Raw genomic sequence first — 230,686 nt, 5'->3', positions numbered from 1 at the left:
CTGGCCAATGTGCCCGCCTTTGGCATGTATAACGCGACGGTCGGCAAGGGCATCCTGGGCGGTTCCATCCTGCACATCGAGCGGGCCGCGCAGCAGGTGGCGCAGATGTCGCTGGCCGTGTTGGCCGGCAAGGCGCCTGCCGCGCCGGGCGCCTTGCTGCCGCCGGCGCACCCGGTGCCCATGTATGACTGGGAACAGCTGCAGCGCTGGGATGCGGATATCAGCCGGCTGCCGCCGCACACCCTGTTCTTCAACCGTCCGCCGCAACTGTGGCACGAGCACCGCGTCGCCGTGCTATCGGCCGGCGCCGTGTTTCTCGCCATGGCGTGCATGCTGAGCGCCTTGCTGCTGCAGCGCCGCCGCCTGCGCCGCGCCGAGAGCGATGCGCGCGAAAGCGAGCAGCGCTTCCGCATCCTCGTCGAGCATGCGCCCGAAGCCATCGTCGTATATGACCTGGACCTGGACCGCTTCATCGACGCCAACAGCAGCGCGCAGCGCATGCTGGGCATGTCGCGCGAAGCGCTGCTGGCGCGCGGGCCGTTCGACCTGTACACGGGCGAGCAGCCCGACGGCCTGCCGCTGGGGCTGATGATGGAAGAGCATCTGCGCCGCGCCATGCTGGGCGAACCCATCCTGGTCGAGCGCAATGTGCGGCGCGCCGACGGCAGCATCTTTCCCTGCGAAGTGCGGCTGGTGCGCTTGCCGATGGAAGGGCGGCGCCTGGTGCGCAGCGGCATCGTCGATATTTCCGAGCGCAAGCACAGCGAGCAGGAATTGCTCGGTTACCGCGACCACCTGGAAGAGCTGGTGCAGCAGCGCACGGCGGCCCTGTCGGTGGCCGTCACCGAGGCCGAATCGGCGAACCGCGCGAAAAGCGTCTTCCTGGCCAACATGAGCCACGAATTGCGCACGCCCTTGAATTCCGTGATCGGCTTTTCGCAGATGATGGCCGATTCGAGCAGCATGTTCGAGGAAGAAAAGCATAACCTGGCCATCATCAACCGCGCCGGCCATCATTTGTTGACCTTGATCAACGATATCCTGGAATTGTCGAAAATCGAGGCGGGCCGCATGCAGCTGCAAGCGGGGCCCGTGGACTTGAACGGCTTGCTCGACGAGGTGCTCGAGATGGTGCGCATGCGCTCCGGCGACCAGGGCATCGCGCTGCGGCTGGAGCGTTCCGGCGTGCCGCCGCTGGTGCGCCTCGACGGCGCCAAGCTGCGCCAGGTGCTGCTCAATTTGCTGTCGAATGCGCTCAAGTTCATCGAGCAGGGCAGCGTGACCCTGTCGCTGGCCTGCCAGGCAGACGATGATGGGCAGGTGGCGCTGGCGTTTGCCGTGCGCGATACGGGCAGCGGCATCGCGCAAGAGGACCTGGAACGCATCTTCGAACCGTTCGTGCAGGCCGACAGCGCCGTGGCGCAGGCCGGCACGGGACTGGGGCTGACCATTTCGCGCGAATTCGTGCGCCTGATGGGCGGCGAGCTGTGCGTCGAGTCGACCTTGGGGGCCGGCTCCGTGTTCCACTTCGACTTGCGCGCCCCCTGCGTGCAGTGCCCCGCCGCCGCGCCGCTGGCGCCGGGCCGCGTGGCGCGCCTGCCGGCGGGCCAGCGCGGGCGCACGGTGCTGCTGGTCGACGATGACGACAACTGCCGCAAGCTGCTGGCCGGCTTGCTGGCGCCGCTGGGCTTCCAGCTGCAGGAGGCGGCCGGCGGCGTGCAGGCGCAAGCCATGCTGGCGGCGCAGCGCTACGACATCGTGCTCAGCGACTGGCGCATGCCGGACATGGACGGCCTGGCGCTGACGCGCTGGCTGCGCGCGCAACCGGCGCTGGTGCAGCCGCGCCTGGTGATCATGACCGCCTCCGCCTTCGAGGAAGAAAAGCAGGAGGCGCTGGCCGCCGGTGCCGACGGCTTCCTGCGCAAGCCGATCGAACAGGAACACCTGTTCGCCATGCTGGAGCAGCAACTGGGCGTGCGCTTCCAGCGCACCGCCGCCGCGCCGCCGCGCGTGCCGGCGGCCGCCTTCGACCTGCAGCAGGCGCTGGGCCAGCTGGGCGCGGCCGAACGGCAGGCGCTGCTCGAATCCGTGCGGGCCCTCGATTTGCGGCGCAGCGCCATCGTGCTGGCCGGTGTGGCGACCAGCCTGCCGCAGCTGGCTGCGCACATCGCCGCCATGCTGGAACAGCATCAGTACCAGCCGCTGTGCGCCTTGCTGGCGCAGCTGGCCAGCGAACCGCAGGGCGAAGACGCATGACGGTTCACGCATCCAAGGGCGCGCGCCTGGGCGGCGTCTCCATCGTGCTGGCCGTCAGCGTGGCGCTGACCTTTGTCGTCACCGCGCTGCTGCTGGTGTTTGCCGTGCTGTTTTACCAGTCCGAACGCGAGCAGCGCTGGCAGCAGCTGCACCGCAGCCTGGCCCTGAGCGCCGACCAGCTGGCCGTGGCCATCGAACTGCCCTTGTGGAATCTCGATGAAAAGCAGATGCAGGCCATCATGCGCAGCACGCTGGGCAAGCGCGACCTGGTGGCCAGCTCCCTGACGCCGGGCATCGGCAAGGAAGCGCTGGTCCTGCGCCGCACTGCGACCGGCGCCATCGGCAGTTTTTCCTCGCTGTCCGCGGAACCCGGCTGGCTGGTGCAGCGGCGCCCCGTGACGATGGGCGGACAAGTCATCGGCAACGTGGCCGTGTATGCGACGCCGGCCCTGCTGCACGCGCAGCTGCGGCAGCGCGCGCTGGGTATCGGTGCCATGATCGTGGCGCTCGACGTGATCCTGGTGGCCAGCATCTGGCTGCTCATGTGGTGTCTGATGCTCAAGCCCCTGAAGGCGATCGGCCAGTATGCGGCCGGCGTCCAGGCAGGGCAGAGCGAAGCGGCCGGCACGCCGCCGAAAGCGTGGTTCCTGGGCGAGCTGCGCACGCTGTACCGTTCCATCCGCGACATGGTGGCGCTGCTCGACAGCCGCTACCGCGCCTTGCAGCGCAGCGAGGAGCGCGTGCAGATGGCCACCGGCGCGGCCAGCATCGGCATCTGGGACTGGAACGTCATCAACGATGCCTTGCAGTGGGATGAGCAGATGTATGCGCAGTTCAAGGCCGATGCGGACAGCGCGATGGCGCCGGCGGCGATCTGGCGCGCGGCGCTGATGCCGGACGATGTGCCGGCCGCCAAGGAGGCCCTGCGTGCCGCGCTGGGCGCCGGCCAGGCCTTCACGCACGAGTACCGCATCCTGTGGCCCGATGGCGCCATCCGCTACATCAAGGCCGATGCCGTGATCTTCCGCGACGGGCAGGGGCGGCCCATGCGTCTGGTGGGTTCGAACTACGACATCACGGCGCACCGCGAGGCCGAACTGGAATTGCTGCGCCACCGCCATCACCTGGAAGAACTGGTGGCCGAGCGCACGAGCGCCCTGTCGGTGGCCGTCAGCCAGGCGCAGGCGGCGAACCGCGCCAAGAGCACCTTCCTGGCGAACATGAGCCACGAACTGCGCACGCCCTTGAATTCCGTGATCGGCTTTTCGCGCCTGATGGCCGCCTCGCCGAACATGCAGGACGATGAAAAGCGCAACCTGGCCATCATCCACCGCTCCGGCAATCATTTATTGACGTTGATCAATGAAATCCTCGAACTGTCGAAGGGCGAGGCGGGGCGCCTGCACGCGCAGACGGCCGTGGTGGCGCTGGCGCCCCTGCTGCAGGAAGTGATGGACATGCTGGGCATGCGCGCCGAGCAGCAGGGGCTGGCCTTGCGCCTCGATTGCGCCGACGTGCCGGCGGCCGTGCTGCTCGACGCGACGCGTTTGCGCCAGGTGCTGCTGAACCTGATGTCGAACGCCGTCAAGTTTGCCGGCGGCGGCGAGGTCGCCTTGCGCGTGCGCGGCGAGCGGCGCGATGACGCCACGTGGCGCCTGTCGTTCGCCGTCAGCGACACGGGCATCGGCATCGCCCCGGAAGACCAGCAGCGCATCTTCGAGCCTTTCGTGCAGGCCGACAGCGCGGGACCGAAGGATGGCACGGGCCTGGGCTTGGCCATCTCGCGCGAATTCGTGCAATTGATGAAAGGCGAACTGACGGTGGAATCCATGCCGGGGCAGGGCGCCACCTTCCGTTTCAGTATACCCGCGCAGGCGGCCGAGGCGCCCGTGGCGGCGCCCGTGCCGCTGCCCGCAGCGCCGGCGCCCGAGGCGCCGCCGGCATTGCGGGCGCAAGACTTGCTGCTGCTGGCCGGGGAAGAGCGCGCCGCCTTGCTGGTGGCGCTGCGCGAATTGAACCTGGCCAGGGTGGCACTGCTGCTGGGCGCCTTGCCGCCGGCGGCCGCGCCCGTGCTGGCGCCGCTGCAGGCGATGCTTGACCAGCATCAATACCGTCAGCTGTGCGACTTGCTGGAGAATGAGGGCGCGCTGGCGCACGCTTGAAAAGTGTGGGCTGACAACATCGGATTCGCTGAAAAGACGGACTAAGTGCCGCCGATGGATGGTGCTAAATTGCAATAAAGATTATGATGATAGTACGTAGTTCATCGCAAAGAAATGTCTTGTCCAGCGCGGCAACGGATCGCCGCGCCTCATCCAAAGCTGAGAGAACTGCTACATGCACCGCGATTTTTCGGAAGTGAATTCGAAGGGCGAAGTACTGATCGTTGAAGATACGCCGGCTTCGCTGAAGCTGTTGAGCGATTTGCTGGGCGGCGCCGGCTATGCGGTGCGCCAGGCGCCGAACGGCGAACTGGCCCTGTGGACGGCCCAGGCGCGCCCGCCCGAGCTGATCCTGCTCGACGTGCGCATGCCCGGCCTCGACGGCTTTGAAGTGTGCCGCCGCCTGAAGGAGATACCGTCGCTGCGCCAGGTGCCGGTGATCTTCCTGTCGGCCCAGTACGATACGGACGACAAGGTGCGCGGCTTCGCGCTGGGCGCCGTCGATTTCATCGCCAAACCCTTCCAGGCCGAGGAAATCCTGGCCCGCACGGACGCCCACGTGCGCCTGGCGCGGGCGCAGCTGCAGCTGGCGCAGGAGCGCGCCAACCTGGAACGGCGCGTGGCCGAACGCACGGCCGAACTGGAGCAGGTGGCCAGCACCTTGGCGCGCGAAGTGCAGATCCGCCGCGCCAATGAGGAATTGCTGCGCCTGTCGGGCCAGGTCTTCGAAGCGACGCAGGACGCCATCCTGATCACCGATCCGGCCGGCGTCATCGTCACGGCCAACCCCGCCTTTACGCGCATCACCGGCTACGCGGCGCAGGAAGTGGTGGGCACGGACATTTTGCGCCTGCACGCCGAATACACGGGCGAGGCGGTGCTGCTGGCTCTGCGCCAGGGCTTGCGCAGCAGCGGCTGCTGGTCGGGCGAGGTGCAGACGCGGCGCAGGAGCGGCGACACCTATCCCTGCCTGCTCAGCGTCTCCACCGTGCACGGCCCCGACGGCGCCGTCGTCAACTACATCGGCGTCTTCCTCGACATCAGCGAGCGCAAGGCGGAGCAGCATCTGATCGATTTCCTCTCCTACCACGACGCGTTGACGGGCTTGCCGAACCGCGTGCTGCTGCGCGAGCGCTTCGAACAGGCGCGCGCGAACGCCCTGCGCGACGGCCAGCAAGTGGTGCTGATGTGCCTGGACCTGGACCGCTTCAAGAACATCAACGATTCGCACGGTCAGGCCGTGGGCGACAAGGCGCTGCAAGTGGTGGCGCGTTTCCTGTCCGGCTGCGTGCGCGAAGGCGACACGGTGGTGCGCCAGGGCGGCGACGAATTCCAGATCCTGCTGCAGGACGATGCCCTGCTGGGGCGCACGCTTGCGCTGGCGCAAACCATCCTGGCCGGCTTGCGCGAGGAACTCAGCGTCGATGGCGAGCGCCTGGCGCTGACGACCAGCATCGGCATCGCCATGTGCCCGGCCGACGGCGACAGCCTCGACGACGTGCTGCGCCACGCCGACACGGCCCTCGTGCGCGCCAAGGAAATGGGGCGCGACCATTACGCCTTCTTCACGGAGCGCATGGGCAGCGACATCCGCGCCCGCCTGGCGATGCAGCAGCAGCTGCGCGGCGCCATCGGCCGCGATGAATTCGAAGTGCACTACCAGCCGCAGATGTGCTTGCGCACGGGTGCCTTGCTGGGCGCGGAAGCCTTGCTGCGCTGGGATAACCCGGTGCTGGGCAAGGTGCCGCCCGGCCTGTTCATCGCGCTGGCCGAGGAATATGGCTCGATCACGGCCATCGGCGAATGGGTGCTCGAAAGCGTCTGCGCGCAGATCCGCGCCTGGCACGACGCGGGCCTGGGCAGCATCAAGGTGGCCGTCAACCTGTCCGGCAAGCAGTTCGCGCAAGACCGCACGGTGCCATTCGTCGAAGCGGCCTTGCGCAAATACGGCATCGCGCCCGCCTGCCTGGGCATCGAAATCACGGAAAGCACGGTGATGGGCGACCCGGACAAGGCGGTGGCGGCCCTCACGCGCCTGAAGGATATCGGCGTGGGCATTTCGCTCGACGACTTCGGCACCGGCTATTCCAGCCTCGGCTACCTGAAACGCTTCCCCATCGACGTGCTGAAGATCGACAAATCGTTCGTCGACGACGTCACCACCAGCAGCAGCGATGCGGCCATCGCCCGTTCCGTCATTTCGCTGGCGCATAACCTGGACATGCGCGTCATCGCTGAAGGCGTGGAAACGCGCGAGCAGGTGGATTTTTTGACGGAACACGGCTGCGACGAAATGCAGGGCTATTATTTCAGCCGCCCCCTGGCCGCGGAAGCCTTCACGGCCTTGCTGCGCGAACGGCGCGTGCTGACGGTGGCGCCGGCAGCCGTGTCGGCATAAGCACACCCCGCGCCGTGCCTGCACGATAACTGCACTGATATGGTGCGGGCGCCGCAATGCGGTGCATGATTCTCACGTTTCTTCCCTCTGACGCTGGCATGCATCCTGCTTTGTAGATCGTTATTTACACGATTGCAGTGCATGCCAGACAGCCCACATTTCGCAACGCCTACTGCCGCCAGCGCGCACAGCGCCTGGCAGGCGCACTTGCGCCTGGGCTTTGCGCTGCACGATGGCGTCAGCCGCCTCGTCGAGCGCACGCACAGGGGCCCCCTGCGCGTGCAAAAGCCCCTGTATCCGGAAGGCGCTGCCGTCTGCCACGCCATCATCATCCATCCGCCCGGCGGCGTGGTGGGCGGCGACCAGCTGGCCGTCGACGCCACGGTGGGCGAGGGCGCGCACGCCTTGCTCACGTCCCCCGGCGCCGCCAAGTGGTACCGCGCGAACGGCCATGTCTCGGGCCAGCACCTTGTGCTGCGCGCCGGCAGCGGCGCCGCCATCGAGTGGCTGCCGCAGGAGAGCATTTTCTTTGACCAGGCTTGCGTGCGCCTGCGCCACGAGGTGGAACTGGCGGCGGACGCCGGCTACATCGGCTGCGACATCGTCTGCCTGGGCCGCGGCGCCTCGGGCGAAATATTCAACACGGGCAGCATCCGCCAGCAGGTGCAGATCCGCCGCGGCGGCAAGCTGCTGTGGTGGGAGCAGGGCGTGCTGGCCGCCGGCGGCGCCCTGATGGCCAGCCCGCTGGGACTGGGGGGCCACACAGTGTGCGCCACCCTGATCGCCGTCGGCATGCCCGTTGCTCCCGCCGTGCTGGCGGCCGTGCGCGAGATCGCCGTGCCGGCCGGCGCCGCGTTTGGCGCCACGCACATGAAAGCGCTGGTGGTGGTGCGCCTGCTGTGCGGCGACAGCGAGGCGGCGCGCCGCATCATGCTGGCCGCCTGGCAGCTGCTGCGTCCCGCCATGCTGGGGCGCGACGCCGTCGTGCCCCGTATCTGGAACACTTAATCAGGAAAGAAGCGCAAGGAAAACCATGGACCTGACTCCCCGCGAAAAAGACAAGCTGCTCATTTTTACGGCCGCGCTGCTGGCCGAACGGCGCCTGGCGCGCGGCTTGAAGCTCAATTATCCGGAAGCGGTGGCCCTGATCAGCGCCGCCATCATGGAAGGGGCGCGCGATGGCAAGTCGGTGGCGCAGCTGATGTCGGACGGTACAAAAATTCTGTCGCGCGCCGACGTCATGGACGGCATCGCCGAGATGATCCCCGATATCCAGGTGGAAGCGACTTTCCCCGACGGCAGCAAGCTGGTGACCGTGCACCACCCGATACCGTAGTTTTGATTGCATGGCAGGGCGCCATCCGCGCCGTGCCTGTGTGGCGCCGGCGATCCGCCGGCCAGCGTAGAGCGCTTTGACGAAGGAAAACATTATGACCCCAGGCGAATACAAATTGGAAGAAGGCGAAATCAGCCTGAATGCGGGCCGCGCCACGGCTACCGTGGTGGTGGCCAACCGGGGCGACCGGCCGATCCAGGTGGGCTCGCATTTCCACTTTTTCGAGGTCAACCCGGCGCTGGCTTTCGAGCGCTGGCGCGCCTACGGCATGCGCTTGAATATCACGGCCGGCACGGCCGTGCGTTTCGAACCGGGCCAGCAGCGCACGGTGGAACTGGTGGCGCTGGCGGGCGAACGCAAGGTCTACGGCTTCAATGGCGCAGTGATGGGTGAACTGCAAGACACTCCACCGGGAAAGGATTGAAATGGCCAGCATTCCCCGCAGCGCGTATGCAGAAATGTTCGGCCCCACCAAGGGCGACCGCATCCGCCTGGCCGACACGGAACTGTTCATCGAGATCGAGCATGACTACGCGATCTACGGCGAAGAAGTGAAATTCGGCGGCGGCAAGGTGATCCGCGACGGCATGGGCCAGTCGCAGCGCTGCGCGGCCGAGGTGATGGACACCGTCATCACGAATGCCGTCATCCTCGACCACTGGGGCATCGTGAAGGCGGACATCGGCCTGAAAAACGGCCTGATTTTCGGCATCGGCAAGGCGGGCAACCCCGACATCCAGCCGGGCGTCACGCTCCCCATCGGCGGCGCGACGGAAATCATCGCCGGCGAAGGCATGATCGTCACGGCCGGCGGCGTCGACACGCATATCCACTTCATCTGCCCGCAGCAGATCGAGGAAGCGCTGATGAGCGGCGTGACCACCATGCTGGGCGGCGGCACGGGGCCGGCCGTGGGCACGGCCGCCACCACTTGCACGCCGGGGCCGTGGCATTTGCACGCCATGCTGGCCGCCAGCGACGCCTTCCCGATGAACCTGGGCTTCATGGGAAAAGGGAACGTCAGCCTGCCGCTGCCCCTGGAAGAGCAGGTGCGCGCGGGCGCCATCGGCCTGAAACTGCACGAAGACTGGGGCAGCACGCCGGCCGCCATCGACAATTGCCTGTCGGTGGCCGACCGCATGGATATCCAGGTGGCGCTGCACAGCGATACCCTCAACGAGGGCGGCTTCCTGGAACACACCTTGGCCGCCTTCAAGGACCGCACCATCCACACGTTTCACACGGAAGGGGCGGGCGGCGGCCATGCGCCCGACATCATCGCCGCCGTCGGGCAAGCCAACGTGCTGCCCTCGTCGACCAACCCCACGCGCCCATTCACCGTCAACACGCTCGACGAGCACCTGGACATGCTGATGGTGTGCCACCACCTGGACCCGGCCATCGCCGAAGACGTGGCGTTCGCCGAGTCGCGCATCCGCCGCGAAACCATCGCCGCCGAAGACATCCTGCACGATATCGGCGCCATCTCGATGATGTCGTCCGACTCGCAGGCGATGGGACGCGTCGGCGAAGTGATCATGCGCACCTGGCAGACGGCGCACAAGATGAAGGTGCAGCGGGGCGCGCTGGCGCCCGACACGGCGCGCAGCGACAATTTCCGCGCCAAGCGCTATATCGCCAAGTACACGATCAACCCGGCCATTACGCATGGCATTTCGCACGTGGTGGGCTCGCTCGAGGCGGGCAAGATCGCCGACATCGTGCTGTGGAAGCCGGCCTTCTTCGGCGTCAAGCCGTCGATGATTTTAAAAGGCGGCATGATCGCGGCCGCGCAGATGGGCGACCCGAACGCCTCGATTCCCACGCCCCAGCCCGTGCACTACCGCATGATGTTCGGCGCCTTCGGCGGCGGCCTGAAAAAGTCGTTTACGTTTGTCTCGCAGGCGGCGTACGAGCTCGATATCGGCCACAAGCTCAAACTCAATAAATCCGTCATCGCCGTGAAGAACATGCGCGGCTTGCGCAAGCACGACATGGTCCACAACAGCGCCACGCCGCACATGGAAGTGGATCCGGAAACCTACGCCGTGCGCGCCGACGGCCAGCTGCTCGTGTGCGAGGCGGCATCCGTATTGCCCATGGCGCAGCGTTATTTTCTATTTTAAGCGGGAGACAAGCATGCTCACTTTGCATACCAAACTGACGGCAGACGATCATCGCGCCGCCGTCGCCCAACTGGTGCTGCCCTACGACCAGCGCGAAAAATGCCGGCTGCGCGCCGTGCTGTCGAATGGCGAGGATGTCGCCGTGTTCACCGTGCGCGGCACGGTGCTGCGCGACGGTGAGCGCATGACGGGGCCGGAAGGAACGGTGGTGCAGATCGTCGCCGCGCGCGAACCGACCTATCTGGTGCAGTGTGCGGATGCGCATACCTTGCTGCGCTGCGCCTTCCACCTGGGGAACCGCCACACGCAGGCGCAGGTGGGCGACGGCTTTTTGCGCATCCGCAAGGACGTGGTGCTCAAGGAGATGCTGGAAGGCTTGCAAGCGACTGTGACGGAAGAAAGCGCGCCGTTCGAGCCGGAGGCGGGCGCGTATGGCGGCGGCCATGGCCACCACGATGGCCACGGCCAGCATTTGCTGGCGCCCGTGCCGCTGCGGCAAAAGATCCACCGCCCCGGTGACGCTGCATGATGCAGGCGTCGGCCCTGCTGCATTTGCTGCAGTTCGCCAGCCCGGCCTTGCCGATCGGCGCCTACAGCTATTCGCAGGGGCTGGAAGCGGCGCTGGAGTCAAACCTGGTGACGGATGCGGTCACGGCGCGCGAATGGATCGCCCGGCATCTGGCGCAGGTGGTGGCGCGCTGGGAGGCGCCCCTGTGCTGGCGCTTGATGCAAGCCTTCGAAGCGCAGGATCTGCACGCCGTGCAGCGCTGGAGCGAGCGTTTCATCGCTTCGCGCGACACGGCGGAATTTCGCGCCGAAACCATCCAGATGGGCTATTCGCTGACCAAATTGCTGGCCGAGCTGGGCGTGGCCGACGGCGTGCTGATCGACATGCTGCAGGGCCAGCCGGAGGTGGCCCTGCCCACGGCCTATGCCTGCGCCGTGGCGGCGCTGGCCATTCCGCGCGAAGAGGCGCTGCTGGCCATGCTGTTCGCGTGGGCGGAAAACCAGGTGCTTGTCTGCGTGAAATCCGTGCCGCTGGGGCAGGTGGCGGGCCAGCGGCTGCTGCTGTCGCTGCGGCCGGACCTGGAAGCGGCGGCCTTCACGGCGCAATCCTTGCAAGACGACGAGATGGGCAACTGGGCGCCTGGCCTGTCGCTGCTGTCGATGCGGCACGAAGTGCAGTACAGCCGGCTGTACCGCTCCTGAACACTACCGCGAGAGACTACAACATGACATCGATTACCTCAAACCCCCTGCGCGTCGGCATCGGCGGCCCCGTCGGCTCGGGCAAGACGGCCCTGTGCGAAATGCTGTGCAAGGGCATGCGCGAGCGCTACGACATGGCCGTCATCACGAACGACATCTATACCAAGGAAGACATGGAAATCCTGCTGCGCGCGGACGCCTTGCCGGCCGAGCGCCTGATGGGCGTGGAAACGGGCGGCTGTCCGCACACGGCCATCCGCGAAGATGCGTCCATCAACCTGGAAGCCATCGCGCGCATGCAAGCAGACTTTCCGAATCTCGACTTGATCCTGGTCGAATCGGGCGGCGATAACCTGGCGGCCACCTTCAGCCCGGAATTGTCGGATTTGACGATTTACGTGATCGACGTGGCTGGCGGCGAAAAGATCCCGCGCAAGGGCGGGCCCGGCATCACGCGTTCCGATTTGTTGATCATCAACAAGACGGATCTGGCGCCCTACGTGGGCGCCAACCTGGACATCATGGCGCAGGACGCCAGGCGCATGCGCGGCGAACGTCCCTTCGTGTTCACCAACCTGCGCAGCGGCGACGGCGTGCAGGTCGTTATCGATTTTATCCGCGAGCAAGGTTTGCTCGATCAACCAGGCAAGGAGCTGCAATGAGCGCAAGATTGATGAAGAAAACGGCCGCCGTGGCGGCGCTGTGCCTGCTGGCCTTGCCCGCCATGGCCCATCCCGGTCATGGCGAGAACGCCGGCTTCCTGGCCGGTTTCGCCCATCCGTTCACGGGCATCGACCATTTGCTGGCCATGCTGGGCGTGGGTATCTGGGGCGGCCAGCAGCGCGGCGGCCTGGCCCAGCCCGCCACTTTTCTCGGCATGATGCTGCTGGGCGCGCTGGCCGGCATGGTGGGATTGACGGTACCGGGGCTGGAAACGGGCATCGCCGCCACGGTGGCGCTGGTGGGGCTGGCCATCGCGCTGGCGCTGGCCTTGCCGAACTGGCTCGGCATGGGCCTGGTGGGCGTGTTTGCCTTGGCGCATGGCAATGCGCATGGCCAGGAATTGCCGGCCGCCTCGGCCGCGTGCGGCTTCATGCTGGCCTCGGCTGTCTTGCTGGGTACGGGACGTTTCCTGGGCCAGGTATTGGCCGAGCGCATGCTGCGCGTGGCCGGCGTGGCCTTGACGGCCGCCGGTGTGGTGTTGATGGGACTGAATTAAGAACCGGGACGGCGCTCCGACAGCACGATGGGCGCCGCCTTTTCCGGATGCAAGCCCTGGTGGCCCGCATATACGGCGGCAATGGCGGCCATGTCGGCATCCTTGTCGCCCGTCAAATATAAATGGTCGACGACGCCCAGCACCTTGTTCGGATAGTCGATGTACACCAGCAGCAAGGGTACCTTGGCCGCCACGGCCAGGTGATAAAAGCCGCTTTTCCAGTTCGGACGGTAGCTGCGCGTCGCTTCCGGCGTGATGGCCAGCCAGTACCAGTCGGCCGCCAGCATGCGTTCGGCCTGGCGGCCGATGGTGCCGCTGGTGGTGCTGCGGTCGACGGGTTCGCCGCCCAGGTAGCGCAGCACCTTGCCCATGGGGCCGCGGAACAGGGAATCCTTGGCCAGCCAGCGGAAAGGCAAGGACAGCGCCCATTTGCCAAACAGGCCCACCATGAAATCCCAGTTGGACGTGTGCGGGTAGACGACGGCGATGCCGCGCGGCCCCGGCAGGGGACGGAAGCGCATGCGCCAGCCAAACAGGTGCAGCACGCGCAGCGCGCAACGCTGGTGCCAGGTCGGCAAGTCGCCCGCTTGTACAAATAAATCGTCCATTGATACCCTTCAGTGACACTGTTCTTAATGGGATGGCGCTGGTGGCCATTTTCCTTGAAGCAAAATTCTGCGCAGGCATTCTATACGGGGCTGGCGATGGCGACAAGCAGCCGAGGCCGCTATTCATGCGGTGTCGGGGCCGTTGCTGCTGCTATTTTAACGATGCTTGACCTCCGTGTCGGGCACTAAATGCGCACAATGTGGTCAAAACTTCATGCAGTGTTGATCCACCCGACAGGGAGCCATGGCATGAAAAACAGCATCGACGAGGTGAATGGGGAGAATGTGCGAACGGACAAGGTGATGGCCGAGCTCGTCGAGCGGGGCGTCGCTTTCCACCACGCACTGGGGCGGACGGTGGCGACAGCGTATTTGCGCGAGCACGCGGTACCGGTCGAGGTGATACGCCGCGTCTTCAGCAGCGTGCAGGCGCGTCGCCCGGCCCGGCCGGCACGGCGCCGATGGCGCTGAAGGTGAGGGAATGGCGCGGCGGCGTCAATAAAGAAGCGAAAAAAGCGGCGGACGCGGCGATCGTCACGCAGTCAGTGCGTTGGTATCGTCGCGTCCGCCGACAGGGGGAATGGGCGGCGCAGTGCCGCTCAGGGGGCTTTCAGGGTGCCGCTCAGCTTGCCGTTCAGGCTTGTGCCGCCAGCGCCGGGTAGTCCGTGTAGCCGGCAGCGTCCGGCGCGTACAGGGTGTCCGGGTTCAGCGGATTCAAGGGCGCGTCGCTGTGCAGGCGGGTGGGCAGGTCGGGGTTGGCGATGAACCACAGGCCAAAGGCGACGGCATCGGCTTCGCCCTTGGCCAGCAAGGCTTCGGCCGCCGCCTTGTCCATTTTCTCGTTGGCGATGTACACGCCGCCGAACTCCTGCTTCAGGTACGGGCCCAGGCGGTCTTCGCCCAGCGCTTCGCGGGCGCAGATGAAAGCGATGCCGCGTTTGCCCAGCTCGCGTGCCACGTAGCCGAAGGTGGCGCGCGGGTCCGAGTCGCCCATGTCGTGCGCATCGCGGCGCGGCGCCAGGTGCATGCCCACCTTGTCGGCGCCCCAGACTTCGATGCAGGCGTCCGTCACTTCCAGCATCAAACGGGCGCGGTTTTCAATCGAACCGCCGTAGTTGTCGGTGCGCAAGTTGGTGCTGTCTTGCAGGAATTGGTCGAGCAAATAACCATTGGCGCCATGGATTTCCACGCCGTCGAAACCCGCTTTTTTTGCATTTTCGGCGCCCAGGCGGTAGGCCGCCACGATGCCGGGAATTTCTTCCGTATCGAGCGCGCGCGGCGTGACGAACTCCTGTTTCGGACGCACCAGGCTCACGTGGCCGGCCGGCTTGACGGCGCTGGGCGCCACGGGCAAGTCGCCATCGAGGAAGACGGGGGCGGAAATGCGGCCCACATGCCACAGCTGCAGCACGATCAGGCCGCCAGCGTCATGCACGGCCCGGGTGATGTGTTTCCAGCCTTCCACCTGTTCCTCGGACCAGATGCCCGGCGTGTCGGCGTAGCCCACGCCCTGCGGCGTGACGGCCGTCGCTTCCGAGATGATCATGCCGGCCGAGGCGCGTTGCGTGTAGTACTCGGCCATCAGGGCGTTGGGCACGCGGCCCGGATTGCCGGCGCGCGAACGCGTCAGCGGCGCCATGATGATGCGGTTTTTCAGTTGCAGACTGCCAATGGTGATGGGGTCGAATAAAGTTGCCATGATTATCATTTCCTTGTTGGGGCCGGTCGAGCGGCATTGAGACGGAGTTATCGAGATGAAAGCTGTGCTTACAAACCTTGCTGCATGTGATCGAGAAAGGCCTGGATGGTGGCTTCGTTGCGGCTGAAGAAACTCCATTGGCCCACCTTGGTTGCGGAAATCAGGCCCGCCTTTTGCAAGCTGGCCAGGTGCGCCGAGACCGTCGATTGCGACAGGTTCAGGCGGCGGTCGATCAGGCCGGCGCACACGCCCAGGTGCAGCGGGTGGTCCTGCTCCTGGAAATACTGTTCCGGCTCCTTGAGCCATTGCAAAATCTGCCGGCGCACCGGATTGGCCAGCGCCTTGTGGATGGCGTCGATATCCATATTGTTTCTCCTGAACATACAATTCGCTTTTCAGCGATGCATATATCGTATTTTCCAAATTCTAATATCGCAATATTACGATATAAATGAAAAGCGTGCTGGCGGCGCGCGTTTTTGAACGGATTCAGGCGGGAAGGGGATTGCGCTGCAGCACGGCCGGGCCCGTCAACACGATGCGCACCAGGTCCACCTGGCGCTGGGCGCCGGCCTTGGCGGTGGCGCTCTTGATCTGCGTGCGCGCCGTGTGGATGGAAATGCGCTGGCGCTCGGCGTATTCCTGCAGGGAATAGCCGTTGACGAGCGCTTCCGTCAGGCGCGCCTCGGCCACCGTCATGCCATAGAAATTGCGCAGGGTGGCGGCCAGGGATGTGATCAGGTCGCTGCTGTCGCTGAGAAAGACGGCGATGGCGCTGGCCGAGCCGAACGGACTGTGCCAGGAGGGCAGGGGCGTGACGCGCAGGCGCAGCTGTTCTCCCGTCAGGCCGCTCAGGTTGAGCACGCCGCCGGGGCCGCCTGCCGCCGCCGTGCCCGTTTGCGCCGCCTCATGCAGCATGCGCCGCAGCGCGCCGTTGTCCGCTTCTCGCGGGCAATACAGGGGCGCGCCTTCACGCAACTGCAGCAGCCGCGTCGCAGCCGTCATGGCCAGCGCCCGCTCGTTGGCGTACAGCAATTGTGACGTGGCGTCGAGCAGCAGCACGCCAAACGGCAGCAATTCCAGCACCTGGGTGGAACTCCGGGACAGCACTTCCAGCCGGCGCAGCTTGCGCTGCAGGGCAAAGGCCGTCTGCAAATGCGGCATCAGGCTGCGGATCAGCGCCAGTTCGCCCGCCTCGTAGGCACCCGCCCGTTCGCGGCGCACTACGGTGACGTTGGTGGAGCGCTCGGCGCGCAATTCGACGATGGCCGCTGCCGTATAAAAGATGTCTTGCGGGCGCAGCCAGTCCGCCCAGTACTCGGTTTTCTTCAGGCAATGGTCGGGAAACAGCATGGAGCCGGTGACGACGGCGCCTTCGTGGTGCAGGGTGGCGTCTTCCAGCCAGACATTGCGCGCGCCGTAATAGCTGGCAAAGCTGGCCATGGCATCCGTTTCGAAGCCATAGGTGGCGGACAGGCCGCTGCCGGGCAGCTGGACGTCGACCGAGCGGTTGTTGAAATCATTGGCCCAGATCAAACCCGCGTGCGATTTCAGCTGGCGTGCAAAGGCGGCAAGGAAATCTTGCCATTGGATATGTTGTGTGGCCGCTTCATAGATCAGGGTAATCAGTGCCTGGCTGGCGACGGCGAGCGATGGCGTCATTGGCGATCCTCATGGCGGCAAGCGGTGGACAAGGCATGGCGCGGGCGGCCTTGGCAGCGGCCGCCCGGCTTCCCTAGCGCGATTCCAGCCAGCTTTTGCCGCCGGAGGTGCACGTGCTGAGGCTGGCGTACTGGCTCACATAGTTGTAACCGCTGCCGCAGCCCCCTTCGCCGGATTTGACGGGGCCGTAGCAAGCGCCTTCATAGCTGAGCTTACCATTGACGGTGGTGCTTTTGACACAGAAATTGTAGTTGCTGGCCACTGTGTTGTTGGGCAAGGTGGCGCCGTTGCTTTGCCCGCAGCCCAGTTCCTTGCTCACGGAGCGCGCGTAGTCGACCATTTTCTGGTACGTGCCGCTGTAGTAGGTATCCGCCTTGGCCTTTTCGCCCTGCTTGCAGGCGGCGATCACGCTGTCATAGCCGGAATCGGCCTGGGCGTAGTTGCCCGATACCTGGATGCCGCAGGCGCTGGCTTGCTTGCGTTCCGTATCGCTGATCAGATTGTTGTACTGGCAGGTGGACGAGGTGCCGCCGCTGGCGCTGGTGGAACCGCCGCCCGAGCCACTGTCGGCGCTGCCGCCGCCACCGCAGGCGGACAGCATGAGGCAGCCGAGCAAAGTGACGGCAAAGGTGGTTGGATGTGCTTGCATGATTTTCCCTGTGGACGGTGACTTGCCACCATGTGTCTGGTGGTATCTTTGCTACAAGGAATTGTATCGGGCATGTTTTTTGGAAACATCACCCATTTGGGGTATGCGCCGGCGGCACGGAGTGGGGTAGGGCGGCCGGCTGGCCGCCCCGGCGGGGATCAGGCGAAGTGGAACAGCAGCAAGGCGATGACGGCAGGCACCGTCTGCAGGTAGAGGATGCGCGTCATGACGGTGGCTGCGCCCCATGCGCCGGCCACGGCGATGCACGCCAGGCCGAACACGGTAAATGCATGGGCGATGGCCGCGTCCGGGTGAAAAAAGCCCAGCGCCAGCGCCGCGACGAGAAAACCGTTGTAGCAACCCTGGTTCGACATGGCGGGACGCACGATCTCCGCTTTTTCCTTCGACAGGCCAAACACCTTGCGTCCGCGCGCATCGAACAGCACGGTTTCCAGCAGCACGATATACACGTGCAGCAGCAGGATGAGGGCGGTAAGAATCTGGGCCAGTAGCAGCATCATTGTTCCCGAGAGTGAATGGATGCGGCAATTATGCGGCCATCAGCATGTTTTTTGGCAACTTTCGATTGGAGCGGCCGCACTAGAAAAATGTGCTGGCGGCAAGCCTTTTCACCCGATGGTATACTTTTCCTTTTGCTCCTGTGGGGACGACCCCGCTCGATGACGGGGCTGCATGGCGGGGACGACCCTGCCGCCTCAGGAGAGTACGATGGCGTGGATTATTTTGGTATTGGCTGGTTTGCTGGAAATCGGCTGGGCCATCGGCCTCAAATACAGTGCCGGCTTTACCCGCCTCGTGCCATCCGTGCTGACGGCTATTTCCATGCTGGGCAGCGTGGTGATGCTGGGCCTGGCCTTGCGCACCTTGCCGCTGGGCACGGCATATGCCATCTGGACGGGCATCGGCACCGTCGGCACGGCCATCTTCGGCATCATGGTGCTGGGCGAGCCGGCCAGCGCCGCGCGCATCGCCTGCATCGCCCTGATCGTGTCGGGCATCCTGGGCTTGAAGCTGCTCAGCCCCCAATAAAGGACGCCAGCATGAGCCTCGCCATGACGTATTTCTACCTTGCCATCGCCATCATCGCCGAAGTGATCGCCACCAGCGCCTTGAAGGCGTCCGAGGGCTTCAGCCGCTTGTGGCCCAGCGTCATCACCGTGCTTGGCTACAGCATCGCCTTCTGGTGCCTGTCCCTGACCTTGAAGGTCATTCCCACCGGCATCGTGTATGCGATCTGGTCGGGCGTGGGCATCGTGCTCATTTCCGCCGTCGGCTGGTTCTGGTTCAAGCAAAGCCTGGACACGCCGGCCCTGATCGGCCTGGGGCTGATCATTGCCGGCGTGCTCGTCATTAACTTGTTCTCCAAGTCGGTCGGGCACTAAGAGCCTATCCCAGTAGATGAATACATCCCCTGCCGGCGCCCCTCAGAAGCGGGGACTGCGTTGATCGTCGTCGCGTGGCTCGCCACGCGTCCTCCTCACGCCTTGTCCGCGCTCCTGATGAACGGCCAGCAGATGACGCTCCCTACTGGAATAGGCTCTAATCAAAAGCTGCTGGCAACCCGCGCCAGGTAATACCACTCGGCATTGGCCGCCGCATTGACGTCGGGGAACAGGATATAGGCGTCGAATTCGGCCGTCACGGGCGTGCCGTCTGCGCGCACGCCGATCTGCTCGCCCTGTTTGACCTTGTCAAAGCTGGACCAGGTCTTGATGAAGCGGTCGCTTGCATGCAGCTTGTCGTGCACGACGACCATGTTCAGCGCTTCCATGTCGGCGTCCGCGATGGCTTCCGGTTGCGGCGCGTCAATGAAACCGAGGAAAGCCAAGGTGTTCATGATGGCGCGGTAAGCGACGTCCGGTGCGGCCGGGTCCGCGTGCTGGCCGCATTCCAGGGTGAGCGCATAGCCGCCCGTCGAGCGCATGTATTCGGTGGTGCCCACGCCGTAGCGCAAGACCAGGCCCACCTGGTCACTATTGCCCAGGCGGCGCTGCACGCCCTGGCCATACGCATGCAGCCAGCCGTCGACGAAGCGGCGCACGCCCAGGCGGCGCGCCAGCGCGCGTTCCTTTTCTTCATGTTTAAAAGGTTGCAGCGGGCCGTCGTTGTTGCGCGGTCCCACCATGACGAAGGGTTGGCTGTCGGCATTAAATGAATGCAAGTCGAGCAGCACGTCGTGCTGGCCCAGCAGCGGGCACAGCCAATTGGCGATGCGGTCTTCGAAATCTTGCGGATTGTCGTTTGGGAACAGGTTGCGGTTCAGGTTGCGGTCGCCGCTGCGCACGCCCTTGGCGTAAGCGAGCGGGTTGGTGATGGGCACGAAGGTGACGCTGCCGGCCACGATGGACAGGGCGCCGCTGTCGAGTTCAGCCATCACGCGGTGGATGCCCTTGGTGCCGCAGGTTTCATTGCCGTGCACGGCGCCGGTGACGATCAGGCGCGGGCCGCTGCCCTGGCCCGTGTAGTTGATGGACTTGAAGTGGAGTGCGCTGCTCATGCTGGACATATCCTATTGGTATCAGGGAAGGGAAAGCGGGGTCGGCATATTTTAGCGGGATTCGCGGCAGGTACCCGTAAAAATGTCGCCAGGAATGTACCCATCGCCCACCCCGGCATGGCATGATCGGCGCCAATGTTGTTTTCCCTTGCCGATTCCATGACCAGTACGTCCCATCCTTCCCGCCTGTACGGCCTCGATACCTTGCGCGCGCTGGCCATCGTGCTGGTCTTCATGAACCATTATTTGTTGTTCGTCAGCGAGGGCGGGGCGTTTGGTTTCTGGGGAGAAATCGGCTGGACGGGCGTGGACCTGTTCTTTGCCCTCAGCGGCTACCTGATCGGCAACCAGATCTTTGCGGCCTTGCGCAGCGAGCAAGGCTTTTCCTTGCCGCGCTTCTATGCGCGCCGTTTCCTGCGCACCTTGCCCAGTTTTTATGCCGTGCTGGCCCTGTATTATTTGTGGCCCGCGTTTCGCGGCGATAGCGCGCTACTTCCCTTGTGGAAATTCCTGACGTTCACGCAAAACATCAATCTGACGCCGGGCACGGCGTTTTCCCATGCGTGGTCGCTGTGCGTGGAAGAGCAGTTCTACGTGCTGCTGCCGGCCGTGGCGCTGGCGATCGCGGCTTGCCGCAAGTCCCTGCTGTGGGCGTGGGTGGCCGTGGCCGCCAGCTTTATCGTCGGCATGCTGCTGCGTGCTTATCTGTGGGATGAATATGTGCACGTGCCGCGAGGCGGCCTCGGCTATTACAAATACATTTATTACGCGTCGTGGTGCCGTTTCGACGAGCTGGTGGCGGGCGTGGCGCTGGCGCTGCTGAAAAACTACCACCCTGGCGCCTGGCTGCGCCTGACATCCTATGGCAATCGCACCTTGCTGGCGGGAATCTTTGGCACGGCGCTGATGTTTTACGTGTTCGTCGCCGATCACTATGGTTATTGGGTGACGGTGTTCGGCTATCCGGCCCTGGCCGCCAGTTTTACCTTATTGCTGATCGCCGCGCTGAGTCCTGCCAGTGCTTTGTATCAATTGCGCGTGCCGGGCGCGGCCAGCCTGGCCCTGTGGTCATATGCGATTTACCTGCTGCACAAGCAGCTGTGCATCCTGCTGCGGCCCTTGTTGCAAGACGTTGGCCACGGGCCGGACGGTGCGCCGGCGATACTGGTCAGTATCGCTGTCAGCATCGTCACGGGCTGGCTCTTATATAGATTGGTGGAAACGCCGTTCATGCGCTTGCGGGCGCGCTATGTGCCTGCCAATCACGCGTGACGATTACATGTCGATCACGTCCAGTCCCCGCGGTGTGTCCACCAGTAATTCCAGGATGGCATGCACGCGCAGGTTCGTCTCTTCATGTGCAGTGTTGAAGATCAGGGCGCGCAGGCCAGGCACGGCTTCCATGATGTGCTCGCTGGCGTAGGCATTGATCAATAACAAGACCAGGTCGGTGGCGCCCGCGCCGGGCTGGCGCCGCAGCCGGTCGTGGATCACGTTCAGCAGTGCGCGCTGCATGCGCGGCGTGGGATTGGTGATGTAGGCGAAGACGCTCGGCGTGTTGGCGATGGCTGCGCAGAGGCGCCGTTCCATCTCGTCGGGTTTCACGTCGGAGGCGATATCGAAATACGCAGCTTCCCAGCGCGTGCGTGCATATGGGTGGCCGGGCGGGAAAGAGTCGGCCGTTTCAAAACCGCAGATGCGGCTCAGGGTTTTCAGCCAGGCGAATAGGGTGGAGTTCATGCCGCGATTCTAGCGGCATTCCGCGTGCGCCGGGCCCTCTCCATATAAAGGGGGCTGACGCCCGGAGAGTGATTAAAGTTTCCTGTAAAAGAGCCCTTGTCATTCTGGGAAAGCCTCTCTATAATGCTGGTCTTCGGGGCGGTTAGTTCAGCTGGTTAGAATACTTGGTCGACATCCAAGGGGTCGGGGATTCGAATTCCTCACCGCCCACCAGAATTTAGCAGTAAGCAGTTTTCAAGAGTTTTAAGCTGGCGCAAGCCGCAAGCGGTCATTTGAAATACAATGATCAACAAAAGTTTTACGGGCGGTTAGTTCAGCTGGTTAGAATACTTGGTCGACATCCAAGGGGTCGGGGATTCGAATTCCTCACCGCCCACCAGAATGCAGTTAGAGAGAAAGGTAAAACCGGTTATGACACCGCGAACTACTACCAAGCTTTGGGAGTGACGCTAGTCGAACGGGTTTCCTTTGTCTCAAGAAAGTGAAAAACGCGGCTAGTCCGCGTTTTTTTGCGTCTGCGTTTTCCTTTCAGTTATTTACCCATCACATTGCAGTTTTACCTGGCGCCAGCGCCGATATGGAGATCAATATGCTTACAATCCGACTTCCCGATGGTTCCGCCCGTCAATTTGACGGCCCGGTCACCGTGGCCCAGGTTGCGGCCAATATTGGTACCGGCCTGGCCAAGGCTGCCCTGGCCGGCAAGGTCGACGGCAAGCTGGTCGATACTTCCTATCTGATCGAGCAGGATGCGGAACTGGCGATCGTCACGGACAAGGATGCCGACGGCCTGGAAGTGATCCGCCACTCGACGGCCCACTTGCTGGCGTATGCCGTCAAGGAATTGTTCCCGGAAGCGCAAGTGACCATCGGTCCCGTGATCGACAACGGTTTTTACTATGACTTCGCCTACAAGCGCCCGTTCACGCCGGAAGATCTGGTCGCGATCGAAAAGAAAATGGCGGAACTGGCCAAGAAGGATGAGCAAGTCACGCGCAAGGTAGTCGCGCGCGACGAAGCCATCGAATACTTCAAGGGCATCGGCGAGGCGTACAAGGCGGAACTGATCGGTTCGATCCCGGCCGACCAGGAAGTGTCGTTGTATTCCGAAGGCAAGTTCACGGACTTGTGCCGCGGCCCTCACGTGCCATCGACGGGCAAGCTGAAAGTCTTCAAGCTGATGAAGCTGGCCGGCGCCTACTGGCGCGGCGACTCGAAAAACGAGATGCTGCAGCGTATCTACGGCACGGCCTGGGCCAAGAAGGAAGACCAGGAATTGTATCTGCACAACCTGGAAGAGGCGGAAAAACGCGACCACCGCAAGCTGGGTAAACAGCTCGATTTCTTCCATTTCCAGGAGGAAGCGCCAGGCCTGATCTTCTGGCACCCGAAAGGCTGGTCGATCTGGCAGCAAGTCGAGCAATACATGCGCAATGTGTACCAGGTCAATGGCTACCAGGAAGTCAAGGCGCCGCAAATTCTCGACCGTGGCCTGTGGGAAAAAACCGGCCACTGGGATAATTACCGTGAAAACATGTTCATCACGGAATCGGAAAACCGCGCCTATGCGCTGAAACCGATGAATTGCCCTGGCCATATCCAGATTTTCAACAATGGCATGCGCAGCTACCGCGACTTGCCATTGCGTTACGGTGAATTCGGCCAATGCCACCGCAACGAGCCGTCGGGCGCCTTGCACGGCATGATGCGCGTGCGCGGCTTTACGCAGGACGATGGCCACATTTTCTGTCTGGAAGAGCAGATCGCCGGCGAAGTGACGGCGTTCCACCAGCAGGCGATGGATGTCTACACGGCTTTCGGCTTTACGAATATCGACGTGAAACTGGCGCTGCGCCCGGATAACCGCATCGGTACGGAAGAGTCGTGGGATTTCGCCGAGGAATCCCTGCGTTCGGCCCTGCGCGCCTGCGGCGTGGAGTGGACGGAATTGCCGGGCGAGGGTGCATTCTATGGTCCGAAGATCGAATACCACCTGAAAGACAGCCTGGGCCGCGCATGGCAAGTGGGTACCGTGCAGATCGATCCGTCGATGCCGGGTCGCCTGGGCGCCGAATATGTGGCCGTGGATAACACGCGCCAGGTGCCCATCATGCTGCACCGCGCGATCGTCGGCTCGCTGGAACGTTTCATCGGCATCCTGATCGAACACTATGCGGGCGCCATGCCGCTGTGGTTGTCGCCGGTGCAAGTGTCGGTGTTGAATATTTCCGACGCTCAAGCCGATTATGTACAGGAAGTTACAACAAAACTGCGCAAAGCGGGGCTGCGCGTACAGGCTGATTTGCGTAACGAGAAGATTACCTATAAAATACGTGAACATTCCGTACAAAAATTGCCTTACATCTTAGTAATTGGCGACAAAGAGCGGGATGCGAATACAGTGGCCGTGCGGGCGCGGGGCAATGTCGATCTGGGCGTCATGTCCGTCGATGCCCTGATTGAGCGACTCAAACATGAAGTCGACACCAAGGCCTGACGAGGAAACTCGCTGCACGACCGTCTTACAAGATTTTTAAAGGAAATTACAATAGCTACTGACAAGTCACATCGCATCAATGGCGAAATCACTGCCCCTGAAATGCGTTTAAGCGGGGTCGATAACGAGCCACTCGGTATCGTAAGTTTGGCTGAAGCCTTCCGCCTGGCGGAAGAGGCAAACGTCGACCTGGTGGAAATTGCGCCTACCGCGCAGCCACCGGTGTGCCGTTTGATGGACTACGGCAAATTTAAGTATTCGGAGCAAAAGAAAGCTCACGAAGCCAAATTGAAGCAAAAGATCATCCTCGTGAAGGAAGTCAAATTCCGTCCGGGGACTGATGATGGTGACTACAATATCAAGTTGCGTAATCTCATCAAGTTCCTCGAAGATGGCGATAAAACCAAGATCACCTTGCGTTTCCGCGGTCGTGAGATGGCGCATCAGGATATTGGCTTCCGCATGCTGGAACGTCTGAAAGCCGATCTGGAGCCGTACGGCCAGGTCGAGCAGTTCCCGAAGATGGAAGGCCGCCAAATGATCATGGTTCTTTCGCCTAAGAAGAAGAAGTAAGATACAATAGCGTTTTACTGTGGGTGGAAACTGCTCGCGCCGGCATTGGCGCGGTGTCAAACCCCAGGCAGAATTTGCGCGGCCCGGTCAGCAATGTCCGGGCCGCGTGAACTGTAGTGGACTCGCATCCGCTGCACAACATGTGAAAGCAGGCATCTAAGCGCAGCGTCGTGTTGCCACCTGCAATCCTGTTATAAATGGAGCTGTCCGTAAGAGGACAGATTGCTATGCCTAAAATGAAGACCAAAAGCTCCGCGAAAAAACGTTTTCGCGTGCGTCCAGGTGGAACAGTCAAGTCGGGTCACGCGTTCAAACGCCACATCCTGACCAAGAAAACCACCAAAAACAAACGTCAGTTGCGCGGTACCCGTAACATCAACGCATCGGATGTCACATCCGTCATGCGCATGATGCCGACTGCTTAATCTCACACTCAATTTAAGGAGTTATTATGCCTAGAGTAAAACGTGGGGTTACAGCTCGTGCCCGTCATAAGAAGATTCTTGTTCAAGCTAAAGGCTACCGTGGTCGCCGCAGCCGTGTATACCGTGTTGCCAAGCAAGCAGTTATGCGCGCTGGCCAATACGCTTACCGCGATCGCCGCAACAAGAAACGCGTTTTCCGCCGCCTGTGGATCGCCCGTATCAATGCCGCTTCCCGTGAGCATGGCGTAACGTACAGCGTATTCATGAACGGCTTGAAAAAAGCAAATATCGAACTGGACCGTAAAGTCCTGGCCGATATGGCTGTGATGGACAAGCCAGCATTCGCTGCGATTGTCAACGCAGTTAAAGCAAAAATCGCTGCGTAAGCATCGGTCATTGCACAACGTCATCCGTAGGGTGACGTCATAAAGAGCGGGGCAGGGGTTTTAACACCTTATGCCCCGTTTCCGTTTTTGATTGTTGGATTTTAGATAACTGAGTCCAGAATTGATGTCCAAAACAGGAAATGCCGCATGAACTCCCTAGAAGAACTCGTCGTCTCGGCCCAGGCTGACTTTATCGCCGCCGCAGACGCTGCCGCACTTGAAAACGCCAAAGCCCGCTACCTGGGCAAGACTGGCCAGATTACCGAAATGATGAAGGGCCTGGGCAAGCTGGACCCGGACGCGCGCAAGGCGCAGGGCGCCTTGATCAACGCCGTCAAAGTGCAGATCGAGGACGCGCTGACGGCGCGCCGTGATGCACTGGCCGATGCCCAGATGCAAGGCCGCCTGAACGCCGAAGCGATCGACGTGACCCTGCCAGGCCGTGGCCGCATGCCCGGCGGCATCCATCCCGTGATGCGCACGTGGGAGCGTGTCGAGGAAATCTTCCGCTCCATCGGTTTCGACGTGGCCGACGGCCCCGAAATCGAGAACGACTGGACCAACTTCACGGCGCTCAACAGCCCGGAAAACCATCCAGCCCGTTCCATGCAAGACACTTTCTACATCGACGGCAACGATACCGATGGCAAGCCCTTGCTGCTGCGCACGCACACGAGCCCGATGCAGGTGCGCTATGCGCGCACGCACACGCCGCCGATCAAGGTCATCGCGCCGGGCCGCACCTACCGCGTCGACAGCGACGCCACCCATTCGCCCATGTTCCACCAGGTCGAAGGCCTGTGGATCGCCGAAGACATCAGCTTTGCCGACCTGAAGGGCGTGTACCTGAACTTCGTCAAGGCCTTCTTCGAGACGGACGACTTGCAAGTGCGCTTCCGCCCGTCGTACTTCCCGTTTACGGAACCGTCGGCCGAGATCGACATCGCCTTCGGTTCGGGCCCGCTGAAAGGCCGCTGGCTGGAAGTGTCGGGCGCCGGCCAGGTGCATCCGACCGTGGTGAAGAACTTCGGCCTCGATCCCGAGAAATTCATCGGTTTTGCTTTCGGCTCCGGCCTGGAACGCTTGACGATGTTGCGTTACGGCATCAACGACCTGCGCCTGTTTTATGAAGGCGACTTGCGTTTCCTGAAGCAGTTCAACTAAGCATTGTTCCGTTTGATTCATGGCGCTTGAGCGCCTGTGCGCTCGCGCTGTGAGCTTTGACCCTTTGAAGGCTTGATTATGCAATTTTCCGAAAACTGGCTCCGTACCATGGTCGATCCGAAGATGACTTCGGACGAACTGGCCCATCTGCTGACCATGTCAGGTCTCGAAGTCGAGGACGTCGATCCTGTCGCGCCCCCGTTCTCGAACGTGGTGGTGGGCCTGGTCCTGGAGATGGAAAAACATCCGAACGCGGACCGCCTGAATGTGTGCCAGGTCGACGTCGGCACGGGCACCATGCTCAACATCGTTTGCGGCGCGCCGAACGTGCGCCCGGGCTTGAAAGTCGTGTGCGCCATGGCCGGCGCCGTGCTGCCGCCTGGCGCCGATGGCAAGCCGTTTGAAATCAAGGTAGGCCAGCTGCGCGGCGTCGAGTCGCAAGGCATGCTGTGCTCCGCGCGCGAATTGAAATTGTCGGAAGAAAACGCCGGCTTGCTGGAATTGCCGGACGACGCGCCGATCGGCCAGAATTTCCGCGATTACTTTGCGCTCAACGACTTGAAATTCACCATCAAGTTGACGCCGAACAAGGCGGACTGCCTGTCCGTGCTGGGCGTGGCGCGCGAAGTGTCGGCCTTGACGGGCGTGCCCCTGAATGCGCCGCAGTTCCGCACCGTGCCTGTCACCAGCGATGAAGTGTTGCCAGTGAAAGTCAGTGCGCCGGACCTGTGCGGCCGTTTCACGGGCCGCGTCATCCGCGGCTTGAACGCCCGTGCCGCCACGCCGGACTGGATGAAGCAGCGCCTCGAGCGCAGCGGCCAGCGTCCGCTGTCGGCCCTGGTCGACATTTCCAACTATGTCATGCTGGAACTGGGCCGTCCCAGCCACGTGTTTGACCTGGCAAAGATCCACGGCAGCCTCGACGTGCGTTGGGGCAAGGCGGGCGAATCCGTCAAGCTGTTGAACGGCAACACCATCGCCGTCGACGAGTGGCTCGGCGTCATTGCCGATGAGCAGGAAATCGAATCGCTGGCCGGCATCATGGGCGGCGACGCCAGCTCCGTATCGGACGATACGGACAGCATTTACCTGGAAGCGGCTTTCTGGTGGCCGAACGCCATTCAAGGCCGCGCCCGCCGCCTGAATTTCTCGACCGATGCGGCGCACCGCTTCGAGCGCGGCGTCGATTTCGCCACCACCGTCGAGCACATCGAGCGCATCACGGCCCTGATCGTGGAAATCTGCGGCACGCCGGCCACGACCGTCGGCCCCGTCGACGACCACGTGGTGAACTTGCCGCAACGCCAGCCTGTGTCGATGCGCACGGCGCGCGCGCAAAAAGTCATCGGCGTGCCGCTCAACGATGAGCTGATCGCCGATATCTTCACGCGCCTGGCCCTGCCATTCACCCTGGCGGACGGCGTGTTTTCCGTGACCTCGCCCAGCTACCGTTTCGACATCGAGATCGAGGAAGACTTGATCGAGGAAGTGGCGCGCGTGTACGGCTTTGAAAACATCCCGACCTTGCCGCCCGTGGCCGCGAACGTGATGCAGATTGCACCAGAAAATACCCGCTCCTTGTTTGCGGTACGTCATGAGCTGGCCGACCTTGGCTTCCAGGAAGTGGTTAACATGAGCTTTGTCGATACGGCATGGGAGCGCGATTTCTCGGGCAACACGAATCCGATCAAATTGCAGAACCCGATCGCCAGCCAGATGAGCGTGATGCGCTCCTCGCTGATTGGCAGCCTGATCGCCAATGTGCGCTACAACCTGAACCGCAAGACGAACCGCGTGCGCATCTTCGAAGTGGGCGCCATCTACCAGCGCGACGACAGCGTGCAAAACGGTCCCCTGTCGGTGGCCGGTTACGCCCAGCCGAAGCGCGTGGCGGCCATGGCCTACGGCGCGGTGGCCGACGAGCAGTGGGGCCAGGCTGCGCGCACGGTCGACTTCTTCGACGTGAAGGCGGACCTGGAAGCGCTGTTCGCGCCGCTGGTCTTGCGTTTCAGCAAGGCGGAGCATCCGGCCCTGCATCCGGGCCGTTCGGCCAACGTGGAGCTCGATGGCAAGGTCATCGGTTTCATCGGCGAACTGCACCCGCGCTGGATGCAAAAGTATGACTTGCCGCTGGCGCCCGTGCTGTTCGAAGTCGACGCCGCTGCCCTGACGCAACGAGTCGTGCCCGTGTACCAGGAAATCTCGAAATTCCCTGGCGCCAGCCGCGACCTGGCCGTGGTCGTCAAGCAATCGGTGGCCGTGCAGGATCTGCTCGACAGCTTCCACGCCGCCGCCAAGTCGAGCCCGGCAGCGCGTATCGTGCAAGCCATTGTTTTATTTGATGAATATCGTGGAAAAGGGCTGGAAGCGGATGAAAAAAGCCTTGCTTTCCGGATTAGCTTGCAAGATACTCAAAACACCCTGCAAGACGATGTTGTCGATGGCCTGATGGCCGTCCTGGTCGATGCGGCCAAGCAGGGCCACGACGCGAAACTGCGTTCGTAATTACCGGACTGGCCGTCGCCTTGCGTGACGGCCTTTCCGTCGTCAACCGTAGACGAGCTTGCCATGTGGCGGGCTCGGGCGCACAGAAAAGGCAGGGCAGGAAAATTAATAACAGCGACGTTGATTCCGCCGTACTGCAGTCCGCACTGGCCGCAGATCTGCATCGGGCCATGCTGGTTGCCAAAGTGCGCCAGGAAGCGGAAAAAGATTTACCCACCTTGACCAAGGCGGAACTGGCCGAACTGTTGTTCGAGCAGGTGGGCCTGAACAAGCGCGAAGCGAAGGATATGGTCGAGACCTTTTTCGACGAGATCCGCAATGCGCTCGAACGGGGCGAGGCCGTCAAGCTGTCCGGTTTCGGCAATTTCCAGTTGCGCGACAAGCCGCAGCGGCCGGGCCGCAATCCGAAGACGGGCGAAGAGATCCCCATCACGGCGCGCCGCGTCGTGACCTTCCATGCGAGCCAGAAGCTGAAAAGCATGGTCGAAGAGACCAGTCCGCTGGCACGTGCTGCCTGAGTGAGTGGCGATGAACGAGCGCATCAGTAAAACCGAGTTGATCGCCTTGCCGCCCATTCCGGCGAAACGCTATTTCACGATCGGCGAGGTGAGCGAGTTGTGCGGCGTCAAACCGCATGTATTGCGCTACTGGGAGCAGGAGTTTTCCCAGCTCAAGCCGGTCAAACGACGTGGTAACCGCCGTTATTATCAGCACCATGAGGTGCTGTTGATACGCCGCATCCGCGAATTGCTGTACGAGCAAGGCTTCACCATCAGCGGCGCGCGCAACAAGCTCGATAGTCGTGGCGCATCGCATGCCATCGCCGACGAACTGCCAGTGCTGCCGGCCATGCCCGTCGCGCCGCAGGAAGCGCCGCTGGACCGCGTGTGGATACGCAATGAATTAATTGCGATTTTAAACTTGCTAAAATAAGATTTGTACCAATATAGGTGGGGTTGTCCGGTAGCAGTTGACTGAGTTGACTATACTGCATGGGCGCTCGGCCTTGGCGCTGACGCTACCGTACTGCGCGCCATATTTTGAATATAATGTTAATGTTGCGTTTTTGTTAGTGACGCTAAGCCGGAGCAGCGTTCAGGTTCCGGTAGTCTTTCCCAGGCCAGGAAAATTTAAGGGGAAACAATGATACGCGTTGCCATTTGTGATGATCACCAAATAGTACGAGCTGGATTCAAACAGATTTTTTCGTCGTCGAGCGATTTCAGTGTGGTGGCGGAAGCCGGTACGGGGCGCGAAGCGCTCGATATCGCCCGCCGCGAAATTTGCGATGTATTGCTGCTCGATATAGCCATGCCCGATCAGAGCGGCATCGATACCTTGCGCACGATCCGCCAGGGCCAGCCGGAATTGCCCGTGCTGATACTCAGCGGCTATCCCGCGCAGCAATACGCGTTGAACCTGTTCAAGATGGGCGCGAATGGCTATCTGAACAAGGAATGCGAGGCCGACGAGCTGATGACGGCCGTGCGCACCGTGTTCCAGGGGCGCCGCTATGTCAGCTCCACCGTGGGCGAATTGCTGGCGCAATCGTTCGACCGCGACACGAATGCCGCGCTGCACACGGAATTGTCGGACCGCGAGTTCCAGGTCTTCCTGCGCCTGGCGCGCGGCGCCACCGTGTCCGATATCGGTGTCGCTTTGTCGCTGAGCATCAAGACGGTGAGTACTTACCGTACGCGCATCATGGAAAAAATGGGCTTGCAATCCAACAGCGACTTGACCTATTACGCAATGAAAAACAATTTGCTTGACTAGCGCTGCGGTGCGATCATGGAAACATGATCGCTCAGCCAGCCAGCCGGCACGACTTGTGCAGTGCAGCAGTTTGTGGCGAGGACTATAATTGGCCGGCGCCGGCGCTCTTTCCCGCGCCGAACCTTGCTAAGGATGCACATCAGGATGTATTTCACCGCTGAACCGGCCCCGAATCACCGCCTGCCCCTCTACAAGACGATCCTGTGCGTGACTTGCGCCTTGCTGCTTGTACTCAATGGTTTCAGTCTCTATCATAATCTGCAGTCGCTGAAGGGCACGAACGCCTTGCTCAGCCAGAGCGCCCGCGTGGCGGACCGCCTGCAGTATTTGAACGTGCTCGTGCTCGATGCGGAAAGCAGCTTGCGCGGCTATTTCATTTCCGGCTCCGAAACCTATCTGGGGCCGTCGAAGACGGCGACCACGGAAATCGAAAACGAATTCAACGAGCTGCAAACCTTGCTCGCGGGCAGTCCTACCCAGTTGAAAAACCTGGGCCAGCTGAAAAGCTTGATCCGTCGCAAGATGTCGATGTTGCAACAGTCGATCGATGTCTACAAGCAGGGCGGGCTGGCCGAGATCGTCAACATTTCCCGCGTGACCGATGACCGCGCCACCATGGACGAGATCCGCCTGCAAGTGGTGATCATGACGCGCGAGCAGAATGAAGCGTTGTCTTCTGGCAGCGCCGCCTTTTACCATGAGTACCAGAAAGCCGTGCTGCTCGGCATCGGCATCAATGCCCTGGCCATCCTCGTGCTGATCATGTTTTACCAGCTGGTGCGGCGCAGTTTCCAGAACCGCGCCGCCGTCGAGTATGCACTGCAAAATGCCAACGACACCCTGGAGTCGACGGTCAGCAAGCGTACGGAGCAGTTATCCGTGCTGTCGCGTCATTTGATCAGCGTCAATGAAGTGGAAAAGGCGCGCCTGGCGCGCGAATTGCACGATGAACTGGGCGCCAACCTGACGTCGATCAGCATGGACCTGGGCGCCGTCACGCAGCAACTGGCGCACACGCAGCCGGAACTGGCCGCGCAATTGCGCCGCGCCAAGGCTACCTTGCTGGAAACGGTGGAACTGAAGCGCCGCATCGTCGAAGACCTGCGCCCCAGCCTGCTGGACAATCTGGGCCTGTGCGCCGCTATCGAAAGCTATTGCGAGGATTTTGCGCGCATGAGTTCCGTGCGCTGCGAAACGGACGTGGCCATCAATATCGACAACCGCGAAGCCACCCTGACGATTGCCCTGTTCCGTATCGTGCAGGAATCGCTGACCAATATCCTGAAATATGCGCGCGCCGGCATGGTCAGCGTGACCTTGAAGCGCAATGAGCACGGCCTGGTGCTGCGCGTGATCGACGATGGCATCGGCATCACGGAAGATGCGCTGCAAAAACCCATGTCGCACGGCTTGCTGGGCATGCGCGAGCGGGCCTTGTTGCTGGGCGGCACTCTCACCGTGCGCCAGGGGCCGGAAGGCAAGGGCACGTGCGTGGAAGCCGTGATTCCCCTGCCGCTGACGCCGGAGCCGGAAGACATCGATGCGGATGCCGAAGCGTAATTGAGGTTGCAGCTGAGGTTGCGGCAAAAAAATGGCCGGGCATGCAGCCCGGCCATTTTTTTTATGTTGCCTGGCTTTCGCGCATCAGCAGCGGATCAGCAGCGTGATACGTCGCGCAGCAAGCGGTCGTATTCCGTCTTGGCCACCTTGTAGCACTCGCCCGCATAGCATTCCAGGCCGGCGCGGTCCAGCACCGTGATATTGCCGCGGCGATAGTGGATCAAGCCTTCTTCCTGCAGCTTGCCGGCGGCGGCCGTGATGCTTTCGCGGCGCACGCCCAACATGATCGAGATCAACTCTTGCGTCACTTTCAATTCGTTCGATGGCGAACGGTCCAGGCGGTCCAGCAGCCAGCGGCACAGCTTTTGCTCGATCGAGCTGTGACGGCCGCCGACGGCGTTCTGCGCCATTTGCGCAAACAGGGCGTTGGTGTAGCGCATCAGCAACTGGGGCAGGGCGCCGCCCTGGTTGAAGGCGTCGCGCAAGCTTTGCGTCTTCAGGCGGTAGCCGTAGCCGGCGCTTTGCACGACAGCCGTGCACATGGCGCGTTCGCCTGCCAGCAGCGAGGCACCGGCCACGCCTTCATGGCCGACGACGGCGATTTCCGTCGTGGCGCCGTCTTCCATGACATACAGCAAGGAAATGATGGCGGTGGTAGGGAAGTAGCTGTATTCCAGGTTGTTACCGTAGGCATACAATTCCTTGCCGAAAGGCAGTTCCACCAGTTCCAGGTCTTCGAACAGCGATTCGAGCGCGGCGCGCGGCAGGGCGGCCAGCAATTCATTCTGTTGGGCACTGCTGAGGCTAACCCGCGACGCAAGCTTGATTTCCCGACCGGCCGCCGGCATGGCGCGCGGCAGCAACTGGTTCTTCTGGACCGGGGCGATAAGTTGAGTATGGCTCATAGTATTCCTCACAGGCTTTTTACATCGGAGTGCGACTGCCGCGTTGCTGGTCAAAAAAGTTGCCGCATCCATCTGGAAACAGCGTTTTTTTTCGACCGCGCGGTGCAGATCGCGATGTAGCTACTTTAAAAGCTTATGTAAGTGGCGAACATAAGATTAGCAGTCGCCACTTTGTAGTCTCTTTTGAGGCGAAATTGTAGTCCTTGTCCTACGTGCACACTTTTGACTAGCTAGCCTTGCGCCGTTCTGCGCGATTTTGTGATATGACGCGCGGCTTGTTGGCGCTCCACAGGCCGGCCGGACGCACGCTGGGCAAGCCGTCGCGCATGGTTGCGGCGGGTGTCTGGCGCACGTTTGGCGCCTCGTGCTCCCCCAGGCGGAAGCGGCTGACGGCCTGCGTCAGCGCCTCGCCTTCCTGGTGCAGGCGCTGGGAACCGGCGCGCGCCTCGTCGACCAGGCTCGCATTCTGGCGCGTCATGTCGTCGATTTGCGCCAGCGCGCCATTGATGCGGGCGATTTCGCCATTCTGCTCGGCACCGGCACTGCTGATGCGACCGATGACGACGGACACCTGCTGCACCGCGTCGACGACTTGCCGCATGGTGCTGCCGGCCGCGTTGACCAGGTCGCCGCCCGCGTCCACGGTGGCCACGGAGTCGCCGATCAGGCGCTTGATCTGCTGCGCCGCTTCGCTGGAGCGCTGCGCCAGGCTGCGCACTTCGGACGCCACGACGGCAAAGCCGCGTCCCTGTTCGCCCGCGCGCGCCGCTTCCACGGCCGCGTTCAGGGCGAGGATATTCGTCTGGAAGGCGATGCCGTTGATCACGCCGATGATGTCGACGATCTTGTGCGAGCTGGCCTTGATCGAGGCCATGGTCTCGACCACGGCGCTGACGGTCTCGCCGCCGCGCAGGGCCACTTCGGCGGCCGACGCCACCAGGGTGCGCCCCTGTCCTACGTGGGCTTCGTTGCGGCCCACGGTGGCCGTCAGCTCGCGCATCGAGTCCACGGTGGCGCCCAGCGCGTCCGCTTGCGTGGCCGTGTGGCCGGACAGGGCGGCGTTGCCTTGGGCGATATCGGCGCCGGCGGCGGCGATGACGGCCGCGCCGCCGCGGATTTCCTGCACCAGGGTGGCCAGGCCATGCGTCATGGCGCCGAAGTCGCGTACCAGGTCGCCGATTTCGTCGTGCGCCTGCGAAGTGATGCGCTGCGACAGGTCGCCCGCCGCCGCGGCGCCCACGGCCACGCGCAATTGCTGCACGTCGCGCGCGAACGCGGCATAAAAGCCCGCGCACAGGTAGGCGGCGGCCAGCAGCACCAGCAGCATGGCCGCCAGGATCAGGGCGCGGCGCGCCTCGTCGCGCGCGATGCGCTGCGCCAGCAAGCCGTCCAGCGCGGCGGCGGAGGCGCCGGACAGCGCGTGCAGGGCGTCGATGGCTTGCATGCCGGCCGCGTGGAATTGCGCGCCCGACGTCTGGTCGTAGGAATTCGTCACTTCATTCTTCGTGCGTTCGAGGAAGGCCAGCGCGGCCGGCACGGCTTTCAGGGCCGGCTGCAGGCTGGCGCGCAATTCCGGCTTGGCCGCGATGATTTCGTCGAAGCGGGCCGGCAGGCGTTCCAGTTCATGGCGCGCGATCAGGGCGTTGGCATTGACGAGTTGATCTTCATTCGCCTCGAACAGGCCCGTGTCGATGTAGGCGGCGCCGCGCCCGCCGATGTCGGACAGGCTCTCGGCCAGGTCGGGCAGGGTGGCGGTGAAGGCGGCGCTCAGGTGGTTGGCGCCCGCGTCCGGGTCCAGGCTCAGGTGCGAGCGGTCGGCCACCAGCTGGCCCAGCTTGGCTGCCTGGCGCAGCAGCGCCGTGTGCGCCGCGTAGCTGTCGCGCGCCGCGAGGCCCGCCTGGCGGCCCAGCAGGGCTTGCCATTGCTTCGTCAGCTCGGCCGCCTGGGGCAGGCCGGCGCCTGCCGGCAAGCGCGCCAGGGCGGCCAGCGCGGCCGTGATGCGCGCATTCAGGGCCGTGTTGTCCATGCCCGCCTTGCCGCTCAGGCGCAAGTGCTCGAGGCCGCGCCGCTGTTGCAGCAGCCGCGTGCCTTCCTGCAACTGGCGCACATAGGCCACGCCCCGCTGCGCATCCTGCGCCTGGGCCAGTGACTTGCCCAGTTCCGAGATCAGCAGGGTGGTCGCCAGCGCCAGCGGCAGCAGGAAGACCAGGCAGACAAGCATGAATTTGGGCAGCAGGCGCAAGCGCTGCATGAGGCGGATGGCGGGGGTGAGGAGCATTTTCATCGGGTTTCCAGGGTAGGGTGACAACATTTCTGCAGTGCAATGTTGCCTGCGGATTGTGACCCCTTGATGAAGTGCGCCGCGATGCGGTCAGTTTTGCCGTTCGCCAGAGTGAAGCAGTTCACACGGAAGGCCGATCCTTCTGTAAAATCGAGGGTTTTTTGCGAGGGCCATATTATGGTCACCAATATGGCCAACGAGAACGACATCAACACCCCCGATTCCAGCGACAGCGCGGACAACGCCGCAGCGCCGGTGAGCAGCAAGGCGCCGGCCGTGATCGCGCGCGAAGTGCAGCGCCGCCGCACCTTCGGCATCATTTCCCACCCGGATGCCGGTAAAACCACCCTGACGGAAAAACTGCTGCTGTTCTCGGGCGCGATCCAGATGGCCGGTACCGTCAAGGCGCGTAAATCGGGCCGCCACGCGACGTCGGACTGGATGGAGATCGAGAAGCAGCGCGGCATTTCCGTCGCTTCCTCGGTGATGCAGTTCGAATTCCGCGACCACGTCGTCAACCTGCTCGACACCCCGGGCCACCAGGACTTCTCGGAAGATACCTACCGCGTGCTGACGGCGGTCGACTCGGCGCTGATGGTGATCGATGCGGCCAAGGGCGTGGAAGCGCAGACGATCAAGCTGCTGGCCGTGTGCCGCATGCGCAATACGCCGATCGTCACCTTCATGAACAAGATGGACCGCGAGACGCGCGATCCGCTCGATCTGCTCGACGAACTGGAATCGGTGCTGAAGATCCAGTGCGCGCCCGTCACCTGGCCTATCGGCATGGGCAAGAACTTCCGCGGCGTGTACCACCTGCTGAACGACGAAATCATGCTGTTCAAGGCAGGTGAAGAGAAGGCCGACGGCGCCTTCGAAATCATCAAGGGCATCGACAATCCGCGCCTGCAGGAGATGTTCCCGCTTGAGATGGATCAATTGCGCATGGAAGTGGAACTGGTGCACGGCGCGTCGAACCCGTTCAACCTGGAAGAATTCCTCTCCGGCGTGCAGACGCCCGTGTTCTTCGGTTCGGCCATCAACAACTTCGGCGTGCGCGAGATCCTGTCCGCGCTGGTCGACTGGGCACCGGCGCCGCGCGAGCGCGACGCGACCGTGCGCTCGGTGGCGCCGTCCGAGCAGCCATTTACCGGTTTCGTCTTCAAGATCCAGGCCAATATGGACCCGGCCCACCGCGACCGCATCGCCTTCCTGCGCGTGTGCTCGGGACGTTTCGAGCGCGGCATGAAGGTCAAGCACTTGCGCCTGGGGCGCGAGATCAAGGTGTCGAACGTGGTGACCTTCATGGCTTCCTCGCGCGAACAGGTGGAAGAGGCGTACGCGGGCGACATCATCGGCTTGCCGAACCATGGCAACATGCAGATCGGCGACAGCTTTTCCGAAGGCGAGATGCTGACCTTTACGGGCATCCCGTACTTCGCGCCGGACTTCTTCCGCTCGGTGCGCATCCGTAATCCCTTGAAAATCAAGCAGTTGCACAAGGGCTTGCAGCAGCTGGGCGAAGAGGGCGCGGTGCAGGTCTTCAAGCCGGTGCAGGGCGGCGAACTGGTACTGGGCGCCGTCGGCGTGCTGCAGTTCGAAGTGGTGGCCAGCCGTTTGCTCAACGAGTATGGCGTGGACGCCGTGTTCGAAGGCACCAGCATCAGCAGCGCCCGCTGGGTCAGCTGCGACGACAAGCGCATCCTGCAGGATTTCGAAAATGCGCTGGGCCACAACGTGGCCTACGATGCGGCCGGTAACATGGCGTATCTGGCGACATCCGGCGTGAACCTGCGCCTGACGGAAGAGCGCTGGCCGAAGCTGACATTCCACGCCACGCGCGAGCATTCGGCCAAGCTGGCCTGATGACTTTGAGGTAGCGACGAGGGGCAGAGCCAGTGGTTCTGCCCTTTTTTTACGCCGGCAGGATCGTGCGCGTACTCCAGTCGCGCCGCTCCAGCAGCAATGCCGTCAATTGCGCCGCCGTCATTGGACGGGCGAAGAAGAAGCCCTGCACATTGTCGCAGCCCGCTTTGCGCAAAAACTCCACCTGCTGCAGCGTTTCCACCCCTTCGGCCACCACTTTCAGGTGCAGGCTGTGCGCCATGGCGATGATGGCCGTGACGATGGCTTCGCCCTCGCCGGGCAGGTCGTGCACGAAGCTGCGGTCGATCTTCAGCTGGTCGATGGGCAGGCGTTTCAAGTACGACATCGAGGAATAGCCGGTGCCGAAATCGTCGATCGACAGGTGGATGCCCGTTTCCTGCAGGCGCCGCATCAATTCCACGTTGGCGTGGACATTGTCCATCAGGACGCCTTCCGTGATTTCCAGCTCCAGCAAGCCATGCGGCAGCTGCGTTTCGTCCAGGATGGCGCGGATATCGTCCATCAGGCCCGGATCGCGCGCCTGGCAAGCCGACAGGTTGACGGCCACGTGTTCCAGTGAATCGAGCAGACCCGCCTTGCACCAGGCGGCTGCCTGGCGGCAGGCGCTTTGCAGCACCCAGCGTCCCAGGTCGACGATAATGCCGCTTTCCTCGGCCACGGGGATGAATTCGGCGGGACTCAGCTGGCCCATGTCGCGGCAATGCCAGCGTATCAGCGCTTCCACGCCGACGATGCGCCCGCTGCGCAAGTCGATCTGCGGCTGGTAGTGCAAATACAGTTCCTCGTTCTGCAGGGCGCGGCGCAGGTTCGCTTCCATGCGCAGGCGGCGCTGGGCGCGCAATTCCATTTCGGCCTTGAACACGGCGTAGCGGTTCTTGCCCTGGTGCTTGGCGTGGTACATGGCCGTATCGGCGTTGCGCGTCAGGGTGGCCACGTCCTGCGCGTCGAACGGATACAGGCTCACGCCGATGCTGGCGCTGACGTACAGCTGGTGGCCTTCGAGGGCGAACGGCGCGGCCAGCACGGCGAGGATCTTGCGCGCCACGCTGGCCATCTCCGAGGCGTCGTCGGCCGGTTCCACGATGACGACGAATTCGTCGCCGCCGATGCGGCAGATGATGTCGGTGCCGCGCAGGATGGACACCAGGCGCTCGGACACGAGCTTGAGCAGCTGGTCGCCGCAGTGGTGGCCCAGCGTGTCGTTGACGATCTTGAAGTTGTCCAGGTCCAGCAGCAGCAGGCCCACGCTGCTGTCCTGGCGGTCGGCGCGCGCCAGCGCATAGGCCAGCGCATCGTTGAATTCATGGCGGTTCGGCAGCTGCGTGACGGGGTCGACGTGGGCCAGGTAGTGCAAATGGCGCTCCGCATGCAGGGCGGCGGTGCGCGTGCGGCGCACCATCAGGAAGGTCAGGCCGAACGCGCACAGGCAGACCAGCAGGGTGAAGGCGGCAAATTGCGCCAGGCTGGCGTACAGCGGCGCCAGGCTGGCGCGCAGGTACAGCGCGCCGCCGCCGGGCAAGGCCGTCAGGATGGCAGCGCTGCCGTCCAGGTAATCGATCTGCAGGCCGTTGCGCGGCGCCGTGGGCGCGGTATCGCTGCCGCTGCGCGCGTAGCGGGCAAACGGCGTGCCATAGGGGCTGTAAAGCAGTGCTTGCCGGATATGCGGGGCGGCGGCGAGGGGAGCGAGGAGTTGTTGCGCTGCAAGACGATTATCCTGGCGCATGGCCTGCGTGGCGGCAGGCGCCAGCATGTCGGCCTGGATGCGCAGCGTGCGCTGGAAGGATGCCTGGAGGGAAAACAACTGGAAGAGGATCAACAGCAGGCTGGCCATGGCTAGCATGGCCGCCGCGGCCAGCAAGTTCAGCCTGGCTATGCGGTCGCCGCGCAATTGCGCCGACGGCAGCATCAATGGCGCCATCATGACGCTTTCTCCTGCCGGCCCCGCTTGCCGCCGCCCCGTGTGATCCCGCCTCGCCCTGCCATACTTTACGTTCCAGTCTGATGAAAACCGAAGTGAGCCGGAACTCTCGACGTGTTGTTAAGGCCGACATATTGTCATTTTGCAGCGTGAAAGTACAGGGCGCGCGGCAATTTTGTCTGCATGCCACAGGCCGGTGGCAGCAGGCTAAGTAGGTCGTAATAAATTATTGTGATTTCTGAGTTCCATAACCGGCGCTCTGCGGCGTTACCCGCTGCTGGCAGTGCCTGCACTGCGTCGCAACGGGCGCCTTGCAGCGCATCCGGTTCTGTTCGTCATAACTTCACAATAATTTCCCGCGACCTACTTAGGCGACAAGTCAGGCGGAAAAGGTGGGGCGTGTCTTTCTAATAATAATCCAAGCTGAATTTTAATCCTTTTTTTGCCGGCTGTTTTTTTCCTTTAAAAACATGCTGACAATAAACAAAATGCCATCAAGAATAACTTCAATGGCCCCGGCATCGCGGCGCGGATTAACTTTTTGTCCGCATAAGCCATTGCAAGTCATTGATTTTAATAATTTTTAATGAAGAATGCGAGAACGCTATGGCCTTGCTCCGCGAGTTCGTCCATAATCCGCAGATGATGGACGTCCTGATGCTGTTTGTTTTGTCTGCCGCGGCCAGGCAAGCTGCCGCCAGCAAAACCGGACGTCGCCCTAATGATCAATAGTGAGGATATCTTGGAAAAAAAACCAAAAATTATTTTGTCGTCACAAGACCTGGAACGACTGGAAGCGTTGTTGTATGCCTTGGGTAATAATCTGTCGCCGGACAAGGCCGCCTTGCTCGACGAACTGGGCCGCGCCGAGGTGCTCGAACCGCAAGAGATTCCCCCGACCGTCGTGACCATGAATTCCACCGTGCGCTTCACGGTGGAAAACAAGGAGGAATTCTGCCTGACGCTCGTGTATCCGAAGGATGTGGAAGGCCAGGCCGACCGTATTTCCGTGCTGGCGCCCGTCGGCAGCGCGCTGCTGGGCCTGTCCGTGGGCGACAGCATCGCCTGGCCCATGCCGGGCGGCGTGGTGAAGGTCAAGATCGAGGAAATCGTTTACCAGCCTGAACGGGCTGGCGAATACCACCGCTAAGCGTAGCCAGCAGTAATGGCGGACGGCGCCCGCCGTTCGCTTGCCAGGCCGTGCCGGGAGCGGAGCTAACTGTTCCTCTGCACGCGCACCACCAGCCATCCCGCCACCACCGTGAACGTGACGATGATGGCGACGATGATCCAGAAACCCTGCGGATGCTGGGCCAGCGGAATTCCCCCCACATTCATGCCCAGCATGCCGGCGATGATATTGATCGGCAGGGCCAGCACGGTGACGATGGTCAGCACGAACAGGCTGCGGCTGTTTTCCTCGTTGACGCTGGCGGCGATTTCTTCCTGCAGCAGCTTGATGCGTTCTTGTAGCGACGACATATCGCTGAGGACCACCGAAAATTCCTCCGTCGACTGGCGCAATTCCAGGCTGTCCAGCTCCGACACCCACGCGGGCGGGCGTTGCAGCAGGCGGAACAGGGCGGCCGGTTCCGGCGCCAGCAGGCGCTGCAGCCGCACCAGCACGCGCCGCATGGCGCCCAGGTCTTCGCGTTTCGGCACCAGGCGCCCGGCCAGCAAGTGATCTTCGATATCGTCGACCCGCGCCACGGCGTCGCGCACGATGTTGACCAGCACGTCCGCCTGGTCGCGCAACAGGTGGATCAGCAGCTCCACCGACGAGCGGATCGGCTCGTGGTTCTTGATGACGGCCTGGCGCAGGCGTTCGATCGACTGCAGCGGCGCGCGGCGCGCCGTGATGACGAGGTTTTGCGCCACGCTGGCCCACATGGTGGAAATGTCGGACGCCTCGAACGAAAAATTGTGCACCACATCGTTGACCACGGCGATCAGGGTGTTTTCCGCCTGTTCGATGCGCGTCGAGCGGGAACCCTGGTGCAGGGTTTCATAGAATTCGTCGGCCAGCTGCGTGTGCGTCATCAGCCATTTTTCGCTGGCCGCATGCGACAGGTTGAAATGCAGCCAGACGAATTCCTGCGCCGGGCGCGCCGCGCCATCGGCCAGCCAGGCCAGGGCTGCCGTCGAGTCGAGCGCCAGCGGCTGCGCCTCGCGGCCAAACAGGAAGCCCCAGACCAGGCCCGAGGTGTCCGAGCCGTAGGTAAAACCGGCAGTTTCCATCGCCATCGTGAATCTTTCTCGCGCAGTGTGATTGATCGTCGCGCGATTTTAATACACGGATGTGTCGGGAAAATGACAAGGCCACCGCGAGCGGTGGCCTTGGTGCTGACTACAGCCGAGTATTAGCTGCGGTTCGGGTTGTCCGGACGCCGGTCGTCGCGGTTCGGCACGCCGTCATGGTCGCGGTCGTGGCGGTTGCCATTGTCGCGGTCATAGCGGTTGGGGATGCCGTCGCGGTCGCGGTCGCCGTTCGGGCCCCGTGGCGACCAGCGGCCTTGCTCCATCTGCCAGCGGCCGTCGCGCTGGTTCCAGGCGGGCGGCGCATACGCATAGCCGGGGCGTTCGGCGATCCACACGCCTGGCGTCCAGGCGTAGCGCTGGCTGCGCCATTCCCAGTGGCCGGGCGCCCAGATGTAGCCGTGGCGGGCGCGCGGAATGGCTTCGCGGCGCGGTGGCGGCGGGGCGATGCGGATATCGTCGTAGCGCACGGGCTGCACTTGCGCGGCGACCCAGCCGCCACGGTCCAGGCGCCAGCGGTTGTTTTCCTGTATCCAGGAGGCGCGGCGGTACTGATTGCCGCCCCGTTCGCGCAGCCATTCGCCATTGTTCCAGACGTGGCGCTGGCCATCCCAGTTCCAGTAGCCGGGCGCCCAGACATAGCCGGCGCGCGGCGCCGGCACGCTTTCAAACCGTGGCGGAGGCGGGGCGTTGCCGACGACAATGCTGACGCCGAGCTGATTCTGGGCCATGGCCTGCGCGGGCAGGAAAGCTGCGGCGCTGATGGCAAGCATGGCTGCTGCGTAGAGTGTGATGGGTTTCATGGGTTGCTCCATTTCGGTGATTGCGTGAAATGGACTATAGGCGCTTGCCGGCGATTTTTCGCCTTTGATTCAACTTATTACAATTGACACAATGCTGTGTGTCCGTGTATCCGTTGCGGATACAAATCAGATGCCTATGGCGGCCTGGCGCGGCAACTGTCCGCAGTGCGCCAGGCGGCGTGGTGTCAGCATCGGCGGCTCACAGGGTGCTGGCGCTGGCGTTGCCCAGCAAGGCTTGCCGCTCCTCGATCAGCGAGATTTTCTTTTCCTGTTCCGTCAGGCGCTTGGCGCTGACCACCACGACTGGGATGGCGCCCGCTTGCGCCACATCGGCGGCCTTGGCGGCCGATGGCTGCATGAAGCTGGCATAGCTGGCACCGCAGGCGATGGCGACGGCGACGGTGAAGATGGCTTCCATGTTTTTCAAGGCTTTCATGATGTTTCCTTTCGGGTGGCGGGTGGGTATGCATGCACTGTAGCCAGGCGCGGGCCGCTGCGCCATGCGGATGCGACCAGCCGTGGTTTTGGCGGGATGGCCTGCAAAAAAACGGCGCTGAAATGCCTGCGCACGGGGCTGGCAAGCCGACCGCTTGAATTGAGGCCTAAATTGCCCTGTATCCGGGCATATGAATGTAATTGCCGCGTGGCATTATTTGACGCTGCACACTGCCGCGCGCGGCAAGTGCAGGGCCAGCTGTCCTGCTAGAATCGGCATGGCGGCCCCGTCGCGTGGATAAAAATATCATCAGGAGTCACACATGTTCCAATTGTTTGGTTTTGGCGGCGCCCGCTGCCCGCGCTGCGAGCACAAGAACGGCGCTGCCGCCGGCTATTGCGCGCAATGCGGCTTGTCGCTGGGGGCACCCGACAGCGACGCGGTGCTGCATGCCAATCAATGGCATCTTGCTGATGGGCAACTTGCCCTGTTCTTCGGCGTGCGCGAACTGTCCTCGCTGTTCGGCAGCGCGGCGCGCCGCCTGCAGGTACCGGCCGAGTCGCGCGCCTGGATCGTGCAATCGGACGCTTTCACCTTGATACCTGCCGGCGACTACGACAGCGCCGCCTTCTTCGCGCGCCTGCCCGCGCTGCTGCCGGCGCGTCCGGCCGAAGTGCTGATCGCGCGCGCCGACGCCGTCAGCCTGGAATTCGACTTGCCCGGCCTGGCCAGCACGGAGTTGCTGAATGTCGCCGCGTCTCTGCGCGTGGATATCGCCCTGGGCCAGCCCGACGCGTTCGCGCGCCAGTTCATGCGCGCGCCGGGCGCCGTCACGCGCGCCCACCTGCACGCCTTGCTGCTGCCATCCGTGCGCCAGATCGCGCTGGAATTCATCGGCAGCCGCGCGCTGGGCGAGATGGATGCGAATGCGGACCTGCGCCCGGAACTGAACGAGCGCCTGCAATCGGCCCTGACGCAGCGCCTGGCGCCCAGCGGCCTGGCCGTGGCGCGCGTGGAAACCCTGGCGCTGCGCCACGACAAGCGCGAAGGCGACGCTGGCGCCAGCATCGGCACCCTGTGGCTGGGCGGCTTGCCGGCGCAGGAACTCGAGCAGCACAGCCTGGAACGCATGAAGCAGCTCGACCAGTTGTATGACGAGGAAGAGTGGCAGCGCATCCGCCGCGAGGAACTGGCGGCGCGCCATGCGCACCGCCGCGCCGAGCTGACGCAGGATGCGACGGTGGAAAAGGCGGAGTTGAACCACCAGGAAGCGGAGCGCCTGCAAGCGCTGCGCGGGCGCCAGATCGACCTGTATGGCCGCATCCTGGAAGCGAAATCGCGGCGCCAGGCGCTCGACCATGGCGCCGCGCTGGCGCTGGGCGAGCTGGAACAGGAACTGGCGCAGAAGGGCGCGCAGCGCGCCGACGAAACGGCCAGCTGGGAACACGTGCGGGCGCTGGCCGCCATCAAGATGCGCAGCGAGCTGGAACTGTCGCAGCTGCATGGGCGCGAACAGATCCAGCTGGCGCAGCAGCGCTTTACGCATCAGGTGCACTTGCAGTCGATTGCGCAGCAAGTGGAAAGCGCGCTGCTGATCGATGACGAGACGGGCCGCCGCACCCAGTTGGCGCGCCTGCGCCAGGCGGAAGCGGATGCGGCCCAGCGCGAGGCGCAGCTGGAGGCGGAGCAGCACCAGGCCGCCTGGCAGGGCCTGATGCTGGCGAATGCGGCGCGCAAGCGCGAGGCGGAGCGGGTGCAGGAGTGGGAAGAGCAGATGCAGCTGGCGCGCCAGCGCGAATTGCTGCGCGCCGAGGCGCACAAGGATGAAGCGGCGCAGGTGCAGGCGGCGGAAATCGCGGAAAAAGTGGCGGCGCTGCGGCGCGGCGGCGCGCGCGAAGACGCCATCGCGCAGCAGGAAAAGCTGCTGCGCACCATCGAAGCCGACGGCGTGCACGCGCGCCAGCTGCAGCAGCAAACGCAGCTGGCGCAGCTCGACGCGCTGGCCATCGAGGAACAGCGCCAGCAACTGCGCCAGCTGGAACAGGAAGCGCAATGGCAGCGCGACTTGCTGGCCATGGCGCAGCAGCGCGAAAGCGATTACGCGCGCTGGAAGGGCGAGTACGAGGCCCTGCTGGCGCAGCAGGCGCATGCGGCCGAACTGGCGCGCATCGACATCGACCGCATCGAGAAAATCGGCTCCCTGAGCGACACGGGCAAGGTGGCCATGGCCGCGGGACAGAACGCGGCCGCGCTGGCGCAGGTGCTGAAGGTGCAGCTGCAGGCGGGCATGAGCGCCGAACAGATCCACGCGCTGGCGGCGCTGGCGGCGGCCGAGAACAGCGTTTCTCCCGCCGAGGCGCTGCGCATGGCGCAGGACAGCGCGGCGCAGGAGCGCAGCTACCTGGAAGGCCAGGCGGAACGCGAACGGCGCCAGCAGCTGGACTTGATCAACCTGCAGAACGCGGCGCACGCGCATGGCCTGTCGGCGCAGGCGCAGCTGGGCGTGGCCGTGGCGCAGGCGCTGCAGCCAGGCGCGGCGTCTGCTGCCGGCGCGCCGCTGCGCTGCAAGAACGGCCATGCGCAGCGCGCGGGCCATCCTGAAGATAAATTCTGCGCCGCCTGCGGCGTCGCCTTGCAGCCTTGATGGAAGCGTTTTACCCCAGATGATGCAAAAAGCACGAGACAAACTGCGGGAACTGCGCGCCCTCCACGACGACGGGCTGCTCAGCGGGCAGGAATTTGAACGCCGCAAGAACGCCATCCTCGACGCCGAGTACGCGCCGCCCGGCGCCGCACCCGTGGCCGCGCCGCAGCCCGTGCGGCAGGGCACGGAGCTGGGCTTCATGACGGGCCAGGAAATCGGCCCGCAAAACCGCCGCTACCGGCTCGAACGGCTGATCGGCACGGGCGGCATGGGGCAGGTGTGGCAAGCCACCGACCTGGCCACGCACGCGGAGCTGGGCAGCAGCGAAATGGTGGCGCTGAAGATCTTGCCGCCGCAGCTGACGCAAAGCGCCACGCACGCGAAACTGCTGATCGAGGAAGCGACCCAGGCGAGAAAACTCGCGCATGAAAACATCGTGCGCGTCTACGAGTGGGCGCAGGACCCGGCCACGGCCAGCTATTTCATCATCATGGAATGCCTCGATGGCGAAGACCTCGAGCACTATCTGGGCCGCCAGGGCGCGCTGCCGCTGGCCGCCGTGCAGCAGCTGCTGCACCCGGTGGCCGAAGCCCTGGCGTATGCGTGGGAGAAGCACAAGCTGGTGCACCGCGATATCAAGCCGGGCAATGTCTTCCTGACGGCGAAGGGCGACGTCAAATTGCTCGACTACGGCATCGCGTCGCGCGTGCGCAATGCGGACAGCAGCCTGGCGCTGGAGATGCCGAATGCGGGCACGCACGGCTACCGGGCGCCCGAGGCCGGCGCCAACCAGCGCCAGCCCAGCCCGCGCCTGGACGTGTATGCCGTGGCCGTGATGATCTATCAGATGCTGGAAGGGCGCATGCCGTTCGACGATACGCGCAGCGCCAGCCACCTGCCGTCCGCGCCGCAGGCGCTCAACGCGCAGCAGTGGCAAGTGCTGCAGAACGGTTTTTCGCTGACGGCGGAATTGCGGCCGCTATCCGTGCAAGCCTTGCTCGAAGGGCTGGAGCGGGCCGCCGGGCCGTCGCCCGAAGAACTGGCGGAACAGGCGCGCCAGCAGCAGGCGCGCCTGGCAGAGCAACAGCAGCAGGCGGCGCTGGCTGCGGAACAGGCCCGCGAGGCGGCGCTCAAGGAGGCGCGTGCGCGCCAGGAAGAACTGGACCAGCGCCGCAAGGCGGAAATCCAGGCGGCCGCGCTGGAAAAGCAGCGGCAGGATAAACTGCGCCGCGAGCAGGAGGCGCAGCGCCATTTCGAAGCGGAAGAGGCGCGCAAGCTGCGCAAGGAAGCGCTGCGCGGCCAGCTGCGCGCGCGCCGCGAAGCCGATGCCGCCACGGCCTTGCAGGAACACCAGGAATTGCAGCGCAAGGCCATCGTCGCCAAGGCGGAGGCGGCGTATCGGGCCGAGCAGGAACGCGCGCGCCGCGAAGAGGCCAGCCGCGCCGCGACCGCGGCTGTCCCGGCGCCGGCGCCGGAACTGGAGCCGGAACACGTGGAACCGGTGGCCAATGCCGAAGGCATCTTGCGCGATGATTGGCTCGATGGCTCGGGACAGGGGCCGGAACTGGTGCTCATTCCCAGCGGCCGCTTCCAGATGGGCGCGCACGAGACGGAGCACAAGGCGGCCATCCAGGCCGGTTCGCAGCAGTCATGGCTGGACCGCGAAACGCCGCAGCACTGGGTCGGCATCGAGCGTCCGTTCGCGCTGGCCCGGCACCCCGTCAGCGTGGGCGAATGGCGCGCCTTCGTCAAGGCGACGGGATGGGCGGGCGGGTCGGAAACGGACTGGGATAATCCAGGCTTCGTGCAGAACGACCAGCACCCGGTGGTCGGCGTGAGCTGGAATGACGCGCAGCTGTACCTGGCGTGGCTGTGCGAGCGCACGGGCCGGCAGTACCGCCTGCCCAGCGAAGCGGAATGGGAATACGCGTGCCGCGCCGGCACGCGCACGGCGTTCAACGTGGGCGACACCATCAGCACCGAGCAAGCCAATTACGACGGCTTGTACGTGTACAACGGCGGCCCGCGTGGCGTGTACCGGGGCGGCACCACGCCGCTGGGCACCTTCGCGCCGAATTCCTGGGGCCTGTTCGACATGCACGGCAATGTGTGGGAATGGGTGCAGGACGTGGTGCACGACAATTACGAGGGCGCGCCCGTCGATGGCAGCGCATGGGAAGAGGGCAGCGACAGCAGCCGGCGCATCCTGCGCGGCGGCTCCTGGCTGTACCACCCGCGCTATTTGCGCTCGGCCCTGCGCAACGGCTTTTCCACCGTGCTGTCGAACGACATCGTGGGCTTCCGGGTGGCGCGCACGCTCGACCAGGCCGGGTAGGCCGGGATTGCCATATTGATCATCTTGACGGATACTTCATGCACCTTAACCGTGCCGGAGTGTCGAAATGGCCTGCCGTCATGCGTCCGCTGCTGGCCATGCCCCACCTCGATGCGTTTGCCGTCACCTTCGGCGCCACGCAGCGCATCCGCCTGGAAGAGGAACTGATGGGCGAAGCCGTCAAGGATGCGCAGCGCAAGGCCGATGCCATGGCGCGCGGCTTCGGCAAGCGCGCGGGCGCCGTGGCCGGCATCTCGTCTGACCAGCTGAAAAACCTGGGCAATGCCGTGGGCCTGGTGCCGTTCGACCGCTACAACCGCGCGAATAGCCGCCAGCGGCAAAATCCCGACGACATGCTGATGGTCACCAGCCTCAAAATGGCGCAGACGGTCGACGCCCTGTTCCGTATCAAATGACCAGGTAGCAGGGGCACAGGCTGCGCAAAGCGGGCAAACGGTGTAAATTGTGGCTTTCCAAACGCACCAAGGAACGCCATGACCATCAAAGCCATCCGCGACCAGTCGCAACCCATGCGCCACATCGTGCACGTGCGCGACCACATCATTTCCGCCGACGCTTCGGTGGCGGAAGGGGGCGGCGATGCCGGCCCGTCGCCGCACGACCTGTACGACGCGGCCCTGTCGGCCTGCAAGGCGCTCACCGTCGTCTGGTACGCCAAACACAAGGGCATCCCGCTGGAGCACGTGGAAGTGAGCACGGAGCGCGATGCCAGCGAAGAGCGCAAGGGCGTGTATCGCCTGGCCGCCACCCTGCACCTGACGGGCGAGCTGACGGATGCGCAGCGCGAGGAATTGCTGGCCGCGGCCGGCAAATGCCCGCTGCATAAATTGATGACGGCGGTCACCACCGAAGTGACGACGGTGCTGGCATGAGCGCGGCCATCCTGAAAAGCCACGAAAAGGACCTGGGCGGCGGCTTTGTCGTGCGGCGCTTGCTGCCGTCCGCCGTGAAACAGGCCGTCGGCCCCTTCATTTTCTTTGACCATTTCGGCCCCATCGACGTGGCGCCCGACGCCAACCACGACGTGCGCCCCCACCCGCATATCGGCCTGGCCACCGTCACCTACCTGTTCGAAGGCGCGATCGACCACCGCGACAGCATCGGCTCGTACCAGCGCATCGAACCGGGCGCCATCAACTGGATGACGGCCGGGCGCGGCATCGTGCATTCGGAACGCACGCCGCACGACCTGGCGGGCCAGCCGCACCGCACGCACGGCTTGCAGCTGTGGGCCGCGCTGCCGAAGGCGCACGAGGAAGACGAACCGAGTTTCACGCACACGCCGCAGGCCGACATTCCCGTCGTGCCGCTCGATGGCGCCGTGGTCAAGGTCTTGATCGGCACGGCCTTTGGCCAGACCTCGCCCGTGCGCACCTACATGCAGACGCTGTACCTGGACGTGGCGCTGGAGGCAGGCAAGGAGCTGCGGCTGGATGGCTTGCCGGCGGAAGCGGCGATTTACCCGATCAGCGGGGAAGTGCTGGTCGATGGCGTGGCGCTGGTGCCGCACACCATGGCCTTGATCGAGGCGGGCGCCGTGGCTGTCGTGACGGCAGGCGACGGCCCGGTGCAGTTCGTCGTCATCGGCGGCGAGCCGCTGGACGGCCACCGCTTCCTGTTCTGGAATTTCGTCTCGTCGAGCAAGGAGCGCCTGTCGCAGGCGGCCGACGACTGGAGCGCCCAGCGCATGGGACAGGTGCCGGGCGAGACGGAATTCATCCCGTTGCCGAAGGCGCCCCTGCGCCCGGCGACCTGAGTCCCCCTTAGAAACGCGCGCGCAAGGTCAGTTGCGCCTTGCGCGGTTCGCCGTAGAAATTGCCCCACGCAGGTGCGCTCACCGTCTGGTAGTAGCGTTTGTCGAGCAAGTTCGTCACGGACAGCGACGCCGTCCAGTTGCGGTCGATCTGGTAGGCGGCGCGCGCGCTCCACAAGGCGTACGCGCCTTGCGCCACCTTCACGTCGCGCGTGGTGCGCGAACTCTCCGTCTGGAAGTTCACGCCGCCGCCCACGCTCCACTTCTGCAGGGCGCCGGGCAGGCGGTAGTCGCTCCACGCGCGCAGCATGTGGCGCGGCGAGTAGGTGCTGGCGAACATCACGCCCGCATTCGACGTCTGCTCCAGGTACTTGAAGTTGTTCAGGGTATAGCCGGCGAACAGTTGCCAGCCCGGCGCCACTTCGCCGCTGATTTCCGCATCGACGCCTTCGCTGCGCACCTTGCCCGCCGAGAAATAGCACTCCGTGCCGGACGAGCAGGTACTCACCAGGTCGAGCTCCGCGCGGTTGCGCTGCTCGATGCGGAACAGCGCCAGCGAGGTATTGACCTTGCCGTCGAACAGTTCACCTTTCACGCCCACTTCCAGGTTGCGGCCTTTCAGCGGGTCGAGCAGGGCACCGTCGGCCGTGCGCTGGTTTTGCGGCTGGAAGATGTCGGAGATGCTGGCATAGCCTGACCAGCGCTTGTCGAACGCGTAAATGACGCCGCCATACGGCGTGACGACGCCGTTTTCGCGATACGGGTCGATATACACCTCGCCTGTGTCGCGGTACACGCTGCTCGCTTTGTAGTTCGACACGCGGGCACCCGCCACCACGGTGAGCGGGTCGCTGACGCTGAAACGCGCCACGCCATACGCGCCCGTCTGCGTCATGCTCGTCAGGCTGTGGGCACCGCCATACTTTTCCTTGCGTATCCAGGCATCGCTCGGTTCCGCCACGCCGTGATTGGGGTGCAGCGCGCTATTGGGCAGCTTCATCATGGCCAGGCTGTAATCGCTGTCGCTTTCCAGCCGGTTCGTGCTGATGCCGGCGCTGAAGCCGTGGCGGCGGCCGAAGGCGTTGAATTTGCCATCGAGCGACAGGTCGACACCCTTGTTGGTGGTGCCGTAGTCGAACACGCCGGTATACATCATCATGCCGGCCAGGGTGGCGGGATGGAGCGCACCCAGGCTGAACATGTATTTCACGTCATGCTGTTCGCGCGTGTAGTTGGCGCTGGCCTTGAGCGACCAGTCGGCATCGAAGCGGTGTTCGAATTCGGCGAAGGCGGCCGTCTGGCGGCTGTCCCAGCGATTCCAGTCCGCGCCCAGGAAGGTCGAGCCGGGCAGCTTCGGGTCGCTGCCATCGAGGTAGCGGGGCATGCCGGAGAAAAACGGCGTCGACTTCAGCTTTTCGTAGCTGGCGCCCGTCGTCAGCTTGCTGCCCGGCGCCAGGTCGAATTCCAGCACGCCGTACAGGACGTCCGTGCGGCTGTCGGCCACGTCATAAAAATAATCGCGCTGGTCATGCGCGGCCACGGCGCGGCCGCGGATGCTGCCCGACTCGTTCAAGGGGCCGGTGACGTCGACTTCGCCGCGCACGTCATTCCAGCGTCCCGCGCTGAGCGCCAGCTGCACCTGCTTTTCCGCCAGCGGGCGCTTGCGCACCATATTGATGGCGGCGCCCGGCGAACCCGTGCCCTGCAGCAGTCCCGTGGCGCCGCGCACGATTTCCACCCGGTCCAGCATGGCCGTATTGCTGGTAAAGCTGTTCGCCTGCGGGTAAAACATGGCGCGGTTGACGCCGTCGAACTGGTACGTTTCGACCATGAAGCCGCGCGAATACACATAGCGCCCGCCCATGGGGCTGTCGTACATGGTGATGCCGGTGGTATTGGCCAGCACGGCGTCAATGGTGTTGAGGTTCTGGTCGTCCATCTTTTGCCGCGTGACGACGCTGACGGATTGCGGAATCTCGCGCAGGGTTTGCACGCCCTTGCCGACGGTGACGGCGCGCGCCGCGTACGAGTTGCTGTGTTCACTGACGGGGTCGCGCTCCATGCTGGCGCTGACCGTCACGGGCGCCATGGTCTTTTCCGCGCCGCTCGCCGAGGCGGAAGGCACGGCCGCCAGGCGCAGCACATAGGCGCCGTTCGGCAGCTGCACGGCTTCCATGCCGCTGCCGGCCAGCACCTGGGCAAACCCCTGCGTGACGTTGAAGCTGCCGCGCACGCCGGGTGAGCGCAGTCCCCGCGTCTGCGCGGGATCCGTCGACAGGCTGACGCCTGCGGCGACGGCGAAGTCGTTCAGGGCAGTGGCCAGCGGGCCGGCCGGCACGGCGTAGGCTTGCGGCGCCGTGGCGGCGGCCTGGCCTTGCGCCAGGGCGGGCGCGGCGATGAAGGCGGCGGGGGCGGCGCAAGCCATGGCGAGGACGGCCAGGCGGATGGCGCGCGCGGCGGGATGGAGGACGGGGGTGGTCAGCTGCATGCTCGGTCTTTCTGCTCAGAGGGATAAGAAAATGGCCAATGAATCGGCTTCTTACTTGTCAAGCCGAAGCAGCGCATCGAAACACCAACCCCAAACGCAAAAAAACTGAAAATAATTATGCCGGCCGGGCCGATACCGTGGCCCAGTAGCGCGTGAAGTACGTCACTTGCAGCCCGTGCGAGGCGCACAGGCTTTCCAGCACGGCGTCGATATCGTCGAGGCGGTAGGTGCCCGTGACGGGGCGCCGCGCCACGGCGGCGTCGCAGGCAAGACGCCCGCGCCGGTAGCGCGCCAGCTCCGCCACCAGCTGTTGCAGCGGCCAGTCGGCGGCCACCAGCATGCCGCGCAGCCAGCTGTCCTGGTGCGCGGGCATGCTCAATACCTCATCCGCGCCGGTGGCGCCGAAGCGCAGCTGCTGCCCCGCTTCCAGGCGGCGCACGGCCTCCGGGCGCGCCGCGCAGCGCACTTCCACGGCGTGTTCGAAGACGCTGACGGTGCTGTCATCGTCGTCGCAGCGTATGCCGAAGCGCGTGCCCAGCGCGCGGATCACGCCGTGCGGCGTGTCGACGAGGAAGGGGCGCGGGTCGGGCGCCGTCGTGATCATGATTTCGCCACGGTGCAGGCGGATGCGGCGGTGCGTGGCGCTGTAAGCGACATCCAGGGCGCTGGCCGTATTCATCTCCAGGCGCCCGCCATCGGCCAGCGTGACGTGGCGGCGCTGGCCCGGCGCCGTGCGCAGGGACGCCGTCAGGGTTTGCCATGGGCCGGATTGCCAGCCCGCCTGGCCCAGCGTGATGCCGCCGCCGGCCGCCACCAGCAGGGCGAGTATCTTGGCGGCCGCGCGCCGGCGCTGCTGCGCCGCCTGCAGCGCCGGCATCGCCAGCGCTGCAGGTATCGCGCCCAGCTGGCCGTCCATGCGCAGCAGCAGATCCCAGGCCCGTTCATGTTCGGCGCTGGCGTCGCGCCATGCCTGCAGGGCGGCCGGGTCGGCGCTGCCGCACTGGAGCTCCACATGCCAGTGGGCGGCGGCGGCCAGCACCTTGCGGGCGATGGGGGCGGAAGGTGAGGTCGCGGGGCCGAACATCAGGCGGCCGCCAGCATCAGGCATTCCGTGTAGGCGCGCACCAGGTGCTTCTTCACGGTTGGCAGCGAGATGCCGAGGCGCCGGCTGATGTCCACATAGCTGAGTTCTTCGATTTGCGCCAGCAGGAAGATGGTCCGCGTGCGCGCCCCCAGGCCGTCGAGCAGGCGGTCGACGGCGAGCAGGGTTTCGATGATGATGGCGTGCGTTTCGGCGCACATCGATGCTGGCTCGGCTTGCTGCGCCAGCGCTTCCAGGTAGGCCTGCTCCAGCGCTTGGCGGCGGTAGCGGTCGATCAGCAAGCCGCGCGCGATGGTCGCCAGGTAGCCGCGCGGTTCGCGCAGGGGCGCCAGCGGTGTCACCTCGCGCTTGCCCAGCAGGCGCAAAAAGGTGTCCTGCGCCAGGTCGGCCGCCTCGGCGCGGTTGCCCAGCTTGCCGCGCAGCCAGCCATACAGCCAGCCGTGGTGCTCGCTGTACAGGGTGCTCAGGTGGTTGGCATGGACGGGACTGACGGTGCTCACTGCGTTCTCCAGGCAAGGGAAGGGCTGGGCTGACGGAACGCGGGGTGCCGGCTGGCTGGGCTGTTTGAGAATGATACTCATTATCACATTGCCACGCCGCCGGCGTCAATTGGCGTGGGCTCCCAGGCGCCAGCGCTCCTGCCACTGTTGCAGATCCGCCCAGGCTTGCTGCAGCGCGGTGGCGGACCAGTGCAGCAAGCCGTCCAGCGCCAGCACGGTGCGGCGCAGGTGGATGCCGTCGAAAAACACGTGATCCGCCACGACGGTGGCGGCCAGCCAGGCGGCGATGATGACGATGATGTCGTGGCGGCCGCTTTTCCACCAGCGCAGCGAGTGGCGTCGGAAGATCCACGGCACGCCCAGCGGATTGGGCCAGTCGGCCAGCAAATGCATGATGCCGCCGGCCGCAAAGCCGAACAGGGGCGGCGCCCACAGGTGGTGCGGCAATTGCAGGTACGTGTAGACGAGCAGGGCGATCCAGGCCAGGCCCCAGTGCGTCCACGTGCGGTGCGTGATCCACAGCCGGTGCGTGCGCGCCCACCAGGCCACTTCCAGCCAGTCCGGCGCCGTGCCGCCCAGCGCGCCCATGACAAAGGCGAGCATGCTCAGCACTTGATAGGGGCCGCCGGCGCCAGCGTGCGCGACCAGGGCCGCGGCGATCACGCCGGCAGCCCAACCGGTCGCGTGATGCGCTTTGTTGGAAGCCATAGGAAATGTAAAACGCCATGCGGGCGCTGTGTGAAGTGCGGGGAAATATTAACTGGATGAATATACAGTATTCAAGGGCGGGAAGGGGTGCTATTTGCAGAATATCGGCGATTGAATTGTTAAATTGTGTGTCGGAATAGCCTGGCCAGCGAACCCGGCAACTCATGCCGGCCGGTCAAGTGTGTTGTGCGGCTGATAATGTAATCGGCGCAGGGCGCGCTATGCTGAAAGCAGTGCTGCCTTTTTGAAGAGGTTTCGCCATGAAAATCCCACGCGAATTACAGATTCCCGCCATCGTGTTCACGCTGGAAGCGGTGTTCATACTCGGCCTGTCGATGATTTTTCTCGTGCTGGTGCCACGCTAGCGTCCGAAAAAAGGCCATAGCTGCGTTGCACTGCCTTGCCGTACATTCGTACTGTCTTCGGCAGCGCGCCTTGCTCTGACCATTTTTCAGACGCTAGCGGTCAGGTGGCGGGAGGCGTCGTATCAGGCAGTTTGCATGGTGCTATCGCACAGGGCCGCGCCTTCGGTGCGGATGATCCAGCATTCCGGATACGGTTCGCTGGCGAAGCGGTTGTGCCGCGCGAAGCCGCTGAGCTTGTCGAGCGCGGTGGCGGGCGCCAGCGCGGTTTCCTTGCCGCTGGCCGTGTCCAGGTGCCAGAAACCGCCATTGCGGTGGAATAGCACGGGCAGGCAGCTGGCTTGCGGCGTGGCAAGGTGGCTTGCCGGCGCAGGCTGGGCTTCCGGCAGCAGCAGGTAAAAACACTCGGCGCGGGCGCCGTGGTCGATGCGGTGCAGGATCACGCCGTGCGCGAGCAGGGCCGTGACGCTGAGCACGACGATGCCCTTGATGCTGGCAGACAATTCGATGCGCATGCCCAGACGCAGGGCGACGGGCTTGTGCTTGCCGGGCCACACGCCATCGAGCAGCACGCCGTAGCGCGACACATCCTCGATTTCAAAGCCTTGCTGGCCGCGCCGGATGATGGCGTGGCGGCCCGACAGGCGGCGCGTCAAGCCATTGTTGTCCTGGCCGTCGGGGCTGAAATGGCTGAGCAGCACATCGGCTTCCGGGTCCACCAGCTCGAAACGCCCCAGCATGCATTCTTCCAGCGCGAACAGGCGGATCTGGCGCTGCTCGCCCGCTTCCGGCGCCGCATTGACGAGGCAGGCGGCCTGGCTCGGGTGCGGATGGCAGTGGCTGGCGGCGGGCAGATCGACTTCGATCAATTCCTCGTCCCAGGCGATGGTGGTAAAACCCATGTCGATCTTGCCCTGCGGCGCAGACAGATCCACGTGGGCGATGCCGGCATTGCGCGCCGTCACGTCGAGGTTGCAGCCGTCGCCGCCCGTCACGCGGGCGATCGAGGCGTCGTCGGCCATCACGCGCACGTTTTTGTGGGTGCTGAGGAAGATCTGGTGGATTTCCGTCAGGGTGGCGTCGCGGCGCGGCACGAGGATGACGAAGGTGCACACCCATTTCTGCGCCACGGCGCCATCGACGTGGCTGTGCACTTCGACTTCGATCTGGTATTGCCCGTGTTCCTTGTTGCGTGAGGAAAACTCGACAAACACGGGACGCCAGTCGCCGCGCGTGGTGCGCACGAAATCATGCTGGACGGCACCGCGCGGGATCAGGTCCGAGCGCAGGCGCAAGGTCAGCTGCGGCGCGCAGGCGGCGCTCATGCCGCGCAATTCCATTTTCAAGGTTTGCCGTCCGCCTGCCGCGCGGGGATCGAAGCCGCTGATGTGCAGGTGGGCTTGCACGGGCTGGTAGGCGGCGTGGGCGGCGGCGGTAACGACGGCAGGCGAGGCCGCTGGCGTGGAGGCCGGCATCGCCGGGGAAATGCGGGTGGGCAGCGCTGGCGCGGCTGCGCCCGTCAGCGGTGCGGTAACAGCGTCAGCAGCAGGGGCGTGCGGAAGCGCCGTTGCCGATGGCTCGGAACGGGCGCTGCGCAGTGCGGTCAACAGGTCGTAGCTGCTGGGGGCAGTCGTCGCTTGCGGGTGGTTGCCCGCGCAGACTGTTTCCCCAGGCAAGACCCAGAACGTACAGTGCGGGTGCTCCGGGTTGCTGCATTTTTTCATGACATTCTGACTCGAATCGAGCGGGGACATTTTGCCCTCTGTTATACATGAGAGCTTACGCGCTTTTGCGCTTGCTTGGCAACTTTCACGGCAGCGGAATGCGCTCTTTTTGTCCAAATTCATGTCCCTGGTCACACCTTGCAATACATGTCATGGAAACTATTGCCCAGAAACACATTTTATATCTTTCTGGATATGTTATTTTGATATTGTATGAAACAGGTTTTCCAGCCATGCACGTGGACGCCGGTCGCGCATGGTGATGCCTGCGGCAAGAGCTGGAAGGCGTTTTGTATTATGCTGGCACAGCCGTTCCCCCGATGCCGCCTGACTTCGAAAGACGACCATGCCTGCCCAACGCCCGCTCCAGCTTGCCATAGCCTATGGCGCCACCTTGTGCGTATTCCTGGCCATCGATGCCCTGTGGCTGGCGGTGCTGATGAAGCCGGTGTACGCCGCGGCGCTGGGGCCGCTGCTGGCGGAGTCTCCCCGCTGGGCGCCGGCGACGCTGTTTTATCTGCTGTACGTGGCGGGATTGCTGGTTTTCGCCATTTTGCCGGGCTTGCGCGCGCGCCGCGGGCGCACGGCGGCAGTGCTGGGCGCGCTGCTGGGCCTGCTGGCCTACGGCACCTATGATTTGAGCAACTATGCGACCTTGCGCGACTGGCCGCTGGCCTTGACGGCGATCGACATGGCCTGGGGCGCCGTGCTGTCGTCCGTGTCGGCGACGGCCGGCTACCTGGCAGCTAGCCGGCTGGGGCGGTGAATTCCGCATCGAAGCGCAGCGCCAGCACGGTAATGTTGTCGCTATGCAAGCCTTTGGGAGGATGCGAGAGGAAGTCGTCGAACAGGGCGCTGACGGCTTGTGCCGCAGTCTTGCCGGCGCACAAGGCGGGCCAGCGGGCCGTAAGGGCCAACGGGTCCTCGCAGGCCCAGAAGCCGTCGCTGGCCAGCAGATAGTGGGCGCCGGGGCGCACGCGCAGCACGCGGCGGTCGCCCAGGTGCGCGAGGAAGGGCGGCAAGATGGCTGCATCGAGGCCGCGCAAAGGCTTGTCGAGTTGTAAGCTGTCGCCGATGGCGTTGCCTAAAATGAATGCCTGCGAGATTTGCGGGTGGTGTTCGCCGTGCACGGCGGCCCGCCAGCGCGCCTCGTCGAGCGCGCCGCGCATGGCGTACACGGTGGCCGGCACGTGGTCCACGGTGAGGATGCTGGCTGTCCCGTCGGCAATTTCATACAGGCGCGAATCGCCCACGTGATACAGCAGCGGCGCTTCGCCGGGCGGCACTTCCAGCAGGGTCAGGGTGGTGCCGGGCGGACGCGCCTGGGCTGGCGCGGCCTCGGCGAAACTGTCCTGCAGCCGCGTGTGCAGCGCGTCGAGCCTGGCGGCCAGGCTGGCCGTGTCAAGACAGGCGGGCATGGCCAGCAAGCCTTGCACGGCCGCTTCCGCCGCTTCGCGTCCGTGGCCGTGGCCGCCCATGCCGTCGAGCACGGCTGCGCGCACGTGGCCGCGCGGCCAGCCCGGTACCTGGCAGTGGAACGGCGCCTGCCGCGACAGGCAGACGGCGTGGCCGCTGGCATCGATCAGCAGGAAGTTGTCCTGGTTTTCGCGGCGCGGCAGGGGGCCGGCGCCCACGCTGGTGCCGGCGGCGGCGTCGAGCCAGGGGCCGAAGTCAAGTCCGTCTTTGATTAAATGCATCGGTTGGTGCGGTCCAGGCGGCCAGCAATGTTGATCATAGGACACAGCTTAGCCGATATTGTGCAGGGGCGATACCTTGCCTTTCACGCAAAAAAACCTGCGGCAGCAGGCTGGCGCAGGTTTTTCATGGGGCAAGTGCAGGGCGCTGCTTAACGGCGATGGCCCCAGCCGTGACCGCGGCCATGGTCATGGTAGTCTCCGCGGTCATAGTAGTCGCGGCGGCCATGGTCGCGGTAGTAGCCGCGGCCCGGTTGCACGTAGACGACAGCCGGCGGGCCGTAGTAGCGCGGTGGCGGTGCGTAATACACGGGCTGCGGGGCAGGGGCGTAGTACACGGGCTGCGGCGCCGGCGCATAATAGGTTTCGCGGTAACCGCCGCGATAGCCGCCACGGTCGTAATAACGGTCATTCGTGCTGATGCTGTTGCCGACGGCCGCGCCCAGCACGCCACCGACGATCGCGCCATTGCGGCCGCCGGTGCTGTTGCCAATGGCCGCTCCGACAACGGCGCCTGCAACGGTATTGAAGTCGCGGTCACCGGCGACTGCGGCCGAAGACACAGCCACTGCCGCTACCATTACCGCACCCAGGAGTTTCTTGTTCAACATGGCATTTCCTTCCATTCCGGCGAGATCACAATGATCTGCATGGACTGGACTATATCTGCTGTCGCAACCGTGTTCCATGTCTAATACAACTTATTACAATCCTGCCCCGGCCGTAACAAGTCAGCGCAGGCGCGCCTGCCATTCGGGACGCAGCAGGCTGTACATTTTGACATCGCGCATCACGCCATTGATAAAGAAGGCCTGGCGCAGCAAGCCTTCCTGGGTAAAGCCGTTCTTTTGCGCGATGCGCTCGGAACCGATGTTCAGCGGGTCCATCAGCAGCTCCAGCCGGTGATACGGATAGGCGTTGAACAGGTAGTCGACCAGCAGGCGCGTCGCTTCGCTGATGTAGCCGCGTCCATCCCGCTGCCGGTCGAACAGGCGGTAGCCGATCTCGCGCGAGGCTGGCGTGCGGCTCTTGAAGTGCGTGATCGTGCCGATGATGTGCTGGGCGTGATCTTCGATGAGGAACAATTCGCTGTCCTCGGTGACGAAGCCCGATTGCAGGAAGTCGCGCCGCATGGCCTCGGGCGACTTGAATTGCATCGAGAAAAACTCGCCGCGCGAGGGCAGGTCGTTGACGAGGGAAATATAGGTATTCAGGTCGGCGGCCTGCAAATGCCGGACGGTACAGAGTGTTCCCTTGAGCATGGCGGTTTCCGGTAGCGATCACGATTCTGATGGTAATCGACTCTGGGGGGCGAGGCAATCGATCCCGTAAAAGTTGCTGCAATGACAGAATAAATACGCTATCGTAGAAAAAGTCGCGCCTTGCCCATGGCCACGGCGTACCCGCTTCGACCTCGTAGACTGGATTTGAACACATGCATAGCATCCTGACTGGCGCGCCACTGCGCCGTTCCGCCGTATCCCTTGCCCTCGGCTGCATCATCAGCGCCGGCGCCTTTGCCGCCGCGCCGGGCAATGCGCCGCAAGCGCTGGCGCAGGTGCGCGACACCGCGCTGCAAAGCGACTGGGCGTACGCCCGCCTGGCCGACATGACGGATCTGATCGGCCCGCGCCTGTCCGGGTCCGCCGGCGCGGCGGCCGCCGTGCAGCAGGTGGCCGACACCATGCGCCGGCTGGGCGCCACCGTCACCTTGCAGCCCGTGAAAGTGCCGCACTGGGTGCGCGGCGTGGAAACGGCGGAAATCGTCGATTACGCGGGCCGTCCGCAGGGCGTGTCGCAGCGCGTGGTGCTCACCGCCCTGGGCGGCTCCGGCGCCACGCCGGCCGCCGGCCTGACGGCGCCCGTGATCATCGTCAAGAGCCTGGATGAACTCAAGGCGCGCGCGTCGGAAGTGAAGGGCGCCATCGTGCTGATCGACACGCCGTTCGACCAGGAGATGGCCGAGCGCGGACTGGCCGGCGTCACCTATGGCCAGGGTTCGCGCGCGCGCTTCCTCGGGCCGAAGGCGGCGGCCGACCTGGGCGCGGCCGCCGCGCTGGTGCGCTCGGTGGGCGGCGCCGATTTCCGCATCCCGCACGCGGGCGCCACGGGCCTGGACGAGAATAAACGCATTCCCGCCGCCGCCGTCACCGTGGAAGACGCCTTGCTGATGGGCCGCCTGGCCGCGCGCGGCCCCCTGAAAATGCACCTGACCCTGACGCCGCAAAACCTGCCGGAAGCGGACAGCTACAACGTCATCGCCGACTGGCCGGGCACGGACAAGGCCGACGAAGTGGTGGTGGTTTCGGGCCACCTCGATTCCTGGGACCTGGCGACGGGCGCGCACGACGACGGCGCCGGCGTCGTGGCAGCCATGGGCGTGGTGGAAACCCTGAAAAAGCTCGACTACCGTCCGCGCCGCACCATCCGCGTAATCGCCTGGATGAACGAGGAAAACGGCGGGCGCGGCGGCCAGGCCTATTTCGAGGCCCACAAGCAGGCGCTCGGCAAGCAGTACGCGGCCATCGAGATGGATAGCGGCGCCGGCCGCCCGTTCGGCATCCTCGCCAGCGTGGGGCCGAAGTCGGAAAAACTGTTCGCGCCCCTGCGCGCGGCCCTGCTGCCGATGGGCGCGCACGCCTTCACGCGCCGCGACGCGCTGGGCACGGGCGACTTGCACCGCCTGGAAACGGGCGGCGTACCGAGTTTCGAGCCGCTGGTGGACAGCCACAGTTACTTCCATTACCACCACACGGCGGCCGACACGCTGGACAAGGTCGACCCGGAAAACCTGAAGCGCAACGTGGCGCTGATGTCGTCGCTGGCCTGGTTCCTGGCCAATATCGACGGCGAGATCGGCCGCGCGCCGGAGCAGGCCGAGTAAGCGCCATCGCGCGGGCCGCCACCCGGGCGGCGCGCGCCAGTGCTGGCGCCGGCAACTTGGCGCCAGCAATGCATGCCAAGGTAAACACCATGTCGCTACCCGATCTGAATCTGCTGATCACCCTCGATGTCCTGCTGGCCGAAGGCAGCGTCACGCGCGCCGCGCGGCGCTTGCGTTTGAGTCCATCGGCCATGAGCCGCGCCCTGGCGCGCCTGCGCGAGACGACGGGCGATCCGCTGCTGGTGCGCGCCGGCCGTGAACTGGTGCCCACGCCGCGCGCGCTGGAGCTGCGCGCAAGAGTCGCCCCCCTGCTGGGCGAAGTGCTGGCCGTGCTGGGACCGGCGCAGCAGCTGGATCCGCGCCAGCTGGCGCAAACGTTTACGCTGCGTTCGAGCGACGGTTTCGTGGAAAATTTCGGCCCGGCGCTGCTCGCGCATATCGGCGCGCAAGCGCCAGGCGTGCGTCTGCGTTTCGTGCAAAAGCTCGACCGCGAAAGCGTGCAGCTGCGCGAGGGCAGCATCGACCTGGAAACGGGCGTGATCGGCAGCCTCACCAGCCCGGAAGTGCGCACGCGCAGGCTGTTCGGCGACCGTTTCGTGGGCGTGGTGCGCAGCGGCCATCCGCTGGCGCAGGGCGACATCAGCGCCGAGCGCTATGCGGCCGGCCGGCATGTGCTGGTGGCGCGGCGCGACCAGGAGACGGGGCCGATGGACGATGCGCTGGCCGCGCTGGGATTGCAGCGCACGATCGCCAGCATCGTCGGCGGCTTCACGGCGGCGCTGGCGCTGGCCGCCGGCTCCGACCTGATCGCCACCGTGCCTGAACGGCATACGGGCAATCTGCGCGCCGGTATGTTCAGTTTTGCGCTGCCGCTGCGCATGCCCGACCTGACCGTGTCGCTGATGTGGCATCCGCGCATGGATGCCGACCCCGCCCACCGCTGGCTGCGCGGCTGCGTGGTCGACGCTTGCGCGGCCCGGATCAATGCCGGCTGACGCCGCCGGCGCGCCAGCTCAGGGCCAGCAGCAGCCGGACAGGGTGGCGCCGCAGGCCAGGGCCAGCAGCAACAGAGGGACAGGCAGGGATGGGATTGCACGGGTGCGTATCATGCGGAGTCTCCAGTTTTGCTCAGGGTGCGGCCAAGCACGAAAATGACCAGCGCGGCGAGTATCAGCGCGCTGGCCACGCCAAAGGTGGCGTGCATGCCGCCGATCATGGCGGCTGGCCGGGCGCTGGCGATATCGCCGGCGCCGGCAGCGAAGACGGCGCCCATCACGGAGGCGCCCGTGACGAGTCCCAGATTGCGCGACAGATTGAGCATGCCGGAAATGACGCCGCGCTGATCGGCAACGATATTGCCCATGACGGCCGTATTGTTGGCTGCCTGGAACAGCGCATAGCTGGCCGTGAGCAGCATGATGGGCGCGACGTAGCCGGGAATGCCCAGGCTGGCGGGTAACAGGGCCAGCGCCAGGCAGGCGCCGGCCGCGCCGCACAGGCCCGCGCCGCCCATGCGCTGCGCGCCGTAGCGGTCCACCAGCCAGCCGGACGGCACGCCGCAGAACGCCGCCACCAGCGGCCCCGCCGCCAGCACCATGCCGGTAACGGCCGTGCCCAAACCCAGGCCGCGCGCCAGGTAGAAGGGGCCGACCACCAGGGTGGACATCATCACCGTCGCCACCAGCATGCTGGTCGCCAGGCCGGCGCCGAGCGCGGGCGCGCGCAGCATGGCCAGGCGTATCAGCGGCGCCGGCGCCTTCAGCTCGACCCGGACGAACAGGATGGCACCGACGCAGGCGGCCAGCAGCAGCGCCGCGTTGCGTACGCCGAACTGGCCGCGGCCCAGGGTCATGGCCAGCGCATAGGTGCCCAGGGTCAGCGCCAGCAGCACGGTGCCGCGGTGGTCGAACACGGGCCGTTTGGCGTGCGCGCCGCGCTGGTCCGCCGGCAGGTAGCGCCAGGCCAGCAGCAGCGCCAGGCCGGCCAGCGGTACGTTGACGAGGAAAATGGCTTGCCAGCCGAAGCGCGCGATCAGCAGGCCGCCCAGCGCGGGGCCCAGCGTGGTGCCGACTGCGGACATGGTGCCGAGCAGGCCCATGGCGCTGCCCGTCCTGGCCTTGGGAACGGTGCTGCCGACCAGGGCCATGGTCAGCGCCATCATGACGGACGCGCCCAGGCCTTGCAGGGCGCGCGCGGCAACCAGCAGCCACAAGGTGGGCGCCAGCGCGCACAGGATGGAAGCTAGGGCAAACAGCGCGATGCCGGCCAGCAGCAGGCGGCGCCGGCCGACCATGTCGCCGAGGCGCCCCACGCTGACGATCAGGGCGGTGATGGCCAGCAGATAGGCGAGCACGATCCATTGCACATCCTGGAACGGTGCCTGCAGGGCCCTGGCCATGTCGGGCAGGCCGACGTTGGCGATGCTGGTGCCCAGCGCGGGCAGCAGCATCGCCAGGGACAGGCTGGCAAGCGCGCCGCGCACGGGCATCGTGGCGTTGCCGGCCTGGGACGCCTGCTGGCTGGGTGGAGCGGGTTTTGACGGTGCATGCATGGCGTGGCTGATCCTCGAATGGGGTCATTACATGGTATCGAGGGATATGGCATGGCGGAAGGCGCATCATTTGCATTGTGTTGTTGCGTTTGACGCCATGTATGTGGCGCGGCCGGGCCGCCGGGAAGGCCGCTGCGCGCCGGCGGCCAGTACTTCGGACCTTATTTCGAGTAACCCTGCAAATTGTCCGCCGTGTCATGCCGGATGCCCCACCACGGCAAATACGCATTGTTTTCGCCGCGCGCGGAACCACGGTTTGTCGTGGGCGATGGGCCGTACCGTGGCTGGCGGCAAGACCAGCACGCCCGTGACGCCGTCAGGATCGCTGGTGCCCGCCACCAGCACGGGCTTGCCGACGTGGTTCGCATGGGCGATACCCAGGGCGACATTGGTCAGCACCGTGCCTGCGCCCATTTCCCCCAGCAGGGCCGGCGTATTGAAGGTCTGCGGCAGGAAGTCGAATCCCGGCACTTCCAGGGTCAGCGCTTGCGCCAGCTGGCCCAGGCGGTCTGATGACGAGGGCAGGGTCTTGCTGGCGTCGTGGATGACGTAGCCGATGTCTTCTTCCGTCTTGCCGCCATGGCGCGACGCTTCGGCAAATACCGCCTGCGACGCCTGCACGGCGCGCGGCGGCTTGTCCTTGCCCGCTTCAAAATCGGCCACCTTGCGCGAGGCCGGATAGCCTATCCACGCCAGCGCCGCACGCTCCGTCTTGTAATCGGGGCCGGCCAGCACCAGCAGCACCAGGTTTTCATTGATCTGCATGGTCTTCGGCCGGCTCGGCGCATCCCAGTTCATGACCCACACGGTTTGCTTCGGATGCGCTTCCAGGTAGGCCAGCGCGGCTTGCAGGGAGATGAAACCCGCGTTGTTGCCGCCCAGGGTGATGCGCACGTCGGGTGGGGTGGCGCGGGTCCAGAGGGTGGGGAAATTGACATTGCCGATGCTGAAGGTGTCGATAATACGTTCGCGTGTAGTGTTTCTTGCCTCTTCTGGATCCAACTTGCCCGCAGGCAGGGCATATTCGACGTGGATGCCTGCCAGTTCGCGCCAGTTCTGTTTTTGATCTTTGGGATAGACTCGATAAAAGTAGGTGGGGCTGGAGTAGTAAATGTCATGAAATAGGCTGGTTAATTTCCGCACATATTTATAGTGATAGCCCTTGAACGTTTCCGTGCCATCGATATCGTGGGCAATGGGGGCGACGGCCTGCAAGGTGCTGAAACCCCTGGGATCCGTCCTGACCATATCGTCATTCTTGTTGGGTTTGGCCAGGCCGAGCGTCCAGAGCAGCTGCCACTCGGTGGGATAGTCGAGCCGCTGCAGCGGATTAAGCCACTGCAGGCCCACGACTTGTGCCCGGAAGGGAACGTGAGCCGTGGTTGTTGGGAGGCTTTCTTCTTTCGGCGCAGGTTGCGTGGCGCAGGCCGTCAATAGCGCAAACATGGAGAAGGCGGCCAGCATGGGCAGCGCGAGGAACTGTTTCATGAAGTCTCCAGGTGAATGGACATGCTGGTGACCGGCATAGCCCGACCAGATGGACCAACATGCCAGGAAAATGACGAAGAGAAATGTGGCGAGGGCCCAGGCCAGTCGCTGGCGCGGCGCGGCGTGGCAATGAACTTATGCACCGTCAGTCCTCAGCGCAAAGTTGGTGGATGCCGGAAGGTAGTGGCGTTGCGCTTGGGATTGAGGAAGCCGTCATCCGTCAATTCGCGCGCGTAGGTGGCGGCCTGCATCTGTCCGGCCGCCGGGCCCGGGATCGCCAGGTCCTCGTCGCGGCGCTTCAGACGCGCATTCAGGCCGGCGCACAGCCCTTGTTCGGTCTGCTCATACCATTCGCCGTCGGAATTGACGCCATGCACGAAGATGACGATGCCGGGACGGGGCAGGCGTGTGACGGCCTGGAGCAGCGCATGGCTGAACAAGGTCGTGCCTTCGGCTTTGGTGAGCAGGATGCAATTGCCAGCTAGCGTAGGGTCGGGCGACATGCGGGCGCTCCGTCAACGTTAAAGATGAAAAGCGGCGCCCAAGCGAATTCAGGCAATCTGCACTGTATGCGGATTGCCTGAGGTGGGACTTGCGTGGTGTCAAGAAAGGAAGCGCGGCGGGCGGGGAATGCCGGGGAAATCAGATCGCGTTCAGCGGTATTTTGAGGTAGCGCACGCCATTGTCTTCCGGCTCGGGCAGCTTGCCCGCGTTGATGTTGACCTGGATGGCGGGCAGGATCAATGTCGGCATGTCCAGGGTGGCGTCGCGGCTGGTGCGCATGGCCACGAATTGTTCTTCCGTGATGCCGTCGCGCAAGTGAATGTTGCCGGCGCGCTGTTCGGCCACCGTCACTTCCCAGTGCGCCTCGCGGCCGTTGGGCGGGTAGTCGTGGCACATGAACAGCCGGGTCTGCGGCGGCAGCGACAGCAGGCGCTGCGCGGAGCGGTACAGCAGCGCAGCGGAGCCGCCGGGAAAGTCGCAGCGGGCCGAGCCCACGTCCGGCATGAACAGGGTGTCGCCGACAAACACGGCGTCGCCGATCTGGTACGCCAGGTCGGCCGGCGTGTGGCCGGGCACGTGCAGCGCGCGCACTTCCAATGCGCCGATATGGAATACCTGGTCGGGCGCGAACAGCTGGTCGAACTGCGAGCCGTCGGCCTTGGCCGCACCCTGGTGGTAGACGGCGGCGAAGGCCTGCTGCACCGTCTGGATGGCGGCACCGATGGCCACGTCGCCGCCCAGCTGCTGCTGCAGGTAGGGCGCGGCAGACAGGTGGTCCGCATGCGCATGGGTTTCCAGCAGCCAGCGGCACTGCAAGCCATGTTCGCGCACGAAGGCGATCACCTTGTCGGCCGAGGCGGTGGATGTGCGGCCCGCCTTGGGATCGTAGTCGAGCACGGAATCGATGATGGCGCAGTCCCGCCCATCGGCCTCATACACGATATAGGTGACGGTGGCGGTGGCGGGGTCGAAGAAAGCTTGGATTTGTGGAGTCATCACGGCGGCAAGGGAGGGCAATGGGCGGACAGGGAATGGCATTATATCGCCAGAGTTCGCTAAAAAAATGTTGTAAATTCACATTTAACATGCGAAAAACAGATAAGGGATTAGGCATGCGGCCGTCACAGCCGTGCGCACCCCGGCGCTTGCAGCATGGTAACCTCATTCTTCCAAGGAGGAATTCATGAACGATATCACTGCACGCAGCGAACAGTACCGCGGTTTTACGATTTCCGTGACCCCGCAAAAGGATAACGACGATTTATGGGATTTTACCTACCTCCTGCAGCGCGAAGGCGAGCCGGAAGCGCAGGCGATCACGCGCAGCCGCACCCTGGGCGGCTACGCGGCCCCCGAAACGGCTTGCACGGCGGGCCTGCAAGTGGCCAGGACGGAAGTCGATAATCTGCTGCGCCCTTGAGCCAGCGTAAATCGTTTAGCCCGAAAGTGAGCCTGACTACGGCTGGCGCGTGAAACACGTCGCTGCCAGCCGCGCTTCATGCTACGATTTCCACTATTGAGTCAGTCACGAAGGAGGCACCCATGGATAGCAGTTCTAAAATTCACTATAAAGGCTGGGAAATCGTTCCCTTGGCCGTGCCCACCACCGACGGCAAATGGTCGGCCAGTTGCGACATCGAGCGCGCCACGGCCGAAGGCCTGGAAGTATTCGAAGGCTCGACCATGCAATTCGTACGCGACGACGAGGAGGGCGCCATTGCCGCCGCCTGCGAAGAAGCCGTGCGCCAGATCGACAACATCATCGCCAACCCGCTGGTGCGGCTGGCCTAGTTCTCTACTCTTTCAGTCATCGTGCTCCCGCAGCCGGCATCCGCCGGCTGTTTTTTTGCGCGCTGCCGGCGGCGCGTGTGCCTGCCCCCATCTTTTCATCCAGCATTGTTGCATGTTTCAATGTTATGTTTCAAAATGAAATTGTGAAACGATAATGAAACATCGCACGGGACAAACGTGACATCGTTGTTCCCTGGCGTGACAGCCCCGGAGCAGCGCTGGCTGGCACCTTGTCGCCTGTTTTCACTCTGCCGTCACGTGTTGTTCGCCGCGCCGCGCCGGCCTGGCACGGCATTTGCAATACTGATGCTCATAGCCACTCCGTGAAACATTCGGGACCATCCGAAACCCATAAGGTGAACACATGACTCAATACTCCGCAGGTGCCGCATTCCGCAAGGCCGTCCAGGAAGAATCCCCGTTGCAAGTCGTCGGCGCCATCAACGCCAACCACGCCTTGCTGGCCAAGCGCGCCGGCTATAAAGCCATCTACCTGTCCGGCGGCGGCGTCGCGGCCGGCTCGCTGGGCTTGCCCGACCTGGGTATTTCCAGCCTGGACGACGTGCTGACCGACATCCGCCGCATCACCGACGTGTGCGACCTGCCGCTGCTGGTCGACGCCGACACGGGCTTCGGTTCGTCCGCCTTCAACGTGGCGCGCACGGTGAAATCGATGATCAAGTTCGGCGCGGCCGGCCTGCACATCGAAGACCAGGTGGGCGCCAAGCGCTGCGGTCACCGTCCGGGCAAGGAAATCGTGAGCAAGGAAGAAATGGTCGACCGCATCAAGGCGGCCGTCGACGCGCGTACGGACCCGAACTTCGTCATCATGGCGCGCACCGATGCGCTGGCCGTCGATGGCCTGGAAGCGGCGCTGGAACGCGCCGTCGCCTGCGTCGAAGCGGGCGCCGACATGATCTTCCCGGAAGCCATCACGGACCTGGACATGTACGCCACGTTCGCCAAGGCCGTCAACGTGCCGATTTTGGCCAACATCACGGAATTCGGCTCCACGCCGCTGTTCACCCTGGACGAACTGCGCAGCGCCCACGTGGGCCTGGCCCTGTATCCGCTGTCGGCCTTCCGCGCCATGAACAAGGCGGCGGAAAACGTCTACCAGGCGCTGCGTCGCGACGGCACGCAAAAGAACGTCGTCGACACCATGCAGACGCGCATGGAGCTGTATGAATCGATCAATTACCACGATTTCGAGCAAAAGCTCGATGCGCTGTTCGCCGCGCAAAAGAAATAAGTAAAGAAAAGTAAAGAAGCAGGGGCCGCATGCCGGCCCCGCAGTGACGCAACCGAGACTAGTCAATTTTTGGAGAAATCAATGAACGCACCGCAAGTCGCCACTTTCAAGCCTAAAAAATCCGTCGCCCTGTCCGGCGTCACCGCCGGCAATACGGCGCTGTGCTCGGTCGGCAAGACCGGCAACGATTTGCACTACCGCGGCTATGACATCCTGGACGTGGCCGACAGCTGCGAGTTCGAGGAAATCGCCTACCTGCTGGTGCACGGCAAACTGCCGACAGCCGCTGAACTGAAAGGCTACAAGGCCAAGTTGAAATCCCTGCGCGGCTTGCCGTCGGCAGTGAAACTGGCGCTGGAAGCGCTGCCGGCCGCCGCTCACCCGATGGACGTGATGCGCACGGGCGTGTCCGTGCTGGGCTGCACACTGCCGGAAAAGGACGACCATAACGCGCCGGGCGCGCGCGACATCGCCGACCGCCTGATGGCGTCGTTCGGCTCCATGCTGCTGTACTGGTACCACTACAGCCATAACGGCAAGCGCATCGAAGTGGAAACGGACGACGACTCGATCGGCGGCCACTTCCTGCACCTGCTGCATGGCGAAAAACCGTCGGCGTCGTGGGAAAAAGCCATGCACACGTCGCTGATCCTGTACGCGGAACACGAATTCAACGCCTCGACCTTCACCAGCCGGGTCATCGCCGGCACGGGATCGGACATCCACTCGGCCATCACGGGCGCCATCGGCGCGCTGCGCGGCCCGAAACACGGCGGCGCGAATGAAGTGGCGCTGGATATCCAGAAACGCTACGACAACGCCGATGAAGCGGAAGCGGACATCCGCGAACGCGTGGCCAACAAGGAAGTGGTGATCGGCTTCGGCCACCCCGTCTACACGATTTCGGACCCGCGCAATAAAGTCATCAAGGAAGTGGCCCGTTCGCTGTCGCAGGAAGCCGGTTCCACCAAGATGTTTGACATCGCCGAGCGCCTGGAAACGGTCATGTGGGAAATCAAGAACATGTTCCCGAACCTGGACTGGTTCTCGGCCGTGTCGTACCACATGATGGGCGTGCCGACGGCGATGTTTACGCCGCTGTTCGTCATCTCGCGCACGTCGGGCTGGGCTGCCCACATCATCGAACAGCGCATCGACAACAAGATCATCCGCCCGAGCGCCAACTACGTGGGGCCGGAAGACCTGGAATTCGTGCCGATCAAGGACCGCAAATAATGAGCACCAACATGAACACCTTGCACCGCAAATCCTTGCCGGGCACCCAGCTAGACTACTTCGACACGCGTGCCGCCGTCGATGCGATCCAGCCAGGCGCCTACGCCACCTTGCCCTACACCTCGCGCGTGCTGGCGGAAAACCTCGTGCGCCGCTGCGACCCGGCGACCTTGAACGCTTCGCTGAGCCAATTCATCGAACGCCGCCGCGACCTGGACTTCCCATGGTTCCCCGCGCGCGTCGTCTGCCATGACATCCTGGGCCAGACGGCCCTGGTCGACCTGGCGGGCTTGCGCGACGCCATCGCGGCCCAGGGCGGCGACCCGGCCCTCGTCAACCCCGTCGTGCCGACGCAGCTGGTGGTCGACCACTCGCTGGCCGTCGAATGCGGCGGTTTCGACCCCGACGCCTTCGCCAAGAACCGCGCCATCGAAGACCGCCGCAACGAAGACCGTTTCGACTTCATCGACTGGACCAAGAAGGCCTTCAAGAACGTCGATGTGATTCCGCCGGGCAACGGCATCTTGCACCAGATCAATCTTGAGCGCATGTCGCCCGTGATCCAGGTGCAAAATGGTGTAGCCTATCCCGATACGCTGGTGGGCACGGATTCGCACACGCCGATGGTCGATGCGCTGGGCGTGATCGCCATCGGCGTGGGCGGCCTGGAAGCGGAAAGCGTGATGCTGGGCCGCGCCTCGTGGATGCGCCTGCCGGACATCATCGGCGTCAAGCTGACGGGTAAACCGCAGCCGGGCATCACGGCCACCGACACGGTGCTGGCGCTGACGGAATTCTTGCGCAAGCAGAAGGTCGTTTCGTCCTACCTGGAATTCTTTGGCGAAGGCGCTGCGCACCTGACCCTGGGCGACCGCGCCACGATTTCCAACATGGCGCCGGAGTTCGGCGCCACGGCCGCCATGTTCTACATCGACGCGCAAACCATCAAGTATTTGAAACTGACGGGCCGCGACGACGAACTGGTGAAACTGGTGGAGCTGTACGCCAAAGAGACGGGCCTGTGGGCCGACAGCCTGGTGGACGCGCAGTACGAGCGCGTCTTGAGCTTCGACCTGTCGTCCGTCGTGCGCAATATCGCCGGTCCGTCGAATCCGCACAACCGCGTGCCGACGTCGGAGCTGGCCGCGCGCGGGATTTCCGGCGTGGTGGAAAACGAACCGGGCAAGATGCCGGACGGCGCCGTCATCATCGCGGCCATCACCAGCTGCACCAACACGAACAACCCGCGCAACATGATCGCCGCCGGTTTGATCGCGCGCAATGCGAACCGCCTGGGCCTGACCCGCAAGCCGTGGGTGAAATCGTCGCTGGCGCCCGGCTCGAAAACCGTGGAACTGTATCTGCAGGAAGCGGGCCTGATGCCGGAGCTGGAGCAACTGGGCTTCGGTGTGGTGGCATTTGCCTGCACCTCGTGCAACGGCATGTCGGGCGCGCTCGACCCCGTGATCCAGGATGAAGTGGTGTCGCGCGACCTGTACGCCACGGCCGTCTTGTCGGGCAACCGCAACTTCGACGGCCGCATCCACCCGTACGCGAAACAGGCGTTCCTCGCCTCGCCGCCGCTGGTGGTGGCTTACGCGATCGCCGGCACCATCCGCTTCGATATCGAGAAGGATGTGCTGGGCCATGATGCGGATGGCAAGCCGATTCTGCTCAAGGATATCTGGCCGTCGGACGAGGAAATCGACGCCATCGTCGCTTCCAGCGTCAAGCCGGAGCAGTTCCGCAAGGTGTACATTCCGATGTTCGCCGCGCAGGCGGACGACGGCATCAAGGTCAGCCCTCTGTACGACTGGCGTCCGCAGACGACATACATCCGCCGTCCGCCGTACTGGGAAGGCGCGCTGGCTGGCGCGCGTCCCTTGAAAGGCATGCGTCCGCTGGCCGTCCTGGGCGACAACATCACCACCGACCACCTGTCGCCGTCGAACGCCATCATGCTCGATAGTGCGGCCGGCGAATACCTGGCGAAGATGGGCTTGCCCGAGGAAGACTTCAACTCTTACGCCACGCACCGGGGCGACCATCTGACGGCGCAGCGCGCCACGTTTGCCAACCCGACCCTGAAGAACGAGATGGTCATCGAGGATGGCAAAGTGAAAGCGGGTTCGCTCACGCGCATCGAGCCGGAAGGAAAAATCTCGCGCATGTGGGAAGCCATCGAGGTGTATATGGAGCGCAAGCAGCCATTGATCATCATCGCCGGTGCCGACTATGGCCAGGGCTCCTCGCGCGACTGGGCCGCCAAGGGCGTGCGCCTGGCCGGCGTGGAAGCCATCGTGGCCGAAGGTTTCGAACGCATCCACCGCACCAACCTGGTGGGCATGGGCGTCTTGCCGCTGGAATTTTTGGCTGGCGTGAACCGCAAGACCCTGGGCCTGGACGGCAGCGAAACCTATGACGTCGTCGGCGAGCGCACGCCGCGTTCCACCTTGACCTTGGTCATCCACCGCAAGAACGGCGAAACGGTCGAAGTGCCCGTCACTTGCCGCCTCGATACGGCGGAAGAGGTGTCTATCTACGAGGCGGGCGGCGTTCTTCAGCGCTTCGCGCAGGATTTCCTCGAGTCGTCCAAGGCAGCGTAAGCAGTTCGTCATTCACCGGGTGGCGCGCAGGCGCGCGTTGCCCGGCTTTTCAGGAAACCCTATGACCCACCTACCCCAAATCAAAATCCCTGCCACCTACATGCGCGGCGGCACCAGCAAGGGCGTGTTCTTCCGCCTGCAGGATTTGCCGGCCAGCGCGCAAGTGCCGGGCGCCGCGCGCGATGCGCTGCTGCTGCGCGTGATCGGCAGCCCCGACCCGTATGGCAAGCAGATCGACGGCATGGGCGGCGCTACCTCGAGCACCAGCAAGACGGTGATCCTGGCAAAAAGCGCCAAGCTTGACCACGACGTCGACTACCTGTTCGGCCAGGTCTCCATCGACAAGCCATTCGTCGACTGGAGCGGCAATTGCGGCAACCTGTCGGCCGCCGTCGGCTCGTTTGCCATCGCCAGCGGCCTGGTGGACGCCGCCCGCGTGCCGCAAAACGGCATCGCCACGGTGCGCATCTGGCAAGCCAATATCGGCAAGACCATCATTGCCCACGTGCCCATGACGCATGGCGAAGTGCAGGAAACGGGCGACTTCGAACTCGATGGCGTGACTTTCCCGGCCGCCGAAGTGAAACTGGAATTCCTCGATCCGGCGGCAGACGAGGAGGGCGGCGATGGGGCCAGCTCGGCTATGTTCCCTACCGGCAACCTCGTCGACGACCTGGAAGTACCCGGCATCGGTGTTTTAAAGGTCACGATGATCAACGCCGGCATCCCGACGATTTTTTTCGATGCGGACGCCATCGGCTACACGGGCACGGAACTGCAGGACGCCATCAATGGCGATCCGGTGGCGCTGGCCCGCTTCGAAACCATCCGCGCGTATGGCGCCTTGCGCATGGGACTCATCGCGCATGTCGATGAAGCGGCGAAACGCCAGCACACGCCGAAAGTGGCATTTGTCGCCAGGCCTGCCGGCTATGTCTCATCCAGCGGCAAGCAGGTGGCAGCGGGCGAGATCGACTTGCTGGTGCGCGCCATGTCGATGGGTAAATTACATCATGCCATGATGGGCACGGCCGCTGTCGCCATCGGCACGGCGGCAGCCATTCCCGGCACCCTGGTCAACCTGGCGGCCGGTGGCGGTCCCCGCAACTCGGTGCGCTTCGGCCACCCGTCCGGCACCCTGATGGTGGGGGCGGAAGCGGCGCTCGTCGATGGCGTGTGGAGCGTCACCAAGGCCATCATGAGCCGCAGCGCGCGCGTGCTGATGGAAGGGGCCGTGCGCGTTCCCGGCGACGCATTCTAGTCTGCGCAGCACGCACCTGGACTCGGCCTGACCGTGCACCTGCCGATAGATAGATACTTTTGCTGGTAAAAAAACTGAGCGGCAAGGAAAATGGCAGGGCGCCAGCCGCGATGCGCGTTAGCGTGTCGCGGATGTTGGCGGCCTCCCATGCTTCCTGACCGGTGAACAGATGTTATTTAACTCCTACGTCTTCCTTTTTGCTTTTCTACCCATCACGGTGGCGGGATTCTTCATCCTGGGCAGACGCAGCCAACTGGGGGCCGCCGCGTGGCTGGCGGGAGCATCGCTGTTCTTCTACGGCTATTGGGATTACCGCTACCTGCCGCTGCTGCTGGGCTCCATCCTCTTCAACTACGGTTGTGCGGCCTTGCTCGGCGCCAGTCCGCCATCGGGCCGAAAATGGCTCGTCACCGCCGCCATCGGCGCCAACCTGGGCTTGCTCGCTTATTACAAGTACGCGGGATTCTTTGTCTCCAGCCTGGCGGAATTGACGGCGCAACCGATGCCCGTCCTGCACGTGGTGCTGCCTATCGGGATATCGTTTTTCACGTTTACCCAGATCGCTTTTCTGGTCGACACCTATCAGGGCAAGGCGCAGGAAAACCGCTTTGTCCACTATCTGCTGTTTGTCACGTATTTCCCCCATCTGATCGCCGGCCCCGTATTGCACCACAAGGAGATGATGCCGCAGTTTGCGGACAAGCGAATTTTCCGTCTCTCGGCCAGGAACGTCGCTATCGGCTCGACGATTTTCTTCATCGGCCTGGCCAAGAAAGTACTGATCGCCGACAGCATCGCCCCGTATGCGGCGCCGTTGTTCGACAACCCGGCCGCGCCCTCGCTGCTGGTCGCCTGGGGCGGGGTATTGGCGTATGCCTTCCAACTGTACTTCGATTTTTCCGGCTATTCCGACATGGCCATTGGCTTGTCGCGCCTGTTCGGCGTGCGCCTTCCCCTGAATTTCGACTCGCCCTATAAATCGCGCAATATCGCGCAATTCTGGCGCCGCTGGCACATGACGCTATCGCGCTTCCTGCGCGATTACCTGTATATCCCGCTGGGCGGCAACCGCTGCGGGCCCGCGCGGCGCTACCTGAACCTGATGATCACGATGGTGCTGGGCGGCTTGTGGCATGGCGCTGGCTGGAATTTCATCGTCTGGGGCTTTTTGCACGGCGCCTACCTGGCCATCCACAAGGCCTGGAGCGCGGTGGCACAGCGCTTGCGCCTGCCGCTCGATAGCCGCGTCTGGAAAGTCGTGGCCACCCTCGTCACTTTTGCCTCCGTCTGCATTGCCTGGGTCTTTTTCCGCGCGCCGGACATGGCAACGTCGTGGCAGATACTGCAGGGCATGGCGGGCGCCCATGGCGTCGCGGCACCCGACGTGCTGGCCAGCCGTGTGCCGCCGCTGCAGCACCTGCTGGAGGCGATGGGGATGACGTTTTATCTGGGCGGTGGACGCTTGTTCGTCGAAACCTGGACGTGGATCGCCATCGCGGCGCTGCTGGCCTTTGCTTTCCCGAATACGCAGCAGATCATGCGCCGCTGTGGGCCTGCGCTGGACTTCCAGCGTGCCCACCCTGCAGGAATAACAGGCCCTGGCATGACGAGGCTGCTGACCTGGCGCGCTTCACCGGCGTGGGCTGCCGCCATCGCGCTGCTGGCACTGGCGAGCATCCTGGCCCTGAACCGGCCCGCCGAATTCTTGTATTTTCAGTTCTAGTGGAGAAGGAAAATGACAAGACCATCCTATAGGCGCTATCTGTCCACCTTGATGCTGGTGCTGCTTTCCTGCGCATGCCTGGTCTGCGCCTTCGTGTACATTGTCGACCCCTATAATCTGTATGGCGCGGTCAGGCGCGAAAACTTTAACGCCGTCAAGCCTGGCCTGAGCCGCTACCAGAGCCAGATCAAGCACGCACACGCGCTGCGTCTGCAGCCAAGCTTCATCATCCTGGGTAACTCGCGCGCCGAGATGGGTTTCGATCCGCGTGCCGCCGCATTTGGCGCAATGCAGGGTGATGGCTATAACATGGGGATACCAGGCACTGCGATGGCCATGGCCATCAGCCAGTTCGCCCAACTGACCCAGGCCGGTATCAAGCCGGGGACGGTGATCGTGGGAATTGAGTTCATTGATTTTCTGAAGCCGGCTGTCGCACCTCCGGTGCGCACAGAGGCGTCATCAGGCCATGTTCCGGGATTCTGGCGTTTCGATGCCTTGTTTTCTCTGGCTTCGGTGAAAGACGCCGTGAAGACTCCGTTCATCCAACATGACAGGGCGGCATTCACTATCGCGCCGAGCGGCCTCAATCCCGCGCTCGACTATGGCGCCCATGCGGTCCGCGATGGGTATTACAAGGTATTCAAGCATCGGGCGCAGAAAAGTGCCGCCAGATTTGTGAAAATGTCGAAGGCCGATTTTGCTGACGGCGATTTTCAGGCGATGCATGATTTTTTGGTGGCGATGTCGGCCACGCAAGCCGATATCAAGCTGGTGATCTATCCGTATCACGCACAGATGCTTACCCTGTTCGAAGGGGCTGGCCTGTGGCCCCTGTTCGAGGAGTGGAAACAGCAGGTCGTGCTGGAAGTGGCCTCCGTCAAGAAACAATATCCATCGGCCCGCATCAGCGTGACCGATTTCAGCGGCTTTGGCCCTTACAACTGCGAGCCGATTCCTGCCCAACAACAACGCCATGCCAGTACGCGCTGGTACTGGGAAGCAGGACACTTCAAGAGGGCACTGGGCGACATCGTCATGCAGCGTGTGATGACGCAAAAGGATGGGGCGCCGGTGGACGGCCAGTTCGGCATGCTCCTGACCGGTGCCACGCTGGCGGCGAATCGCGACAGGATCGCAGCCGAGCGCAGCGCCTGCGTGGCAGCGCAGCCGGACATGTTCCTTTTCTCCAAAAAACTGTTCGCAAGACCTTTGGAGGATGCACCAACAGATAAATAATAGTCAGCAGTACGCAAGCAGATAGTCCACATATCAAGGCCGGGCCTGTTCGCCCGAGCCTGAGACAGATTGCACGCACACCGGAGGAGACATGAATTTCGCAGCATTTTATCAACGCTCGATCGACACGCCTGACGCTTTCTGGCGCGAGGAAGCGGACAAGATAGCCTGGCATACCCCGTTTTCGCAAGTGCTCGATTATTCGCGGCCGCCGTTCGCCAAATGGTTCGTTGGCGGTACCACCAATTTGTGCCACAACGCCGTCGACCGCTGGGTGGAAAGCCAGGGCGATGCACCCGCCCTGATCGCCATTTCCACTGAAACGAATACGGAGCGCAGTTACAGCTTTCGCGAACTGCAGCGCGAAGTGGAACGCTGCGCCGCCATCCTGCTGTCGCTGGGCGTGGTCAAGGGCGACCGCGTCCTGATCTACATGCCGATGATCGCCGAGGCGGCGTTCGCCATGCTCGCGTGCGCGCGCATCGGCGCCGTGCATTCCGTGGTGTTCGGCGGCTTTGCGGCCAACAGCCTGGCCAGCCGCATCGACGATGCGCAGCCAAAACTGGTGTTTTCCGCCGATGCCGGTTCGCGCAACGGCAAGGCGATTGCCTACAAGCCGCTGCTCGACGAAGCCATCCGCATCGCTGCACACAAGCCGCAGCGGGTATTGCTGGTCGACCGCCAGCTGGTGCCGATGGAACTGACGCCGGGCCGGGACGTTGATTACGCTGCCCTGCGCGAGCAGCACCTGGATGCGCAGGTGCCCGTCACCTGGCTCGAATCGAACGAACCGTCGTATGTACTGTACACCTCGGGCACGACGGGCAAGCCGAAGGGCGTGCAGCGCGACGTGGGCGGCTATGCGGTGGCGCTGGCGTCGTCGATGCAGTACACATTTTGCGGCAAGCCCGGCGAAACCTTCTTTGCCACCTCGGATATCGGCTGGGTGGTGGGCCATTCCTACATCGTGTATGGCCCGCTGATCGCCGGCATGGCCACCATCCTGTACGAGGGCTTGCCCATCTGTCCCGATGCGGGCATCTGGTGGAGCATCGTTGAAAAATACAAGGTCACGCGCATGTTCTCGGCGCCGACGGCCATCCGCGTGCTGCGCAAGCACCCGGTGGAACTGATGCGCAAATACGACCTGTCGTCACTGAAGGCGCTGTACCTGGCGGGCGAGCCGCTCGATGAAACCACCTCGCAATGGATCGCCGATGAACTGAAGGTCGACATCATCGACAATTACTGGCAGACGGAGACGGGCTGGCCTATCCTCTCGGTGGCCAAGGGCGTGGCCGACACGCCGACGCGCCTGGGCAGCCCCGGCCTGGCCATGTACGGTTACCAGGTCAAGCTGCTCAACGAGGCGACGGGCGAGGAGTGCGGCGCCAACGAGAAGGGCGTGCTGGTACTGGAAGGCCCGCTGCCGCCCGGCTGCATGCAGACGGTCTACGGCGACGATGCGCGCTTCGTCGACACCTACTGGTCCACCTTCAGCGAACGGCAAGTGTATTCCACCTTCGACTGGGGCGTGCGCGACGCGGATGGCTATTACTTTATCCTGGGCCGCACCGACGACGTGATCAACGTGGCCGGCCACCGCCTCGGCACGCGCGAAATCGAGGAAAGCATCACCAGTCACCCGAACGTGTCGGAAGTGGCGGTGGTGGGCGTGGAAGACAAGCTCAAAGGCCAGGTGGCGATGGCTTTCGTGATCCTGAAGGACCCGCGGGGCTTCGACAGCGTCGAGGCGAAAGCGCTGCTGGAGCGCGAAGTGATGGCCGTCGTCGACCGCCAGCTGGGCGCCGTGGCGCGGCCGGCGCGCGTGCTGTTCGTGCCGCAACTGCCGAAAACGCGCTCGGGCAAGCTGCTGCGTCGCTCGATCCAGGCCATCTGCGAAGGCCGCAGCCCGGGCGACCTGACGTCGATGGACGATCCGGCATCGCTGCAGCAGATCCAGGCGGCGCTGGCGTAAGCGCTATGTTGCGAGCGAAGTTTATCAAACGATAAACTTCGCTTTCAAATCCGGTCGCTTTCCTTGCGCACGACCCTGCCCACGATCAGGCATTCATTGCCGCGGCACAGCTTGCGGTGGTATTTGCGCTGGTCCGGGTTGTCCGACGTCAGCCACCATTCGCCGATATCGCGCGCCATGCGCTTGACCACCGGTTCGCCCTCGTAATTGATGGCAAACACAATGCCATCGGCCGGCCGGTTGTCTGCCGTATTGATGATCACCACGTCGTCCTCGTACAGGGCCGGCTCCATGCTCTCGCCCTTGACCTTGATCGCCACCAGTTTTTCCGGGTGGTAGCCATTGCGCTCGACCCAGCTGCGCGGCACGCTGATAGTGCTGCCGTCGTGCGTTTCCGGTTCGATGGCAAAGCCCGTGATGCCGGCCGACAGGCGCAGTTTCACCTTGCGAATCGGGTAAAAGCGTTCATCTTCGCCATCTTCCACGACCACCGGCTGCACGCCGGCCAGCGCGCGTGCCGTCAGCGCCGCCTGCTCGGGCGCCGCGCCCTGGTCGAAATACATGCCATCCAGTTGCAGATCCGCTTCCAGCTTGCGCGCGATCTTTTCGCTGAAAGCGCGCCCCTCGCGGTAGGTGGGCGAGAGGATTTGCGAGATGCGCGCCTCGCTCCAGCCGCTGACGTCGGAAATTTTCTTGCGCGTGTTGTCGTAGTGCTCGCGGATCAGGGCCAGCAGGCGGTCGCGTCTGTATTGATACATATTCATCTCCACATTAAACCTGAAATTTACCGTTTGATAAATTACCAAATGCTTGACTTTAACATTAGCGATTGATAAAGTCCACTCGTTGCCTGTCGCAAACGCACTACAGCGTTTGCCGGCGGGCAGCACCACGGGAGGTCAGGCAGATGTTGAACAGCAGTCAATTGGTGGAAAGCAGGACGGCGCCACGGCAGGGGCGCCAGTTACAGGGGCGCAGCAAGAAGTCGCAGCTGCATATCGCCCGCATCGCGCAGTACATCCGCGAGCAGGGCCAGGCCAGCGCGGCGCAGTTGTCCGCCTTGCTGGGACTCGATGCGGGCACCATGAGCCGCTATCTGCGCCACATGTGCGGCCTGGGACAGATCCACTTGGCGCAGCGCCATTGCACGGAACCGGGGCGCCAGCGGCCTGCCCTGTACGCGCTGGGGGAGCAGGACGACGACGTCGATGGCTGGGCCGAATTGCCGCCGCAAGTGCGCCGCACGGCCAGCTGGGCGCGTGGCGCGGCGCGCCGCGATCCGCTGGTGGCGGCCCTGTTTGGCCCGGCGGGTAACTGAAACAAGAATCAACGAGGAGAAATCATGGGGTTTGCAGAAAAATTCATCGCATCGCTGTCATCGCAGAACCTGCGCGACGATGCCGTCCATCACGACCTGGACGTGATCGCGGCCGCCGCGCTGGCCGGCGACATGGGCGCCTTGCTGTGCCGCGTCAAGTACGCGGACGGCACCGTCAGCCGCCTGTTCGAGGGCAATGCGGGCAACCTGGCCCAATTGCTGCGCGCCTGGACGGCGGCCGTGACGCAGAAGGGCCGCGCGCGGCGCTGGGTCAAGGCGCAGACGGCCTGGGATGCGCAGGCGGCCAACACCTTGTATCGCCGCGTGGCCGAAGCGTCGCTCGCGCATTGGCTCGACAGCAAATGCAAGGTCTGCCACGGCACTGGTGTCGTCGCTGCCATGCAGGCTGGCGCGCCGCTCGTCTGCCAGGCTTGCCGCGGCGCCGGCGAAGCGGCCATCAGCTGCTCCGGCGGCTTCGAGCTCGAACGCATCAAGGATATGGTCAGCGAGCTGGAAGCCATCTTCCAGTCGCACGGCGCCCGCGCCATGCGCCGCCTCGGCCACTGAAATTTTTTTTGCAATATGCCTGGCGCTGAAAAAAATGCCCCTACAATAGAGTCTCGATCACGCAGCAACGGCAACACAGCTAACACCCGCAGTACACCACATGCTTCTCCACTCGTAATAGACGCGCTTTCGGCGCGACACCGATAGGGGAAATCAGCGCAGCGAACGGCCTTCATGGCCCCTTCGCCCACCTTCCGTCCGGCATGGCCCCGCGCCATCCGGACGCCAGCCCGCCGCCTCACCGCGTGCGGGCTTTTTATTTTCCTGGTTATCGGCAGTTCCCCCTCAAGACCGCAGATGCGGTCTTTTTTTTCATCCCACGAAAGGTATTACTTATGGCATCGACAGCAAACGGCATCGACAGCTTGATCGTTATCAGCAAACAAAGCGCCGAAGGCAGCAAGGCCGCCGCCGGCGGCGGCCAGATTTATCCCCGCGTCACGGCCACTTTCGACACGGAAGCAGACAAGTACGCAAGCGCCGAAATCGACGCCAGCCAGCAGCAGGGCGATACCCGCCTGGGCAACTTCCGCACCACGGGCGCCATCAAGGCCGAAGCGGCGTGCGGCACGTATGCGCCGCTGATGGCTGCGCTGCTGCGCCGCGACTTCACGGCAGGCGGCGTGGCTGCCGCGCAAACGACCATCGCCGCCGTCGCCACCGGCCTGACGCGCAGCGCCGGCTCCTGGCTGGCGGAAGGTTTCCGTGCCGGCAGCGTGGTGCGCATCACCGGCATGACGGCGCCGGCCGCTGCCAACAACGCGAAGAATTTCTTCGTCACGTCGGTGACGGCCACCAACCTGAATGGCCAGTTCATGGATGGCTCGGCGATGATCGTCAAGGCGGCCGGCGACTCGGTCGGCGTGGCGGCGGTCGGCAAGCGCAGCTTCACCCCGTTGACGGGCCATACCACCGACTGGTTCACGGCCGAAGTGCAGGATCCGAAGATCGGCGTGCACCGCAGCTTCGTCGACCAGCTGGTGAGCAAGATGGATATCGCCGTGCAGCCGAACGGCATCACCAGCCTGGACTTCACCCTGATGGGCAAGGCGGAAGGCCCGACCACGGCCGTGCCGTACTTCCCCACGCCGCTGGCCGCGCCGGGCACCGGTAAATTTTCGGGCGCCACGGCGATGCTGTCCGTGAACGGCATCCCGTCGCAGATCTGCACCGGCATGTCCGTCTCGCTGGACGGCCAGGTCAAGGTCGACCCGGTGATCGGCTCGAAGTACGCCACGGCCGCCTCGCGCGGCAAGGTAATGGGTTCGGGCCAGTTCACAGTGCTGCTGCAGGATGCCACCTACCTCGACTACTTCAAGTCCGAGACGGAAATCCCGCTGGCCTACGCCATGGCGTCGGGCACGGCGCCGACGGCCGACGTGCTGGCGCTGGCCATGGGCCGCATCAAGATCACCTCGGCCAAGATCGACGACGGCGAGAAGAACAAGATCGTCACCTGCGCCTTCGACGTCCTGCGCTACAAGGGCGCCGACGCGCAGCACGAAGCGACCACCTTGAGCATCCAGGACAGCGCACTGTAAGCGGCTAGCGCCTGCACCGGGGCCGCCGTGATGGCGGCCCTTTTACTTTTACCCCAATCAAGAAAGAAAAATACATATGAACAACGCACAAATGATCGCCTCGGCTGGTTTCGATATCTCCCTGTTGAATGATGGTAACAAGGCTGTGGACCAGGTTCACCTGGTGTCGGTGTTGTTTGACGAAGACGGCGCGCACAAGGCGGGCTTTGACATCGTCAGCAAAAATTCTGACCAGTATCGTGCCGTGATTCGCGAAACGTCGGTGGTGGCGATCAAGCGCTCGGTGCAAAAAAGCAAGCAGATCGATGCGAAGACCGATGAAGGCGCGGCGGAACTGTATGACCTGGCGGAAAACCGCAACATGAAGATCGCCATCGCGGTGGTGGTGGGCATGCCTGGTTTCGTCGACAAAGGCGTCCCGGTACAGCCTTCCCCGGCTTTGCTGAAGGCGATTTTTGAAAAAATGCCGTCCTGGCAGGAAAAAGTGCTGGCTGCACTCGAGGCGGACGGCAATTTTTTGACGGTCTAGCCGCCGCCTTGCTGCTCTTTGCCGACGAACAGTTCGAGCGTTCGGCAAAGGCGGCCGATGGCAATGCGAAAGGCGAGCACCTGGATGCCGCGAAGCGCCATCCACTCTACCGGGAGCCGCAGGCTCCCGTTCGCGCGCAACTGCCGTTTGAACTGGCGCATGTGTGGCAGTTTTTCGTGCAGATGAGTCGCAAGCGGCAAAACGGCATGGCGGTCAATCCCTTGAGCAGCCTGGATATCCTGGCATGGCAACTGCGGCATCGTGTCCGTCTGACGGCATGGGAAGAGGAGCTGGTCGATCAGCTCGACGCTGCCTATATCTCCCATCAAAACAGTTCGCTTTAGCCCTGGTTTTGCCCTGATTTTTACAGCAGAGGTGACACGGAAAACACAACAGCCGTCGCGAAGGTGGCCTCGATTGCATGGTCACCTTTGCGGTGGCTTTTTTTATGGGTAAATTATGACCGTTGAAATTGAAACATTACAGATACGCATCGATACGCTCAATGTGCGTATCGCGGCAGATGACCTGGAACGCATGCGCGAGGCCAGCGAGCGGGCTGCCAAGTCGACTTTCAAACTCGAAGATGTCACGAAAAAATACACGGAGATACTCTCCAACCTGGGTATTTCCAACAATATCGGCCAGATCGTCAAACTGTCTGATGAATATACGAAACTGACAGCGCAACTGCGCATGTCGACCAGTACCACACAGGAATATGGCGAGGCGTACGACAATGTCAAGCGCATTGCCGCCTCGGGGCAGACGGACCTTGCCGCCACGGCAGGGTTGTATGCCCAAATGAACGATGCGACCAAGAAACTGGGTATCAGCCAGGCCGAAGTGGCCGGCATCACCGAGGCGCTCAATCTTGGCGTCAAGATCAGCGGCGCCTCGGCGGCCGATTCCGCCACCGCCTTCAAGGGGCTGTCCAGCGCCTTCGCCGATGGCGCCCTGAGCAGCCAGCAATTTAACGATATCAGCCAGGCTGCTCCCGAAGTCATGGCGGCCATGGCCGCCGGCCTGGGCGTGTCGAAAGAAGCGCTCGCCGGGCTTGCCGGCGCAGGATTGATCACTGCCGACGTGATGGCCGTCGCACTGCCGAACGCGCTGGGCGAGTTGCGCAAGGAAGCTGTGCAGTTCGAAACCATCGGTGGCAGCTTTACAGTCCTGAGCAATAACGTGATGGAGTTCACGGCGAGACAGGCGGAGTCGACCGGCGCCGTACGCCTGATGACGAGCGGCCTCGAATTTCTGTCGAATAACCTGACCCTGGTCGTTGGCGTGCTCGAAACGCTGACCACCGCGAAATTTGGCTCCTGGGCTGCCGGCGTCGTCGTGGCTACGTATAGCAAGGTCACGGCCAACCGGGCCTTGCTGGCATCCACCCTGGCGGCGGCGAATGCCGACGTGACGGCGACCGCCGCCACCTCCGCACTGGCGACCGCACGTGTTGCTGAATTACAAGCGACGATACGCGCCAGCCAGGCCGACGTGGCGCTGGCGCTGACCACCAATGGTCTGATCCCAGCCCAGGCTCGTGCCACAGTTGCCGCCGAAGCCCATGCCGCTGCATTGGTGGCGCAAACGACCGCAACGCGCGCCGCATCGGTGGCTGCAGGAGTGCTGAAGGGCGCCTTGGCATTCATGGGCGGTTATATCGGTTTGCTGGTGACTGTCGTAGGGTTAGGTGTTACTGCCTGGAATATGTGGGGGAGTTCGTCGAAGGACAACGCGGAGAAAGCCGTAGAACCCATGCGTAAGAGCACCAAGGAAATCGTTGCTGAACTCGACAAGCAGATGGTCCAGCTTGCAAAGCGCAATGAGCTGGCAAAGCTGGGCGTTTCGGAGAAAGGACTGAATACCCCGGCTGGCGAACGCATGCTGGAGATTTCGACGGAAATGGATGCCGTGCGCAATCGCACGGGAAAATACCAGTCCCTGGACAAGGCCGGGGTGGACAGCACCCTGGCAAGGCTGCAGGGCGAACTGGATATGGTGCACGGCAAGCTCAAGCAGCTTGAGCAGCAAGAAGCGCCCGGCAAACCGAAGAACGGGTCCGCTACAGGCATGCCGGCGCTTCCCGCTCCGCCCACACCTTTCGAATCCATGATGAAAGAGATGCACGGCAAGGCCCGCGACCTGAAGCGCGAAGCTGCCGGTTATGCCGAGATGAACGAGGCGCAAAAGTTCGATTTTCAGTTGAAGGAACTCCGCGAGAGTCAGACGAAAAAACTGACTGCGTCGGAGCAGGCGGGATTCGAGGTTGCGCGTAAGGTGCTTCAGGCCCGCGTCGATGAGATCGAGGTGGGCAAGCAAGCCAAGGCTGTGACCGAGCAGGCGCTGGCAGACGCGAAAGCGCTGTCCGATACACGGACGCAGGCCGTCGCCGATGCCGTCAAGGAAGCCGAGGCTGGCGAAAAGCTGGTGGCGGTGTATGGCATGAGCAAGACCGCCATCGCGCAAAACGAAATGGCGCTGCTGAAGGAACAGCGCGCCGCGCTGGCGGTGGGCAAGGAAAATGCGGCGCAGATCGAGTATTTGAATGCCTTGATCGATGCCAAGCAGCGCAGCATGACGGCGACGGAAGAATTGGCCGCCAAGGAGGCGTCTGCCGCGGCGGCCAAGAAGGCTTCCGATGACTGGGCCGCCAGCGCCAAGGACATCGAAAAGTCGCTGACTGACGCCTTCATGAACGGCTTCGAAGGCGGCAAGAACCTGGCGACCATGTTCAGGGACAAGTTGAAGAGCATGTTCAACAACCTCGTGCTGCAACCGATCATGTCGCCGATCGCAGCCGGCTTTGCCTCGTTCCTGAATCCGGGCGCGGCGCAGGCGCAGGGCAGTTTGGCCAACGGTGGCGGCATCCAGTCGCTCCTGAGTTCGGCGAAGGGCATCTACGATTCGCTGTCCAGCGGACTTTCCGGTATTGGTACTTCGGTGGCCAATGGCGTGCAGCGTGGCATGAGCATGCTGCAAGGTACCCCATACACGGCCGGGGCCAATGGTGCATTCGCCACCGGTGCGGGCGCGGCGGCAAGCGTTGCCGCCGGCGTCATGGGCGGCGTGTATGGCGGCAAGATGATTTCAGGGGAATATGGCCGTAATGGCATCGTTAATGCTGGCACGGCGATCGGGGCTGTCGTTGGCAGCGTTTTCCCAGTGGTAGGTACTGCCGTGGGTGCGCTGGTGGGCGGCCTGCTGGGCGGCGCGGCGAACCGCCTGTTCGGCATGGGCGAGAAAAAGGTCAGCAGCGCCGGCATTTCCGGCAGCCTCGGTGCCGATGGCTTTACGGGCGAGAGTTATTCGAACTGGACCCAGAAGGGCGGCCTTTTCCGCAAGAATAAAAAAGGTACGGACCGCTCTGAAGTCGATGCCGAGCTGGCGGCATCGCTAGGCGATACGTATGCGCAGATGAAGGCGGTGACGGGCGCCTTCGCCAGCACCTTGGGCGTCAACACGGATAGCCTGGCCACGCGCACGCAGTCGCTCAATATCGTCATGACCAAGGACGACGCGGCGAACCAGAAAGCGATTGCCGATTTCTTTACGGGCGTCGGTGATGCCATGGCAAAGGAACTGGTGCCATCGCTGTCGCAACTGAGCATGAAGGGCGAGTCGGCGAGCGCTGCGCTGCAGCGCCTGGCAGGCCACTACGCTGTCGTTGATGGCGTGCTGGCTACCCTGGGCAGCACCTCGCAGCAGGCATTCGGCGCCGTTGGCGTGGCCTCCCTGGCGGCACGTGAACAGTTGGTCAAGGCTGCCGGTGGCGTTGAAGCACTGGGCAATCGGTCTGCATTCTTTGCCGAAAACTACCTGACCGAAGCCGAGCGCCTGGCGCCCGTGCAAAAACACGTGACGGAACAGATGGCGGCCCTTGGCTATGCGAGCGTGACCACGCGCGCGCAGTTCAAGGATACGGTACTGCAACTGGTCAATTCCGGCGCATTGGCCACCAAGACGGGGGCCGACCAGTATGCGGGCCTGATGGCATTGGCCGATGCGTTTGCGAAGACGCATGCGGCGACGGAAGACTTGACCAAATCGGAGCAGGGCATTGCCGACGAGCGTAAGGGCATCCAGGAAAAGCTCGACCAGATGACGATGACTTCGGCGCAATTGCGTGCCAAGGAGCGTACTGCCGTCGATGCCACCAACCTGGCCTTGTATGACCAGTTGCAGGCGCGGCAGGACATTGCCAGTGCCTATGAAACGGAGTCTTCGGCCCTCAAGTCCACCATCGATCGCCTGAAATCGTTTGGCGACGGCATCCGCTCGTTCAAGGATTCTCTGTTGTTGGGCAGCCTGTCGACGCTGACGCCGATGCAGAAGATGGCCGAGGCGCAGCGTCAGTATGAAGAGACGCTGGCGAAGGCGAAGACGGGCGATGCTGCGGCACAGTCGGCGCTGACAGGTACGGCCACCGCGTATTTGACGGCGAGCCAGGTCGTGAACGCTGCAAGCGCGAGCTATGCGGCCGATGCGGCCAGGGTCCAGGCCGAACTGGCTGCGCTGGCGGCGATCACGGGCTCGCAGTTGAATGACGCGCAAAAGCAGCTGACGGCACTCGATACGCAGGTGGGGCAGTTGATTAACCTGAACAAGACGGCGGTCGGTATCGAGCAAGCGGTCGCTGCGCTGGGTGCGGCGTTGCGGGCAGGCGGGCAGACCGATATCACGGGCGGCATGCGGTTTGCGCCTGCTGCCGGCATGTCTGTCGCCGCCTCTTTCGGAGAAGCCGCGGTGGAAGCGCCGGCCGTCTTCGACCCCGTGCGCTACTCGTCGGCCGCGAACGTCGGTTCCGATGTTCTCGTCGCCGAAATCCGCGGCCTGCGCGAAGACAACCAGGCCATGCGAGCCGAATTGGAAGGCTTGCGCGCCGACCAGCGGGCGCAGACGGGCGCCACCATCCAGGCCACCTTTGAATCGAACGCCAACGCCGCCAGGACGGTGGTCGATGGCGTGGATAAATCGTCCCGGGCATCCGCCTGGGCCAATGCAGTGAAAGGAGAATACGCATGACCGATGCGCAATTTCAGGAATGGCTGCAAAGCTCGTCGGCCATCCGCATGGTGCTGATCGAGGCGCAGGTGAATGTGGACGGCAGCGAGGTGACGCGGTATATCTCCTCCCGGCCCTACGTCACCGGGCCGGTTGAGGTGCCGGCAAATACTGCGTACCAGCCGCTGGCCAAGGGCGGCCTGGCCTTCACGGAACAGGTCAGCCTGTCCGGCGAGGCGGGGCTGTCGGGCGGCGATATCGAACTCGATAACGCCGACGGGACTCTCGATGGCTGGCTGGATGATGTCTGGATGAACCGGCCGATCAAGGCCTGGGCCGGCGATGCATCGTGGCCGCGCGCCGATTTCCAGCTGGTCTTCGACGGCATCATCGCCGACGTGGCCAGTGCGGGGCGCGAGTCGGTCAACCTGGTACTGCGCGATAAGCTGCAGCGCCTGAATACGCCGATCTCCGAAGCCAAGCTGGGGGGGGCGACGCCGAACAAGGACAGCATCCTGCCGATACCGTTTGGCGAGTGCCACAACGTGGCGCCCTTGCTGACCAATCCGGCCACCCTGGAGTACGGTTTTCTCGGCGCGGTCGAATCGACGTTCGAGGTGCGCACCAACGGCAAGCCGATTGCCGTGGCCTTGAATGACCAGGCGGGCCGCTTCAACCTGACCACGGATCCGTTTTCCACCACGATCACGGCTAGCGTGCAGGGTGACAAGGGCGGCGGCTACGCGCCGCGCATCGCCCCGCTGGTGCAGCGCATCGCCACCGCCTATGGCAAGGCGGCCGACCGTTTTACCGTGGCCGACCTGGACCTGGACAACCTGGCCGCCTTCGACGCGTCCCACCCGCAGCCGGTGGGACTGTATGTTGCGGACCGCACGAACCAGGCGCAGGCCATCCAGCAACTGGCGGCCAGCGTGGGCGCCCAGGCGATCATGTCGCGCACCGGGCAGCTGCGCCTGGTGCAGATCGCGCTGCCGGCCGCCGGCGTGCCGATGGAAATCGGTCCGGAACAGATGCGCGAGCGCTCACTGCGTCCCGCGCAGCGTGTGCTCGTGACGGCGGCCGTGAAGATCGGCTTCGACCGCAACTACACGCTGCAGGCAGCCCTGACGACCAGCATTCCGCCCGCGCATGCGGATTTGTACGCCACGGAATGGCTGACGGAGACGGTGGTTGACGAGGCGGTGCGCGCACGCTATCGCCTGAGCGACGACCCGGTGCAGATCGATACGTGCCTCAAGACTCGGGCCGACGCCCGCGCGGAAGCGCAGCGGCGCCTGGCCTTGAACAAGGTGCCGCGCACCATTTATGAATTCGATGGAGAACCCGAGATGATGATGCTGGAACTGGGACAGCCCGTACAACTGCGCGCTGAACGCTTTGGCTTGCAGGGTGGCGTACCGGGCGTGGTGGTGATGCTGTCGCGCTTCTGGCTGACGGGCAGAGTGACGGTGGGGGTGCTCGTATGAGCGCCATAGTGGGGGAGCGCGACAGGCTGCTGCAGGCAACGGCAGAGCGTTTCAGTACCGTTGCCGATGGCAAGGCGATCCTGATGTCCGCCAGCACGCCCGTCTTTCGCGTCAATAGCGCCGGCGAGGGAGCACCCGGCTCGATCGCCATTACCGCCAAGCCGGTCAATGTGGTGGGCGATATCGTGTTTTCCGTATCCGCCGGCACAGCCTTGCAGGTGAACGGCAACGTGGCCACGGTCGATTTTGCCAACATGACTACCGATACGGCGCTGGTGCAGGCACGTATCCGTGAATTCGGCGTCGATTACCTCGCCAATTACATGGTCAGCAAGGTCTTCGACGGCGCCGCCGGCGAGACGGGCCTGGCGGGATTGAACACGGGCCAGGCCTTCGCTTACAAGCGTGCTGCCGCTGCGCCAGCCGATACGCCGGGCGACGTGATCTTTACCTTTGCCACGGCGGCCATCACGACGCCGGCCGGCAACGACCTGGCCAATGGCTGGTCGAAGAATATCCCGGCCGGCACGGCGCCGCTGTACGTGCGCGTGGCAGCCGCCAGTTCGCGCAATACGACGGACAAGATCGCCGCCAATGAGTGGGCGGCGGCGGTGCAACTGGCCAAGGATGGCGTCGACGGTTTGAACGTGATTTCCGTGCCCATCTATCAGCGTGGCGCGACCAATATTGCGCCGCCGCTGCCCACGGCCGTCTGCACGTTTACGTTTGCCACGGGCAAATTGGCGGGACTGAACAATGGCTGGTCGACCCAGGTGCCGTCGGCGGGCGGCGCCTATCTGTTCATGTCCGGCGCCACGGCCGTTTCAAGCGCGGCGACCGATGACATCGCCCCAGGCGAATGGGCCGCTGCTGCGCGCCTGGCCGCCGATGGCGCCCCCGGCCAGCGCGGCACGGTGACGGTGACGGCACCTGGCTATTCCATCTGGTCGGATGCGTCGGCCGTGTATGAACTGGGGCGTGCAGGCTATGGCGCACCTATGAATCGCGACGTGGTGACCTTGTATGACGCGACGCATGCGGTGACGAAGTTCTACGTTGATGGCGCCTGGATGGTGTTGGGCACGGTGTTGAACGGCAGCTTGCTGGTCGATGGGACTGTGGCGGCGAAGGCGATTGTGGGCGACACGCTTGGCGCCATCAGGGCGAACCTGGGGAGTGTGGTTGCTGGCGATTTGTACGGCACGACGCTGCACGGCGGGCCCGGCTATCCGACCAATTCTTACGCCTGGCCCAGCAATGGAGGTATGGGTTTTCACCTAAGCGAGCAGGGGCTTTTGATTGGAAACCTGCATACCGGTCGCTATGTCCAGATCGCCAGTAGTGGGTATGTGGAAATGCCTGGTCTGGTCGTCAATGAAGGAAAAGCCGAGTTTTCAGGCGAACTTAAGTCGGTGAAGGGAACCTTTTCCGGCGACCTCTCGTCGGCGCGCGTATCAGTCGGCACAACAGACAAAGCAACTGCGTTTTTCGAGCCGGAGTTTCCATCTGTTTCGCTACAGTCGTCCGCATCCGGGGTATACATCGAGGCTTCGTCGCTCAATTCCGCGGCTGTATTTAGCACGCCGGAAGTACTGTTCAAGCACAACGCGCCAGGGTGGCCTGCCGCGCGCCGTATTCGCTCCGGTCCGGTGTTTTTCTCGATCATTTGTACAGCGGTGGTCGACGATCAGCTGAGCATCTGGTACCGCGTCAATGACGGGGAGTGGATGTGGATGAGTGGTGTTGAGGAACGGCAGGGAGGCGATGCTCCTGCTGCGACTGGCTACGGGCTTACGTTGAATATTGGAGTCGGTGGCACGGTCCAGTTCGGCGTTTCCGCTACCAATGCATCGCTCAGAGCTGCGGACATGAGGAAGCTTTATCTTAAACAATGTCAGGCGACTGTGATCGCAAGGAACTTTTAATGGAAACCATCATCGTTAACAGTGACGGCACTCACACAAACGAGCGCACAGGAAACACGATACCGCCCCAACCCAGCGAGCATCACGAATACGATGCGGTGGCAGACATGTGGATAGATGCAAGAACGCTCGATGGCGTCAAAGTGCGCACTTGGGAGCGCATCAAGGCGGCACGCAGCTTGGCTGAAACCGCAGATTTCATGTGCGATGGCGTCTTGTACCAAGCGGACAAGGACCGTATCGTGGGGGCCACGCAACTGGCTTTGATGGCGCAGGCTGCCGGCCAGCCATACAGCATCGACTGGACCCTGTCGGATAACACCCATTTGACGCTCGATGCTGCCGGCATGATTGGCGTCGGCGCCGCGCTGGGGGCACACGTTGCCGAGGCATTCGCTATCGCCCTTCACTTGCGGGGGCAGATCGCCGCCGCCACCTCGTTTGACGCGCTTGACGCCATCGTTTGGCCAGCGCAGGGGGATGCATGAGCAACTTGCGCATTATCTATGACAACGCCGCCGACCGTGCAGTGTTGACGGCATCGAGCCAGGCCGGCACCTTGGGGCCGGCCAATTTGCAGCGCGAGGGAAAGTCTCTGGTAGTGCGCTCAACCGGCGCTGCGCTGACTATCACGGCAACGTGGCCGTCACCGGAAATTGTCGGCGGCGTGGCCCTGCCGTTTTGCAACCTGACTCCAGGGGCGACCATCCGCGCACGCGGCTATATCGAGCCCGGCGATGTTGCGCCTGCCATCGATAGTGGCCTCATGCCAGCGTGCGAGTATGCGCGGCTGGGCATGTGGGACTGGGGCGCATTGCCGCTGGGCTTGAATGCCTACAGTTACGGCGGCGGTACGTACGCCCGCTGCTGGTTCCAGATGCGCAGCATCAGGAAGCTGGTAATCGACCTGGCCGACCCCGACAATCCTGCTGGCTACATCGAGGCCGCGCGCCTGGTAGCTGGCCCTTACTGGAGCCCCGAGCAGAACGCGTCGTATGGCGCCGGTATCACGCCAATCGATACCAGCAGCCAGTACCGCAACGGCGCAGGCGAACAGAAGGTGGAGCGGGGCGTGATGTACCGCAAGCTGTCGCTGGCGCTTGATCACATGACGCCGCTGGACCGCGCCGAGTTGTGGCGCATCGTGCGCGGCAACGGCCTGTCGCGCCCGCTTTTTGTCAGCCTGTATCCGGATAGCGACGATGTCGAGCTGGAGCAGGCGCACCAGGTGTATGGGCGACTGGCCAACCTGGCCGCCATCACCGCGCCATCTTTCCAGGCATATGCCACCAACATTGAAATTGAGGAGTTGTAATGAGCGATTTTTTTTACTATGGCCAGAAAGACACGATCCAGCGCTTGAATGAACTGGCTGGACGGGGCGCCGTGGTGGCGTCGTATGCGCCAAAGGTGGGCATGTCGCCTCTCGCTGGGCCGAATGGCTATATGAATCCGGCATGGCTTGATCCTGCGATTCCTATCAGATCAGGCGCACCTATCGGTGCTGGAACGACTGCCAAGTATGGCTTTAACTTTTTATCGCAAGGAACTGCGACCACTCGCTGGCTCCTTATCGCCACAATTAACGAAGAAGGTGAAGGGGCATATGCGAATCTTCTTATTCGCGGCGTATTCAATAATCTCTGGGTGGCGTCTACCTCAACCCCATTTACCATATTTATGGGCGTGCGAGGCGGTTTCTACGTGGACTGGCATATTGAAGGTCCGGTAATTTGGCAATCTCGGATTATGGTTGTGCGACGCGCCGATGGAAAACATGATGTTTATGCCTTTTTTGATGGTGGTGTATTTTCAACTATTTCATTCGATTTGACTGGGATAAATACAACAACGTATGCAGTACCTGTTGAGACTAACTCGACGCCAATTGGAACAATAGTATTCGATTCAGCAACACAGCCAGGAAACCCGGTTTACATTGCACCACGGTGGAAGGGCGCAACTAACGGCAAGGGGCTGCAAGTTAGTGAGCAGATTGCGGTAGGTGACGGGTCGATTACTACATCGTTCTTATCTCCGGGTGGCGTTGGTATGGCGGCCGCACAGGCTCGCGATAGCTTACGAATTGGAGTTGGTGGAGTAGCAGGAACTACTTACCCTGGCTGTTTCAGCTGGTTTACATCCGCTGGTAATAACAATGGAACACCAAACAACCTGTACAAAACCAGTTACAGGATGGCTCTAAAGGCATATGACACGGAGTCAAATTACTGGAGTAATGATCTAATATCGGTACTTGGGACAGGTGCAGTATACATTCCATTACTTAAGGCAGGATCGGCTGATACTGGCGGTACACATGTCATTGATCTTGGTGGTGTTCAAAATTCTGATATTTTTACTATCAATACTTCGGTTGGGTTTAGAAAGTGTTCCGGTGATTGGGGCAATACATCTGGTGCGGCGATGATCGTAATGGCTAATACTATTACTGGGCGTAGTAGTAATAACAAGGGCACTGTCAATACAATGGGCAATGACTATGCCGAATACATTTTCAAAAGCTCAATTTGTGGCATCATCGCCCCTGGTCAAATAGTCGGCATCACCGCCGACAATAAAGTCACCGACCAATGGTCCGATGCCGTCATGTTCTCGATCAAATCGACAGCGCCCTCGTTCGTCGGTGGTGATTCCTGGGCCAACGACGTAGGGTCGCGCCCATCGCCCCAGGCAGGGCCAGCACCAAGCCAACCGCTGCGCCGCGAAGACGTGATCACGCAGCAGCCCGTGCCCGGCACCAACCCACCGGAATATGAGGACGTGGTAACCGAACCAGGCGACACCGACGACGAGTGGGCCCAAAAGCAGGCCACCTACACCGCCGCACTGGCCGCCTACAACATCGCCGTGCAGCAGGACGCCGAGGCCATGGCCACCTTCGACGCGGCGCTGGAAGTCGAGCGTCAGAAGGTCGACCGCATCGCCATCGCCGGCCGCGTGCCGGTGAACGTGTTGGGCACGCTGCCGGGCGACTACATCGTGCCGGTGCAGGACGGCGCCGGCATCAAGGGCATCGCCGTGCACGAGGACGATCTCAGCATGAAGCAGTACCTGCATGCAGTCGGCCGCGTGATCTCGATCGAGCCGGACGGCCGGGCTTATGTGATGGTCAAGGCCGTGTGACCAGGCAGTAATCCCTCTCAAACCCGCTTCGGCGGGTTTTTTTATTTCCTTCACCAGTACCGAGATAGTCGAGGCGATGCTGTCGAAGCGGCGCTGGGAATTTGCCGACACCGAGCCTATCGGCGTTGCCACTGGGTTTATTTCACCAATCACTTACCTCATTCTGGAAGGGGCATTGCTGCCATGAGCAATCTTCGCATCATCTACGACAACGCCGCTGACCGCGCGGTGCTGACTGCATCGAGCCAAACCGGCGAACTGGGTCCGGCCAACCTGCAGCGCGACAGCAAGAATGCCGTGCTGCGCGCCAGCGGCACTGCACAGACCATCACCGCCACCTGGCCGACGCAGGAGTCCATCGCCTGCGTAGCGCTGATCTCCACCAACATGACCAGCAGCGCGCGCATGCGCGTGCGCGGCTATGCCCAGCCAGGCGACGCCGTGCCGGTATTCGACACAGGCAGCATCTTCCCGTGCCCGGCTGCCGTGCATGGCTCCTATCCCTGGGGCGTTCTGCCGCTCGGCTGGAACGCCTATCAGTGGGGCGGTGTAAACACCTGGCCGTGCGGCGGCGGCTCCGACGGCGTGACATGGTTTGCCCCTGTGCGCGTGCGCCGGATAGTGATCGACGTGTCTGCGCCACAAAGCCCGGAAGGCTACCTGGAAATTTCGCGGCTGGTGGTGGGCAATTACTGGTCACCGCAATACAACGCCGAGTATGGCGCCCAGTTGCAGACGCAGGATAGCAGTGAAAATTACCGCACGGGTGCGGGCAACCTGAAAACCGTGCTGGGCACGAGCAGCGACAAGCTGAGCATCAATCTGACGCATCTGACTTCGATGGACCGCGCGCGCTTCATGCGCATCCTGCGCGAGAACGGCAAGGGCAAGGCGATGCTGTTCAGTTTGTTTCCGGAAAACCCGGATCCGCTGCTGGAGCAGGACTACATGCTGTATGGCAAAGCCAGCAATAGCGATGCGGTAACTACGCCGTACTTTGACACTTATTCTGCACCACTACAAATTGAAGGAATTTAAATGGCTGACAAATTTTATGACGGCATGCCCAACGTCAACGAGAAATTGAATGAGATGGATCGGGCGTTTGCGGCGGGACCGTACAACGCGCTGCCTTTAACTGGCGGCACCATGTCGGGACCGATCACGACGCCGAGCTTCATTACCATGGCGGTGCGTGGTCCTGGTCAGCAACAGAATGTTGGTCTAAGCAATGGCTGGTGGCGTATTGCCAAATTCAATGTGGCCGCCTTGAGCGGCGAAGCCACTATCCGGATTTCCGGCGCGACCTCGTATTCATCCTACGAAGGTTCTTCCAATGGCATCGAAACGGTGATTTTGTTGCGCTGTGATAATGACGGCAAGATTCGCGGCTCCTGGTATAGCACCGGCGATGGCAAGCATGCCGATATCCAGGGAGTAAAGATAGGCAGCGATGGCGTCATTTATGTGGGCGCGGTGCAGTTTTCCACGCTGTCCTGCTATATCGATTCAAATATGTGGTTTCAGCAAAAACTGGAATTCCTTGGTACCGAGCTGCCCAAGGATTCGTGGGATGCCATCGCAGTATATGCGCTGAGCGTTGGCGGCGCACCAGCCATGACAGTAAGGCCGGGAGCCGTCGAATTACAGACTAATTCGACGTTGAATGGCCCTAAAACCATTCATGTAGGTCTACGCGGCGGACAGCAAAGTAGCCTGCTGGTGCCAAACGGCGGCAATCCATTGTTGCCCAACACATATTACGAAGTGGGCGCGTTGGGTGTCGGCGGCATAGCCGGCGCTGCATTTCCCGGTCGCTTCCTTTGGTCAACTTCCGCAGGAACCGGTAGTCTTTACTATCAAGGCTACAAGATGAATCTGCGGGCTTATGACGAAAGCAGCGGGAATCTCTCCGCACCCTTGCTGGGCGTTACCGGCACGGGCCAGGTGGCGTGGCCGGGCAATATGCGGTGCGGCCCCGCTTCCACGGGCGCGGCGGCGCGTGATCTCCATACGATTTACAAGGATACGATACCGGCGGGGGAGATACTGTACGTGGGCCGCACTGGCGAACCGGCGACGGCCACCCTGGCGGTACTGGCTGGCGCCGGTACCGCATCATGGGCAGGGAGCACCGCCGTGCTGTATGTGGGCCTCCAGACCACCGGCCGCAGCATCAATGCCGCCGGCACGATCAATGCCAGTGGCGCCGACTATGCCGAATACATGTTGAAGTCTCCTGCATGCGGCATCGTCGTCGCAGGACAGGTGATTGGCATCGGCGCAGATGGCAAGCTTACCGATCGCTGGGCTGATGCCATCTCGTTTGCCGTGAAATCCACCGATCCCTGCATGGTGGGTGGCGACAAATGGTCGCAGCGGCTCGGTCCCCGTCCGCCATCCGTGACGCGTGTACCCGATAGCGTCGAATCGCAGCTGGTCAGCGAGGCGCAACCGGCCGTCGAAGCCGTCTACGATGGCCTGACCCTGCTCACGCCAGCGATTCCCGCCAAGGCTGCCGTATACCGCGAGGTGCCGCTGGCAGGCGATACGGATGAAGAGTGGGCTGTTCGGCAGGCTCCCGGGCTTGCCTTCGATGCAGCACTCGAAGCGCTGCGCCAGACGGTCGACCGCATCGCTTTCGCCGGTCAGGTGCCATGCAACGTCCTGGGAGCCACTTCCGGACAGTTCATCTTGCCGGTACAGCAAGGCGAGGGCATTGCGGGCATTGCCATCAATGAGGAAGATATGACGCTCCAGCAATACATGCGTGCCATCGGCAAGGTCATCGCCATCGAAGATGATGGACGCGCCCGTGTCATCGTGAAAGTGGCATAAAGATTGCGCTTGTAACATCCCAACCCGCTTCGGCGGGTTTTTTCATTTCCACCACCTGAAAGGCAATCATGGCCCTCGAAACCACCGCCGCCGGCGGCGCATTGATCAAACTGTTTGGCGTGCCCGTGCTGGCCGGCGCCGCCGCTACGTCGCTGGGCTTCATGTTCATGTGGCCCCAGTCCACCAAGGAGGCATTCATTCGTTTTTGTTCCAGCATCATCATTTCCACCTTTCTCGGTCCCGTGCTCGTGGCCGCCGTGCTGTCGTGGTGGCCCAGCCTGTTCGACAGCGCGAAGACCGTGGCGGGCCTGTATGGCGGCGATCCGGCCACGGGGTTTTTGTTCATCGCCGCGCCGCTGATGGTGGCGGCCGGCTTGCCCGCCTGGTGGGTGCTGGGCGCCTGCGTGCGCTGGTTCGACAAGCGGCGCGGCAAGGATATCGGCGAACTGGCGGCCGATGCGGCCGCCACCGTCAAGGATGTGCGGGGCATGCTGTGACAGGCGCCCAATTGATGCAGATCATGCCGTTGGCCGGCCGCCGCGCTATGCTGTTCCTGGCGCCCTTGAATGCGGCGATGGCAGAATTCGGTATTGATACGCCGCTGCGCCAGGCAGCGTTCCTGGCACAGGTGGGTCACGAATCGGGCCAGCTGCGCTATGTGCGCGAGCTGGCCAGCGGCGCGGCTTATGAGGGGAGGGCGGATCTGGGCAATGTGATTGCCGGCGACGGCGTGCGCTTCAAGGGGCGCGGCTTGCTGCAGGTGACGGGGCGCGCCAATTATGCGGCGTGCGGCGTGTCGCTGGGCCTGGACTTGCTGGCGGCGCCGCAGTTGCTGGAGCAAACGATGTTCGCGTGTCGCTCGGCGGGCTGGTTCTGGCAATCGCGCGGCTTGAACCGCCTGGCCGACGCGGGCGACCAGGAAAGGGTGACGCGCCGCATCAACGGCGGCGTGAACGGCCTGGCCGAACGCCTGGCCTTGTATGCAGCAGCGCGCAAGGTGCTGGCATGAAGCCGTCGTTGAGCATTATGGCCATGCTGCTGTTGTTGGGGGCAGCCGTGTTTTGCGCCCAGCGCTGGGGCCGCGAAGCTGGCCGTGCCGCGTGCGCGGCGCAAGTGCAGGAGGTGCAGGGCCTGTTGGGGCGCCAGACCCAGGCGCTGAATGCGATACGGGAAGAGGGCGCACGCCGGTCGGCACGGGTGCGGCAGGCGCTGGCCACGGCGCAGGCCGGGCAGGCAGATGCGCAAGCGGCAGCGGCGCGCATCCTGGCGCTGCAGCCCGAAGGTGACGCCTGTCGTGCCGCCGAGGCGCTGATCGCCGGCGAAATGCCATGAGGCCGCCGCGTGCGAGTGCAGGGTGGCGGGCCAGGAGGACGGCAGGGCGGCGGTGTGCCAGGCGCGCCGCCGTGCTGTTGCTGGTGAGTTTATTGACCGGCTGTGCGGCATTGGCGCCGGCATCAAAGGTGGAGACTTGGCCGGTGAGCGTGCCATGCATTGCCACGCGCCCCGCCGCTCCTGCCTTGCCGGCGGTGCCATCCCACGGCATCTTCGAGCAAGTGCAAGCCTTGCTGGCGCGCGAGCAATTGCGTGCCGCCCATGTGCGCCAGCTGGAAACGCTGCTTGATACCTGCTCTGGTGGCTAAGCGCCTATCCCGGTAGGGAGCGTCTTCTTCCGGCAGCGCATCAGGAGCGCGGACAATACGTGAGGGGGGCGCGTGGCGAGCCACGCGACGACGATCAATGCAGTCTTCGCTTCCGAGAGGCGCCAGCAGGGGATGTATGCATCTACTGGGATAGGCTCTCAGCACCAGTCGCCAGGTTCCAGTTTCAGACTCCAGTTCTCAACGCCAACTCCAACTCCAACTCCAACTCCAACTCCAACTCCAACTCCAACTCCAGCCATCCGCCATCCGCCATCAGCGACCTACCAGCCCCGCCACCTTGTGCCGCCTTCTGGTGCAGGTGCGGGGCGGCATGCGAGAAAACGGTGCATCTGTCGTTAAATTGCCTGATCTCTGGCGATTTTCGGCACGATTCATGTATACAATCGGTGCTGGCACGATGCGTGCATGGCATACCTTGGTCGTCCCATCCAAGGAGCTTCGTATGCCTCATCCGCCGCCAGTGTCTTCCTGTCGTCCCGTTTCTCTCTTGCTTTTCCCTTTCACCTGCGTCCATCCGGGCCGCGGTAACCCAGGAAATGGAGCGTAAATGGCCACTCCCCGTCTGAAATCCATCCATCGCAGCGTGCCCGGCACGGTGCCTGCCGCGCCATCGCCCGTCGATGAAATCCTGCCGACCGGCAAACTGTTTACGCTGGGCTTGCAGCACGTGCTCGTCATGTATGCGGGCGCCATCGCCGTGCCGCTGATCGTCGGCCGCGCCCTCAAGCTGCCGCCCGAGCAGGTGGCGGCATTGATTAGTGCCGACCTGTTCTGCTGCGGCCTCGTCACCCTGATCCAGTCCCTGGGAATAGGCAAGTACTTCGGTATCCGCCTGCCCGTCATGATGGGCGTGACCTTTGCCGCCGTCAGTCCCATGCTGGCCATGGCGAACAATCCCGCCCTGGGCATCACGGGCATCTTTGGCGCCGTGATCGGCGCCGGCGTCGTTTCCATGTTGATCGCTCCCTTCATCAGCCGCCTGCTGGCCCTGTTTCCACCCGTGGTCACCGGCAGCATCATCGCCGTGATCGGCGTGTCGCTGATGCGTGTGGGCGTGAACTGGGCCATGGGCGGGCCGCCCGCCATGGCGCAAATCGCCGATCCCGCCTTCCTCGAGATGGCCGCTGCCGCCACGGCGGCCGGCTTGCCCGCGCCAGCCGGTCCCGTGCCCCTGATCGCCAATCCCGGCTATGGGGCGCTGGATAACATGGGCATCGCGTTCTTCGTGCTGGCCGTCATCTTGCTGGTGGCCAAGTATGGCCGGGGTTTCCTGTCGAATATCGCGGTATTGATCGGCATCATCGCCGGCACGGCCCTGTCGTTTGCGCTGGGCAAGGCCGATTTCGCCAAGGTGGCCGGCGCCAAGACCTTTGCCATCGTCACGCCGTTCCAGTTCGGCATGCCGACCTTCGACGTGGTCGCCATCGTCACCATGAGCCTGGTGATGATCGTCGTCATGATTGAGTCCTTGGGCATGTTTCTGGCGCTGGGAGAGATGACGGACAAGCGCATCACGCAGGACGATATCAGCCGCGGCTTGCGCGTCGATGGCCTGGGCACCCTGATCGGCGGCATCTTCAATACCTTTCCCTACACCTCGTTTTCGCAAAACGTGGGCCTGGTGGGCGTGACGGGCGTGCGCAGCCGCTGGGTCTGCGTAGCGGCCGGCCTTATCCTGCTCGTCATGGGCGTGATTCCGAAGATCGCGCAGACGGCCGAAGCCGTGCCGGCGTTCGTGCTGGGCGGGGCAGGGCTGGTGATGTTCGGCATGGTCGCCGCCACCGGCATCCGCATCCTGGCCGGCGTCGATTACAAGAGCAACCGCAACAACCTGTTCATCGTGGCCCTGTCTATCGGCTTCGGCATGCTGCCGCTGGTGGCGGAACAGTACGCGCAGCACATGCCGAAGGCCCTGTCACCGCTGCTGCACAGCGGCATATTGCTGGCCGCCATCGTCGCCGTGCTGCTCAATCTGTTCTTCAACGGCTTGGCATCGCAGGAAAAGGCGCGGGAGCAGGCGCGCGAGCACACCCATGGCAGCGAGTGAAGCGCCGCCAGCGCCGTGAAAAAAGGGCGGGTGCCGCATGCGGGTCAGCCAGGCGGCAGAATCCTCAGCACCACGCAATTGCGCCCCGCATCCTTGGCCTGGTACAGCGCGGCATCGGCCAGCCGCAACAGGGCGTCAGGATCGGCGGCGCCCGGCGCCGACTGGACCGCGATGCCGACGCTGATCGTCACCTGCTGCGCTTCCGTACTCGCGTGGACGATGTCCAGGTCTTCGATGGCGCGCCGCAGCGCTTCGCCGATCTGGCGCGCTTCGTCCGCGCCCGTGTTCGGCAACACGATCGAAAACTCTTCGCCGCCGTAGCGCGCCGTCAGGTCGCCTGCGCGCCGCATGCCGGCCGCCAGCGCCTGCGCGACCCGGATCAGGCATGCGTCACCGGCCTGGTGGCCGTGGCGGTCGTTAAAGAGCTTGAAGTAGTCGACATCGAGCATGACGACGGCAAGCGGCTGGCCGACGCGCGTGGCACGCGCGCATTCGGTGCGCAGCACGTCGTCGAAATGGCGCCGGTTCGACAGGCCCGTCAGGCCGTCGGTGATGGACAGGGTCGCCAGCTTGCGGTTGGCCTCTTCCAGTTGCCCGGTGCGCTCGGCAACGCGCCGTTCCAGGCTGTCATGCAGCCGGGCGCTGGAGATCGAGATCATCGCCTGCGCGCCGAGCATGCGCAGGAATGCGACGCGTTCTTCCGTAAACGAGGCGTCGGCCAGCCGGTTCTCGAAGTACAGGATGCCGTCGATCCGGCCGCCGTGCCGGATCGGCAGGCACATGACGGCGCGCGGCAGGTGCAGCTGCACGTACGGGTCGGCGGCAAAGCGAGAACCTCGCGTGATGCAGTCTTCGATCACCTCCGCGCCAGTGCGGATGACGTAGCGCAGCAGCGACAGCGGGAATTGCGGGTCGCTGGCGGCGTTCAGGTCGAGCGGGCGCGCCTGCAGGACGGTGACGCCATCGCCATCGATATTGGCCTCCAGCTGGTAGCTGCCTTCGGACAGCAGCAGCAGGCGCGCTACCTGCCCGCCGGCGTTTTCGCACACGATGGCAATGAGGCGTGTCAGCACATTGCGCAGGCCCACTTCGTTCGACAGGATTTGTGCCGCCTTCAGCAGCGACACCAGATCGAGCGCGGAGCTGCCGTGCGTGTGGGAGACGGAATGCCGCTGCGTGCCGCGGCCATCCATCCTTGACAGCAGCGCGGCATGGCGCTCCCGCAGCTGCGCCACCTTGCCCTCCGCGCCCCACTGGCCGTAATGCGCGATGGCGTCCCCGATGAAGACGGCGGCCACGCGCGGCTGCCCCTGGTCGCACCAGCATTCGCCGCACAGTTCATTGCCCAGCGCTTGCATGTTGACGTAACCTGCCAAGCCAGCCGCGTCGATCGCCTGCTGGTAAAGGCGCGTGGCCAGCTGCAGATCGTCCCGGTAGCGTGCCATCTCGGCCATCACCAGCAGGTGCTTGGCCGCGCTGTTGTCCGAGCCTTGCCTGGCCCACTCGGCGAGACTCGCTTGCAGCGTGCCGATCACGGCCCGCAGATCGCCCGCATCGGCGCGCGCGGGAGCGCGCCGCAAGGCGCGGATCAGGATCAGCGCGGCATAGAAGCTGCACTCGGCCACCTTGGCCTGGCCGCGCATGATCTGCGTGACGATGCCGAGCTGGCCGGCCAGCTGTTCGGCATCGGCGTTGTCGAACAGGTAGGCGTTGCGGATCTTCCCTTGCAAGAAGTAGGCGCGGTACAGGTGCGAGTCGCCATACCGTGCGAGGAAGCCTGCCTCGCTGAACACCGCATCGTCGTAGCTGTCATGGCGCGGCAGGAGGCCCGTCAGGCACTTGATCGGCTGGACCGCGGCGGCGACGCAGCAATCGGCCATCGCCTGCTGGCCGTTGGCGCGCATCAGCGCCAGGTCGTGCTCGATGTCGTGCATCAGGTGCGGCAGGTAGTCACCGAGGATGATCCGGTCGGTGGCGCGCACGGCGGCCACCACGCCGACCTGCACGAAATCGGCGATTTCCAGCGCCCAGCCAAACGCTTCCTCGTACAGGGCGTCGGAACTGCGCAGCGGCTGCGTCCAGTGGTTGCTGAGCGCGCCGAACATCAGCCCCGTGAGCGTGCGCGTCTGCAGGTTGGCGCGGCGCCTGGCCAGCGCCATCGCCATCGCGCCGAAGTGGTAGCCGCGCGCGATGTCGCCGCTGTACAGCGCCAGCATCATCGCGTAGCCGACATACGCGACAGCGCTGAAATCGCTGTTCCCCCGCTGCATGGACAGGCGCGTCATCGACACCACCATCAGCGCGCTGAGATCCTGCTGGCCGGCGTAGTAGCTGGCCATCCACAGGCCCTGCATCATCTGCATCGCGGCCACCGCGCCCGGCTCGCACATGTCGGCGGCCGCCAGCAAGGTCTCGGGCGCATGCGCGCCGGGCTGCCGCCCGATGTCGGCGAGAATGTCGGAGAAGCGCGCCTTCATGTGCGCCACATCGTGCGGAATGTCGATGTCCAGCTGTGCCAGGCCGTCGCGCTGCACGGCGATGGCGTCGAGCAGGCGGCCCTGCAACTGATACTGGTGCGCCTGGATGGCAATGCAGCGTACCTGCTGCAAGGGGCTCAAGGTATGGGAGCGCACCAGTGGATAGATCGCCTCGGCGGCATCGAACTGGCCACACAGGTAGGCCGCTTCGGCGGCGCCGAGCTGCAGCTCGAGCCAGAGGCCGGCGTGGGTGTTCCATGCGTCCGCCGGCAGCAGGTTGAGACCGATGCGCATGTGCTCCAGGGTCGACTGGAACGCGGCGGAGCGCCGCGCCTTGACGCCGGCCTGGAGATTGAGCGTCGCCAGATGCACGCGCTCGCCCGCTTCGTCGATCAGCGCGCGGCCGGCGTTGAGCTGCTCGACGATGTCGAACAGCGTCTCGTCCTGGCGCTCCGGCGGCGTATGCCGCAGGAGCAGGCGGCCGATGAGAAGATGGTTGGCCGCGCGCGCGCCGGCATCGGCGACCAGGTAGGCTGCCTGCTGCACCCGGTCGTGCAGGAAGCGGTAACTGACGCCGCTGTTGCCCGCGGCGGTGTCGCCATTGACGTATTTATAGCGTTCGTCGAGCGGCTGGATCAAGCCTGCCCTGAGCGCCGGCCACAGGTCTTGCTGCGTTTGCCGGGGAGCGCGGTCCACTGCCAGGGTGAGCGTGTCGAGCGTGAAGCGGTTGCCGCTGGAGGCGGCCAGTTGCAGCAGATGCTGCGTCACGCCGGGCAGGCGGCGGATTTTCTCCAGCAGCACCTCGACCACGTTGTCGGCGTATCCGGCCTGTTCTATCGCAGGCAGGTCCCAGTCCCAGCAATCGTCGGCGGGCCGGTAGCGCAGGTGGCCCGCCTCGTTGAGCGCGGCGAGGAACTGGTTGAGGAAGAAGGGATTGCCGGCCGTCTTGCGGTAGCAAATGCTGGTCAGTGGCGCGCAGTAAGGCGCCGCCACGCGCACGGTGGCCGAGACCATTTGCGCCACCTGCGGCTCGGTCAGCGCGCTCAGTAACAGCGTCGACTGGCGCACGTCACGGGCGAGCAGCTTGTCGCGCAGCGCGCTGAGCGGATGCGCGGGGCCCACTTCATTATCGCGGTACGCGCCGATGAACAGCATGCAGCTCTTGTCGCAGGAGACCATCAGCAGCTCGATCATCCGCAGCGTGGCCGCATCGGCCCATTGCAGGTCGTCGAGGAACAGCACCAGCGGATGCCCGGCGCAGGCGAAGACTTCGACGAAGCGGGGGAAGAGGCGGTCCAGGCGCAGCTGGGCCTGTGCCGGCGCCGCCGCGGGCAGCGGATCGGTGGGGCCGACGATCAAGGCCAGTTGGGGAATCAGCTCGACGATTACGCCCACGCCGCTGCCCAGGGCTTCGTGCAGTTTTGCGGACCATTGCCGCAGGGTTTCTTCCGGCTGGTCCAGCAACTGGCGCACCAGCCCCTGGAAGGCCTGGATCAGCGAGGCATACGGCACGTCGCGCTGGAGCTGGTCAAATTTGCCGGACAGGAAGCGGCCGCGCCGGGCGATGATGGGCTTTTGCACTTCGTTGACGACCGCCGACTTGCCGATACCCGAATGGCCGGCCACCAGCAGCATCTCGCACGTGCCGGCGGCACTGCGCTCAAACGCCGCCAGCAGCACGGCGATGGCATCCTCGCGCCCGTGCAGCGTTTGTGGCACGAGGAAGCGGCCGTCGTGGTCGGACAGCTTGAGCGCCTGCGCCGGCTTGTTCGCGCGGCAGGCTTCGAGGTCGCTGCGCAAGCCTTGCAGGCTCTGGTAGCGCTGATCGGCATTTTTTTCCAGCAGCCGCTGGATGATCGGCAGCAGCTGGCCAGGCAAGCTGGCCAGCGCCGGGTGCGACCAGTCCGGGCTGCGCGCAATGTGGCAATGCACGAGTTCCATCTCGTCGCCCGTCTCGAACGGCGCCTGGCCGGTCAGCATTTCGTACAAGGTGGCGCCGAGCGCATAGAAATCGGCGCGCCAATCGACCCGCCGGTTCATGCGCCCCGTCTGCTCCGGCGCCATGTAGCGCAGCGTGCCTTCCAGGGTCTGGAGATTGACGATGCCATGGCTTTCGCAGGGCAGTTCACAGGCGATGCCGAAATCGATCAGCTGCAGCAGGCGCCGTTCGGCATTCCACACCAGATTGGAAGGATTGACGTCCTTGTGGATCACGCCCTGACGATGGACCTCGTCCAGCGCCGCGCACAGTTGCAGCGCGATGTCGAAAAAATCGTCCAGCGCCAATGCGGGCTGCGACGGTGTCCTGCGCGCCGCCACCTGCGCGCGCAACACCTGGTCGAGCGCCAGGCCGCCGGTATCTTCCTGGATCATCGTCCAGTGCCCGCCGTGCAACTGCAGCGCCAGCGGATGCGCCACGCCAGGGTGGCGGCAGCGGCGCGCGATCGCATATTCGCGCTTGAATTGTGCCAGCTGCTGAAAGGAGGGGAACGGCTGATTCGGCATCTTGACGATCAGCGCAGTGCCATCGGCGGCCTGGGCGCGGTAAACCCGCGAGCGCGTACCGCTGTGCAGCTGTTTGATGATCTCGTGGTCGAAAAGGGGGCGCATGGGCAGGGCTTAGCGGTACACAGACGGTTGCGGGAGCCTTGAGGCGCACATCTCGGAGTACTAGTTGATTGCTAGTATTATATCAGTAGGGAGTTGCGGGGGAGGGCGCGGGGCGATGGAGGCTGTTGTAAAAACGTCAGCGGGGGCAGGCACTGAGGGGGAGCGATGAGGGGATGCGGCACCAGCGCAACGTGGAAACTGGATCATGAGCATGATGGCGCACTTTGTACGCCATCGGAAAAAGAATGTGCAGGCTAATTCGCTCAAGCAAACGGTGCGGCTTCCTTTTTTCATGCGTGTTCTGACTCAGCGTGCTCGCGCCCCGCTTACCGGTAAATAGTCAGGTATTTCGCGGGAATGTCGAGCGGGTGGAGCATGCCAGCTAGCGCCAGGTTGATCAGCAGGGCGACCACCAGGCCGACTCCTGCCGGAACGCCGATGGCGAGCCTGCGCACCATTGGCGAGTGCGCTTCGGCTTGCCAATATGCGGCACAGCCCAGGTGCGTGAATAGCGCATACACTGCGAAGAAATAATACGGTGCAAACAACAATTCATATGGCATCAGCACAAAACCGGCTGCGGCATAGTAAAAATTGGTGTCGAGCTTGAGCGCGGCGCGGCCAAACAGGACCGCGCCGACATGAAAAAGCAGGAACAGGGCCAGATAGATCCCTGAGCCGGCCTGCAGCCACGCTACGAACCCGCAGCGTTTTTTCCATCCCCGCAGCACCATCCATATTCCGCTGCCACATTGAAACAGCACGCACGCCAATAGCACCGGCTCGACGACGGCATTTCGATAGAGTGGCCGTGTCGCCTCCATGAAGGCGATGTGCGCATGGGCGCCGGCAATGGCCATCAGGTGATTGACAAGATGCAGCAATATATAGGCCGCCAGGATACATGTCGACAGGCGGTGAAATTTACGAATTGACATATGAATCCATGAGTGAGTGTGATTTTCCCTATGTTGCGCTGGGGCTCCATACCTCATCGAGGGCTACAGATATTGCACCGAAAATTTTCATTTATTAATAAATGGGCAATTTCTCGCGAAGCGGACATGGCAGCGGTATTCATGGGACTCCCTCGGTTGGCATCAGATGGAGGTAGTATCGTTTGGTCGCTTAAGCAAGTCTTGAACGTTTGCGACAAGCTACAATATTTCTATGACGCTATTGGATGTCATCCGCCTCGTTGCCAGCGCCTGGCGCTAGCCCCTTGTGTACGAGCTTCGTAGGTGCGCAGCGCCGTTTACTTTCCACCGTTGCGGCCAGCCAACGGTGAAAAGGCGGGGCCTTTGACGCGTACTATTTGATAAAAGGACTTGCCGTTCAAGACGGTATCTGACGGATATCCGGCTTGGGCATGGCGGACAGCGAGAGGGTGCGCAGCACTTCCAGGCCTGCCACGAAGGAGTGCCCACATTCGGGGTTCTGGCACATGTAGGTGATTTCCTTGAACATGGCGGACATCGTACGGCTTTTGACGGCGCGGACGGTGTATTCGCAATGCGGGCAGGGCAGGTCGATGACTCTCATTTCAGCTTTCTTTCCGCTTGGTCCAGGGCGCGACCGCGTCCCGTCATGTTTTTCGCCTGTATGCGTAAGCGCGACTTGACGAGCCATTCCACCGCCTGATCGATACTTGCCAGCCCCTGGCGTTGGCGCACGAGTTCCAGCACCGCGCGCTCTTCGTCATTGAGGTTAATTTGATGGTCTGGCATTTTCTGCAACTTTAGAGTTGCTCAAAAGTGATTCGGTTTAAACGCTGCGACGCTGTACGCTGTCGATGGTGGCGTCATCCAAGGCGATCACGGCCAAGGCTTCACGCATCACGATCTGGCGCACCAGCACTGTAAGCTCTTCGCCCTGGTAGTTGGCGATCGAGGAAACAAGCTGGTGCTCGTAATCGTCCAGGCGCAGCATGACGCGATGGCTGCGGATACGTTTTGCATCGGGGTACATGACGTTGTCCTTAGTGAATGGATTTGGAAGCGAGTTCACGCTTGTAATCGGCGAGGCCGCGCAGGATCAGGAAACGCAGAAACCAGGCACGGGAGCGCTCAAGTTTCTCTGCGTAGACTTCGACTTCATTCACCTCGTCCGATGTCAGACGGACGCCAAGAGGCTTAGTCGTGACGCCTTTGGCAGTGCGCCTCGCTATGGATACGTTTTTCATAATGTTATGATGTGTAATCGCTACAGGATGGCGTAACTATAGTATGTTAAAACATACTTGTAAACGTAGATGTATGGATAAAAATATTTTTGGTGATAGATTAAGGCAGGAGCGAACACGCTTGGGTCTTACACAAGAAGCATTCGCGGCAATTGGTGGCGTGAAGAAACTCGCACAGATTAACTATGAGCAAGGAAAGACCTTACCCGATGCCGGCTACATGGTCGCGCTGGCAGGTATTGGAGTCGACTTGTCTTATGTGATGCTTGGCGTGCCGGCCAGTAACGCTTTGACTGATGATGAGAACGAACTGTTAGCTGGGTATCGACGGCTAGATTTGCGAGGAAAGGCTCGCGTGCTTGGTGTTGTGGAAGGTATTGGAGAGCCGGCAGTCACGTCGCCTTCCAGAACAGCCGAACGCAACACACAAATGGTTTTCCATGGCAAAGTAGGCCAGCAAATTCATGGGGATATCACGGTTCCCCAAACGATCAACGTTGGTCGCAAAAAAAAACCACCTACGTAAAGCGCGACGGAAAGATAGGCTAACGTTGAAATGGTCTGCAGTTAGATGGAAAGTTGCAGCTCTAGCCCCTTTACTCTTTGCGTGCTGCTGGCCGCAATATAGATGCGTAACGATGACGTCAATGGTCAACAATCCTGTCAGAAATTTATGCTATTTCGAGGGCAAGGCATACACTGTTGGTGTTGTCATTGAGACAGCGCGAGGTATTAAATGCGAGTGTGCCTCAGCAAATTCTGATGGCCTACCGACTTGGGTGAGTGGCCGATGGAGTTAGCTAAATGCTCGCCGATGGTAACGCGGGCATTGGCCAATATCAGAGGCACTTCAATGGCGTATCTGTTACTTTTCCGCCATCAAAATCTAGTTGTGACATTTTGCGTATTTTCACGTTGGTCTGAATGTTATCCTCCGATTCGTAGCTTGCTGGAAGTTGTGAGCCAGCACATGTTTTACGAAGATTATGTGAAGATTAACTTATCTATTTGCGGCAGCCTTGCCGCTGTCAGTTCCTGTTCTAGTAAATTCAGTGGCGAAACCTGTACCGCTTTCATCTGTTGAAGAGCGGCAGTGGATTAACGCAGTAAAGCGCATGAGACTTCAGACGAAAAAACTATCTTGGATGTGGTTAGCCATGTTGAGAAACCTGCGGCTGGTCGTTTCAAAGTAGCTTCTTATGATGTGTTCTACTATTGGAATGGACAGCCCAGCAGGGTCGCAATATCGCATTTAGCACAAAGCGTGAGCGAGATCTAGCGCTCCCACATCGCGTCTATCCAATGCCTCGAAATGGAACGATTGCGAAAATTTCGTTCGTTGACCGGTCAACGCTTGCGGCTTTAGAAAAAGAAGTTAAAGCAATATTTGCTGATATTGATAAGCACTATCGTATGGACTACCCACCTGACATTCTTCCTGAGACGTATTGATGGGTGCGCTTTATAATATTCGACATTCGCGAACTGCAAGCCGCCAGAAGTAGCCGATCGCCAGAGAAAAACTTAGTTTTTATAAAACGAAAATACTACATAATCTTGATTAAAAATTTTCATGAAAAATAAAAATATTTCCGGTAATAAAAGCAACATAGCTGACTTCGATGAATCAACTATCCCGATGTCCTTGTTCATGCTTTCTAATAGCGTGTCAGAAAAAAATAGTCAAGAATTTTTGAGATTGAGTAAGCTCGCTCGAAGTGAGAAAAGAAAAATAGAGAATGTTCGCGGATTAAAAAAAATAGAAAAAGAAATATATATTAAAAGTGGGGCTTTTGAAGCTTTGAAAAGAGATTTTCATATTGACGGAGCAATAAAAATTGGTGCTACCGAGTTGCTTGAGTTTAATAAATTTATTGAGCGTGCTGGCGAAATTGGCTATATCGAAAATTACTTTGAATCCGCAGAAGATATGTTGTCTGATATTTTGAGGTTTGGATATTTTTCGGGGGGGGATTTTATATTTCGTGGCCCAGAGTATTATTTTTTAATGAATGGGATCAATGTTGAAAATTTCGATAAATTTACTTCAATAAATGATTTCATTATCAGTGATATAAATATTAATGACTTTATTGATTCAATCTTCTCTCAATATAATTATATTGACAGGCATTTAAAAATTTATGCCAATGTTGCCATGATGGAATTTCATTTGGGGTTGGGAGAGAAGAAAGAAATTTTTTGCAAAAAAATTAAAGAGGTTTTATTAAAAGACAAGATTGCAAGAATACGAGAAAGTATTAAATCTGGTCAATATTTCACTGGCCACGTGGGCGTTGATACATTGCTTAACTCGCAATGGGAAGAGGCTTTAGTGATGCTAGAGCATTTTAACGAACTTGTCGAAAAATATGAGATTAGTGAAGAAGCTGAAGATTTCAGAATGATGGCAATTTTTCTGGCGAGAAATTCAGACCTTTTTGTGCATTGTAAAATCGTATTTGGAATAGATATTGATGCGATTGTCGAGTCACATTTCAGAATGGAAATGGCGCAAGTTATTAGGAAAATGGTTTTGGGGTTACTTGATGCAAAAATGAATATTTTAGCATTCATCCAAAATGTTTTTCAAATTGTAACGAATATCAATTTTCTTGATCCAGAATATCCTGGGAGTTTAATAGTTGAACGAGATGTTGTCAGAAATATACAGAAAAATTGTCCAGTTGAGTTTGCTGAGTTCAAGAAAATTCAGGAAACATACGTTGGAAAATATTTGGAAAACCCTTTACTTCCAAAACTGGATGAAGTTGTCGGTCATTTTATTAGTATACTGTTGAAAAATACTGCGGTCTCGTACATGAGGATGCCAGATTTTGGTAATAACAGCAGTAAATCTAATGAAAATTATGATAACTTTACCCCTAAGATTTTCAACGATTTTCTTAAAGTTACAAAAAGTTTTTTTAAACTTATCGAAAGTTTTCTGTTGGTACGTGAGCTTGCCGAACAAAAAAAAGAACAAAAAAAATCCAAAAATGGTTTGGAGTATGTGAGAAATGATCGACATAACAGGATTAAACAACAGATATTTAGAAGGCTTATTAGGTTGTACAGAGAAGAAAACAGTCCATTAGTAATGATAAAAACGGCGCAAAATGCATTAAATTTTGTCTTGCTTCGAGGATATGAGGCTAAAAACGACGTTTTGCACATCATGAGTGTAAACTATGGAGGAGCCTTGACGGGTTTTTTTGCAAAACAGGTTTTCTTGCACTGCGTAAAGAACGGGACAGCCCTGCTGAATACCGCTTCAGTAATCTATTCACTATATGACGTGAGAAATGCCAATTCATTTGATCACCTCACAGGATATCCTTTCTCTAATGTAATTTCTGATAGCACCATGCCCGAAACGATCAGAAATAATTTCTCGGAGAAAAATTGGCTTTTAATTTTTGATGACAATACGAATAGTGGCGAGACCTTAGATAATATTCGAATGCTAGCTAAAGAGACTGGCTTTTTTGGACGCATTGACATGTTCCCATGTCGCGCAAGCTTTAATTTTGACAACTATAAAAGTAGTCTAAATGAGCATCAGAAGTTGGCAATGATTGTTAGCTCTGCAATTGAAGTTCGGCGATCTAAGGTTAACCCTAAAGGACTTCGATATATAGAGCTTCTTGGTGCAATTGTTGGACATCGGCTTTGGAAAATTAAAAACAAAAAGACAATCCATCATGCTTAATTTAAATTAATTATTCTATTTTTACGGCAATTTAAAAGAAATTTTTTAAATTGTGTTTAAATTAAGGGGGGGATTTTTTAAGATTCTTCGGCCAGATAAAAAACTTTGATCGTTTCATTCCTTCTCATTCATTATGGTTTTAAATCATATATTGCCGGAGCTCACGTTAAATGACAGAATTTGAAGAAAAATTCAGGATGTTGTCTTTAAGTCTCTAAAATTGTTGCCTAAGACCATCGTCGTTTGAATCGCTGGCCAATGAAGAGTTCAGCAAAAAAAGACGTTAGTATGGCTTTTTGGGTTTGAACGTTAAATGCCCACTTTCCCTTGTTGGGATAGGCAACTATGTGGGGGAGGTAGTCTAAAAGGAACAATTTCATGCTCCGTCTAGGGAGGCTACAGCTTTGGTAAGGTTCAAGGTTCAAGATCCCTCGCTATTCTCTCTGATTATATCCCGCACTTCCTCAATATGCTTCCACGCATGCAGTGCCGCCCTTTTTGCGGCCTGCTTGCTCTTGTAAAGATGCTCCAGCGTCTTGAGCGTGCCCGTGGCCCCGGCCTGCTCCTGCCCCGCCTTTTTCTTCTTCGCCGCCACGTCCTTCCACTTGGCCACCACACCCGTGATGCCTTCGTCCGGGTCTTTCTCTTCCTCGCGCTCGGCCTCCACCGCTTCCGTCTTCGTTTCAAACTCCACGCGCGTGGTAAAACCGTTGCCGCCCAGGCTGTGCGTGACCTTGACCGATAGCCATTCGGTGGCGTCGATCTCGGGCTTGAACCCTTTGACTGTCACGGGCGATTGCGGGAACACGGCCGGGTTGCCCAGGGCGAGGTTCATTTCAAAGGTGGCCAGGCCGCGCAGGATGCGTTGCCATTCGGCCACGGCCGCCGCGTGCGCGTCCGTTTCGTTGGCGAAGGTGGTGCGCAGGCGCTTGCTGTTGCCGGGCACGCCGGCCACGACCCCGCGGCGGCGCGCGTAGCGCTCGTCATGCCAGAAGGCGCGCACGCCGGTGTAGGCGTCGCTTTCGGCGCTGTGGTAGCGGTGGCCGTCGCCCAGGGCGCGCGTGATGGGAATCACGGGCAGCGCCTTGCCGCTGGCCGTGCGACTCTGGTTGATGGGGATGAACAGCAAGGTGTCATTCTTGACCGTGGCCACCGCGTCGTATTTCCTGCCCAGCCGGCGCAGGAAGGCCGCGTCGCTTTCGTGGGTTTGGTCGATGTGCTTGATGGCGAGGTCGCGCAGGCGCGCCGACACGCCCGACGCCAGCTCGTTGCGAAAGGCAATCGCCTCGATGATGGCGCCCAGGGTTGTCTTGTGAAAGCTGTGTTCTTGCTGCTGTTTAAACGTGTCGGCTGGTCGGACTGGCCGCAAGCCATTTCCATTCCCTGCGCGCAGTCGTAAAAACGTGGGAAAGCAAGTTCAGCTCGCGATTCACGGTGGCGCCACTGACCTTGCTTTCCCCGGTCATGCGCTGATCGCGCCAGGCGCCGAGCAGTTCAGGTGTCACGTTGGCCAGCTTGATATCTTGATTTTCACGCCGCCAATGAGCACTTCGCCGATGGCATTGAGGCGCAGCGTTTCCCGGCGCTCGCCGCGCTTGTGGATGGAGACTTCTTCCAGGTATCGGTCGAATGCGTCGCCGCAGCTTTTCCCGACGACGATGCCGCTGTCGGCGCCGCGCCGGATTTCGGTTTTGCGTTCCGACGCCCAGGCCGCAGCTTCGGCCTTGGTGCTGAATGTTTTAGATTCCCGTGTGCCGAGGATGGCGATTTCCGCCTGCCAGCCCCCAACCCGTTTCCTGAGTGAAGCCATGCATCCCTCTCGTTGAGGCGTAATCACGGCGTAAATCTGGCGTAATCGCTACTGGTTTTTGTCGGGTTTAATCTGTATCAAGGGAAATGTCGGGACGTAAAAAAAGCCACTAACCCGTTGATTGTATTGGGTTTGATGGCTTTTTTGATGTTTCTGAATTCTGTGCGCTGGTGCCCGGAGCCGGAATCGAACCGGCACGCCCTTACAGGCGGGAGATTTTAAGTCTCCAGTGTCTACCAGTTTCACCATCCGGGCAGCGCGGCGAGATTCTAGCACAGGTGATGCCCATAATGCCATCTTGTGCCTGAGCCAGGCTGTCCGGTTTGCGCCGGACAGCCTGGTTTTATCTGCCTGCCGTCAGAACGTCGCCTTGAACTGCACCCCGTACGTGCGCGGTTCGTTGATGATGCCCGTCAGGTTGTCAAAATCGATGGCGCCCAGCGACTGGATCTGGTTGGTGATGTTGCGGCCGTAGGCGGAGATTTCGTATTTGTCCCATTTGTAGCCGACACGCAAGCCGCCTTCCAGCAATTCCTTGGCTTTGTATTCCTTCGCTTCATACAGGAAGAAGTTGTAGCTGGTGCGATAGGCCCAGTCCGTGTAGGCGTAGAACTCGCCATTGGCGACAGGGATGCTGTATTTCAGGGTGAAGTTGGTCTGCCACTCTGGCGCGCGGGGCAGTGGGTTGCCGTCGATGTAGGCCGTGCCCTTGAACGGACCGACGGGGTCGGTGACGGTACAGCCGCTGGCCGGGTTGTTTTGCGCATTGCCGCAACTGAGGACGAACAGTTTCTTGTCCTGGATTTCCGTGTGGTTGTAGCTGCCGCCCAGGGTCATGCTGAGCGAATCGCTGAGATTCGCCTGGAAATCCAGTTCCACGCCGCGGCCCGTGGCCTTGTCAGCGTTGATCAGTTGGTTCATGTTGACGGCGCCGCTGCCGGCCGTCAGTTGCTTGTCCTTCACGCGGTACTGGAACACGGCCACGCTGAGGCGCGCGCGCTTGTCGAACAGGTCTTGCTTGATGCCCGCCTCGACGGACAGCGCTTTTTCGGCACCCGCAAACGAAGGGCGGTCGGCCAGGCCGTTCAGGCGGCCCTGCATCGACGGCGCGCGGTAGCCGGTGGCGATGCGCGCGTAGGCATTGGTTTCCGGCGTCAGCACATAGGTGCCGCTCAAGTCCCAGCTGACGTTGTGCGAGGTGTCGTGCAGGTTGAAGGGGCCGGCCGTGGTCGCTTCCACGCGCTTGGCCGAGAAATCCTTCTTGTCGCTCGTGTAGCGCAGGCCGGCGCGCAGTTTCAGGGCGTCCGAGACCGTGTAGTTGAGCGAGCCGAAGGCCGCGTACGACTTCGAGCTCTGGTTTTGCGTGGCGTAGGCGCTGTTTTGCGGATTGCCGGGCGCCAGGCTGTCAAAGCTGATGCTGTCGATCTGGATATCTTCCTTGAAGTAGAACAGGCCGCCTATCCATTGCAGCGGGCCGCGGGCAGACGATTCGGCGCGGAATTCCTGCGAAATCTGCTTGTGGTTGGGAATCACGTCGGCCGTTTCCACGACGAAGGGGATGAAGCCGGGGCCCATGGGCGGGGCGTACACGGCGCCATAGCCGCCGTCGACGTCGGCGCGGCTGAAGAAATCGAGTTTTTCGTAGCCCGTGATCGAATGCAGGGTGACGCCGGGCAAGTCCCATTTCAGGCGCATGCTGCCGCCCTTGGTTTTCAGGTGCTGGCGGTTGATGCCGTCGGTCGGGTAGGAGCCGTAATCGAAATTGTCGACCAGGTCATTCGTGCCCTGTTTCAGGATGTTGGCGCGGAACAAAGTGGCCGTGCCGTCGAGGTTGCGCGCATGCACGTTGAACAGGGCCGTGAAATCGCGCGTGGGCTTGACCAGTACCTGCAGGCGTGCGGCGCTGTCTTCATAGCCTTCGAAGTCGCGCGTGCCGGTGGGGCGCGGGTTGTGCACGCGGTCGTCGCGGCGCTGTGTCTGGCCGGAAAAGCGCAGGGCCACCGTGTCGCTGACGGGCACGTTGAACGCGCCTTCCAGATTCTTCATGCCATCCTTGCCGAAGCCGCCGCTCAGGTAGCCTTCCGTCTTGAAGACGGGCTTGGCGGAATCGAACTTGATCACGCCGGCCGGCGAGTTGCGGCCGAACAAGGTGCCTTGCGGGCCGCGCAGTACCTCGACCTGATCCACGTCAAACACGGGAAAACCTTTCAACATGGCGTTTTCCTGCACCACGTCGTCCATCACCAGGCCCACCGGTTGCGAGGCATTCAGGTCGAAGTCGGTATTGCCCAGGCCGCGAATGTAGAAACGGGGAAAGGTGCGGCCGTAATCCGATTCGACGGAGACGCTGGGCGAACGGCTGTTGAGGAAGCGGATGTCGGCGCCGCCGGCCGTCAGGGTATCGAGCTTGTCGCCCTTCAGGGTGGCGATGGACATGGGCACGTCCTTGATGTTTTCCGCGCGCCGCTGCGCCGTCACGATCACCGTTTCCAGCTGGCCAGGACCGGCTTGCGCCACCGGCGCGGCAGGCGCGTCGGTGGCTGGCGGCGGGACGCTGTCCTGCGCCATCGCCTGCAGGGGGAAGGCGGCAGTGATTGCCAGGGCAATCAGGGTGTGGCGTATTGTGCTGGCGCGTGTGCTGGCATGCGGTGTCATCATGAAACGGCTCCTGTCGGTGAAGGTTGTTGGGGCGCTGCAAGCTGGCGCTGGCCAGCTGGACGAAAAATCATGCTAGCACGGAAAGTTTTGGTATTCATGCCATTTTTCAGGCCTGCTCATTCAGATGTTTTTCGACTGAATACGCGAATAAAATCGTATTTGTCGTCAATATTGGGCGGGTGCATAGTGGAGTGCCGGCAGGCTTGCGCGAGCGCAAAGTGGCCTGGCATGGCGATGGCGGTTTCCTGCGGAAACGCAAACAGAGGGAGGGCTGTTGCCGTGCGGCCAGCGCCCAGTCACTGGAAATACAACAGCTGCCGCGGATTTTTTTCGGCAGGGGCGTGTTGTTGCTGCGCGACAGGGGATAGTACCGGTGGCGGCTATCCCCGTGTGCGGATCAGCCGGGAATGGGCGTGCCCTGGTGAAAAATCATTTGCCAGCGGCCATCGCGCCACTTCCACAGCGAACTGCGCAAGCTGGCGCTGGCGGGCAGGGCGCCGCTGGCGTGGCGCTGCGAGCGATAGGTCACCAAGGCCACATCCTCGGCCAGCAGGCGGGCTTGAAAATCGCTGATGCTGCGCGGACAAAAATCTTCTGCCGGCAAGTCCGCCAAGGTCGCGGCGCGTGTCCAGAGCTTGCCCGAGCTGCCGAATTCGACGAACTCGTCGGCTAGCAGCGCTGCCAGCCTGGCGCTGTCGGCGCGCACGGCCCGGCTTTGCAGCGCCGCTTCCAGCGCCTGCAGCTGCGCCGCCAGGCGTGCGTTGTCCTGCCTTTGCTCCCGTGCGTGGTCCATTGCCAAGGTCTTCAGATGGGGAACGCGCCCGCGCCCGACACATTCAGGCAGGCGACCTTATCGCTGGAAAAATACTTGATTTGCCCCAGACCGATGGCGTAGCAGCCGTCGCTGAGCGGGGAAATGGGGCCGGTGAGTTTTTCACCGCTGATCAGGGTCACCACCCAGGGCGTGGTGGCCGGTTTGCCCGCGTGGGCCAGTGCGTGTTGTACCAGGTCTGACATGGAGCCTCCGATGGAAATCAAAGCTCGATGATAGCAGTGCCGCGCGGGCTTGGGCGATGCCGTGCCGGCCTGGCGCGCGGGCTGCGCCATGGCCGCCGCGGCAGGCATGACCGGGCGTCATTATTTATTTGCATAATGGCAATCAAGTGATATAGTTGACAAGCACTCCTGGCGAAAAAGCTTGGCAAGGCAATGTTGATTGATCCTTTTCTGCCGTGCAGCGTTTGTTCCGCCGGCGCCGCGCGCACTACTTTTGAAAGCCGCACCATGTCCAGCCAGTACCCTGACGCCCCGCCCCGCTTTTCCATGCCCCCGCCGCCGGTCACCAATACGCCGCTGGAATTCATGCCCACGCACGATCTGTCCTTCTGGGACAGCGATGTGACGTCGGGCTGCATGGTGTCGCTCGATGCCGCCGTTTCGTTCAAGGATGGCTACCCTTCCTTGCGCATCGACCTGCCGGCCGGCTTGCCTGCCGGTACCGTCGTGAAAGTGGGCACGACAGGCGCTGCCGGCAAGGGCCAGCCGCGCATTCCGTTCAACTGGGATTTGCAACGCTTTTCCTTCGCGCTGCGCTCGACGAATGCCGCCATCATGCAGACGGGGGGCATGATTTACCTGGGCAACAGCGATTACAGCAGTTTCTGGTCCGGCTTCCTGAATGCCTTGCATTACGGCGGTTCCGCCGCCGCCGACACCTTGATGTTCGTCAACAATGAGTGGTGGGTGCCCAAGCTGGCCACGCCGCTCGATAGCGAGGGCACGCCCACGGCACAAAACCTGTCGCGCGGGAAATTTACCGTGCAGCTGACCGCTGCCACGACGCAGCCGGAAACCATCTGGCTGGGCATGGTTGCGGCGTTGCCGAAGCGTAAATTGCCCACCGTCATCTTGTCCTTTGACGATGGTTATGCGTCCTGGGATACGTATCTGATGGAGCGGCTGAAATACTATGATTTGCCGGCCTCGTTTGCCATCGTCACTTCCCTGCTGGGGCAGCCCGATTACATGTCGGCCGAGCGCATGAAGGTGCGCTTCGACGATCCGTCGCGCCTGTTCGACTTTACCCTGCACCAGAGCGTGCACGACAATGTGGCGGTCCAGGGTTCGGCCCAGTACGTCACTGCGCTGCAGGTGGGGCGGGACAAGATGCGCGCTGCCGGTATCGGCGGCGACGGGCCATCGCACCATGCGTGGGTCGAATCGCTGTGGACGAATACGGCCATCAACGCCATGCGCGCCGCCGGTTTCCTGTCGGCGCGCGGCGCCGGCTATACGGCCGAGCGCGGCTTTGACCAGATGTTTTTCACTGGCAACGACAAGGATGCCTACATCCTCAACACTTCCACGGTCAACCTGACAAACGACGCCAGCTTTGCGCAAGTCCAGGCGGCGATCCAGACGGCGGTGGGCGACGACAGCTTTGTGTTTGTCAACGGCCACGATATCGTCAGGACGCCAACGTCCGACTACCAGACTTCGTATGCGGTCATCGATGAATTGCTGGCATGGCTGGCGGGGCAAGTGGCTGCCGGCGCGCTGCAAGTGGTGTCGCATAGCCGCTGGTTTGCCGATACGACGGGCAGGGTGACGGACCGGCGCTGATCGCCCGGAGCAGGGCTGCGCCGGCGCCTCAGGCGTCGGCCAGCAAGTTCTTCGGCAGGGCCACCGATACCAGCTTCCAGTGCCACAGGCCGTCGCGCGCCAGGGTCAGTTCGCCGATATGGCTTTTGCTGTGGGCGCGCTGCACCACGACGCTGTCCCAGGAGGTGTAGCGCAGTTTGTAGTCGGGCTTGGTATTGCGCTTGCGGCCGCTGATGTCGCTGACCTTGGCGAGCGGTTTTTCGTAGCGGTCATTGAGCTTCATCAAGGCGACGATGCCCTCAGGCATCAGCATGGTATCGAGCAAGGGATCGATGACGTCGGGACTGATGTCGTCGGCCACTTCGGGCGCCGAAAACAGGGTGTGCAGTTGTTGCCCGAGGCTGCCGCGCAGCTGGGGCAGGTCGATATGCGCAGCGAGGGCCTGGGTATCCTCGTCCATCGTTGCCGTGCGAATCTTGTTCATGGTGAAATACGGGCTGCCATAGAAGACGCCGGCCAGCGCGACCAGTGCCACTACAGCGAGAAGCATCATTCTTTTCATCGTGCGATCTCTCGGATGCCTGGCGACCCGGTGCGCCTGAAGTGTTGGCATTCTACATAATATTTCCCAAAATCAATATAGAGGTTTAAGTAAGTGTTGTTTTAGATCAAGTTTCTTTAAAGTAATTCCGGCGGCAAGGTGATGTCCGTCAGTTTCCAGTCCCAGATGCCATGGCGGCGCAGCAAAAACTGGCTGGCGGCGGGCCCGGCGCCGCTGCGCCGCAGCACCACTTCGTTCCACGAACGGTACGTCATGCCGAAGTCGTGGCGCTTGCCGTCCGCCCCGTGCTTGCCATGCAGGATCAATACCGTGATGCCGGGCGGCGAGACGATGGTGTCAAGCATTTCCTTGAAATCGTCCTCATTGGCCGTTTCGCCGGCCGCCCGCAGCTGGCGCGCCACGCTGGCGCGCACGGCGGGCAGGTCGGCCTGCTGCGCCAGGTTTTCCAGGCGCACGGATTTCGCCGCGATACTGATGCGGTACATGGCGATATAGGGGCTGACCCAGGTGAAGCCGATGGCGGCGACGGCAAAAATGAGTGCGGTGGCGTACTTTCTTTTCATGGTCCGTGTTTTTGTATGAGCTGTGCCGCCGTGATTTTACCCGGCCAGGGGCGGCGGATGGTGTAGCATTCGTGCCGGCGCGGACCATCGCGCCGCAATATTGAGGACAACCATGAATATCACTATCAATCAGGTGCTGCAGTCGTATATCGACCCGCTCACCGCCAACGAGTACGCGGCGCTCGAGCGCAGCCTGCTGGCCGAAGGCTGCCGCGATGCGCTGGTGCTGTGGAACGACGTGCTGATCGACGGGCATAACCGCTACGCCATCTGCCGCCAGCACGGCATCGAATTCAAGACCATCCAGAACACCAGCTTTACCTCGCTCGACGATGTCATGCTGTGGATGATCGACAATCACCTGGCGCGCCGCAGCGTGTCTGACTTCCAGCGCGGCGTGCTGGCCCTGCGCAAGAAGGAAATCGTCGCCGCGCGCAGCCCGGCGCCCGTCAGCGCCCAGGATGCGCCGGAAGGCGAAAACGCGCCGAAGGCACCCATGAGCACGCGCGAAGAGGTGGCCAAGGCGGCGAGATTGAGCAGCAACCAGATCAGCCAGATCGAGAAGATCCAGAAGGCGGCGTCGCCGGAACTGGTGGAAGCCGTCCGCTCGGGCACGATCTCGATCAATGCGGCGGCCACCGTGGCGTCCCTGCCGCCGGAAGAACAGGTGGCGGCTGTCGCCGGCGGTAAAAAACTGCTGCGCCAGGCGGCCAAGGAAATCCGCGAACAGCGCGCCGCCACGCGCACGCCGCGCGAGCCGAAGGTGCATGTATCGCAGGATACGCCGGAGACGGGCAACGAGCCGTGGGCGGATAACGCGGCCCAGGCGCCGTCCGAAACGGAACGCCTGCGCGGCGAGATCGCCAGCCTGAAACAGAAGGTGGCGCAGCTGCAGGCGGAAAATGTGGAGTTGAGCCAGCGCATCGCGGCCCTGATTGACGCATCCTGATCTGGAGTTTTGGCATGTTACATCGCAGTGCCCTGTTTGCCTCAGTTGCTGTCGCCAGTATTCCCGTGCTGGCCGCACCCGCTGTTTCTGTCAAGGACATGGCCCGCTGGCAGGCGCAGGCGGCCAATGTCAGTATCGCGCGCGATACGTGGGGCATTCCCCACGTGACGGGCAAGACGGATGCGGATGCCGTGTTTGGCCTGATGTATGCGCAGGCCGAGGACGATTTCCCCCGCGTGGAACTTAATTACATCAACGCCATGGGGCGCCTGGCGGAAGTGGAAGGGGAACGGGAGCTGTACCGCGACCTGCGCATGAAGCTCTTCATCGACCCGCTTGAGCTGCAGGCGCAGTACCGCGCCAGCCCGGCCTGGCTGCGCAAGTTGATGGACGCCTTTGCCGATGGCCTGAACTTTTACCTGGCCACGCATCCGCAGGTCAAACCGCGGCTGATCGCGCATTTCGAGCCGTGGATGGCCTTGAGTTTCAGCGAGGGCAGCATCGGCGGCGATATCGAATCGATCAACCTGGCGCAGCTCGAAGCGTTTTACGGCCAGCAGGCCAGTCCTGCCGCCGTGGCGCTGGCCAGCATCGAGACCGGGTTGGATCCCGAGCCCAGCGGCTCGAACGGTTTCGCCATCGCGCCCGCCATCACCAAAAATGGCCATGCGCTCTTGATGATCAACCCGCACACCTCGTTCTACTTCCGTCCCGAAGTGCAGGTCACCAGCGGCGAAGGCTTGAACGCGTACGGCGCCGTCACCTGGGGCCAGTTCTTCGTCTACCAGGGTTTTAACGAGCGCCTGGGCTGGATGCATACCTCGGGCGGCGGCGACGTCATCGACGAATACCTGGAAAGCATCGTCGACAAGGACGGCGCCTGGTTCTACCGCTATGACGGCGGCTTGCGGCCCTTGAAAACCGTGCCCATCACCTTGCCCTACAAACTGGCCGACGGCGGCATGGGGGCGAAAACCATCACCGTCCACTACAGCCACCATGGCCCCATCGTGCGCGCGCAGGACGGTAGATGGGTGGCCGTGCGCCTGATGCAGGAACCGTTGAAGGCTTTGATGCAGTCGTACGCGCGCACCAAGGCGCGCGATTATGCTGCGTTTTATCAAACGATGGAATTGCGCACGAATTCGTCGAACAACACGGTGTATGCGGATGCGGATGGCAATATCGCCTACTTTCACGGCAATTTCATCCCCGTGCGCGACCCGCGCTTCAACTGGAAGCGGCCCGTCGACGGCAGCGACCCGGCCACGGAATGGCAAGGGCTGCACACGGTGGCGCAAACCATCACCCTGTTCAATCCGAAGAATGGCTGGATCCAGAATACGAACAACTGGCCGTATTCGGCGGCCGGCGCCAACAGTCCGCGCCAGAGCGACTATCCCGCCTACATGTCCGTGTACGGCGAAAACGCGCGCGGCCTGCATGCCGTCAAGGTTTTCCAGAACCAGAAGGATTTCACGCTCGACAAGCTGATCGCCGCCTCGTACGACAGCGAACTGACGGCCTTCGAAGCGCTGTTGCCGCCCCTGTTCGCGGCATACGATGCATTGCCGGCGGGCGACGCGCACAAGCTGGCGCTGGCCGGCAAGGTGGCCTTGCTGCGGGCCTGGGACTGGCGCTATGCGCTGGACTCCACCGCCACCTCGCTGGCCGTGTTCTGGGGCCAGGAGCTGGCCGAGCTGGCAGGAAAACAGGCGCGCGAGCAGGGCGTGCCCGTCGTCGATTTCCTGGCGACGGACAAGGTCACGGCGGTGCAGCGCCTGGCTGCACTGGCGACGGCGGCCGATAAACTGCAGCGCGATTTCGGCCACTGGCAAACGCCGTGGGGCGAGATCAACCGCTTCCAGCGCCTGACGGACGATATCGTGCAGCCGTTTGACGATGCGCAAGCCAGCCTGCCCGTGCCTTACGCGTCGGGCAACTGGGGTGCGCTGGCCGCGTATGGACAGAGCAGCAAGAGCACCACGCGCAGGATTTACGGCGAGCGTGGCAACAGCTTTGTGGCGGCCGTGGAATTCGGCCCCCGCATCAAGGCGAAAAGCATCCTCGCCGGCGGCCAGAGCGGCGACCCGGCATCGCCGCACTTCCGGGACCAGGCGGCCATGTATGCGCGCGGCGAATTCAAGGATGTGCTGTTTTATCCCGAGGACGTGGCGAAGCACCTGGAGCGCAGGTACCACCCCGGAAAATAGCCGCCGGGCGTATCAAATCGCGTCGAGCGCCGTGCGCAAGTCATGGCGCAAATCCTCGATATCCTCGATCCCCACCGACAGGCGGATCAAGCCATCGCCGATGCCCAGCCTGGCCCGCTGCTCGGCCGGGATGCTGGCATGCGTCATCAGGGCAGGGTGCTCGATCAGGCTTTCCACACCGCCCAGGCTTTCGGCCAGGGCGAATACCTCGCAGCGTTCGAGGAAGCGCCGCGCGCCCGCCAGATCCGTATCGAGGTCGATCGAGATGATGCCGCCGAAGCCATCCATCTGGCGCTGCGCCAGCGCATGCTGCGGGTGCGAGGCCAGGCCCGGATAAAACACCTTGCGCACTTCCTTTTGCTGTTCCAGCCACTGCGCCAGGGCCAGGGCGCTTTCGCAATGGCGCTGCATGCGGATGGCCAGGGTTTTCACGCCGCGCAGGGCCAAAAAGCTGTCGAACGGCCCGGCAATCGCGCCCACCGAGTTTTGCAAAAAGCCCAGTTGCTCGCGCCATTCCGCCTGACGTTCTTCCGCGCCGACGATGGCGATGCCGCCGATGATGTCCGAGTGGCCGTTCAAATACTTGGTGGTCGAATGCACGACGATGTCGAAGCCGTGCTCCAGGGGGCGCTGCACCAGCGGGCTGGCAAACGTGTTGTCGGCCACGGCGATGATGCCCCGTTCGCGGCAGATGTCGGCAATGGCGCGCAAATCCGCCAGTTTCAGCATCGGGTTGGTGGGCGTTTCCACCCAAACCATCTTCGTTTCCGGGCGCAACGCGGCCAGCAGGTTTTCCGGATTCGTCAGGTCGACATACGTGAATTCATGACCGGCCGAGCGGCGGCGCACGCGCTCGAATAAACGGTAGGTGCCGCCGTACATGTCGTCGCCGGCGACGATATGGCTGCCCGCGTCCAGCAATTCCAGCACTGACGAGATGGCGGCCAGGCCCGAGGCGAAGGCGAAAGCTGCGCTGCCGCCTTCCAGGTCGGCCACGCAGCGCTCCAGCGCCCAGCGCGTGGGATTGTGCGAGCGGCCGTAGTCCAGGCCTTTATGTACGCCGGGGCTGTCCTGCACGAAGGTGGAGGTGGCGTAAATGGGCGGCATGATGGCGCCCGTCGACGGGTCGGGCGACTGGCCGGCGTGGATGACGCGGGTGGCGAGGCGGCTCTTGCGGGGCGTTTGTTGGCTCAAGATAGTGTCCTGCGTAAGTGGTTGAGAAGGTCGAAGCGGGTGATCAGGCCATAGAAGGCGCTGTCGTCGGCGACGACGGCCGTCAAGCCCCGGTCCAGGGTGGCGCGCAGGGCGGGCAAGCCGCTGGACGGCGCCAGCGTTTCGATCTGCGTCGTCATGGTGGCGCCCACCAGACCCGCGAAATGCGCGGCGTCGCCGGAGACGTGCAGCAGCAAGTCCGATTCGTCGAGGATGCCGACCAATTGGCCGCCGTCGATGACGGGCAGCTGTGCCAGGTCGCTGGCGCGCATGCGGTTGAAGGCCGTGAGCAGGGTGTCGCCCGGCGCCACGCTGACCACGTCGCCTTCGTCGTAGCGGCGTCCGATCAGGTCGCGCAAGTCGCCGGACAAGGCCCGTTGCAACAGGCCCTGGTCGCGCATCCAGCCGTCGTTGTAGACCTTCGATAGATAGCGCGTCCCCGTGTCGCACACGAAGGTGACGACGCGTTTGGGCGTGGTCTGTTCGCGGCAGTACTTGAGCGCGGCGGCCAGCAGGGTGCCCGTTGACGAGCCCCCTAAAATGCCTTCGGCCAGCAGCAGGGCGCGCGCGGAATCAAAACTCTCCTGGTCGCTGATGGTGTAGGCCTTGGTGACGCTATCCATGTCGGCAATCGAGGGAATGAAATCTTCGCCGATGCCTTCGACGGCCCACGAGCCGCTCGTGTCCGACACCTTGCCCGTGTCGATGTATTCGATGAGGATGGAGCCTTGCGGGTCGGCCAGCACGAATTCCAGCCTCGGCTGCGCCTTGCGGAAGTAGCGCGTCAGGCCCGTCAGGGTGCCGGAGGAACCGACGCCGACGACGATGGCGTCCACGTCATGGCCGCTTTGCTCCCAGATTTCGGGCGCCGTCGTCGTTTCGTGGGCCAGCGGATTGGCGGGATTGTTGAACTGGTCGGCAAAGAAGGCGCCCGGCAGTTCGCGCGCCAGGCGCGCCGCGTAATCCTGGTAATACTCGGGATGGCCCTTGCCCACGTCCGAGCGCGTGGTGTGCACTTCGGCGCCCAGGGCTTTCAGGTGCAGCACTTTTTCCGTCGACATCTTGTCGGGCACCACGAGAATCACGCGGTAGCCCTTGATGCGGCCCACCAGCGCCAGGCCGATGCCGGTGTTGCCGGCTGTCGCCTCGACGATGGTGCCGCCCGGCTGCAAACGGCCGTCGGCTTCGGCCGCTTCGATGATGGACAGGCCGATGCGGTCCTTGATGGAACCGCCGGGATTTTGCGATTCCAGTTTCAGGAACAGCTGGCACAGGCCCGTATCGAGCCTGGTCACTTCGACCAGCGGGGTGTTGCCGATCAGCTTGTATAGCGCTGGCGGCCGGGATGGGGATGGCATTCGATCATTCATGGTGGCTCCTGTCTGAGAAACAGCCGCTCCGGATTGTGTCCCGAGCCGCCTTCCGTGCCGCGCAGTGTAGGCGGGTGCACGGGTGCGGCGAACGAATGTTTGCATGCTTGCATATGCGGCTTTCGCATATCAGCTGCAGCGCGGCTACAGCGTGCGCGCTTCGAGTATGCGCCGTTTTTAGCCCGCATGCCGCGCCAACGGCACGACTATTAAGCTGCCGCAAGCCCGCCATTGCGATTTATAATCACGCCTCGAAAAGGAACTAAACAGTATCCTGAAAACCAGACGAACAGGGCAGGCGGCAGTGGCAAAACTTTATTTCCGGTATTCCGCGATGAACGCGGGCAAGTCGACGGCCTTGTTGCAGGTCGCGCACAACTATGAAGAGCAGGGGCAGCAGGTGCGCCTGTACACGGCCGCCATCGACAGCCGCTACGGCGTGGGAAGGGTCACTTCGCGCCTGGGCCCGCAGCGCCAGGTCGACATCTTCTATGCCGACACGAATTTCCTCGACGCAATTCCCCAGGTCGCTTGCCTGCTGGTTGACGAAGCGCAATTTCTCAGCACGGCACAAGTGCAACAATTGCACCAGCTGGCGCAAGTGAAGGGCGTGCCCGTCATCTGCTACGGCTTGCGCACGGATTTCAAGGGCGAACCGTTCCCCGGCTCGGCCTATCTGCTGGCGCTGGCCGACGATATCGAGGAATTGAAGAATATCTGCACTTGCGGCAAGAAGGCCACGATGAACATCCGCGTGGATGAGCAGGGCCGCCGCATCAAGGAAGGCGAGCAGATCAGTATTGGCGGCAACGAGAGTTACCGCCAGGCGTGCGGACGCTGTTTCTATGCCTGATTTACAACGCCTAGCAAAACCGTAGCGAGCGGAAGGAAGTTGTGGTTGAGAAGCGCAACTGTACGAAGGTACAGTGAGCATCGCAGACCGCAAATTACGACGCGCAGTAGGTTTTGACAGGTGTTCTTATTCGGCGACGGGCACGCCTACATCGGCATCATCCGCCAGCGCCAGGTCGCCCCGCTCGAAGGCGGCGAGGATGTCATTCGCGCGCGCCACGTCGTGTTCGCGCACCAGCACGCGGGCGCCGCCGATGGCGGCCGCCAGCAGCATGTCGGCCTGCATGTGCTGGTCATCCGTCAGCAGCACGTCGATGCCGGCGGCGGCCAGGCAGCCGCGGATGACGTGCGCATCCGTGGGGATCATCAGCCGGGCAATTAAAACGTAATCGTCGTGCATGGTGCCTCCTGGCAAGGTGGATTCATCCCCATCTTAGCACCGGGCCAGTCCTTACAGCTTGAACACGCCCACCACCTGGTTCAGTTCCTGCGCCTGCTCCTGCAGGGCGTCGGCCGCCGCGGCCGCTTCTTCCACGAGGGCCGCGTTCTGCTGGGTCACCTGGTCCATCTGGGCGATGGCCTGGTTGACTTGCTCGATGCCGCTGCGCTGCTCTTCGCTCGCCTGGGCGATTTCGGCCATGATGGTGCTCACTTGCTGCACGCTGGCCACCACCGTGTCCATGGTGGCGCTGGCCTGGCTCACTTGCGCATGGCCCAGGTCCACCGTGCTGGCGGACGCCTGGATCAAATCCTTGATATCTTTCGCCGCTGCCGTCGAGCGCTGCGCCAGGGTGCGCACTTCCGTGGCGACGACGGCAAAGCCGCGTCCCTGTTCACCGGCGCGCGCCGCTTCCACGGCCGCGTTCAAGGCCAGGATATTCGTCTGGAAGGCGATGCCGTCGATGACGCCGATGATGTCGGCGATCTTGCCCGACGAGCTGCGGATGGCGTCCATGGTGCTGGCCACTTGCGCCACGGCCGCGCCGCCTGCCGCTGCCAGGCTGGACGAGTCATGCGCCAGCCGGCTTGCCTGTTGCGCGTGATCAACGTTCTGGCGCACGGTGGAGCTCAGTTCTTCCATCGAGGCGGCCGTTTCTTCCAGCGAGCTGGCTTGCTGCTCCGTGCGGCTCGACAAATCCAGGTTGCCGCTGGCGATTTCACCGGACGCCGTGGCGATCTGCCCGGCGCTGCCGCGTACATTGCTGACCACTTGCGACAGGTTGTCGCTGATGCGGTTCATGGCGAGCAGCAGGCGGCCGATTTCGTCCAGGCTGCTGGTATCGAGGTGCACCGTCAGGTCGCCGGCGGCGATTTGCGCGGCGGCCGTTTCGGCGGCGGCCAGCGGGCGCGACACGAGGGTGCGCACGAGCCAGTACAGCAGCAGGGCGAAGACGAGCAGGGCGATGAAGCCGGAAATGGCCAGCTGGTTGCGCATCTGGCGCGCTTCCAGGGTGATCTCGTCCGTGAACGTGCCGCCCGCGATGATCCATTGCCAATCCTTGAATTGACGGTAAAACAGCTGCTTTTCGCGCGCACTGGCACTTGTTTCGCCCGGCGCCGTCCACGTATAGCGCATGGCGCCGTCCTTTTGCGCCAGCATTTCCTGGATGAACAATCGGCCGTCGCCGGCCTTGAACTCGAGCGCGCTCTTGCCTTCGCTGTTCGGGTGCAGCACCAGGTGGCCGTAATTGGCGCCGGGCGCCGTGTCGACGATATAGATGTAGCCCGTCTGGCCGATCTTGACCTGGCGAATCTTCTCTTTCAGCATGGCCAGATTCTTGCTGATATCGAGGCCGATGAACAGCACGCCCACCACCTTGCCGCCCGCATCGCGCACGGGGTCATATTGCGTGATGTATTGCTTGCCAAACAGGGTTGCCATGCCAACGAAGCGCTGGCCGGCGCGCAGCGGCGCATAGCTGGGATGGTTGTGGTCGAGCTGGGTGCCGACGGCCCGTTCGCCATCCTGCTTTTTCAGCGAAGTGCTGATGCGCACGAATTCATCCCCGTTGGCGGCGAAGATGGTGGCGATCACGCCCGTCTGCGCCGTGTAGCGGTCGACCAGGGACGTATCGAGGTTGAGCACCCTGTTGCCGTTGGCCAGGGCCGGCGTGGCCTTGCCGGCCACGGCCACCATGGCGCCCGTATCGACCGAGAACGGGCCGGGAAATTCGGCCGCGAACAGGCGGGCAAAGCTGGCCGCCTCGTTGACCATGGCGGTATGAAATACTTCCGTGGTCGTCATGACGCTATTGAGTTCGCTGGTGACGGCCGCTTCGGCGCGCTGTTCCAGGGCATTGGAGGTGCGGATGCTGATCAGGGTCGTCAGGCTGGCGAGGATCAGGCTGACCAGCGCAAACGTGAAGACGGTAATCTTGCCGCCGACACTCCAGTGGCGGGGGGAGAAGGAAATTGTAGGCATAGTGTGAGTCTGGCAAAGGGTAATCAGCTCGGCCATTCCTGGTCATGACATGACACGCGGGGAGGGGATCTGGTGGGGAATGCGTTTGAAACGGAGGCGCGCAGGCTGTCGGGCCGCGCACAGGCAAGCTGAATTTCAGGGCGCGATGATAGCATGTTGCTTGTGTTTTGTTACTAAGTGTTTCCCGCAGGAATCATTTCTTTTGCGTAAAAACATCATCTGCGTCAAGGATTGCAAAGACTGGCTATTGACTTTTTTGATTTCAATAATGAATGTTTCTATTCGTCACTGGCGGATGATGCGATTTTTGTCACGAATGTTTCACTTTGTAATGAATGACACGCTGCCTTTAATCCGCGTTTAAGCTTCCAGGAAGAAACTGATATTCCATGGGAGACTGCCAGGCCGTATCCTGTAGAATAATATGCAGACCAGTCGTGTATTCCCCTTACTGTCTTGCTGGCTGGCGCATGCCTATCTGCGCCGCCTGGAATTGATTCAACTAATTTTCGGAGAAGCCGATGAAGAAGCAAATGATGCTGGTCACCCTGGTGCTTGCCCTGTCAGCCCACGCTGGCGCAGCCCAGACGGACAAGAGCGCCGCTCCTCCGCTACCCATGAAGCCGCTGGCCCAGCAAACGCAGGCCGCCTTGTGGGCATCGCGCGTATTGACACGCGTCCATTACAAGGCCATGCCGCTCGACGACGCCATGTCGGAGAAAATCTTCGATCGCTACTTCAAGTCCCTGGACGCGGAAAAACTGTTTTTCGTGCAAGCCGACGTCGACCGTTTCGCGCCGCTGCGCACCAAGCTCGATGACGCCATCATCAATGAAGACTTGACGGCGCCGTTTGCCATCTACAACCTGTACCAGCAGCGTTTCGACGAGCGCATGGCGTATGCGCGTGAATTGCTGAAAACCAAGTTCGACTTCACGGCCGACGAGAGTTACCAGCTCGACCGCGAAAAGGCTGCCTGGCCGAAGAATGACGAGGAAGTGCGCGACCTGTGGCGCAAGCGCGTCAAGAACGACTGGCTGCGCCTGAAACTGGCGGGCAAGGAAGACAAGGCCATCCGCGAGACCCTGGACAAGCGCTATGAAAGCTACACGACCCGTTCGCGCAAGCTCAACAGCGAAGACGTGTTCCAGATTTTCATGAATTCGTATGCCATGTCGATCGAGCCGCATACCAATTACCTGGGCCCGCGCGCGTCGGACAACTTCGACATCGCCATGCGGCTGTCGCTCGAAGGCATCGGCGCCGTGCTGCAGACGCGCGACGAATACACGGTGGTGCGCGAAGTCGTGCCGGGCAGCCCGGCCGGCCTGTCGGGCAAGCTGAAAGTGGGCGACCGCATCGTCGGCGTGGGGCAGGGCGAAAGCGGCCCCATCACCGAAGTGCTGGGCATGCGCATCGACGACGTGGTGCAGCTGATCCGCGGCGCCAAGGATTCCGTGGTGCGCCTCGACATCCTGCCGGCCGACGCCGGCCCGGACGCCAAGCACGTGGTCTTGCCGCTGGTGCGCAAGAAAATCAGCATGGAAGAGCAGGCGGCGAAGAAATCGATCATCGAAGTGCGCGACAACGGCGTCAAGCGCCGCATCGGCGTCATTTCCCTGCCGACGTTCTACCAGGACTTCGAAGCGCGCCGCCGCGGCGACAAGGACTTCAAAAGCGCCACGCGCGACGTCAGCCGCTTGCTGGCCGAGTTGAAGAAAGACAAGGTCGACAACGTCCTGATCGACTTGCGCAACAACGGCGGCGGTTCGCTGAACGAAGCCGTCGAACTGACGGGCCTGTTCATCGACAAGGGCCCTGTCGTGATGCAGCGCAATGCCGAAGGCAAGGTCGAAGTGGAAAGCGATACGAATGCCGGCCTGGCCTGGGATGGCCCGATGGGCGTGCTGATCAACCGCGGCTCGGCTTCCGCTTCCGAGATTTTCGCCGCCGCCGTGCAGGACTATGGCCGTGGCGTCATCATCGGCGAAGGCAGCTTCGGCAAGGGCACGGTGCAGACCTTGTTCAACCTTGACCGTTTCGGCGGCAGCGAGAAAGCCCGTTTCGGCGAGCTGAAAATGACCATCGCCCAGTTCTTCCGCATCAATGGCGGCACCACGCAGTTGCGCGGCGTCACGCCAGACATCAAGCTGCCAGCCATGTCGGACGCGGAAAACTTCGGCGAGTCGAGCTATGACAATGCCCTGCCATGGGTCGCGATCAAGCCGGCGTCCTACATACCGACGGGCGACCTGAAGGAGATCGTGCCGCTGCTGGACAAGAAACATGATGCGCGCGTGGCCAAGGACAAGGATTTCCAGTACTTGCTCGATGACATAGCTCTCGTCGTCAAGCAGCGCAAGGAAAATCAGATTTCGCTCAATGAAACCGTGCGCCGCAAGGAGCGCGATGCCCAGGAAGCGCGCGCCAAGGCCCGTGAAAAACGCCTGATCGCGCAGATTTCGAACCCTGCCGACGACCTGGTGGTGATTCCGGATCCGAAAGACGTGCTGAAGGGCGCGAAAGCGGCCAACAAGACGGCCAAGCAGATCGCCGCCGTGAAGGGCGCCTTGCGCACGGACGACGGCTTGCAGGGTGACGAACGGGCGCTGAGTGCCGAACTGGACGCTGAAACGGCCGCGAAGAGCGCCAAGGACGTGCTGCTGAACGAAGCAGCGCGCATCCTGGCCGACGAAGTGGCGCTGATCAAGGCCGATAGCCGCATGGCGTCGAAGGTCTTGCCATATGGCGCGGACAGCAAGGCGACGCCGGTGACGGCAGCGAAATAAGGCTTGTGGTCGCGTAAGAAGCCGGTTCCTTGCGGAGCCGGCTTTTTTTGCGCCATCAGTTATCTGTCTGGCGTATTTCTATCATTCCAACAATCAATTGGATTGATATGCCGCGACGCAGCATAATGCACCCGTCTCCTCTATTCTCCTCCAAGAAAATAGATTCAGCCCGCTCCCGCAGCGGGCTTTTTTTTGTCTTGCTTTTTGCGTGGTGCCCGCCGCGTTTCCTCAAGTCTGTCCTCCGCATGCCGCTGCAAGCCTTTAATCCCGACTGAATTTGTCGGGAATCGCTCAGATTTGCTCCGTTATACATTTTCCATTCTTGTTATATTCCCACAAAGAAATTTTCTTTGGCTTTCTGTAATGGCAGCGCGGTCTAGCGCGGCAGCAAAGCGCGTTATCCGCCACGCAGTGCGCTGTCCCATGGCTGCCTGCGCCTGATGCATAGCGCCCGATGCCGGCACCGCATGCTTTTTCCTTCTTTATTCATTCCGTCATGCCGCCAGCGGCGACCGAGAGGCTTATCTTGCGTTGTAAACTTCTTCCCCTGACCCTGCTGCCCTTGCTGGCGCTGATACAGACCGCCTGGGCCGTCGATCCTCCTGGCGCCGGCAGCCAGCTGCAGCAGATTCCCGTGGCGCCCTCGCTGCCGAAAGCGCCGCCCGCCATCCGCGTGCAGCAGGGCAATGTGCCCGCCACCACGGTGGGCGACACGACACGCATCGCCGTGCAGCGCCTGCAGGTCGCGGCGCCGCCAGTCTTCACCGAGAGCGAACTGGTGGCCGCCTCGGGATTTACTGCGGGAAGCGAGCTGACCCTGGGCGAATTGCGCGCCATGGCGTCCAACATCGCCAGCTATTACCAGAACCGCGGCTATTTCCTCGCGCAAGCCTATCTGCCCGCGCAAGATATCAAGGATGGCGTCGTCACGATCAGCGTGTTGCCAGGCCAGTATGGCCAGGTGCAACTGCGCAACCAGAGCAATCTGTCCGACGGGCTGGCCGGCACCGTGCTGGCGGGCCTGGACGGGCAGGTGATCGCCACGGCGCCGCTGGAACGCCGCTTGCTGCTGCTGTCGGACTTGCCGGGCGTGCAGGTCAGCTCGACGCTGGCGCCGGGGGCGTCCTTGGGCGCGTCCGACCTGATCGTCGACGTGCAGCCGGGCTCGCGCTTCAACGGCAGCATCGACCTGGACAACCAGGGCAACCGTTACACGGGCCGCAACCGCATCGGCGCCACCCTGAACATCAATGAACTGGCCGGCATCGGCGACGTGGCCACCGTGCGCGCGTTCACCTCGGCCGACGGCCTGAACTATGGCCGCCTGGCCTACCAGGGGCAGGCGGGCTTGCTGCGCCTGGGCGGCGCCTACACCTATATGGACTACAAGCTGGGCAAGGAATTTGCCGTGCTCGACGCCAAGGGCACGGCGAAGATCGCCAGCGCCTACGGCAGTTATCCGCTGATCCGTTCGCGCAGCAACAATCTGTATGCACAGGTCAGCTATGACGACAAGACCTTCCAGGACCGCACGGAGTCGACGGGCAGCGTCAACGACAAGAAGGCCAAGGTGTGGATGCTGAATCTGAATGGCGACAGCAAGGATGGCTGGGGCGGTGGCGGCGCCAGCACGTATTCGCTGACCTTTACCACGGGCAAGATCGATATCGGGACGCCGGCAACCTTGGCGCTTGACCGCGCGACGGTGAACAGCAATGGCCACTTCAACAAGCTGGCCTTCAATGGCGCGCGCGTGCAAAGCCTGGGCGGCGAGACGAGCTTGTTCGGCACCGTCAGCGGCCAGGCGGCGTCGAAAAACCTCGATGTGTCCGAAAAGATGGGCATCGGCGGCGTGGGCGGCGTGCGCGCCTATCCGGGCGGCGAAGCGTATGGCGACCAGGGCTATGTGCTGAATGTGGAGCTGCGCCAGAACGTGACGGCGTTCACGGCCTTTCCCGGCCAGCTGCAAGTGCTGGCGTTTGCCGACACGGGCACCGTCAAGCTGAACCGCGATGCCTGGAGCGCCGGCGAGAACCGCCGCACCCTGAGCGGCGCGGGCGTGGGCGTGACGTGGACGGGCGCCAACGCGCTCGTGCTGAAGGCGTATTACGCGCACAAGCTGGGCAATGCCAAGGCGACCTCGGCACCGGATGCGGCAGGACGCTTCTGGCTGCAAGCCGTCAAGTATTTCTAAATTACTACATCAATAAAAACATCAGGACACTGCCATGAACCGCATCTACCGCTCCATCTGGAACCAGGCCACCGGCGCTTACGCCGCCGTTTCCGAAAACGTCAAATCCGCCGGCAAGCGCTCGATGCCGGGCAGCAGCGGGGGCGGCGCGCATTTCGCCCTGACCGGCATGGCGGCGGCGCTGATGCTCGGTTATGGCTCCCTGGCCTTGGCGGGGCCGGCGGGCGGCACGGTGGTGGCGGGCCAGGCTTCCATCAATGGCGCGCCGGGCAATACCGTGATCCAGCAGGGCAGCCAGCACGCCGTCATCAACTGGACCAGTTTCAATATCGGCAAGGGCGAATCGGTGCAGTTCCAGCAGCCCAACAGCAATGCGGTGGCCCTGAACCGCGTGCTGGGCAGCGACGGCACGACCATCCTGGGCAAGCTGTCGGCCAACGGCAAGGTGTTTATTGTCAATCCGAACGGCGTGCTGTTCGGCCACGGCGCGTCCGTGAACACGGCCGGCCTGGTGGCCTCGACCCTGGATATCAGCAATGCCGACTTCATGGCGGGCAAGTACCAGTTTTCCGGCAATGGCAGCGGTAAAGTCTTGAACCAGGGCGACATCAGCGCGCCGGGCGGCTATGTGGCCTTGCTGGGCGCGAACGTATCGAACGAAGGCATGATCCAGGCGCGCCTGGGTTCGGTGGCCCTGGCGGCAGGTCGTGCCATCACGCTGGACGTGGCGGGCGATGGCTTGCTGAACGTGGCGGTGGACCGGGGCGCCGTGGGCGCGCTGGTGAATAACGGCGGCTTGATCCAGGCCGATGGCGGCAGCGTCGTCCTGACGGCGCAGGCGGCGGGCGACTTGCTGAAAACCGTCGTCAACAACACGGGCGTGATCGAGGCGCACAGCATCGACACGCGCGGCGGCACGATCAAGTTGCTGGGCGACATGCAAAGCGGCACGGTGAACGCGGCCGGCACCCTGGACGCCAGCGCGCCTGCGGGCGGCAATGGCGGCTTCATCGACACTTCGGCCGCGCACGTGAAGATCGACGATGCGCTGAAGGTGAGCACGGCCGCGACGAAGGGCGCGACGGGCATGTGGCTGATCGATCCGACCGATTTCACGATCGCGGCATCGGGCGGCAACCAGACCGGCGCGTTTTACAGCAATGCGCTCAAGTCCAGCAATGTCACCATTGCAACGGTCGCCAGCGGCGGAGCGGCAGGCGATATCCATGTCAACGACACGATCAGCTGGTCGGCCAACAAGCTGACCTTGACGGCGCACAATAATATCAATATCAATGCGCCGCTGCGCGGTGCCGGCACGGCCAGCCTCGCGCTCGAGTATGGCCAGCGCGGTGTCGCGGCCGGCAATTTGTCCACCTACAACGTGAAGGCGGAAGTGGACTTGCCATCGGGTAATAACTTCAGCACCAGGCAGGGCACGGATGGCGCAGTCATCAGCTATACGGTGATCAACAGCGTAGGTACTGCTGGCAGCCTGAGCGCAGCCGATTTGCAGGGCATGAATGCTAACCTGGGAGGCAACTATGCACTGGGCCGCCATATCGACGCCAGTGCCACGCTCAACTGGGGCGGTGGCACGGGCTTCGTGCCTATCGGTGGCACAGGCACGCCATTCACGGGCAGGCTTGACGGCCTTGGCCATGACGTCACGGGATTGTCCCTCACCCGGCTGACGGACTATGCCGATGTCGGCATGTTCGGCGCCATCGGCGCGTCGGGGGTGGTGCGCAACCTCAATCTGGTCAATACCCGGATACAGGCGCCGGAAGGCAAGTACGGGCAGATCCGGATGGGCATGCTGGCGGCAAGAAACGCGGGCTTGATCGATAACGTCAGTGCGTACGGCGAGCTGAAGCTGACAGGGTCGATTTATGCAGGGGGCCTGGTGGGCGTGAATAGCGGCGTGGTCAACAATAGCCGCAGCAGCGGCAGTATCGAACACACTCCCAATTACGGTGGCGGAGCTGCCGGGCTGGTTGCCCAAAATGAACGTGGCGGCAGCGTCAGCAACAGTAGCAGCAGCATGAAAGTGACCGTTGTCAAGGGCAGGGCCGGCGGGCTGGTGCTTGAAAACGCTGGCGCCATCGCGAAGAGCTTTGCCACGGGCGACGTCGCGGGCGATACCTTTACGGGCGGCCTGGCGGCATTCACGTCTGGCAATATCAGCGACAGCTATGCGACGGGCAGCGTGACCAGCAATTCCATCGCCGGGGGATTGGCTGGCCGCATGAGCGGGACGATCAGCAACAGCTATGCGACAGGCAATGTCTATTCTTCCGGCGATGCGCAGTCCGAGCAAGGCTTTGGGGGCCTCGTCGGTGACGTTTATGCGGGCAGGATCAGCAACAGCTATGCCACCGGCAGCGTCAATGCGGGCAACTATGCGGGCGGCATCGTCGGCCGGAACCAGGGGATTGTGGACAATGTCTATTCCGTCGGCGCGGTCAATGCGCAGCACGACAACCGGGGCGGCATCGTTGGCTACAATGATTCCAGCGGCAACGTGAGCAATGCCTATTACAACAGCAGCGCCAACCACGGCCTGACGGGCCTGGGCCAAGGCAATGGCAGAACGAGCAATATCGTCGGCTTGACGGACCTTGCGATGGGTGATCCTGCAAGTTATCCAACATTCAATTTCACGACGACGGCTGGCGCCACGGGCAACAATTGGGTGACGGTGGGATCGAACGGCGGCATGAACGGCAAGGGCGGCACGTTGCCGATGTTCAGCGGCGAGTACTCGACCACCATCAATTCCGCGCACCAGCTGCAGCTGATGGCGATGGACAAGGCGGCTGCCTATACCCTGGGCAGCAGCTTCAGCGCGGGGGCGACGGCCGGCGGCGATATCTGGGGCGGCAAAGGCTTCGTGCCTGTCGGTGACGCCGCGTCGCCGTTCACGGGGAGCCTCAATGGCGCCGGCCACATCATTTCCGACTTGCGCATTTTCCGGCAGGGGAGCGCTGCAATCGGCCTGATCGGCAGTCTCGGCAAAAATGGCAGTATCTCGGATCTGGGCTTGAGCGACGCCCGGATCACCGGCGGCAGCGATGTGGGCGCGCTCGCCGGCGCGAACGCGGGCAAAATCAGCGGCAGTTTCGTTACCGGCAATGTCACGGGCGATGCGCAGGTCGGCGCCCTCGTGGGCAGCAATACGGGTGAAATTGTCGACAGTTACGCGCTGGGCAGCGCGACGGGCGGCGTGAATGTGGGCGGCCTGGCTGGCGACAGCCGCGGCGGCAGCATCCGTAACAGCTATGCGGCCGTTGCCGTCAGCGGCGCAGCGGGGCTGGGCGGGCTGGCAGGCGGCGCCTCCGCCGCCGATGCCACGGGCAGTTACTGGGATACGCAGGTCAGCGGGCAGGCGGGCAGCCAGGGCGGCACGGGCTTGAGTTCGGCCGATTTGAAAAAACTGGCCAACTACAACGGCAGCAACGGCGCGGGCAGCCCGGCGTGGGACTTGAACAATACCTGGGTGATTTACGAAGGACAGAGCACGCCATTGCTGCGTTCCTTCCTGACGCCCCTGGTGGTGACGGTGTCGCATAGCAGCAAGGTCTATGATGGCCTCGCCAGCGATCCGGTCACCGTAAGCTATTCCAGGGTGGTCGATCCTTCCCTGCTGCAAGGCTCGTTGACATATGACAATGCGTCCGGTAGCCCGGTCAATGCCGGCAACTATGTGGTGCGGGCCAGCGGCGTGTATTCCACGGCCCAGAATGGCTACCTGATTAGCTATGTCGATGGCGGCGTGACCATTACGCCGCGCCAGATCAGTCTGAATGGCGTTTCGGCGGGCAACAAGGTGTATGACGGCAACACCTCTGCCGTGCTGGCTGGCGGCAGCCTCAGTGGCGTGCTGGGCGATGACGTGGCCAAGCTGAGCTTTTTGCTGTCCGGCTCGTATGCCAGCAAGAATGTCGGCAACAATCTCGCCATTACGGCCAGCGCCACGCTGGGCGGCAGTGCGGCCGGCAACTACACGCTGGCGCCAATCGGCGACTTCAGCGGCGCGATCACCAAGGCCACCATCAGCAGCGTGACGGGCATCAAGGCCGATGACAAGGTGTATGACGGTGGCCTGGGGGCCAGCCTGAGCGGCGCTTCGGCGGTCTTGCATGGCATGGTGAGCGGCGACAGTCTTGCCGTGGTCACTGCCAGAGGCAATTTCGCGGACAAGAATGCGGGCAGCGGCAAAACGGTGTATGTCAGCGATATCGTGCTGGCTGGCGCCGACAGCGGCAACTATACCCTGGCCGCCACGGACGCCGTCATCACGGGCACCATCCGGCCCAAGGCGCTGACGCTCGGCGGCGTCGCCGCGCAAGATAAAGTCTACGATGGCAATGCCGACGCGCGCGTGACGGGCGGCACATTGAGCGGTTTCGTCGGCTCGGAAAACGTGATCTTGTCTGGCCTGAGCGGCTATTTTTCGGACAAGAACGCCGGCAACGGCAAGGCCGTGACGGTGGGCGCCGTGCTGGCCAGCGATACGGGGCTGGCCAGCAACTACACGGTGGCCAACCCGGACGGCTTGACGGCCAGCATCACGCCCAAGGCCCTGACGGTGACGGGCGCGGCGGCGCTCGACAAGGTGTATGACGGCACGCGCCTGGCCAGCGTCAGCGGCGGCGTGCTGTCCGGCCTGGTTGAAGGCGAGCGCCTGGACATCGCCGGGATGGCGGCCAGCTTCGGCGACCAGAACGCGGGCAAGGCCAAGGTGGTGACGGTGACGGGCACGACCCTGGCCGACACGGCCAGCGGCTTGGCCGGCAACTACACGGTGGCCAACCCGGACGGCTTGACGGCCAGCATCACGCCCAAGGCCCTGACGGTAACGGGCGCGGTGGCGCTCGACAAGGTCTATGATGGCACGCGCCTGGCCAGCGTCAGCGGCGGCGTGCTGTCCGGCCTGGTCGAAGGCGAACGCCTGGACATCGCCGGGATGACGGCCAGCTTCGGCGACAAGAACGCGGGCAAGGCCAAGGCGGTGACGGTGACGGGCACGGCCCTGGCCGACACGGCCAGCGGCTTGGCCGGCAATTACACGGTGGCCGACCCGAACGGCCTGACGGCCAGCGTCACGCCCAAGGCCTTGACGGTGACGGGGGCGGCGGCGCTCGACAAGGTCTACGACGGCACGCGCCTGGCCAGCGTCAGCGGCGGTGTGCTGTCCGGCCTGGTCGAAGGCGAACGCCTGGGCGTGACCGGGATGACGGCCAGCTTCGGTGACAAGAACGCGGGCAAGGCCAAGGCGGTGACGGTGACGGGCACGACCCTGGCCGACACGGCCAGCGGCTTGGCCAGCAACTACACGGTGGCGAACCCGGGCGGCTTGACGGCCAGCATCACGCCGGCGGCGCTGACGGTGGGTATCACGGGTGTCAACAAGGTTTACGATGCGAGCGTCGCTGCCAGCGTGAACTGGCGCGACGACCGTCTTGCCGGCGACCAGCTGAGCATCAGCAGCAATGCTGCCCAGTTTGCCGACAAGAATGCGGGACAGGGCAAGACGGTACGCGTGGATGGCATACGCTTGAGCGGGCTGGACGCCGGCAATTATGTGGTCAACACGGCGGCGTCGGCGCGGGCCGATATTGCACAGGCGAAATTGACCGTGACGGTGAACAATGCCGAGAAAGACCAGGGGCGCCCTAATCCCGTCTTTGACGTCGGCTATGCGGGCTTGCTGGGGGGCGACAGCGTGGCATCGGAACTGCGCGGCGAATTGCTGTTCAGTACGGAGGCTGGCACGGGTTCGCCGGCCGGCAACTACAAGGTTGCCGCCGCAGGGCAGACGTCGAACAACTATGCGATCGGCTATGTGGCCGGCAGCTTGAAGGTGAAGCCGGCGGAAGCCTTGCGCAACGCGGTGACGGCAGCGGCCGCTTCCGTCGCCGCCGTGCCGTTGGCGGGCAATATGGTGGTTGCTGAACATGCCCATGGCGGCAAAGCGGCGGCCGCGCCAGCCGCGCCTGTCGTGGCCGGCGTGGCCGGCCCGGCATCCCGCCAGGTGCTGCCGGGCTTGCAATTGAGCGTGCTCGACGGCGGCATTCTGTTGCCGGCCGGCATGACCAGCGGCCCGGCCATGCCGTAACAGCAAGGGCCGTGCTTGCCCCGGCTAGCCGGCCCGTGCGGCAGCCGCCTTGGCAGGCGGCTGCAGATCCATATTGGCTTCGAACAGGGCCGTGATCCAGCCCGCAAACGCCTGCAGCTTGGGCGTGGCCAGCCGGCCTTGCGGCGTCAGCAGGGACATGGGCATCGGCGTCGGCGGGTGATCCGCCAGCACGGCCACCAGGGCGCCGCTGTCGAGGTGCACGCGCACCTGGTACACGGCCGCCTGCGCCAGTCCCAGCCCTTGCAGCGCGCAAGCGACGCTGGCGTCGGCATCGTTGACGGCGATGGGACCGGCCATCTGTACGCGCACCACCTCCTTGCCTTGCAGGAAATCCCAGTCGAAGGCGCGTCCCGTGCGGCCCGAGTAATGCATGATGCCCCGGTGCGCGGCCAGGTCGGTCAGGGTGTGCGGCGTGCCGTGCCGCGCCAGGTAGGCGGGTGAGGCGCACGTGACGAAGCGCATCAGGCCGACCTGTTTGCCGATGAAGGCGGAATCCTGCAAGGTGCCCACGCGCAAGGCGCAATCGATGCCTTCCTGCGTCAGGTCGACCAGGCGGTCAGTCAGGCTCAGCTGCAGTTGCACGTCCGGCCAGGCGGCGTGGAATTGCGCGATATGGGGCATGACGAGGCGCCGGCCCACCGTGTTGGGCAGGTTGATGCGCAGCAAGCCACGGGGTTTTTTCGCGTCCGGACCGCGGAACGCCAGTTCCGCCGTGTCGACGGCTTTCAAAATATCGAGGCAATGGCGGAAATACTCGGCCCCTTCCGGCGTCAGGGACAAACGGCGCGTGGTGCGCTGCAGCAGTTGCGTGCCCAGGTAGGCTTCCAGCTTTTGCAGGGTGGCCGTCAGCGCGGCGCGCGGCAAATTCAAGGTTTCGGCCGCCTTGGAAAAACTGTTGGCTTCGACGATGCGCACAAAGGTCTGCATGGCCTTGATCTTGTCCATGGGATAGCTTTCATTGTTCATATTATGTGAAAAGTGTAGGGCGATTATGCCCTAATTATCTTTGCCCCGGTTTTGCCTAGAATGGCCACATCCCTACCGAACCGAGGAAACAACATGAACAAGGCCTCACCTTCCGCTCCCCACGACATTGCGCCCGCCATGGTGCTGCTGCTGGCCATCGCTTCCGGCCTGATCGTCGCCAATCTGTATTATGCGCAAACCCTCGTCGGGCCCATCAGCGCCTCCACGGGCCTGTCGGCCAAGGCGGCCGGGCTGATCGTCACCCTGACGCAAGTGGGGTACACGCTGGGCCTGCTGTTTGTCGTGCCGCTGGGCGACTTGCTGGAAAACCGCCGCCTGATCGTCACGGCCTTGCTGGTGACGGCCACGGCCCTCGTGGTGGCGGCCCTCTCCACGGGCGCCATCGTGTTCCTGGCAGCCGCGCTGGCCATCGGTCTCGGGTCCGTGGCGGCGCAAGTGATCGTGCCGTTTGCCGCCCACCTGTCGCAGGAAGCGACGCGGGGCCAGACGGTGGGCAAGGTGGTCAGCGGCCTGTTGCTGGGCATCATGCTGGCCCGTCCCGTGGCCTCGCTGGTGGCGGCCCATGCGAGCTGGCACGTGGTGTTTGGCGGCGCCGCCGTGCTGATGGTCTTGCTGGCGCTGGTGCTGCGCCGCGCCTTGCCCGTGCGCCAGCCCGTGTCGAGCATGCGCTATCCGGCCTTGATGGCCTCGCTGTGGCATTTGCTGCTGGGCACGCCCGTGCTGCGCCGCCGCGCCGCCTATCATGCGGGCCTGTTCGGCGCCTTCAGCCTGTTCTGGACCGTCACGCCGCTGGTGCTGTCCAGCCCCGCGTTCGGCCTGTCGCAAACGGGCATCGCCATCTTCGCCCTGGTGGGCATGGCGGGCGCCGTCGCTTCACCCATCGCCGGTCGTCTGGCCGATGCGGGCCACACCTTGCCCGCCACGGCCGCCGCGCTGGCGCTGGGCGTCGTCGCCTTTGCCTTGCCGATGCTGGCGCCCGAGTCGAAACACGTGGCGCTGGGCTTGCTGGTGGTCGCTTCCATCGTGCTCGACATGGGCGTGGCCGCCAACCTGGTGCTGGGCCAGCGCGCCATCTTCAGCCTGGGCGCGGAAGTGCGCGGCCGCCTGAACGGCCTGTATTTCGCCCTGTTCTTCGCCGGCGGCGCAGCCGGCTCGGCCATCGGCGCCTGGGTGTATGCCAGCTATGGCTGGCAAGCAACTTTGCTGACCGGCATGGCGTTTCCGGGCCTGGCCCTGCTGGTATGGCTGGGAGAATTTCTGCCGCTGGCCGCGCGCCGCACGGCTTGAAACCCTGATGGCGGCTCGTTATCACTAGCGGCTATTTCTATCATCATGAAGATAAAGTGGCGTGATATGCCGCGATGCCGCAAGATGCACTTGTCTCCTCTATCTCCTCCAAGGAAATAGATTCAGCCCGCTTCCGTAGCGGGCTTTTTTTTGTCTTTGCAGATTAAATCACCACCAGATCGAGCGCGCGCATGAAGTTCGCTGCCTGCGCATGCGTGATGACGGCGCCTTTCAGCAAGGACGCTTCGCTCAATTTGAACCCGTCGATATCGGCGCCGCGCAAGTCCGCGCCCTGGAACTTCGCCAGTTTGATGGTGGCGTTGCGCAGGCTGCCACCCTCAAAGACGGCGTCGCGGAAGTCGCAGCCGGCCAGGTAGGCGTCGGAAAAGTCCAGCTGCTTGAGTATCGCCTTGCGGAACGAAAAGCCGCGCAAGTCGGCGCCCACCAGCAGGCTGTCTTCGAAGGTGAGGCCCAGGTGGGCCACTTCCTCGAACGAGGCGCCCGTCAGCTTGCAGCCGCGGTAGGTGGCCGAGGCGAGCTTGGCGCGCCGCCATTTTGTGTTGTTCAGGTCGCAGCCTTCGAAACTGGCGTCGACGGCATCGACGGATTCGAAATCGGCGCTGCCCGCGCGGCAGCGGCGCCAGATGCTGCGTGCCAGCTTGCTGGCGAATAAATTGGTGTCGGCAAAAGTGCAGCGCTCGAAGGTACAGCCCTGCAAATCGAGGCGCGACAAGTCTTCGCCGTCGAACGCGCAATCGATGAAGTGGCGCACGGGCAGGGCCAACTGCTGCTCGATGCCGGCGCGGTCCAGGGTCATGTTGCTTACTGCGGTGTCGTGTGTTGCCATCCGTTTTTATTCCTAATCAAAGCAGGGGAGGGATGGCGCGGCGGAAAATGCACGAACCAGAACACCTCCCCGGCTGGTGTAACAGCCAAGGGTCAGCGCCGTGGGTCCGCGTGGGCGGGAGCATGCCGGACGGTGCCGGGCACTTACCGGGTTACCAACCGGTGCGCTCATTTTCGATCAGCGCGTATTGTAGCTTGTCCGAATCGGCCTTGCCAGTTCTTGCGAAGCCGGGTTAGTATCGTTGCAGGCGCAGCCACTGCGCCAACGTCGCTCGGACGGATCCGGGCGCTTACGTACAGAGATAACCATGACCGACAGCCAAGCTCCGCGCAGCTTTTCGCGCATCAATCGTCTTCCCCCCTACGTTTTCAATATCACCGCCGAACTCAAGATGGCCGCGCGCCGCCGTGGCGAGGATATCATCGACATGTCGATGGGCAATCCCGATGGCGCCACGCCGGCCCACATCGTGGACAAGCTGGTCGAGACGGTGAAACGCCCCGACACGCACGGCTATTCCGCCTCCAAGGGCATTCCGCGGCTGCGCCGCGCGATTGCCCACTGGTACAAGAAGCGCTACGAGGTCGACATCGACCCGGACAGCGAAGCCATCGTCACCATCGGCTCGAAAGAGGGCCTGGCGCACCTGATGCTGGCGACGCTGGACCGTGGCGACACGGTGCTGGTGCCCAATCCCAGCTACCCGATCCACATCTGGGGCGCCGTCATCGCGGGCGCCGATATCCGCTCCGTGCGCATGGGGCCGGGCGTGGATTTCTTTGCCGAACTGGAACGGGCCATCCGCGAAAGCTACCCGAAACCGAAGATGATGGTGCTGGGCTTCCCGTCCAACCCCACGGCGCAATGCGTGGAGCTGGAGTTTTTTGAACGGGTCGTCGCGCTGGCGAAACAGCACAATATCCTGGTGGTGCATGACCTGGCGTATGCCGACATCACTTTCGATGGCTGGAAGGCGCCGTCCATCATGCAGGTGCCGGGCGCGCGAGACGTGGCCGTGGAATTCTTTACCATGTCGAAAAGCTACAACATGGCGGGCTGGCGCATCGGCTTCATGGTCGGCAATGCGGAACTGGTGGCGGCCTTGGCGCGCATCAAGAGCTACCACGACTACGGCAGTTTCACGCCAGTGCAAGTGGCGGCCATCGCCGCGCTGGAAGGCGATCAAAGTTGCGTGACGGACATCTGCGCCCAGTACCAGCGCCGCCGCGACGTGCTGGTGAAAGGCTTGCATGAGGCGGGCTGGATGGTGGAAAAACCGAAGGCTTCGATGTATATCTGGGCGCATATCCCGCAAGCCTACCGCCACCTGGGTTCGCTGGAATTTGCCAAGCTGCTGCTGCAAAAAGCCAAGGTGAGCGTGTCGCCCGGCATCGGTTTCGGCGAATACGGCGATGAATACGTGCGCTTCGCCCTGATCGAAAACGAGGCGCGCGTCCGGCAAGCCTTGCGCGGCATCAAGAATATGTTGCGTTCCGGCGACGCAAAAACGGAAACGGCCACGTAAAAGTTGCCGTATGGAATTGTCTGTTGCCCCTAATATCACTGCTGCGTATTTCTGACATCACGAATATAAAGTGGTTTTATATGCTGCAACGCGGCATCATTCATTTGTCTCCTCTATCTCCTCCAAGGAAATAGATTCAGCCCGCTCCCGCAGCGGGCTTTTTTTTTGCCTGTCATTCCGCGCGGCTATGCGTCGCCGGCACCCGTAAACCGCCGCACCGCCACCTCCCACTGCTGCATCAGGCTGGCCGCCTGGTCGCGGCCGATGGTGGGCAAGAACGTCCTGTCGGCGCGCCAGTGGGATGCCAGCTCGTCGACGCCACGGTACTGGCCGATGGCCAGGCCCGCCAGGCAGGCCGCGCCCAGGGCCGTCGTTTCGATCACTTGCGGGCGCACGACGGGGATGCCCAGCAAGTCGGCCTGGAATTGCAGCAGCAGGTTGTTGGCGCAGGCGCCGCCGTCCACGCGCAGCTCGGTGATGGGCGCTTGCGCGTCGCGCGTCATCGCGCCCAGCAGGGCGGCGCTCTGGAAGGCGATCGCTTCGAGCGCCGCGCGGGCGATGTGGCCCACCGTGCTGCCCCGGCTCAGGCCCAGGATGGCGCCTTTCGCCGAGGGCACCCAGTACGGTGCGCCCAGGCCTGTAAACGAGGGCACGAAGACCACGCCGCCCGAATCGGGCACGGAGGCGGCCAGGCCTTCCGCTTCGCCCGCGTGGCCGATGGCGCCCAGGCCGTCGCGCAGCCACTGCACCACGGCGCCGCCGATGAAGACGCTGCCTTCGAGCGCATACGCGGGCTGCGCGCCCACCTGGCAGGCGGCCGTGCTGATCAATCCATGCTGCGATTGCGCGCACTGTTCGCCCGTGTTGAGCAGCAAGAAGCAGCCGGTGCCATAGGTATTCTTGGCCATGCCCGGCGTAAAACAGGTCTGGCCGAACAGCGCCGCCTGCTGGTCGCCGGCGATGCCGCCGATGATGACGGGGCTGCCCAGCACCGCCGCATCCGTTTCGCCATACACGTGGCTCGAAGGGTGGACGGACGGCAGCAGGCTGGCTGGGATGCCCAGCCAGTCGAGCAGCTGGGCATCCCAGCAGCCTTCATGCAGGTTCCACAACATGGTGCGCGAAGCGTTGGTGACGTCGCTCACATGCAGGCGGCCGCCCGTCATCTGCCATGCCAGCCAGGTATCGATGGTGCCGAAGGCCAGTTCGCCGCGCATGGCGCGCGCGCGGACGCCGGGCACGGCGTCGAGTATCCAGCGCAGCTTGGTGCCGGAAAAATACGGGTCGAGCACCAGGCCCGTCTTCGCATGGATGGCGCCGGCCAGGCCCCGCGCGCGCAAGTCCTCGCACTGGGCTTCCGTGCGGCGGTCTTGCCAGACGATGGCGTTGTAGACGGGTTCGCCCGTGGCGCGGTCCCATACCACCGTCGTTTCGCGCTGGTTGGTGATGCCCAGCGCACCGAGGGCGTCGGCCTGCAAGCCCGTCTTGGCCAGCACTTCGCGGCAGGTAGCCACCTGGCTGTGCCAGATTTCCATGGGATCGTGCTCGATCCAGCCCGGCTGCGGGAAGAGCTGGCGAAATTCGCGCTGCGCCACGGCGACGATGGCGCCCGTTTCATCGAAGACCATGCTGCGCGAGCTGGAGGTGCCCTGGTCGAGGGCCAGCAAATACGTCATGCCGCCACCTCTTGCGCCGGATGGGCGGCCAGCCACTGCTGCAGGCGCGCCACGTCGGCCGGCGCGCAGCGCAAACCCAGTTTGCTGCGGCGCCACAGGATGTCGTCGCTGCTCCTGGCCCATTCCACCTCGACCAGATAGCACGCTTCGGCCTCGTACAGGCCGGGCGCCAGTTGCGCACCCAGGTCGGCCATCGACGTGGCGCCCGTCAGCAGGCGCGCGGCGCGGCTGCCATAGGCGCGCGCATAGCGGCGCGCCAGCGCGGGCGGCAGCCAGGCGTGGTCGCGCTGGAAGCGCGCGAGGAAACCGTCGAAATCATGGCTGTCCACGAGTTGATTCACCTGCTGCAGGTCGCCACCGGGCAGGGGCGCGTGGGCCGTCCAGGCCGGAGAAGCATTGTCCAGCAGAGGCGCCAGCAGGCCCAGCGCCTCTTCGGCCAGCTTGCGGTAGGTGGTGATCTTGCCGCCCCAGATATTGAGCAGGGGCGCGCCCGTCGCCGCTGCGCCGCGCGCCACTTCCAGCAGGTAGTCGCGCGTGACGGCCGACGCGTTCTGCGCGCTGTCGTCGAGCAGGGGGCGCACGCCCGAATACGTCCACACGACGTCGGCGGGGCCGATCTCGCGCTTGAAATAGCGGTTCGCCGCCTGGCACAGGTAATCGATCTCCGCCTGGCTGATCTTCACCTGGCTCACGTCCCCCTTGTATTCCTCGTCGGTGGTGCCGATCAGGGTAAAGTCATCCTGGTAGGGGATGGCGAAGATGATGCGCTGGTCCGGGTTCTGGAAGATGTAGGCGTTCGGGTGCTCGAACAGGCGCGGCACGATGATGTGGCTGCCCTTGATCAGGCGCAACCCCTGCGTCTTGCCGCCGCCGGCCGTGCCGGCAAATTGCGCCGTCCACGGTCCCGCCGCGTTGACGATGGCGCGCGCGCGCAAGCTCTTGCGCTGGCCCCCCTCGGCTTGCAGGGTGGCGTGCCAGGCGTCGCCGTCGCGGCGCGCGTCGACGCAGGCCGTGCGCGTGAGGATGTGCGCGCCGTGTTCCTGCGCGTCGAGCGCGTTGAGCACCACCAGGCGCGCATCGTCGACCCAGCCGTCGGAATACACGAAGCCCTTGCGGTAGCCGGCCTTCAGCGGCGCGCCTGCCGCGTGCTTGTCCAGCGCGATGCCTTGCGAGGCGGGCAGGAAGGCCCGTTTGGCCAGGTGGTCGTACAGGAACAGGCCCGCGCGTATCATCCAGGCGGGGCGCTGGGCGGCATCGTGCGGCATGACGAAGCGCATCGGCCACATGATGTGCGGCGCGGCGCGCAGCAGCACTTCGCGTTCCTGCAGCGCCTTGCGCACCAGCTTGAATTCATAGTATTCGAGGTAGCGCAGGCCGCCGTGTATCAGCTTGGTGGAGGCGGACGAGGTGTGCTGCGCCAGGTCGTGCTGTTCGCACAGCACCACGCGCAAGCCGCGGCCGGCCGCGTCGCGCGCGATGCCGGCGCCATTGATGCCGCCGCCGACGACCAGCAGGTCGCAGTCGGCGGGCAGGGAGGAAAAGCGGGAAGCGGACATGGAAGGTTCGTCTCGTAAAAAAGGGTAAACAGTGAAAAGGCGCCGCCTCAGGCGGCCAGGGCCAGCACGGGCGGCAGCACCAGGGCCAGGCCGGCGACCAGCAGCAGCACGAAGACGGCGCGGCGCACGTGTTCGATGGGCAGGCGTGAAGGGTGGCGGCGCGCCAGCCACGTCAGCCCCGTCACCAGCGGTAAGGCTTCCAGGGTCAGCCACAGTGCCGTCAGGCTGAACTGGCCATGCGCCAGCACGAGGGCCAGGCGCAGCACGGCATTCGCGGCAAACAGCACGATCAGCGAATGGCGGATCATGTCGGCCGGCCATGGCTGGCGGTACAGGTGGTACACCATGGGAGGGCCGGCGCTGGCGAACAGGCCGCCCATCACGCCGGACACGCCGCTGAAAAACAGGAAGGCGGGCAGGCCGGATTGCCGCCGGCGCGCGCTGGCGCGCAGCACCAGCATGAATGCGCAGACGACGATGGCGCAGCCGAGCAGGAAGCGCAGCAGGGTCACCTGTTGCGCGCTGAACCAGCCCAGCAGGGCCACGCCCGCGCCCACGCCCAGCAGGCTGACGGCCAGCGAAGGGCCGAACACGGGCCAGGCCAGCTGCGGGCGCGTGCGGCCAAAGGTGATGGCCGCATTCACCAGCACCAGCACGCTGACGACGTTGGCCACGTCGCCCAGGCTGGCCAGGTGCAGCACGGCCGTCAGGCCCAGCAGGATCAGGCCGAAAGCAAAGCCCGTCAAGTTCTGCGCGACGCTGGCCAGCGCCACGCAGGCCAGGAACAGCAGATGCGACGCCACGCTCATGCCAGGCTCATTTCGCCAGCGACAGGAAGAAATCCTGCTGTGCGCAACCGCGCCGCACGAAGACGGGCGGCTGGCCCAGGGGCGCGTCGACTTCCACGCGCTGGCCGCCTTCGAAGACGGCGCCGCTCCACAGGTGGATCCAGGCGTCGCCCTGCGGCAGGTAGGCGCTCCAGCGCGCAGCGCCCGCCGCATGCACGGGCGCCACCAGCAGGTCGGGGCCGAACAGGTACTGGTCCTGGATGGCGTAGGTGGCGCGGTCATGTTCATAGTGCAGGAACAGGGGGCGCTGCAGCGGCAGGCCGCGCGCCACGGCATCTTCGGCCAGCGCGCGGATGGTGGGCGCCAGCGCCACGTGCAGCCGTGTCATGCGGGCGAAGTGCTGGAACACCTGTTCATCCTGGTAAAACTGGAAGTTTTCGTCCGGGCGGTTGCCTTCGTGCGTGCGCATCATCGATGTGAATACGGCCATCTCCGTCCAGCGCTGGAACAGTTCGGCCGTGCGCAGGTTGCCGAACAGGCTCGTATAGCCGCCGATGTCGCTGTGGTGGTAGGCGTTGCCCAGGAGGCCGGACGACAGGGCGCCGCAGATCACCGTCTGCAAGCCGTCGTGGCGGCTGAAGTCGACCGACTGGTCGCCGGCCCACAGCAGCGGGCAGTGCGTTTGCACGCCCGTGTAGCCGGCGCGCATGAAGAAGGTGGCCTCGCCCGTCTTGCCGGCTGCTTCGATGGCGCGCGCATTGACTTCGGCCCACAGGGTTGGCCAGGCGTTGTGCATCAGGCGCGCATCGACGCCATTGTGCAGGCGCAGGTCGATCGGCAGGTATTCGCCGAAATCGGCCATCCAGCCGGACAGGCCGAAATCGAGCATTTCCTGGCGCAGGATGCGTTCCTCGAACCATTGCGCGGCGGCCGGGTTGGTGAAGTCGACGACGCCGCAATCGAATTCGCCGAAGTCCACCAGGTAGGCGTCGCCATCAATGGCCGTGGCCAAAAAGCCCTGCTGCAGCGCTTCCTGGTACAGGGTGCCGTCGTTGCACAAATACGGATTGACGTAGCCGAGGAAGCGGATGTCCTGTCTGGCCAGGTCGGCGATCCAGTTTTTCAGGTCGGGATAGCGCTGCGGCTGCCAGCGCCAGTCCCAGAACAAACGCTTGCCGAACGAGGTCTGGCGCAAGCCCACCCAGTCTTCGCACCACAGGGCGCTGACGGGCAAGCCGTGTTCCTGCGCCTGCGCGAGGATGGCGCGGGCATGCTCTTCGCCGCCTTTCAGGCCCAGCATGGCGCCATTTTGCAGCCAGGCGGGCAATTGCGGCTGGCGGCCGAAGCGTTGCGAGACCACGCCCACCAGGTCGACGAAGGAGTCGGCCAGCATGAATTCCAGGCGCTCGGGCATGGCCCAGAATTGCAGCTCGTGGAAGTCCGGTTGGCGGAAATCGAAGTCCGCATACGCCGTCGTCTCGGCATGCAGGCAGTAGCGCTGCGACGAGATGAAGCTCGGTTGCGGATAATTCGTGTGATAGTAGTCGCCGCCCGATTTCGACGTCACGTCCGCTTGCCACGTCAAATGGGTCGACTTGTCGCGGCCCACGCCCGGCTCGGACGTCCACAGGGGGAAGTGGCGGCCGCGCAGGTTGAAGTACGACATTTGCTCGCCGCAGCCCCACACATGCTCGTCCTGTTCTGCTGGCAGGCGCAGCCACAGCCGGTTCCAGCCCGGCGCCGCGTAGCGCACCACCAGGTGCACGCCATGCGGCGCCGCTTGCACGGCCAGCACCAGCTGCGGCGTGTCGCCCGCATGGCGCGCGAAGCTCAGGGTGGCGCCGTCGCCGTCCTGCGTGACGGCCAGCGTGCGCAGGGCGCTGCGCTCTTCGACGTAATCTTCGATGGCGAAGTTACCGCGGTACATTTCCATGCTTTCGCGGCCCTGGCCGACGAACACGCATGGCGCATCGGCGCCGTGGCGCAGCAGCAAGCGGCCGGCGCAGCGCAGGGCGACGCTGTCATTTTCCTGGTGTAGTGTGTACTGCATGACGATCAACTCCTGTGAAAACCGGCCGCCCGCATGGTGGGTGTGGGGCGGGCCGGCGGTGCATCAACAAATAAGCACTAAATTAAAAGACGAGGAACATGCCGGCGGTCAGCTCGACGGGGCTGTAGCCGAAGTAGTTATTGTCCCCCCGGAACTGCAATACGCCCAGCTTGGCATGGCTGTTGTTGGCGATGCGCGTGGCGTACGCGTAGAACGACAGGGTCGGCTGGAAGTTGTACAGGTAGCCCAGCGAGTAGGCCGTCGACGTGGGCTTGCCCACGCCATCGCCCGTGTTGGTGCCGAAAGCGCCTTTGGCGTTGGCGCCGTCATAGCTGATGTGCGCAAGGCTGCCCTCGATGCGGTGCTTGCCGAGGTCGTAGGCGCCCGAGACGCCGAAGGCGTCGGCCGCATAGCCGCCCGCGTTCGACACGCGGTAGGAGGTGTAGGAGCCGCCCAAGGTAAAATCGTTCCACTTGTAGCGCGCGCCGACGATGTCCGTGACCTGGTTGCGCTTGAGGAAGTTCGGCGTGCCCCCCGTGCTGATGTCGTTGCTTTGCAGGTAATCCATGTGCGCATAGCCGAGGAACAGGTCGCCCTTCTTGTACAGCACGTTGGCGGCCCAGCTGCGGCCATCGTTTTCCAGGTCGGTGGCGGAAGATGCCTGCTGGCCGGCCGAATACGACACTTCCGCCGAGATGTTGTTCCAAGTGGGGCTGCGGTAGCGCAGCGCATTGCCGTAGAACAAGGCCGTGCCCGAGTTGTTGCCGGCCAAACTCGTCGTCTTGCTGGCGTTGTTTGTCACGGGATCCTTCAGGTAGCGGCCCAGGGATTCGGGACGCGTGAGCGAGAACAGGGCGCTGAAGTCGTTGGCGCCGTAATTGTGCGCCGAGGCCAGGTCGGCGCCCAGCGAGACCCAGAACGGCGCCATGTACATGGTGCCGCCTTCGATCGAGCCCCAGGTGGTCGAGGCAAAGCCGACGGTGGAACCCCGGTTGAACAGCACGGACGAGGTGGTGTTGTTTTGCGTGCCGCCGCCCGCATTGCCGTTGAACAAGTTCAAGCCCGTCTCGACGCCGAAGATGGCCTTGTACTCGTCGCTGAAGACCCAGGCGCCCGTGAGGCCCAGGCGGCTGGCCATCTCGCCCTGGTTCAGGCGGTGATTGGTCAGCTGGCGCCCGCTGGCATCCTTGCCGCGCGACACCGTATAGCCGATGTCGCCACGGCCGTACAGTTTCCAGTTGAAGCCGGTGGCGGGCTGCATGGGGGCCGCCGCCGACGTTGCCGGTGCGGCTGCCATCGCCGCCGGTGCGGGTTGCGCCGCTTTCGCTTCCATCTGCGCCACCCTGTCCTGCAACTGCGCCAGCATGGCCTTCATGTCGCTGAGTTCGTCAGCGCGAGCGTTAGCGCTAACAAATGGCGCCGTGAGAAGCACGCCGGTGATGGCCGCGGCCAGGGTGGTCTTGCGGAATGTCGTTTGCATGATCTTGTCTCCTGTGTTTTTTATGAGTATGGTTGCTGATCCCTGCCTTGCTTACATTGAAATAATCAAATTCCTCCCATGCACAAGTATTTGATATCGAGGAAGTCGTCCATGCCGTAATGCGAGCCTTCGCGGCCCATGCCCGAATGCTTGACGCCGCCGAACGGCGCCATTTCATTGGCGATCATGCCCGTGTTGATGCCGACCATGCCCACTTCCAGTTCTTCCGCCACGCGCCAGACTCTGCCCAGGTCGCGGCTGTAGAAATAGCCGGCCAGGCCGAACTGCGTGGCGTTGGCCATGGCGACGACTTCCTCTTCGCTGCCGAAGCGGAACAGCGGCGCCAGCGGGGCGAAGGTTTCCTCGGTGGCCACCAGCATGTCGCTGTTCGCTTCCAGCATCACGCTGGGCTCGAAAAAGCTGCCGCCCAGCGCGTGGCGCTTGCCGCCGATGGCCAGCTTGCCGCCCTTGGCCAGCGCGTCGGCGATGTGCTGCTCGATCTTGCGCACGGCGTTTTCATCGATCAGCGGGCCTTGCGTGACGCCCGCGTCCAGGCCATTGCCCAGTTTCAGTTCGGCCACCTTGGCCACCAGGCGGGCGGCGAAGTCGTCGTAGATGCTGTCCTGCACGTAGATGCGGTTGGCGCAGACGCAGGTCTGGCCGCTGTTGCGGTATTTCGACATCAGCACGCCTTCGACGGCCGCGTCGATGTCGGCATCTTCGAAAACGATGAAGGGCGCGTTGCCGCCCAATTCCAGCGACAGCTTCTTGATCGTGCCGGCCGCCTCGCGCGACAGCCAGGCGCCCACTTCGGTCGACCCCGTAAACGTGATCTTGCGCACCAGGTCGTTGTGGCACAGTTCCGTGCCGATGGCCTGCGCCGCGCCCGTCACTACATTGAAGACGCCAGGCGGCACGCCGGCCCGCAGCGCCAGTTCGCCCAGGGCCAGGGCCGACAGCGGCGTTTGCGACGCCGGCTTCAAGACCATGCTGCAGCCGGCCGCCAGGGCGGGACCGGCCTTGCGCGTGATCATGCCGTTCGGGAAATTCCACGGCGTGATGGCCGCGCACACGCCAATCGGCTGCTTGATGACGACGATGCGCTTGTCATTCGACGGCGGCGCGATCACGTCGCCATATGCGCGCTTGCCTTCCTCGGCAAACCATTCCAGGTAGGCCGCGTTCGAGACGATCTCGCCCTTGGCTTCGGCCAGCGACTTGCCTTGCTCGCTGGTGAGTATCAGCGCCAGGTCGTCCGCGTGCTGCAAAATCAAGGCATGCCAGGCGCGCAGCACCGTGGCGCGCGCCTTGACGGTCTGCTTGCGCCACAGCCGGAAGGCCGCATGCGAGGCGGCGATGGCGCGCCGCGTCTCGGCCGCGCCCATGCGCGGCACGGTGGCGATCACTTCGCCCGTGGCGGGATTGGTGACGGCGATGGTGGCGCCGTCATCGGCGTCGCACCAGGCGCCGTCGATCAGGCATTGCTGTTTCAACAGGCTTGCGTCTTGCAGGTTCAACATGAGGGTTCTCCTTGAATGGGGGCTTAGCCAGCTACAGATACTTGCGCGAGGCCGGCATCGACGATGATGTTCTGTCCCGTGATGCCGTCCGAATCGTCGGCCGCCAGGAACAGGGCCGTGCGCGCCACGTGGCCCGCGTCGAGCCGGTATTTCAGGCATTGCAGTTCGATGAAGCGGCGGTCTTCTTCCGGGTCGCGCCACAGCGCGGCCTGGCGGTCCGTGGCGATGGCGCCCGGCGCGATGGCGTTGACGCGGATATTCTGTTCGCCCAGCTCGCGCGCCAGGGTGCGCGACAGGCCCGCGATGCCCGCCTTGGACGTGGTGTAGCCGACCAGGTTGGGGCGCCCGCGCATCCACGAGATCGAGCCCAGGTTGATGATGGAACCGCCGCCGGCGGCCGCCATGCCGGGCGCTACCTGCTGGATGGCGAACACGTGGTGCTTGAGGTTCAGTGCCAGGCAGTTGTCCCAGTATTCGGGCGTCAGTTCGGCCAGCGAATGGCGGTCGTCGCGGCCCGCGTTATTGAGCAGCACGCGGATGGCGCCGAAGCGCGCCTCGACGTCGGCCAGACTGGCCTGGTAGGCGGCGATGTCGCGGATGTCGCTATAGACAAAATAGGGTGCGTGCCGGCACAGGGGCGCCAGGCGTGCGGCCAGGGCGGCGCTGGCGTCGCCATCGATGTCGCAAAAAGCCACTTGCGCGCCTTGCAGGGCGAAGTGTTCGACCAGCGCAGCGCCGATGCCGGAGCCGCCGCCGGAGACGAAGACCACGCGGTCCTGCAGGCTGGGGTAGAGAGTGATGTTGGCGTTCATGCTGTCCTCAGGGTGAAGATCCGGGTATCAATCCCGGTACAGGGGTTCGGGGCGGCCGGCCACGTCCAGGCGCACGGCAAAGAGGCCGCCGGCCTGCGGCTGGCGCGCCAGTTCGTCGTCGCTGGCGCCTTCGCGCGCGCTGGTGATGTACAGGGTGCGCAGGTCGGCGCCGCCAAAGGCGATCATGGTGGGGCGCGTGACGGGCACGCGCACGATGCCGATGATCTCTCCCTGCGGCGAAAAGCGCAGCACCCGGCCGCCTTCGTATTGCGCGCTCCAGTAGCAGCCTTCCGCATCGAGCGCCGCGCCATCGGGGCGGCCGCCGTACACGGCGTCCTCTCCCTTGGCGGGCAGGCGGGCAAACACCGTGCGTTGGCCCGCCTGGCCGCTGGCCGCGTCAAAGGCGAAACGGTAGATCACGTGGTTCGGCGTGTCGGACTGGAACAGGGATTGGCCATCCTCTGCAAAGGCGAGGCCGTTGCTGACTTTCACGCCAAGATCCTGTTGCGGCCCCCAGCCTAGGCGCGTGGCGCCCCGTTCCAGGCAAAACATGGCAGCCAGTTCCGCCGTGCGCGGCTCGTACATGGCGCCGGCCCAGAAGCGCCCGGCGCTGTCGCAGCGGCCATCGTTGAAACGCATGTCGCGGCTGTCGTAGGGCGCATCGGCCAGCTTGTCGAGCAAGCCTTCCTGCGGATAGAAGCGGTAGAAACCGTCGCGCAGGGCGGCCACCAGGCCGCCATTTTCAGCCAGGGCGATGCAGCCCGGCTCGCACGGCACCCACCAGACCCGGTCGAGGCCAGTGGCCGGATCATAGCGGTGCAGGCGGCGCCCGGCGATGTCGATCCAGTACAAACACTGTTCGGCTACGCTCCACAGCGGGCATTCGCCCAGCTGGGCGCGCGCGTCGAGGGCCAGTTCGGCTTGCCATTCACGCATGGGCCTCCTCCGCATTTTCCTGCATGGCCAGTCGCATGGCGATGTGCAGGGTCTCGCCGGGCGCCAGCAGGCGCATGCCCGTGTCGTGTGCGCCGCGCGCGGCCAGCGCAAAGGCATTGTTGGCATGCGTGACGGGTTCGATGGCGATGAAGCTGCGCTCGTCGTTGGGTGCGAAGCACACGAGGTGGCGGCAATTCTCGCTGGCCGACAGCTGCACGCTGTAGTCGCCGTAATCGAGGCTGGCGCGGCCCGTCCAGCCGCTGTAGCAATGGTCGCTGTGCCAGCCGGCCACGGGCTGCGGCGTGGCGAATGGCGATGCCTGCGCCACGGGCGCCAGGCCGGCCGGCAGGTGGTCATCGCCCATGCTCCACACGCCATCCCATTGCGCCTGCAGGCGCAGGCCGGGCGCCAGCGGAAAATAGGGGTGAAAACCCAGGCCGGCGGGCATGGCGCGCGTGTCGTCGTTGCGCACGGATAAGGTCAGGCGCAGGCCGGCGGCGTCGAGCAGCACGGTTTGCCGCGCTTCGCAGGCGAACGGCCAGTCGGCGTCGCCGCCGTGCACCAGCAGCAGTTCGGCGCTGTCGGCGGCACGCGAGGCCACGTGCCAGGCGCGCTGCCAGCCAAAGCCGTGGATGCTGTGCGGCTCGGGCGGGAAGTTGGCGCGCAGCGCATGCGCCTGTTCCTGCGCCTGCAGCACGGCGTTGCCGATGCGGTTCGAATACGGCACCAAAGGGTAGCAAGCCATCTGCCGCACGTCGGCAGCGGCCGGCGCGGCGCGCAGGATGTCGCGCCCGCGCCAGCGGAAAGCCGCCAGCGCGCCACCCGTGGCCGGGTGGACGTCGGCGCGGCAGTCGCCGTGCGCCAGGGTGAAGGGAGACTGGTGGTCCATTTTCAGCCCTTCAAGCCGCCCGAGGTCAGGCCGCTGACGACCTTTTCCTGGAAAATCACGATCAGCACGACGATGGGGACGATGGCCACCACCAGCGCCGCCGAGATGATCGGCCACGGGAAGGCGAATTCGCCCTGGTACAGCTGGATGCCGACGGGCAGGGTGCGGTAAGCCACGGCCGAATTCATCGACAGCGCCAGCAGGAACTCGTCCCAGGAATTCACAAACGCGAGGATGGCGGCCGTCGCCACGCCCGGCGCGGCCAGCGGCAGCACGATGCGCCACAGGGCGCTCAACCGGGTGCAGCCGTCGAGCATGGCCGCGTTTTCGATGTCGCGCGGGATATCCTGGAAAAAGCTCACCATCATCAGGGTGCAGATGGGCAGGTTCAGCACCGTGTACGGCAGCACCAGCGCCCAGTAGGAGTTCAGCAAGCCCAGGCTGCGCATGATTTCGAACAGCGGCACCATCAGGGTCACCAGCGGGAACATCGACACGCCGATGATGGCCGTCAGGATCAGGCCGCGGAAGCGCAGGCGCAGGCGGGCAATCGCATACGCGGCCAGCGCGCTGATAAACAGGCTGAGCAGGGTCGACAGGCTGGCCACGATCAGGCTGTTGGTCAGGAACGTCAGCAGCGGCTGGTCCTGGAAGGCGGAGATGAAATTGCCGATGGTCGGTTCGTGCGGCCAGTAGGTGATCGGCTTTTGCGTCAGTTCGCTCTCGGTCTTGAGCGAGGTAAACAGGATCCACAGGGCGGGGAAGACGCCGTTGAGGATGACGATCGCGGCGGCGAACCAGCGCAGGCGCTTCGATGAAAACAGGCCGCTCATTCTTTGTCTCCTCTTACATATTTCAGATACACAAACGTGGTGGCCATCGACAGCAGGAACATGAATACCGCCAGGGTCGAGCCGTAGCCCACGTCGAGGTAATCGACGGTATTGGACTGGATGTACATGGCCAGGGTCTTGGTTTCGTCGCCAGGGCCGGGCATGTTGTACGGAATATCGAAGGACTGGATGGCCGTCAGGGTGCGGAAGATCAGCGCCACCAGCATCGATGGCACCAGCAGCGGCAGGGTCACTTCCGTGAATTGCTTCCACTTGCTGGCGCCATCCACTTCGGCCGCCTCATACAGCGAGGCGGGGATGGTTTGCAGGCCGGCGAGCAAAATGAGGGCCATGAACGACGAGGTTTTCCAGATGGTCGTGATGCAGATGGCGGCCATGGTCAGCGCGGGCGAATTGAACCAGATTTGCGGCTCCCAGCCCAGGCCGGGGATCAAGAGGTCGATGCGGCGGATGATGTCGTTCACCAGGCCGTATTCGCTGTGGAAGAACCAGGCGAAGATCAGGCCGACGAAGGCCAGCGGCAGTGCCCACGGCAGCAGCAGCGCCAGGCGCACGGGCCAGCGGTACTTGAACGGCATGTTGGCCAGCATGGCCAGGCCCAGGCCCGCCACCAGCGCGCCCGGTACGGTGACGACGGTGATGATGACGGTGTTTTTCAGCGATTTCCAGAACAGCGCATCTTCCAGCGCCATCTTGTAGTTGTCCAGGCCCACGAAACTGGGCAGGCTGCCGCCGGACAGGCGGATGTCGAAAAAGCTGTTATAGATCAATTTGCTGACCGGGTAGGCCACGATCAGCAGTAAAAAGAGAATCGCCGGCGTCAGCAGGACCCAGGCCAGCGTTGTTTCGCTGGGGTCCGTGATGCGGCTTTTCAGGGTGCGTTGCCTCATGATTTCCTCGTCTGTTGCGGTGTGCGTATGCGTGTGCCGCCCGCGCCGCCGTCGTGGCGGCACGGGCGTGATCCCCTTAGCGCAGGATGCGCTTGACGCGGTTTTCGATCTCGCCCACGGCCGCCGCCGGCGTCTTCACGCCCGCCATCACGGCATTCGTGTTGACGCGCACGGCTTCGGACACTTCGCTGTAGCGCGGCGTGACGGGGCGCGAGCGGGCGCTTTGCACCACCGGCAGGGCATCGGCGAACCAGCCATTGGCGGCCAGCACTTCCTTGTCCTGGTAGACGGATGGGTAGACGGGCAGGTTGGACGCCTTGAGGGCCAGCTGCTTCGACACTTCCGGGCTCGACAGCCAGCGCACCAGCTTGGCGGACGCCTCCTTGTTCTTCGAGAACGAGGACACGGCCCATTGCCAGCCGCCGATGCACGAGGCAGGTTTGCCGCCCGCCATGGCCGGCAGGCTGACGACGCCGACTTTATCTTTCACGCTGCTGTCGGCGCCATCCTGGAAGTGGTTCCAGGCATAGCCCCAGTTGACGGCGAACAAGACATTGCCTGCCTGGAACTCCTTGCGCGTATCGTCGGTGGCCACTTCGGCGATGTTCTTTTTCGCCACGCCCTGGTCGACGAGCTTGCGCCACATGGCCAGGCCCGCTTCCGCCTTGGGCTTGTCCAGGGTCAGCTTGCCGTTTGTGACCAGTTCGCCGCCCTGGCTCCAGTACGGCAGCAAAAAGGTGCAGACGGCGCCTTCGATGGCCTTGCCCTGGAAGCTGATGCCTTGCAATTCCGGATTCTTTTCGCCGGCCTGGATGGTGCGCGCCACGGTGGCCAGCTCATCCCAGGTTTTCGGCGCCGCCAGCTTGTACTTGGCCAGCAAGTCCTTGCGGTAATAGAGGAACATGGCGTCGGCAAAGGCGGGCAGGGCCACGACCTTGTTGTCGACCATATTCGCTTGCTTGTAGGCGGGCAGGTACTGGCCCATGATCTTGTCGCGGTCGGCGCCCAGGTATTTGTCCAGGCTTTCGATCCAGCCGGCCGACGCGTACTGGGCCGGGCGGATGATATCGATCAGGAACACGTCCAGGGTGGTGTCGCCGGCCGACAGCACCGTGTTCAGGTATTTCTGCTGCAATTCGGACGTGGCGCCGCCCGTTTCCAGGTCGATCTTGACGCCGGGATTGGCGGCCATGAATTTGGCGAACAGTTCGCGCATGACTTCGGGGCGCTCCTGGCCGCCGACGAACACCTTGACCGTTTGCGCGTGGGCGCTGGTGGCCAAGCCGGTGGCAAGGACGAAAGTGGCGCCGAGCGCCAGGACGAGGGATTTGATACGCATGATGTTGTCTCCTGTTTTTTTGGAATGGGTATGCCGGTCGTTCGCGGCTTATCGGGAGGGCAGTACCGCGCCCCCTTGCGGATCGAACAGATGGAATTTTTCCATGTCCAGCTGTACCGTCACTTGCTGTCCCGGCGCCAGGGCGAAGGTGGGCGGCAGGCGCGCCGTCAATTCGCCCCCTTCGCACTGGAAGATGACCAGGGTTTCCGCGCCCAGCGGTTCGACCACCACCACTGTCGCGGCCAGGGCGGCGCTGGCGGGACTGGCCGCTTCCAGCGTGATGTCTTCCGGGCGGATGCCGAATTCCACCGCGCGGCCGTCGAGCTTGCCGCATGCGGCCTGGCGCTCCGGCGGCAGGGCCAGGCGCGCCGCGCCCAGCACGATCTCGGCCTGGCCGGCGCCGTTGCGCGCCACCTTGGCGCCGAGGAAGTTCATCGGCGGCGAGCCCGTGAAACCGGCGACGAATTTCGACACGGGTTCGTTGTAGATCTGGTCCGGCGTACCGACCTGCATGATGTTGCCGCCTGACAGCACGACGATGCGCTCGGCCAGGGTCATCGCCTCGACCTGGTCATGCGTGACGTAAATGGTGGTGGCGCCTATGCGCTGGTGCAATTTCTTGATTTCCGTGCGCATTTCCGAGCGCAGCAGGGCGTCCAAGTTCGACAGCGGTTCATCGAACAGGAACAGCTTGGCCTGGCGCACGATGGCGCGGCCCATGGCCACGCGCTGGCGCTGGCCGCCGGACAGGGCGCGCGGCTTGCGGTCGAGCAAGTGGTCGATTTTCAGGATGGTGGCGGCAGCGCGCACGCGCTGTTCGATTTCCGCCTTCGGGAACTTGCGCAGTTTCAAACCAAAGCCCAGGTTGTCGAACACGGACTTGTGCGGGTACAGCGCATAGTCCTGGAACACCATGGCGATGTCGCGCTCGCGCGGCGGCAAGTCGTTGACGACCTGTCCCTCGATGGAGATGGTGCCGCCCGTGATCGATTCCAGGCCCGCGACCATGCGCATCAGTGTTGATTTTCCGCAACCCGAAGGGCCCACGAAGACGACGAATTCGCCTTGCTTGATTTCCAGGTCGATGCCATGAATGACTTCGACGCCGTTGTCGTACTTCTTGACAACCTTTTCCAGTTTTACACCTGACATGCTTGTCTCCAAAAGATGCGAATGACGCGTCTGAGCGCGTTACGTGCGTTGCAACAATGTGTTGCAACAGAACAATTAGTAGGCGCCCGTGTCGAGGGCTTTCGCCAGCGACGGTTTCAGGGCCGTGATAAAGGCGTTGGCCTGGCGCATCATCATGCCCATGTCCGAAGCGATGGCCACGTAGTCATAGCCGTAATGGATGAAAGTGTGCACCATTTCCGGCGATGGGCCGACAATGCCGATGGGTTTGCCGATGGCGCGGGCGCGGCGGGCCGCGTCGGCAATGGCCGCCTGCACGTCCGGGTGGCCGATATTGCCGATATGGCCCATGGCGGCCGACAGGTCGCCAGGTCCCACGAACAGGGCGTCGACGCCATCGACGGCGGCGATCTCTTCCAGCTGCGCCAGGGCGGCCGGGGTTTCCAGCTGGATAATCGAGAAGACGGCGCCGTTGGCGCGCGTCGCGTAGTCGGGCACGGTGCCATAGCGGCTGGCGCGGTGCATGGCGGCAAAACCGCGCGTGCCGGGAATGGCCTGGCCCGGTTGTGGATAGCGGGTGGCGGCCACGGCGCTGCGCGCTTCGGCGGCGTTTTCCACGAACGGGAACATCAGGGTTTGCGCGCCGATGTCGAGCGCGCGCTTGATCTGCACCAGGTCGTTCCAGGCCAGGCGCACGACGGGGCAGGCCGGCGTGCCGCCGACTGCCTGCAGGATCTGGTAGGCGTCCTGATAGTCGATGGGCACGTGTTCCATGTCCAGCACCAGCCAGTCGAAGCCGGCGCAGCCCATGGCTTCGGCCGTGACGGGCGTGCCGGCCATCAGCCAGCTGCCCAGCGGTACTGCGTTGTCCGCCAGCAAGGCGCGGAAAGGGTTGTCCAGGATATCCATAGTTGTGCTCTCTATATAGGTAGGGAAGGCGGCGGCGTCAGAAAATCGGCGGTTCCGGCGTGGCGGCGTTGCCCAGCAAGAAGTCCAGGTCGCAGCCCTGGTCCGCCTGCGTCACGTGCTCCATGTACAGTTTGGTGTAGCCGCGCGCATATTTTTGCGCCGGCGCCTGCCACTCGGCGCGGCGGCGCGCCAGTTCCTCGTCCGTCACATCCATGTTCAGGCTGCGCGCGGCGATGTCCAGTTCGATCATGTCGCCGTTGCGCACGAGGGCCAGCGGGCCGCCGACGGCCGCTTCCGGCGTGACGTGCAGTACGCAAGTGCCGTAATGGGTGCCGCTCATGCGCGCGTCGGAGATGCGTACCATGTCGCGTATGCCTTGCTGCAGCAGCTTTTTCGGCACGGGCAGATTGCCCCATTCCGGCATGCCGGGCGCGCCGATGGGGCCGCCATTGCGCAGGATCAAGACCGTGTTTTCATCGATATCCAGGTCGGGCGCGTGGATCTGCGCCAGCATTTCCGCGTTCGAGTCGAACACGAGAGCGCGTCCCCGGTGTTTGGCGAACTTCGGATTGGCGGCCGACGGCTTGATGACGGCGCCGCCGGGACACAGGTTGCCGCGCAGCACGGCCAGCGCCGCGCCGTCGGCCACCGGCTGCGACACCTTGCGGATGACGCTGTCGTCCAGGCAGACGGCGTCGGCGATGTTCTCGCCCAAGGTACGGCCCGTCACCGTCAGCGCCGTCAAGTCCAGCTGCGGCATGATTTCCTTGAGCAGGGCCGGCATGCCGCCCGCATAGAAGAAATCTTCCATCAGCTTGTCGCCGGATGGGAAGAGGTTGGCGATGACGGGCACTTTTTGCGCCATCGCATCCATTTCATCGAGCGACAGGGCCAGGCCGGCGCGCCCGGCAATGGCGACCAGGTGGATGGCCGCGTTGGTCGAGCCGCCGAGCGCCATGTAGGCCGCCACGCCATTCGACAGCGCGGCGCGGGTGAAGAAGCGCGACGGCTTCAAGTCTTCCCACACCATGCCGACGATGCGCTCGCCGCATTGCGAAGCCATGCGCACGTGGTTGGCGTCCATGGCGGGAATGCTGGTGGCGCCCGGCAAGGTAAAGCCCATCGCTTCGACGATGGACGTCATGGTGGACGCCGTGCCCATGGTGTTGCAGGTGCCGGGCGAGCGCGTCATCTTCGCTTCCAGCTTGATCCACTCGGGCTTGGCGATGTCGCCGGCCACGTAGTCGTCCCAGAATTTCTTGGTATGCGTGCCCGCGCCCACGCTCTGGCCACGGTAGCGGTCGTTGAGCATGGGGCCGGCAGGACAGAAGATGGCGGGGATGTCCATGCTGATGGCGCCCATCAGCATGCCGGGCGTCGTCTTGTCACAGCCGCCGAGCAGCACGGCGCCATCGATGGGCAGCGAGCGCAGCAGTTCTTCCGTTTCCATGGCGAGGAAGTTGCGGTAGATCATGGTGGTGGGCTTGACCATCACTTCGCCCAGCGACAGGGCCGGCAGTTCGACGGGGAAGCCGCCGGCCAGCAGGATGCCCCGTTTGACGGCTTCGGCCCGTTCGCGCAGGTGCGAGTGGCACGGCGACAGGTCGCTCCAGGTATTGATGATGGCGATGACAGGGCGGTCGAGGAATTCCTCGCGGCGCAGGCCCATCTGCTGCAGGCGCTGGCGGTGGGCGAACGAGCGCATGTCGTCTGGGGCCAGCCAGCGCTGGCTGCGCAGGGATTCCAGCGTGCGGCGGGAGGTAGCGGAGCTCAATGTATGTCCTTTTTGGTTGCCTGGCGCGCTGCGTATGGCGTTCCAGTGCTGCTGTCTCGGGTCTTGCCTGTCGCCTTTGTTAGCGCTAACATTGCAAGTACAGCGAAATATAATTTGAATCGCAGGGGACTGTCAACAGATTTAATGCAGGGAGAATGCGCGCCGGCTGGCATCTTGTCGCGCGCAGCCATTACACTATCGGCATGATTTCAATGGCACCAATTTCCAGGGTGGAACTTCTGCGGCCCGGCCGGCATGCATCGCGGTGCGCCGCGGCGCAGCGGCGCCACGCTGGCATCCCCTGTGCCGCCGGCCATGGCATGATGCATGGTGATCACCGATTTTTGAGAAGGCAGTACCCATGAACGACCCAGTACGCAAGCGGCGTGGCCTCGGCCGCAGCACCGTATTCGATGTGGCCAAATTGGCACAGACCTCGGCCATTTCCGTGTCGCGCTATTTCAAGGAGCCGGACCGCGTGTCGCAGGAAACGCGCGAGCGCATCAAGAGCGCCATCGACCAGCTCGGCTATATCCGCAACGAGGCGGCCGGCGGCCTGGCGTCGACCCAGGGCCGCATCGTGGGCGCCATCGTGCCCAGCGTGTCGAACTCCATCTTTGCGGAAACCATCCAGGGCTTGTCGACCACCTTGTCGCAGCACAATTACCAGTTGCTGCTGGCCACCCACGATTACTCGATCGAGACGGAAGAGAAGGTGGTGCGCGCCTTTCTCGGTTGGTCGCCGCGCGCGCTGGTGCTGACGGGCGCCGACCACAGCGCCGCCACGGAAACCTTGCTGGCCGGCTTGCAGATCCCCGTCATCGAAACGTGGGATATCCGTCCCGAGCGGCCGTATCCGCAAATCGGTTTTTCGCACATCGCCACGGGGCGCGACATGACCTTGTATTTGCACGCGCAAGGCTACCGGCGCATCGTCTACGTCGACAGCGGCATCGGCAGCGATTTCCGCGCGCGCAAGCGGGCCCAGGGCTATGAGGAAACCATGCAGCAGCTGGGTTTGCGCCCGGAAATCGTGCAAGCGTCGGTGACGGCGCCGCTCGACGCGGGCGGGCAGGTATTCAGCGAGCAAATGGCGCGCGCCGAGCGTCCCGACGCCCTGTTTTTTGCCAACGACAACATGGCTGCCGGCGCCATCTATGAAGCGGCGCGCCTGGGCATCCGCATTCCCGAGCAATGCGCGGTGGCGGGCTTTGGCGACTTCCCGTTCTCGGAAAAACTCATGCCGGCGCTGACGACGATCCGCGTGCCCCGCTATGACATCGGCCGGCTGGCCGCGCAAGCCATCCTGCAGCGCCTGGGGGAAGTGGACGAGGGCGCCGCGCCGCCGGCCCTGGCGCCGCTGGCCTACCAGCTGATCGCGCGGGCCAGCGCCTGAGATGCCCTGGCTGCGACAGATATTGATGAATCATATTTCCATCATCACAACATGCAATTGGCTTGATATGCTGCGATGCGGCATCATTCATCTGTCTCCTCTACTTCCTCACAGGAATTAGATTCAGCCCGCTCCTGCAGCGGGCTTTTTTTTTGCCCCGCCTGTATTCGAGCAGGTGTTCACATGAGTAGTAGTAATGGATGTATGAAGTTTTACCATTATTTTTCATGGATGAAAGCCTCTATGATGCATTCATACTTCACTAGGAGGCACTACCGCCATGACCGTCACGACACACAATCTGGGCTACCCGCGCATCGGCGCCAAACGCGAATTGAAATTCGCCCTGGAAGATTACTGGAAGGGCGGCAGCACCTTGGCCGCGCTGGAAGGACAGGGCGCCGAATTGCGCCAGCGCCACTGGCAAGACCAGGACGCGCTGGACCTGGCGCCCGTCGGCGACTTTTCCTTCTACGACCAGGTGCTGGATCTGAGCTTTACCGTCGGCAACCTGCCGCAGCGCGTGCGCGGCCTGACTGGCGCGGCGCTCGATAACTATTTCCGCGTGGCCCGTGGCCGCTCGGCCAGCGACAGCGATTGCAGCTGCGTCCACGCCGGCGAAATGACGAAATGGTTCGACACCAATTATCACTATATCGTGCCGGAATTTTCGGCCGGCACGCAATTCAAGCTCGACAGCAGCCGCCTGCTGCAGCAACTGGCGCAGGCGCGCCAGCTGAATGTAAAGGCCAAGCCCGTGCTGATCGGGCCCGTCACCTATTTGTGGCTGGGCAAGGCCAAGGACGACTCCGACAAGCTGGCGCTGCTGGAAGGCTTGCTGCCCGTCTACGTGCAACTGCTGCAGGAACTGGCCGCGCAGGGCGTGGAGTGGGTGCAGATCGACGAGCCGATACTCGTCACGGAACTGGGCGGCGCCTGGCAGCAGGCGCTCGTCACGGCCTACGCTGCCTTGAGCAAGGTCAACAGCGTCAAACTGCTGCTGGCCACATATTTCGGCAAGCTGCAAGACAACCTGGAACTGGCGTGCACGCTGCCCGTGCAGGGCTTGCACCTGGACGCCGTCAATGCCCGCGAGGAAGTCGAGCAAGTGATCGCCCAATTGCCAAGTTCCAGCGTCCTGTCGCTGGGCGTGGTGAATGGCCGCAATATCTGGAAGACGGATTTGAACGAGGTGCTGGCGTGGCTGGAACCCGTGTACGCCAGGCTGCAAGACCGCCTGTGGATCGCGCCGTCGTGTTCCCTGCTGCACGTGCCCGTCGACCTGGACAGCGAACAAAAGCTCGACACCGATATCCAATCCTGGCTGGCCTTTGCCCGTCAAAAGCTCGATGAAGTGCACACCATCGCCAGCGCTCTGAACCAGGGCCGCGCCTGCGTGCAAGCGGCGCTGGATGCTAATCATGCGGCCGTGCAAGCGCGCCGCCAGTCGCCGCGCGTGCATAATCCTCAAGTCAAGGCGGCCGTGGCCCGCATCGACGCCAGCCTGGGCCAGCGCGCCAGCGGCTATGCCGCGCGCGCTGCCAAGCAAGCCGCGCTGCTGCAACTGCCGCTGTACCCGACGACGACCATCGGCTCGTTTCCGCAGACGGCGCCAATCCGCCAGGCCCGCAGCCAGTTCCGCAGCGGGCAGCTGGATGAAGCCGGCTATAAAAAGCTGATGCAGGCGGAAATCGCCCATTGCGTGCAGGAACAGGAAAGCCTGGGCCTGGACGTCTTCGTGCATGGTGAAGCGGAACGCAACGACATGGTGGAATACTTCGGCGAACAGCTTGACGGCTACACCTTCAGCCAGTTCGGCTGGGTGCAATCCTACGGTTCGCGCTGCGTGAAACCGCCCATTTTGTTTGGCGACATCAGCCGCCCGCGCGCCATGACGGTGGAGTGGAGCACCTATGCCCAGTCGCTGACGGACAAGCCGATGAAAGGCATGCTGACGGGCCCCGTCACCATCCTGAACTGGTCCTTCGTGCGCGACGACCAGCCCCGTTCCGTGTCGTGCCACCAGTTGGCGCTGGCCATGCGCGCCGAAGTGCAGGACCTGGAACAGGCCGGCATCCGCGTGATACAGATCGACGAAGCGGCGCTGCGCGAAGGCTTGCCGCTGCGCAAATCGCAATGGGCCGAGTACCTGCGCTGGGCCGTCGAATCGTTCCGCATCACGGCCAATGGCGTGGCCGATGAAACGCAGATCCACACGCACATGTGCTATTCGGAATTCAACGACATCATCGCGCAGATCGCCGACATGGATGCGGACGTCATCACGATCGAAACGTCGCGTTCCGACATGGAATTGCTGGACGCCTTCGATGATTTTAATTACCCGAACGAAATCGGCCCCGGCGTCTACGATATCCACTCGCCCAATATTCCGAGCCAGGAACAGATGGTCAAGCTGATGCGCAAGGCGGCCGAACGCATCCCCGCGCACCGCCTGTGGGTCAACCCCGATTGCGGCCTCAAGACGCGCGGCTGGAAAGAAGTCATTCCCGCGCTGGCCAATATGGTGGCGGCGGCGAAAACCTTGCGCGGCGACAAGGTCTGAGGATGGCGGGGCAGGGGAGGCCTGTAGAGATATAGCGGGATCGTATTTCTATCATCACAACATGCAATTGGATAATGATGCTGCGATGCGGCATCATTCACCTGTCTCCTCTATCTCCTCCAAGGAAATAGATTCAGCCCGCTTCCGTAGCGGGCTTTTTTTTTGCCCGTTTCCATCGGCTGATCGCTTACCATACCTTCACGTAATCCTACCCTCAAGAAGGAAACCGCCCGATGATTTCTCCGTTACGCGCCGCCGGCATGCTCGCGCTGATGGCGCTCGGCGCCGGTTCGGCGGAAAAGCACCCGTTCGACCGCCATCTGGCCCAGTTGCGCCCGGTCACGGTCGCAGCGTTGCCCGACATGGGATGGCCGGCCGGCACGGCGCTGTGCCCGCTGGGTATTTATCAGAGCGAGCTGAGCGAATCGGCGCCCCATGCAGACCGCGTCAACGCGTTCCTGAAGCAAAAGCAATTTCTCGGGGATGAAAGCCATTGGTCGCTCATCGTCGTCAAGCCGTTGCCGGCGAGGGGTGCTGGTATCGAGCAACTGTTTTTCAAGCGTGCAGACTATGACGTGCTCAATGATCCGCAAGTCATCGCGCGAGATGCGCAGACCGTGCCGGCAGGGTTTGCGCCGCAGACTTGCGTAAGCGTGGAGCAAGCCCGCGTGCTGGTGACGCGCGAACAACGATCGCAGCGAAAACTCCTCATTTTTGGAACGGCTTAGGTCAGATATTGATGAAACATATTTCCATCATCACAACATGCAATTGGATTTATATGTTGCCATGCGGCATCATGCATTTGTCTCCTCTACTTCCTCACAGGAATTAGATTCAGCCCGCTCCCGCAGCGGGCTTTTTTTTGCCCGTTTTACATGCACAAAGCTGCGCACGCTTGCTTGCCATCATCGCCATCGTGTTGCTTTTGTGCATGCTAAACTGGGCCTTCCCCAGACCAAGGTTGCCTGATGCTTCAATTATTTCGCCACACGCTGGAGTCCACGCCCATCCTCGCCCTGTTTCTCGTCATCGGCGCCGGTTATGCGCTGGGGCGCATCAGCGTGTTCGGCTTTTCGCTGGGCGTGGGCGGCGTGCTGTTCGCGGGGTTGGCGCTGGGCGCGTTTGCCCCTGGTGCCGTGCCGCCGCCAATGGTCGGCTCCATCGGCTTGCTGCTGTTTCTGTATGGCATAGGCGTGCAGTATGGCGTGCAGTTTTTCGCCGGCTTGCGCGGTGCGGGGCAGAAACATAACCTGATCGCCTTTGCCGCCGTCATGGGCGGCCTGGCCGTGTCCGTCTGGGGCGGGCAGTGGATCGATATCTCGCTGCGCATGGCCAGCGGCGTGTTTGCCGGCGCCATGACCAGCACGGCCGCCCTGCAGGCGGCGCTGGAAGCGTCGCACGGCAATGGCGACGCGGCCGTCGGCTATGCCGTCGCGTATCCGTTCGGCGTGGTCGGCCCCATGCTGGGCCTGTACCTGGCGGGACGCATATTAAAACCCGTGCTGACGCCGCCGCCGGCACCCATCGTCGTGTCCGAAATTACCATCGATGAAGCCAAATTGGCGGGTGCCGCCCTGTCCGAACTGGCCGATGGCCCCCTGGCGGGCGTGCAGGTGATCGGCGTGCGCCAGGGCCACCAGAACCGCTTGCCCGATCCGGGCCTCGTGCTCGGCGTGGGCGATGCGCTGATGGTGTCGGGCACGGTGGCGGGCGTGGAAGCGGCGCGCACGGCGCTGGGCCACCTGGACCCGGGCCGCCTGATGAAGGACCGCAGCGCGTTCGATGGCACGGAAGTGTTCGTGTCGGATGCGGAAATCGTCGGCGTGCCCCTGGGAGAATTGAACTTGGGCAAGGATTTTCCCCTGCAGATCGCCTTCATACGCCGCGGCGATGCGATGATCCTGCCCCATCCGTTCCTGACCCTGGAATTCGGCGACAGGGTGATGGCCATTGCACCGGCGAAACATGCAGCCGACGTGCGCAAGCTGTTCGGCAATTCCATCACGGCCACGGCCGAGTTCAGCTATGTCTCGCTGGGCATGGGCATGGTGCTGGGCGTGCTGCTGGGCCTGGTGCCTATCCCCTTGCCGTGGATAGGTTCGTTCAGCCTGGGCCTAGCGGGCGGCCCGCTGGTGATGGCGCTGATCCTGGGGCGCCTGGGCAGGGTCGGCAAGATCAGCTGGCGCTTGCCGCTGTCGGCCAACCTGGTCATGCGCAACTATGGCTTGACGATTTTCCTCGCCTCCGTCGGCATGGCGTCCGGCTTGCCCTTCGTGCAGCAAGTGGGCGCCGATGGCTTGCCCATGCTGGCGCTGGGGGCCGTGACGGTGCTGGTGGTGGTGGCCCTCGTCGTGATCCTGGGCAAGATATTCCTGCGCCTGCCGTTTCCCGAGCTGCTGGGCATCGCGGCCGGCGCCACGGGCAACCCGGCCGTGCTGGTGTTCGCCAACCGCCTGGCCAAGTCGGACCGCCCGAACCTGGGCTACGCCATGATCTTCCCCAGCATGACCATCGTCAAGATCGTGGCCGTGCAAGTGCTGCTGCATCTGTACGGGTGATGGCGGCCAGCGTCAATCGCTTGCAGGGCGAAGTTGCTTGTTGGCTTCAATAAAACGGATGCCAAAAGACAACAGCAAGGCGGCCGCGGCGCATCCTGCGGCAAGCCACAGGTTGGCTGAGAGGCCCAGCCTGTCCACGGCCTGGCCACCGGTCCACGCCCCGAGCGCAATGCCGATATTGAAGACGCCCACATACAGCGCGGCGACGATCTCCACGGCCCGGGGCGCTGCCTTCAGCATCAAGGTCATCAGGCCGACCGATACGCCGCCGTAGGCCAGTCCCCAGGCCAGCAACACCATGCCGCCGCCGATGCCGGAATCGCCGATCGCCAGGAACAGCAGCGGCGTGAGCAGCAGGCCGCCCGAGATGGCGATGATGGTAGTCGCCGTGCGCCGCACGGCAACCACGCCTACCAGGAAGTTTCCAATGATGCCCGCGCAGCCATAGGCAAACAGCAGCGCGCCCAGCCATTGCGCATCAAACCCCGACACGGACAGCAGTAGCGGGCGCACGAAGGTAAAGGCCATGAAATGGCTGCTCACCAGCAACAGAGTCAGAAGCAGCCCCGCCTGCAACTGCCTGTTGCGCAGCTGTCTGCTGAATTGGCGCCAGGTCGTCGAACCGGCAGCGGGCAGTGCGGGAATGACAGCCAGATGCAGCGCCAGTACCAGGCTGCTGAACAGCGCCATGACGCCGAAGGCCCAGCGCCATCCCGCAACGTCGCCGATTTGTGCGCCTAGCGGCACGCCCAGCACGGAAGCGGCCGCCACGCCACCGAAGATGATCGACGTTGCCAGGCCGGTCGAGCGGGCAGGAACCAGGCGGGAAGCGAGGCCGCCGGCGATGGCCCAGATGCCACCCATGCAAAAACCGACGAGAACACGGGCAGCCAGCATCCACGCCATGTTTTGCGCCAGGGCCGAGGCAATGTTCGCGATCACCAACAGACTCAGCAAACCACAGAGAATTTTGCGCCGGTCCAGGTTTCCTGATGCGACCACGACCAGCGGCGCGAACAAGGCCGCCAGCAATGCTGGCAGCGAGATCATCAGGCCGGCGGTTCCCGTGGAGGTGTCCAGCGTGTCTGCAATCGGCGTCAACAGGCCGACCGGGAGCATTTCCGTCGTCACGACCGAAAAGGTGGCCATGCCGACAGCGCCGACCGCCAGCCATGGGTGGCGCACAGTGGTTTCTGTGGCAACGTGGGGAGACGTACTCATGGTTCATATCCTTCATGTGATCATGCGATATACGGCGCCCTGCTTGCAACGAAGGGGCATCAAAGTGATAATACATACAGCGCGTATGAATAGTATATATACATACGTAATGAATGTAAATAATCATACGCTGCGTATGTAAGGAGAGAGCAATGGTTCGTCGCACCCGTGTGGAAATGGAAGAAACCCGCGCATCGTTGCTGGCCACGGCCCGCAAAGTGTTCAGCGAGCGCGGCTATGCCGACACATCGATGGACGACCTGACGGCGCAGGCAGGGCTGACGCGTGGTGCGCTGTATCATCATTTCGGCGACAAGAAGGGCTTGCTGCTGGCCGTGGTGGAGCAGCTCGACGCGGAAATGGATGGCCGCCTGCAAGCCATCTCCGATAGCGCCGCAGACTCGTGGGAAGGCTTTCGCCAGCGCTGCCGTGCCTATCTGGAAATGGCCCTGGAGCCGGAAATTCAGCGCATCGTCTTACGCGATGCCAGGGCGGTTTTAGGCGGCGCCTCACCGGATTCGCAGCGCCATTGCCTCGAATCGATGCAAGGGCTGATCCAGCAGCTGATTCAGCAAGGCATCGTGGTCGACGCTTGCCCAGAGGCATTGGCTTCGTTGATCTACGGCAGCCTGGCAGAAGCGGCGTTCTGGATCGCAGACGGTGACGAAGGCAATGCGCGCCTGATAAAAGCAATCGCGGCTTTGGAATTGCTGCTGCGGGGGATGTTGCTTCAAAGGTAATTGTGTACAGTGGCAATCTCGCCAGAAGCGGACACGTCTGGAGACGTGGATGACGATATTGAGCAGGGTTGGACTTATATAGACATGGAGGAAAAATATGCAAGTCAAGCGTATCGTTGCAAATTTCCCGGCGTCGGATCCGGGCCTGGCGCGGACTTTTTACGAGGACGTGCTGGGTCTGAGCCTGTTGATGGACCATGGCTGGATCATGACGTATGGTTCGCAAAGCGAGATGAGCGTGCAAGTGAGCTTCGCGACGCAAGGCGGCTCGAACACCGCTGTGCCCGATCTTTCCATAGAAGTCGATGACGTGGATGCCGCATTGGCACGCATGCGTGTGGCGGGGTTTCCCATTGAATATGGTCCTGTCGATGAACCTTGGGGTGTCAGGCGGTTTTTCGTGCGCGACCCTTTCGGCAAGCTCATTAATATCCTGTCGCACATATAGGCGAAGTGCCTGCGGCAGCAGGCAATCAATTCCGCCCGCTTCCCTTGCGCGCCAGCCTTTGTAAAACCCCTGGCGCCGCTCCCAATCTGTTGTACAATCCTTGAGAACGGTCGTGCTTTTTTGTGCGCTGAGCTTCCTTGCGTGCAGTCATCACGGCAACCGATAAGAACAAGGAGACAGACATGGACCTGCATTACACGGCCGGGGAGACGGCGTTCCGCGACACGGTGCGCGCCTTCCTCGACACCCATTTGCCGGCGGACTTGCAGCGCAAGGTGCGCCAGCATCTGCGCCTGAACCGCGACGATTATGTGCGCTGGCACAAGATTGTTGCAAAGCAAGGCTGGGCCGCGCCGGCCTGGCCTGTCGAACATGGCGGCACGGGCTGGACGGCCGTGCAGCGCCACATCTGGGAAGACGAGTGCGCGCGCGCCGCCACGCCGCCCATCCTGCCATTCGGCGTCAACATGGTGGCGCCCGTCATCATGGCCTTCGCCAACGCCGAACAGAAAGCCTATTATCTGCCGCGCATCCTCAACTGCGACGACTGGTGGTGCCAGGGTTATTCCGAGCCGGGCGCCGGTTCCGACCTCGCTTCCCTGAAAACCACGGCCCAGCGCGACGGCGACCATTACATCGTCAACGGCCAGAAAACCTGGACGACCCTGGGCCAGCACGCGGACATGATCTTTTGCCTGGTGCGCACGGATAGCACGGTGCGCAAGCAGGAAGGCATCAGTTTCCTGTTGATCGACATGAAAACGCCGGGCATCACCGTGCGTCCCATCATCATGCTCGATGAAGAACATGAAGTGAACGAAGTCTTTTTCGACAACGTGCGCGTGCCCGTCAGCAACCTGGTCGGCCAGGAAAACAAGGGCTGGACATACGCCAAGTATCTGCTGGGACACGAGCGCACGGGCATCGCCGCCGTGGGCCGCTCCAAGCGCGAATTGACTTTCCTCAAGCAGCTTGCCATGCAGCAAACCAAGCGCGGCGCGCCGCTGCTGCACGATCCCGCCTTCGCGGCCAAGGTCGCTACCCTGGAAATCGAATTGATGGCGCTGGAAATGACGGTCTTGCGCGTCATCAGCGACGAAGGCAAGGGGCCGGGACCGCAGGCGTCGATGTTGAAGGTGCGCGGTTCGGAACTGCAGCAGCAGCTGACGGAACTGATGGTGGAAGCCATCGGCCCGCAAGCCTTGCCCTTCGATCCCGCTTTCCTCGATGGCAGCGCGCAGCACAGTGCCGCCGGCGACGACCTGGCAGCGCCCTTGGCCGCGTATTACTTCAATTACCGCAAGACATCGATCTATGGCGGCTCGAATGAAATCCAGAAAAACATCATCACGCAGATGATCCTGGGCCTGTAAGCCAGAAGGAGACGACATGGACTTCCAATTCAATCAGGAACAGCAGCAATTCGCCGACGCGCTCCGGCGCTGGGTCGACAAGGATTACTCGTTTGAAACGCGCAAGCAGATCGTCCACTCGGCCACGGGCGTCTCAAGCGCTGCCTGGGCCACCCTGGCCGAGCTGGGCATGACGGCCTTGCCGCTGCCGGCCGCGGCGGGCGGCTTCGACGGCACGGCCGTGGACATGCTGCTGGTGATGCAGGAACTGGGGCGCGGCCTCGTGGTCGAACCGTATTTCGCCACCATGCTGGGGGCGCGCTTCCTGACCCTGGCGGGCGGCCACGACGCCGTGCTGGAGCAGGTTGCCGGCGGCAGCCTGAAGCTCGCCTGCGCGCTGGGCGAACGCCAGTCGCGCCACGATTTACATGACATCGCCACCACGGCAACCGCCAGCGGCGATGGTTTCGTGCTGGACGGCGAGAAAACCGTCGTGCTGCACGGCGCGCAGGCGGATTCCCTGATCGTTTCCGCGCGCAGCGGCGGCGGCCAGGACGGCACGGATGGCATTTCGCTGTTCCTCGTGCCTGTGGATGCGCCGGGCGTAACCGTGCGCGACTGCCGCACCATCGACGGCCAGCGTGCCGCCACCGTCACCCTCGTGCAAGTGGTGCTGGGGCATGACGCGCTGATCGGTCAGGCGGGGCAGGGCTGGGCCGTGCTGGACGCGGCCGTCGATTACGGCGCCGCCCTGCTGTGCGCGGAAGCCGTGGGCGCCATGGACGCCATCTTCGCCGCCACGCTCGAGTATCTGAAAACGCGCCAGCAGTTCGGTGCGCCGATCGGCAAGTTCCAGGCCTTGCAGCACCGCATGGCCGACATGTTCATCCACCTGGAGCAGGCGCGCTCGATGGCCATGCTGGCCGCCGCCAAGGTCGACAGTGCCGACGCGGCCGAGCGGCGCCGCACGGTGTCCGCCGCCAAGGCGAGGGTGGGCCTGGCCGCCACCTTTGTCGGCCAGCAAGCCGTGCAGTTGCATGGCGGCATGGGCGTGACGGACGAATTGCCTGCCGCCCACCATTTCAAGCGCCTCTCCATGATCGCCCTGACCCTGGGCGACGTGGAGCACCACATCGAACGCTTTATCGCCCAGCCGGGCTTCTTGCCGACGGAGACCGCATGACCGCATTGACTGGAATCAAACCCAAGCACTGGTATTTTGAAGATTTTACGCAAGGCCTGGAAATCGACCTGGGCCAGCGCCACGTGACGGAACGGGAAATCATCGCCTTCGCCACGGATTTCGATCCGCAGCCGTTCCACGTCGACCATGCGGCCGCCGAAAAAACCATCTTCAAGGGCGTCATCGCCAGCGGCTGGCACACCTGCGGCATGATGATGCGCCTGGTGGTGGATAACCTGCTCAAACACTCGTCCAGTATGGGCTCGCCCGGCCTGGACAGCATCCGCTGGCTCAAGCCCGTGCGTGCGGGCGACACCTTGCAGCTGACTTACCAAGTCAAGGAAGTGCGCCCATCCACGTCGAAACCGGACCGCGGCATCGTCATTTCCGTATGGAGCGTGCGCAACCAGCACGGCGAAGTGGTGACGACGGTGGAGGGCATGGGCATGTTCGGCCGCCGCCCGGCGGAGCCAGCGGAGCAACACCATGCGTGATATCGCCGGCATCGCCGGTTTCCAGGCCCTGGCGGGACAGCACGTGGCCGTTTCCGACTGGCTCACCATCACCCAGCAGCGCATCGACACCTTTGCCGACGCGACGGACGACCATCAGTGGATCCACGTCGACGCGGAGCGCTGCGCGCGCGAGTCGCCCTACGGCTGCACCGTGGCGCACGGTTTTTTGACCTTGTCCTTGCTGCCCGCCATGCTGCAGGGTGCCTTGCACATGGCCGGCATCCGCATGGCCATCAATTATGGACTCAACAAGGTGCGCTTCCCCGCGCCCGTACCCGTGAACAGCCGCCTGCGCGCGCGCCTCGACATCCTCTCCGTCGACGACTTGCCGGAAGGGGCGCAAGTCAACTGGGCCGTCACCATGGAGCGGGAAGGCGACACGAAACCTGTGTGCGTGGCGGAGTTTTTGATGCGCTGTTATCCCTGAGCAGCAAGTTGAACCCGCTTCGCCGGCCGGCAGGCAGTCGTGCGCTTCTGCGCGTACGCCAGGTGTACGCTGGTGGCGCGCCGGCGTTTTCCGGCGAAGGAGGCGATGATGTCCAACAAGGCAAACAGTGGAAATAGCGGCGCTGGCAAGGGCGCCACGGGCAGCGGCAAGGCGGCCGCCGGGGGCAGCGGCGCTACGGGCAGAGGTCCTGGCCCGGGCAATGCGGGCGGCTGGCCCAGCACGACGGGACGGCCATCGGGGACCAATCGTTCCAATGCCGCGCCGGCAAGGGGCCGCTAGCCTGCCCGCTCACTCCTCTTCCGACGCGCAATACCTGTCCCGCCCCGTATGCTTGGCGCGGTACAGCAGGGCGTCGGCGGCGCGGATCAGGGTGCTGGGGTCCATGCCTTCCGTGGGCATGACGCTGGCCATGCCCAGGCTGACGGTGACGTGCGGGCCGACGCTCGATTTGGCGTGCGGAATGTCCAGCGCGCGCACTTCGTCGAGGATGCGCTGGGCCACCACTTCGGCGCCGTCGCGCGTTTCCTGCGGCAGCAGGATGATGAATTCCTCGCCGCCATAGCGCGCCAGCAGGTCGGGCGGGCGCACGGCGCAGCGGCGCAGGGCGGCGCTCACCTGCTGCAGGCACAGGTCGCCCGCCTGGTGGCCGTACGTATCGTTGTAATCCTTGAAATGGTCGATATCGGCCATGATGATGGCCATCGGCACGCCGTCGCGCGCGCAGCGCCGCCATTCGCTGTCCATCGTGTCGTTGAAGCTGCGCCGGTTGGCCACGCCCGTGAGCGAATCCGTCAGCGACAGTTCGCGCATGGCGTCGGCCTGCCGCTTGATGGTCAGCTGGCTGCGCACGCGGGCGCGCACGACGGCCGCGTTGAACGGTTTCGTGATGAAATCGACGGCGCCCGCTTCCAGCGCCCGCGTCTCGTCCTCGGGCTGGTTCAGGGCCGTGACGAAGATGACGGGAATGGCGCTCAGCAGGGCCGATTCGCGCAGCGCGCTGCACACGGCGTAGCCATCCATGCCGGGCATGACGGCGTCGAGCAGGATCAGGTCCGGCAGTTGATTATGCGCAATTTCCAGCGCCTTCACACCGCTGAGGGCGAACAGCACGTCGTGCTCTTCGCGCAGCAGCTGGTGCAGGATCTGGATGTTTTCCATGGCGTCATCGACGATGAGGATGCGCCCGTTCATGGCAAGGTTGGTCCAGCTCACTTGTTTTCCTCTCGTTTCAGCTGATCGAGCACGAGTTCTTCCGCCTCGGCAAAATTCAGCGTTTCAATCGCATGTGCCATCGCCAGCGCCGCTTCCCGGTCTGACTGTTGCAGGGCGGGGTGCAGCGCGTGAAATTGCGCCAGCGCTTTCAGGTTGTTGTTGCGGATCAAGACCAGCAATTCGGCCAGGCCGGCGTGCAGGTCGACGGGCCCGCTGCCGGGCGCGGCCGCCGCCGGCTGGCTGCGCCGCAGGGGCGAAGGCAGGGTGCGCGCCGCTTCGATGACTTCGGCCATCGCCTGTTCCAGGCGGCCCAGCATGGCGGACGTGGCGTGCGATTGCCCCGTTTTCAGTGTTTTCTCCGTCTCGGCGGCCAGGCTGGCGATCTGCGTGGCGCCCAGGTTGGCCGCCACGCCGCACACGCGGTGCAGCAGCTGCGCCGCCTGCTGCGCCTGGCCGGCGGCCAGCAGGCGGCGCGTTTCCTCGACGGCGTCGCCTTGCGAATTCTCAAAGCGCTTGAGCAGGGCCAGGAAGGCGCCGTAGTCGCCGCCGAAGCGGTGCAGGGCCGCCGCCAGGTCGATGCCGGGCACCGTGGCGGGCAAGTCCAGCGTCCGCGCGACGGCATCGGCTGCCTGCACGGCGCTGTCGCCACCCAAGGGCGCCGGCACCAGCCGGGTCAGCGTCTGTATCATCTCGTCGACATCGATGGGCTTGGCCACATGCGCATTCATGCCGCTGGCGATGGCGCGCAGGCGGTCTTCGTCCATGGCATTGGCCGTCATGGCGATGATGGGCAAGTCCGGCAAGCCCAGGGCGCGGATGGCCAGGGTGGCGTCGTAGCCGTTCATGACGGGCATCTGCAAATCCATCAGCAGCACGTCCCAGGCGTCCGGCGTGCTGGTGAGCAAGTCGACGGCCAGCCGGCCGTTGGCGGCCACGGTCACGCGCGCGCCCGAATGCAGCAGGATGTATTGCGCCACTTCCTGGTTGATTTCATTGTCTTCCACCAGCAGCACGCGCATGCCTGTGAGCAAACCCGACAAGGGCGTGGACACGGGCAGCGCCGAAGGCGTGCTGCGGCCTTCGCGCACGGCCGTCACGGCCGCCAGCAGGCGCGCCGGGGTGGCCGGCTTTGAAACGATGCCTGCCAGCATCAGGCTGTCGGCCAGGCGTTCGAGGTTTTCGCTATCCTGGTCGGCCACCAGCATGATCACGGGCGGCAGTACCAGGCGTTCGTCGGCGCGCGCCTCGGTGAGCATGGAAATGCCATCCATGCCGGGCATGGCTGCGTCGAGCAGCACCAGGTCCGCCGGCGGCCCGCCGCTGCTGTGGGCGCGCAGCAGGGCCAGGCCGGCCGCGCCGCTGTCGGCGCTGCGGCTGTGCCAGCCCTGCGCCGCGCACCACTCTTCCAGCATGGCGCGCACGCTGGCATTGTCGTCGATGATCAGCAGCGACTGGACCCTGGGCGCGCTCTTGCCGGGCGGCTCGGGCGGCGGCGCCACCTTGTCGAAGCGGCAGCGGAAGCGGAAGTCGGAGCCCTTGCCCAGCGTGCTTTTCACGCTGAGGGTGCCGCCCATCAATTCCACCATGCGCCGGCAGATGGCCAGCCCCAGTCCCGTGCCCCCATATTTGCGGCTGGTGCCGCTGTCGCCCTGGGAAAACGCGTCGAAGATGCGTTCCTGCTCGGCCGCACCGATGCCGATGCCCGTGTCGCGCACGGAAAATTCGAGGGTGGCGCTGTCCGCATCCTCGGCCACCTTGTCGATCGACAACACCACTTCGCCATGCGAGGTGAACTTGACGGCGTTGCCCATCAGGTTGATGAGGATTTGCTCCACGCGCAGGGCGTCGCCGATCAGTTCATCCGGCACGCCGGGGGCGAGCACGAACACGGGTTCCACGCCGCGCGCCCAGGCGCTGCTGGCCAGCAAGACGCCCACGCTGCCCAACATGCGTTCGAGCTGGAAGCGGCGCTGTTCCAGCACCATCTGTCCCGCCTCGATCTTGGAAAAATCGAGCACGTCATTGACGATATTGAGCAGCGACTGCGTCGCCATCTGGATCTTGCCGACATAGCTGCGCTCGCGCCGTTCCAGCGGCGACTCTTCCAGCAGGCGCGCCAGGCCGATGATGGCGTTCATCGGCGTGCGGATTTCATGGCTCATGTTGGCGACGAATTCGCTTTTCGCGACGCTGGCGGCCTCGGCCTTGTCACGCGCGCGCACCATCTGCTCGTTGAGTTCATGCAGGCGCAATTCCGTGCGCTTGAGTTCGGAAACGTCCGAGGCCAGCACGAAGAAGCCGCGCACGCCGCCGCCGTCGTCGAAATCGGGGATGTAATTGGTCCACGTGTGGCACACCTGGCCGCCGGGATCGAGCAGGTCGCGCTCGAAGCTTTGTGGCCGGCCCGCCAGCACGCCCTCCACGTGGGGCGCATACACGTCGAACAGTTCCTGCCCCAGCAATTCGCTCATGTGGATGCCGGCCAGCTCGGCGCTGCTGCGGCCAAACCATTCGTTATAGAATTTATTTGCAAATCGGCAACGTAAATCGGCGCCCCAGTACGACACCATGCCGGGCAGGTTGTCGGTGACGGTGCGGATGAAGCGTTCGTTCTGTTCCAGGCGCCACGTGGTGGCGTGCAGCACCTCGGTGGCGCGCTTGCGTTCCGTGATGTCGATCGATACCCCCAGCACATGGCTGGCGCGCCCCGCATCGTCGCGCAAGACCACCTTGCGCGTGGTGAAGTGGCGCGTGGTGCCGTCGGCCGTATTGATCGCTTCCTGTTCGATTTCCACCATCTGCCCCGTGGCCAGCAGCTTGCGGTCGGCGCTGACGAAGGCGGACGCCTGCTGCGGCGGGAAGAAATCGTGGTCCGTCTTGCCCAGCAATTGCTCGCGCGAGCGCCCCAGGGTCAGTTCCGCGTGGCGGTTGACCATTTCAAAGCTCAGCTTGTCGGCGCGCTTGACGAAGACCATGGCCGGGATGTTTTCGATGATGGTGCCAAACAAGTGTTTCGAGCGGCGAAATTCCGCTTCGCTGCGCTTGCGCTCGCTAATGTCCAGCCACAGGCCCGATACGCCCAGCAATTGCTGTTCCGGGCCGAAGATCGGGTGGTACGAGACGATCCAGTGGCTCAGTTGCTCGCGCTGCCGGCCGCTGTGGCCATTCAATTCGATGTCGACGATGGGCTGTCCCGTCCCGAGCACCTGGCGTACGCAGCGTTCCACCTCCGCCCGCACGGCGTCGTCGAACAGCATGGCGCCCACGGGACGGCCCAGGTGCTGCGCCACGCTGGCCCCGTTGATGGCGGCCAGGTAGTGGTTGATCATGACAATGCGCAAGTCCAGGTCCACGAACAGCATGCCGATCGGCGCCGTCGCGTACACGGTTTCCAGCAGGCGCGTGGATTTCCCCAGGGCCAGCGTGCGCTCGGCCACCAGGCTTTCGAGCTGCGTGCGGTGACGCCGCAGGTCGCGTTCCAGCGCGCCCAGGGCGCTGGCCATGTCGGCCGATTCGCGGTCCGCATGCCGGTTCGAGAGCAGGGGTTTGCCTTGTGCCAGCGCATGGATCTGCTGCGTCAGTTCCTGCAGGGTGCTGGCCAGGCGGCCGCCCACGCGCCAGGCCAGGGCGAAGCCGGCGCCCAGCAGCAACGCCAGGATGAGGGAACCCGTGACTACCGAGCGCAGCAGGGCTTGCGCCACCGTGCTGGTGCGCATGGTGACGGCCACCGTCCAGGCGGCGTCCGGGGCGCGGCGAAAGCCCGTATAGACGTCGATGCCTTCCAGCGTGGCATGGCGCAGCACGCCTTCGCGCGCCTGGCGTATCTGTTCCAGCAGGGGCGCCGCGCTGCGCTGGCCCACATAGCGCTGCGGCGCCAGCGTGCGCGCCACGTTGATGCCGTCGGCATTGATGATGGCCGCGCCCAGGTAGGCTGGCAGGTGCAGCTCGCGCAGCAGCACGGCCAGGTAGTCGGGCGGGTACAGGGCCGTCAGCACGTAGGCGCTACCCTGGCTGCGCGGCAAGGGCAGGTTCAGGGCCAGCTGCGGCAGGCTGTCGGGCGCCTTGGTCAGGCTGGTCAGCCGCGGCTTGCCGGAGTCGCGCGTGCGCTCCATGCTGGCGGCCCATTTTTGCGGCAGGGGAGGCGGCGCCTGGCTGGCGGGCAGGGTTGTATTGATCAGCTGGCGGCCCTTGGCGTCGGAGACGATGAAGGCGCTGACGGCCAGGCCCGGCTGCAGCAGGCCGGCGGCCAGGGCCCGCAGGGCGCCGATGTCGTCCGCTTGCAGGGCGGGCGAGCCGGCCAGGATGCGCGCGGCCATCTGGGCGCCGTTCAAGTCGCGTTCGACGGCGGCGGCCACCGCGCGCGCCGCCTGCGCCGTTTCGCTGACGACATGGTCGCGTTCGCGCGTGTAACTTTGCGCCACAAGCAGGAGAAACACGAGCGCCGTCGGAATGACCCAGGCGAGCACCAGCCATGAAATTCTTGAGCGTATCGAAGGCAAATCTTGCACCCGGAAAGCTCCCAGAATGGATGAGTCGACAGGCAGGCTCACGCTGGCGCTGGCTGACCTTGAATGAAAAGATGCTAGACGAAATTGATTCTTCTGACAAGCCTAGTTTCTGGAATGGAAAAAAGGTTGCGCAAGGCATACAGAGGAGGGGGGAACGCCCATCCCGCCGTGGCGGCGGGATGGCAAGGCGGCTTTACGGCACCACGGTCAGCACGTCGACATCGATTTCCGGGCTTTCCATGAAATCTTTCTCCACTTCGCCGCGGATTTCCACTTGGGTCTTGGCGTCGACCTTGCGGTTCATGAAGACCTTGTCGTCGATGTCCACGCGGATTTCCGCCGTGCCGTCGGAGAACGTGTATTTCTCCTTGCCCACTTTGCGCAGCAAATGGCCGCGCAGCACGACGGCCTGGTCGTCGACGGGGTTTTTCAGGATGGCGGCCACGCTGCTGGGCGCGGCCGGGCCGGCCGTCGGGCCCACGTATTGGGCGTGCGCGCTGCCGGCCAGCAAGGCGCAGGCGGCCAGGGAGACGATGAGTTTGCGGTGCAGTGGCATGGTATTCCTTTGATAGTGACTGACGGCTCAGAAGAAGACGGCGGTGCGGGGGATGATAGCACCGGCATTGCCATAGGGCATGTTCGCCCGGACGCTGCCCGTGCTGGCCACGCCATCGTCGAGTTTGCTGTCGATCTGTTCCGCGTAGCTTTCGGGCAAGTTGTCGAAACGGATGCCGTTGCCGGCGCGGCCGCCCACTTCGTCGTTGTACAGGTAGACGGCGCCGCCCTGGGCGCTGGTCATGAATTGCGAGGTGCCGTTGAACGAGCCGGTGATGAAGCCGCCCAGGGCCAGGTGCTGCGGCGCCAGGGTGAATTCGCGCGGCTGGCCGTCGCCGATCTGGCCGTCGCCATTGCCGTTGCCGGCCGAATTGGGCACGTGCAGGGTGCCCTGCAGGTCGTCGCCGGGCAGGGCGCGGAATTTGTCCTGGTAGGCGTTGACGGCGGCCGTCAGCGCATTCGATTGCTGGATGATGTTTTTCACCTTGGCGCTGTCGATCAAGCCTTGCCCCTTGAGCACGCCGCCGAGCAGCAAGCCGATGATGACCAGGACGATGGCGATTTCTACGAGCGTAAAGCCGTGCTGGCGGCGTGGGAGCATGGGATTTCCTTGGAAAAAAAGTGCGACAGCTTGGGTTGGCAGTTTACTGCATTTGATGCCGGGCGCGCATGGCAGGGTCATGGCGTGGCCTTTGCTTTCTTCTTGGCAAGTTCGTCGAGCCGGCGCGCGAGGAAGGCCAGTTCGTGCGGATCGCTGATCTGGCCGCTGGCGAGCAGGCCGCCGATCACCAGGCGGGCGCTGTCGAGCTGGTCCATGTCTTCCAGGATGAACGCTTCCATCTCGCGCACCCAGGATGGCACTTGCGGCCCCGTCGCCAGCCGCCGCAGTTCACGCGCATACGACAGGGCCAGCGGCAGGTCGTGCAGCTGGTGCTTCGCCACCAGCGCCGCCTGCGCCATGGCGGGCCAGCGGCGCTGCGGGTCGGCCGCGAAGCTGGCGGCGACAAAGGCCAGCATGCGCCGCACGCGCTGCGGGTCTGCCACGCCCGCGTACACTTCGCTGGCGGCCACCAGCGCATACTGGCTGCGCGGATCGAGCGTTTGCGCCGTCTCCAGCCAGCCGGCCAGGCGGTCATAGTCGAGTTCGCGCCACGGCAGGCTGACACCGGCCTGGTCTTCGAACGACTGCAGGTACAGCAACATGGCTTTCGACATGGCCAGCGGCTCGCCCAGGCTGGCCAGGCGCGCCACGCTCGCCGGCGGCGCGGCGGGCAGGGGCCGCGCCTGCGCCGGCGCTTGCTGCTGCGCCAGGCGCCAGCCCAACTGCAGCAGCAGGCATGCCGCCAGCAGCCAGCACAGGGGGCGCGGCACGCTGCTCCAGGGGCGCTGGGCGGCGGCCATCAGATGTTCCTGCGGTAAAAGTCGCACAGCGCGCAGCTGGCCAGCAAGGCCACGTAGATGCCGGTTTGCGCCGCCACATTGGCCATGGCTGGCCAGTCGCCGGTGGCGTACAGCAGCCATTCCGTGCGCGCAAAGGCGTCCAGGCGGGGCAGCAGCAGGGCCAGCACGTCGATGGCGCCAGCCGTGGCCCGCTGCGCCAGCGAGTCGCCCGCCTGCGGGCCGTGCGCCAGCAGTTGCAGGCTGCCCAGCATGCGCGCCAGCACGTAGAAACCGCAAGTCGCGGCCAGCGCCGGCAGGGCCTGCTGCAGGCTGGCCGCGCACAGCAGGCTGAAGGCGGCGACGATCCACAATTCGCCCAGCAGCGACAGCGCCCACAGCGCGCTTTGCGCGGGCGCGGCGAACAGCGCCATCAGCAGGCCGAACAGCACGGCGGGCACGGCTGCCAGGGCCCCGTAGCCCAGCAGTTTGCCCAGCAGGTAGGCGGCTCGCGGCATGGGCAGCGCCAGCAGCAGTTCCAGGCCCCGGTCGGCCGCTTCGCGCGCCATGCTGGTGATGATGAAGGTGGCCAGCAGGAAGACGCCGGCCAGGCGCAAGGCGGCCGCCAGCAGCGCCGCCTGCACGGCGCCGCTTTCCGTCAGCGCCAGTTGCTGCAGGAAGCCGGCCAGGGCGGCGGCGCCGCAGGCGGCCAGCAGGAACAGCCACGGCAGGCGGCTGCGCAGCGCTTCGAGCAAGGTGTAGCGGGCGATGGTGGCGGCGGGCGAGAGCATGGGCATCAGCGGGGCAGCCTTTGCGCCGCCACCATGCGGTTGAACAGGATGTTCGGCGACAGCCAGACGACGATATCGTCGAACTCGCCGCCGGGCTGCTGCGGGCCGCTGGCGGCGCGGCTGATGACGGTGGTGGCGTTCGAGGCATTGTTGCGCTCGTCGACATTGTTGCCGAAAGGCACAGCCTGGCGCTGGCCCTGCACGCCCGTGGCGCCGAAGCCGTTCTTGCCGTGCGACATGATCATGGCGGGAATGTCGTTCAAGGCCGTCGCCTGCAGCAGCGCGCCGCCATTGCGCGTGACGATGCTGATGTCGCGCGGCGTCGACAGGCTGAAAAGCTGGCCGCTGTCGCTGAAGGCCGGCGTCACGCTGTAGCGGAACAGATTGTTCCAGCTGTCGCCCTGGCGCAACCCCAGGGTGGCCCAGGGCAGGAAACCGGCGCGCTTTTCGCCCGTGCAGCGGGTGCCGCGCCGGTCTTCCAGGCCGCTCATGGCGGAGATGGCGGGACAGGGCAGGTAGCCGTAGCGCAGCGCGTAGCCCGTCAGCGCTTCCTTCGCTTCATTCAGCGCCTGTTGCGTCTCGGCCACCTTGCGCTGTTCCAGTTGCACCGTCAAGGGCGTGACCAGGCCGCCTATCATCAAGCCCACGATGACGAGCACGATGGCGATCTCGATCAGGGAAAAGCCGCCCTGGCGGCGCGAAGGATGCGGGCGGGGGCTCATGGCAGGTTGCGCGCGGCGCGCATGCGTTGGTACAGGGTGGGCAAGGTAATCCAGGTGAGCATGTCGTCGAAGGCGCCGCCGGGCAGCGCGGCATTGTCGGTGGCGGGGCGGGCGATGAAACTGCGGCTGGCGCGGTCGTTTGCAGCTTCGTCGAGATTGCCGCGTGCCGTATTGATCTGCGTCACGCCGCTGGCGGCCGTGCCGTAGTGCTCCTTGCCTTGCGAGAACAGCACGACGGGCAGGCATTCGACGCTGACGTCGCACAGTGCCTGGCCCGCGACGAAGGCGAATTCGCCGCGCGCGTCGCGCTCGAGCACGACCCGGTTGGCGACGGCGGAAAACGAGACGATGGGCGCGCGCGCCATTTCCGGCGTGACGCTGTAGCGCAGCAGCTTGCCCCAGGCGTCGCTGCCCGCCACGCCCAGCGCCACCCACGGCAGGAAGCCGCTGCAGGCGGCATCGTCGGCGCAGTCGGCGGCCCGTTCGCGCCCGTCGAGGGCGGAGGCGGCCGGACGGGGCAGGCGGCCATTGACCGCCGCAAAGCCCAGCAAGGCTTCGCGCGCCTGCGCTAGGGTGTCCAGCGTGCGCTGCTGGCGTTCGGCCTCGCCCGTCTTGCGGCCAAAGGCGCTGATCAGCAGGCTGGCCGCGCCCAGGCCCAGCACGGCCACCAGCAGCAACAGGGCGGCGCCCCGCTGGCGACGAGGTTGCCAACGAGCTTGCCGATGAGGTTGACAATGAGCTTGCCGTAGCGTCATGGCGGCGTCTCCTGCGCCTCGGTGACCGTGCCGCTGGCCGGATCGTAGCGCTGGCCAGGTTTCAGCAGCACCGCCTGGCCATTCGACAGGCGCAGGGTCAGGGTGCCGGGCTTGTCGCGGGCAAGGCGGTTGTGCGGCTCGTTCTGCGCTTCCTGGTTCAGCCAGACGGTGGAGCGGCCGCTGCTGCGCTGCACCACGCCATTCAATTCCACGGGCGGCGCGGGCGGCGGAGGTGGCGGTGGCGTGGGGGCAGCCAGGGCGGGATCGGGTGGCGGCGGCCCGTAGCGCTGCGCGTCGAGCTGGGCGCGCTGCTGGGGCGACAGGAACAAACGTCCCAGCGGCTGCGCCTGCGCCGTGAGCGCGGCGCCGGCCAGCAGCGCGCACAGGATGCGGGTGCGCAGGACGAGGGCGGACCTCATGGCCGCCCCGGCACGGGCACGCTGTTGACGGTCAGCCACAGCAGTTCGCATTCGGCGCCCAGGGTCGGCACCGCCTCGCCGCCGGCCGCGCCATGGCGCTTGAGCGTGCAATCCTGCACGGCGAAATAGCCGGCCTGGCGCAAATCGTCAAACAGATTCAGCAAGTCCATTTCGTGCAGCAAATCCATCTGCAGGCGCATGCGGCTGCCGCGCAGGTGATATTGCCCCATCACCATGGGCAACGGCACGGGCAGCGCTTGCTGCGGGCTGATGTCATAGCTGATCGGCAGCAATTTGCGCTGTTCCTGGCTGCGGCGGATGGCGTCGATCCAGGCCAGGCGGTTTTCCTCGCCGATCAGGCCGCGCTGGCGCAGGGCCAAAAATTGCGGTTCGTAGGCGCGGATTTCCTGCTTTTCCGCTTCCGCGTGGTTGAACAGGGTGGCCGCCGCCGTGCGCGTGTGCTGGGCCAGGTACAGCTGTTGCGCTTCGCGCATGCGATAGGCGGCGGTTAGGCTCAGCAGCAGCAGGCTGGCCAGCAAGGTCAGCGCAAAGCACAGCAGGGCGGCGCGTACCAGGTGCAGTTCGCCCAGCCAGGCGGGCAGGGTGCGCGTGGGCGTGCCTGCCCGCTGCATGCCGGGCAGGGGCGGCTGCTTCACGGGGCCGCTCATGGCTGCCACTCCAGCAAGAGGGTAAAGCGGGCCTGGCTGTCCTGCGCCGGTGCGGCGCTCTTGCCGGACAGGGCCGCGCTGGGACGCAGGTCGAGCGGCGTTTCCTCGATCGTCACCTGCATGCGCGGCTGGCGCGCCAGCGTTTGCGCGAAGGCCGTGATGGCGGCCAGCGCGGCGCGGTAGTCATTGTTCGGCATGGCTACGTCCGCTTCCAGGCGCAGCGCCTGCGGCGGCGCGACAGGGATGCCGGCCAGGGCGCTGCGGGGCGGCGCAGTCTGCTGCGGCGGCGGCTGGCCGGCGGCCGTGCGCGCGGGCGCCTGGCCCGCGTGCCAGTGCAGCTGGCCCAGCGCGACCTGCGGCGCCTGGTCCAGCGCGGCGCTCAGCATGCCCAGCAGGCGGCCCGGCTCCGGCGCCTGGCTGGCGATCATCTGGCCCAGGGTGACGGCCACTTTCATGTTCTGCGTCTTGGCCGGCGCCGGCGGCTGCGTCGACATGACGCTGCGGTAGCGTTCCTGGTAGGACGCCGTTTCCTGCGCCAGCCGCTGCGTGCTGGCCCCGTCGGCGATGCCTCCAAGCAAATTGATCACGCACCACAGGGCGGCCGACGCGCCGATCAGGGCGCTGGCGCCGTACAGCGTCTTGCGCGCGCGCTGGAAGTGGTAATAGCGGGCCAGCGCGCCGGGCGGATAGTGGCTGGACGGCGGATGCTTGCCCAGCAAGGTCAGCAGCAATTCGTCGGCCAGCGCCGGCGTCTGGCGCAAGCCCACCCGTTCTCCGGCCAGCTGCAGGTCGATGAAGTGGTAAGCCACTTCGACGCCGTTATCGCACAGCAGCTCGAGCTTGGCGATCTGCGCGGCCGGCGCCAGGATGACGGTATTCAAGACGTCGCCGCGCGCCAGCATGCGCGTGCTGGTGAGAAATTGCCGTGTCTTTTCCGTTTCCAGCGCGATATTCACGGCCACGCCGTCGAGCGCGATGGTCGCCGTCTGGCGCGAAAAGCGCAGCTGGCCCTTTTCATAGTAACTTTGCCGCAAGCCGCCCGATTGCTGCGTCACCAGCAGCAAGTGTTCATGCGCGATCGACAGCTTTTTGACCAGCGCGATACTGAGCAGGCTGGTCGAATAGATGCCGGCCACGGGCACGCGCAAGTGTTCGAGCGCCTCCGTCCACGGCTGCAGCAAGGTGGGATTGGTGAGGGCGAAAAACAGTACCTGGTCGTCGTGGCGTCCCGTGCTTTCGCGCCCCAGCAGGGTGCTGCCCCGGTAGGGCGTGTCGCGGTGTAACTGCTGCTTGCGCCGCTCCAGCAGGGCGCGGCCCGCCTTGCCGCGCACGTGGGGCACGAGCTGATGCTGGAAATCTTCCTCGATCAAGTCCGTCAGCAGGTAGGCGGGCACGTCGAGCCTGCGCTCCTGCGGGTCTTCCAGCCACGCGGCGAAGCCGTCCAGCCCGGCCGCGCTGGCGGGGAAGGCCTGGCCGGGGCCCAGCACGCCGTGGTTCCAGTCGTAGGCGCACAGGGCGTCGCTGGTGAGGTAGAGTAATTGTTTGCGGAACACGGCGGCCTCAGGTTTTGATGGTGCTGATGGTGTCGTAGATCGGCCCCAGCACCGACAGCATGATCCAGCCCAGCAGCAAGCCCAGGATGACCGTCATGGCCGGTTCGATCATGGCTTGCACTTTCTCAATCAACTCCTTCACTTCGCGGTTGTAAAAGTAACTGACATTGCGCAAGGCCGTGTCCAGCGAACCCGTGGACTCGCCCACCTTCAGCATGCGGATCACCAGCGGCGGGAAGATGCCCGTGTGCTGGAAGGCGGCGGTGACGCCGTAACCTTCGCTGATCAGCTGCGCGGCGCGGCGCAGGCCGGCCGCCACCACCTGGTTGCCGGCGATGCCCTCGGACAGGCGGATGCATTCGAGGATGGTGATGCCGGAGGCATACATCAGGGCAAAAAACGTGGCGAAGCGGGCCAGGATGATCTTGTGCAGCACGGGACCGACCAGCCACAGCCGAAGTTTCAAGCCATCCCAGGCGTAGCGGGCCGCCCCGCTGCGGCGGATGAGCGCGCGCAGCCCGAAAAACAGCAGCACGGGCAGGGCCAGCAGCAGATACCAGTAATCGATGAAGACATTCGACACGGCAATGAGCACGCGCGTGTGCAGCGGCAGCTCGCCGCCCATGTTGCGGATGAACGCCGTCAGCTGCGGTACCAGGTAGATCATCAGGAAAAACGTCACGGCCGCCACGACGATGGCGACGACGACGGGGTACATGACGATCTTGCGCGTCTGCGAAGCCAGCTCATCTTGCCATTTCAGGCTTTCCGACAGGTTCTTGAAGACGTCGGCGATCCGGCCGCTCTGTTCTCCCGCCAGTATCAGGCTGGTGAACGTGGCGTCGAAGATGTCGCCATGCTGGGCCAGCGCGCCCGAGAGGGGCAGGCCGCCCTCGATGCTTTCGATCAGATCCGTGACGACTTCGCGCAGGCGCGGGTGGTCCGTGCTTTCGCGCAAGTCGTTCAAGCCTTCCAGGATGGGCACGCCCGCGCCCGTCAACTGTTCCATGTGGAAACAGAAATTGATCAGGTCGCGGCGGTGGATGATGCGCTTGCCCAGCAGCACCAGGTACTGGCCCGTGATCTTGCAGTCGATCAAGTCGAGCTGCATGCGGTGCAGGCGCGCTTCCAGGTCCGGCACGTTGGCCGCCTCCATGCTGCCGGGAATCAGGGCGCCGGCCGCATCCATTGCGCGGTAGACATATTGCGCCATCAGGCCAGCCTTTCCGTCAGGTCGACCACGCGGCCCACTTCTTCCAGGGTGGTGACGCCTTCCAGCACGCGGCGCATGCCGTCGTCGACGATGCCTTTGAAGCCGGCCGCGCGCGCCGCGGCCTTGAGCTCGCGCAAACTGGCGCGGCGCGCCGTCAATTCGTCGAGTTCGGCCGTCATCTTGAGGATTTCCATGATGGCCAGGCGGCCCTTGTAGCCCTGGTGCGCGCAGCGTTCGCAGCCGGCGGCGCGGCAGATGCTGACGGCGGGCGCTTCGCACGCAAGGCCCAGCAGGCGCCGTTCGATGGCATCGGCGATGACGGTTTCCTTGCAATGCGGACACAAACGCCGCACCAGGCGCTGCGCCACGATGCCGATGATGTTGCCGGCCATGATGTCGGGCAAGATGCCGATGTCGAGCAGGCGCGCCACGGAACCGATGGCCGAGCTCGTATGCAGGGTGGAATACACCTGGTGGCCCGTCATGGCGGCGGCAAACGCCATTTCCGCCGTTTCGCGGTCGCGGATCTCGCCCACGAGGATGATGTCGGGGTCTTGCCGCATCATCGAGCGGATGCCGTCGGCAAAGCCCAGCTTGACGGATTCGTTGACGGAGGTCTGGCGTATCATGTTCATCGGATACTCGACCGGGTCCTCCAGGGTCATGATGTTGACGCTTTCCGTATTGATATGGTTGAGTATCGAATACAGGGTGGTGGTCTTCCCGCTGCCCGTCGGGCCCGTCACGAGGATCACGCCGTCGGGGCGCGCGATCATGAGTTTCAACAAGTTCAATTCCGCCTCGGCCAGGCCCAGGGCGTCCAGCGGCACGATGCCCTTTTGCCGGTCCAGCACGCGCAGCACGACGTTTTCGCCATGCGTGGTGGGCTGCGCCGACGCGCGGAAGTCGATTTGCCGGCCGGAAAACTTGATGCTGATGCGCCCATCCTGCGGCGCGCGCGCCTCGGCGATATTCATGTTCGACATCACCTTCAGGCGCACGGCCATGGCCGGCCAGTACGATTTGTGCAGGCTGCGGATTTGCCGCAGGATGCCGTCGATGCGGTAGCGGATGCGCAGGAACGACTGTTCCGGCTCGAAATGGATGTCCGAGGCGCCGTTCTGCACGGCGTCGGCCAGCAACGCGTCGATCAGGCGCACCATGGGCTGGCTGTATTCGTCCGACGGCGAGGCCATGCTTTGATAGCTGACTTCACCCGTTTCGATTTCGTGCAGGATGCCGTCGATCGACAGTTCGAAGCCATAGTACTGGTCGATGGCGCGCGAAATATCCGATTCGTTGACGAGCACGGTGGAAATCGTGATGCCCTTGACCAGCATGGCGCTGATTTGATCGAGCGCAACGATGTTGCTCGTGTCGGCCATGGCCAGGATCAGGTTATCCGCCTGCCGCTCGTAGACGATGGGAAAGACGCGGTAGCGCTTGGCCACGTCCTTCGGTATCAGCTTTAATGCGATGGCGTCGACCACCAGGCTGGACAGGTCCGCGCTGACCTGTTTCAGGTTTTCGCTGAGCGCCTCGCGCACGGTGGCTTCCGTGACAAAACCCAGGGTGATCAGCAGCTTGCCCAGCGGTTCGCTGCTGCGCCGCTGTTCGATCAGGGCGATGCGCAGCTGGTCTTCGCTGATCACGCCTTTCTGGATCAGCAGCTTGCCGAGGGGAAGTTTTGCCTGTTCTGCCATGTGATGCTTATTCCTGACGGGGTGTGATGACGGCCGGCTCGGCCGGGGCTGCAGGGGCCGCCAGTTCGCGCAAGCGCGTTTGCACGACGGCCTGGTCGAAGGCGGCGGGCGTCGTTTGCGCCAGGGTCAAGGCGCGCTGGTAATACGTGGCGGCCAGCCGGGGCTGGTTCAGCCGATCCAGGCCCACGGCCAGGTTGAAGGCATAGTCGGGATTGCCCGGCGCGGCGCCGTAGGCGCGGAAGAATTGCTGCTGCGCTTCGTTCCAGCGGCGCTGCTTGGCGTACACATTGCCCAGTGCAAACAGCACGGGGGCGCTGTCGGGGTTGCGCGCCAGGATGGCTTTCAATTTTGCCTCGCTCTGCGCCACGTCGCCCTGGCGCAGCCCGATCAGGCCGGCCAGCGCCTCGCCATCGTCGGGATTGATTTCCAGCAAACGCACGTACAGGGCCGCCGCCTGCGCGCCCTGGTTTTCGCGCAGGGCCACTGCCGCCAGGCCCAGCAGCGCATCGCGGTTGGTGGCATCCTGCCGCAGCACCGTTTCATATTGCTGACGAGCAAGACCCAACTGGCCCCCGTTGAAGGCTTGATAGGCTTGCTGCACGTCGGGGTTGATTTGCGGCGCGGCCACGCTGCGCTGCACCTGGATCTGGCTGTTGTCGGGCGCGGCCACCGGTGGCAGGCTGGGCGCTGCGGGCGGCGCCATGTGCGCCAGCTGCGCCGCTACGGCGGCCTGGGCCGCCGCCTGTATCATCGCCTGCTGGTCCTGTGCTGACTCTGGCTGGCGCGCGTCGCGCGGGGTGTCGGGCGGCAGCGCCGCGGGCGTCATGGCGTCCGGCGGCGCGGCACCCGTCGCCGGCACCACCACGACGGGGCCGGCGACGCCGGCCGTGCCTGGGGCATCCGTCAGCGGCATGGGCACGCCGGGCAAGTTGGCGCCCGCGCCGGGGCTGGTGCTGGCGCGCCAGTACCAGTACGCCATGGAGCCGACCACCAGCAGCAGGATCGCCAGCAGCACGGCCAGGCGCACGGTGACCGGGTCGACGCTGATGGGGCCGGTGGGGCCTTTCGGCGGCGGATTGCTGCGGCTGGCACGAGGCCGGGCGGGCGGCGCTTCCGGCCGGGCGCGCGGCGGCTCGGGCGGCGGGCCTGACTGCGCGCCTTGCTGTGAACCTGGCTGTGGCTCAGGCTGGGAGGCACTCTGTGCCGGCTGCGGCGCGGGCGCGTCCGCCAGCGGTTCCAGGCGCAAGGTGCTTGCCGGCTGCACGGGCGCTGGCGCTGGTGCGGGACGGGGCGGCAGGGCGTCGGCCGGCGCCAGTTCCAGCACCTGGTCGTAGGCTTCGGACGGCTTTTCCAGTTCTTCGTCGGAAAGGCTGTTCTGTTTGGCGCGCTCGGCTTTCTTGAGCGCCTGCATCAGCAAGCTCATGGGAAGTCTCCCTGCAAGCGCGCCTGCGGCCGGACTGGCGCCGCTGGCGGACCATCCGTGTAGGGCTGGGTGTTGAGCGGCGCCTGGCCGGGCAGCAGGTAGCGGTAATCGCGGTAATCGCCTTCGACGCTGGCATCCTTGACGACGACGGGGCGCATGAAGATAACCAGCTCCGTCTTGCTGCTTGCCTCATTGCGGTAGGTAAACAGATTGCCCACCAAGGGCAGGCTGGACAGGCCTGGCACGCCATCCTTGGCATTGTCGATGGAGTCTTGCATCAGGCCGCCCATCACGGCGATCTGGCCATTGCCCACTTTCATGATCGATTCCAGCTCGCGCGCCTGGATCACGGGCACGCGGCTTTGCACGTTGGCCGTGGCCAGGGCCGGATTCGGGTCTTGCACGTAGCCGACGATGCGCGTGATGGTGGGGCGCACGTTGAGGGTCACTTCATCGCTGTCGGAAATCTGCGGCGTGACGCTCATGACGAAGCCGACGGGCACCGTTTCCAGTTTCGATTCATAGGTGGCCGGCGTGGTGATGGTGCCCGTCGAGCTGATCACGGCGGGCGTCACCTTGATGGTAAAGAAGACATTGTTGTCGACCACCTTCAGCATGGCCGTCTGGTTGTTCAGCACGCTGATCTTCGGACTGGACAGCACTTTCACCTTGCCGAACGATTCGAGCAGCTGGATGGTGGTGGAAAAGCTGTCTTTCAGATAATTGAGCAGGAAGATGCCGGGCGTGGCGTTCGGCGTGACGCCGCTGGACAGGCCCGCCGTGCCCACTTGTCCCTGGCGCAATTGCAGGCTGCCCGTCAGGCGCGACCAGTTGATGCCTTGCTGGTATTCATTGCTCAGGCGCACCTCGATGATGGTTGCCTCGATCAGCACTTGCCGCTTGGCGCTGTGCAATACCGCGTCGAGGAATTCGGCGATCTTTTCATGCTGGCGGCCCGTGGCGCGCACGGCGATCAGGCCGCCCTCGACGTTGACGACGACGGACGAGGGGCTGCCCTTGTTGGCCAGTTTGAGCAGCGGCATGCCGTTCGCGTCCAGCGGCTGGCCGGGAGCCGCGTTCTGGCTGGGCGCCTGCTGGCCCGGCGCATTCTGGTTCCCGTTCGGGTTGCCATACTGCATCGGCGGCTGGGCGCCGTACTGGCCGGCCGCACCGGCGGCAGGGTAGGCGCCGGCCTGGTTCTGCTGCTGTCCCTGCTGTCCCTGCTGGCCTGGCATGCTCGTCAATTGCTGATTCAGCTGCGCCAGCGGGTCCACCTGCACGTCGTTGAGCGTGGTCTCGCGCAGCAGGTCGCGGATATTCTTTTCCAGGCTGTACCAGAAATTATTTTCCGAACGATTCACGACGAGGGTGGTCGAATTGTTATTGCCGTTGCCGCCGCTGCCTTGCGTGCTGCCCACGGGGTTGCTGGCGTTGTTCGACCCGCCGCCCGCCGTGGAGATTTGCGTGGCGATATTCACGCTGCTGTTGGTGCTGCGCGCCATGTTGACGTAATCGACCTTGTAAGTGCGCCAGACGGGCGCGTCGGGCAGCACCGTCAGGTTCTTGCCATCGATTTCGTAGCGCATATCGACTTGCTTGCCGATACGCGCCAGCAGTTGCGGCAGGGTCTGGTTCAACGCATTCAGGGTGACGCTGCCTTCGATCTGCGGGTGGATGTCGATATTCATGCCCGCGTCGCGCGCCAGCGCAAACAGCAGCGATTGCACGGGCACCTTGTGCACGGTGACGCTGTAGGTTTCCACCTTGGGCGCGGGCAGGGGCGCGGCTAGCGCGCTGCTTTGCTGCACCGGTTCGGGAATGACGCCGGCGGCGACGGGCGCGGCATTGAGGTGGGCCGGCGACAGCGGCGTTTGATGCGTGGCGCAGCCGGCCAGCATGGTGCTGCAGGCGAGGGCGACCCAAGAGGTCAGCACAGGAATAGGGTGTTGAGTCATGAAAAGTTCGCCCTTGAAGTCGTGTTGTGCTTTTGTAATTTTACCCAGCATGATCGCTTAAAAGCAATCGGCTGTGCAGGCTTGGGAGGCAATATGCTGAAATAAAGTCAGGGGGCGCCACGCCCTGGTTTTTCCGGTGTCAGGGCTTTTATTTCTGTGCGGATACTGTCTATGTCGCTCAGCAATATTTTCTGCGGCGACGCCGGGGCCAGCCTGGCCCACACGGCTTCGGCGCTGGCCTGGTCGGCAAAGCTGCCATAGACGATGAGCAGGCGCGCGGCGGAGGTCGCGGGCGGCGTATTTGCGGGCGCGGACGCGGTTGCGGGCATGGCGCCAGGCAGGCGAAACACGTGGAGGTCGTGCAGGCCGGTGGCTTGCTGCGCCTGCCGCAGGAAGGTTTCCGCCGCAACTGTCTCGGTGGCGGGCAGGCTGGCGATGTGCAGCACCAGTTGCTTCGGCCCTTGTCGCGCCAGCCAGTCGCGCGATTCGGCCAGCTTGCTGTCGAGCAGCGTTGACGGGGCGGGCTGCGGTGCGCGCACAAGCGCTGCCTTGAGCGTGCCTGGTGCCGCGTCGGCGGGCGCGGCGGAGCGTGCCTGGGATGCGTGGGATGCCTGGCTTGCCGGCGTCGCCATGCTGGCTGTCGCCGCAGTCCGATCCTCGCTGCCTGCCCGCCATTGCCACAGCAGAGCAAAGGCCAGCAACAGCATCAGCGCGCTCAAGGCGCCTGCCAGCAGCTTGCCCGCATGCCAGGGCGGGCGGTAAAAGGGGCTGTCGGCGATGGCCAGGCGCACGTGGCGCGCGCTGATTTCCTGCGCATCGTCCGCAAACGCGGCCAGCAAGGCCTTGTCGGCTAGGATATTGATCCTGCGCACGATGCCCTGCGCCGCGCGCGCCAGCCGGCGCCGCGCGGCCGGCGTAAAAACGAGCGGCGCCGGGCGGCCGGCGGCGGCCAGGCGGCATGCCAGATAGTCGTCCAGCAAGGCTGGCGGCAGGCGCGGCACGCTGAAACTGTGGGTGATGCGTTCCTTCAACTGGCGGAACTGGGGCAAGTCCAGGGTGTGCTGCAATTCCGGCTGGCCAAACAGAACGATTTGCAGCAGCTTGTGGCTGGCCGTTTCCAGGTTCGTCAGCAGGCGTAGCGCTTCCAGGGTGGCGCCCGGCATGGCTTGCGCTTCTTCGGCCAGCAACACCACCTGGCGTCCCGCCGCATGCCTGGCGATCAGCTCGCCGTGCAGGGCGCGCAGGACGGCATCGGCGCGGCAGCCATCCAGTTCCAGGCCCAGTTCGGCGGCGATGGCGTGCAAGACTTCGTCCGGTTCCAGGCGGGGATTGAGCAGGTACAGCACGTCGACTTGGGGCGGCAGGCGTTCGGCCAGCATGCGGCACAGCATGGTCTTGCCGCTGCCCACTTCGCCCGTCAGCTTGATGATGCCTTCGCCTTGCATGACGGCATACAGCAGCGCAGCGAGCAGCTCGCCCCGCGTATTGCCCGTATAAAAGAAGGCCGGGTCCGGCGTGATGCCGAACGGCGCCGTGCGCAAGCCGAAATGGCGCAGATACATGCCGTGCGGCGAGGGCGCATACGGCCGTCCGGGCGGCGTGGCAGGCGGGACGTGCGGGTCGGGGTTCATGCTGCGATGCAATTGAGGAAAGCCTGCTCCAGGCTGGCGTCTTGCGCGCCGCCGTGACGCGCGCGGCATTCGGCGGGCGTGCCCGTAAACACGATGCGGCCCCCATGCAGGATGGCCATGCGGTCGCACAATTCTTCCACGTCGGCCAGCGCATGCGAAGTGAGCAGGGCGCCGCGGCCTTGCGCGCGCGCTTGCCGCAAGACTTGCTTGAATTGCGCGCGCGCCTTCGGGTCGAGTCCGCTCATCGGTTCATCGAGCACCAGTTGCGGCTTGCCCGATAGCAAGCATGCGGCCAGCCCCAGTTTCTGCATCATGCCTTTCGAATACTCGCGCGCGGGGCGCAGCAGGGCGTCCGGCGCCAGGTCCAGCGCGTCCAGGGTGTGTTGCAGCGCTTGCGCATCGGGGTGCACCTTGTGCAGGCGCGCCAGGTAGCGCAGGAAGTCGCCGCCCGTCAGGTAATACGGCGCCTGGAAGCGCTCCGGCAGAAACGACAGGGGCTGGCGCGCCGCGCCATGCCGGTGCGGCTGGCCGAAGATGGCGATCTCGCCCCGTTCCGGCGTACAGAAGTCCAGCAGGCATTTCAGCAGGGAAGTCTTGCCCGCGCCATTCACGCCAACCAGGCCGAACAGTTCTCCCGCGTGCACCTGCAGGTCGACGCCGCGCAGCACGGCGCTGCCCGCCAGCTGCAGATGCACGTTGTGGAACTCGATGGCGCAAGCGTTCATAGTGGCAATGGTCGGCAGGCAAGACGGGGTACGACCGCCATTATTGCCATGGGTGCCGGCGGGCGGCAAGTGTTTACTTGCTGAGTGTTGAAATGCGCAAAAATCAAATGATGGAATGTATTTTCTTTAAGAAACAACAGGTTCTGGAATAAAATACCCCCGCGCGCCGCTGGCGTGCATCGTCTCATGAATCTGTCGAGGAGCAAGCATGGCAAGGCCAGAGAAAGTCCGGCTCGGTGAAATTTTGGTGCAGCAGAAATTGCTGACGGAAGAACAGTTGGGCCTGGCCTTGACGGAACAGAAGCGTTCGGGACGCAAGCTGGGCCGCGTTTTTGTCGAGCACGGCTTCGTCACGGAAGAGCAGATTTCGGGCGCCCTGGCGCGCCAGCTCGACATTCCCTATATCAATCTGAAGTTTTTCAACATCAACCCCGAACTGGTGCGGCTGCTGCCGGAAACCCAGGCGCGGCGCTTCCGCGCGCTGGTGCTGGAAGACCGCCGCGAGGGCTTGCTGGTCGGCATGTCCGATCCCACGGACCTGTTCGCGTACGATGAAATCTCGCGCCTGGTCAAGCGCCATATCGAACTGGCCGTCGTCAATGAGACGGAAGTGCTGGCCGCCATCGACCGCATCTACCGCCGCACGGAAGACATTTCCACCCTGACGCGCGAGCTGGAGCAGGACCTGGGCGACGTTTCCGTCGACTTCGGCGCGCTGGCCGCCAATCCGGGCCTGGAAGAGGCGCCCATCGTCAAGCTGCTGCAATCCGTGTTCGAGGATGCCACCCAGGTGCGCGCCTCGGATATCCACATCGAGCCGCAGGAAGGCCGGCTGCAGATCCGCTTCCGCATCGACGGCGTGCTGCACCTGCAGACGGAAGCGGACAGCAAGATCGCCAGTTCGCTGGCGCTGCGCCTGAAACTGATGTCGGACCTCGATATTTCCGAGAAGCGCCTGCCGCAGGATGGCCGCTTCGCCATCCGCGTGAAAAACCAGCGCATCGACGTGCGTATTTCCACCATGCCGACGCAATACGGCGAATCGGTGGTGATGCGGCTCCTGAACCAGGGCGGCACGACCTTGCGCCTGGACGCCATCGGCATGCCGCCTGCGCTGGTGGCGCAATTTCGCGCCATTGTCAGCCGCCCGAACGGCCTCGTGCTGGTGACGGGGCCGACCGGCAGCGGCAAGACGACGACCTTGTACTGCGCCTTGTCCGAGCTCAATTCCGTGGAAAAAAAGCTCATCACGGTGGAAGACCCCGTCGAGTACCGCTTGCCGGGCATTAACCAGGTGCAAGTAAACGACAAGATCGAGCTGAATTTCGCCAGAGTGCTGCGCTCGGCCCTGCGGCAAGATCCCGACATCGTGCTGGTGGGCGAGATGCGCGACCAGGAAACGGCGCAAATCGGCTTGCGCGCCGCCATGACCGGTCACTTGGTGCTGTCGACCCTGCATACCAACGACGCCATCAGCACGCCGCTGCGCCTGATGGACATGGGCGTGCCCCGCTACATGGTGGGCAGCTCGCTGCAAGCCGTGCTGGCGCAGCGCCTGGTGCGCGTGATCTGCGAAAGCTGCAGCACGCCATACGCGCCCACGCCGAACGAATACGAATGGCTGCGCCTGGAACTGGGCGAGCTGGTCGAACGCAACCAGTATTTCCACGGCAAGGGCTGTTCGCATTGCAACGGCATGGGTTACCGGGGCCGCACGGGCGTGTACGAATTGCTGGAAATCACGCGCGCCGTGGCCGATGCCGCCAACCATGCCGATCCTTCCCACTTCATGAAGGTGGCGACGGCGCAGATGGCGGGCGAAACCCTGCGCCGCCACGCCGTGCAGCTGGTGGTCCAGGGCCGCACGACGGTGATGGAAGCGATGCGCATCAGCAACCAGAGCGAGGATTGAGGTGCCGTTTTTCTCCTACAAGGCGCGCAGCGCCAGCGGCGAACTGTTGACCGGCGTCATGGAAGGCGCCGACAGCGGCGCCGTGGCCGACCAATTGATGGCGGGCGGCAGCACGCCCGTCGACATCAGCGCCACGAAACAGACGGTGACGAAGGCGGGCGCCAACCAACTGGGCTGGTGGGACAAGCTGACCGAGAAAAAGGTCACGCCCATGGACGTGCAATTGTTCAGCCGCCAGCTGTACACGCTGCTCAAGGCGGGCGTGCCCATCATGCGCGGCCTGGCCGGCTTGCAGGAGTCGGCCATCAGCCCCGCATTCGGGCGCATCATCAAGGATGTGCGCGAATCGCTCGACGCGGGCCGCGAACTGTCGGCCGCCATGGCGCGCCATCCCGCCATCTTCACGCCGTTCTACCTGTCGATGGTGCGCGTGGGTGAAATGACGGGACGCCTCGATGAAGTGTTTTTGCGCCTGTTCAACCACCTGGAATTCGACCGCGACATGCGCGCGCGCGTGAAAACGGCGACGCGCTACCCGACCTTCGTCGTCTTCGCCATGCTGGCCGCCATGATCGTGGTCAATATCTTCGTCATTCCCCAGTTCGAGAAGGTGTTTGCCAGTTTCCATGCGGAACTGCCCTTGATGACGCGCATCCTGATCGGCACCTCGCGCTTTACGGTGGCGTACTGGCCCATCCTGCTGATGCTGGGCGTGGGCGGCTTTTTCGGCTGGCGCGCCTGGCTGCGCACGAAAGAGGGCTTGTATAAGTGGGACCGCGCCAAGCTGCGCCTGCCGATCGCCGGCAAGATCATCCTGAAGGGCACGATGGCCCGCTTCGCGCGCAGCTTCGCCCTGTCCAGCACGAGCGGCGTGCCCATCGTGCAGGCCCTGACGGTGGTGTCGCAAACGGTCGACAACACGTATCTGAGTGCGCGCGTGGAACAGATGCGCGACGGCGTCGAGCGGGGCGAAAGCATCTTGCGCACCTCGGTGGCGGCCGGCGTGTTTACGCCCGTGGTGTTGCAGATGATCGCCGTGGGCGAGGAATCCGGTTCGCTCGACGACCTGATGGACGAGATCGCGGACATGTACGAACGCGAAGTCGATTACGAGCTGAAAACCCTGTCGGCGCAGATCGAGCCGATTTTGATCGTCTTCCTCGGCGCCATGGTGCTGGTGCTGGCGCTGGGCATCTTCCTGCCGATCTGGGACCTGGGCCGGGCGGCCCTGCACTGATGGCAACACCGTTGCGCCAGCGCGGTTTCACCCTGTTCGAGCTGGCGGTGGTGGCGGGCGTGTTCGCCATCCTGACGGCCGTGTTCCTGAACCGGGTCAGCTATTACCAGCAGCAGGCGCAGCAGGTGGCCGTGGCGCAGATGCTGGGCGTGCTGCGCACCAGCTTGCGGGTGCAGGTACTGCACCTGTACCTGGCGGATCGGCGCGACCGGTTGCCGGCGCTGGCGCGGCAAAACCCGTTCGACTGGCTGGCCGACAAGCCAGCCAACTACCTGGGCGAGTTCGCGCAGCCGGACCTTGAAAAATTACCTGCGGGGAATTGGCTGTACGATAAAAAAGAACAAAAAATCATCTATTTGTTTAGTAATGGCAATATTTTTCCCAGTAAAAGGGTTGATTTAGTGAAATTTAAGGTAACCTTGCCACGTGCGGATGCCGATCTTGACAAGCTCGCCCAGGAACCCGATATCGTGGTGTGGAAATCGCCGGACCCGGCGGCAAACTGACGCGCTTCCTGGTCCGGTGCAGCGACAGTTTCATGGCGTTGGTTTTGAAGTTTTTTTATTTGATTTTGGAGAAAGCAAGAATGAACAAGTCTTTACGTAGTATGAAAAGCGGCGCCCAGGCAGGTTTTACCCTGATCGAATTGATCGTCGTCATCGTGATCCTCGGCATCCTGGCCGCCACGGCGATTCCTAAATTCATCGACATGTCGACCGATGCGCGCGTGGCCAAGATGCACGCGGCCGCTGGCGCCGTCAAGGCGGGCGCTGCCCTGTACCATGCGCAGTGGCTGGTCAATGCTGACGCGACCAAGACCGTAACAATGGAAGGCCAGCCGATTACGGGGGCCAATGGTTACCCTACGGCCGATGCCGCCGGGATTGGACTTGCCGCAGGCATCGCCACACCTGACTATGTGATCTCCGCTACCGGTTTCTCCGTGTCCCCTGATGCATCGCGCTCGGGCTGCTCGGTGACGTATACCGCTGCCACCGCTACCGCCGGCCCAGGCATCAAGGATCTGGCAGACCCGAGTACGTGTAAGTAATCTTTGAGCACACTGCAAGGAAAGTCAGGCAACATCCGGCCTTCCTTGCGCACCACCAGCCCAACCTCAGGCGCCAGCCCGTTGGGCTTTTTTACGGGCCATCCATTGCAGCAGTCACCGACAGTCTTTTCGCATCGCCAAGCAGGGCCGCCAGGCCGCCTGCGGCGTACGGCTGCACGCGGCTTCACCTTGATCGAGCTGGTGGCCGTGCTGGTGCTGGCGGGTTTGCTGGCGACCTTTGCCGTCAACCGGTTTTTCCAGCGCGACACTTTTGACGCGCGCGGTTTTGCCGACCAGGTGACGAATATCGTGCGCTACGGGCAAAAACTTGCGGTGGCGCAAAACCGTGCCGTGTTTGTACGCATCGATGCCGACAGGGTGGCCCTGTGCTTCGATGCCGTTTGCAGCGCTGACCAGAAAGTGGTGCCGCCCGCGGGCAAGAACAGCGGCAGCAAGGAGACGCTGCAGTATTGCCTGGGAAGCAATTGGCTGTGCGAAGGCCGGCCGTCCGGCGTTACCCTGTCCACCGATGTGAAAGGCGAGCCCAGCTTTTATTTCGACGCGCTGGGCCAGCCGTATGCGCAGAACGATGTGTTCCCGGCGCTATCGGGTTTCCCTGCGCGGCTGAACATCAGCATCCTGGGTGACGGCACGGAGCGCGTCGTCACGGTCGAGGGGGAGACGGGTTATGTCCATTAGCCAGCGGCGCCGGCGTGAACGCGGCGTGACCCTGATCGAACTGGTGCTGTTCATCGTCATCGTCGGCCTGGCCTCGGCCGCCATCCTGGGCGTGATGAGCCTGACGACAAAGCGCAGCGCCGATCCGCAGCTGCGCAAGCAGGCGCTGGCGATTGCCGAAAGCATGCTGGAAGAAATCCAGCTGGCGCGGTTTACCTATTGCGATCCGCAAGACCCGGCCGCGGAAACGGCGACCAGCCCGGCCGGCTGCGCCATCCCGGAAGGGCCGGGGGAAGAGGCGAACGGCGCGGGGAGGCCGTTCGACAACGTCAACGATTACGTGAGTGCGTATGGCACAGCCACGGAGTACAAGACGGATGCCCAGGGTAATGCCTGGGCTGCCAGCCCCACCCAGAATTACACTGCCTTGGTGACGATCACCGAGCAAGCCCTGAACGGCTTGCCTGCGACGGAAAGCCTGCATATCCAGGTGGTCGTGCCGTATGCCGACCAGCAGATCGTGCTCGACGGCTATCGCGTGCGCTATGCGCCGAATAGTATCCCATGAGTACTCCATGAGAAATTTCTATAACGCCAGGCGCCGCCCGCGCGGTTTTACCCTCGTCGAGATGGTCATCGTGATCGTCATCACGGGCATCATCGGCGCCATGGTCGCCGTCTTCATCCGCGTGCCCGTGCAAGGCTATATCGACACCACCGCGCGCGCCGCGCTGGCCGACACGGCCGACACGGCAGCGCGCCGCCTGACGCGCGACGTGCGCCTGGCCCTGCCCAACAGCGTGCGCGTGTCGAACGACGGCCTGTTCCTGGAATTGCTGCTGACCAAGACGGGCGGACGCTACCTGAGCGACAGCGATCCGTCGGGACCAGGCAGTGTGCTGAGCTTTGAGACCACCCCCGCCTCACCAGCGTTTACCGTCGTCGGCGCCATGCCCGCAGATGCGCTGGGCGCGCGCCAGGCGATCAGCGTGGGCGACCAGATCGTCGTCTACAACCTGGGCGGGGCGGGCGCGCCGAACAATGCGTATGCCTGCAGCGCTGCCACCGGCTGCAATCGCGCGCCAGTCACGGGCGTAGCCGGCACTGTCGTCACCTTGGGCAGCTATCCTTTCACGACGGCGCCCGCGCCGCTGCCGTCGCCGTCGAACCGTTTCCAGGTGGTATCGACGCCCGTCACCTATGCGTGCGATCTGAAGAGCGGCACCTTGACCCGTTACGCGGGCTATGTCATCCAGGCTACCCAGCCGGTTGTGGAAAACACGGTCCCGCTGGAGGCGAAGAAGGGAGCACTGCTGGCGCGCCAGGTGGCGGCTTGCCGTTTCAGCTATGGCATTTTGGCCAACGTGCAGCGGGGTCTGGTGAATATCGACCTGAGTCTGGGGGCAGCGAACAGCAATACGGGCGTGCTGCGTCTGGTGCAACAGGTACAGGCGAGGAATACACCATGAGGCGCTTGCTGCGCCATCGCGCCGGCCGCATGCGCGGTTTCAGCCTCGTTACGGCCATTTTCCTGCTGGTGGTGCTGGCCGCGCTGGCGGCCGTGATGGTGAATATCTCCACTTTCCAGCAGACGGAATCGGCCATGGACGTGCAGGGTGTGCGCGCCGAACAGGCCGCGCGCGCCGGTCTCGAATGGGGGCTGCAGCAGCAGATCAGCGCGGGCTTGAGCGCCGGCGCGCCATGCGTCGGCGCCACCACGTTCAGCTTGCCGGCGGGCACGACGCTGTCGTCGTTCAGCGTCAGCGTGCAATGCAGCACGGCCACGGGGCCCGGCACCTTGACCAGCTGGACCATTACGGCCACGGCGTGCAACCAGCCGGGCACTATCGAGCCGTTCTGTCCGAACGCGGGCAACAACGCGGACTATGTTCAGCGCCGCCTGCAAGCCGTGTTGTCGCAGTAAGATCAACTGCGTGCAAAAAAGATCGCTAATTTATTGTTTTTACACAATAAAGTTGGCTTCATGAATTAAAATTGGCTGGATGCATTAACTGCGCGACAAGATCGGGCAGGCACTTACACTGGATAGGTCGCATGGGTTTATTCGCAAGAGCAAGGAAGTATGAGGGTTGGCTGGCCACGGCGTTTGGCCGGGAAGGCGTCAGCGCTGTCGTTGTCGAACGTCCCGCCGACGGCATGCCGCGCGTGCTGGGCGCCAGTTACCAGGCGGCCGCGCGGCCGGCGCCGGCCGAGGTGCTGGAAAAACTGGGCAAGGACGTGCAGGCGGCAGCGCGCCACTGCACCACCGTGCTGGCCGGCGGCGAGTACCAGTTGCTGTCGCTGGAAGCGCCTGCCGTGCCGCGCGAGGAGCTGAAGACGGCCGTGGGCTGGCGCCTGAAGGACATGCTGGACTTTCCCTTGGCCGAAGCCACCATCGACGTGTTCGACATCCCCGGCGACCCGAACGGCACCCAGCGGGGCAGCAGCGTGTTTGCCGTCGCCGCGCGCAACAGCGCCGTGTCGCGGCGCCAGGCGCTGTACGCCGAATGCAAGATCGGCCTGTCCGTGATCGATATCCCCGAGATGGCGCAGCGCAATATCGCTACCTTGCTGGAAACGCCGGGACGCGGCATCGCCGTGCTGTATTTCGATGGCGACGGCGGCTTGCTGACCATGAGTTTCAATGGCGAGCTGTACCAGGCGCGCCGCATCGACGTGACCCTGACGCAATTGCAGTCGCCCGACGCCAGCCAGTACTACGACCGCGTCACCCTGGAACTGCAGCGCTCGTTCGACCACTTCGACCGCCAGTTTCATTTCATTTCGCTGGCCCGCTTGATGCTGATGACGGGCGCGGCCGACGGCTTGCACGCCTATCTGGCCGACAATCTCTACATGCCCGTCGAGCAGCTGGACCTGGCCACGGTGCTGGACTTGTCGCAGGCCGCCGAATTGCGCGACCCCGCCATGCAGGCGCGCTACTTCCTGGCCATCGGCGCCGGCTTGCGCGAGGTTGGCTTGCACCCGGGCAAGCACGAAGGGAAGGGCGCATGAGCCAGCAGATCAATCTGTTCAATCCCCAGTTTGAACTGCAAAAACACCATATGTCGGCGCGCACGGCCGGCCTGGGCCTGGGCGGCCTGGCGCTGGCCCTGCTGGCCGTGGGCGTGCTGGCCCAGCAAGCCTTGAACGGCCTGGAACGGCGCGAAGCGGGCGTCAAGGCGGCGCTGGCGCAGGGCGAGGCGAAGCGCGACCAGACTTTGCGCGATTTTCCTCCACGCAAGAAAGATCCGGCCCTGGCGCAGGAACTGGCGGCCGTCGAGGCGCAACGCCAGCTGCTGCAGGATGCGTCGAACGTGCTGGACAGCGGCAAGCTGGGCAATACCCTCGGCTATGCCGGCTATTTCCGCGCGCTGGCGCAGGCCAGGGTCGAGGGCGTATGGCTGACGGGCGTGGACATTGCCGGCGCCGGCAATGACTTCGGCTTGCAGGGCCGCGCCTTGCACGCGTCGCTGTTGCCTGCCTACATCACGCGCCTGGGCCAGCAGGAAGTACTGCGAGGCAAGACTTTCGCCAGCCTCGACATCGGCCAGCCCGCGCCAGCGGCCGTGGCCGAGGGCAGGGCGCCTGGCCTGCCGTATGTCGCGTTCAGCCTGCAGTCGGCCGACCGCGCCGCCGGGCCTGCCACGCCGCCGAAACCTGTTACGGAAGGAGCACGCTGATGCTGCCCTTGCTGAAGAAATGGGCCGCCGCCTTCGACGCCCTCAGCCTGCGCGAGCGGCTGATGGTGTTCGGCGCCGGTGCGGCCGCCGTCCTGTTCGTGTTTTATTTCATGAGCTTCAATCCCCTGCTGGCGAAACGCGCCGCGCTGGAGGCGAGCATTGCGCAAAAACAAAGCCTCTTGAGTGCCACCGACAAGGAAGTCGAGCTGACCATGCTGGCCCACGCCACCGATCCCGACCAGGAAGCGCGCACGCGCCTGGCGGCCTTGCAGGCGGAAACGGCGTCCCTGGCGCAGGCGCTGCGCGAGAAGCAGCACGGCCTGGTGGCGCCGGAGCGCATGGTCACCTTGCTCGAACACTTGCTGCGCCGGCACGCGGGACTGCGCGTGGTGTCGCTGAAAACCCTGCCGGCCAGCGCCGTGGGCGCACGCCAGGCCGACAGCGCGAACGGCGATGCGGCGGCCAGGGCGCCGGCTCCCCTGCTGCACCAGCATGGCGTGGAAGTGGTGCTGCAAGGCAGTTATGCCGACATGGTGCAATACATGCAGGCGCTGCAAGCGATGCCGACGCGCGTCTTCTGGGGCGCCGCCCACCTCGACGCCGCCAGTTACCCGGGCGCCACCCTGACCCTGACCTTACATACCCTCAGCATGGACGATACATGGATCGCACTCTGACCCTGGGTTCCGCGCTGCTGGCGCCCTTCCTGATCCTGAGCCTGGCATCGCCGGGCGCGCAGGCACAGGCGCTCGACGATCCGACGCGTCCGCCCGCGGCCCTGTGGGCGCCCGCCGACGCCGCGCCCGCCGTCGCGGCCCGGCCGCAGCTGCAATCGGTGCTCGTTTCCACCCAGCCGGGCGGACGCCGCCTGGCCGTCATCGATGGCCAGACGGTCAAGGTGGGCGGCAAGGTGGGCGACGCCGTGGTGGTGGAAATCCGCGACACGGCCGTATTGTTGCGGCGTGGCAAATCACTGGAAACCTTCAAGCTGTATCCCAGCAGCAAGACCGACAATAAGACCGACCGCAAGCAGGAGTAGAAGAAGTGGCCAAGCAACTCAATCAACACAAGGCGAGCATGTTCAAGATCAGTACGATGGCGGCTGTCATCAGCGTCAGCCTGGGCCTGGGCGGCTGCAATGTCGCGCCCGTCAAGCGCGACACCTATAATGCGATCACCGATGCCGTCAAGGGCGCGGCAGCCACCACGGCGCCAGCGGCCCAGCCGGACGCCGTGGAAGCGGCGCTGCTGCCGCCCGTGGCGGCCCTGGCCCAGCAATTGCCGAAGGCCCGCGCCGCGCTCGACGAGCGCTTCAACGTGGCGTTCAACAATGTGCCGGCGCGCCAGTTCTTCACTTCCATCGTGGCCGGCACGCGCTACAACATGCTGGTCCATCCCGACATCGGCGGCACGATTTCCGCCAATTTGAAGGACGTGACCCTGTTCCAGGCGCTCGACGCCGTGCGCGAACTGTATGGCTACGATTACAAGGTCGAGGGCACGCAGATCTACATCAAGCCCCTGACCATGCAGACGCGCTTGTTCCACGTCAATTACCTGACGGGCGCGCGCCGCGGCAATTCCAACCTGCGCGTGTCGTCGACGTCGGTGGGGTCCGTGGGCTCGACCAACTCGGGCGGCTCCGGCAACAGCGGAAATGGCGGCAATAACAATCAGGGCAACAACAACGAGCAGAACCAGCAAACGAATGGTGGCCAGGGCGGCCGTACGCTGGACAGCAGCAACCTGACCACCTCGTCGACGGCCGATTTCTGGCCGGAACTGAAGGCGGCGCTGGAAGCCATCGTCGGCAGCAGCGACGGCGGCCGGCAAGTGGTGCTCAGTCCGCAGTCGGGCGTGATCGTCATCCGCGCCATGCCGGAAGAGTTGCGCAATGTCGACATGTATTTGAAGGCCACGCAATTGTCCGTCGACCGCCAGGTGATCCTGGAAGCGAAAATCCTCGAAGTCGAACTTAACGACAACACGCAGACGGGCATCAACTGGGCCTCGTTCGCCTCGATCAAGAGCGGCCACACGAACCGCATCTCGACGGGCTTCATCCAGCCGGGCGGCACCCTGGCGCCGCTGCCCTTTAATGGGGGCCAGCCGCCCAACATGACGAATGGCAGCGGCTTGACGGCCAGTAGCGGCTTCGGCCTCAGCTCGGCGGCCAACTCGGCCGGTTCCATGTTCGGCCTGGCCTTCCAGACGGCCAATTTCGCGGCGATGATTTCCTTCCTGGAATCGCAAGGCTCCGTGCACGTGCTGTCGAGCCCGCGCATCGCCACCATGAACAACCAGAAGGCCGTGCTGAAGATCGGCACGGACGAGTTTTACGTGACGGGCGTGTCGACCACGACGAATACGACGGCCAGCGGCGCGACGACCAGCCCCAACGTGACCTTGCAGCCGTTCTTTTCCGGCGTGGTGCTGGACGTGACGCCGCAGATCGATGCGGATGGCAACATCATCCTGCACGTGCACCCGTCCGTCAGCCAGGTGTCGACCATCAGCAAGGAAATCGACCTGGGCAGCGCCGGTTCCCTGAAACTGCCGCTGGCCGCATCGAGCACGTCGGAGATGGACAGCATGGTGCGCAGCCAGGATGGCCGTATCGTCGCCATCGGCGGCCTGATGCGCCAGGCCACGACGTCGGACCGCTCGCAAGTGCCGGGCGCGGGCGATATCCCCGTGCTGGGCGCGCTGTTCCGCAACACGGGGCAGGTGATCCAGAAGCGCGAGCTGGTGGTGCTGATCAAGCCGACCATCGTCGATGGCGCCAATAGCTGGAACGAGGACTTGCTCGATTCTGGCAAGCGCATCGAGGCGCTCGACCCGCGCCGTCCGTCGGAGCGGCGCTAAATGTACCAGGCCCATTTCGGCTTGCGCGAGGCGCCGTTCGGCCTCACGCCCGATACCAGTTTCTTCTTCAACGGCCCGCAGTCGCAAAAGGCGCTCAATACCTTGCTGGTGGCGGCGCGCAATGGCGAGGGCTTCATCAAGATCACTGGCGAAGTGGGCACCGGCAAGACTTTTCTCTGCCGCAAGTTCATGCAATCCTTGGGGCCGGACTTCGTCACGGCCTACATCCCGAATCCGAACTTGTCGCCCCGTTCGCTGATCCTGGCGCTGGCCGAGGACCTCGATGTCTTGCTGGAAAAGGATATTGAGCAGCATCAGTTGCTGCGCGCACTCAACTTGCGCCTGCTCAACCTGGCGGCGCAAGGCAAGCGCGTGCTGCTGTGCCTGGACGAAGCGCAGGCGATTCCCGTCGACAGCCTGGAAGCGCTGCGCCTGCTGACGAATCTGGAAACGGAAAAGCGCAAGCTGCTGCAGATCGTGCTGTTCGGCCAGCCGGAACTGGACGTCAAGCTGGCCCTGCCGGAAATCCGCCAGCTGGCGCAGCGCATCACCTTTCACTATCACCTGGGGCCCTTGTCGCGCGACGACGTGGATTTCTATGTGGCGCACCGCCTGCGCGTGGCCGGTTTCGACGGCGCGCGCCTGTTCAGCCGTGGCGGCGTGGCCAAGCTGTACAAGGCGTCCGGCGGCATCCCGCGCCTGATCAATATCATGGCGCACAAGGCGCTGATGGTGGCGTATGGCGAAGGGCGGCAGCAGGTCGGCGGCCGCCACGTGGCGCTGGCCGCCAGCGACACCCTGGCCAGCAAGCCGCACCGCTTTTGGCGCAGGCCGTGGCCATGGCTGGCCGGCGCCGGCGTGCTGGCCGCCGCCTGCGGCGCGAGCTGGACTTTATTGAACCGATGACGAAGATGAGCCTGTAGATGAGCCTGATTAACAAGATGTTGCAAGACCTCGATGCCCGCGGCACCCCCGATGGACGCGGCGACGCGGCCGGTATCCGCTCCGTGCCCGAACGCGAGCGGGGCGTCTCGCGCGCGCTGGTCTTCGGCGGTGCCGCAGGCTTGACGGCCGCCGCCATCGCCCTGGGCTGGGTCTACCTGAAGCGCCCGGCCGTGCCGCCCGTGCTGGTCAGCGTGGCCAGTACGCCGGTCCTGGTTCCAGTGCCGGCACCGGCGCCTGTCGTCGTTGTACCCGCGCCCACGCCCGTCGTGGCGGCGGAACCCGAACCCGTATTTCAGGCCGAGGAAGCCACCCCCGCGCCCGCCAAGCTGCGTGCCGCCGACATGCGCCGCATCACGGAACACGCCGCCAAGCCTGCCGCTGCGCCCGTGGTGAAGACGACTGCGTCCGCTGCGAGTGAACGCATCATTGATGGAAAACAAGTCACGCCGCAGCAGCGCGTGGAGAATGAATACCGGCGCGCGCTGGCCCAATTGCAGGATGGCCGCGTGTCCGACGCCATGTTGGCCTTGCAGCAGACCCTGCAGCTGGACCCGCGCCATCAGGGCGCGCGCGAAACGCTGGTGCGCCTGCTGCTGGAAGCACAGCGTCCCGACGAGGCGGCCCGCCAGTTGCAGCTGAGTTTGGCGCTGGACCCGAAACAGCCGGCGCAAGCGATGATGCTGGCCCGTTTGCAGCTGGACAAGGCCAATGGCGGCGCGGCGGCCCTCGACACCCTCATGCGCAGCTTGCCGTATGCCAGCGACAGCGGCGAATACCACGCCTTCCTGGCCGGCGTGCTGCAGCGCGAGCAGCGCTACCGCGAAGCGGCCGAACACTATCAGCTGGCCCTGCAGGCGGCGCCCGACAACAGCGTCTGGTGGATGGGCCTCGGCATCGCCTTGCAAGCCGACAACCACCCGGCCCAGGCGCGCCAGGCGTTCGAGCGCGCCAAGGGCTTGCAAACCCTGTCGCCCCAGCTGCAGGCGTTTGTCGAGCGCAAGCTGGTGCAGCTGACGGCGGCTGCGGCGAAGTAACTACTACCTCAATGAAAGAAACAGCTTGAAGCCTCTGCATCTGCTCATCGTCCTTTGCTGCCTGGCCAACAGCGCGTTGGCCGCCCCCGCGCCCGCCAGCTACGTTCTTGAGAATACGGAAGTGCGCGACCTTCGCGCGCAAGCCTTGAAGCGCGATTACCAGCTGTATGTCGCCTTGCCCGATTCCTATCGGCAGGGCAATAAGCGCTATCCGGTGCTGTTCGTCGTCGATGCCAATTATGCATTTCCCGTCGTGCGCAATATCGCGCAGCGCCTGAACAAGCATGCGGGGATGGAAGAAGTCATCGTGGTTGGCTTGTCGTACGCCAACGGCGATGGCGGGGTGTACAGCCGGCGCCGCGACTATACGCCCACCACGCCGCGCAAGCACGATTACCGCTCGGACATGCCGGGACGGCAACCCGCGTTCGGCGAAGCGAAGGCGTATGGCCAGTTCATCTCGGGCGAGGTGTTTCCCTTTATTGCGCAGCACTATCGCGCGAACATGCAGCGCAAGGTGTTCATCGGCCATTCCTACGGCAGCTTGCTGGGCCTGCAATTGCTGCTGACGGAACCGCGCACCTTCGAGCACTACGTCCTCGGCAGCCCGTCGCTGTGGTACGACGCCGGCGTCATGTTCGACCGCGAACAGGCGTATGCGGCCAGCCACAAGGATTTGCCGGCGTCCGTGTTCTTCGGCATCGGCGGCCTGGAAAAGCTGGCGGCGGGCAAGAAGCGTTCACGTTCGGAAGCGGACGCCGACATGGTGGCCGACTTGCGCGAATTCGATGGGAAGTTGACATCGCGCAAGTTCCCCGGCCTGAAGACGCGCTTGCGCGTCTTCGCGGATGAAGATCACGCAAGCGTGTTTCCTTTCGTGCTCACGCATGGCTTGCGGGCGTACTTGACGTCCGCAAAATGACGGGCGCTTACGGGCGCATCAATGTCGGCAGGATCAGCTTGGTCAGCAATTTTTCGCTGATGCCATGGGCGTCGCGCACCTGGAAGTTGGTCGTGGTGATGACGACCACGGCATCGAGTTCCGGCAGGACGAGCACTTTATTGCCGCCGGAACCCGCCATGCCATAGCTTTGCACCGTACGGCCATTGGCCGTGAACGGTTGCAGCCACCACAGATAACCGTAGTCCATGCCTTCGCGCGCGTTGGCGTGGGGCGCGATCGAGCGCTTGACCCACTCGGCCGGCATCACCTGCTTGCCATGCCAGCGCCCGCCGTCGAGGTAGAGCTGGCCAAGCTTCATCAGATCCACGCTGCGCAGCTGCAAGCCTCCGCCCGTCATGGCGCTGCCCTTGGGCTGGAATTGCCATTTCACCTTGTCGATGCCAAGCGGCTTGAACAGGTTGGCGGCGGCGAAGTCCGGCACGCCCTGGCCGCTCACCTTTTCAAGCAACGGTCCCAGCAGGGTTACGCCGGCGGTGCAATAGCTCCAGGCGCGGCCATACGGCGATTGCTCGGGGCGGGGCTGCCATTCGGGAAAGCCGCGGATCGGCAGGTCCGCCACGAAGCGGCTCCAGTCTTCCACCAGATACATGCGCTCTTCATTGCCGCGCGAATGCTGGTTGTCGTCGTCGCATTCAAGCAGCGAGCTCATGGTCAGGAAATCCTCGACCGTGATCTTGTCCTTGCGCGGGTCGGCATGGGCCAGCGGGCGCAGTTCCGGAAAGTAGGGCAGGACGGGGGTGTCAGTGCGCAAGAGCTTGCGCTCGATGGCCAGGCCGACCAGCATGCCGGCCACCGTCTTGCCCACCGAGCGCGTATTGCGCAGGCTTTCGGCGCCATCCTTGTCGAAGTAGTGTTCGTAAAGCAGCTTGCCATGCTGCGCCACCACGACGCTGGTGACCTGCTTGAAGTCGCCCGCTTCGATGGCGGTGGTGATGCCGTCCAGCTCGCCTGCGTGGACGCTGCTGCCGAAGGCGAGAAGAAGGGGGAGGTATCGCAACATGGTGTACTCCTGAGTTGGAAAAGTTCAGTCTAGTCTTGTAAATTGGGCATTGTCTTGGACGTTTGAAACATTTGGCGGCGATAGTTGCTGGGCGTCATGCCGTAGCGGGCCTGGAAGGCGCGCGTCATATGGCTCTGGTCGGCAAAGCCCACGCTCAGCGCCACGTCGGCCATGCTCAGTTCCGGGCGGTGCAGCAAGCCGCTGGCCTGGTCGACGCGGCGCCAGCGCAGCAGGTCGCCCGGCGAACAGCCCCAGGCCTGGCGGAACACGCGGGCCAGGTGCACGGGATGCACATCCAGGGCGGCGGCCACGTCGGCGATGCGCAGATGCGTGTCATTGGCCAGATCCATCACGGCTTCATACGCCTGGTGGGCCCAGCCGGGCAGGGCGGGGCGCGCCTGCCGGGGCGCCTTGTGCAGGCTGGCCAGCATCTCCCACGCGCCCGCTTCGAGCAGGGCGCCATCGCCGCCGCGGCCCACTTCGCGCGCGAGCCGGAACGCGGCCGCCGCGCTGGCCGTATCGCGCAACACGGTGGCGCACTCCTGGGCCGCATGCAATTCCTCGGCGCCCGACAGCAGGGCAGGGTCGAGCGATACCGTCATGAAACTGCCCTTGCCATCGACGAAGCGGTCGCGGTGCGTCGTGCCGGCAGGGTTGAAGACGAGGGTGGGCGAAGGCGCGCGCGGCGGGGCGTGCAGGGCGCTGGAAATATACGTGCCGGACAGAACGAAGACGAAGTGGGCATCGTCATGCCGGTGCGTTTCGACTTCATCTTCGCCACGCGTGGCCTTCAGCCGGCGGATATCGAAAATGCTGCCGCGCGCGCCGTGATGCACGTCGCCATAGAATTGGCCGGACTTGAACTGGAGTGGAGTGGTCATATCGACATGGTATGTGCGGCCGCCCTGACGGGCGAGCGCCGGACGACGAATGGCGCCAGACGCAGGATGAACGGTCGATTCGGGGGAATGCACGGAATGTGGGACGGCGGCTCCGGCCGGTTTTGCGTGGCCGCTGGCAGGCGTGCAGGGGGGCCGGGGCGGCTATGTGTAAAATTTGCGCAGCGTCCAGATGTCGTCGTCGATACTGGATCGCGCCAGGGGCGAGCCGCTGGAATGCCGGGCGCCGCCCGCCAGGCAGTGCCAGCGTCGTCATGAACTCTCCGACCGCCGGAAGCGGTCATCGATAAGGTCAGGTGCAATGCGTACATTGAATGAATTACTGGATAGTGAAGACCCGGCGTTTCCGCTGATCCGGCAATGGGCCAGCGAGGCTGACATCCCGGTGGAATTGCTGCCGCCCTCGGCTAGCAGGGAAGATGTGCTGCTGAGCTTGCAGGTCACCACGCGTTCCCCCCTAGGCGCCATCGCCTATGAAACGGGCGGCATCCTGGTGGATGACGGCTGGCTGCGGATATTGGGCTCGGGACATGGCAAACTGGAGCGGAACATTGCTACGTGGAACGAAGGAAAGGCCGAGGGCTTTCTGTTGGTGGCCGACGACGTGCTCGGCGGCTTTTTTGCCATCAACGGCGGCGCACTCGGGGCCGACCAGGGCAAGATGTATTACCTCGCGCCCGAGACACTGGCGTGGGAAGCGCTGGAGATCGGCTACACGGCGTTCGTCGAATGGGCCTTTACTCGCCAGTTGCGGCAGTTTTACGGCCGGCAGCCCGGCGATGCGCAGGAGTTTGATGAATTACCCTTGTCCGGCGACCTCTGCCTGAATTTTTATCCGTTTCTGTGGACGCAAGAAGGTTCCCTCAAGACCAGCTCGCGGCGCGCCATTCCCGTGGAAGAGCAGTGGGCGCTCAACCTTGATCTGCAACAGAAGTTGCTCGATGCTCCTGCGGGCGCGAACTGAGGCATGGCTTGCGGGCGTCATTGACGGCATCGCCCTGCGCATCCCGGGCCGGCGAAATGGCGTTTCAATCCCCGATTCGAGCGCTTTGTCGCAATGGCAGGCGCGCGCAAAGGGCAAGGGGATAGCATACGGTGGGCTTTCTCGCGATGCGCCGCCCGCCAGCGAGTGTCCGATACTGCCGCGGCAGGCATCGGACGCTTCTCAATGACCTCGATCAGGATGAATACGCATGAAATTGACCCTTCCACATGTCCTTGCCACTTGTCTGCTGGGCGCCTTGGGCGTTATCGGCAGCGCGCACGCGGCTCCCGCCGATGCCGAACTGGTCGCCTTGGTGCAGCGCCATGCGCAGGCGCAGAGCAACTTTGATCAAGTGGCCTTGAACGCCATCACGGCGGAGAATTATGTGGAAATATCGCCGGTCGGCGAGGTGGACGGGCGTGAAAAAATGCTCGCCTTCTATGCGCCGGAGCAGAAGCGGCCGAGTCCCCAACTGCAGGTCGATGAACCGGTGGTGCGTCAGTTTGGCGATACGGCGCTCATCTCGGCGCGGCTGTCCTACCGTCTCAACCAGGATGGGGTAGCCCGCAATTTCGCCCTGCGCGCCGGCTATGTCGCTCGGCTTGTCGACAAGCAATGGCTGCTGGTCAGCGCACAGTATACGGGCATCCGCCCACCGAAACCGTGAAGTGAGCCGTAGATGCTCCCGGCCAGCCTACAGCCGTGCCTCGTCGCCCCACACGTGCCGCATGCTGAAATGCATGCCGGCATCGTCTTCGTGCAGCGACGAAACGATGGCGAACTGGCTGTCGCCCGTGTCGCGCGGCGTCATCTGCGATAGCTCGGCGGCGGCCAGCGGCGCGCCCAGCGGGTCGCTGAGCGGATGCACGTGGCCGGCGCCCCGTTGCGTCACCACTCCCAGTTCGCCGCTGCGCAGGCGTACCAGGGTGCCGGGCGGATACTTGCCCAGCAGATTGACGAATTGCTCGCCCAGCAGCGGGTCGATGGGCACGCCCTGGTCGAGGAAGATGTGCTGCAGCGCCTGGTCGGGGACGATGGAACGGCGGTAGTTGCGCGCCGAGACGCGGGCGCAATAGCGGTCGGCCAGGCCGATCAGCTTGGCGTTTTGCAGGATTTCATCGGCCGTGCGCCCCTGCGGGTAGCCGCTGCCGTCGTCGTTTTCATGGTGCAAGAGTACACAGCTCAGCCATTCCTCGTCATCGACGCCGGCGCAGCGCAGCAATTCCGTGCTTTCCTGCGGATGCTGGCGCACGATGCGCATTTCATCGTCGTTCAGGGGGCCGCGCCGGTCCTGGAAGCTGTCGTGGTGGCGCAGCATGCCCACGTTCATCGTCAGCGCGGCCGCGCCGATCAACAGCAGTTCATCGTGCGACTTGTGCATGCCGCGGCCCACCAGCATGGCCAGCAAGGCCGTTTCGATGCAGTGGCGCACGGCGTAGCTGCCGGCGATCTGGTTGAGCAGGATGCTGGCCAGGGCGATATCGGCATCGTGTTCGAGCGCGCGCAGCAGTTCGCGGGCGATGTCGCGCACGTCGCGCTCGGCATTGCTTTCGCTGCGCAAGTCGAGCAGCAGCCGTTCCAGGCGTTGCGCCGCCTCATTGAGCAAGCGCAAGACGGATGGCTGGTCCGGCGCGCCCACGTACAGGCCCAGCTGCAGCAAACGGCCCAGCTGCGTGCCATCCGTGATGATCTGCCCCTTGCGCAGTTGCGGGCCGGCACTATGGTCAGCCAAAAACAGATCCCAGGGCAGGGGTTCGCCGGGAACCAGGTCGGCCGGGCCGATGCGACGCTGTACCATCTGTCATCCTTTGCCCCGCCGCAGCGAAGCCATGTTCAGTGCTCGGTTATATGCTGCGCAGGCGCTCCAGCGCCAGGCGCAAGGTCTCGTCTTTCTTGGCAAAGCAGAAGCGCACGATGCCCGACTCCTTGCCCTGCACGTAAAACGCGGAAACGGGAATGGCTGCCACCTTGATTTCCGTCGTCAGCCATTCGGCGAACTGCGCTTCGGTCTCTTGCGAAATGGCGTCGTAGCGCACGCACTGGAAATACGTGCCGTCGGCCGGCAGCAGGGTAAAGCGGCTGCCCGCCAGGCCGTCGCGGAACAGGTCGCGCTTGCGCTGGTAAAACGCGGGCAAGTCCAGGTAGGGCTGCGGATTCGCCATGTAGCCGGCGATGCCGTGCTGCATCGGCGTGTTGACGGTAAATACGTTGTACTGGTGCACCTTGCGAAATTCCGCCGTCAGGGCCTTTGGCGCCGCCACGTAGCCGACTTTCCAGCCCGTCACGTGATACGTCTTGCCGAAGCTGGAAACGATGAAGCTGCGTGCCGCCAGTTCCGGGTTGCGGCTCAGCGAGGCGTGCGGCACGCCGTCGTACACCATGTGCTCGTACACTTCGTCGGACAATATCAATATTTGCGTGCCGCGCACGATGTCGGCCAGCGCGGCCACGTCGGCCGGGCGCAAGATCGTGCCCGTCGGATTGTGGGGCGTATTGATGATGATCAAGCGCGTCTTGCTGCTGACGGCGGCGGCCAGCTGGTCCCACGGCACGCTGTAGCCGGACTCGCCCACTTGCATGGACACCAGCACGGGTACGCCGCCGGCCAGCGCGATGGCGGGCAGATAGCTGTCGTAGGCCGGTTCGATGACGATGACTTCGTCGCCCGGGTGCACGCAGCACAGGATGGCGGTGGTGAGCGCCTGCGTGGCGCCGGCCGTGACGGTGATTTCCGTGCCGGCATCATAGCCGTGGCCGTACAAGCTGGCGATTTTCGCGGCGATGGCCTCGCGCAGGGGCGCGGCACCCGTCATCATCGGATACTGGTTGTGGCCGGCGCGCATGGCGTCGCCGACGAGATCGACCAGGGCCGGGTCGCAATCGAAGTCGGGAAAGCCCTGGCCAAGGTTGACGGCGCCATGCTGGGCCGCCAGGCTGGACATGCGGGTAAACACGGTGGTGCCCACGAGAGGCAAGCGGGTGGTCAGGGTGGGAGTCGTGCAGGGCAGGGACGGGCTGTTCATGAGCGGTAGGGGCGCGGTGCGGAAAGTGGAATCGTTTCCCATTCTAGCGCAGCGCGTGGCGTTCCGTGCAGCCCTCGATGGCTCAGCCTGGCAAGGCCCAGCCTTCCGGCACCATGATCTTGAACATGCCGGCCTTGGCCGTCTTGCGGGCCAGTTTCAGCAGGGCCTTGTCCTTGGTGATGAGGATGTCGGCGTTGGCGTCGCGCGCCAGTTCGAGGAATTTCTGGTCATCCTTGTCCGTGCAGACGGGCAGGCGCACGCCGGAGACGGGCGGCGCCACCACGCTGATATGCGCGTCGAAGCGGGCGGCGGCGACGGCGCGGCTGGTTTCGTCGAGCGGCAGATGTTTGTAATGCAACACGACCAGATATTCCGCGCGGCAATCTTCGCGCGTGATGGCGTGCACGGCGCCGCTTTCCATGGCCGCCAGCAGGGGCGCCCAGCGCGGGTCGTTGAAGACGAACAGGTCGAGGCAAACGTTGGTGTCGAGGACGAGTTTTTGTGGAGCAGGTATCATGTCGGCAATTCTATTCTGTAGTGATAATTTATGTTGATCGTGCTTTCGCCCGCCAAGAGTCTCGACCTGGAGACGCCGCCAACAACCTCGTTGCACAGCACCCCCGATTTTCTCGACCATTCCGCCCAGCTCATAGCCCGCATGCGCCAGTTTTCGCCCGCCGAAGTGGGCAGCCTGATGGGCATTTCCGACGCCTTGTCGGCCCTCAACGTGGCCCGCTACGCTTCCTGGACGCCCAAGCTGGCGGAAGCGCGCCAGGCCATCATGGCTTTCAATGGCGACGTGTATGCCGGCTTCGAGGCGCGCAGCCTGCAGCCGGCCCAGCTCGACTATGCCCAGTCGCGCGTGCGCATCCTGTCGGGCCTGTACGGCTTGCTGCGCCCGCTGGACCTGATCCACCCGCACCGCCTGGAAATGGGCACGCGGCTGTCGACCACGCGCGGCAAGGATCTGTACGCATTCTGGGGCGACACCATCACCAACGGCTTGAACCGCACGGCAAAAGAGCAGGGCGCCAAGGTGCTGGTCAACCTTGCTTCCGAGGAATATTTCAAATCCGTCAAGCCGCGCCAGCTGGACGTGCCCGTCATCGCGCCCGTGTTCGAGGACTGGAAGAACGGCAAATATAAAATCATCTCGTTCTACGCCAAGCGCGCGCGCGGCATGCTGGCCCGCTATGCGGCCGTCAACGCCATCCGCGACCCGCAGCAGCTGAAAGAGTTCGACGTCGACGGCTACGGTTTCGTGCCGGAAGCGTCGAACGATACCAGCTGGGTGTTCCGGCGCAAAGTGGGTGTATAAGTAAAAAAACCGGGCGAGCCCGGTTTTTTCTTATCTTACTGCCAGAATTTCCACCACTTGCGTTCCTTGTTCACCCCTTCCGGGCTGAGGAATGCCGTGTTCGGGTAGTTCTTGGTCAGCACGCGCAAGGCGTCGTCGCGCAAGTCGGTCAAGCCCAGCTTGTCATACGAGCGGTACATGATGAACAGCGCTTCTTCGATGGCAGGCGAAGCGGCAAAATCGCTGACCGTCGTTTGCGCGCGGTTGGCGGCGGCCAGGTAGGCGCCGCGGCGGTAGTAATAGCGCGCCACGTGCACTTCGTATTTCGCCATGGCATCGACCAAATAGTTCATGCGGGCCAGCGAATCGGGCGCGTATTTGCTATTTGGAAACTTGTCGACCAGTTGCTTGAAGGCCGCAAACGCTTCGCGCGTGGCTTTCGGGTCGCGCTCGGTCGGATCTTGCTCGTACAGGAAGTTCAGGAAGCTGATCTGGTCGTTAAAGCTGATCAGGCCCCGCAAGTAGTACATATAGTCCACATTGGCGTGGTTCGGATGCAACTTGATGAAGCGTTCGACGGCAGCCAGTGCCTGAGCCTGGTCTCCCGACTTATAATACGCGTAAGCGATCTCCATCTGCGCTTGCAGAGCATAGTTGCCGAAAGGATAGTTAGCCTCCAGCTTCTGGAACAGGCCGATTGCAGCTTCATAGTGCTGCCCGGCCATTTCTTCACGCGCCTCCGAGTATAATTTCGTAACGGACCAGTTTTTGGTCTCATCCACTTTTTCAGGCAACAAGCTGCAAGCGGACATGCCGAGCAGAACGACTGAAGCGACTACCAACGATAATTTTTTTTGCATGACGTTTTGCAAGAAGGTTTTAACCAAGATTTTACAATAGGCTGATTATAGCCGATGGGAATGCTGTGATATTAACTCCGAAGCCTAATTTGGCTGACCCCGCGTTTGACTCCCTTTCTGACCATGTTGCCGAAGAGGCGTTTGACGGCGATTTTGCCGCCGACGACGTCTTCGAGGAAATGGCCCCGATTACATTGGAACTGACGCCGGACGCCTGCGGCCACCGCCTCGATAAAGTCATCGCCCAGCTGGTGCCGCAATACTCGCGCAGCCGCTTGCAATTGTGGCTGGAAGCCGGTTTCGTGACCGTCGATGGAAAAGTTGCCAAACGCAACATGACCGCCTATGGCGACGAGAAGATCGTCATTCTGCCGCAAAGCGCGCCGGAAGACGAGGCTTTTAAGCCGGAAGCGATGGAATTGAACATCGTGCACGAAGATGAGCATATCATCGTCATCAACAAACCGGCCGGACTGGTCGTGCATCCGGGCCCCGGCAATTGGTCGGGTACCCTGCTCAACGGCCTGCTGTACCACTGCCCGCAACTGGCGGGCGTGCCGCGCGCCGGCATCGTGCACCGCCTAGACAAGGATACGAGCGGTTTGATGGTCGTCGGCAAGACCCTCGCTTCGCAAACGGACCTGGTGCGCCAATTGCAGGCGCGCACCGTCAAGCGCGAATACTTCGCGCTCGTGTGGGGCACGCCGAAGGCGGCGGGCACCATCGATGCGTCCATCGCGCGCCACCCGCGCGACCGCGTCAAGATGGCCGTCTCGGAAAATTTTACGGCCAAGCCCGCCATCACGCACTATGAATTGATCGGCAGCGGCGAACTCGACCGCCGTCCCGTGAGCCTGATGCAATGCCGCCTGGAAACAGGCCGCACGCACCAGATCCGCGTGCACATGCAGCATCTGGGCTTTGCGCTGGTCGGTGATTATGTGTACGGCAAGCAGCACCTGGTGTCCGTCTTCTCGCGCCAGGCACTGCAGGCGCGCCGCCTGGGCCTCGTGCATCCGGGCACCCTGGAAGCGTGCGAGTGGATCGTGCCGCTGGCCGACGATTTCGCCCAACTGATCGCCACGGCCGGCATTCCCGAGCCGGAACAGGTCTGATGACGGCTGCCTTGCCTTATATCACTCCCCATTGGCCCGGCCTGCCCGCGAACGTGGGCGCGCTGGCGACCGTGCGCGCGGGCGGCGTCAGCCAGGGCCCGTATGGTGACGGGCAGGGCGGCGGTGGCTTGAACCTGGGTACGCACGTGGGCGACGAGGCCGCGCACGTGGCGGCCAACCGCGCGCGGCTGGCTGGCGTCTTGCCTGCCGAGCCGGCCTGGCTGTCGCAGGTGCACGGCGTGGCCGTCGCCGATGCTGCCAGCCTGGACGGTTGCGTGCCCGATGCCGACGCCAGCATCGCCACGCAGGCGGGCACCGTGTGCGTGGTGATGACGGCCGATTGCCTGCCGGTATTGTTTTGTTCGACGGATGGCCTCGTCGTCGGCGCGGCCCACGCGGGCTGGCGCGGCCTGGCCAACGGCGTCTTGCAGCGCACGGTGGACAGCATGCGCGCGCAAGGGGCGACGGATATCCTCGCCTGGCTGGGGCCGGCCATCGGTCCACAGCAATTCGAAGTGGGACACGATGTGCTGCAAGCATTCCGCGACGGCGCGCGCGATGATGCCGAGCGGCAAGTACTGAGTGCTTCCTTCGTCGCCATCGCTGGCAAGCCGGGCAAGTACCTGGCCGACATCTATGCGCTGGCGCGCACCATGCTGCTGCGCGACGGCGTGGTGCAAGTGGCGGGCGGGGAATATTGCACCGTCAGCGATGCGGCGAAGTTTTACTCGTACCGGCGCGATGGCGTCACGGGAAGACAGGCCAGCTTGATCTGGCGCAAATAATCTGCACGGCAGACACTTATGTGTCTGCCGTTTTTGTTTTATCGTCTGCTGAGGCCAGCGCGCGGGCATGCAGTTCCGCGATGCGCGCCGCCTTGCGTTTGCGTCTCCTTGAGCCCGTCAGATAGAATAGGATGGACAGCGGGATGACGCAGTACAGCACGAAGGTCATCACCCCGGCGACGATGGACGGTTCCGTCAGCGCCATGAGGCCGACGACATAGATCCAGGCAACAGCGGTCATGAGCATCATTGGTATTGGCAGTCAGTAAGAGTTTGCATGCAGGTGGCCCGGAAGTAATTATTTATCAATTCTTGAATGGATTTATATAGCTATGAACATGCCCGATCCTCAAATGATGACCAAGGAATGGATGGCGCAGATCAGCAATCCTGAACAGTGGAAGACGTGGTTCAACATGGTACCGCAGCCCGCCGGCAATCCGATTGCCGGCATTTTGCAGGATGCGGGCGCCAGCATCAAGCCGGAAGCGATCGAGCAACTGAAAAATGCCTACGTGGCCAAGCTGACGGGCTTGTGGGCAGACTTTATGGCCGGCAAGGCGCCGGAATTGAAAGACCGCCGGTTCTCCGCGCCCGCCTGGCACGCCAGCCCCCTGTCGGCCTTCAATGCGGCCGCCTACCTGCTGAACGCCGAGTTTCTCAGCGCCATGGCCGATGCCGTGGAAGCGACGCCGCACCAGAAGCAAAAGATTGCGTTTGCCGTGCAGCAAATCGTCGACGCCATGTCGCCCGCCAACTTCCTGGCCACCAATCCCGACGCCCAGCAAACCCTGATCGAGACCAAGGGCGAAAGTTTGGCCAAGGGCTTGAGCAATATGCTGGCCGATATGGGCAAGGGCCGCATCTCGCAGTCCGATGAATCGGCCTTCGAAGTGGGCCGCAACGTGGCCACCACGCCGGGCACGGTGGTGTTTGAAAACGCCTTGTTCCAGCTGATCCAGTACACGCCAAGCACTCCCACGGTACACCAGCGGCCGCTGCTGATGGTGCCGCCGTGCATCAATAAATTCTATATCCTTGACTTGCAGCCGGAAAACTCGCTCGTGCGCTATGCGGTGGAGCAGGGCAATACCGTATTCCTGATGTCCTGGCGCAATCCTGACCTGAGCATGCAGCACCTGACGTGGGACGATTACGTGGAGCAAGGCGTGATCGAAGCCATCAAGGTCACGCAGGAAATCAGCGGCCAGGACAAGCTCAATATGTTCGGCTTTTGCGTGGGCGGCACCATCGTCTCGACGGCGCTGGCCGTGCTCAAGGCGCGGGGCGAGAATCCGGCCGCCAGCCTGACCTTGCTGACCACCTTCCTCGATTTTTGCGACACGGGCGCGCTCGACGTCTTTATCGACGAGCCGCAAGTGGCGCTGCGCGAGCAGACGCTGGCCAAGGGCGGCCTGATGTCGGGCCGCGACCTGGGCAGCACGTTCTCCAGCCTGCGACCGAACGACCTCGTGTGGAACTACGTGCAGTCGAATTACCTGAAGGGCAAGGAGCCGCCCGCGTTCGACTTGCTGTACTGGAATGGCGACGGCACGGGCTTGCCGGGCCCCATGTTCTGCTGGTATCTGCGCAACACCTACCTGGAAAACAGCCTGAAAGTGCCGGGCAAGCTGACGGTGGCCGGCGAAAAGGTCGACTTGAGCAGCATCGACGCGCCCGCCTTCATCTACGGTTCGCGCGAAGACCATATCGTGCCCTGGGGCGCGGCGTACGCCAGCACGGCCGTGCTGAACCCGAAAAAGCCGAAAACCAACCGCTTCATCCTCGGCGCTTCGGGCCATATCGCCGGCGTGATCAATCCTGCCTCGAAGAAAAAGCGCAGTTACTGGAGCAATGACGCGGGCAAAGGCGCACGCACGGCGAAAGCCAAGCCCTTGACGGCCGAACAGTGGATGGAAGGCGCGACCGAGCACGTGGGCAGCTGGTGGCCGGAATGGGCGGCTTTCCTGGCTGAACACGGCGGCGCGCAGGTGAAGGCGCCGGGCAAGCCGGGCAACAAACGCCACGCGGCAATCGAGCCGGCGCCGGGGCGGTATGTTAAAGTCAGGGCGGACTAGTTTACAAAAGCTTCTGGCCCGGCAAGACCGGCGTAATCTCCGGTCTTGTCAGGAATCTACTTTTAGTTGCGTTGCAATAAATGCGGGAATCTACTACCCTGATGTGCAATGGAGCCGTTTTCCACTCTATAATGGAAAACGTAGGCAGGTGCGAAAGCGGACCCACGTTCGCTTTTTTTTCGGATTAACTCAGTATGCGCTGCGGCGCAATAAGTGGAACTTGTGATGAGTAGTGCAAAAAAAAGTATAGACCGCCTGATTAAAAAATATCCTAACCGCCGTCTGTATGACACGCAAACCAGTTCCTACATCACCTTGACGGACGTCAAGCAGCTGGTGTTGGACAATGAGGTGTTTACCGTCGTCGATGCCAAATCCAATGAAGATTTGACGCGCAGCATCTTGCTGCAAATCATTTTGGAAGAGGAAGCGAACGGCGCGCCCATGTTCTCGAGCAGCGTGTTGTCGCAGATCATCCGCTACTATGGCCACGCCATGCAGGGCATGATGGGATCCTACCTGGAAAAGAACGTGCAAGCGTTCACCGATATCCAGCACAAATTCACGGGCACGTCGGCCGGCAGTTTCGAAGGCAAGCCCTTCAGCCCAGAAATGTGGACCCAGTTCATGAACGTCCAGGGCCCGATGATGCAAGGCATGATGAACAACTACATCGACCAGAGCAAGAGCCTGTTCGTGCAGATGCAGGAACAGATGCAGAGCCAGAGCAAGAATCTGTTCGGCACGTTCCCGTTCGTGCCGCCGGTGCCGCCGACGGACAAAAAGTAAGCCGCATCCGATGCGCGCCACACAACGGCACAGGAACTCCTGTGCCGTTGTGCTTTGCGGATGTCATGCCGGCGGCTGCCGATGCTGAATGCTATTGCTTCAGTTGTTGCAGCGTGGAGAGCAGGTCCTGGTTTGAATGCTCGAGCTTCCATGTTTTGGCATTGTCCATGGAACTGTAAATGCTGACGCGACCCTTGAAGTCTTCCTGGATATTGAGCGCAAGGCCGGAAGGGAAAATCATTGGCGTCTGACGCAATGTATATGGTGCATACGGCCCCCAGGTTTGACCATCGTCGCTGCTGACCAGCAGTGCGCCCTCGTTATACATGCCCGCTTCCATCAGCAATCTGCCGTCATTGAGCGGCGCCACGGGCGACATCAGGACTTTGAACGGCGAAACGATCGTTTTCCAGTTCTGGCCGCGATCCCGTGAAATATAGGCGTCGGGAAATCTTCCTGCCAAGCCAGCCGCTACCAGGACGCTTTCCGTCCCATTGGGTTGATGGGTAAATTGCGTCAGGTTTTTCTTGTGTGGACTAAAGCGTTCGGTCAACTTGCCCGTGCTGTAATCGAGTTCGCCGATCAAGCCGCTTTCCAGCGCATAGCCGATGCGGCCCGCGTCTTGCCACGTCCAGAGCAAGCCCGGGCCATGTAGCCAGGATCCGGGCAAGGTGGCGTGGTACACGGATCGCCAGTCACCAGCGTCCAGCTGGTGCGCATGGAAAATGTTCAACTCGTCGCCCTTGCGATGCATCACGTACCAGCCAACCTTGGGGTTGCCCCCGATGCGCAGCAGATTGCCGGGCGGCAGGTTGCCTGTATCGACAGGCGACAGCTGCTCACTGTCACGCGCCTTGCGGAGCAGAGAACCGGATTCGCCTACCGCAATCAACTCGGCATTGGGCAGGTCGACAGGAAACACGCAGGACAGCGACTCCACCGATGGCGCATTGAGGATGCTCCATAGCCCTTGCGTCGAGCGCATCAGGACGGCACCCATGCGGCTGGCGGCAGCCACCCGGCCATCGGGCATTTCGGTGGTGCACTCGGCCCCAGCCGGGTGGGCGCGGGCAAATTGCTCGACATCGTCCTGGGCGTGGCGTGGCGTGCTCCAGCCAGGAGCGGCAGCAGCGCCGAACATGGCGTTGTAGCCGGGGGCAAAGCGCTGGATCAATTCCGCATTCGATGTCACCTGGGCGCTACGGCCGTATTGCACGCCGAAATTGCCGCGTGTCACAATCAGCCGGCCCAGATCCGTCGATTTACCCGCTTCGATCTTGACGCTTCCCACGATGGTCGAGTACACATGCAATAGCTTGTTGGCACGGGTATCGATCAATTCGACAAACTCATACTCTCCAGGCGGCAGGGCGCCAATGAACAGGGACGTATCGCCTGCCATCGCGCTCTCGACCTTTTTCATCACCAGGTTTTCGGAGACCAGCTTGAAATCACTGCGCTGCTCCCCCGACACGACACGGCGTAACTTGATCATATTGAAACCGTAAATATCTTTGGTATTCGATGTGATGCTGACCGCCACCGGGGTTTCTCCCGATTGTGCATGCATTTTCAGTGGATCAACCACCGAGGTGTTGACGGCGCAGCCGCTCAGCAGCAATGCGCTCAAACCGCAAGCCGCGACAGCCAGGCGCCGCGCTTTCAGATTGGAAATGGAAAAAGACATGGGACTCATTTAGTTTTTTTAAAAACAATTATATGTCAGTAATTAGTTTCTTTGTGGCATTATTTTTTAATTTCTTGATACTGGTGATGCGTGGCGGAACCTGCTTCAAGCACTGACCCGATGGCAGTGGCCGGAACAAAGTTGCGATTGAAGCGTTGCAGATACGGCGGCAAAAGGACTCAGCGCTGACAGCAAGGGGCGGCTCGGGGTACAATAGCCGATTCGCCTCACCATTTTCTAGCTGCCAACTATGTCTGAAATTCACCGTATTCCCGTTCCTTCCGCCCAGCCCGAGGCCATGCTGGCCATGCCAGGTGCGGCGCCGAAAGTGGGCTTTGTCTCGCTCGGCTGCCCGAAAGCGCTGGTCGACTCCGAACAAATCCTGACCCAACTGCGCGCCGAAGGCTACGAAACGGCGAAATCCTACGCTGGCGCCGATCTGGTGATCGTCAATACCTGCGGTTTTATCGATGCTGCCGTGCAAGAGTCGCTCGACGCCATCGGCGAAGCGCTGGCTGAAAACGGCAAAGTCATCGTGACCGGCTGCCTGGGCGCCAAGAAAGATGCTGCCGGCGACGACATCATCATGAAGGTGCACCCGAAAGTGCTGTCCGTCACGGGCCCGCACGCGCTGGCCGAAGTGATGGATTCCGTCCACTTCCACCTGCCGAAACCGCATGCGCCTTTCCTCGACCTGGTGCCGCCGCAAGGCGTCAAGCTGACGCCGAAGCATTACGCCTACCTGAAAATTTCCGAAGGCTGCAACCACCGCTGCAGTTTCTGCATCATCCCGTCGATGCGCGGCGACCTCGTCTCGCGCCCGATCGGCGAACTGATGATCGAAGCGGAAAACCTGTTCAAGGCCGGCGTCAAGGAATTGCTGGTCATTTCGCAAGACACCTCGGCGTATGGCGTGGACGTGAAATTCCGTTCCGGCTTCTGGAATGGCCGTCCCGTGAAGACCCACATGACGCAGCTGACGGAAGCGCTGGGCGAACTGGCCAAGTCCTACGGCGCCTGGGTGCGCTTGCACTATGTGTATCCCTACCCGCACGTGGACCAGATCATCCCGATGATGAGCGGCGGCCACATCCTGCCATACCTCGACATTCCGATGCAGCATGCGCACCCTGACGTACTCAAACGCATGAAGCGTCCGGCCAGCGGCGAGAAAAACCTGGACCGCATCCAGGCCTGGCGCGCCATCAACCCGGACCTGACCATCCGCTCGACCTTCATCGCCGGTTTCCCTGGCGAAACGGAAGCGGAATTCGAGTACTTGCTCGACTTCCTCAAGGAAGCACAGATCGACCGCCTCGGTTGCTTCGCGTATTCGCCTGTCGAAGGCGCGACCGCCAACGCCATCGCCAATCCCGTGCCGGAAGAGCTGCGCGAAGAGCGCCGCGGCCGCGTCATGCTGCTGCAGGAAGAAATTTCCAAGAAACGCCTGCAAGCCAAGGTCGGCAAGACCGTGCGCGTGCTGATCGATGAAGTCACCCGCTCCGGCGGCGTGGGCCGCTCGTCCGCCGACGCGCCGGAAATCGACGGCGTCGTCTACGTCAAGCCGCCATTCGAACCGCACCGCAAGCTGGCCGTCGGCCAGTTCGTCGACGTGACCATCACCTCGGCCGACGCGCACGACCTGTGGGGCGCCGCCGAGTAAAAAACGTCCATGCCGGCGTTGCGCTGCCTTGCCGTACAGCAAGGTATTGCCTGCGGCAGCGCGCCTTGGCCTGAACGTTTTTACGCGGTGAAGATGATATTTGACAAGGTGTAACACTCTGTCATACGTACGGCGTACAGGGCGTAAAGCCCTTACAATCAAGGCGGACCAGTAATTGCTGGCCCGCCTTTTTATTTGCCGACGACGCCATGACCACACCCAAATCCCCCCAGACGGCGCTGATCCACAGCGATTACCAGGCGCCGCAAGGCTTTGCCGCGTTTCCCAACGCCATCCATCATGCATCGACCGTGCTGTTCAAGGACGTGGCGGCCATGCGCTCGGGCGACTGGAAAGAAAAGAACGCCTACACCTACGGCTTGCACGGCACGCCCACCACCTTCACCCTGGAAGCGCGCCTGGCCGAGATCGAAGGGGGCAAATACTGCCTGCTGGCGCCGTCGGGCCTGGCGGCCATCGCCATGGCGGACTTTGCCCTGCTGAAAACGGGCGATGACGTTTTATTGCCGGAAAACATCTACAACCCGAACCGCGAACTGGGACGCTGGCTGGCGCAGGATTTCGGCATCACGGCCCGCTATTACGATCCGCTCATCGGCGCCGGCATCGCGGGCTTGATCCAGCACAATACCAAGCTGATCTGGACGGAAGCGCCAGGCTCCGTGACGATGGAAGTGCCGGACTTGCCTGCCATTTGCGCGGCCGCCCATGCGCGCGGCGTGCTCGTCGCCCTGGACAACACCTGGTCGGCGGGCCTGGCCTTGCGCGGCTTTGACCTGGGCGTGGACATCATCATGCAGGCGCTGACGAAATACCAGTCGGGCGGCTCGGACGTGCTGATGGGCGCCCTGATCACGCGCGAGCGGGCCCTGCACGACCGGCTGGCGCAGGCGCACATGCGTCTGGGCATGGGCGTGGGGGCGGACGACGCCTACCTGGTGCTGCGCGGCTTGCCCACCATGAAGCTGCGCTTCGACGCCCACGACCAGGGCGCGCGCACGGTGGCCGCCTGGCTCAAGGGGCGCAGCGAGATCGCCACGGTGCTGCATCCGGCCTTTGACGATTGCCCGGGCCACGCCATCTGGCAGCGCGATTTCACAGGTGCGGGCGGCCTGTTTTCCGTGCTGTTCGATGCCCGCTACACGGAGGCGCAGACGGACCGCTTCGTTGATGCCTTGCAGTTGTTCAAGATTGGCTACAGCTGGGGTGGCGCGAACAGCCTGGTGATGCCGTACCGCATCGCCGCCATGCGCAAGGGCTGGCAATTGCCGGGCCAACTGGTGCGCCTGAACGTGGGACTGGAAGATCCGCAGGATCTGATCGCCGATATCGAACGGGCGTTCGCGGCGATGTAGCGGCAAGCGGGCAAGCACGATAGCTTGCCCACAAGTAATTTACAGGGGCACGGGCTTGTTGTTGTTCAAGTCGAGGAAGCCGCGCAGCAAGCGGTAGGCTTTCCACAGCCAGGCCACGCCCCACACGAGGAAGGCCAGCGGTATGCCGATCAGCGTGATCCACAGGATGGCGCCGACGACGATCCAGGCCACGTACCACCAGAAGGAACGGATCATCCAGCTGTGATGGCTGTACACGAAGGTCCCGGCCGCCTCGTCCCGCTTCACATAATTGATGATGAGCGGAATGAAGGAAAACGCGCCCAGCGAAAACACGAAGCTGGCGCCATGTATCAGGTACAACCACCAGGCCAGGTTCTTGGTCTGCTGGAGTTGGGTATCCAAAATAATATCTTGTGACATGAAGGCTCCCGTCGTTGCTCAATTTTTAATTGTAACAAGCAAAGCGGCGCAGGAGCGCAGTCCATGGAAAAAGGCAGAATACATTGTTGAAACGAAATCGCTATCCCACCCTGGCCGCGCGCGCCAGGTCATGGCTGCGCCAGGCTTTGCCGGCCTTGCTGCTGTGCGTCACGGCGGCCCACGCCGCCGGCGCCCCGCTGGAGGCGGAGTTTGCCGCCGGCTTGAAGGAAGAGGGCCTGGCGGGCGCCGTCTGGAGTGAAGTCTTGCCTGACGGAACAGTCAAAGTCGGCGCGTCCGGCCTGCGCGATGCCGCCAGGCGCATGCCCATGCAGGCGGACACGCGCATGCAGGTGGGTTCCGTGGGCAAGGTGGCGCTGGCGCTGGGCGTATTGCGCCTGGTCAGCGAAGACCGGCTCACGCTCGACACGCCCCTGCAGCAGGTGCTGCCGGAACTGGCGCTGAAAAACCCGTGGCAAGCCAGCGACCCCGTGCGCATCCGCCACCTGCTGGCGCATACGTCCGGCCTCGACAATGTGCGCTTCTGGCAGGCGTTTAGCCTGAACCCGGCGCCGCAGACGCCGCTGGCCGACGCTTTTGACGGCGACCGCAATCTGCTGCGCGTGCGCGCCCGGCCCGGCAGCCGCTATGCATATTCGAACATGGGCTATGGCTTGCTGGGCATGGTGATCGAGAAAATCACGGGCCAGCCGTATGAGCGCTATCTCGACGCGCAGCTGCTGCAGCCGCTGGGCATGGCGGACAGCACGTTCGCCTTCGTTACGCAAGTGAGCACGCAAATGAGCACGCAAATGAGTACGCAGGCGGGTGCGCAGGCGGATCCGCGCCTGGCCATGGGCTACTTCGAGCATGGCGTGGCGCAGCCGGCCGTGCCCCAGTATTTGCGTCCGGCCGCGCAATTTACCACCACGGCGGCCGACATGGGCAAGCTGGCGCAATTCCTGATGGGCGACGGCAAGCTGCAGGGCAAGCGCTTCATCGACCTGGCGCTGATGGGCGCCTTGTCCGAACCGTCCGGCACGGATGCGGCGCAGGCGGGCCTGGCGACGGGCCACGGCCTGGCGCTGGCCGTGCGCGACCGCCACAATGTGGTGGGCGCCTGCCATCCGGGCACGGCCGTGGGTTTCCGCGCCATGCTGTGCCTGTATCCGGAGCAGGACAGCGCCTTCTTCGTGGCCTTCAACACGGATGCGGAGCAGGCCGACTATGAACGCTTCAACCGCCTGCTGCTGCGCGACCTGGAACTGCCGCTGCGTGCGCCGGCCCCGCG

Annotated in this window: 198 protein-coding genes and 3 tRNA genes (2 of these 201 only partly in view); 112 read left to right on the top strand and 89 right to left on the bottom strand. The window is 63.4% G+C overall.

Going from position 1 to position 230,686, the window contains the following annotated elements; genetic code table 11:
- The 11 genes from O3299_RS10520 to O3299_RS10470 form a co-directional block, all read left to right on the top strand.
- A protein-coding gene (locus O3299_RS10520) for a PAS domain-containing hybrid sensor histidine kinase/response regulator (RefSeq protein WP_305062266.1) crosses the window boundary here: on the top strand, window positions 1-2,256 show its 3' portion. It extends 807 nt beyond the left edge of the window; 2,256 of the gene's 3,063 nt are visible here — the last part of the coding sequence; its start codon lies beyond the left edge, outside the window; it ends in the stop codon at window positions 2,254-2,256.
- A complete protein-coding gene (locus O3299_RS10515) occupies window positions 2,253-4,418 on the top strand; it encodes a HAMP domain-containing sensor histidine kinase (RefSeq protein ID WP_305062265.1) in 2,166 nt (721 codons plus the stop codon). The genes O3299_RS10520 and O3299_RS10515 overlap by 4 nt, the downstream gene beginning before the upstream one ends.
- 175 nt (window positions 4,419-4,593) lie before the next feature.
- Entirely contained in the window at window positions 4,594-6,816 is a 2,223-nt protein-coding gene (locus O3299_RS10510) for an EAL domain-containing protein (protein WP_305062264.1), read from the top strand.
- Between the two features lie 141 nt (window positions 6,817-6,957).
- Window positions 6,958-7,824: an urease accessory protein UreD gene (locus tag O3299_RS10505; RefSeq protein WP_305062263.1), complete on the top strand. Its 867-nt coding sequence runs from the start codon at window positions 6,958-6,960 to the stop codon at window positions 7,822-7,824.
- A gap of 25 nt (window positions 7,825-7,849) precedes the next feature.
- Window positions 7,850-8,152: an urease subunit gamma gene (locus O3299_RS10500; protein ID WP_034751936.1), complete on the top strand. Its 303-nt coding sequence runs from the start codon at window positions 7,850-7,852 to the stop codon at window positions 8,150-8,152.
- A 94-nt stretch (window positions 8,153-8,246) separates the two neighbouring features.
- Window positions 8,247-8,576: an urease subunit beta gene (locus tag O3299_RS10495; RefSeq protein ID WP_251348197.1), complete on the top strand. Its 330-nt coding sequence runs from the start codon at window positions 8,247-8,249 to the stop codon at window positions 8,574-8,576.
- Window position 8,577: 1 nt separating this feature from the next.
- Entirely contained in the window at window positions 8,578-10,278 is a 1,701-nt protein-coding gene (ureC, locus tag O3299_RS10490; RefSeq protein ID WP_305062262.1) for an urease subunit alpha, read from the top strand.
- Window positions 10,279-10,291: 13 nt separating this feature from the next.
- Window positions 10,292-10,807, top strand: a complete 516-nt coding sequence (ureE, locus tag O3299_RS10485; RefSeq protein ID WP_099667398.1) for an urease accessory protein UreE — start codon at window positions 10,292-10,294, stop codon at window positions 10,805-10,807.
- Window positions 10,807-11,487: an urease accessory protein UreF gene (locus O3299_RS10480; RefSeq protein ID WP_305062962.1), complete on the top strand. Its 681-nt coding sequence runs from the start codon at window positions 10,807-10,809 to the stop codon at window positions 11,485-11,487. The genes ureE and O3299_RS10480 overlap by 1 nt, the downstream gene beginning before the upstream one ends.
- 23 nt (window positions 11,488-11,510) lie before the next feature.
- Complete coding sequence (gene ureG / locus O3299_RS10475) at window positions 11,511-12,149, top strand: urease accessory protein UreG (protein ID WP_251348200.1); 639 nt, start codon at window positions 11,511-11,513, stop codon at window positions 12,147-12,149.
- The gene (locus tag O3299_RS10470; RefSeq protein WP_289914223.1) at window positions 12,146-12,706 is read left to right on the top strand and encodes a HupE/UreJ family protein; all 561 of its coding nucleotides are present in this window, start codon (window positions 12,146-12,148) and stop codon (window positions 12,704-12,706) included. Before ureG ends, O3299_RS10470 begins: the two co-directional genes overlap by 4 nt.
- Here the strand turns inward: O3299_RS10470 and O3299_RS10465 are convergent.
- Window positions 12,703-13,314 (bottom strand): 1-acyl-sn-glycerol-3-phosphate acyltransferase, encoded by a 612-nt coding sequence (locus tag O3299_RS10465; protein WP_305052542.1) that lies wholly within the window; start codon window positions 13,312-13,314, stop codon window positions 12,703-12,705. The two genes, O3299_RS10470 and O3299_RS10465, sit on opposite strands and share 4 nt — an antisense overlap.
- 249 nt (window positions 13,315-13,563) lie before the next feature.
- On the opposite strand from O3299_RS10465, the gene O3299_RS10460 reads away from it, so the two are divergent.
- Window positions 13,564-13,785, top strand: a complete 222-nt coding sequence (locus O3299_RS10460; RefSeq protein WP_077406246.1) for a hypothetical protein — start codon at window positions 13,564-13,566, stop codon at window positions 13,783-13,785.
- Between the two features lie 163 nt (window positions 13,786-13,948).
- Here O3299_RS10460 and O3299_RS10455 read toward each other — a convergent pair whose 3' ends face one another.
- From O3299_RS10455 to O3299_RS10435, 5 genes are all read right to left on the bottom strand, one after another.
- Window positions 13,949-15,013, bottom strand: coding sequence for an alkene reductase (locus O3299_RS10455; protein ID WP_099667401.1), 1,065 nt, complete (start codon window positions 15,011-15,013; stop codon window positions 13,949-13,951).
- A 68-nt stretch (window positions 15,014-15,081) separates the two neighbouring features.
- The gene (locus O3299_RS10450; protein ID WP_034751927.1) at window positions 15,082-15,378 is read right to left on the bottom strand and encodes a helix-turn-helix transcriptional regulator; all 297 of its coding nucleotides are present in this window, start codon (window positions 15,376-15,378) and stop codon (window positions 15,082-15,084) included.
- A 124-nt stretch (window positions 15,379-15,502) separates the two neighbouring features.
- Window positions 15,503-16,675, bottom strand: coding sequence for a helix-turn-helix transcriptional regulator (locus O3299_RS10445; RefSeq protein WP_305062261.1), 1,173 nt, complete (start codon window positions 16,673-16,675; stop codon window positions 15,503-15,505).
- A 73-nt stretch (window positions 16,676-16,748) separates the two neighbouring features.
- A complete protein-coding gene (locus tag O3299_RS10440) occupies window positions 16,749-17,324 on the bottom strand; it encodes a hypothetical protein (RefSeq protein WP_251348204.1) in 576 nt (191 codons plus the stop codon).
- A 158-nt stretch (window positions 17,325-17,482) separates the two neighbouring features.
- Window positions 17,483-17,845, bottom strand: coding sequence for a DUF1304 domain-containing protein (locus O3299_RS10435; protein ID WP_077406232.1), 363 nt, complete (start codon window positions 17,843-17,845; stop codon window positions 17,483-17,485).
- 208 nt (window positions 17,846-18,053) lie between these two features.
- On the opposite strand from O3299_RS10435, the gene sugE reads away from it, so the two are divergent.
- Entirely contained in the window at window positions 18,054-18,374 is a 321-nt protein-coding gene (sugE, locus tag O3299_RS10430; RefSeq protein WP_034783172.1) for a quaternary ammonium compound efflux SMR transporter SugE, read from the top strand.
- A gap of 23 nt (window positions 18,375-18,397) precedes the next feature.
- Complete coding sequence (locus O3299_RS10425) at window positions 18,398-18,727, top strand: SMR family transporter (RefSeq protein ID WP_289898402.1); 330 nt, start codon at window positions 18,398-18,400, stop codon at window positions 18,725-18,727.
- A gap of 161 nt (window positions 18,728-18,888) precedes the next feature.
- Here O3299_RS10425 and O3299_RS10420 read toward each other — a convergent pair whose 3' ends face one another.
- Window positions 18,889-19,851 carry a succinylglutamate desuccinylase/aspartoacylase family protein gene (locus O3299_RS10420; protein ID WP_369811517.1) on the bottom strand — a complete coding sequence of 321 codons (963 nt, stop codon included), beginning with the start codon at window positions 19,849-19,851 and terminating at the stop codon, window positions 18,889-18,891.
- Window positions 19,852-20,001: 150 nt separating this feature from the next.
- Between O3299_RS10420 and O3299_RS10415 the strand changes: the two genes are divergently transcribed.
- Window positions 20,002-21,114: an acyltransferase gene (locus O3299_RS10415; RefSeq protein ID WP_305062260.1), complete on the top strand. Its 1,113-nt coding sequence runs from the start codon at window positions 20,002-20,004 to the stop codon at window positions 21,112-21,114.
- 3 nt (window positions 21,115-21,117) lie between these two features.
- Here the strand turns inward: O3299_RS10415 and O3299_RS10410 are convergent, their stop codons facing one another.
- Window positions 21,118-21,582 carry a hypothetical protein gene (locus O3299_RS10410; protein ID WP_305062259.1) on the bottom strand — a complete coding sequence of 155 codons (465 nt, stop codon included), beginning with the start codon at window positions 21,580-21,582 and terminating at the stop codon, window positions 21,118-21,120.
- A 136-nt stretch (window positions 21,583-21,718) separates the two neighbouring features.
- Between O3299_RS10410 and O3299_RS10405 the strand changes: the two genes are divergently transcribed.
- The 12 genes from O3299_RS10405 (at window position 21,719) to O3299_RS10350 (ending at window position 32,468) form a co-directional block, all read left to right on the top strand.
- A tRNA-Val gene (locus tag O3299_RS10405) sits at window positions 21,719-21,795 on the top strand.
- Between the two features lie 89 nt (window positions 21,796-21,884).
- Window positions 21,885-21,961, top strand: a tRNA-Val gene (locus O3299_RS10400).
- A gap of 210 nt (window positions 21,962-22,171) precedes the next feature.
- Window positions 22,172-24,079, top strand: coding sequence for a threonine--tRNA ligase (gene thrS, locus O3299_RS10395; RefSeq protein WP_102294334.1), 1,908 nt, complete (start codon window positions 22,172-22,174; stop codon window positions 24,077-24,079).
- Between the two features lie 12 nt (window positions 24,080-24,091).
- On the top strand, window positions 24,092-24,652 hold the full coding sequence (gene infC, locus O3299_RS10390; protein ID WP_205711303.1) for a translation initiation factor IF-3: 561 nt from the start codon (window positions 24,092-24,094) through the stop codon (window positions 24,650-24,652).
- A gap of 227 nt (window positions 24,653-24,879) precedes the next feature.
- Window positions 24,880-25,077 carry a 50S ribosomal protein L35 gene (rpmI, locus tag O3299_RS10385; protein WP_038493025.1) on the top strand — a complete coding sequence of 66 codons (198 nt, stop codon included), beginning with the start codon at window positions 24,880-24,882 and terminating at the stop codon, window positions 25,075-25,077.
- Between the two features lie 26 nt (window positions 25,078-25,103).
- Window positions 25,104-25,463 (top strand): 50S ribosomal protein L20, encoded by a 360-nt coding sequence (gene rplT, locus O3299_RS10380; RefSeq protein WP_010399214.1) that lies wholly within the window; start codon window positions 25,104-25,106, stop codon window positions 25,461-25,463.
- A gap of 147 nt (window positions 25,464-25,610) precedes the next feature.
- Window positions 25,611-26,627, top strand: coding sequence for a phenylalanine--tRNA ligase subunit alpha (gene pheS / locus O3299_RS10375; RefSeq protein ID WP_034751917.1), 1,017 nt, complete (start codon window positions 25,611-25,613; stop codon window positions 26,625-26,627).
- A 78-nt stretch (window positions 26,628-26,705) separates the two neighbouring features.
- A complete protein-coding gene (gene pheT, locus O3299_RS10370; RefSeq protein WP_305062258.1) occupies window positions 26,706-29,132 on the top strand; it encodes a phenylalanine--tRNA ligase subunit beta in 2,427 nt (808 codons plus the stop codon).
- 170 nt (window positions 29,133-29,302) lie between these two features.
- Window positions 29,303-29,650 (top strand): integration host factor subunit alpha, encoded by a 348-nt coding sequence (locus O3299_RS10365; RefSeq protein WP_010399205.1) that lies wholly within the window; start codon window positions 29,303-29,305, stop codon window positions 29,648-29,650.
- Between the two features lie 10 nt (window positions 29,651-29,660).
- Complete coding sequence (locus tag O3299_RS10360) at window positions 29,661-30,065, top strand: MerR family transcriptional regulator (RefSeq protein ID WP_077406208.1); 405 nt, start codon at window positions 29,661-29,663, stop codon at window positions 30,063-30,065.
- A 210-nt stretch (window positions 30,066-30,275) separates the two neighbouring features.
- The gene (locus O3299_RS10355) at window positions 30,276-30,908 is read left to right on the top strand and encodes a response regulator transcription factor (RefSeq protein WP_034783185.1); all 633 of its coding nucleotides are present in this window, start codon (window positions 30,276-30,278) and stop codon (window positions 30,906-30,908) included.
- A 144-nt stretch (window positions 30,909-31,052) separates the two neighbouring features.
- Window positions 31,053-32,468 (top strand): CHASE3 domain-containing protein, encoded by a 1,416-nt coding sequence (locus O3299_RS10350; RefSeq protein WP_077406205.1) that lies wholly within the window; start codon window positions 31,053-31,055, stop codon window positions 32,466-32,468.
- 95 nt (window positions 32,469-32,563) lie between these two features.
- On the opposite strand, the gene O3299_RS10345 is transcribed toward O3299_RS10350, so the two are convergent.
- Together O3299_RS10345 and O3299_RS10340 are read right to left on the bottom strand one after the other, a co-directional pair.
- Window positions 32,564-33,373 (bottom strand): Crp/Fnr family transcriptional regulator, encoded by an 810-nt coding sequence (locus O3299_RS10345; protein ID WP_034783188.1) that lies wholly within the window; start codon window positions 33,371-33,373, stop codon window positions 32,564-32,566.
- A 226-nt stretch (window positions 33,374-33,599) separates the two neighbouring features.
- Complete coding sequence (locus O3299_RS10340) at window positions 33,600-35,657, bottom strand: methyl-accepting chemotaxis protein (RefSeq protein WP_305062257.1); 2,058 nt, start codon at window positions 35,655-35,657, stop codon at window positions 33,600-33,602.
- Window positions 35,658-35,831: 174 nt separating this feature from the next.
- Here O3299_RS10340 and O3299_RS10335 point away from each other — a divergent pair, with 174 nt between their 5' ends.
- Window positions 35,832-37,520, top strand: a complete 1,689-nt coding sequence (locus tag O3299_RS10335; RefSeq protein WP_369811518.1) for a peptide chain release factor 3 — start codon at window positions 35,832-35,834, stop codon at window positions 37,518-37,520.
- Window positions 37,521-37,569: 49 nt separating this feature from the next.
- On the opposite strand, the gene O3299_RS10330 is transcribed toward O3299_RS10335, so the two are convergent.
- Window positions 37,570-39,462 carry a bifunctional diguanylate cyclase/phosphodiesterase gene (locus tag O3299_RS10330; protein ID WP_305062256.1) on the bottom strand — a complete coding sequence of 631 codons (1,893 nt, stop codon included), beginning with the start codon at window positions 39,460-39,462 and terminating at the stop codon, window positions 37,570-37,572.
- Window positions 39,463-40,201: 739 nt separating this feature from the next.
- On the opposite strand from O3299_RS10330, the gene rnk reads away from it, so the two are divergent.
- Window positions 40,202-40,609, top strand: coding sequence for a nucleoside diphosphate kinase regulator (rnk, locus tag O3299_RS10325; protein WP_162835757.1), 408 nt, complete (start codon window positions 40,202-40,204; stop codon window positions 40,607-40,609).
- A gap of 65 nt (window positions 40,610-40,674) precedes the next feature.
- Here rnk and O3299_RS10320 read toward each other — a convergent pair whose 3' ends face one another.
- The 3 genes from O3299_RS10320 to O3299_RS10310 all read right to left on the bottom strand — a co-directional run bounded on the left by O3299_RS10320 (window position 40,675) and on the right by O3299_RS10310 (window position 42,954).
- The gene (locus O3299_RS10320) at window positions 40,675-41,703 is read right to left on the bottom strand and encodes a transporter (protein WP_175444840.1); all 1,029 of its coding nucleotides are present in this window, start codon (window positions 41,701-41,703) and stop codon (window positions 40,675-40,677) included.
- Window positions 41,704-41,819: 116 nt separating this feature from the next.
- On the bottom strand, window positions 41,820-42,518 hold the full coding sequence (locus O3299_RS10315; protein ID WP_305062255.1) for a YXWGXW repeat-containing protein: 699 nt from the start codon (window positions 42,516-42,518) through the stop codon (window positions 41,820-41,822).
- Between the two features lie 199 nt (window positions 42,519-42,717).
- A complete protein-coding gene (locus O3299_RS10310; protein ID WP_099667411.1) occupies window positions 42,718-42,954 on the bottom strand; it encodes a hypothetical protein in 237 nt (78 codons plus the stop codon).
- Between the two features lie 322 nt (window positions 42,955-43,276).
- Here O3299_RS10310 and O3299_RS10305 point away from each other — a divergent pair, with 322 nt between their 5' ends.
- From O3299_RS10305 to O3299_RS10285, 5 genes are all read left to right on the top strand, one after another.
- A complete protein-coding gene (locus O3299_RS10305; protein WP_305062254.1) occupies window positions 43,277-45,598 on the top strand; it encodes a hypothetical protein in 2,322 nt (773 codons plus the stop codon).
- 19 nt (window positions 45,599-45,617) lie between these two features.
- Entirely contained in the window at window positions 45,618-47,933 is a 2,316-nt protein-coding gene (locus O3299_RS10300; protein WP_305062253.1) for an SUMF1/EgtB/PvdO family nonheme iron enzyme, read from the top strand.
- A gap of 38 nt (window positions 47,934-47,971) precedes the next feature.
- Window positions 47,972-48,349: an SIMPL domain-containing protein gene (locus tag O3299_RS10295; RefSeq protein ID WP_305062252.1), complete on the top strand. Its 378-nt coding sequence runs from the start codon at window positions 47,972-47,974 to the stop codon at window positions 48,347-48,349.
- A 78-nt stretch (window positions 48,350-48,427) separates the two neighbouring features.
- Window positions 48,428-48,826, top strand: coding sequence for an OsmC family protein (locus O3299_RS10290; RefSeq protein ID WP_034783198.1), 399 nt, complete (start codon window positions 48,428-48,430; stop codon window positions 48,824-48,826).
- Window positions 48,823-49,710 (top strand): pirin family protein, encoded by an 888-nt coding sequence (locus tag O3299_RS10285; protein WP_305062251.1) that lies wholly within the window; start codon window positions 48,823-48,825, stop codon window positions 49,708-49,710. Before O3299_RS10290 ends, O3299_RS10285 begins: the two co-directional genes overlap by 4 nt.
- Window positions 49,711-49,717: 7 nt before the next feature.
- Here O3299_RS10285 and O3299_RS10280 read toward each other — a convergent pair whose 3' ends face one another.
- The 5 genes from O3299_RS10280 to O3299_RS10260 form a co-directional block, all read right to left on the bottom strand.
- The gene (locus O3299_RS10280; RefSeq protein WP_305062250.1) at window positions 49,718-52,195 is read right to left on the bottom strand and encodes a TonB-dependent receptor; all 2,478 of its coding nucleotides are present in this window, start codon (window positions 52,193-52,195) and stop codon (window positions 49,718-49,720) included.
- A 115-nt stretch (window positions 52,196-52,310) separates the two neighbouring features.
- Window positions 52,311-53,303 (bottom strand): FecR domain-containing protein, encoded by a 993-nt coding sequence (locus tag O3299_RS10275; protein ID WP_305062249.1) that lies wholly within the window; start codon window positions 53,301-53,303, stop codon window positions 52,311-52,313.
- Window positions 53,279-53,797, bottom strand: coding sequence for a sigma-70 family RNA polymerase sigma factor (locus O3299_RS10270; protein WP_305062248.1), 519 nt, complete (start codon window positions 53,795-53,797; stop codon window positions 53,279-53,281). Before O3299_RS10270 ends, O3299_RS10275 begins: the two co-directional genes overlap by 25 nt.
- A gap of 105 nt (window positions 53,798-53,902) precedes the next feature.
- Window positions 53,903-54,505 carry a metal-dependent hydrolase gene (locus O3299_RS10265; protein ID WP_305062247.1) on the bottom strand — a complete coding sequence of 201 codons (603 nt, stop codon included), beginning with the start codon at window positions 54,503-54,505 and terminating at the stop codon, window positions 53,903-53,905.
- 487 nt (window positions 54,506-54,992) lie between these two features.
- The gene (locus tag O3299_RS10260) at window positions 54,993-56,591 is read right to left on the bottom strand and encodes an FHA domain-containing protein (protein ID WP_305062246.1); all 1,599 of its coding nucleotides are present in this window, start codon (window positions 56,589-56,591) and stop codon (window positions 54,993-54,995) included.
- Between the two features lie 346 nt (window positions 56,592-56,937).
- Between O3299_RS10260 and O3299_RS10255 the strand changes: the two genes are divergently transcribed.
- Window positions 56,938-57,357, top strand: a complete 420-nt coding sequence (locus O3299_RS10255) for a DUF2177 family protein (RefSeq protein WP_099667419.1) — start codon at window positions 56,938-56,940, stop codon at window positions 57,355-57,357.
- Here the strand turns inward: O3299_RS10255 and O3299_RS10250 are convergent.
- From O3299_RS10250 to O3299_RS10240, 3 genes are all read right to left on the bottom strand, one after another.
- On the bottom strand, window positions 57,338-58,288 hold the full coding sequence (locus O3299_RS10250) for a PP2C family serine/threonine-protein phosphatase (protein ID WP_099667420.1): 951 nt from the start codon (window positions 58,286-58,288) through the stop codon (window positions 57,338-57,340). The genes O3299_RS10255 and O3299_RS10250 overlap by 20 nt on opposite strands.
- 149 nt (window positions 58,289-58,437) lie before the next feature.
- The gene (locus O3299_RS10245) at window positions 58,438-58,896 is read right to left on the bottom strand and encodes a glycine zipper domain-containing protein (RefSeq protein WP_034783918.1); all 459 of its coding nucleotides are present in this window, start codon (window positions 58,894-58,896) and stop codon (window positions 58,438-58,440) included.
- A gap of 120 nt (window positions 58,897-59,016) precedes the next feature.
- Window positions 59,017-59,547 (bottom strand): GNAT family N-acetyltransferase, encoded by a 531-nt coding sequence (locus tag O3299_RS10240; RefSeq protein WP_099378762.1) that lies wholly within the window; start codon window positions 59,545-59,547, stop codon window positions 59,017-59,019.
- Window positions 59,548-59,720: 173 nt separating this feature from the next.
- Here O3299_RS10240 and O3299_RS10235 point away from each other — a divergent pair, with 173 nt between their 5' ends.
- Window positions 59,721-61,169, top strand: a complete 1,449-nt coding sequence (locus O3299_RS10235; protein WP_305052522.1) for a M20/M25/M40 family metallo-hydrolase — start codon at window positions 59,721-59,723, stop codon at window positions 61,167-61,169.
- An 89-nt stretch (window positions 61,170-61,258) separates the two neighbouring features.
- Window positions 61,259-62,164, top strand: coding sequence for a LysR family transcriptional regulator (locus O3299_RS10230; protein ID WP_305052521.1), 906 nt, complete (start codon window positions 61,259-61,261; stop codon window positions 62,162-62,164).
- A 110-nt stretch (window positions 62,165-62,274) separates the two neighbouring features.
- On the opposite strand, the gene O3299_RS10225 is transcribed toward O3299_RS10230, so the two are convergent.
- The 4 genes from O3299_RS10225 to O3299_RS10210 form a co-directional block, all read right to left on the bottom strand.
- Window positions 62,275-63,720 (bottom strand): MFS transporter, encoded by a 1,446-nt coding sequence (locus O3299_RS10225; RefSeq protein WP_305062245.1) that lies wholly within the window; start codon window positions 63,718-63,720, stop codon window positions 62,275-62,277.
- 195 nt (window positions 63,721-63,915) lie between these two features.
- On the bottom strand, window positions 63,916-65,208 hold the full coding sequence (locus O3299_RS10220) for a hypothetical protein (protein ID WP_305062244.1): 1,293 nt from the start codon (window positions 65,206-65,208) through the stop codon (window positions 63,916-63,918).
- Between the two features lie 152 nt (window positions 65,209-65,360).
- On the bottom strand, window positions 65,361-65,711 hold the full coding sequence (locus tag O3299_RS10215; RefSeq protein ID WP_305062243.1) for a hypothetical protein: 351 nt from the start codon (window positions 65,709-65,711) through the stop codon (window positions 65,361-65,363).
- Between the two features lie 139 nt (window positions 65,712-65,850).
- Window positions 65,851-66,708 (bottom strand): MBL fold metallo-hydrolase, encoded by an 858-nt coding sequence (locus O3299_RS10210; protein ID WP_305062242.1) that lies wholly within the window; start codon window positions 66,706-66,708, stop codon window positions 65,851-65,853.
- Window positions 66,709-66,895: 187 nt separating this feature from the next.
- Here O3299_RS10210 and O3299_RS10205 point away from each other — a divergent pair, with 187 nt between their 5' ends.
- The 9 genes from O3299_RS10205 to O3299_RS10165 all read left to right on the top strand — a co-directional run bounded on the left by O3299_RS10205 (window position 66,896) and on the right by O3299_RS10165 (window position 78,798).
- Entirely contained in the window at window positions 66,896-67,132 is a 237-nt protein-coding gene (locus O3299_RS10205; protein WP_305062241.1) for a hypothetical protein, read from the top strand.
- A gap of 122 nt (window positions 67,133-67,254) precedes the next feature.
- A complete protein-coding gene (locus tag O3299_RS10200) occupies window positions 67,255-67,503 on the top strand; it encodes a hypothetical protein (RefSeq protein WP_034783948.1) in 249 nt (82 codons plus the stop codon).
- 364 nt (window positions 67,504-67,867) lie between these two features.
- On the top strand, window positions 67,868-68,755 hold the full coding sequence (gene prpB, locus O3299_RS10195; RefSeq protein WP_034783951.1) for a methylisocitrate lyase: 888 nt from the start codon (window positions 67,868-67,870) through the stop codon (window positions 68,753-68,755).
- A gap of 81 nt (window positions 68,756-68,836) precedes the next feature.
- Complete coding sequence (gene prpC / locus O3299_RS10190) at window positions 68,837-69,991, top strand: 2-methylcitrate synthase (RefSeq protein ID WP_305062240.1); 1,155 nt, start codon at window positions 68,837-68,839, stop codon at window positions 69,989-69,991.
- Window positions 69,992-70,002: 11 nt separating this feature from the next.
- Window positions 70,003-72,597 carry a Fe/S-dependent 2-methylisocitrate dehydratase AcnD gene (gene acnD / locus O3299_RS10185; protein ID WP_305062239.1) on the top strand — a complete coding sequence of 865 codons (2,595 nt, stop codon included), beginning with the start codon at window positions 70,003-70,005 and terminating at the stop codon, window positions 72,595-72,597.
- A gap of 61 nt (window positions 72,598-72,658) precedes the next feature.
- Complete coding sequence (gene prpF, locus O3299_RS10180; protein ID WP_305062238.1) at window positions 72,659-73,858, top strand: 2-methylaconitate cis-trans isomerase PrpF; 1,200 nt, start codon at window positions 72,659-72,661, stop codon at window positions 73,856-73,858.
- A 169-nt stretch (window positions 73,859-74,027) separates the two neighbouring features.
- Complete coding sequence (locus tag O3299_RS10175; RefSeq protein WP_305062237.1) at window positions 74,028-75,581, top strand: MBOAT family protein; 1,554 nt, start codon at window positions 74,028-74,030, stop codon at window positions 75,579-75,581.
- A 12-nt stretch (window positions 75,582-75,593) separates the two neighbouring features.
- On the top strand, window positions 75,594-76,820 hold the full coding sequence (locus tag O3299_RS10170) for a hypothetical protein (protein WP_305062236.1): 1,227 nt from the start codon (window positions 75,594-75,596) through the stop codon (window positions 76,818-76,820).
- Between the two features lie 91 nt (window positions 76,821-76,911).
- On the top strand, window positions 76,912-78,798 hold the full coding sequence (locus O3299_RS10165) for a propionate--CoA ligase (RefSeq protein WP_305062235.1): 1,887 nt from the start codon (window positions 76,912-76,914) through the stop codon (window positions 78,796-78,798).
- A 44-nt stretch (window positions 78,799-78,842) separates the two neighbouring features.
- On the opposite strand, the gene O3299_RS10160 is transcribed toward O3299_RS10165, so the two are convergent.
- Window positions 78,843-79,556, bottom strand: a complete 714-nt coding sequence (locus tag O3299_RS10160; RefSeq protein WP_305062234.1) for a S24 family peptidase — start codon at window positions 79,554-79,556, stop codon at window positions 78,843-78,845.
- A gap of 149 nt (window positions 79,557-79,705) precedes the next feature.
- Here O3299_RS10160 and O3299_RS10155 point away from each other — a divergent pair, with 149 nt between their 5' ends.
- From O3299_RS10155 to O3299_RS10070, 18 genes are all read left to right on the top strand, one after another.
- On the top strand, window positions 79,706-80,116 hold the full coding sequence (locus O3299_RS10155) for a hypothetical protein (RefSeq protein WP_305062233.1): 411 nt from the start codon (window positions 79,706-79,708) through the stop codon (window positions 80,114-80,116).
- A 24-nt stretch (window positions 80,117-80,140) separates the two neighbouring features.
- Window positions 80,141-80,683 carry a hypothetical protein gene (locus O3299_RS10150; RefSeq protein ID WP_289897415.1) on the top strand — a complete coding sequence of 181 codons (543 nt, stop codon included), beginning with the start codon at window positions 80,141-80,143 and terminating at the stop codon, window positions 80,681-80,683.
- Window positions 80,684-81,018: 335 nt separating this feature from the next.
- Entirely contained in the window at window positions 81,019-82,224 is a 1,206-nt protein-coding gene (locus tag O3299_RS10145; protein ID WP_305052511.1) for a phage tail tube protein, read from the top strand.
- 76 nt (window positions 82,225-82,300) lie between these two features.
- A complete protein-coding gene (locus O3299_RS10140; protein ID WP_099667435.1) occupies window positions 82,301-82,753 on the top strand; it encodes a hypothetical protein in 453 nt (150 codons plus the stop codon).
- A gap of 8 nt (window positions 82,754-82,761) precedes the next feature.
- A complete protein-coding gene (locus O3299_RS10135) occupies window positions 82,762-83,097 on the top strand; it encodes a hypothetical protein (RefSeq protein WP_099667436.1) in 336 nt (111 codons plus the stop codon).
- Between the two features lie 115 nt (window positions 83,098-83,212).
- Complete coding sequence (locus O3299_RS10130; RefSeq protein WP_305062232.1) at window positions 83,213-87,778, top strand: tape measure protein; 4,566 nt, start codon at window positions 83,213-83,215, stop codon at window positions 87,776-87,778.
- Window positions 87,775-89,244, top strand: a complete 1,470-nt coding sequence (locus tag O3299_RS10125; protein WP_305062231.1) for a hypothetical protein — start codon at window positions 87,775-87,777, stop codon at window positions 89,242-89,244. Before O3299_RS10130 ends, O3299_RS10125 begins: the two co-directional genes overlap by 4 nt.
- Window positions 89,241-91,169 (top strand): hypothetical protein, encoded by a 1,929-nt coding sequence (locus O3299_RS10120; RefSeq protein WP_305062230.1) that lies wholly within the window; start codon window positions 89,241-89,243, stop codon window positions 91,167-91,169. Before O3299_RS10125 ends, O3299_RS10120 begins: the two co-directional genes overlap by 4 nt.
- Window positions 91,169-91,657 carry a DUF4376 domain-containing protein gene (locus O3299_RS10115; protein WP_305052506.1) on the top strand — a complete coding sequence of 163 codons (489 nt, stop codon included), beginning with the start codon at window positions 91,169-91,171 and terminating at the stop codon, window positions 91,655-91,657. The genes O3299_RS10120 and O3299_RS10115 overlap by 1 nt, the downstream gene beginning before the upstream one ends.
- Complete coding sequence (locus tag O3299_RS10110; protein ID WP_305052505.1) at window positions 91,654-92,484, top strand: hypothetical protein; 831 nt, start codon at window positions 91,654-91,656, stop codon at window positions 92,482-92,484. The genes O3299_RS10115 and O3299_RS10110 overlap by 4 nt, the downstream gene beginning before the upstream one ends.
- The gene (locus O3299_RS10105) at window positions 92,484-94,316 is read left to right on the top strand and encodes a hypothetical protein (RefSeq protein ID WP_305052504.1); all 1,833 of its coding nucleotides are present in this window, start codon (window positions 92,484-92,486) and stop codon (window positions 94,314-94,316) included. Before O3299_RS10110 ends, O3299_RS10105 begins: the two co-directional genes overlap by 1 nt.
- A 183-nt stretch (window positions 94,317-94,499) precedes the next feature.
- Window positions 94,500-95,354 (top strand): hypothetical protein, encoded by an 855-nt coding sequence (locus tag O3299_RS10100; RefSeq protein ID WP_305062229.1) that lies wholly within the window; start codon window positions 94,500-94,502, stop codon window positions 95,352-95,354.
- The gene (locus O3299_RS10095; RefSeq protein ID WP_251348246.1) at window positions 95,355-97,154 is read left to right on the top strand and encodes a hypothetical protein; all 1,800 of its coding nucleotides are present in this window, start codon (window positions 95,355-95,357) and stop codon (window positions 97,152-97,154) included.
- 68 nt (window positions 97,155-97,222) lie between these two features.
- Complete coding sequence (locus tag O3299_RS10090) at window positions 97,223-97,651, top strand: hypothetical protein (RefSeq protein ID WP_099667445.1); 429 nt, start codon at window positions 97,223-97,225, stop codon at window positions 97,649-97,651.
- A gap of 14 nt (window positions 97,652-97,665) precedes the next feature.
- Window positions 97,666-98,163: a glycoside hydrolase family 19 protein gene (locus O3299_RS10085; RefSeq protein ID WP_099668467.1), complete on the top strand. Its 498-nt coding sequence runs from the start codon at window positions 97,666-97,668 to the stop codon at window positions 98,161-98,163.
- Window positions 98,160-98,486: a hypothetical protein gene (locus tag O3299_RS10080; protein WP_099667446.1), complete on the top strand. Its 327-nt coding sequence runs from the start codon at window positions 98,160-98,162 to the stop codon at window positions 98,484-98,486. Before O3299_RS10085 ends, O3299_RS10080 begins: the two co-directional genes overlap by 4 nt.
- Window positions 98,487-98,629: 143 nt before the next feature.
- Window positions 98,630-98,794, top strand: a complete 165-nt coding sequence (locus tag O3299_RS10075; RefSeq protein ID WP_305062228.1) for a hypothetical protein — start codon at window positions 98,630-98,632, stop codon at window positions 98,792-98,794.
- Window positions 98,795-99,362: 568 nt separating this feature from the next.
- Window positions 99,363-100,862 carry a nucleobase:cation symporter-2 family protein gene (locus O3299_RS10070; RefSeq protein ID WP_305062227.1) on the top strand — a complete coding sequence of 500 codons (1,500 nt, stop codon included), beginning with the start codon at window positions 99,363-99,365 and terminating at the stop codon, window positions 100,860-100,862.
- A 44-nt stretch (window positions 100,863-100,906) separates the two neighbouring features.
- Here the strand turns inward: O3299_RS10070 and O3299_RS10065 are convergent, their stop codons facing one another.
- The 6 genes from O3299_RS10065 to O3299_RS10040 all read right to left on the bottom strand — a co-directional run bounded on the left by O3299_RS10065 (window position 100,907) and on the right by O3299_RS10040 (window position 108,131).
- Window positions 100,907-105,949, bottom strand: a complete 5,043-nt coding sequence (locus O3299_RS10065; protein ID WP_305062226.1) for a diguanylate cyclase domain-containing protein — start codon at window positions 105,947-105,949, stop codon at window positions 100,907-100,909.
- Between the two features lie 326 nt (window positions 105,950-106,275).
- A complete protein-coding gene (locus O3299_RS10060; protein WP_305062225.1) occupies window positions 106,276-106,887 on the bottom strand; it encodes a hypothetical protein in 612 nt (203 codons plus the stop codon).
- A gap of 397 nt (window positions 106,888-107,284) precedes the next feature.
- Window positions 107,285-107,491, bottom strand: coding sequence for an ogr/Delta-like zinc finger family protein (locus tag O3299_RS10055; RefSeq protein WP_305062224.1), 207 nt, complete (start codon window positions 107,489-107,491; stop codon window positions 107,285-107,287).
- Window positions 107,488-107,676 (bottom strand): hypothetical protein, encoded by a 189-nt coding sequence (locus O3299_RS10050; RefSeq protein WP_305062223.1) that lies wholly within the window; start codon window positions 107,674-107,676, stop codon window positions 107,488-107,490. Before O3299_RS10050 ends, O3299_RS10055 begins: the two co-directional genes overlap by 4 nt.
- A gap of 37 nt (window positions 107,677-107,713) precedes the next feature.
- Window positions 107,714-107,917 (bottom strand): hypothetical protein, encoded by a 204-nt coding sequence (locus tag O3299_RS10045; protein ID WP_305059073.1) that lies wholly within the window; start codon window positions 107,915-107,917, stop codon window positions 107,714-107,716.
- A 10-nt stretch (window positions 107,918-107,927) separates the two neighbouring features.
- Entirely contained in the window at window positions 107,928-108,131 is a 204-nt protein-coding gene (locus tag O3299_RS10040) for a hypothetical protein (protein ID WP_305062222.1), read from the bottom strand.
- A gap of 73 nt (window positions 108,132-108,204) precedes the next feature.
- Here O3299_RS10040 and O3299_RS10035 point away from each other — a divergent pair, with 73 nt between their 5' ends.
- From O3299_RS10035 to O3299_RS10030, 3 genes are all read left to right on the top strand, one after another.
- A complete protein-coding gene (locus O3299_RS10035; RefSeq protein WP_305062221.1) occupies window positions 108,205-108,657 on the top strand; it encodes a helix-turn-helix domain-containing protein in 453 nt (150 codons plus the stop codon).
- Complete coding sequence (locus O3299_RS28085) at window positions 108,596-108,931, top strand: DUF1496 domain-containing protein (RefSeq protein ID WP_370385271.1); 336 nt, start codon at window positions 108,596-108,598, stop codon at window positions 108,929-108,931. The genes O3299_RS10035 and O3299_RS28085 overlap by 62 nt, the downstream gene beginning before the upstream one ends.
- Window positions 108,932-109,704: 773 nt before the next feature.
- A complete protein-coding gene (locus tag O3299_RS10030) occupies window positions 109,705-111,843 on the top strand; it encodes a hypothetical protein (RefSeq protein ID WP_305062220.1) in 2,139 nt (712 codons plus the stop codon).
- Between the two features lie 421 nt (window positions 111,844-112,264).
- Here the strand turns inward: O3299_RS10030 and O3299_RS10025 are convergent, their stop codons facing one another.
- The 6 genes from O3299_RS10025 to O3299_RS10000 all read right to left on the bottom strand — a co-directional run bounded on the left by O3299_RS10025 (window position 112,265) and on the right by O3299_RS10000 (window position 117,328).
- The gene (locus O3299_RS10025; protein ID WP_305062219.1) at window positions 112,265-113,212 is read right to left on the bottom strand and encodes a contractile injection system protein, VgrG/Pvc8 family; all 948 of its coding nucleotides are present in this window, start codon (window positions 113,210-113,212) and stop codon (window positions 112,265-112,267) included.
- Between the two features lie 132 nt (window positions 113,213-113,344).
- Window positions 113,345-113,653, bottom strand: a complete 309-nt coding sequence (locus O3299_RS10020; protein WP_305062218.1) for an integrase — start codon at window positions 113,651-113,653, stop codon at window positions 113,345-113,347.
- Window positions 113,654-113,821: 168 nt separating this feature from the next.
- Window positions 113,822-113,908, bottom strand: a tRNA-Leu gene (locus tag O3299_RS10015).
- Window positions 113,909-114,010: 102 nt separating this feature from the next.
- Window positions 114,011-116,308 (bottom strand): TonB-dependent receptor, encoded by a 2,298-nt coding sequence (locus O3299_RS10010; protein ID WP_305062961.1) that lies wholly within the window; start codon window positions 116,306-116,308, stop codon window positions 114,011-114,013.
- Window positions 116,309-116,708: 400 nt separating this feature from the next.
- Window positions 116,709-117,104: a nuclear transport factor 2 family protein gene (locus tag O3299_RS10005; protein WP_305062217.1), complete on the bottom strand. Its 396-nt coding sequence runs from the start codon at window positions 117,102-117,104 to the stop codon at window positions 116,709-116,711.
- An 11-nt stretch (window positions 117,105-117,115) separates the two neighbouring features.
- Window positions 117,116-117,328, bottom strand: a complete 213-nt coding sequence (locus tag O3299_RS10000) for a hypothetical protein (protein ID WP_010399127.1) — start codon at window positions 117,326-117,328, stop codon at window positions 117,116-117,118.
- A 267-nt stretch (window positions 117,329-117,595) separates the two neighbouring features.
- Here O3299_RS10000 and O3299_RS09995 point away from each other — a divergent pair, with 267 nt between their 5' ends.
- A complete protein-coding gene (locus tag O3299_RS09995) occupies window positions 117,596-118,933 on the top strand; it encodes a polysaccharide deacetylase family protein (protein WP_180278752.1) in 1,338 nt (445 codons plus the stop codon).
- Window positions 118,934-118,961: 28 nt separating this feature from the next.
- On the opposite strand, the gene O3299_RS09990 is transcribed toward O3299_RS09995, so the two are convergent.
- Both O3299_RS09990 and O3299_RS09985 read right to left on the bottom strand, forming a co-directional pair.
- Window positions 118,962-119,462 (bottom strand): DUF2939 domain-containing protein, encoded by a 501-nt coding sequence (locus tag O3299_RS09990; RefSeq protein ID WP_305062216.1) that lies wholly within the window; start codon window positions 119,460-119,462, stop codon window positions 118,962-118,964.
- Between the two features lie 128 nt (window positions 119,463-119,590).
- A complete protein-coding gene (locus tag O3299_RS09985) occupies window positions 119,591-120,037 on the bottom strand; it encodes a DUF2939 domain-containing protein (RefSeq protein WP_305062215.1) in 447 nt (148 codons plus the stop codon).
- 112 nt (window positions 120,038-120,149) lie between these two features.
- On the opposite strand from O3299_RS09985, the gene O3299_RS09980 reads away from it, so the two are divergent.
- Window positions 120,150-120,986 (top strand): hypothetical protein, encoded by an 837-nt coding sequence (locus O3299_RS09980; protein WP_305062214.1) that lies wholly within the window; start codon window positions 120,150-120,152, stop codon window positions 120,984-120,986.
- Between the two features lie 14 nt (window positions 120,987-121,000).
- On the top strand, window positions 121,001-123,199 hold the full coding sequence (locus O3299_RS09975; RefSeq protein ID WP_305062213.1) for an acylase: 2,199 nt from the start codon (window positions 121,001-121,003) through the stop codon (window positions 123,197-123,199).
- Window positions 123,200-123,211: 12 nt separating this feature from the next.
- Here the strand turns inward: O3299_RS09975 and O3299_RS09970 are convergent, their stop codons facing one another.
- The gene (locus tag O3299_RS09970) at window positions 123,212-124,393 is read right to left on the bottom strand and encodes a PLP-dependent aspartate aminotransferase family protein (protein ID WP_251348261.1); all 1,182 of its coding nucleotides are present in this window, start codon (window positions 124,391-124,393) and stop codon (window positions 123,212-123,214) included.
- Window positions 124,390-125,781: a pyridoxal-phosphate dependent enzyme gene (locus O3299_RS09965; RefSeq protein WP_370385270.1), complete on the bottom strand. Its 1,392-nt coding sequence runs from the start codon at window positions 125,779-125,781 to the stop codon at window positions 124,390-124,392. Before O3299_RS09965 ends, O3299_RS09970 begins: the two co-directional genes overlap by 4 nt.
- A 304-nt stretch (window positions 125,782-126,085) precedes the next feature.
- Here O3299_RS09965 and O3299_RS09960 point away from each other — a divergent pair, with 304 nt between their 5' ends.
- Window positions 126,086-126,634 carry a thymidine kinase gene (locus O3299_RS09960; protein WP_305062212.1) on the top strand — a complete coding sequence of 183 codons (549 nt, stop codon included), beginning with the start codon at window positions 126,086-126,088 and terminating at the stop codon, window positions 126,632-126,634.
- A gap of 126 nt (window positions 126,635-126,760) precedes the next feature.
- On the opposite strand, the gene O3299_RS09955 is transcribed toward O3299_RS09960, so the two are convergent.
- The gene (locus O3299_RS09955; protein WP_305062211.1) at window positions 126,761-127,033 is read right to left on the bottom strand and encodes a putative signal transducing protein; all 273 of its coding nucleotides are present in this window, start codon (window positions 127,031-127,033) and stop codon (window positions 126,761-126,763) included.
- A 51-nt stretch (window positions 127,034-127,084) separates the two neighbouring features.
- The gene (locus O3299_RS09950; protein ID WP_305062210.1) at window positions 127,085-129,055 is read right to left on the bottom strand and encodes a methyl-accepting chemotaxis protein; all 1,971 of its coding nucleotides are present in this window, start codon (window positions 129,053-129,055) and stop codon (window positions 127,085-127,087) included.
- A 521-nt stretch (window positions 129,056-129,576) separates the two neighbouring features.
- Here O3299_RS09950 and O3299_RS09945 point away from each other — a divergent pair.
- The 3 genes from O3299_RS09945 to O3299_RS09935 all read left to right on the top strand — a co-directional run bounded on the left by O3299_RS09945 (window position 129,577) and on the right by O3299_RS09935 (window position 140,159).
- A complete protein-coding gene (locus O3299_RS09945) occupies window positions 129,577-131,844 on the top strand; it encodes a carboxy terminal-processing peptidase (protein ID WP_289897495.1) in 2,268 nt (755 codons plus the stop codon).
- Between the two features lie 526 nt (window positions 131,845-132,370).
- Complete coding sequence (locus O3299_RS09940; RefSeq protein ID WP_305062209.1) at window positions 132,371-134,038, top strand: ShlB/FhaC/HecB family hemolysin secretion/activation protein; 1,668 nt, start codon at window positions 132,371-132,373, stop codon at window positions 134,036-134,038.
- A 34-nt stretch (window positions 134,039-134,072) separates the two neighbouring features.
- A complete protein-coding gene (locus tag O3299_RS09935) occupies window positions 134,073-140,159 on the top strand; it encodes a YDG domain-containing protein (protein ID WP_305062208.1) in 6,087 nt (2,028 codons plus the stop codon).
- Window positions 140,160-140,183: 24 nt separating this feature from the next.
- Here O3299_RS09935 and O3299_RS09930 read toward each other — a convergent pair whose 3' ends face one another.
- Window positions 140,184-141,125, bottom strand: coding sequence for a LysR family transcriptional regulator (locus O3299_RS09930; RefSeq protein ID WP_305062207.1), 942 nt, complete (start codon window positions 141,123-141,125; stop codon window positions 140,184-140,186).
- Window positions 141,126-141,239: 114 nt separating this feature from the next.
- Here O3299_RS09930 and O3299_RS09925 point away from each other — a divergent pair, with 114 nt between their 5' ends.
- Window positions 141,240-142,454: an MFS transporter gene (locus O3299_RS09925; RefSeq protein ID WP_099667476.1), complete on the top strand. Its 1,215-nt coding sequence runs from the start codon at window positions 141,240-141,242 to the stop codon at window positions 142,452-142,454.
- A 163-nt stretch (window positions 142,455-142,617) separates the two neighbouring features.
- Here the strand turns inward: O3299_RS09925 and O3299_RS09920 are convergent, their stop codons facing one another.
- Window positions 142,618-143,301, bottom strand: a complete 684-nt coding sequence (locus O3299_RS09920) for a pentapeptide repeat-containing protein (RefSeq protein WP_305062206.1) — start codon at window positions 143,299-143,301, stop codon at window positions 142,618-142,620.
- A 307-nt stretch (window positions 143,302-143,608) separates the two neighbouring features.
- Here O3299_RS09920 and alaC point away from each other — a divergent pair, with 307 nt between their 5' ends.
- On the top strand, window positions 143,609-144,826 hold the full coding sequence (gene alaC, locus O3299_RS09915) for an alanine transaminase (protein ID WP_305059089.1): 1,218 nt from the start codon (window positions 143,609-143,611) through the stop codon (window positions 144,824-144,826).
- 185 nt (window positions 144,827-145,011) lie between these two features.
- Here the strand turns inward: alaC and glpK are convergent, their stop codons facing one another.
- The 15 genes from glpK to araD all read right to left on the bottom strand — a co-directional run bounded on the left by glpK (window position 145,012) and on the right by araD (window position 163,361).
- Window positions 145,012-146,502, bottom strand: coding sequence for a glycerol kinase GlpK (glpK, locus tag O3299_RS09910; RefSeq protein WP_305062205.1), 1,491 nt, complete (start codon window positions 146,500-146,502; stop codon window positions 145,012-145,014).
- Window positions 146,499-148,058: a glycerol-3-phosphate dehydrogenase gene (gene glpD / locus O3299_RS09905; RefSeq protein ID WP_305062204.1), complete on the bottom strand. Its 1,560-nt coding sequence runs from the start codon at window positions 148,056-148,058 to the stop codon at window positions 146,499-146,501. The genes glpK and glpD overlap by 4 nt, the downstream gene beginning before the upstream one ends.
- Window positions 148,059-148,105: 47 nt before the next feature.
- Window positions 148,106-148,867 (bottom strand): TSUP family transporter, encoded by a 762-nt coding sequence (locus O3299_RS09900; RefSeq protein WP_305062203.1) that lies wholly within the window; start codon window positions 148,865-148,867, stop codon window positions 148,106-148,108.
- A gap of 7 nt (window positions 148,868-148,874) precedes the next feature.
- Window positions 148,875-150,896, bottom strand: coding sequence for an alpha-glucosidase (locus O3299_RS09895; protein WP_305062202.1), 2,022 nt, complete (start codon window positions 150,894-150,896; stop codon window positions 148,875-148,877).
- A gap of 82 nt (window positions 150,897-150,978) precedes the next feature.
- Window positions 150,979-152,376 carry a porin gene (locus O3299_RS09890; protein ID WP_305052381.1) on the bottom strand — a complete coding sequence of 466 codons (1,398 nt, stop codon included), beginning with the start codon at window positions 152,374-152,376 and terminating at the stop codon, window positions 150,979-150,981.
- A 65-nt stretch (window positions 152,377-152,441) separates the two neighbouring features.
- Complete coding sequence (locus O3299_RS09885) at window positions 152,442-153,896, bottom strand: NAD-dependent succinate-semialdehyde dehydrogenase (protein ID WP_305062201.1); 1,455 nt, start codon at window positions 153,894-153,896, stop codon at window positions 152,442-152,444.
- A gap of 23 nt (window positions 153,897-153,919) precedes the next feature.
- Window positions 153,920-154,708, bottom strand: a complete 789-nt coding sequence (locus O3299_RS09880) for an SDR family NAD(P)-dependent oxidoreductase (protein ID WP_092605534.1) — start codon at window positions 154,706-154,708, stop codon at window positions 153,920-153,922.
- Window positions 154,709-154,735: 27 nt separating this feature from the next.
- Window positions 154,736-155,644, bottom strand: a complete 909-nt coding sequence (locus O3299_RS09875) for an SMP-30/gluconolactonase/LRE family protein (RefSeq protein ID WP_305062200.1) — start codon at window positions 155,642-155,644, stop codon at window positions 154,736-154,738.
- On the bottom strand, window positions 155,637-156,533 hold the full coding sequence (locus tag O3299_RS09870; protein ID WP_305062199.1) for an aldose 1-epimerase: 897 nt from the start codon (window positions 156,531-156,533) through the stop codon (window positions 155,637-155,639). The genes O3299_RS09875 and O3299_RS09870 overlap by 8 nt, the downstream gene beginning before the upstream one ends.
- A gap of 2 nt (window positions 156,534-156,535) precedes the next feature.
- Window positions 156,536-157,366, bottom strand: a complete 831-nt coding sequence (locus O3299_RS09865; protein ID WP_305062198.1) for a carbohydrate ABC transporter permease — start codon at window positions 157,364-157,366, stop codon at window positions 156,536-156,538.
- Window positions 157,363-158,277: a carbohydrate ABC transporter permease gene (locus tag O3299_RS09860; RefSeq protein ID WP_289910511.1), complete on the bottom strand. Its 915-nt coding sequence runs from the start codon at window positions 158,275-158,277 to the stop codon at window positions 157,363-157,365. The genes O3299_RS09865 and O3299_RS09860 overlap by 4 nt, the downstream gene beginning before the upstream one ends.
- A gap of 76 nt (window positions 158,278-158,353) precedes the next feature.
- The gene (locus O3299_RS09855) at window positions 158,354-159,616 is read right to left on the bottom strand and encodes an ABC transporter substrate-binding protein (protein WP_289910510.1); all 1,263 of its coding nucleotides are present in this window, start codon (window positions 159,614-159,616) and stop codon (window positions 158,354-158,356) included.
- A 48-nt stretch (window positions 159,617-159,664) separates the two neighbouring features.
- Complete coding sequence (locus tag O3299_RS09850; RefSeq protein ID WP_099388104.1) at window positions 159,665-160,768, bottom strand: ABC transporter ATP-binding protein; 1,104 nt, start codon at window positions 160,766-160,768, stop codon at window positions 159,665-159,667.
- Window positions 160,769-160,843: 75 nt separating this feature from the next.
- Window positions 160,844-161,656, bottom strand: coding sequence for an HpcH/HpaI aldolase/citrate lyase family protein (locus O3299_RS09845; protein WP_305052375.1), 813 nt, complete (start codon window positions 161,654-161,656; stop codon window positions 160,844-160,846).
- 37 nt (window positions 161,657-161,693) lie between these two features.
- Entirely contained in the window at window positions 161,694-163,361 is a 1,668-nt protein-coding gene (gene araD, locus O3299_RS09840; RefSeq protein ID WP_369811582.1) for an L-arabinonate dehydratase, read from the bottom strand.
- A 430-nt stretch (window positions 163,362-163,791) separates the two neighbouring features.
- Here araD and O3299_RS09835 point away from each other — a divergent pair, with 430 nt between their 5' ends.
- The 4 genes from O3299_RS09835 (at window position 163,792) to O3299_RS09820 (ending at window position 169,953) form a co-directional block, all read left to right on the top strand.
- Entirely contained in the window at window positions 163,792-164,826 is a 1,035-nt protein-coding gene (locus O3299_RS09835; RefSeq protein ID WP_099667492.1) for a LacI family DNA-binding transcriptional regulator, read from the top strand.
- A 280-nt stretch (window positions 164,827-165,106) separates the two neighbouring features.
- Complete coding sequence (metE, locus tag O3299_RS09830) at window positions 165,107-167,392, top strand: 5-methyltetrahydropteroyltriglutamate--homocysteine S-methyltransferase (protein ID WP_305062197.1); 2,286 nt, start codon at window positions 165,107-165,109, stop codon at window positions 167,390-167,392.
- A 233-nt stretch (window positions 167,393-167,625) separates the two neighbouring features.
- Complete coding sequence (locus tag O3299_RS09825; RefSeq protein ID WP_305062196.1) at window positions 167,626-168,120, top strand: hypothetical protein; 495 nt, start codon at window positions 167,626-167,628, stop codon at window positions 168,118-168,120.
- Window positions 168,121-168,363: 243 nt separating this feature from the next.
- Entirely contained in the window at window positions 168,364-169,953 is a 1,590-nt protein-coding gene (locus tag O3299_RS09820; protein WP_099667495.1) for an aspartate:alanine exchanger family transporter, read from the top strand.
- A gap of 12 nt (window positions 169,954-169,965) precedes the next feature.
- Here O3299_RS09820 and O3299_RS09815 read toward each other — a convergent pair whose 3' ends face one another.
- Complete coding sequence (locus O3299_RS09815) at window positions 169,966-171,174, bottom strand: MFS transporter (protein WP_305062195.1); 1,209 nt, start codon at window positions 171,172-171,174, stop codon at window positions 169,966-169,968.
- A 152-nt stretch (window positions 171,175-171,326) separates the two neighbouring features.
- On the opposite strand from O3299_RS09815, the gene O3299_RS09810 reads away from it, so the two are divergent.
- From O3299_RS09810 to O3299_RS09785, 6 genes are all read left to right on the top strand, one after another.
- Window positions 171,327-171,914, top strand: coding sequence for a TetR/AcrR family transcriptional regulator (locus O3299_RS09810; protein ID WP_289897516.1), 588 nt, complete (start codon window positions 171,327-171,329; stop codon window positions 171,912-171,914).
- Between the two features lie 97 nt (window positions 171,915-172,011).
- Entirely contained in the window at window positions 172,012-172,362 is a 351-nt protein-coding gene (locus O3299_RS09805; protein WP_099667498.1) for a VOC family protein, read from the top strand.
- Window positions 172,363-172,544: 182 nt separating this feature from the next.
- Entirely contained in the window at window positions 172,545-173,735 is a 1,191-nt protein-coding gene (locus tag O3299_RS09800) for an acyl-CoA dehydrogenase family protein (protein ID WP_305062194.1), read from the top strand.
- A gap of 16 nt (window positions 173,736-173,751) precedes the next feature.
- Entirely contained in the window at window positions 173,752-174,897 is a 1,146-nt protein-coding gene (locus tag O3299_RS09795) for an acyl-CoA dehydrogenase family protein (RefSeq protein WP_305062193.1), read from the top strand.
- Entirely contained in the window at window positions 174,894-175,391 is a 498-nt protein-coding gene (locus O3299_RS09790; protein ID WP_099667501.1) for a MaoC family dehydratase, read from the top strand. Before O3299_RS09795 ends, O3299_RS09790 begins: the two co-directional genes overlap by 4 nt.
- Entirely contained in the window at window positions 175,384-175,839 is a 456-nt protein-coding gene (locus O3299_RS09785) for a MaoC family dehydratase (protein WP_251348291.1), read from the top strand. Before O3299_RS09790 ends, O3299_RS09785 begins: the two co-directional genes overlap by 8 nt.
- Before the next feature lie 309 nt (window positions 175,840-176,148).
- Here O3299_RS09785 and O3299_RS09780 read toward each other — a convergent pair whose 3' ends face one another.
- From O3299_RS09780 to O3299_RS09700, 17 genes are all read right to left on the bottom strand, one after another.
- The gene (locus O3299_RS09780) at window positions 176,149-177,072 is read right to left on the bottom strand and encodes a diguanylate cyclase domain-containing protein (protein ID WP_099667505.1); all 924 of its coding nucleotides are present in this window, start codon (window positions 177,070-177,072) and stop codon (window positions 176,149-176,151) included.
- Window positions 177,069-181,508, bottom strand: coding sequence for a PAS domain-containing protein (locus tag O3299_RS09775; RefSeq protein WP_305062192.1), 4,440 nt, complete (start codon window positions 181,506-181,508; stop codon window positions 177,069-177,071). Before O3299_RS09775 ends, O3299_RS09780 begins: the two co-directional genes overlap by 4 nt.
- A 265-nt stretch (window positions 181,509-181,773) precedes the next feature.
- A complete protein-coding gene (locus O3299_RS09770) occupies window positions 181,774-182,136 on the bottom strand; it encodes a YgiW/YdeI family stress tolerance OB fold protein (protein WP_305062191.1) in 363 nt (120 codons plus the stop codon).
- Window positions 182,137-182,163: 27 nt separating this feature from the next.
- Entirely contained in the window at window positions 182,164-182,736 is a 573-nt protein-coding gene (locus tag O3299_RS09765) for a prepilin-type N-terminal cleavage/methylation domain-containing protein (protein ID WP_289897521.1), read from the bottom strand.
- Window positions 182,737-182,813: 77 nt separating this feature from the next.
- On the bottom strand, window positions 182,814-183,536 hold the full coding sequence (locus O3299_RS09760; protein WP_305062190.1) for a hypothetical protein: 723 nt from the start codon (window positions 183,534-183,536) through the stop codon (window positions 182,814-182,816).
- Window positions 183,536-184,309 (bottom strand): ABC transporter permease subunit, encoded by a 774-nt coding sequence (locus O3299_RS09755; protein WP_305062189.1) that lies wholly within the window; start codon window positions 184,307-184,309, stop codon window positions 183,536-183,538. Before O3299_RS09755 ends, O3299_RS09760 begins: the two co-directional genes overlap by 1 nt.
- A complete protein-coding gene (locus O3299_RS09750; RefSeq protein WP_305062188.1) occupies window positions 184,309-185,025 on the bottom strand; it encodes a type II secretion system protein in 717 nt (238 codons plus the stop codon). The genes O3299_RS09755 and O3299_RS09750 overlap by 1 nt, the downstream gene beginning before the upstream one ends.
- Window positions 185,022-185,780, bottom strand: coding sequence for a hypothetical protein (locus O3299_RS09745; protein WP_305062187.1), 759 nt, complete (start codon window positions 185,778-185,780; stop codon window positions 185,022-185,024). The genes O3299_RS09750 and O3299_RS09745 overlap by 4 nt, the downstream gene beginning before the upstream one ends.
- Window positions 185,777-186,199 carry a hypothetical protein gene (locus O3299_RS09740; protein WP_305062186.1) on the bottom strand — a complete coding sequence of 141 codons (423 nt, stop codon included), beginning with the start codon at window positions 186,197-186,199 and terminating at the stop codon, window positions 185,777-185,779. The genes O3299_RS09745 and O3299_RS09740 overlap by 4 nt, the downstream gene beginning before the upstream one ends.
- A complete protein-coding gene (locus O3299_RS09735) occupies window positions 186,196-186,867 on the bottom strand; it encodes a hypothetical protein (RefSeq protein WP_305052359.1) in 672 nt (223 codons plus the stop codon). Before O3299_RS09735 ends, O3299_RS09740 begins: the two co-directional genes overlap by 4 nt.
- Complete coding sequence (locus O3299_RS09730) at window positions 186,864-188,420, bottom strand: hypothetical protein (protein WP_305052358.1); 1,557 nt, start codon at window positions 188,418-188,420, stop codon at window positions 186,864-186,866. The genes O3299_RS09735 and O3299_RS09730 overlap by 4 nt, the downstream gene beginning before the upstream one ends.
- Window positions 188,421-188,427: 7 nt before the next feature.
- Window positions 188,428-189,633: a type II secretion system F family protein gene (locus O3299_RS09725; protein ID WP_251348303.1), complete on the bottom strand. Its 1,206-nt coding sequence runs from the start codon at window positions 189,631-189,633 to the stop codon at window positions 188,428-188,430.
- Window positions 189,633-191,336: a GspE/PulE family protein gene (locus tag O3299_RS09720; protein WP_305062185.1), complete on the bottom strand. Its 1,704-nt coding sequence runs from the start codon at window positions 191,334-191,336 to the stop codon at window positions 189,633-189,635. The genes O3299_RS09725 and O3299_RS09720 overlap by 1 nt, the downstream gene beginning before the upstream one ends.
- A 7-nt stretch (window positions 191,337-191,343) precedes the next feature.
- The gene (locus tag O3299_RS09715) at window positions 191,344-192,759 is read right to left on the bottom strand and encodes a tetratricopeptide repeat protein (RefSeq protein WP_305062184.1); all 1,416 of its coding nucleotides are present in this window, start codon (window positions 192,757-192,759) and stop codon (window positions 191,344-191,346) included.
- The gene (gene mshL / locus O3299_RS09710; protein WP_305062183.1) at window positions 192,756-194,714 is read right to left on the bottom strand and encodes a pilus (MSHA type) biogenesis protein MshL; all 1,959 of its coding nucleotides are present in this window, start codon (window positions 194,712-194,714) and stop codon (window positions 192,756-192,758) included. The genes O3299_RS09715 and mshL (O3299_RS09710) overlap by 4 nt, the downstream gene beginning before the upstream one ends.
- A 107-nt stretch (window positions 194,715-194,821) precedes the next feature.
- The gene (locus tag O3299_RS09705; RefSeq protein ID WP_305062182.1) at window positions 194,822-196,345 is read right to left on the bottom strand and encodes an ExeA family protein; all 1,524 of its coding nucleotides are present in this window, start codon (window positions 196,343-196,345) and stop codon (window positions 194,822-194,824) included.
- A complete protein-coding gene (locus O3299_RS09700; RefSeq protein ID WP_305062181.1) occupies window positions 196,342-197,070 on the bottom strand; it encodes an ABC transporter ATP-binding protein in 729 nt (242 codons plus the stop codon). The genes O3299_RS09705 and O3299_RS09700 overlap by 4 nt, the downstream gene beginning before the upstream one ends.
- Before the next feature lie 208 nt (window positions 197,071-197,278).
- Between O3299_RS09700 and O3299_RS09695 the strand changes: the two genes are divergently transcribed.
- The 16 genes from O3299_RS09695 (at window position 197,279) to O3299_RS09620 (ending at window position 211,397) form a co-directional block, all read left to right on the top strand.
- Window positions 197,279-198,982 carry a GspE/PulE family protein gene (locus O3299_RS09695; protein ID WP_305062180.1) on the top strand — a complete coding sequence of 568 codons (1,704 nt, stop codon included), beginning with the start codon at window positions 197,279-197,281 and terminating at the stop codon, window positions 198,980-198,982.
- A gap of 1 nt (window position 198,983) precedes the next feature.
- Window positions 198,984-200,219, top strand: coding sequence for a type II secretion system F family protein (locus tag O3299_RS09690; protein ID WP_077405845.1), 1,236 nt, complete (start codon window positions 198,984-198,986; stop codon window positions 200,217-200,219).
- Window positions 200,219-200,725: a type II secretion system protein gene (locus O3299_RS09685; RefSeq protein WP_305062179.1), complete on the top strand. Its 507-nt coding sequence runs from the start codon at window positions 200,219-200,221 to the stop codon at window positions 200,723-200,725. The genes O3299_RS09690 and O3299_RS09685 overlap by 1 nt, the downstream gene beginning before the upstream one ends.
- The gene (locus O3299_RS09680) at window positions 200,695-201,270 is read left to right on the top strand and encodes a type II secretion system protein (protein WP_305052350.1); all 576 of its coding nucleotides are present in this window, start codon (window positions 200,695-200,697) and stop codon (window positions 201,268-201,270) included. The genes O3299_RS09685 and O3299_RS09680 overlap by 31 nt, the downstream gene beginning before the upstream one ends.
- Before the next feature lie 159 nt (window positions 201,271-201,429).
- Window positions 201,430-201,969, top strand: a complete 540-nt coding sequence (locus O3299_RS09675) for a Tfp pilus assembly protein FimT/FimU (RefSeq protein ID WP_370385300.1) — start codon at window positions 201,430-201,432, stop codon at window positions 201,967-201,969.
- Window positions 201,959-202,516, top strand: coding sequence for a prepilin-type N-terminal cleavage/methylation domain-containing protein (locus tag O3299_RS09670; RefSeq protein ID WP_305062177.1), 558 nt, complete (start codon window positions 201,959-201,961; stop codon window positions 202,514-202,516). The genes O3299_RS09675 and O3299_RS09670 overlap by 11 nt, the downstream gene beginning before the upstream one ends.
- Window positions 202,517-202,523: 7 nt before the next feature.
- Complete coding sequence (locus O3299_RS09665; protein ID WP_305062176.1) at window positions 202,524-203,417, top strand: prepilin-type N-terminal cleavage/methylation domain-containing protein; 894 nt, start codon at window positions 202,524-202,526, stop codon at window positions 203,415-203,417.
- The gene (locus O3299_RS09660; RefSeq protein ID WP_305062175.1) at window positions 203,414-203,872 is read left to right on the top strand and encodes an agglutinin biogenesis protein MshP; all 459 of its coding nucleotides are present in this window, start codon (window positions 203,414-203,416) and stop codon (window positions 203,870-203,872) included. Before O3299_RS09665 ends, O3299_RS09660 begins: the two co-directional genes overlap by 4 nt.
- 131 nt (window positions 203,873-204,003) lie before the next feature.
- Entirely contained in the window at window positions 204,004-204,963 is a 960-nt protein-coding gene (locus tag O3299_RS09655; RefSeq protein WP_077405827.1) for an agglutinin biogenesis protein MshI, read from the top strand.
- A complete protein-coding gene (locus O3299_RS09650) occupies window positions 204,960-205,631 on the top strand; it encodes an MSHA biogenesis protein MshA (RefSeq protein WP_305062174.1) in 672 nt (223 codons plus the stop codon). Before O3299_RS09655 ends, O3299_RS09650 begins: the two co-directional genes overlap by 4 nt.
- On the top strand, window positions 205,631-206,308 hold the full coding sequence (gene gspM, locus O3299_RS09645; RefSeq protein ID WP_099667527.1) for a type II secretion system protein GspM: 678 nt from the start codon (window positions 205,631-205,633) through the stop codon (window positions 206,306-206,308). Before O3299_RS09650 ends, gspM begins: the two co-directional genes overlap by 1 nt.
- Window positions 206,293-206,670: an MSHA biogenesis protein MshK gene (locus O3299_RS09640; protein WP_305062173.1), complete on the top strand. Its 378-nt coding sequence runs from the start codon at window positions 206,293-206,295 to the stop codon at window positions 206,668-206,670. Before gspM ends, O3299_RS09640 begins: the two co-directional genes overlap by 16 nt.
- 38 nt (window positions 206,671-206,708) lie before the next feature.
- The gene (gene mshL / locus O3299_RS09635; protein ID WP_305062172.1) at window positions 206,709-208,496 is read left to right on the top strand and encodes a pilus (MSHA type) biogenesis protein MshL; all 1,788 of its coding nucleotides are present in this window, start codon (window positions 206,709-206,711) and stop codon (window positions 208,494-208,496) included.
- On the top strand, window positions 208,497-209,402 hold the full coding sequence (locus tag O3299_RS09630) for an ExeA family protein (RefSeq protein WP_289904689.1): 906 nt from the start codon (window positions 208,497-208,499) through the stop codon (window positions 209,400-209,402). It abuts the gene before it with no gap.
- Window positions 209,403-209,419: 17 nt separating this feature from the next.
- Window positions 209,420-210,475: a tetratricopeptide repeat protein gene (locus tag O3299_RS09625; protein WP_305062171.1), complete on the top strand. Its 1,056-nt coding sequence runs from the start codon at window positions 209,420-209,422 to the stop codon at window positions 210,473-210,475.
- 25 nt (window positions 210,476-210,500) lie between these two features.
- Entirely contained in the window at window positions 210,501-211,397 is an 897-nt protein-coding gene (locus tag O3299_RS09620; RefSeq protein ID WP_305062170.1) for an alpha/beta hydrolase, read from the top strand.
- A 7-nt stretch (window positions 211,398-211,404) separates the two neighbouring features.
- Here O3299_RS09620 and O3299_RS09615 read toward each other — a convergent pair whose 3' ends face one another.
- Both O3299_RS09615 and O3299_RS09610 read right to left on the bottom strand, forming a co-directional pair.
- Window positions 211,405-212,439, bottom strand: coding sequence for a serine hydrolase (locus tag O3299_RS09615; RefSeq protein WP_099667530.1), 1,035 nt, complete (start codon window positions 212,437-212,439; stop codon window positions 211,405-211,407).
- 29 nt (window positions 212,440-212,468) lie between these two features.
- On the bottom strand, window positions 212,469-213,320 hold the full coding sequence (locus tag O3299_RS09610; RefSeq protein ID WP_305062169.1) for a helix-turn-helix transcriptional regulator: 852 nt from the start codon (window positions 213,318-213,320) through the stop codon (window positions 212,469-212,471).
- Window positions 213,321-213,639: 319 nt separating this feature from the next.
- On the opposite strand from O3299_RS09610, the gene O3299_RS09605 reads away from it, so the two are divergent.
- Together O3299_RS09605 and O3299_RS09600 are read left to right on the top strand one after the other, a co-directional pair.
- Window positions 213,640-214,302 (top strand): DUF2625 family protein, encoded by a 663-nt coding sequence (locus tag O3299_RS09605; RefSeq protein WP_305062168.1) that lies wholly within the window; start codon window positions 213,640-213,642, stop codon window positions 214,300-214,302.
- Between the two features lie 229 nt (window positions 214,303-214,531).
- Complete coding sequence (locus O3299_RS09600) at window positions 214,532-214,990, top strand: nuclear transport factor 2 family protein (RefSeq protein ID WP_305062167.1); 459 nt, start codon at window positions 214,532-214,534, stop codon at window positions 214,988-214,990.
- Window positions 214,991-215,017: 27 nt separating this feature from the next.
- Here the strand turns inward: O3299_RS09600 and O3299_RS09595 are convergent, their stop codons facing one another.
- The 3 genes from O3299_RS09595 to O3299_RS09585 form a co-directional block, all read right to left on the bottom strand.
- Entirely contained in the window at window positions 215,018-216,121 is a 1,104-nt protein-coding gene (locus O3299_RS09595) for an HD-GYP domain-containing protein (protein WP_099667534.1), read from the bottom strand.
- A 46-nt stretch (window positions 216,122-216,167) separates the two neighbouring features.
- Window positions 216,168-217,346 carry a pyridoxal phosphate-dependent aminotransferase gene (locus O3299_RS09590; protein ID WP_305062166.1) on the bottom strand — a complete coding sequence of 393 codons (1,179 nt, stop codon included), beginning with the start codon at window positions 217,344-217,346 and terminating at the stop codon, window positions 216,168-216,170.
- Between the two features lie 82 nt (window positions 217,347-217,428).
- Entirely contained in the window at window positions 217,429-217,863 is a 435-nt protein-coding gene (locus tag O3299_RS09585) for a putative toxin-antitoxin system toxin component, PIN family (RefSeq protein WP_305052313.1), read from the bottom strand.
- Window positions 217,864-217,893: 30 nt separating this feature from the next.
- Here O3299_RS09585 and yaaA point away from each other — a divergent pair, with 30 nt between their 5' ends.
- A complete protein-coding gene (yaaA, locus tag O3299_RS09580) occupies window positions 217,894-218,664 on the top strand; it encodes a peroxide stress protein YaaA (RefSeq protein ID WP_251348327.1) in 771 nt (256 codons plus the stop codon).
- Window positions 218,665-218,699: 35 nt separating this feature from the next.
- On the opposite strand, the gene O3299_RS09575 is transcribed toward yaaA, so the two are convergent.
- Window positions 218,700-219,503, bottom strand: a complete 804-nt coding sequence (locus tag O3299_RS09575) for an outer membrane protein assembly factor BamD (RefSeq protein WP_077405789.1) — start codon at window positions 219,501-219,503, stop codon at window positions 218,700-218,702.
- An 89-nt stretch (window positions 219,504-219,592) separates the two neighbouring features.
- Here O3299_RS09575 and O3299_RS09570 point away from each other — a divergent pair, with 89 nt between their 5' ends.
- Together O3299_RS09570 and pgeF are read left to right on the top strand one after the other, a co-directional pair.
- A complete protein-coding gene (locus O3299_RS09570) occupies window positions 219,593-220,618 on the top strand; it encodes an RluA family pseudouridine synthase (RefSeq protein WP_305062165.1) in 1,026 nt (341 codons plus the stop codon).
- Window positions 220,618-221,403, top strand: coding sequence for a peptidoglycan editing factor PgeF (gene pgeF / locus O3299_RS09565; protein WP_305062164.1), 786 nt, complete (start codon window positions 220,618-220,620; stop codon window positions 221,401-221,403). Before O3299_RS09570 ends, pgeF begins: the two co-directional genes overlap by 1 nt.
- A gap of 16 nt (window positions 221,404-221,419) precedes the next feature.
- On the opposite strand, the gene O3299_RS09560 is transcribed toward pgeF, so the two are convergent.
- Complete coding sequence (locus tag O3299_RS09560) at window positions 221,420-221,644, bottom strand: hypothetical protein (protein WP_305052311.1); 225 nt, start codon at window positions 221,642-221,644, stop codon at window positions 221,420-221,422.
- 91 nt (window positions 221,645-221,735) lie between these two features.
- Here O3299_RS09560 and phaC point away from each other — a divergent pair, with 91 nt between their 5' ends.
- Both phaC and phaR read left to right on the top strand, forming a co-directional pair.
- The gene (phaC, locus tag O3299_RS09555) at window positions 221,736-223,481 is read left to right on the top strand and encodes a class I poly(R)-hydroxyalkanoic acid synthase (protein ID WP_305052310.1); all 1,746 of its coding nucleotides are present in this window, start codon (window positions 221,736-221,738) and stop codon (window positions 223,479-223,481) included.
- A 225-nt stretch (window positions 223,482-223,706) separates the two neighbouring features.
- Window positions 223,707-224,270 carry a polyhydroxyalkanoate synthesis repressor PhaR gene (gene phaR, locus O3299_RS09550; protein ID WP_010399000.1) on the top strand — a complete coding sequence of 188 codons (564 nt, stop codon included), beginning with the start codon at window positions 223,707-223,709 and terminating at the stop codon, window positions 224,268-224,270.
- 91 nt (window positions 224,271-224,361) lie between these two features.
- On the opposite strand, the gene O3299_RS09545 is transcribed toward phaR, so the two are convergent.
- Window positions 224,362-225,957 (bottom strand): hypothetical protein, encoded by a 1,596-nt coding sequence (locus tag O3299_RS09545; protein ID WP_305062163.1) that lies wholly within the window; start codon window positions 225,955-225,957, stop codon window positions 224,362-224,364.
- Between the two features lie 307 nt (window positions 225,958-226,264).
- Here O3299_RS09545 and rimO point away from each other — a divergent pair, with 307 nt between their 5' ends.
- Together rimO and O3299_RS09535 are read left to right on the top strand one after the other, a co-directional pair.
- Entirely contained in the window at window positions 226,265-227,620 is a 1,356-nt protein-coding gene (rimO, locus tag O3299_RS09540) for a 30S ribosomal protein S12 methylthiotransferase RimO (RefSeq protein ID WP_170846336.1), read from the top strand.
- Between the two features lie 209 nt (window positions 227,621-227,829).
- A complete protein-coding gene (locus tag O3299_RS09535) occupies window positions 227,830-228,996 on the top strand; it encodes a cystathionine beta-lyase (protein WP_305062162.1) in 1,167 nt (388 codons plus the stop codon).
- A gap of 39 nt (window positions 228,997-229,035) precedes the next feature.
- On the opposite strand, the gene O3299_RS09530 is transcribed toward O3299_RS09535, so the two are convergent.
- Entirely contained in the window at window positions 229,036-229,398 is a 363-nt protein-coding gene (locus tag O3299_RS09530) for a hypothetical protein (protein WP_289897546.1), read from the bottom strand.
- Between the two features lie 86 nt (window positions 229,399-229,484).
- On the opposite strand from O3299_RS09530, the gene O3299_RS09525 reads away from it, so the two are divergent.
- Window positions 229,485-230,686, top strand: partial view of a serine hydrolase gene (locus tag O3299_RS09525; RefSeq protein ID WP_305062161.1) — the 5' portion only. It continues 700 nt past the right edge of the window; the window shows 1,202 of its 1,902 coding nt (coding positions 1-1,202); its start codon is at window positions 229,485-229,487; its stop codon lies off the right edge, out of view.

The sequence above is a fragment of the Janthinobacterium sp. SUN176 genome (assembly GCF_030587335.1).
GTDB classification, from domain to species: domain Bacteria; phylum Pseudomonadota; class Gammaproteobacteria; order Burkholderiales; family Burkholderiaceae_D; genus Janthinobacterium; species Janthinobacterium kumbetense.
This window is presented reverse-complemented; position numbering and strand designations above follow the sequence as displayed.

What these genes read in the sequence shown, in the direction of transcription:
- O3299_RS09595 (WP_099667534.1), bottom strand. Translation starts at nt 216,121, where the DNA reads ATGGTACAGCGTCGCATCGGCCCGGCCGACCTGGTTCCCGGCGAACCC.
- O3299_RS09815 (WP_305062195.1), bottom strand. Translation starts at nt 171,174, where the DNA reads ATGAGTACGTCTCCCCACGTTGCCACAGAAACCACTGTGCGCCACCCA.
- O3299_RS10315 (WP_305062255.1), bottom strand. Translation starts at nt 42,518, where the DNA reads ATGAAACCCATCACACTCTACGCAGCAGCCATGCTTGCCATCAGCGCC.
- O3299_RS09945 (WP_289897495.1), top strand. Translation starts at nt 129,577, where the DNA reads ATGAAGAAGCAAATGATGCTGGTCACCCTGGTGCTTGCCCTGTCAGCC.
- O3299_RS09755 (WP_305062189.1), bottom strand. Translation starts at nt 184,309, where the DNA reads ATGCCCATGCTCTCGCCCGCCGCCACCATCGCCCGCTACACCTTGCTC.
- O3299_RS10275 (WP_305062249.1), bottom strand. Translation starts at nt 53,303, where the DNA reads ATGCCTGATGCTGGCGGCCGCCTGATGTTCGGCCCCGCGACCTCACCT.
- O3299_RS10060 (WP_305062225.1), bottom strand. Translation starts at nt 106,887, where the DNA reads ATGTCAATTCGTAAATTTCACCGCCTGTCGACATGTATCCTGGCGGCC.
- O3299_RS09845 (WP_305052375.1), bottom strand. Translation starts at nt 161,656, where the DNA reads ATGGATATCCTGGACAACCCTTTCCGCGCCTTGCTGGCGGACAACGCA.
- O3299_RS10505 (WP_305062263.1), top strand. Translation starts at nt 6,958, where the DNA reads ATGCCAGACAGCCCACATTTCGCAACGCCTACTGCCGCCAGCGCGCAC.
- O3299_RS09855 (WP_289910510.1), bottom strand. Translation starts at nt 159,616, where the DNA reads ATGCGTATCAAATCCCTCGTCCTGGCGCTCGGCGCCACTTTCGTCCTT.
- gspM (WP_099667527.1), top strand. Translation starts at nt 205,631, where the DNA reads ATGCTGCCCTTGCTGAAGAAATGGGCCGCCGCCTTCGACGCCCTCAGC.
- O3299_RS09930 (WP_305062207.1), bottom strand. Translation starts at nt 141,125, where the DNA reads ATGGACAAGATCAAGGCCATGCAGACCTTTGTGCGCATCGTCGAAGCC.
- O3299_RS10310 (WP_099667411.1), bottom strand. Translation starts at nt 42,954, where the DNA reads ATGAAAGCCTTGAAAAACATGGAAGCCATCTTCACCGTCGCCGTCGCC.
- O3299_RS09890 (WP_305052381.1), bottom strand. Translation starts at nt 152,376, where the DNA reads ATGCAAACGACATTCCGCAAGACCACCCTGGCCGCGGCCATCACCGGC.
- O3299_RS10255 (WP_099667419.1), top strand. Translation starts at nt 56,938, where the DNA reads ATGCCTGCCCAACGCCCGCTCCAGCTTGCCATAGCCTATGGCGCCACC.
- O3299_RS09835 (WP_099667492.1), top strand. Translation starts at nt 163,792, where the DNA reads ATGAACGACCCAGTACGCAAGCGGCGTGGCCTCGGCCGCAGCACCGTA.
- O3299_RS09920 (WP_305062206.1), bottom strand. Translation starts at nt 143,301, where the DNA reads ATGGCAACACACGACACCGCAGTAAGCAACATGACCCTGGACCGCGCC.
- O3299_RS10145 (WP_305052511.1), top strand. Translation starts at nt 81,019, where the DNA reads ATGGCATCGACAGCAAACGGCATCGACAGCTTGATCGTTATCAGCAAA.
- O3299_RS10160 (WP_305062234.1), bottom strand. Translation starts at nt 79,556, where the DNA reads ATGTATCAATACAGACGCGACCGCCTGCTGGCCCTGATCCGCGAGCAC.
- rimO (WP_170846336.1), top strand. Translation starts at nt 226,265, where the DNA reads ATGCCAGGTGCGGCGCCGAAAGTGGGCTTTGTCTCGCTCGGCTGCCCG.
- O3299_RS10345 (WP_034783188.1), bottom strand. Translation starts at nt 33,373, where the DNA reads ATGAGCCATACTCAACTTATCGCCCCGGTCCAGAAGAACCAGTTGCTG.
- O3299_RS10065 (WP_305062226.1), bottom strand. Translation starts at nt 105,949, where the DNA reads ATGCGCCCCCTTTTCGACCACGAGATCATCAAACAGCTGCACAGCGGT.
- O3299_RS10120 (WP_305062230.1), top strand. Translation starts at nt 89,241, where the DNA reads ATGAGCGCCATAGTGGGGGAGCGCGACAGGCTGCTGCAGGCAACGGCA.
- O3299_RS09715 (WP_305062184.1), bottom strand. Translation starts at nt 192,759, where the DNA reads ATGAGCTTGCTGATGCAGGCGCTCAAGAAAGCCGAGCGCGCCAAACAG.
- alaC (WP_305059089.1), top strand. Translation starts at nt 143,609, where the DNA reads ATGACCGACAGCCAAGCTCCGCGCAGCTTTTCGCGCATCAATCGTCTT.
- O3299_RS09850 (WP_099388104.1), bottom strand. Translation starts at nt 160,768, where the DNA reads ATGTCAGGTGTAAAACTGGAAAAGGTTGTCAAGAAGTACGACAACGGC.
- O3299_RS09630 (WP_289904689.1), top strand. Translation starts at nt 208,497, where the DNA reads ATGTACCAGGCCCATTTCGGCTTGCGCGAGGCGCCGTTCGGCCTCACG.
- O3299_RS10425 (WP_289898402.1), top strand. Translation starts at nt 18,398, where the DNA reads ATGACGTATTTCTACCTTGCCATCGCCATCATCGCCGAAGTGATCGCC.
- O3299_RS09725 (WP_251348303.1), bottom strand. Translation starts at nt 189,633, where the DNA reads ATGGCGCAATATGTCTACCGCGCAATGGATGCGGCCGGCGCCCTGATT.
- O3299_RS10165 (WP_305062235.1), top strand. Translation starts at nt 76,912, where the DNA reads ATGAATTTCGCAGCATTTTATCAACGCTCGATCGACACGCCTGACGCT.
- O3299_RS09865 (WP_305062198.1), bottom strand. Translation starts at nt 157,366, where the DNA reads ATGAGCGGCCTGTTTTCATCGAAGCGCCTGCGCTGGTTCGCCGCCGCG.
- prpF (WP_305062238.1), top strand. Translation starts at nt 72,659, where the DNA reads ATGACCCACCTACCCCAAATCAAAATCCCTGCCACCTACATGCGCGGC.
- O3299_RS10340 (WP_305062257.1), bottom strand. Translation starts at nt 35,657, where the DNA reads ATGAAAATGCTCCTCACCCCCGCCATCCGCCTCATGCAGCGCTTGCGC.
- O3299_RS10300 (WP_305062253.1), top strand. Translation starts at nt 45,618, where the DNA reads ATGATGCAAAAAGCACGAGACAAACTGCGGGAACTGCGCGCCCTCCAC.
- O3299_RS09980 (WP_305062214.1), top strand. Translation starts at nt 120,150, where the DNA reads ATGAATATCACTATCAATCAGGTGCTGCAGTCGTATATCGACCCGCTC.
- O3299_RS10365 (WP_010399205.1), top strand. Translation starts at nt 29,303, where the DNA reads ATGCTGGTTGCCAAAGTGCGCCAGGAAGCGGAAAAAGATTTACCCACC.
- O3299_RS10285 (WP_305062251.1), top strand. Translation starts at nt 48,823, where the DNA reads ATGAGCGCGGCCATCCTGAAAAGCCACGAAAAGGACCTGGGCGGCGGC.
- O3299_RS10010 (WP_305062961.1), bottom strand. Translation starts at nt 116,308, where the DNA reads ATGACACCGCATGCCAGCACACGCGCCAGCACAATACGCCACACCCTG.
- O3299_RS09785 (WP_251348291.1), top strand. Translation starts at nt 175,384, where the DNA reads ATGCGTGATATCGCCGGCATCGCCGGTTTCCAGGCCCTGGCGGGACAG.
- O3299_RS09770 (WP_305062191.1), bottom strand. Translation starts at nt 182,136, where the DNA reads ATGCCACTGCACCGCAAACTCATCGTCTCCCTGGCCGCCTGCGCCTTG.
- O3299_RS10470 (WP_289914223.1), top strand. Translation starts at nt 12,146, where the DNA reads ATGAGCGCAAGATTGATGAAGAAAACGGCCGCCGTGGCGGCGCTGTGC.
- O3299_RS10170 (WP_305062236.1), top strand. Translation starts at nt 75,594, where the DNA reads ATGACAAGACCATCCTATAGGCGCTATCTGTCCACCTTGATGCTGGTG.
- O3299_RS10150 (WP_289897415.1), top strand. Translation starts at nt 80,141, where the DNA reads ATGGGGTTTGCAGAAAAATTCATCGCATCGCTGTCATCGCAGAACCTG.
- O3299_RS10440 (WP_251348204.1), bottom strand. Translation starts at nt 17,324, where the DNA reads ATGCAAGCACATCCAACCACCTTTGCCGTCACTTTGCTCGGCTGCCTC.
- O3299_RS09760 (WP_305062190.1), bottom strand. Translation starts at nt 183,536, where the DNA reads ATGGCCGCCGCCCAGCGCCCCTGGAGCAGCGTGCCGCGCCCCCTGTGC.
- ureC (WP_305062262.1), top strand. Translation starts at nt 8,578, where the DNA reads ATGGCCAGCATTCCCCGCAGCGCGTATGCAGAAATGTTCGGCCCCACC.
- O3299_RS09975 (WP_305062213.1), top strand. Translation starts at nt 121,001, where the DNA reads ATGTTACATCGCAGTGCCCTGTTTGCCTCAGTTGCTGTCGCCAGTATT.
- O3299_RS09705 (WP_305062182.1), bottom strand. Translation starts at nt 196,345, where the DNA reads ATGAACCCCGACCCGCACGTCCCGCCTGCCACGCCGCCCGGACGGCCG.
- O3299_RS10410 (WP_305062259.1), bottom strand. Translation starts at nt 21,582, where the DNA reads ATGAACTCCACCCTATTCGCCTGGCTGAAAACCCTGAGCCGCATCTGC.
- mshL (WP_305062183.1), bottom strand. Translation starts at nt 194,714, where the DNA reads ATGACTCAACACCCTATTCCTGTGCTGACCTCTTGGGTCGCCCTCGCC.
- phaR (WP_010399000.1), top strand. Translation starts at nt 223,707, where the DNA reads ATGAGTAGTGCAAAAAAAAGTATAGACCGCCTGATTAAAAAATATCCT.
- O3299_RS10085 (WP_099668467.1), top strand. Translation starts at nt 97,666, where the DNA reads ATGCAGATCATGCCGTTGGCCGGCCGCCGCGCTATGCTGTTCCTGGCG.
- O3299_RS10030 (WP_305062220.1), top strand. Translation starts at nt 109,705, where the DNA reads ATGAAAAATAAAAATATTTCCGGTAATAAAAGCAACATAGCTGACTTC.
- rplT (WP_010399214.1), top strand. Translation starts at nt 25,104, where the DNA reads ATGCCTAGAGTAAAACGTGGGGTTACAGCTCGTGCCCGTCATAAGAAG.
- O3299_RS10155 (WP_305062233.1), top strand. Translation starts at nt 79,706, where the DNA reads ATGTTGAACAGCAGTCAATTGGTGGAAAGCAGGACGGCGCCACGGCAG.
- O3299_RS28085 (WP_370385271.1), top strand. Translation starts at nt 108,596, where the DNA reads ATGGGGATATCACGGTTCCCCAAACGATCAACGTTGGTCGCAAAAAAA.
- O3299_RS09625 (WP_305062171.1), top strand. Translation starts at nt 209,420, where the DNA reads ATGAGCCTGATTAACAAGATGTTGCAAGACCTCGATGCCCGCGGCACC.
- O3299_RS09765 (WP_289897521.1), bottom strand. Translation starts at nt 182,736, where the DNA reads ATGCTCCCACGCCGCCAGCACGGCTTTACGCTCGTAGAAATCGCCATC.
- O3299_RS10305 (WP_305062254.1), top strand. Translation starts at nt 43,277, where the DNA reads ATGTTCCAATTGTTTGGTTTTGGCGGCGCCCGCTGCCCGCGCTGCGAG.
- O3299_RS10460 (WP_077406246.1), top strand. Translation starts at nt 13,564, where the DNA reads ATGAAAAACAGCATCGACGAGGTGAATGGGGAGAATGTGCGAACGGAC.
- ureG (WP_251348200.1), top strand. Translation starts at nt 11,511, where the DNA reads ATGACATCGATTACCTCAAACCCCCTGCGCGTCGGCATCGGCGGCCCC.
- O3299_RS09530 (WP_289897546.1), bottom strand. Translation starts at nt 229,398, where the DNA reads ATGTCACAAGATATTATTTTGGATACCCAACTCCAGCAGACCAAGAAC.
- O3299_RS09885 (WP_305062201.1), bottom strand. Translation starts at nt 153,896, where the DNA reads ATGTTGAACCTGCAAGACGCAAGCCTGTTGAAACAGCAATGCCTGATC.
- O3299_RS09750 (WP_305062188.1), bottom strand. Translation starts at nt 185,025, where the DNA reads ATGAGCCCCCGCCCGCATCCTTCGCGCCGCCAGGGCGGCTTTTCCCTG.
- O3299_RS10000 (WP_010399127.1), bottom strand. Translation starts at nt 117,328, where the DNA reads ATGTCAGACCTGGTACAACACGCACTGGCCCACGCGGGCAAACCGGCC.
- O3299_RS09575 (WP_077405789.1), bottom strand. Translation starts at nt 219,503, where the DNA reads ATGCAAAAAAAATTATCGTTGGTAGTCGCTTCAGTCGTTCTGCTCGGC.
- O3299_RS10455 (WP_099667401.1), bottom strand. Translation starts at nt 15,013, where the DNA reads ATGGCAACTTTATTCGACCCCATCACCATTGGCAGTCTGCAACTGAAA.
- O3299_RS09955 (WP_305062211.1), bottom strand. Translation starts at nt 127,033, where the DNA reads ATGCACGACGATTACGTTTTAATTGCCCGGCTGATGATCCCCACGGAT.
- O3299_RS10245 (WP_034783918.1), bottom strand. Translation starts at nt 58,896, where the DNA reads ATGTTGAACAAGAAACTCCTGGGTGCGGTAATGGTAGCGGCAGTGGCT.
- O3299_RS10265 (WP_305062247.1), bottom strand. Translation starts at nt 54,505, where the DNA reads ATGGCTTCCAACAAAGCGCATCACGCGACCGGTTGGGCTGCCGGCGTG.
- O3299_RS09720 (WP_305062185.1), bottom strand. Translation starts at nt 191,336, where the DNA reads ATGGCAGAACAGGCAAAACTTCCCCTCGGCAAGCTGCTGATCCAGAAA.
- O3299_RS09605 (WP_305062168.1), top strand. Translation starts at nt 213,640, where the DNA reads ATGCGTACATTGAATGAATTACTGGATAGTGAAGACCCGGCGTTTCCG.
- O3299_RS10110 (WP_305052505.1), top strand. Translation starts at nt 91,654, where the DNA reads ATGAGCAACTTGCGCATTATCTATGACAACGCCGCCGACCGTGCAGTG.
- O3299_RS10515 (WP_305062265.1), top strand. Translation starts at nt 2,253, where the DNA reads ATGACGGTTCACGCATCCAAGGGCGCGCGCCTGGGCGGCGTCTCCATC.
- O3299_RS09650 (WP_305062174.1), top strand. Translation starts at nt 204,960, where the DNA reads ATGAGCCAGCAGATCAATCTGTTCAATCCCCAGTTTGAACTGCAAAAA.
- O3299_RS10510 (WP_305062264.1), top strand. Translation starts at nt 4,594, where the DNA reads ATGCACCGCGATTTTTCGGAAGTGAATTCGAAGGGCGAAGTACTGATC.
- O3299_RS09805 (WP_099667498.1), top strand. Translation starts at nt 172,012, where the DNA reads ATGCAAGTCAAGCGTATCGTTGCAAATTTCCCGGCGTCGGATCCGGGC.
- O3299_RS09795 (WP_305062193.1), top strand. Translation starts at nt 173,752, where the DNA reads ATGGACTTCCAATTCAATCAGGAACAGCAGCAATTCGCCGACGCGCTC.
- O3299_RS09810 (WP_289897516.1), top strand. Translation starts at nt 171,327, where the DNA reads ATGGTTCGTCGCACCCGTGTGGAAATGGAAGAAACCCGCGCATCGTTG.
- glpK (WP_305062205.1), bottom strand. Translation starts at nt 146,502, where the DNA reads ATGACGTATTTGCTGGCCCTCGACCAGGGCACCTCCAGCTCGCGCAGC.
- O3299_RS10005 (WP_305062217.1), bottom strand. Translation starts at nt 117,104, where the DNA reads ATGGACCACGCACGGGAGCAAAGGCAGGACAACGCACGCCTGGCGGCG.
- O3299_RS09740 (WP_305062186.1), bottom strand. Translation starts at nt 186,199, where the DNA reads ATGAGGTCCGCCCTCGTCCTGCGCACCCGCATCCTGTGCGCGCTGCTG.
- O3299_RS10220 (WP_305062244.1), bottom strand. Translation starts at nt 65,208, where the DNA reads ATGAAACAGTTCCTCGCGCTGCCCATGCTGGCCGCCTTCTCCATGTTT.
- O3299_RS09825 (WP_305062196.1), top strand. Translation starts at nt 167,626, where the DNA reads ATGATTTCTCCGTTACGCGCCGCCGGCATGCTCGCGCTGATGGCGCTC.
- O3299_RS10240 (WP_099378762.1), bottom strand. Translation starts at nt 59,547, where the DNA reads ATGCTCAAGGGAACACTCTGTACCGTCCGGCATTTGCAGGCCGCCGAC.
- pheT (WP_305062258.1), top strand. Translation starts at nt 26,706, where the DNA reads ATGCAATTTTCCGAAAACTGGCTCCGTACCATGGTCGATCCGAAGATG.
- O3299_RS09585 (WP_305052313.1), bottom strand. Translation starts at nt 217,863, where the DNA reads ATGATACCTGCTCCACAAAAACTCGTCCTCGACACCAACGTTTGCCTC.
- O3299_RS10260 (WP_305062246.1), bottom strand. Translation starts at nt 56,591, where the DNA reads ATGAAAAAATGCAGCAACCCGGAGCACCCGCACTGTACGTTCTGGGTC.
- O3299_RS10435 (WP_077406232.1), bottom strand. Translation starts at nt 17,845, where the DNA reads ATGATGCTGCTACTGGCCCAGATTCTTACCGCCCTCATCCTGCTGCTG.
- O3299_RS09870 (WP_305062199.1), bottom strand. Translation starts at nt 156,533, where the DNA reads ATGGACCACCAGTCTCCCTTCACCCTGGCGCACGGCGACTGCCGCGCC.
- O3299_RS10420 (WP_369811517.1), bottom strand. Translation starts at nt 19,851, where the DNA reads ATGTCCAGCATGAGCAGCGCACTCCACTTCAAGTCCATCAACTACACG.
- O3299_RS09995 (WP_180278752.1), top strand. Translation starts at nt 117,596, where the DNA reads ATGTCCAGCCAGTACCCTGACGCCCCGCCCCGCTTTTCCATGCCCCCG.
- O3299_RS10050 (WP_305062223.1), bottom strand. Translation starts at nt 107,676, where the DNA reads ATGCCAGACCATCAAATTAACCTCAATGACGAAGAGCGCGCGGTGCTG.
- O3299_RS09700 (WP_305062181.1), bottom strand. Translation starts at nt 197,070, where the DNA reads ATGAACGCTTGCGCCATCGAGTTCCACAACGTGCATCTGCAGCTGGCG.
- O3299_RS10090 (WP_099667445.1), top strand. Translation starts at nt 97,223, where the DNA reads ATGGCCCTCGAAACCACCGCCGCCGGCGGCGCATTGATCAAACTGTTT.
- O3299_RS10335 (WP_369811518.1), top strand. Translation starts at nt 35,832, where the DNA reads ATGGTCACCAATATGGCCAACGAGAACGACATCAACACCCCCGATTCC.
- O3299_RS10105 (WP_305052504.1), top strand. Translation starts at nt 92,484, where the DNA reads ATGAGCGATTTTTTTTACTATGGCCAGAAAGACACGATCCAGCGCTTG.
- O3299_RS10495 (WP_251348197.1), top strand. Translation starts at nt 8,247, where the DNA reads ATGACCCCAGGCGAATACAAATTGGAAGAAGGCGAAATCAGCCTGAAT.
- O3299_RS10215 (WP_305062243.1), bottom strand. Translation starts at nt 65,711, where the DNA reads ATGTCGCCCGACCCTACGCTAGCTGGCAATTGCATCCTGCTCACCAAA.
- O3299_RS10230 (WP_305052521.1), top strand. Translation starts at nt 61,259, where the DNA reads ATGTCGCTACCCGATCTGAATCTGCTGATCACCCTCGATGTCCTGCTG.
- O3299_RS10125 (WP_305062231.1), top strand. Translation starts at nt 87,775, where the DNA reads ATGACCGATGCGCAATTTCAGGAATGGCTGCAAAGCTCGTCGGCCATC.
- O3299_RS10350 (WP_077406205.1), top strand. Translation starts at nt 31,053, where the DNA reads ATGTATTTCACCGCTGAACCGGCCCCGAATCACCGCCTGCCCCTCTAC.
- O3299_RS09640 (WP_305062173.1), top strand. Translation starts at nt 206,293, where the DNA reads ATGGATCGCACTCTGACCCTGGGTTCCGCGCTGCTGGCGCCCTTCCTG.
- O3299_RS10445 (WP_305062261.1), bottom strand. Translation starts at nt 16,675, where the DNA reads ATGACGCCATCGCTCGCCGTCGCCAGCCAGGCACTGATTACCCTGATC.
- sugE (WP_034783172.1), top strand. Translation starts at nt 18,054, where the DNA reads ATGGCGTGGATTATTTTGGTATTGGCTGGTTTGCTGGAAATCGGCTGG.
- ureE (WP_099667398.1), top strand. Translation starts at nt 10,292, where the DNA reads ATGCTCACTTTGCATACCAAACTGACGGCAGACGATCATCGCGCCGCC.
- O3299_RS09860 (WP_289910511.1), bottom strand. Translation starts at nt 158,277, where the DNA reads ATGAGGCAACGCACCCTGAAAAGCCGCATCACGGACCCCAGCGAAACA.
- O3299_RS10205 (WP_305062241.1), top strand. Translation starts at nt 66,896, where the DNA reads ATGAACGATATCACTGCACGCAGCGAACAGTACCGCGGTTTTACGATT.
- O3299_RS09600 (WP_305062167.1), top strand. Translation starts at nt 214,532, where the DNA reads ATGAAATTGACCCTTCCACATGTCCTTGCCACTTGTCTGCTGGGCGCC.
- metE (WP_305062197.1), top strand. Translation starts at nt 165,107, where the DNA reads ATGACCGTCACGACACACAATCTGGGCTACCCGCGCATCGGCGCCAAA.
- O3299_RS10330 (WP_305062256.1), bottom strand. Translation starts at nt 39,462, where the DNA reads ATGATGGCGCCATTGATGCTGCCGTCGGCGCAATTGCGCGGCGACCGC.
- O3299_RS10140 (WP_099667435.1), top strand. Translation starts at nt 82,301, where the DNA reads ATGAACAACGCACAAATGATCGCCTCGGCTGGTTTCGATATCTCCCTG.
- O3299_RS10115 (WP_305052506.1), top strand. Translation starts at nt 91,169, where the DNA reads ATGGAAACCATCATCGTTAACAGTGACGGCACTCACACAAACGAGCGC.
- O3299_RS09665 (WP_305062176.1), top strand. Translation starts at nt 202,524, where the DNA reads ATGAGAAATTTCTATAACGCCAGGCGCCGCCCGCGCGGTTTTACCCTC.
- O3299_RS10280 (WP_305062250.1), bottom strand. Translation starts at nt 52,195, where the DNA reads ATGCAGCTGACCACCCCCGTCCTCCATCCCGCCGCGCGCGCCATCCGC.
- O3299_RS09610 (WP_305062169.1), bottom strand. Translation starts at nt 213,320, where the DNA reads ATGACCACTCCACTCCAGTTCAAGTCCGGCCAATTCTATGGCGACGTG.
- O3299_RS09895 (WP_305062202.1), bottom strand. Translation starts at nt 150,896, where the DNA reads ATGCAGTACACACTACACCAGGAAAATGACAGCGTCGCCCTGCGCTGC.
- O3299_RS10100 (WP_305062229.1), top strand. Translation starts at nt 94,500, where the DNA reads ATGAGCAATCTTCGCATCATCTACGACAACGCCGCTGACCGCGCGGTG.
- glpD (WP_305062204.1), bottom strand. Translation starts at nt 148,058, where the DNA reads ATGTCCGCTTCCCGCTTTTCCTCCCTGCCCGCCGACTGCGACCTGCTG.
- prpB (WP_034783951.1), top strand. Translation starts at nt 67,868, where the DNA reads ATGACTCAATACTCCGCAGGTGCCGCATTCCGCAAGGCCGTCCAGGAA.
- O3299_RS09900 (WP_305062203.1), bottom strand. Translation starts at nt 148,867, where the DNA reads ATGAGCGTGGCGTCGCATCTGCTGTTCCTGGCCTGCGTGGCGCTGGCC.
- pheS (WP_034751917.1), top strand. Translation starts at nt 25,611, where the DNA reads ATGAACTCCCTAGAAGAACTCGTCGTCTCGGCCCAGGCTGACTTTATC.
- rpmI (WP_038493025.1), top strand. Translation starts at nt 24,880, where the DNA reads ATGCCTAAAATGAAGACCAAAAGCTCCGCGAAAAAACGTTTTCGCGTG.
- O3299_RS10210 (WP_305062242.1), bottom strand. Translation starts at nt 66,708, where the DNA reads ATGACTCCACAAATCCAAGCTTTCTTCGACCCCGCCACCGCCACCGTC.
- O3299_RS10450 (WP_034751927.1), bottom strand. Translation starts at nt 15,378, where the DNA reads ATGGATATCGACGCCATCCACAAGGCGCTGGCCAATCCGGTGCGCCGG.
- araD (WP_369811582.1), bottom strand. Translation starts at nt 163,361, where the DNA reads ATGCGCTCGTTCGCCCACCGCCAGCGCCTGCAGCAGATGGGCCTGCGC.
- O3299_RS10415 (WP_305062260.1), top strand. Translation starts at nt 20,002, where the DNA reads ATGACCAGTACGTCCCATCCTTCCCGCCTGTACGGCCTCGATACCTTG.
- O3299_RS10020 (WP_305062218.1), bottom strand. Translation starts at nt 113,653, where the DNA reads ATGGCTTCACTCAGGAAACGGGTTGGGGGCTGGCAGGCGGAAATCGCC.
- O3299_RS10225 (WP_305062245.1), bottom strand. Translation starts at nt 63,720, where the DNA reads ATGCATGCACCGTCAAAACCCGCTCCACCCAGCCAGCAGGCGTCCCAG.
- thrS (WP_102294334.1), top strand. Translation starts at nt 22,172, where the DNA reads ATGCTTACAATCCGACTTCCCGATGGTTCCGCCCGTCAATTTGACGGC.
- O3299_RS10250 (WP_099667420.1), bottom strand. Translation starts at nt 58,288, where the DNA reads ATGCATTTAATCAAAGACGGACTTGACTTCGGCCCCTGGCTCGACGCC.
- O3299_RS09590 (WP_305062166.1), bottom strand. Translation starts at nt 217,346, where the DNA reads ATGAACAGCCCGTCCCTGCCCTGCACGACTCCCACCCTGACCACCCGC.
- O3299_RS10320 (WP_175444840.1), bottom strand. Translation starts at nt 41,703, where the DNA reads ATGGCGATGGAAACTGCCGGTTTTACCTACGGCTCGGACACCTCGGGC.
- O3299_RS10295 (WP_305062252.1), top strand. Translation starts at nt 47,972, where the DNA reads ATGCACCTTAACCGTGCCGGAGTGTCGAAATGGCCTGCCGTCATGCGT.
- O3299_RS09880 (WP_092605534.1), bottom strand. Translation starts at nt 154,708, where the DNA reads ATGAACGCCAACATCACTCTCTACCCCAGCCTGCAGGACCGCGTGGTC.
- mshL (WP_305062172.1), top strand. Translation starts at nt 206,709, where the DNA reads ATGTTCAAGATCAGTACGATGGCGGCTGTCATCAGCGTCAGCCTGGGC.
- phaC (WP_305052310.1), top strand. Translation starts at nt 221,736, where the DNA reads ATGAACATGCCCGATCCTCAAATGATGACCAAGGAATGGATGGCGCAG.
- O3299_RS09745 (WP_305062187.1), bottom strand. Translation starts at nt 185,780, where the DNA reads ATGACGCTACGGCAAGCTCATTGTCAACCTCATCGGCAAGCTCGTTGG.
- O3299_RS10360 (WP_077406208.1), top strand. Translation starts at nt 29,661, where the DNA reads ATGAACGAGCGCATCAGTAAAACCGAGTTGATCGCCTTGCCGCCCATT.
- O3299_RS10095 (WP_251348246.1), top strand. Translation starts at nt 95,355, where the DNA reads ATGGCTGACAAATTTTATGACGGCATGCCCAACGTCAACGAGAAATTG.
- O3299_RS09965 (WP_370385270.1), bottom strand. Translation starts at nt 125,781, where the DNA reads ATGAATGATCGAATGCCATCCCCATCCCGGCCGCCAGCGCTATACAAG.
- O3299_RS09820 (WP_099667495.1), top strand. Translation starts at nt 168,364, where the DNA reads ATGCTTCAATTATTTCGCCACACGCTGGAGTCCACGCCCATCCTCGCC.
- O3299_RS09985 (WP_305062215.1), bottom strand. Translation starts at nt 120,037, where the DNA reads ATGAAAAGAAAGTACGCCACCGCACTCATTTTTGCCGTCGCCGCCATC.
- O3299_RS10055 (WP_305062224.1), bottom strand. Translation starts at nt 107,491, where the DNA reads ATGAGAGTCATCGACCTGCCCTGCCCGCATTGCGAATACACCGTCCGC.
- O3299_RS09535 (WP_305062162.1), top strand. Translation starts at nt 227,830, where the DNA reads ATGACCACACCCAAATCCCCCCAGACGGCGCTGATCCACAGCGATTAC.
- O3299_RS09670 (WP_305062177.1), top strand. Translation starts at nt 201,959, where the DNA reads ATGTCCATTAGCCAGCGGCGCCGGCGTGAACGCGGCGTGACCCTGATC.
- O3299_RS10290 (WP_034783198.1), top strand. Translation starts at nt 48,428, where the DNA reads ATGACCATCAAAGCCATCCGCGACCAGTCGCAACCCATGCGCCACATC.
- acnD (WP_305062239.1), top strand. Translation starts at nt 70,003, where the DNA reads ATGAACACCTTGCACCGCAAATCCTTGCCGGGCACCCAGCTAGACTAC.
- O3299_RS10465 (WP_305052542.1), bottom strand. Translation starts at nt 13,314, where the DNA reads ATGGACGATTTATTTGTACAAGCGGGCGACTTGCCGACCTGGCACCAG.
- O3299_RS09695 (WP_305062180.1), top strand. Translation starts at nt 197,279, where the DNA reads ATGGCAAGGCCAGAGAAAGTCCGGCTCGGTGAAATTTTGGTGCAGCAG.
- O3299_RS09990 (WP_305062216.1), bottom strand. Translation starts at nt 119,462, where the DNA reads ATGCTTCTCGCTGTAGTGGCACTGGTCGCGCTGGCCGGCGTCTTCTAT.
- O3299_RS10500 (WP_034751936.1), top strand. Translation starts at nt 7,850, where the DNA reads ATGGACCTGACTCCCCGCGAAAAAGACAAGCTGCTCATTTTTACGGCC.
- pgeF (WP_305062164.1), top strand. Translation starts at nt 220,618, where the DNA reads ATGACGGCTGCCTTGCCTTATATCACTCCCCATTGGCCCGGCCTGCCC.
- O3299_RS09685 (WP_305062179.1), top strand. Translation starts at nt 200,219, where the DNA reads ATGGCAACACCGTTGCGCCAGCGCGGTTTCACCCTGTTCGAGCTGGCG.
- O3299_RS10200 (WP_034783948.1), top strand. Translation starts at nt 67,255, where the DNA reads ATGGATAGCAGTTCTAAAATTCACTATAAAGGCTGGGAAATCGTTCCC.
- O3299_RS10355 (WP_034783185.1), top strand. Translation starts at nt 30,276, where the DNA reads ATGATACGCGTTGCCATTTGTGATGATCACCAAATAGTACGAGCTGGA.
- O3299_RS09790 (WP_099667501.1), top strand. Translation starts at nt 174,894, where the DNA reads ATGACCGCATTGACTGGAATCAAACCCAAGCACTGGTATTTTGAAGAT.
- O3299_RS09800 (WP_305062194.1), top strand. Translation starts at nt 172,545, where the DNA reads ATGGACCTGCATTACACGGCCGGGGAGACGGCGTTCCGCGACACGGTG.
- O3299_RS10040 (WP_305062222.1), bottom strand. Translation starts at nt 108,131, where the DNA reads ATGAAAAACGTATCCATAGCGAGGCGCACTGCCAAAGGCGTCACGACT.
- O3299_RS10130 (WP_305062232.1), top strand. Translation starts at nt 83,213, where the DNA reads ATGACCGTTGAAATTGAAACATTACAGATACGCATCGATACGCTCAAT.
- O3299_RS10175 (WP_305062237.1), top strand. Translation starts at nt 74,028, where the DNA reads ATGTTATTTAACTCCTACGTCTTCCTTTTTGCTTTTCTACCCATCACG.
- O3299_RS09660 (WP_305062175.1), top strand. Translation starts at nt 203,414, where the DNA reads ATGAGGCGCTTGCTGCGCCATCGCGCCGGCCGCATGCGCGGTTTCAGC.
- prpC (WP_305062240.1), top strand. Translation starts at nt 68,837, where the DNA reads ATGAACGCACCGCAAGTCGCCACTTTCAAGCCTAAAAAATCCGTCGCC.
- O3299_RS09925 (WP_099667476.1), top strand. Translation starts at nt 141,240, where the DNA reads ATGAACAAGGCCTCACCTTCCGCTCCCCACGACATTGCGCCCGCCATG.
- O3299_RS10080 (WP_099667446.1), top strand. Translation starts at nt 98,160, where the DNA reads ATGAAGCCGTCGTTGAGCATTATGGCCATGCTGCTGTTGTTGGGGGCA.
- O3299_RS09615 (WP_099667530.1), bottom strand. Translation starts at nt 212,439, where the DNA reads ATGTTGCGATACCTCCCCCTTCTTCTCGCCTTCGGCAGCAGCGTCCAC.
- O3299_RS09735 (WP_305052359.1), bottom strand. Translation starts at nt 186,867, where the DNA reads ATGAGCGGCCCCGTGAAGCAGCCGCCCCTGCCCGGCATGCAGCGGGCA.
- O3299_RS10035 (WP_305062221.1), top strand. Translation starts at nt 108,205, where the DNA reads ATGGATAAAAATATTTTTGGTGATAGATTAAGGCAGGAGCGAACACGC.
- yaaA (WP_251348327.1), top strand. Translation starts at nt 217,894, where the DNA reads ATGTTGATCGTGCTTTCGCCCGCCAAGAGTCTCGACCTGGAGACGCCG.
- O3299_RS10045 (WP_305059073.1), bottom strand. Translation starts at nt 107,917, where the DNA reads ATGTACCCCGATGCAAAACGTATCCGCAGCCATCGCGTCATGCTGCGC.
- O3299_RS10070 (WP_305062227.1), top strand. Translation starts at nt 99,363, where the DNA reads ATGGCCACTCCCCGTCTGAAATCCATCCATCGCAGCGTGCCCGGCACG.
- O3299_RS09655 (WP_077405827.1), top strand. Translation starts at nt 204,004, where the DNA reads ATGGGTTTATTCGCAAGAGCAAGGAAGTATGAGGGTTGGCTGGCCACG.
- O3299_RS09560 (WP_305052311.1), bottom strand. Translation starts at nt 221,644, where the DNA reads ATGACCGCTGTTGCCTGGATCTATGTCGTCGGCCTCATGGCGCTGACG.
- O3299_RS10480 (WP_305062962.1), top strand. Translation starts at nt 10,807, where the DNA reads ATGCAGGCGTCGGCCCTGCTGCATTTGCTGCAGTTCGCCAGCCCGGCC.
- O3299_RS09950 (WP_305062210.1), bottom strand. Translation starts at nt 129,055, where the DNA reads ATGCCTACAATTTCCTTCTCCCCCCGCCACTGGAGTGTCGGCGGCAAG.
- O3299_RS09935 (WP_305062208.1), top strand. Translation starts at nt 134,073, where the DNA reads ATGAACCGCATCTACCGCTCCATCTGGAACCAGGCCACCGGCGCTTAC.
- O3299_RS09545 (WP_305062163.1), bottom strand. Translation starts at nt 225,957, where the DNA reads ATGTCTTTTTCCATTTCCAATCTGAAAGCGCGGCGCCTGGCTGTCGCG.
- O3299_RS10235 (WP_305052522.1), top strand. Translation starts at nt 59,721, where the DNA reads ATGCATAGCATCCTGACTGGCGCGCCACTGCGCCGTTCCGCCGTATCC.
- O3299_RS09875 (WP_305062200.1), bottom strand. Translation starts at nt 155,644, where the DNA reads ATGCGTGAATGGCAAGCCGAACTGGCCCTCGACGCGCGCGCCCAGCTG.